We start from the raw sequence: 222,684 nt of genomic DNA on the forward strand, positions 1-222,684 counted from the left end.
TCGGCCTTACAAAAGCGGCTATTGAGCACCATATATGTGCATGCGTTTCAAACGCCTTTGGCCGCCGGCTCCTGCCGCTTTCCTTGGATCATGAACGTTGCGCCCCGCGGCGCTCGATTTCGCCCTCTTTCAAGGAAACACCGATGACCAACTACAATGCGCCAGCCGAACTCTATCCTGGACGTCGCCAAAGCTCGCCCCGCGTGGCCCGCTATCAGCGCTTCCCCTCACTTGCAGAAGCGGTCCAGTTCACGGTCGAGGAACTGCCAGTTGGCGTCCAGGCAAGCTCCCTCATTGAGGCTAGCGAAATTCGCTATAACGGTGACGCTATTCGCAGCCTGTATTTTTCGGAGGACTACCCGCTGCGTCGTGCGTTCATTCAGAACGTCGATGGCAAAGGCGGGCGTCTATGAGCGCAAAGGTCACGACACGGCAAATTACCTTCAACCATCGCTTTGCCCTAGCTAACATGCCTGAAGCTCATGCACCGGGGACGTTCGATCTGGTGGTGGAGCAGATCCCGTTAGACGTATCGTGGGAAGCCTATCGTGCCTCTTGCCAGTTGATGCTGGTGGACGGTGGGACAACTAGCGCGATTTCGGTCACGATGGCAGAATTGGAAGCCGCCTTGCTGGCGGACAGCCAGCATGACGTCAATTCAGGCTTGTCCTAGAGGCGTGCTGCGCCAACTGCCTCTTCAATCGATTAGTCATAGCTTGAGGGGTCAAGGTTTGCCAGAACACCATAGACGAACAATGGCGATTGCTGCCGCCAACAAGTATGCCCCTTGGCCTGAGGGATCCGCGTTCACCTACGGCCTAATTGCAATAATCCTGGCCTTCTTGATGCTCGTGATCTTTGGCATGTTCTACGATGTCGAGGTGCTAGCTCATCCTGTCGCCATTGGGGCAAGCTTCGTGCCGATTTTTCTGCTAGGCGTGTTGCTATGGCGACGTCGCCGACGCTTGCATCGCGACGCTTTAGACCATGAGCTCAGCGACAGAAGTAATTACAAGTAGGTTTAACAAGAAAAACTTGTAATTTTATTCGGTGTCCTCTGCCTTCCCATCACCACTATTACCTGCAATAAGCCTTTATACGCGTTTTCAGCCCAAGTCGGCTGCCTTTGCCGGTTCTTCCGGTCCTTGGCTCTCTGATCCACTTTGCGAACGTCTATGCTCCCTCTCGCATGTCGCGAAGGGCAACGCTCGCTTTGCTTCGGCTCCGAGCTCAAGGAATATCAAAATGGCCACCATCAACGGCACCGTTAAATTCTTCAACGCAACCAAGGGCTTTGGTTTCATTACCCCGGAAAATGGCGGCAAGGACCACTTCGTCCACGTCTCCGCTGTAGAGCGCTCCGGTGTTTCTGGGCTTTATGAAAACGATAAGGTGACCTACGAGGTCGAAACCGGTCGCGATGGGCGTGAATCTGCAATCAATCTCATGCTGCAGAAATAATTCTGTAACAGACCGGCGGCCTCTTGGCCGCTTTATGACCCGCCGTCGCGAGCGTCGGCGGGTTTTTTGTATCTACAAGGAGCGTCCGCTTTGCACGCGGCAGGAACGGACGACTCGCGCTAGATCAAGTTGTTGAAGGACTCGGGAACGTCAAGCTGGCGTCTACATTGTTGTCCGTCACCGTCCAAGCAAGGCAATCGGTGCTTGAGAGATGAAACGCGCTACCGCCATAGTGGAGCACGTGCATGCCTCGATACTTTTTTCACGTCAGAGATGGCCAGTATGCACCCGATCTTTCGGGCACTCTGTGCGAGAGCGACGAACACGCTCGCTCTGAAGCGATTTTGTGGGCTATCGCGATGATTAGTGAGTTGGGCTCGCAGTTCTTCGACATCCGTGGGTGGCAGATGCGTGTTGAAGAGGAGGGCGGAAGACAACTCTTCACCCTCTATTTCTCCGGACTGATCGTCGCGGCGGAATGATCAAATCTTAGCCTCGCATGCAGTCGCTATCGCGCAGCGAGAGGGATTTAGATGACAGATAGCGAAAAGCTTGGACCCGGCTCGGCCCTTTTGCACCACGATGTGTTGGTGGAAATTACACGCTTATTTGGCCAAAGCTTTGCTGCCGTATAGACGGTTGATGAGATTGCCTCTTTGCCGATTCCAGTGAACCAAGCATTCGCGATTGCAGAAGCTTGGTGGACTGGATTGGGCCTGAAGCGCATTGTCGTTCGAATTGAAGATGAAAATTCTGGGATCCTGTTTGGGGCAGGCTGGCGGAGCCTTTGACGTAAAGGCAGCTTTTTGCCGGGATGCTAGGCAGCGCTTGGCTTTAAGAAGATGAGTTGGCTCTTCAGGCTGAGGCATTCTGTTTGCTTTCTACCTTCCTTGCCCCTCGGAATGTGTCAGTAGACTAGAGTTGTCGTGCAAACAGCCCCGGATAGTCCGTCACCAATCCATCCGCATCCACCGTCAGCACCGCCTCAAAATCTGCTGATTGGAAGCGGAAGTGGGTGGGGTCGAGTTTGGTGTAGATCTGTTCGGAGCGCTTGAACTCCAGGGTCGTCGCGTCGATCCAGGCCATGGCGAAGCGGATGGGTTGGTCAGTCCATTCGGTGCGCCAGATGGGCAGGGAATTGGTCATCGGGGTGGGCCAGATGTCGACGTCGATGCAACCGCGCAGGGCCGGGATGGGTTCGGCGCGGTCGTCGGACCAGGTGCCGGCGCCGTCGGAAAAGAGTTCGAGCACCTGTCCATCGGCGCGCTCGATGCGGACCGCGCGGGTGTGGGCGTTTTCATCGAGTTTGAGGCGATAGAAGAGGCCCCAATCGGGGCCGATAATGGTGCCGCGAATGTGGGTGTTGCGGCCATCCACGATGTGGGCGTGTTCTAGGGTTTGAAGGTCGAGGCCTTGCCAGCGGATGGAGCGGTTGAGCATGGGGGGTACGGTGGTTGGTTGGGCGCACAGTGACCCAACATTCAGTGGCTGTCACCCCGGCGTAGGCCGGGGCCTAGCTTGAGATCTCGGGATGGGCCCCGGGTCTAGCCCGGGGCGACATCGAGTGTGGGGGAAGTGCGGGGTACCCGACCTCTTGGTTCGAGGCTGCGCTTGCGCTACGCGCCTCACCATGAGGTCTCATGGAGGTGCGCTGCGAGGCCACAAGCAGAAAGGGCGCCTTGCGGCGCCCTTGGATTTTTACAGCGTTGCCGCGAAGGCGACGGTGGTGTCGAGCATGCGGTTGGAGAAACCCCACTCGTTGTCGTACCAGCCCATGATGTTCACGAAATTGCCGTCGAGGACCTTGGTCTGGTCCAGGAGGATCGTGCAGGAATGGGGGTCGTGGTTGAGGTCGCTCGAGACCAGGGGGTGATGGGTATAGGTCATCACGCCCTTGAGCTTGCCATCGGCGGCGGCGATCAGGGCGTCGTTGACTTCCTGCGGGGTAATGCTGCGCTTGGCGACGAATTTGAGATCGACGAGCGAGACGTTGGGGGTCGGCACGCGGATCGAGATGCCGTCGAGCTTGCCCTTGAGTTCGGGCAGAACGAGGCCGATGGCCTTGGCCGCGCCGGTCGAGGTCGGGATCTGGCTGAGGGCTGCGGCACGGCCGCGGTAAAGATCCTTGTGCATGGTGTCGAGCGTCGGCTGGTCACCGGTATAGGAATGGATGGTGGTCATCATTCCCTTTTCGATGCCGACGAGCTCGTTCATGACCATGGCCATGGGGGCAAGGCAATTGGTGGTGCAGGAGCCGTTGGAGATGACGATGTCATCCTTGCCCAGCGTGGCATGGTTGATGCCGTAGACGATGGTCTTGTCGGCGCCATCGGCGGGAGCGGAAACCACGACCTTCTTGGCGCCGGCCTGAAGGTGCGCCGAGGCCTTTTCCTTGGAGGTAAAGATGCCGGTGCATTCGAGGACGATATCGACGCCCATCTGGGCATGCGGCAGCTCGGCCGGGTTCTTGACGGCGGTGACTTTAATGGTCTGGCCGTGGGTCTTGATCACGTCGCCTTCGACCACGACCTCGAACGGGAAGCGGCCGTGCACGCTGTCATAGCGCAGCAGGTGGGCATTGGTTTCGACCGGGCCAAGATCGTTGACGGCCACGACTTCGATGTCGGTGCGGCCGGACTCGACGATGGCGCGCAGGATGTTGCGACCGATGCGGCCAAAGCCGTTGATGGCGACGCGAACTGCCATGGTTATTCGCTCCTAGAAGGGGAGGGGGGAAAGGGGAGGCAGCGGTCTCTTACAACTGCGCGGTGACAGCTTCAACAACGGCCTTGGGCGTAATACCAAAGTGTTCGTAAAGCGCATCGATCGGGCCGGAAGCGCCAAAGGAATGCATGCCCACAAAGCGGCCTCGATCGCCCAGGAGCTTGTTCCAGCTCATCTCGATGCCGGCTTCCACCGCAACGCGAGCCTTGGCGGAGCCGAGCACTTCGGCCCGGTAGCTGTCGGACTGCTTGGCGAAAAGCTCCATGGAGGGCACGGAAACGACGCGGGCGGAGATGCCCTGTGCGCTGAGCTGCTTTTGAGCTTCGACGGCGATGGCGACTTCCGAGCCGGTGGCAAAGATCACGGCGTCGGCGTCGGCGGGGCCAAGGAGGGTATAGGCGCCCTTGGCGGATTTGTTTTCATCCGAAAATTCGGTGCGGACGGCGGGCAGGTTCTGGCGCGACAGGGCAAGGATGGCGGGGTGCTGGGCTTGCATTGCCAGTTCCCAGCACTCGGCGGTTTCCATGGCGTCGGCCGGACGGAAGACCAGAAGATTGGGAATGGCGCGGAGGGCCGTGAGGTGTTCGACCGGCTGGTGGGTCGGGCCGTCTTCGCCGAGACCGATGGAATCGTGGGTCATGACATAGATGACGCGCTGTTCCATGAGCGCCGAAAGGCGGATGGCGGGGCGGGCATAGTCGGTGAAGACCATGAAGGTGCCGCCATAGGGGATGAGGCCGCCATGGAGCGCGACGCCGTTCATGGCCGCGCCCATTTCGTGCTCGCGAATGCCGTACATCATGTAGCGGCCGAGGCGATTATCGGCCTGGAAGGGCAGCGTTTCGGGCGTGTTGGTGAGGTTGGAATGGGTGAGGTCGGCGGAACCGGCGAGGGTTTCGGGCAAGGCCTTGTTGATGACTTCGAGCGCCATCTGCGAGGCCTTGCGGCTGGCGACCTTGGGCTTGTCCTCGGCCAGCTTGCGCTTGTAGTCGTTCATCGCCTGGGTGAAATCGGCCGGGAGCTTGCCGGACATGCGGCGGGTGAATTCGTCCTTCTTGCCATTGGCCTGGAGGCGGGCTTCCCATTCGCCGCGCAGGTTCTGCGAGCGGGTGCCGGCAGCGCGCCAGGTGTCGAGAATGGCCGACGGGATTTCAAAGGCGGGGTAGGTGATACCGAGCGCGGCCTTGGCACCGGCGAGTTCCTCGCCGCCGAGCGGAGCGCCGTGGACCTTTTCGGTGCCGGCCTTCTTGGGCGCGCCGAAACCGATCGTGGTCTTGGCGGCGATCAGGGTCGGCTTGTCGGTCGAGGCCTTGGCGTCGTTGAGCGCCTTTTCGATGGCGTCCTGGTCATGGCCGTCGATCTCGATCGTGTTCCAGCCGACGGCCTTGAAGCGGGCGATCTGGTCGGTCGAGTCGGCATTGGAGACCTTGCCGTCGATGGTGATGTTGTTGTTGTCCCAGATGACGATCAGCTTGTTGAGCTTGAGGTGGCCGGCAAGGGAGATGGCTTCCTGAGAGATGCCTTCCATGAGACAGCCGTCGCCGGCCAGCACATAGGTGTGGTGATCGACGATGTCGGCGCCGAATTCCGCGGCGAGCTTGGCTTCGGCGACGGCAAAACCCACCGAGTTGGCGAGGCCCTGACCGAGCGGGCCGGTGGTGGTTTCGATGCCGGTGGCGTGGCCGAATTCGGGGTGGCCGGCGGTCTTGGAGCCGATCTGGCGGAAGTTCTTGACCTGGTCGATGGTCATGTCCTCGTAGCCGAGGAGATAAAGCGAGGAATAAAGCAGCATCGAGCCGTGGCCGGCCGAGAGAATGAAGCGGTCGCGATCGGCCCAGTGGGGGTTCGCGGGATCGAACTTCATGACCTTGGTGAAGAGCACGGTCGCGATATCGGCGCAGCCCATGGGCAGGCCGGGGTGACCGGAATTGGCCTTTTCGACCGCGTCCATGGAAAGGGACCGGATGGCATTGGCCAGGTCATTCTGCTGGGCGGTGTTGGTCATGGGCGGCCACTCTTTCTCAGGCTGAAAACGTGAGGAGTTGCCGGCTCGCGGCCTCCTCCCAAAGGCGGGTTACGGCATAACAGGTTCGGATTGCCTGTCAATCACGGCAAGCCTGCAAGCGGTACGGCGGGAGCCCGATTTCCGGGGCTTGCCCGCCGGATGCGGTTGCATTGGCGGGACGGCTGGGGCAGGCTTGCACCGCTTCATATCGAAGCATCTTGAGGGCAGTAGTGGCCATGAGTGAGACGGAACATGAAGACGCACTGGGCGCCGCCTCTGCCCGGTTCGACCGGGCGATAGCGCGGCTCGATACGAGCCTGCGGGAGCTTGCGGCACGTCAGGCGCGGCACCAGCGCATCGAGGTCGACACGCAGCGGCTGATCCATGAACGGTCGCGCCTTGCCACCGAGCTCGACAAGACCGCAGCGCGCGCTAAGCGGCTGGACGACAGCGCGCATGAAGTGTCGCGCCGGCTGGTGGAAGCCATGGAAACCGTGCGTTCGGTGTTGCAGAAGGCGGAGAATTAAGTGCCCGAGGTCAATGTCGAGATCAATGGACGTAAATATCGCATGGCCTGCGAGGAGGGGCAGCAGGGTCACCTAATCGGGCTGGCCAAGCGGTTCAACGAACAGGTCGAGGGGCTGAAGGGAGCGGTCGGCGAGATCGGCGATAACCGGCTGACGGTGATGGCGGGCATTGCCGTGGTGGACGATCTTGCAGCAGCCGAGCGGCGGATCGCGGAGCTCGAAGCGCATGTGGCAGAGCTGACCCAGGCGGGGCAGGAGATTGCGGCGGAGCTGGAAAGCACCGAGGTGGCCTTTGCCAAGAAGCTCAATGACGCGGCAAAGGTGCTGGACAGCGTGGCGGAGACTTTGGATCAAACATCGCCGCTGCCGTGATTGGCAAAGATTGGCAAAGTATGCCATACTTTGGGTTCCAGGAGGTCCCGATGGCGACGATGAACATTTCTCTTCCCGATGCGATGAAGACCTGGGTTGAAGAGCAGGTGGCGACAGGAAGGTACGCGAACGCGAGCGACTATGTCCGCGACATGCTTCGGCGGGACCAAGAGCTGGCCAGTCGGCGGGCACGATTCGACCAACTGGTTCAGGAGGGGCTCGATAGCGGCGTCGTAGAAACGACACGCGAGGAACTGCTGGAGCGCATGAGGCGCATAGCTGCGGAAGCGGCAGGCTTGAAGCACTCCGCATAGGTCATGTGGAAGCTGTCGGCTGCCACCATATCGGATCTTGAGGTCATGGCGAAATGGGGCGGTGCGGCCTTCGGCCTACGCGTCGCAGAAGATTACCAGCTGCATGTGCTGGACCTCTTCGACGACCTGGCTGCCCATCCAGAAATGGGCGTTGAACGGTTTGTTGCCGGCCAGATGATCAGGCTTATGCCGTGTCGATCGCACCATGTCATTTACCGGATCGACAATGGTGATGTGATCATTGTGCGCGTACTTCATCACTTGCAGAGCCTGCCGGATAAGCTCTTGTTCTAAGCGTACTCAGCTTCCATTGCGCTGGACGATGCAGCTGCCGCCGGCGTCGAGAAGCTTGTTGCAGAAGGATTGGGCTTCGTTGCGGGTGGGAAAGCCGATTTGGGCGGAATAGCGCAGGCGGGTTCCCATGCTGAGGTTGCGGACGGTGACCAGGAGCAGCGGGTGGTCGGCGAAAACATCCGAGTGCCGCGATTGCGCGCGGGTGAAGGCGCTGCGGGCAATGTCTTGCGAAAAATTCTGGGCGATCAGCACGCCCCAGGGTTGCCACGCGCCGGGTTCAGGTCCGAATTCGGGCATGGGTGCGGCGCTGGCCATGTCGATGCAGGCTTCGGCAAAAGGCTTTTCTTTCGAGAGTGTGTAGTCGGCTTCGGCAACCGTGCCGCCAGTCCAGCCATCGACCGGGCGGCCGGTAATGATCGAGACATAGGCGCGGGTTTCTCCGGCAAGGCCGCCCGTGCCGGCGAGGTAGCGGCTGACCTTGCCCTCGCCGCCGTTATAGGCTGCGGCGGCAAGGCCGAGATTGCCGTATTTGAGCTCCAGCGCCCGCAGGTATTCGGCCGACCGTTCGAGGGCTTCGGCGGGATCGAAGGGGTTGCGCAGTGCGCGCAGAGCCGCGGTGCCGGGCATGAACTGGGCGATGCCCTGTGCGCCTGCGGGGCTGATGGCTGCTGGATCGAAGCGGCTTTCCTGCCAGATCAGACGGGCAAAATAGTCGGGCGGAAGGCTATAATGGGAAGCGTAGCGCTCGATGGCAGCGCAGGTATCGGCGAGATAGCTGCCTTCGGCGATACAGACTGATGTGCCGTCCAGGTCATGACAGTATTTCCGCTCTTCCTCGGCGGCGGAGAGGGGCGCGACGATCAGCAGAGGCAGGGCCAGAAGGGCTGTGAGAAAGCGCAACATCATGGCGCATCCTAGCTGACCGGCGGCTTACGGAAAACATCACACATGAAGTGATCGAGCGGTCTTTGCAGGCGGCTTCGAACAGCCTATATCTTGCGTGCTGCCCGGCGCGTGAGGACTCACATATCCCCGGGGCCTTAATCGATCCTAAGGGAGCTGTCCCTGACCAGGCCCGTGGGCTTGGACATACGGCGCCCACCTACGAAAGTAGGTTCCCGGGATCGCATGTCCCACGGCCAGGGCGGCGCTTAATTTCTTCGAGGGCAGATGGCGGATTCGGCAGCGGAACAAGAAAAGGCCGAGTTGCGCGGCAAGGCCCATGCGGCACGGGCTGGGCTTTCCGATGACTTCCGCGCCGATGCTGCGCGCGCCGTGGCCAGCCACTTTTTCGACATGGTGGACGTTGCGCCCGAGGATGTGGTTGCCGGCTATTGGCGCATTCGCGACGAGCTCGATTGCACGCCGATCTTGGTGCGACTGATGGATAGCGGCCAGGCCGTCGTCCTGCCGGTGGTCGTGGGAAGCGAAGAGCCGCTCGAAATGCGGGTTTGGGAGGCAGATGCGCCGCTTTATGAAGCCGGCTTCGGCACCATGGCGCCGGCCGATCATGCGCCGCGCGCAGTGCCCGACCTCGTGCTCATGCCGCTTTTGGGCTTTGATCATAGCGGCACGCGGCTCGGTTATGGTGGCGGCTATTATGACCGGACCCTTGCCGCGCTGCCTCGCAAGCCGCTTCTCGTGGGCCTCGCTTTTGCCGCCCAGGAGCTTTCCCACGTCCCGCGGCAGGAACACGACCTGCCGCTCGATGCCGTTGTCACCGAGACCGGCGTTCGCTTTTTTGAGCATTCCGCATGAAGCTACTTTTCTTAGGCGACGTCATGGGCCGCGCCGGCCGTGACGCTGTCGCCGAACGCCTGCCGGGCCTGATCGCCACCTATGGTTTTGATTTCGTCGTGGTGAATGGCGAAAATGCCAGCCATGGCAAGGGGCTGACCGAGGGACATTTCCGGGGGCTTCGTGACGCTGGCGCCGATATCGTGACGCTGGGCGATCACGCTTTCGACCAGCGCGAGGCGCTGTCCTATATCGAGCGCGAAACAACGCTGGTGCGGCCGATCAACTACGCGCCGGGCACGCCAGGGCGCGGCGCCATGATGGCTGAGGGTCGCAATGGGCATCGGGTGCTGGTGGTCAATGCCCTAGGCCGCGTGTTCCTGCCGCCGATCGATGATCCATTCCGGGCGGTCGAGACTGCCATCGCCGCTTGCCCGCTGGGAGAACAGGCCGATGCGGTAATCGTCGATTTTCACACCGAAGCGACATCCGAAATCCAGGCCATGGGTTATTTTCTCGATGGAAGGGCCACATTGGTCGTCGGCACGCATACGCATATCCCGACTTCGGACCACCGCATCCTGCGCGGCGGCACGGCGCTGATGGCGGATGCCGGCATGTGCGGGGATTTCGACTCCATTATCGGCACCGATTACGAGGAACCACTCAATCGCTTCCTGACGGGACTCCCGAACGGGCGGTTTTCGCCGGCGGAAGGTGAAGCCACGCTTTGTGGGGTTGCGGTCGAGACCGATCCGCGGACCGGGCTTGCGCGTCATGTCGTGCCGGTGCGGGTCGGTGGCGTTCTGGCGCAGGCGCTGCCGGATTTTCCCGCCTAGCTTCCCTTTCCCCGAGCCGCCCCCTATAAGCGGCGCCGAAAAACAAAAATCTCGCTAGAGGTCCCCCATGGCAGGCCATTCACACGCCAAGAACATCATGCACCGCAAGGGCAAGTCGGATGCGGCGCGCTCCAAGGTGTTTTCCAAGCTCGCGCGCGAAATCACCGTGGCGGCCAAGATGGGCCAGCCCGATCCGGCGTTCAACGCACGCCTTCGTCTGGCCGTGACCAATGCGCGCTCGCAGTCCATGCCCAAGGACAATATCGACCGTGCCATCAAGAAGGCATCGGGCAGCGAAGGCGAAAACTATGACGAGATCCGCTATGAGGGCTATGGCCCCGGTGGCGTGGCCGTTATCGTCGAGGCATTGACCGACAATCGCAATCGCACGGCGTCCAATGTGCGCTCGTATTTCTCCAAGAATGGCGGCGCGCTGGGTGAAACCGGTTCGGTCGGCTTCATGTTCGACCGCGTCGGCGAGATCACCTATCCGGCGACTGTTGGCACCGAAGACAAGGTGATGGAAGCGGCGATCGAGGCGGGCGCCGACGACGTCGAGAGCGACGAAGACGGGCACTATATCTATACGAGCTTCGAGGCCATGGCAGAAGTCGCGGCGAACCTCGAAAAGGTGCTGGGCGAAGCCGAGTCGGTGAAGGCGATCTGGAAGCCGCAGAACGAGACGCCGATCGATGCCGAAAAGGGCGCGACGCTGCTCAAGCTGATCTCGACGCTCGAGGAAGATGACGACGTGCAGAACGTTTATTCCAACTTCGACATGAGCGACGAAGACGCGGCAAAACTCGCCGGCTAAGCTTTCGAAACGCTCGCACAATCCCCGCTTCGGCGGGGATTTTTTTACGCTATGCGCAGGAGGTCGAGGGGAGCCTCGTCGACAACCTCTTCGATGTTGGAAGTGTTGCGGCCTGCATTCTTGGCGCCATAAAGGTACTGGTCGGCGAGGCGGAACAGTTCGGAGAACTTGGTGCGGTTTTCAAAGACCGCGCCGCCGATGCTGACGGAAAGAATGCGCTGTTCGCCATCGGGCATGAAGACGGCAAGGTTAACCGAGCGGCGGATGCGGTCGGCGATCTGGAGCGTCTGCTTCTTGTTGACGCCAGGGAGGAAAACGGCGAATTCCTCGCCGCCCATGCGGCCGACCAGATCTCCATTGCGCAGCACGGCGCGAATAGCGCGCGCGATCAGAGTAAGCGCCTCGTCGCCCTGGTCGTGGCCGTAAAGATCGTTGATGGCTTTGAAATTGTCGGCGTCGATCATCAGCAGCGCGCCGGCCGGTGCATGGGTGGGGTCGCGGAGCCAGTCGCTGACCTTGGTGGTAAACGCGCCGCGATTGAGGCAGGCGGTGAGGCTATCGGTGCGGGCGACGCGGCCGAGGCGGGCGTTGGCGATGGAGAGACTTCGCACCTTGCTGCTGAAATAATAAAACAGCGGCACGCCCAAAATGACGGGGAGGACGATGGAGCTGATCATCACCCGCAGCCGCACGTCGTCGGCGTAATCCTGCAGCATCCAGAGATTGAAGCTGATCGACGCTACAACGCACCCTATCGGCCCTAGCAGGGTCCAGCGGCGAACGCTTTTCCAGGTGTGAAGGGGGGCGAAGTTCCTCGAATGTGTCATGGTGGACCTATGCTATTTCGAGAGAGGGCGAAGTGTGGATTTTACGGAGTTGCGCTTCCTGGCTCTGTAAAAACCCCAACGGCGCGAAAGCGGTCCTGGTCGAGGAAGGCCGACGTTAATGATAGGGATAAGGTGAAGCGAGTGTGAACGGCGCTCCATCGGTTAAGTAATTGATTCTGCAGAGTGGCAGGAGTCGTCGCTGGACGTGTCTGACGCGTCTTGTCCATGTTGCCCTCGATGTCGTGCATTCCCGCTGAGGACGCTAGGTGCGTCGTCTCAATGAGTGGTTTTCCGAATCTCTGCAAATTTAAGCATTGCGTTAAAAGCTGTAGTTGTTGCCGGTTTGTTCACTTTGGTCTTGGTAGGGAGAGATAGGCCCGCTAGAAGGTTGATCCATGAGCAAACGCGTACGAATCATCGGCATCGATCCAGGGCTGCGGCGATGCGGCTGGGGCGTGGTGGACGCCATGGACAATCGCTTGAGTTTTGTGGCCGCCGGGACGGTGACGCCACCGACGGACGGGGCGCTGGCCGAGCGGCTGGTGGCGCTGGCGGCGGGGCTGGCGGAAGTGCTGATGGAGCATCGCCCCGATGAGGCGGCGGTGGAAGAAACCTTCGTCAATGCCGGGCCGCGTTCGGCGCTGATCCTGGGGCAGGCGCGCGGCGTGGCGCTGGTGACGCCGGCGCAGCATGGCCTCCATGTCGCAGAGTATGCGACCAATCTCGTCAAGAAATCCGTGGTGGGCACCGGACATGCCGAAAAGAACCAGGTCGAGCTGATGGTGCGGACGCTGTTGCCGACCGCCCAGTTCAAGGGTGCCGACGCCGCCGACGCCCTGGCCGTCGCCATTTGCCATGTGCATCACCGGGTCTCGCTCAAGCGCATGGGAGCCTATGCATGATCGGCAAGCTTAAAGGCATGGTCGATAGCTTCGGCGACGACTGGGTGCTGATCGACTGCGGCGGGGTTTGCTACGAGGTGTTCTGCTCGGGCCGCACGCTGCAGGCACTGCCGCGCGTCGGGGAGGCAGCGGTGGTGTTCATCGAGACCATCGTGCGCGAGGACCTGATCCGGCTTTATGGCTTTGCCAGTGAGGCGGAGAAGAGCTGGTTTAATCTCTTGACCACAGTGCAAGGCGTGGGATCGCGGGTGGCGTTGTCCATTTTGTCGGTGATGAGCCCGTCGGAATTGTCGAGCGCGGTGGCTTTGCAGGATAAGGCCATGGTCGGGCGCGCTAATGGGGTGGGGCCGAAGCTGGCGGTGCGCATCGTCACCGAGCTCAAGGGCAAGGTACCGGCGATCGGCGGGATCGATGCGGGAACGCTGGGGCTGCAGACGGCGCTGGGCGAGGGTGTCGCGACCAGCAATGTGGCCGATGCGGTTTCGGCGCTGACCAATCTTGGTTATTCGAGTGCACAGGCGTCGGCGGCGCTGGCGCGGGTCGTGGCCAAGGAAGGCGAGGATGCGGCGACGGAAAAGCTGATCCGGCTCGGACTTAGGGAATTGAGCATTTGACCGATCTTACCTCCGCTGCTGCCGGTCGCGACGAACCGCTCGACGTTGCGCTGCGCCCGTCCGGGTTTGCCGAATTTGTCGGACAGGCCGATGCGCGGGCAAATCTCGAGGTCTTTATCGAGGCGGCCAAGAAGCGCGGGACGGCGCTGGACCATGTGTTGTTTGTCGGGCCGCCGGGTCTTGGCAAGACGACGCTGGCGCAGATCATTTCCAAGGAGCTGGGCGTCGGCTTTCGGGCAACGTCGGGTCCGGTGATCGCCAAGGCGGGTGATCTTGCGGCGCTCTTGACCAATCTTGAAGAACGGGACGTGCTCTTCATCGACGAAATCCACCGGCTCAATCCGGCGATCGAGGAAGTGCTCTATCCGGCGATGGAGGACTTTCAGCTCGACCTGATCATCGGCGAGGGGCCGGCGGCGCGGTCGGTGCGGATCGATCTTGCAAAATTCACGCTGGTGGGAGCAACGACGCGGGCGGGGCTGCTGACGACGCCGCTGCGCGACCGCTTCGGCATTCCGGTGCGGCTCAATTTTTATACGCCGCAGGAGCTGGTGCAGATCGTGACGCGCGGCGCGCGGCTCATGAACATGCCGATGGCGCCCGACGGGGCGCTGGAGATTGCGCGCCGCTCGCGGGGCACGCCGCGTATTGCCGGGCGGCTGCTGCGCCGGGTGATCGATTTTGCGACCGTGGACGGCGCATCGGAGATCGACAGCAAGCTGGCGGACAAGGCGCTGCTGCGGCTCGATGTCGATGCGCGGGGCCTCGACCAGCTGGATCGGCGCTATCTGACGACGATTTCGGACTTCTATAATGGTGGGCCGGTGGGGATCGAGACCATTGCGGCTGCACTGAGTGAGCCGCGCGATGCGATCGAGGAGATCGTCGAGCCCTATCTCCTGCAGCAGGGTTTTATCCAGCGCACGCCGCGCGGCCGCATGTTGACGGCCATCGCCTTCCAGCATCTAGGGAAGGTGGTGCCGCAGGGGTTTGTGGGCATGCAGGCGAGCCTCTTCGAGGAAAGCGAAGAGTGAGCGCGCGCCACGTCATCAGCTTTCCGATCGATGGCACGCGCTTCAACTATCGCGTCGCAGCGGTGATCATCGCCGAGGGGCATGTCCTTGTCTGCCGCGAGGACGATGACCACTATTGCATGCTGCCGGGCGGGCGGGTGGAGCTGGGGGAAGACAGCCGGCTGAGCCTTGTTCGGGAGATCGAAGAAGAGCTGGCGCTGCCGGCCGAGGTCGGGCAGATGCTGGCGACATCGGAGAGTTTTTACGAGCGCGAAGGCGAGCAGTTTCATGAGCTCGGCTTCTTTTACCGCGTGACCTTGCCCGGGCAGGGGCCGGATGGCCGGTCGCCCTGGCTCAAGCGCCGGGACGAAGGCCACGACCTCCAATTTCATTGGATATCGCTGGAGGGCGCGGAGCTGGAGACGTTCAACCTCGTGCCGCGTTTCCTCCCAGCCTTGCTGCGCGACCTGCCGAGTGGCCACATCCATATCGTTCATGACGAGCGCGGCGCGTGAGGCAGCACAAACTCCCCGTCCGCATCTATTACGAAGACACCGATTTCTCCGGCAATGTCTACCATGCGGCCTACCTCAAATTCTTCGAACGGGGCCGCACGGAGTTCTTGCGCGATCTGGGCATCCATCACTCCGAACTTGCAGAACAGGGCATTGCCTTTGCCGTGCGGACCATGGAGCTCGACTTCGTCGCTGCAGCGCGCATCGATGATCTGCTGACCGTAACGACCGAGGTCGTCGAAAATTCCGGTGTGCGGCTGACGCTGGCACAAAGCGTCTATCGTGCCGAGACGGTGCTGACGCGGGCCCGCGTGGTGGTGGTGGCTATTAAAACCAGCGGCGGTCCGGCGCGCCTGCCGGCCGATCTCCGGGCCAAGCTCAACCTCCCGTGATCGGTGCGGAATCTTTTTCTTAACCTCTTGGTGACCATAAACACGGCAAAGGCAAGTTTGCCGGACACAGGGTCGTCAACACCCTTCGGTGCGGGGAATTTCTCTTAATTTGAACAGATTTGGGCTCCATCGCACCTCGACGGGGCCGCGCATGGCCGGACTAAGGATCACGACATGGAAACAATGGATGCAGTTGCGGCGGCCGCTCCGCATGCGGACCTTTCCATCTGGGGCTTGTTCTGGGCGGCCGACTTCGTCGTCAAATCGGTGATGCTCGGCCTTCTTGCCGCATCGGTCTGGTGCTGGGCCATCATCATCGACAAGACCATTGCCTATCGCCGCAGCCAGGCGGAGATGAACCGTTTCGAGCGCACCTTCTGGTCTGGGCAATCGCTGGAAGAGCTTTACCAGCAGCAGTCCGAAAAGCCATCGGGCGGGTTGGGCGCCGTGTTCGTCGCGGCCATGAAGGAATGGAAGCGCAGTCACGAGCAGAATGCTGCAAGCTTTGTCGGCATGCAGCAGCGCCTCGACAAGGTGCTCGACGTCGCCATTTCGCGCGAAAGCGAGTTTTTGGAAAAGCGCCTCGGCTTCCTCGCGACCGTCGGGTCAGCGGGTCCGTTTATCGGTCTTTTCGGCACGGTGTGGGGCATCATGAACGCCTTCACCAATATTGCCGCGTCCTCCAACACCAACCTTGCCGTGGTCGCAGGCCCGATCGCCGAGGCGCTGTTCGCGACCGCGATCGGCCTCGTTGCCGCTATTCCCGCGGTTATCGCCTACAACAAGCTTTCTGCCGATGCGGGCAAGATGATCGGGCGCCTTGAAGGCTTTGCCGACGAGTTCTCGACCATCCTTTCCCGCCAGCTCGAAGCACGGAACCGCTAAGATGGGTATGGGTGGACCAAGCGGCGGCGGAGGCCGGGGCAGTGGTCGCGGTGGCCGGCGCCGCGGGAAACGCGGTGGCGTCATCAGCGAAATCAACATCACGCCGATGGTCGACGTGATGCTGGTGCTGCTCATCATCATGATGGTGGCGGCGCCAATGATGACGGCCGGCGTGCCGGTTGATTTGCCAAGGACCTCAGCTGGCGAATTGCCGAGCCAGACGCAGCCGATCACCGTTGCGGTGACGCCAGACGGGGCGATTTTCGTGGACGAGACGCCGGTGGACGAGACGAGCCTCATCACGACCGTTGGCGATCTGGCGACGGTCGAAGACCGCATTTACCTGCGCGGCGACACGACATCGAACTATGGCACGGTGATGCGCGTCATGGGCCTCCTGTCGGCGGCAGGCTATACCAAGATCGGGCTCGTCACCGAGCGCGAACAGTAGGCCCGGCGCATGCGGACGGGCGTTGCGGCTTCCATTGTTGCTCACGTGGCAGTGCTGTCGATCGGTCTCATCACCCTGGGATCGATCGAGCCGATGACGCCTGTTGTCGAGTCCATTTCGGTGGACCTCGTGCCGATCGAGGAATTTGCCAGCCTGCGTGCCGGTCAGCTCGATAGCGAAGTGGTGGAAACCGAGACGCCATCGATCGTCGAAAGCGAGCAGGAAGCGCAGCTGGCGCAGCCGACCGGCAATACGCGGGAAAACCAGGTGACGCCATCGCCGGCCGATACGCCGACGCCTGCACCGGTGACGCAGACCGCGCCTGCGCCCGAGCAGCAGCCTGAGCCGGTGGAAGAGCCTGAGCCCGAACCTGCCCCGGAGCCGGAACCAGAGCCGCTGCCAGAACCCGAACCCGTGCCGGAGCCGACCCCTGTCGTGCCGGCGCTGCCGACCAGCCGGCCTGCGGATCTGGTGCCGACGCCTGAGCCCACACCGGAACCGGAGCCTGTTCCGGAGCCGACGCCTGAGCCGGCTCCGGAGCCGACCCCGGAACCCACGCCAGAGCCGACGCCCGAACCAACACCCGAGCCGACGCCGGAGCCCACACCTGAGCCGCCGCGGCAGGTCAATGTCGCCATGCCGACGTCGCGCCCTGCCAATCTCGAGCAGATACGAGAGGAAGCGCGTACTGCCGTAGCGCAGCGCGCCGAGCGCGAAAAGGAACAGCGGGAGCGGGAAGAGCGCGAGAAGCGCGAGCGGGAACAGCGTGAGCGTGAACAGCGCGAGACGGCGACGGCTGCGGCCGCCGCTGCACAGCAGCCCAAGCCCAGCCAGCCCAGCACCAATGCCAGCGAACTGGCCGATCTCGTCAACGACCTCATCAACAATGCGCCGACCACGGGCGCGACGACGGGGCAGGGCGGTTCGCCGACCCTGGGCGATGTCGGGGGCACTTCGGCGACGTTGAGCCAGACCGAAATCGGCGCCTTCATCGCGGCCATCAAGCGGTGCTGGAACCTGCTGCCGAATGAGCAGGTGCCGGGACTCGAAGTTGCGGTCAATGTCCGGCTCAATCAGGATGGCTCGCTCGCCGATGTGCCGCGGCTCATTTCGCTAAGCCATCCGGAACTGAGTTTCGTCGCGCAGAAGGCGCTCAGCGCCGTGGCCGGTTGCGGCCCCTACAATATGCTTTCCGCCGCCACTTACGATCAGTGGCAGAACATCAACGTCACGTTGCGTCCGTGACCAAATTCGCCGCCTTTGCTCGCTAGAAGATCGGGCAAGGCCCACGACTTGGAGACCGAAATGACCCTTATTTCCCGGCGCAACGCCCTGCAGCTCGGCCTTGCCGGTGGCCTGGCGCTCGCTTTCGCGCCTCGCGCTTTTGCCCAGCTCAACGTCACGGTGGAGGGCGCGACCTTCCGGCCGCTGCCGATTGCCATTCCCAATTTCTCGTCGTCGGACCCAAGCTTCGGAGCCGAAATCGCCGGGATCGTTCGCAACAACCTGCAGCGGTCAGGCCTGTTCACGACGTTCGATCCATCGGGGCTGCCGCTCCAGGTCGGCGATCCCAATGCGACGCCGGATTTTACCACCTGGCAGACGGTCAATGTCGATGCCCTGGTGATGGGCAATGTCGAGCGCGGCGGCAGCATCAATTCGTCCGTGCGCGTGTGGGATACGCGTGCGGGGACGCAGGTGGTCGGCAACAGCTATTCGACCGATCCGAACTCGGCGCGCCGCATTGCCCACATCGTTTCGGACGCGATCTATACGGCGCTGACCGGCGGCTCGGGCTATTTCGATACGCGCGTTGCCTATGTGGCCGAGAGCGGTCCCAAGGCCAACCGCACGCGGCGGCTGGCCATCATGGACCAGGACGGCGCCAATATGAGCTACCTGACCGACGGCTCGTCCATGGCGCTGACGCCGCGCTTTTCGCCGCGCGGTGATCTGCTGACTTACATGAACTTCGTCGACGGTAATCCGCAGGTTTACCTGCTGCAACTGGCGACTGGGGCGCAGCAGCGGCTCGCCAATGTCGGTGCCATGACCTTTGCGCCGCGGTTTTCGGCCGATGGCGGCACGGTGGCGTTTTCGGTGGAGCAGGGCGGTTCGACCAATATCTATGCTGTCTCGACCGGTGGCGGGCAGCCGATGCAGCTGACGTCGGGCGCTGCCATCGATACCGGTCCGTCCTATTCGCCGGACAGCAGCCGCATCGTCTTTGAAAGCGATCGGGGTGGCTCGCCGCAGATCTACATGATGGGTGCGGGCGGCGGCAACGCGCAGCGCATCAGCTTCGGCGAGGGCAGCTATTCTACGCCGGTGTGGTCGCCGACGGGCGATATGATCGCCTTTACCCGGCAATCGGGCGGGCAGTTCCATATTGGTGTCATGAACCCCGATGGCTCGGGCGAGCGGCTGCTTTATTCGAGCTTCCATGCGGAAGGCCCGACCTGGGCGCCGAATGGCCGCGTCATCATGTTCTTCCAGGATCCGGGTGGCAATGACGGCCCGCGCCTGATGAGCGTCGATATCTGGGGCCGCCAGGCGCAGAGCATCTCCACGGACAGCTTTGCTTCGGACCCGGCCTGGTCGGGCCTGCGAAGCTAAGACCCCCACCCAGCCTCCCCCGTCAGGCGGGGGAGGAGTCTCATCGCGTTTGACCTGACAGGAACGCTTGCCGACGGAAATGCATTGGCTCTCCAACAGAATGGAGACACCCATGTCCGATCGTTTGCGCATGCAGGACCCGCGCCACCAATATCCCGAGCCGCCCTTTCCCGAGCAGCCGCAGCCGCGGCCTGGCCTTGTCAGCAAGATGGAGCCGGCGCCGGACCATGGCGAGGAGAGTTATGTCGGCTATGGGCGGCTCAAGGGCCGCAAGGCGCTGATCACCGGCGGTGACTCGGGGATCGGGCGTGCCGCGGCCATCGCCTATGCGCGCGAGGGCGCCGATGTCGCCATCAACTTCCTGCCCGACGAACAGTCCGATGCCGACGAGGTCATCAAGCTGATCGAAGCGGCGGGGCAGAAGGGGTTTGCCTTGCCGGGCGATGTGACAAGCGAAGCGACCTGCAAGCAGATCATCGCCGATGCGGTCGAAAAGCTTGGCGGGCTCGATATCCTCGTCATCAACGCGGCGCGGCAGCAGGCGCGGAAGTCGGTGGCGGAAGTCACGAGCGACGACTTCGACAAGACCATGAAAACCAATCTTTATGCGCTGCACTGGCTGACGCAGGCGGCGGTGCCGCATCTGCCGGCGGGGGCTGCGATCATCAACACGGCGTCGATCCAGGCCTATGAGCCTTCGGCGCAGTTGCTCGATTATGCGACCACCAAGGCCGGGATCGTGGCTTATACCAAGGCGCTGGCGGAGCAGCTGATCGAGAAGGGCATTCGCGTCAATGCCGTGGCGCCGGGGCCGTTCTGGACGGTGCTGCAGCCGAGCGGCGGGCAGTTCCCGGAAAAGGTCAAGACTTTTGGGCAGGACAGCGCCTTCGGCCGTCCGGGCCAGCCGGTGGAATTGTCGCCGGTCTATGTGCTGCTGGCATCGCAGGAAGGCAGCTACATAACCGGGGAAGTGTTCGGCGTCACCGGCGGCAAGGGTGTTGCGTAAGGAGCCAGCATGAGCATCAGCGGCGAACAGCTTCGAGCCGATATCGACAGCGGCAAGACCGGGGAGAAGGTCGGCTATCCCGATCCGGCAACCGCGCCGCTAGGCACGGATGATGAGGCCGGCGGCGCTCGCGCCACGGCTTACCCGGAAGAAAAGCGCGAGGTCAACCTTGCGCCCCGGCGGCGGCATGCGCGAGGGCTCGCGATGTTTCTGTCGCTGGGCTTTGCCGTCGACTTCTGCATCTTCGTTTCGGTATTGCTTGGCGCGACCTGAGGGCCGCGCCAGCTCTTATTCGGCCGGTTTGACTTCTGGCTCGTGATGGCTGTCGTCCGGCGCCTTGGGCATGAAGCGGCGGGTGAAGCGGGAGAAGCTGTCGATATAGGTCAAGAGCACCGGCACCACGACCAGCGTCAGAGCGGTCGAGCTGATGAGGCCGCCGATCACGGCATGGGCCATGGGCGCGTTTTCGCCGCTGCCGGCATGAAGATTCAACGCCAAGGGCAGCATGCCGAAGATCATGGCGAGCGTGGTCATGATGATCGGGCGGAAGCGGGTGGCGCCGGCTTCGACCAGGGCCTCGTAGAGGTTCCAGCCATCACGCACATGCTGGTTGGCATTGTCGACCAGGAGGATGGCGTTTTTCACCACGAGGCCCATCAGCATGATGAAGCCGATGGCGGAGAACATGTTGAGGGTCGAGCCGCCGACCAGCAAGCCCACCATGACGCCGATCAGGGCGAGGGGGAGTGAGCCCATGATGGCGACGGGCTGGAGGAAGCTGCCGAACTGGGATGCGAGGACCAGGTAGATGAAGATCACCGCAAGCAGCAGGGCCGAGCCGACGGCGGCGCCGGTTTCGGCGATCTGCTCGACATCGCCACCAAGCGACGTGCTGTAGCCGGTGGGGAGGTCAAGGCTGTCGACTGCCGCCTGTAGCTGTGGCGAGATCGAGCCGAGTTCGACACCTTCGAGATAGGCTTCAATGGTGACGCCACGCTGCAGGTCCTGGCGATTCAGGGTGGCGGGGCCGGTGCTTTCGACCACCTGCGCTACCTGGGCTAGGGTGATCATTTCGGCCGAGCCGGTGGCGCCGGACTGCGCGATCGGCAGGTTGCCGATGGCGTCGACATCGTTGCGCATGCTTTCGGGCAGGCGGACCACGACGTCATAGACCTGGCCGTTCGGGGCGGTCCAGTCGGCGACTTGCTGGCCGCTGATCAGCGGGCCGAGGGTCGTGGCGATCTGGTTCATCGAGACGCCCAGATTGTCGGCCAGATCACGGTTGATCTGGATGCCGACAACTGGTTGGGCCTCATTGATGCTCGAGGAGATATCGATAAGGCCGTCGATCTTTGCGAGTTCGGCCTCCAACTGGTCGGATAGCCTGCCAAGAACGGGGAAGCTGTCTCCATATAGAGTGACCGAGACCGGAGCCCCGGCGCCGCCGAGCCCGGAAGCCGAGGTGACCTGGAAGGTTGCTCCCGGTATGGCTTCGAGGTCGCGGCGAACCTGCGGCATGAACTCTTCGGGAGTCATCGCGCGCTGGCTCTTGTCGATCATGGTCACCGTCATGGTGCCGCTATTGGCCCCTGAGGATGCAAGACCGCCTGCGACGGTCGAATAGGTGCGCTCGACTTCAGGATAGGCGCGGATCACGGCTTCGGCCTGGCGGATCTTGGCGCCGGTCGCTTCCTTGGTCGATCCTGCGGGGGTCTCGACTGACACGGTGAAGATGCCGTTGTCGGTCACGGGAATAAATTCCACGCCGACCCGCGGGAACAACATCAGGCTGCCGACGAAGGAAAGGACGGCAACGAACAGCACCGTCTTGCGAAATTTGAGGCTCAGCCGGATCAGCCCGCGATAGCCATCGGTAATCCAATCGAACAGGCGGTCGAACTGGTTGATCAGCCGGCCGATCGGGCCACGCTTGACGTTGGGATTGGCAGCAGGATCGTACCAGACGCTCGACATCATGGGGTCGAGCGTGAAGGCGACGAAAAGCGAGATCAGCACGGCGACCGAAACGGTGACGCCGAACTGGAGGAAGAAGCGCCCCATGATGCCGTCCATGAAGGCAACGGGGAGAAACACCGCGACGATCGAGAGCGTCGTCGCCATGACGGCAAGGCCGATCTCGTTGGTGCCATCGAAGGCCGCCTGGCGGTGCGACTTCCCCATATGGAGGTGGCGCGTGATATTTTCGCGCACCACGATGGCGTCGTCGATCAGGATACCGACAGCCAGCGAGAGGGCCAGCAGCGTCATCATGTTGAGCGTGAAGCCCAGGAAATTGAGCGCAATCATGGTGCCGATGATCGAGATCGGCAGGGTGAGGCCCGTGATAACGGTGGAGCGCCAGGAGTTGAGGAACAGGAAGACGATGACGACGGCAAGAATGGCGCCTTCGACCAGCATGTTCTGAACGGCGTGAAAGCTGTTCTCGACCGGTTCGGCATTGTCGACCACGACTTCGATGCTGACGCCTTCGGGCAATTCGTTGGCGAGGAGGTCAGCCACGGTTTCGCGAACGTTTTCGGCGACACCCACCGTATTGGCGCCTTGCGTCTTCAGAACGTCGATGGCGAGCGCCTGCTGACCGTTGAGTATGGCAAGGCTCGAGGCTTCGCCGGTGCCGTCGACGATGGTTGCGACATCACGCAGGGTAACCGGCTGGCCGCCCTGGTTGCCGACGGTGACCTCATAAAAATCCTGCTCGTCTTCGAGGCGGCCCAGGACCTGGATCGACTGGACGATGGAGTTCTGGGTGATGGAGCCGGCGGCGAGATCGCGGTTGGCGGCCTGGAGTGCCTGGACGACGGCATTGGGGCTGATATTGAAGGCGGCGAGACGATCGGGATCGATCTCGATATTGAGCTGGCGCGGCACACCGCCAATGACCGAAGCGCTGCCGACGCCGTTGATGTTGGCGAGGCGGGGCGAGATGACGTCTTCGGTCAGCGCCGTTAGATCGCGGGCAGAGAGCGTCGAGGAGCTGACCGCGAGGGAAACCAGCGGCAGATCGCTCGGATCGAAGCGCAGGATCTGCGGATCGTTGGCGCCATCGGGCAGGTCGGCGCGGATCGGGTCGATCTTGTCGCGCACTTCCTGCAGCTTTTCCTGGGAGCTCGCCTCGAGGTTGAAAATCATTAGCACCAGAGCCTGACCGGACTGGGCGGTGGACTGGATGGTGTCGAGCCCGGCAATGGTGTTGACGGCGTCTTCGATGGGCTCGACGATGTCGACTTCAACAGCCTCGGGCGAGGCGCCGGGATAGCTCACCACCACGGCGACGACGGGGAAGTCCACGTCGGGCAACTGTTCGATAGGCAGGCGCTGATAGGAGTAGATGCCGAACACCATGATCGCGACCATGATCATGGTCGCAAAGACAGGGTGGTTGACGCTGATACGGGTCAGAAACATGGTTTCAACCCTCCAGAAGCGAGAAGCGATCGCCAGGCTGCAGTTCCGTCAGAGCGGCCGAGACGACCACGTCACCGGCAGCAAGGCCGGTTACTTCGACCAGGCTGCCGCGATTCCACTCACGCACAGTCTCGACCGGCTTGCGCGCCAGCGTCTCGCCTTCAAGCATCAGCACGAACTGGCCTTCGGCATCTTCGCGCAACGCCGATGAAGGGATCGCCATGGCGTCGGCTTGTTCCATTACCGTTATATTGCCGGTCGCAAACATGCCGCCTCGGAGGGCGCCCTCGCTGTTGTCGAGCTCGATATAGATCGGTACCGTGCGCGTGCCGGTGAGTGCCACCGGATTGACGCGCGAGACTTGGCCGGTGAACTGCTGGCCTTCGAGGCCGGTGACAGTAACCGTTGCGGTCTGGCCGGCATTTACCAAGGCGCTGGAATTGACCGAGGCGGCAGCCTGGAACTCCATTTCTTCGAGATTGACCACGTTGAAGAGCGGCGTGCCGGCCTGGATGGTCTGGCCGGGTTCAACCGAGCGCGAGGCCACGACGCCCGAAAGGGGGGAGGTGACCGTGGCATTGTCGAGCGCCAGCTCGGCGGTTTCAACGCCGGTTTGGAGGGCATCGAGTTGGGCCTGCAGCGCCGCCGTGGCGGAGCGCGCCTGCTCCAGCACCGAGGGGCTGGCGAGACCTTGGGTTGCCAGCTGTTCGGTGCGCTCAAGCTGTTGCTGGGAGGATTCGAACTGGGCGCGCGTGGCACTGGCGGTGGCGCGCTGCTGGCTGAGCTGCAGCTCCAGAGTGGCCCGGTCGATCTGGGCGAGGACATCGCCTTCGTTGACCGTGTCGCCGGGCCGTACCAGCACGGCCATGACGCGGCCGGACGCTTGCGAGGCAACGTCGGAGAGCTGCGCCGGCACGAGGGTGCCGGTCACCTTGACGGTTTCACTAAGGGTCGCCGGCGCCATGGTGATGGTTTCGGACTGGCGGATCTGCCGCACGATCGCGGCTTCTTCGGCGGCGGCGGTTTCGACGGGTGCCGGGGCGGGGTTGAGGAAGATGAAGGCCACGACGGCCGCAACGATCAGCAGCAGGACGATCCACGGCCAGATGCGGCGCCTGGGCTTGAGCCCTTGGGCGACACGCTCGGCATTGCGCTTCTCGCGCCGGCTCTGCGCCCATTCCGGCTTGTCGTGTGCGCTGCTCATCCCCGCGTCCTTTCGCATCTGCCGGTCGACCCAACCGGCGTCCTTGCCGCATCTTGTGTGTGCCGGGCTACAAGGCAAGACTTTATGGTCGATGCGTGACGCTTTGACCTAGGTAAGCTGGCTGTAAGGTTCAAAAATTCAGGGCGAGGCCAGAATATCTGCCGCGCGCAAGAGCTGAGCAGGCAGGTGCTGTTGCGTCATGTCTTGAAGCGGAAGTTTGGCGCGCCCTAAGAGATTCGAACTCCTGACCCCCAGATTCGTAGTCTGGTGCTCTATCCAGCTGAGCTAAGGGCGCGCACTGCCGATGGTGACCGGCGGTTCAGGAAGCGGCGGAAACGCTCAACTGCCTGAAGCGAGGCATCCCATACATGGCACTTTCCGCCATTGCAAGCACGGGTGACGCAAAATCGTCATCGAAGGGCTAAAGCTGTGGACGACGGAACGGCAGGGTGATGTCGAAGCGCGTGCCGGTGGTGCTCGGGCCGAGCGCCAGCGTGCCGCCATGGGCTTCGGCGATCTCGCGGGCGATGGCGAGGCCAAGACCTGTGCCCCCGGAGCGGGCGGAGCCTTCGAAGGCGACAAAGAGGTTGTCCCGGGCCCGGGGCGGCAGGCCGGGGCCGTTGTCGATGACCGAGATGATCACGCGGTCATCGACAGTCTGGGCCTCAACGGCGATCTGCCCCTCGAAACCCTCGCGGGAATAGGTCTCTAGCGCCTCGCGCGCATTTTTCGTGAGGTTGACGAAGACGCGGCTGAGCTGGTTCGGGTCGGCTTCAAGTTCGAGCTCTTCCGGTACGCCGTTTCGCCAGCCGAGCATCGGGTTGCCAGCGGCGCGAGCGTCGAGGGCGGCGTCCTCCACCAGATCGCGCAGCATGACGGGCGCAAATTTGGGAGGCGCGGTGGCTTCGCGGCCAAAATCGAGCACCGACTGGGCAAAGCCGATGGCTTTATCGAGGGTCGTGACGAGGCGCGGCGCGAGGCGCTGCACCTTGGGATCGTCCAGCGTCGCCACCTGGTCGGACAGCAATTGCGCCGAAGTGAGGGTATTGCGCAGGTCATGATTGATCTTGGCCACGGCTAGGCCGAGATCGGCGAGGTGCCGGCGCTGGCGCAGCATGGAAAAGAGATCTTGCTCCATGGCGGAGAGCTCGCGCTCGAGAATGCCGATCTCGTCGCGTCGGGTGGAGGGCGAAAGGATAAGGGATCCGTTTTCCGGCGCCTTGCGGAAGGAAAGCATGTTGTTGGTGACGCGCAGGATCGGGTCGAGAAACAGTGTGCTGACCAGCATATAGAGTGCAAAGGCGGTGACGGCCGCGATGCCGAGCGAGACGAGGATGATGCCGCGCGAATAGTCGATCATGTCGCGGCGGAGCGGATTTTCGGGCATCAGAAGCTCGACCAGGGCCTCGTCCGTATCGCCCTCGCCAATGATGCGGAGGGTACGGCCCGGACCGGCAAAAAGCGTGTCGAGAGCGCCGAGAACTTGAGTGCCCAGATCGGTTTGCCGCAGGTCGGCGGTGACGACGCGATCGGGCATGACCGGTTCGGTGCGTTCGATCAGCTGGCTCTGGCCTTCGCGGCGATAAACGATGGCGTCGGCGCCGGCCGAGCCGAGGAGCCGGTCGGTGAGATTTTGCGGCAGCGCCATCACGTCCGGAACGGCGTCGAGCACTCTTGCGGCGACGACACCGACACGCAGGCGGTCCTGCAGCCAGGTGGTGCGGAAGCTCGCAAGCGAAGGAAAATAAATGACAATTTCGACAAGGAGAATCACCACGATGATGGTGGCGATCAGCTTGTTGGAAAGGCCCGAGAACCGGCTCATCGTGACGTGTGGTGCTTTCATCTCGTCTCGATCCTTAGCCAGGCACGAAGCCGCGTCAGTTCCTAGAGCGGAATGATGCGCCGCAGGGCACGCCGACGCGCCGTCCAAGGGGAAACGGGACGAGAGGCCAGATAGTTTACTCCAAGGTCCGAAATGGTTGTCATGAGGCTTGGATGGGGCAGCGACAGCTCGGCCAGCTTAGCCAGATTGAGACCCTGTTGCATCGCGAGGCCAAGGACAGCAGCCATGTCGCTGGCGCCGGGACCGACAAGGCTGGCGCCCTGGATGGTGCCGTCGGCCCCGGCCAGCACCTTGACCAGGCCCTGGCCCCGACCGGCGGCGAGGGCGGCGTGGTTCTCGGCGAAGCTGGCGCGGAAGATGCCGCTGCCCGGCTTTGGTTTGCCGGTGTTGTTGGTAGAGCGGCCGATCTGGGCGAGCGGCGGGTCGGTGAGCACGAGACGCGGCTGGGGCGCGATTTTACTGCGGGGTGCACCGAGCAGCACGGATTCGACCACGGCTCGGCCATGGCGCTGCGCGTGCTGCCACTGGTCGATGCCGGCAGCGGCGCCAACGAGGCGGATGCGGCGATTGCCAGTTTGCCCCAGTTCGTCCGTCAAGAGACCTGCGCCGCCGCGCTGGGGGCGAAGGCGAGCGGCGACGCGGTCGAGCGGGGCAAGATCGGCAGTGCCGCCCATGGCGACGAGCACATGGGAGATATCGAGCGGCTTTTGTTCGCCGGAGGGCAGGTCCACGATGGCGCCGATGCCTTGTGAGCGCGGCTGGATCGCGGAAACGGCTCCGCCGTCGAGAACGGTGATGCCTTCTGCGGCGAGCAGTTGAAAAAGGATCGCGACGGCTTCCGGATCAAAGCCGGGCAGGGCAGGGCCTTGCGGCACCAGCGTTACATCGGAGCCAAGCCGCGAAAATACCTGCGCCAGGGCGAAGGCCGACGGATCTCCACCGATGACGAGGAGGTGGCTGAGCTTGCGCGTCGAGGTGAGAATCGACTCAGGGGTGAAGGCGCCGATCTGGTCGAGGCCGGGGATCGGGGGAACGGTTGGCATGGGGCCAAGGGCGAGGATTGTCGTGCCGGCCTTTACCTGTGTCTCACCGATAAGGAGCGTCTGTGTATCGGTGAAACGCGGTTCGCCGCGCAAGACCTGGATGCCCAGGGCGGCGAGCCGGTCCTCGCTCGTGGCGGGGGCAATCTCCGTCACCAGCGCGTCCACCCGCTCCTGGATGGCACGAAAGTTGATCTTGGCTTCGGTGTTAGGAAGACCAAGCCTTGCGCCTTGCCGCTGCGCCTCCACCTGCGCCGCGACGGCCTGCAAACGGGCCAGCCGCAAGGCGTTTTCGGGTCCGTCGCCGGGTTCGGAATGGCCTCGATCGACGAGGAGGACTTCGGCGCCGAGCCGGCTCGCATGCTGCGCCAGGTCGATCCCCAGGGCGCCGGCGCCGACGATGCAAAGATCGGGTCTTGGTAGTTCAGCCATATCCGCTTGGAGCCCGGTAAATTTTGTGCACTTATGGGCGGGAACGCCAGCCTTGACAACTCTTGCGCAAAGCCTTGCACCATGGCTGACGCGCGTTGACTTGGGGCCGGCTTTTCCCTATAGACCCCACCAACCCGAAGGCGGCGCGGCTTGCCCGCCAACATGACCATTTCTGCAATTTTGCAGCAGCATAAAGAGGAACCGTGCCTTAAGCGCGGTTTGATGACATGAAGCGTACATACCAGCCCTCCAAGCTCGTGCGTGCCCGCCGTCACGGTTTCCGTGCCCGCATGGCGACCAAGGACGGCCGCATCATTCTGAACCGCCGCCGCGCGGTTGGCCGCAAGAAGCTCTCGGCCTAAGGATTGTTGGCCGGATGACGGCCGAACAGCCCACGAGCAAAGCCCAATTGCGCCGCCTCAAGCGGCGCGCGCAGTTTACCAAGGCCGCCCGGGGCAATCGCGCCGGGCGTTCTGCATTTGGGCTGCAGGCGGTTGCCGTCGATGCGCCCAATGCCGGCGTCGGCTTCACCGTTACCAAAAAAGTCGGCAACTCGCCCGAGCGCAGCCGCATGAAGCGGCGCCTGCGCGCCGCTGCGGCAGCATGCGCGCGTGACTTTGTGCCTGGACATGACTATGTGCTGCTGGCGCGACGCGAGGCCTTGAGCCTGCCCTTCGCCAAACTCGTCGCCGATTTGGGCGGCCTTATATCCCGCGTGCATGATGAAGCCGCGGGCAAACGTCCATCTCCTGGCCGCGGCCAACGGAACGCATGACCGATGAAATCTGACAATCGCAACATCATCCTTGCCGTCGTGCTCAGCATGCTGGTGCTGTTCGGCTGGCAGTTCTTTGTTGCCGGCCCGCAATTGCAGCGCGCCCAGGAACAGGCCGCCGCGCGCGATGCCGCCGCCGCTGCAGCACAGGCCGAAACAACAGAGCCGCTGGCCGTGCCGACCGTCAATGCTGATGGCACGACATCGACGCCGGCTGCTGCGGCTCCGGCCGATGCGGCGAGCCAGACCTTTGCCGATCGCGAGAGCGCCCTGGCCGCCAGCCAGCGCGTGACGATTTCAACGGCTGACCTTGAGGGCTCGATCAACCTCACCGGCGCGCGCATCGACGATCTGCAGCTCAAGAATTACCGCGAGACGGTGGACCCGCAGTCCCCGATCATCACGCTGCTCAAGCCTGCTGGCCTCACGGACGCTTATTTCATCGAGCAGGGTTTTGCTGCATCCGGCAACGCCGTTACCGTTCCCGATGCGCAGACCGTGTGGGCCGTTGAAGGCGCGAACACGACGCTTAGCGCCGAAACGCCGGTGACCCTGGTGTGGGACAATGGCGCGGGCCTCGTTTTCCGCCGCACCATCGCAGTCGACAATTTCTATCTTTTCACCGTCACGCAGACCGTCGAGAACCAGGGCGCTGGCGACGTCGCGCTCTTCCCCTACTCGCGCGTCGTTCGCCACGGCAATCCCAAGGTCCAGAACTTCTTCATCCAGCATGAGGGCCCGATCGGTGTTCTGGGCAACAACAATTATGTGTCGCGCAAGTATGGCGACCTGCAGAACGAAAAGCAGGTCGATTTCGCCTCGACGACGGGCTGGCTGGGCATCGCTGACAAGTATTGGGCAACCGCCGTGCTGCCCAAGCCGGGCGTGGGTATCAATGCGCGCTTCGCTTACTCCGCACCGGCCGGCACCAATGTGTTCCAGTCCAACTATGTGGAAACGCAGCCGGTCGTGGTTCCGGCCGGCGGCACGGTCAGCCATGAGTCCTACGTCTTTGCGGGCGCCAAGGAAGACCGCGTCATCGCGGGCTACCAGGAGACCTATGGCTTCGATCGCATCGAGCTTTTGATCGACTGGGGCTGGTTCCACTTCCTGACCAAGCCGATGCACTGGGCGCTGGTCAACCTTTATGCGCTGCTCGGCAATTTCGGCCTCGCGGTCCTTGCCGTGACCATTATCGTCAAGGCCATCTTCTTCCCGCTGGCCAACCGCTCCTATGCCTCCATGGCCGCGATGCGCCGCGTGCAGCCGGAAATGAAGGCGATCCAGGAGCGGCTCAAGGACGACCGTCCCGCCCAGCAGCAGGCGATGATGGAGCTTTACCGAAAGGAAAAGATCAATCCGCTGAGCGGCTGCTGGCCGATCCTGATCCAGATTCCGGTGTTCTTCGCGCTCTACACCGTTATCTTCATCAGCCTCGAAATGCGCCACGCGCCGTTCTTCGGCTGGATCCAGGATCTGGCGGCGCCCGATCCGACCAATATTTTCACGCTGTTCGGCCTGATTCCGTGGAATCCCACGGTCCTGCCGGTAATCGGTTCGTTCCTCCACCTGGGCGTCTGGCCGGTAATCATGGGCATCACCATGTGGGTGCAGATGCGCCTCAATCCGCCACCGCCGGATCCGACGCAGCAGATGATCTTCAACTGGATGCCGGTGATCTTCACCTTCATGCTGGGCACGTTCCCGGCGGGTCTGGTGATCTACTGGGCTTGGAACAACACGCTCTCGATTGCCCAGCAATGGTTCATCATGAAGCGGCATGGTGCCGAGGTGAACTTGTTCGGCAACATCATGAGCAGTTTCAGGCGCAAGCCGAAACCGGTCGAAACGACCAAGAGCTAATCCTTCGGGCCCGCCGCTCCTTCCGGCGGGCCTTTTCGTAAAGGGGGCCACAATGAGCCAGCCTGATTTTCCCACCGACATCATCGAGCGCGGGCGCCTCTTGTTCGCGCGGCCGTTCCTCTTCACCAAAGGCTGCGTGTCGATCAAGGACCTGCCGGAGCCGGATCGGCTCGAGATCGCCTTTGCGGGGCGGTCCAATGTCGGCAAGTCGAGCCTCATCAATGCGCTGTGCGGCACGTCGGGCCTGGCGCGGACCTCCAATACGCCGGGGCGGACGCAGGAGCTCAATATCTTTGAGTCGCAGAGCGAGCCTCTGCGCATCGTCGACATGCCCGGCTATGGCTATGCCAAGGCGCCAGAGCCCAAGGTCAAGGCCTGGACGAAGCTCGTGCATCAGTACCTTACCGGCCGCGCCACGCTGCGGCGTGTCTATGTGCTGGTGGATAGCCGCCATGGGCCCAAGGACAACGACCTATCGGTGATGAACGAACTCGACCGGGCGGCGGTGAGCTATCAAGTGGTGCTGACCAAGGTCGACAAGCCCTCGGCGACAGAGCTCGAGAAGGTCATTGCGTTGACCAAGCAGGCGATTGCCAAGCGTCCGGCGGCACATCCGGATGTGATCGAGACGTCGAGCGAGAAGAATCTGGGGCTTGGGCACTTGCGGTCGGAGATCGCGCTGCTGTTGGCGAGCTGAGGTTTCAGCCCATGAGCCCGCATGGTGAGGTGCGAAGCGTAGGGTAGCCTCGAACCATGGGCGCGGGTCAGCGGAGCATCGTGCCATGCCCTCGTCCTTCGAGACGCTTCGCTCCTCAGGATGAGGGCTACTGCGACAGTGGCGCTACCGTGTGCTGTCGAAGAAGTTGCGGATGATGGCGCGGAGTTTTTGCGAGTCGGAGGGCGTTTGCATCGAGGTGAGCGCCGCGTCGATGACCGTGCCTGGCGCCTTTTCGCGGCGCATTTCGACGAGTGCGGTGGCATAGGCGTCGTCGAATTCGGGATGGGGCTGGACGCTCATGGCGCGGCCGCTCCGGTAGACGAGGCCGGCATGGGGGGCAAAGTCGGAGGCGAGGAAAACGTCTGCCGATGGTGGCACCACGATGACCTGATCCTGGTGCGAACAGGCGACGGAGAGGGTCGCCGGTGCGTCACCCATGAAACCGGGGCGGCTCTCGATCCGGTAAGTGTGGCGTCCGAGGCCCCAGCCTTTTTCGGACTTGCGCACGTCGCCACCCAGCGCATCGGCCATAATCTGGTGACCGAAACAGACGCCGAGCATGGGCGTGCCATTGTCATAAGCGCGGCGGATGAAATCGCGGAGCGGTGGCAGCCAGGCATGGTCTTCGTAGACGCCGGCGGGTGAGCCGGTAATGACGATGCCTTCGAGGTCTGCGGGGTCGGGGAGGGTGCCGGATCGGGCATCGGCGTCATCGAAGCTCAGGCCCTCGCCGGTGGTTTCGAACATCTGCCGAAACATCAGAGGATAGTCATTGAACTGCGGCTGGAGATGGGCCGGGACGGCGCCGGTCTGGACGATGGTGAGCTTCATGAGGGGCAGCCTGGTGGATCTGCCCCTCACCTAAAGGCAATAACGGGCGCTTTCAATCGCGCTTAGTTGGAACCGTTATTCGGGCGAGCCTTGTCGCCGCCTTCGCGCGTATCCTTGGTCTTGGCATCGGCGGTCTGACCGAATTCGGTGCCGCCCAGGTGACCGCCGGTATCGACCTTGTCGAGCTGCGGATCGGCCTTGGAGCCTTGGTCTTTGGTGCTGTTCTGGGACATCGGAAATCCTCCTATAATGAGCGGGACCAATGATCCCGCCCCTGTGAGGTTCCCCGAAAGATCAGGCGGCGGCGAAGCGCAGGGCGACGCCGTTGATGCAGTAGCGCAGGCCAGTCGGCTGCGGGCCGTCTTCGAACACGTGGCCCTGGTGACCGCCGCAATTGCTGCAATGGACTTCAGTGCGGGTCATGAACAGCGAGTCGTCGACGGACGTGCCGATAGCGCCTGGAATGAAGGTATAAAAGCTTGGCCAGCCGGTGCCGCTGTCGAATTTGGTTTCGGAGGCAAACAGAGCCTGGTCGCAGCCGGCGCAATGGAACGTGCCCGCGCGGTGCTCGTCGTTTAAAGGCGAGGTAAAGGCGCGCTCGGTGCCTTCATGACGCAGGACATCGTAGGCCGCTGGGTCGAGCTTTGCCTTCCATTCGTCGTCGGAAAGTTTGAAGGGGAAATCGCCTTCAGCGGCGCTGATCGTGCGCGCGAGGCCGAGGGCGGTCAACAGTCCGGCAACGGCGCCGGAGGCAAGCAGGGTGCGGCGGGTCATGGTCATGGGTCTCTCCCGTTAAAAGAAAAACCCGGCGCCGTCCGGCAAGAAGCCGGACGACACTGGGCGAAAGACGCGTCCCACCAACGCGAGGGCAACGCTGGGGGTCGCGCATGGGTCTTGCCGGCGGGCGGCAAGACCTCCTTCACTGCGCCATTCGTTGTGGCGCGGTGATTGGTTACGACTTCGGCGTCAGAACGGCGTCGATAACGTGGATCACGCCGTTGGACTGAATGACGTCCGGGATCGTGACGTTGGCAACGGTGCCGTTTTCGTCGGTCACGGTGACCTTGCCGCCGTCGGCCTTGAGGGTCAGCTTGCAACCGCCGACGGTGTCAACAACATGCTCGCCGCCATCGGCTTCAACCATGCCGACGATGTCGGTGGAAAGTGCCTTGGCCGGGATCACGTGGCAGGTCAGGATCTGGGTCAGCATTTCCTTGTTTTCTGGCTTCAGCAGGGTTTCGACTGTGCCGGCCGGAAGAGCATCAAACGCTGCATTGACAGGGGCGAGGACGGTGAACGGGCCTTCGCCGGACAGGGTTTCGACGAGGCCAGCAGCCTGGACTGCGGCAACCAGCGTGGTGTGGTCAGCAGAGTTCACGGCGTTCTCGACGATGTTCTTGTCGGCGAACATGGCAGCGCCACCGACTTCTGGGTTTTCCTGGGCGTAAGCAACGCCGGAGAGGGCGCCAAAGCTCAGAACGGCAGCAACAGACAGAGCACGAATGGAGATCATGGGGAGTTCCTTCCTGTTTAAATCTTGGTCCCGTCTTGCTGGGGACGAAGAGAGATACGGAAGGTTCGAAAGACCAGTTTCGAGGAAAACGCAGATATTTATTATTTCGATCAGGGAACCAAAACAGGGTCACCGACGTACGCGAAGCCTGCTCATCTTCTCCGCCAGCGTGCGTCGCGGCACCTGCAGCGCTTCGGCCGTTGCCGCGATGGAATCCTCGTTGCGGTCGAGTTCGGTTTCGATCACGTGACGCTCGTAGGCAGCTAATCGTTCTCCCAGGCTGTTGCCGGCAGCGATTGGCGCCCGTTGGCCAATGATGTCGCTGATCGAACGGCCGGTGGCGCCGAGGCCCAGCGCGAAGCGGTCAGCGGCTCCCTTGAGCTCACGGACATTGCCCGGCCAAGCGTGGGAGAGGAGCGCACTGATGTCAGCGGGATGAAGGCTCGGTACGGGCCGACCGAAGCGGCGGGCGGCATCGGCCAGGAAGTGATGAAAAAGGATGACGCTGTCGTCGCCTCGGGCCCGCAGCGGTGGCAGGTGGAGCTCTGCCATGTTCAGCCGGTAATAAAGATCGGCCCGGAAGCGTCCCGCCTGACTCTCCGCGGCAAGATCGGCCTTGGACGCCGCCACGATGCGCAGATCGAGCGGGATCTGCCGGTTCGAGCCCAGGCGTTCGACCACGCGCTCCTGGATGACGCGCAGCACCTTGGCTTGGGCCAGGAGCGGCATGGATTCAATTTCGTCGAGCAAAAGCGTGCCGCCATTGGCATATTCGAACTTGCCGATGCGCTGGCCGCCAGCGCCGGTAAAGGCGCCGCTCTCGTGGCCGAACAATTCGCTCTCGATGAGTTCAGCGGGAATGGCAGCGCAGTTGACGGCGACGAAGGCGCCCTTGGCCCGGGGCGAAAAATCGTGAAGGCAACGGGCGACGACTTCCTTGCCGGTCCCGGTTTCGCCGAGGACGATGATGTCGGCGGGGATCGAGGCCAGCTCGAGCACAGAGCGACGGAGTTCTTCCATGATACGAGAGGAGCCGACGAGTCGGGTGGCCAATTCGGTCTCGCCGCCATCGAGCTTGCGTCGCAGATCCGCCAATTCCCGCTTGAGCCGTGCCTGCTCCGCGGCGCGGCTGATGGAGGCGACAAGCTGATCCGGCACATAGGGCTTTTGCAAAAAGTCGAAGGCGCCGGCGCGCATGGCTTCAACGGCCATTGGAACGTCGCCATGGCCAGTGATCAGGATCACCTCGGTGGGAAGGCCGCGCTCGTTGATGGAGCGCAGGAGGTCGAGGCCTGAAAGGCCGGGCATGCGGACGTCGGTCAGCACCACATGGGGATGCTTGTCGTCGATCACGGTCATGGCTTCGCCGACATTGGCGGCCGTGGCCGTGGCAAAACCGGAGAGACGCAGCCATTGGTCGAGCGCCGTGCGCACCATTTCTTCGTCGTCGATGATCAGGACGGAGGGCTCGGTCATGCGGATACTCGTGTGGCGGCAGAAAAGGCTGTGGGCAGGGAAATGGTGAAGGTTGATCCCTGGCCGGGAGAGGAGCGGGCCGTGATGGTGCCGCCGCTGTCCCGCACGAGGCCATAGGAAATGGAGAGGCCAAGACCGAGGCCCTTGCCGGCAGGCTTGGTGGTGAAGAACGGATCGAAGAGGGACGAGAGGTCCGATGCTGTGATGCCGGCGCCGGTATCGGTCACGGCGATTTCGATATGGCCGTTGCGATCGGTGACGCCGATCGAGAGGACCCGCAGCGGCGTTTCGGCCATTGCGTCGGCAGCGTTGGCGATGAGGTTGATCAGGACCTGCTCGAGGTGGACCGGGTTGGCGGCCACGGCGAGCGGGGGACGTGGCCGGCGATATTCTATATCGACGCCGACCTGACGGAGGCGGTGATCCGTCAGGTCGAGCGCATTGGCGATGGCAGAACCGATGTCGGCCTCCATGGCCACGCGCGTTTCCTTGCGCGCAAAGATCTTGAGGTGACCGGTAAGCGTTGCTAGGCGTTCAACGACCTTGTCCATAGCGCCAATGATGGGGCCGAGTTCACCCGTACCGCGCCGCTGCTCGATCAATCGCGCGCTGGCAAGATGAGTGGTGAGCGCTGCGACGGGCTGGCTGACTTCATGGGCTACCCCGGCAAGCGCCTGGCCGAGGCTCGCCATCTTGGCGGCCTGCACCAGACCATGCTGGGCCTCGCGCTCGGCCCGTTCCGCACGCACCCGGTCGGCGATTTCAGCGCGGAGCTGCTCGTTGACGGCATGCAGATCCTCGGTGCGCTCCGCCACGCGCTGTTCCAGCCGCTCGTGATCGGCAAGCCGCTGGGCCACGAGGCGTCGCCGCTGTTCGAACAAGACGAGGATCAGAAGCAATGCGGCGCAGGCGAGGGAGGCGGCGCTCGCCATGGTGAGGGCGCCGCCATAAAGCGGCGACAACGGTGTTAGCGACAAGAGCTTCCAGCCGTGCTTTGGCAGGCGGAGTTCGCGCAGCACGAAGTAGCCGGAGGTTTCGGGATCGTTGCCGGACAGGAGGGCAAATTCGGCGCCGCGTGAAAACCAGCGATCGGTGATGATGCCGGTATTGTCGACGCCGTTTTCGCCGTAGCGCTGCTGGGTCGAAATGCCGGCGAACTGGGATCGGGGAATGGTTTGGAGGGGACGGTAGCGCCAATCGGGACGTGTGGAGAGGATCACCACGTCGTTGATGTCGGTGATGCCGATAAGCTCTCCCGATTGCCACCAGGTGGCTTCGATCTCGCCGAGGTTGATCTTGGTGACCGCGACACCCATCGGGCCATCGGGACCATCGACGCGTTGCGACAGGAAGTAGCCGGGAACGCTCGTTGAAATGCCAAAGGCATAATATTCGGTGCGGCCACGCTGCATCGCATCGGCAAAGTAGGGGCGGAAGGAATAATTGGTGCCTACGAGGCTGGTCAGCGTCCACCAATTGCTGGCGGCGACGACGCTGCCATTTTCCTCCATGAGGAAGATTTCGCCCGCGCCCGCGGTTTCGTTGAGCTTGCTCAGATAGCCATTGGCCGCCTCGACGGCTGCAGGGTCATCGGGGCGCTCCAGCGCTGCCCGGCTTTCGGGTGCCTGCGAGATCGCAACGGGAAGATAATGGAAGCGCTCGATGATGGCTTCGAGGGTACGATCGAATAGCGTCAGCCGCCGCTGCGCGCCTTCGCCGGCACTGCGCACGGCAGCGCTCAGAGTCACTTCGAAGACGATCCAGAAGGTCAAAGCGACAACGGCAAGCCCGATGGCCGTGAAGGTCAGCTGACGACGTCGGAACTTGAGCATGGCCCATCTCAAATGCGCACCTTGGCAAGATTTCGCCAGGGCGCGGAATAGCGCAGGCAAGTTCTTGCCAAAAATTTTAACACGCTGCGCGGCAAATGCATATCTGCCTTGCGTTTCGAACTTGGCATGGGCTTTGCAAAGCTTGGTCTAGCCCTAGTGGGCTAACCTTTCGGGAGGAAAACATAATGAAATCCATCGTCACCAAACTCGCGGCCGGCCTCGTCGCCGTATCGGCACTTAGCGGCATCGCTTTTGCCCAGGAATACCCCAGCCAGCCCGTCACCATCGTCGTGCCCTTCGCTGCGGGCGGCCCGACCGACACCGTGACCCGCCTGGTCGCCGCCGCAATGAGCGAAGATCTGGGCCAGCAGGTCGTGGTGCAGAATGTCGGCGGCGCTGGCGGTACGCTTGGCGCGGGCCAGGTCGCGGCTGCAGCCAATGATGGTTACACGCTTCTGCTGCACCATATCGGTATGTCGACGGCGCCGGCGCTCTATGCCAGCCTGCCCTTCGACCCGGTGACCGACTTTGCGCCCATCGGCCTTGTCACCGAAGTGCCGATGACAGTCGTGGCGCGTAAGGATCTCGAGCCGGCCGACATTGGTGCGCTGATCACCTTCATCAAGGAAAACGGCGAGAACATCACCTATGGCAATGCCGGTATCGGTGCTGCTAGCCAGCTCTGCGGCTTGCTGCTGCAGGATGCGCTGGAGGTCAAGATGACCGAAGTGCCGTATCAGGGCACGGGCCCTGCCATGACCGATCTTCTGGGCGGCCAGATCGACATGATGTGCGACCAGACCACCAATACGACGAGCCAGATCCAGGCCGGCGAGATCAAGGCCTATGCCGTGACGACCCCGGAACGGGTCGCCATTCTGCCGGACCTGCCGACCCTTGCCGAAAGCGGCGTGCCGGACTTCAACCTCTCCGTCTGGCACGGGCTTTACGCTCCGGCTGGCACCGATCCGGCGATCATCGAACGCCTGACCGCATCGCTCCAGGCTGCGCTAGCCGATGAAAGCGTCGCCAACAGCTTTGCCGAGCTCGGCACTGCGCCGGTCGCCGCCGACCAGGCGACGCCCGAAGCCCTGGCGGCACAGCTCGAGAGCCAGATCGGGCTTTGGGGCGAGGTCATCTCGGCGGCCGGCGTTTCGGCTCAGTAAGCACAATAAGGCGGGCGCCGGGTCATCGGCGCCCGTTCCATTCCGGTCTTCGGGAGGAAGACATGGCCGTCAATGTTTCGCGGAACGATCTTGCCGCGGGGGCGATGTTTGTCGCCTTCGGCAGCTATTTTGCGATCGAAGCGCTCAAATACGAATTCGGTACGCCGTTCCGCATGGGGCCCGGCTTCATGCCCGTGCTGTTGGGCGGCATTCTTGTGGCGCTGGGCGTGGCCGTTGCCGCGCAGGGGCTGCGAAAGGGCGCGGACGATGCAGCGCCGCCCTGGCCGTGGCGCGGCTTCGTTCTGGTGCTGGGCACGATCCTTTTCTTTGCAGCGACGGTTCGTGGCCTTGGCTTTCTGCCCACCGTCACCATCGCGACCTTTGCCGTCGCCATGTCGAGCACGCGCAATTCGGTGCTGTCGTCGCTGGTTATCGCAATCGGCCTTTGCGTGCTCTGCTATCTGATCTTCGTCGTCGGGCTCGGGATGATCATCCCGCTGGTCGGACCCTGGCTGCAGTTTGGAGGCGCTTGAGCCATGGACCTCTTCTCATCGCTTTCGCTAGGCTTCTCGGTCGCCCTCGATCCGTTCAACGTCCTTTACTGCTTCCTCGGCGTGTTGCTCGGGACGCTGGTCGGCGTGCTCCCCGGCATCGGTCCGACGGCAACCATCGCGATGCTGTTGCCGATCACCTTTTCGCTCAATGCGGAAACAGCGCTGATCATGCTCGCGGGCATCTATTACGGCGCCCAGTACGGTGGTTCGACCACGGCCATCCTTATCAACCTGCCGGGCGAGTCCTCGTCTGCGGTGACAGCCATCGACGGCTATCAGATGGCGCGCAAGGGCAGGGCGGGTGCGGCGCTTGCGACGGCGGCCATCGGCTCGTTCTTTGCCGGCTCGGTGGCGACCTTTATCCTCGCCGCCTTTGCACCACCGCTGGCGCGTGCGGCCCTCAATTTCGGGGCGCCGGAATATTTCTCGCTGATCGTTCTGGGGCTCCTGGTCTCGATTGCTCTGGCGCATGGCTCGATCCTCAAAGCGCTGGCGATGATCGTGCTCGGGCTGTTGCTCGGCATGGTCGGGCAGGACATTTATACCGGCACCCCGCGTTTCACCTTCGGCGTCCGCGAAATGTTTGGCGGGCTCAACTTCGTCGCCGTTGCGGTGGGCGTGTTCGGCATCGCCGAAATCCTGCGCAACCTCGAAAACGAGACGGAGCGCGAGGTGGGGGTGAAGAAGGTCACCAACCTTTTCCTTACGCGCGAGGATATCCGCCGCATCATCTGGCCGATCCTGCGTGGAACCGGCCTCGGCTCGGTGCTCGGTATCCTGCCGGGCGGCGGACATATCCTTTCGTCCTTTGCCTCCTACTCGGCGGAAAAGCGGCTCTCCAAGCACCCCGAAGAGTTCGGCAAGGGGGCGATCGAGGGCGTTGCAGGACCTGAATCTGCAAATAATGCGGCAGCCCAGACCAGCTTTATTCCGCTGATGACGCTGGGTATTCCGGCGCATCCGGTGATGGCGCTGATGATCGGAGCCTTCATTCTCCAGGGCATCACGCCGGGACCGAACGTCATCAACGAACAGCCGGCGCTGTTCTGGGGCATTATCGCCTCGATGTGGATCGGCAATCTCCTGCTCGTCATCCTCAACCTGCCGCTGGTGGGGCTATGGGTGAAGATGCTGTCGATTCCCTATCGCGTGCTGTTTCCGGCGATCGTGCTATTCGCCTGTATCGGGACGTTTTCCATTAACCAGAACATCTACGATATCTACGCCATCGCCTTCTTCGGGCTCGTGGGGTACCTGCTGATCCGCTTCGGTTGCGAACCTGCGCCGCTGCTGCTCGGCTTCGTGCTCGGGCCGCTGCTGGAAGAGCATCTGCGCCGCGCCATGATCATCTCGCGTGGCGATCCGATGATCTTTATCGAACGCCCGATCTCGGCGACGCTGCTAGGCCTGGCCGTGGCGGCAGTGCTTATCGCGGTACTGCCCTCGATCCGGCGCAAGCGCAAGGAAGTGTTTGTCGAGGACGATTGAGGGGCTCAGGTAGGCCCCCTCACCCGCCGCTTCGCGGCGACCTCTCCCCCAGAGGGAGAGGTAAGAGTGCCAAACGCCGCGGAGCGGCGCCTCTCCCTTGGGGGAGAGGTCGGCCGCAGGCCGGGTGAGGGGGCTTTAACTTACCGGAACGCCGGGATCACATGCCGGCCGTAATTGGCAATGATTTCTTCTTCGTCGCCGCTGTCGAGGTAGATGTTGAACTGCGTTACGCCGGCGGCTTCCAGCGCGTGGATCTTGCTGATGTGCTCGTCGGGTTCGCCGAGAACGCAGAAGCTTTCGACGACGTCGTCGGTGATGAAATCGAGATAGGGGTTATCGGCCTGGCCGTGCTTCGAGTAGTCGTAGCCGCGGCGCTTTTCGATGTAGCTAGTAAGGCTTTGCGGGACCTTGTCGCTATCGGAGCCATATTTTTCAACGATATCGGCGACGTGGTTGCCGACCATGGCCGGGAACCACTTCACCTTCTCAATGGCGCGCTTCTTGTCGCCGAAATAGGCGGGGGCGGCGGCCATGGAGCGGTAATTGCTCATGTCCTTGCCGGCTGCCTGGCCGGCTTCGATGCACTGGTCGGTGAACCACTTGCAGAGCCCCGGATCGGCGATCTGCAGCACGACGCCATCGGCGCTTTCGCCGGCGGTCTTGAGGGCTAGTGGGCCATAGGCGGCGATCCAGCTCGGCATTTCGTGGCCGACGGCCCAGGGGAACTGTACGGCAGCTGGAATTTCACCGTAGGAGACCTCTTCACCACGGACCATGGCCTTGGTCTTGTCGATGAATTCGGCAACCCGCTTGAGGGTCGCGGGCTTTTTGCCCATGACGCGCATGGAGCTATCACCGCGTCCGACCGCAAGGTCGAAGCGGCCGCCGGATTGCTTGGAAAGCGAGCCGAAAATCGATGCGGCGACGGACCAGTCGCGGACGTCCGGGTTGGTGACGAGGGGACCGAAACGCATGTTTTGCGTGTGTTCCATGCACATGGCGATGGCGGCGTAGCAGTCGCGCCAGAGAATGTGGCTGTCATAGAACCAGCAATAGGAGAAGCCGGCATATTCGGCGGCGCGGACCAGGTAGCGCGCGCGATCCGCTTCGATAAAGCCCTTGAAGGTAATGCCGAATTCCATGTGTCCCCCGCCGTCAGAAATTTGACCAGTCGATCAAAATTTGTGCGGCGGCACGGCGATTGTCAATCGGGATTCGGCGCGGCGTCGTCGAAGACGATGAGAGGCCTGAGTGGGTCTTTGCTGTCACCGAGGTGAGCGTTTACGCCGTAAACTGAGAGCATAAGCGCGGGCGTGAGCACGGAGTGCGGTGGCCCCTCGGTCTTGAGGCGTCCGTTGGCCAAAACGACGAGATGATCGCAGTAGCGGGACGCGAGGTTGAGGTCGTGGAGCGCGAGGACGATGGTCGTCCCGGTCTCGGCTTTTCGCCGCAAAAGGGAGAGCAGTTGCAGCTGGGCGCGAATGTCGAGATGGCTGGTGGGCTCGTCGAGAAGCAGCAGGCGCGGCACTTGCGCCAGCGCGCGGGCGAGGTGAACGCGCTGCTGCTCGCCACCGGAGAGGGTGGAAAAGCGGCGCTCGGAGAAGGCGGTCATGCCGGTTTCGGCGAGGGCGGCTTGGATGATGGCCCCGTCCACCGGCGAGGGCTCGGCCTGCCAGGCGGGCTCGAAGGGGATGCGTCCGAGGGCGACGACGTCGCGGACGGTCAGGCGCTCTTCGGTGGATGCGGATTGCTCGACATAGGCGACGAGGCGGGCGCGATCGCGGCGATGCATGTGGCGGAGGTCGTGCTCACCAAAATGGGCGGTGCCGGTGGCAGTGGCCTGGCCCAGCAGAGCCTGCAGCAGCGTGGATTTGCCAGCGCCGTTGGGTCCAATGAGGCCGGTAACGGCGCCAGCCGGGGCGGAGAAGCTGACGCCCGAGAGAATGGGCCTGTTGGATTTGCTGACGGAAAGGTTTTCGACGCGGAGGCTCACGTGACCCTCCGGTAGCGGAGGAGAATGATGAGGAAGACCGGGGCGCCGAGAAGCGCCGTGATGATGCCGACGGGCAGTTCGCGCGGGTCGAACAGGGTGCGGGCGGCGGTGTCGGTCCAGAGCATGAAGATGGCGCCGACCAGCATGGCTTGCGGCAGCAGCAGGCGGTGGCGGGCGCCGAGCACCAGGCGGACGATGTGTGGCACGACGAGACCTACGAAGCCGATGGCGCCGCCGATCGACACCATAATGCCGGTGAGGAGCGCGGTGGCTGCGAGCAGGGTCCAGCGCAGGCGCGGGACGTCGATGCCGAGAGCGGCGGCGGCGCTGTCGCCAAAGGCAAAGGCATCGAGCGCTCGGGCATTGAAAAGGATGACCGGGCCGCCGAGCAGCAGGGCCACGCCGACGAGACCGGCATCGGACCAGAGGGCGCCGGACAGCGAGCCCATGAGCCAGCTCAGGATTTCGCGATAGCTGTCGCCGGTGGCAGACCAGAAGATCAGGAACGAGGTCGCGGCAGTCGCCAAGGCTGAGATGCAGATGCCGGCAAGGATGGCGCGCGAGGGGGTGGCGCCGCCGAGCAGGCGGGCGACGGCAAGGGCGAGAAGGAGGGCGCCAAGGCTGCCGAGGAAGGCTCCGACCGGCATCAGGAGCGCGGCACCGGCGAGAAGAAACAGCACTGCCCCGAGGGCCGCGCCTGAGGAGAGGCCGAGAAGGTAGGGGTCGGCCAGAGGATTGCGGGTGAGCGCCTGCATGACGGTGCCGGACAGCGCGAGGCCGGCACCGGTAGCCATGGCGACGAGAACGCGCGGGAGGCGGAGTTCCCAGATGATGGCGTCGCGCAGGCGGGAGGCGGGGGCGTCGGCGAGGCCGATGTGGTGGAGGATGGAGGTCCAGACTTCGGCAGGGGTGATGTCGGCGGGGCCGATGGTGACGGCTAGGAGGGCGCTAAGAATGAGGAGGAAGCATAGCAAAAGCTTCACAACGAAAAGGCTGCATCCGACACCCCCTCCCTAGCGACGCTAAGCCTCTGGCTAAGCTCTGCTACCCTCCCCTCAAGGGGGAGGGTGAAGGGTGCGGTGTCACCTTCCCCCTTGAGGGGAAGGCAAGCAGAGCTTGGGTCCGAAGGACCCTTAGCGGCGCTCGGAAGGGGGTACTTCACGAAAGGCTCAATCGAAGCTGATCTCGGCCATTTGCTCGGCCATATCCACCGCCGCCGGGATGGTGCGGACGCCGGCTTCGGAGGCGGGGAAGGGGATGATGAGGTAGCGCTCGTCTCTGACCGCGTCGAGTTTGCTTGTGATCGGATTTTCGGCGAGGAGCTGTTTTTTTTGGGTTGCCGAATTCCAGGCGGCATCGACGAGGATGATGACATCGGGATTGGCATCGACGACGGCTTCCCAGCTTGCCGAGATCCAGCCTTCGTCAACGTCGCCGAAGATGTTCTCTAGGCCCAAGAGCTCCATTACCACGGCGGGGGCATTGTTGCCGGCGCCGACATAGGGCGTTTTGGTGCCGGAGGAATACCAAAGCGCGGTGCGGCCCTCGCCATAGGGCTCGATGCGGTCGCGCATGGCGCGCTGGCCCTCGACCAGCACGTCGGCATCGAGGTCACGGTCGAAGATGCGGCCCATTTCGCGGAATTCGTCGAACAGTACGTCGGTGGTAAGCTTGGGTGGCTTGATCGAGCGGCAGGCGGCGGGGGCGACATAGGTGTTGACGCCGAGTTGCTGAAGCGTTGGGCGTTCTCCGGCGCCGTCCGCGGCGAAATTGCTTTCCCAGCCGCCATAGATGAAGTCGGGTTCGGTTTCGAGAATGACTTCCTGGCTGGGCAGCTTGTCGGAAAGCACCGGCAGATCGGTCTGGAGCGCCTCGGGCAGCGGCCCGTCCTGGAAGCCGACGCCGACGATGCGATCGGCAAGGCCCAGCGACAGCAAGAGTTCGGTGGAAGTCGACTTGATGGCGACGGCGCGCTCGGGGGCAGCGTCGAAAGTGACGCTCGTGCCGCAATTGTCGATCGTTAGCGGATAGGTGGTTTGCGCCAAAGCAGGGGCGCTGAGCAGCAGGAAGGCGAGGGCGGCGAAGCGCATGGGTTTAGTCCTGACGCTGCTTGGATGCGGCTTTGAGCTCGGCCAGCGCAGCCTGGTAGCCGAGGCGATAGGCTTCGGCGGAGCCAAAGCGAAACATGTCGTCGTCGCCGGTGCGGGTGAGGGTGCGCGCGCCGGGAGCGTCGAGGCCCTGCACGTAGCGGCCGAGGCCGCGAACGACGGCAACGGGAATGTTGCTGGTCTTGCCTTTGACGAGGTCTGCGGCGCCGGCGATCTCGTCGGCGATCACGGCCTGCGTCACGTGCAAAGGGCGGCCATTGGCGTCGACGGCGCCGCGCAGGTCGTCGGTCAGTTGCATTCCGGCGGCACCGATCGCCATGTCGGTCTGGCCAACCCGCCAGGCCCGGCCGATAGTGTCGGTGATGATGATGGCGATGTCGATGCCGAGCCGCTGGCGCAGGCCAGCGCAGAGCGCAAGCGCGGAGGCGTCGGGATCGAGTGGCAGGCGAAGGGCGGTGCCGTCGGGCACATTGGACATGTCGATGCCGGCGGCGGCCATGACGAGGCCCTGGCGGGTTTCGACGATCCGGAACGTGCCGCCGGGATGTACGCGTTCGGCGACGACACGCACGGTGTCCTCGGCAATGGCGCGTTCGCGCTCGGCGGCGGGCACCTGCATGCCTTCCGATTTTGAAACGATCTTGGAGGTGACGACGAGGATGTCGCCGGCCTGGAGGGCGAGGTTCGGATCGGTTTCGGCCTGGGCAGCGACGGCGTCGGCGATCAGCGCGACGAGGTCGTCACCCACGGCGACTTCCGGGATGCCGGTAATGCCCCAGACGGAAAAGCGGGGAGTCATGTCAACCTCGCGTCCTCAGAAAGATCGCAATGGCTGCCCCATCCTCAATGTCATCCCGGCCTTGAGCCGGGATCCATCTTGAGATCTCGGGATGGGCCCCGGCCTTCGCCGGGGTAACAGCCGGTGGGCGTGGGTACAGCGTGCCCCTAATGGTCATTGCTTCACCACCCTCCGCAGCCTCGGCAGGATCTCCCGGGCGTATAGATCGAGGAAGCGGCTTTGGTCGGGGCCGGGGGCGTGGAAGACCAAATGGTCGAAGCCGTAGTCGATATAGGTCTGGATCCTGGCGACGTGCTCATCGGGGTCGGAGGAGACGATCCAGCGCTTGGCGACGCGCTCGATCGGCAGGGCGTCGGCGAGGCGTTCCATTTCCTCGGCATCCTGCACGGAGTGTTTTTCCTCGGCGGAAAGGGAAAGCGCGGCCCAGTGGCGGGTGTCGTTGAGGGCGCGATCGGCATCGGTGTCGAAGGAGACCTTGACCTCGATCATGCGCTCGAAGGGCTTGGTCTTGAGCTCGCTTTCGGCGCGCCCGATTTCGACATTGGGCAGGAGTTCCTGCGTATAGAGCTCGGCGCCCTTGCCGGAGGTACAGATAAAGCCGTCGCCGGCGCGGCCGGCATATTTGGCGTTGAGCGGTCCGCCGGCGGCGATGTATATCGGCACCGGCTCGGCGGGCTTGTCATAGATCGTGGCGTTGACGGTCTTGTAGTATTCGCCTTCGAAGGAAACGCGATCTTCGCTCCAGAGCTTGCGGATCAGCCGGATGGCCTCGCGCAGGCGGGCAGAGCGTTCCTTGAGCTCTGGCCATTCGATGCCGGTGGCGGGCACTTCGTTGAGGCCCTCGCCGGTGCCGACGCCGAGGATCACGCGGCCGGGAAACATGGCACCCATGGTGCCGAAGGCGTGGGCCACGACGGTGGGGTGAAGCCGGAAGGTCGGCGTCAGCACTGAGGTGCCAAGAATGATCTTTTCGGTGCGGGCGAGAACGGCGGACATCCAGCCCGGCGCGAACGGCGCGTGGCCGTCGGTGTGCTTCCAGGGCTGGAAATGGTCGGAGACCCAGACGCTGTCAAAGCCGGCCTGTTCGGCTTCAACGGCGAAGCGCAGAAGATCATTGGGGGCGAATTGTTCCGCCGATGCCTTATAACCGAACCGCATGCCGTCCCTCCGCTCGATATTTGATCGTTTGGTCAAAAATTGTCGATAGTCAAGCTGGCGCATGCTAGGTCAGGGGCAACAAGAGCTATTCTAGAAGATGGACAGAACGATGAAAGTGATTTTCGACACCGATCCCGGCATCGACGATGCGATGGCGCTGCTTTACCTCAGCAAGCTGCCCCAGATCGAACTGCTCGGCATCACGACGGTGGTCGGCAATGCCAGCATCGAAAAGACAACGCGCAACGCGCTCTATCTGCGCCAGCAATTCGGCATTTCGGCGCCGGTGGTGCAGGGCGCGGGTGAAACGCTGGATGGCGTCAAAAAGCAGGAGCCGGCGATCGTTCATGGCGACGACGGACTGGGCAATATCGACATTCCCGAGGTCGACCGCGGCGGGCTCGACGGGCGGGTGGCGAGCCAGTTCATCATCGATACCGTCAAGGCCAATCCGGGCGAGGTGACGATCATCGCCGTGGGTCGCATGACCAACCTGGCGCTGGCGCTGCGGGCTGAACCGGGCATCGCAAAACAGGTCAAGCAGGTCATCATCATGGGCGGGGCCTTTGGCTACAAGGGCCGGAGCGGCAATGTCACGCCGCTGGCGGAAGCCAATATTTATGGCGACCCGGTGGCGGCGGACGAGATGTTCGCGGCGGAATGGCCGGTGGTCGTGGTGGGGCTCGACGTGACTCATGATATCGTGCTCGACACCGACTATCTCGCGGCGCTGTCGCGCGATGTGGGCGCCAATGGCGAGCTGCTGCGCAAGATGAGCGAGCATTACGCCCATTTCTACAACAACATCATGGGCATCAATGGCGTGGTCGGGCACGATCTTCTGGCGGTGACCTATGCGCTTCATCCCGAATGGTTCGAGACGCGGCGAGGGCCGATCGTGACCATTACCGAGGGTCTGGCGACGGGGCAGACGGCGCAGATGCCGGAAACGCGTAAGGGTGGGGACCCGGCCTGGGCGGGGCGGCCGGTGCAGACGATCTGTACGGATGTGGACGGGGCGAAGGTCTTGGAGCATTTTCGGGTGACGGTTGCGGGCTAAGGTGTCATCCCCGCGCAGGCGGGGATCCATCCTGAGATCTCAAGATGGGCCCCGGCTCAAGGCCGGGGTGACAGCAGGTGATTGTTAAGACACCTTGCTAAAGCGCTAATGTGAGCCGCCACTGAGCTTACTTTCCGCGCTCGCACGAAGCCACTTTACATATAATAGTACTTTATGTAGCGTCCCCCTACCGCCCGAGGTGAACACGCCCGGCGGCTTTTGGGAGGACTTCATCGTGAGCATCATCACCAAGCTTGCCATCGCGGCAGGCCTCGCTACTGCCTTGTCTACCGCTGCCTTTGCCCAGGCCGACCTCAGCGGCAAGGTCATCGGTTTTTCGCAGATCGGTTCGGAATCCGGTTGGCGCGCTGCCGAGACTTCGGTCACCCGTTCCGAAGCCGAAGCCCGTGGCGTGGACCTCAAGTTTGCCGACGCGCAGCAGAAGCAGGAAAACCAGATCAAGGCGATCCGCGGCTTCATCGCCCAGGGCGTTGACGCGATCCTCATGGCGCCTGTGGTCGCAACGGGCTGGGACGACGTTCTGGCCGAAGCCAAGGAAGCTGAGATCCCCGTCGTGCTGCTCGACCGCGGCATCGATGCGCCGGAAGACCTCTACCTGACCTCGGTTGCGTCCGATCAGGTGCTTGAAGGCCGCGTGGCCGGTGAGTGGCTGGTCAACGAAGTTGGCGACGAAGATTGCAGCGTCGTCGAACTGCAGGGCACAGTGGGTTCGAGCCCGGCTATCAACCGCAAGCAGGGTTTCGAAGAAGGCATTGCTTCGGCCTCCAACATCAAGATCACCCAGAGCCAGACAGGCGACTTTACCCGTTCCAAGGGCAAGGAAGTCATGGAAGCCTTCCTCAAGTCGTCTAATGGCGGGGCCGATATCTGCGCGGTTTACGCCCATAACGACGACATGGCCGTTGGCGCCATCCAGGCGATCAAGGATGCCGGCCTCAAGCCCGGCACCGATATCAAGGTGGTCTCGATCGACGGCGTGCCGGATATCTTCACCGCCATCGCCGCTGGCGAAGCCAATGCCACGGTCGAGCTGACCCCGAACATGGCTGGCCCGGCTCTCGACGCGCTGGCTGCCTATTGGGCCGATGGCACCGAACCGGAAAAGTTTATCATCACCGAGTCCAAGCTCTACACGGCCGAGAACGATCCGCAGGGCGAATATGATCGCCGCAAGGGTCTGGGCTACTAAGAGCTTATCACTGCGCTTATCCCAACCACGGTGTCATCCCGGGCTCGACCCGGGATCCATCCCGAGACCTCAGGATGGGCCCCGGCATTCGCCGGGGTGACACTTTGTGGTTGGGGTACTCAATGTTGAAGCCGCAAGGCTTGGGAGGGGCGATGAACGATACGGCTTACGCGCTTGAAGCGCGCGGGATCGTCAAGATCTTCGGCAATCACGTCGCACTCGACAATGTCAATTTCGGCCTGCTGCCCGGCGAAGTGCATGCGCTGCTGGGCGAGAATGGCGCGGGCAAATCCACGCTGATCAAGATTTTGACCGGCGCCTACCAGCCGACGGGCGGGCAGGTGCTGGCCGATGGCGTGGCGGTGACGCTCGACAACCCACAGCATGCCCAGAAGTACGGCATCGGCACGGTTTACCAGGAGGTCAATCTCCTGCCCAATCGCTCCGTTGCGGAAAACCTCTTCCTCGGTCACCAACCCACGCGCTTCGGTTTCGTTGATCGGCGCAAGATGGAGCGCGACTCGCGGGAGGTGCTCAAGCGCTATGGGCTCGACCTTGATCCGGCGAGCGAGCTGGGCGCCCATTCGGTAGCCGTGCAGCAGATCGTGGCTATTGCCCGGGCTGTCGAGCTTTCCGGCAAGGTCCTTATTCTCGATGAGCCGACAGCGAGCCTCGACCGCAACGAGGTCGAGCGGCTCTTCGAGATCATTCGCGACCTTAAGGCGCGCGGACTTGCCGTCGTCTTCATCACGCATTTCCTTGACCAGGTGTTTGCGATTGCCGATCGGGTCACCATTCTGCGCAATGGCAAGCTGATCGAGACGCGGACGCTGGATGGCACGACGCGCACCGATGTGGTGCGGCTCATGCTGGGCAAGGATGTCGCTTTTTCCGGCGCGACTGGCGTCGAGGATGCGCGGCCGCTCGGCGAGGTGCTGCTCGACTTTAAGGGTTATGGCAAAAAGCGCAGCGTGCATCCGTTCAACCTGACCATCCACAAGGGTGAGGTGGTCGGCGTTGCTGGCCTTTTGGGTTCCGGCCGTACGGAGATGGCGCGCATCATGTTCGGTGCCGACAGTGCCGACGAGGGTACGGTCACGGTCAGCGGCAAGCCGGCCAATATCTCGCGGCCGACCGATGCGATCGCCAGGGGTTTTGGCTTTTTGCCGGAGGACCGCAAGGTCGAGGGTATTTTCGGCGACCTTTCGGTGCGCGAGAATATCGTCATAGCGCTCCAGGGGAAGCTCGGCTGGTTCAGTGCGCTTAGCCGCGACGAGCAGCTCGAGATTGCCGGCCGCTTCGGCGAAAGCATGGATATCCGGGCCGCATCGCTCGACATGCCGATCAAGCTCCTGAGCGGCGGCAATCAGCAAAAGGCGATCCTTTCGCGTTGGCTGGCGACCGATCCGGCATTCCTGATCCTTGACGAGCCGACGCGCGGCATCGATGTCGGCGCGCATGCGGAAATCGTGCGCACCATTAACCGGCTGCGCGACGAGGGCCTGGCGCTGGTCGTCATCTCTTCCGAGCTCGACGAAGTCGTCGCTTATTCGACCCGCATCGTGGTGATGCGCGATCGCGAGCTCGTGGCCGAACTTTCCGGCGAAAACATCAATCCCGGCGTTATCGTCCAGGCGATCGCCAACCATCGCGAAGGTCCACCGGCATGATGCGCCGCGTCGTTTCCGCCCTCGCCAGCCCGCAGCTTCTGGCGCTCCTCGGCGTCCTGCTGATCAACTGGTTCCTGTTTCCCCCATTCTTCCGCATCACCTGGCAGGACGGCCGTCTGTTCGGCTCGCTGATCGATGTGCTCAATCGCGGTGCGCCGGTGGCGATCCTCGCCATCGGCATGGCCGGGGTGATCGCCACCAAGGGCGTCGATCTTTCGGTCGGGGCCATCATGGCCGTGGCTGGAGCGGTGGCGGCGACCATGGTGGTGGCTGGATATCCGGCGCCGGTCGCCGTTGTCGCGGCACTGGCGGTCGGCCTGGTCTGCGGCTTGTGGAACGGTTTTCTGGTCGCCGTGCTCGACATCCAGCCGATCATTGCCACCCTGGTGCTGATGGTTGCCGGCCGCGGTATCGCGCAGCTGATCACCGAGGGCTTTATCGTTACCTTCACCGATCCGCTGCTGATCTTTATCGGCACAGGCTCATTCCTCGGCCTGCCAATGGCGGCAGTGATTGCCTTGGTGCTGATGATCGTCGTGACGCTGATCATCCGGCGCACCGCACTTGGCCTCTTCATCGAAGCCGTGGGTGTCAACAGGGCAGCAGCGAGCCTTGCCGGCATTCGCAGCCGCATGCTGTTGTTCCTGGTTTATGGCCTCTCGGGCTTCTGCGCTGCCGTGGCCGGCATCATCGTTGCCGGCGATATTCGCGGCGCCGACGCCAACAATGCCGGTCTTTGGCTTGAACTCGATGCCATTCTTGCGGTGGTGATCGGCGGTACGTCGCTGCTTGGCGGGCGCTTCTCGGTGCCGCTGGCCGTTGTTGGCGCCATCATCATCCAGGCCATGAATACCGGCATCCTCGTTTCCGGCTTTCCGCCCGAATTCAATCTTATCGTTAAGGCGGGGCTGATCTTTATCGTGCTCGTTATCCAATCGCCGCTTGCGACCCGTCTCGTGCCGGTGCGCTTGCCCAAGGCGGAGGCGCGCAAATGAGCCGCTCGCTTCGTCCGCTCGTTGCCACGGCGGTGATCTTTGCCATCGCCTATGCCTTGGCCGTGTTCCAGTTCCCCAACATGTTCTCGACCCGGGTGCTGGGCAATTTCCTCACCGACAATGCCTTCCTGGGCATCACGGCGGTGGGCATGACTTTTGTCATTCTGTCCGGCGGCATCGACCTTTCCGTCGGCGCGGTGATCGGCTTCACCGGCGTTCTTATTGCCGTGCTGATCTCGCTGGCCGGCTGGCACCCGCTTGCCGCTTTTGCATTGGCGCTGGCAATCGCGGCTGCGTTTGGCGGGATCATGGGCCTCGCCATTCATTACCTTCAGGTGCCTGCCTTCATCGTAACGCTAGCTGGCATGTTCCTGGCTCGGGGTGGCGCTTCGGTGATCACCCGCGACTCCATTCCTGTAAACCACGAATTCTACACCTGGATCTCCGAACTTACGATCCGCGTGCCGGGCGGCGGACGTTTTAGCTTTATCGGCTTGCTGATGATCGCCATCTTCATCATCGGCGCGCTGGTGGCGCATCGCACCAAGTTCGGTTCCTATGTCTATGCCCTGGGCGGCAACGAAACCTCGGCGTCGCTGATGGGCGTGCCGGTGGCCCGCACGACGGTGGGCGTCTATATGCTGTCCTCGGTGCTTGCGGCCTTGGCGGGGATTGTCTTCTCGCTCTACACGTCGGCGGGTTATCCGCTTGCGGCGGTGGGCGTCGAACTCGATGCGATCAGTGCCGTGGTGATCGGCGGCACCTTGCTGACCGGCGGCTATGGCTTCGTACTCGGCACGTTTATCGGCGTCATGCTCCTGGGCTTGGTGCAGACCTACATCATCTTCGATGGCACGCTTTCGAGCTGGTGGACCAAGATCGTCATCGGCGGGCTCCTGTTCCTGTTCATCGTGTTGCAGCGGCTCATCTTTGCCGCATCGACACCGGGAGAGAAGTCGCATTAAGCGTGCGGGGCGCCCGCAGCGCTTAAGAAGGGCATAGATGAGCGAGACCGGCAGCCTTATCCGTTCCCTTTCCGGGCGGCGCGCTGCACGGAATTTCCACACCTTCGTCATCAACGAAATCGGTCATGCCATCGTCACCGGGCAGTTCGCGATCGGCTCGGTGCTGGCGAGCGATGCGGTGATGATGGAGCAGTATGGCGTTTCCCGCACCGTTCTGCGGGAAGCCCTGAAGACGCTGGAAGCCAAAGGTCTGGTCGAGGCGCGACCAAAGGTCGGGACCCGCGTCTCCCCCCGCAGCCGCTGGAATTACTTCGATCCGCAGCTTCTGGCCTGGCATTTCGACGCGCCGGCCGATCAAGCCTTTTACCAAAGCCTTTTTCGCGTGCGCACCTTGATGGAAACGCCGATGGTGGAACTGGCCGCCCTGCACCGGACGGCGGAGCAGGTGCGCTTGCTCAAATATTGGGTGCACCAGATGGAAACGGCAGGCGACAGCATCGAGCAGTTCGGTCTGGCATGCCTTGAAGTCCACGCCGTGATTGCCGATGCCGGGCACGATCTCTTGCTGCGTTCGGTGCTGGGCGTGGTCGAACTGACCTTGGCGCTGGCGCTAACACGGGACAAGGCGCTCGCCGGCGCGGACTATCGCGAGCAGTCGGCAGCGCTCTTTAATCAGCTCACGCGTGCCATCGAGGGCGGCAAGCCTGCGGATGCAGCCGCGGTGCTGGCGCAAATTCGGGGGCTCGACGAAGGCCAGTTCGCTTAGGGCTGGACGGCAGCAAAGGCGCAAGCCACTCTCGGCAGAAGACTATTGCGCCGGAGTTCGCCTTGCCTTTTCCCGATCTCGTCCATCCCGCCATCGACGCCTATGAAAGCGCGGTGCAGACGCCTGCCGATTTCGTCCAGTTCTGGGCCTCGACTATCGCCGAAGCCCGGGCCCTTGGCGGCGAGGTCAGCATGGTGCCGGCTCAAACGACGCTTAAGCTTGTCGAAGTCTTCGACGTCACCTTCCCCGGCTTTGGCGGGCACCCGATCAAGGGCTGGCTGATGCTGCCCCGGGAGCGCAGCAGAAAGCTGCCGCTGGTCGTGCAGTATGTGGGATATGGGGGCGGCCGCGGCTTTGCGCATGAGGGACTGCATTGGGCCGTGTCGGGCTTTGCCTATTTCCGCATGGACACACGCGGGCAGGGGAGCGGCTGGAGCACCGGCGCGACGCCGGACCCCGTCGGCAGCACCGGCCAGATCCCCGGCGTCATGACCAAGGGCATCCTGGACCGCAACGATTATTACTACCGGCGTCTCTTCACCGATGGCGTGCGCGCGGTCGATACCCTGATCGATCTCGATTTTGTCGATGCGGAACGCGTCGCCGTTTGCGGCGGTTCGCAGGGTGGCGGCATTTCGCTCGCCGTCGCGGGCATCGATGATCGCGTCAAAGCGGTGATGCCCGACGTGCCGTTTCTGTGCGACTTTCCGCGTGCCATTCGCGTCGCCGGCCGCGACCCCTATCTCGAGATCGTTCGCTTCCTCGCCCAGCATCGCGAGAAGGCGCAAACCGTTTTTGAAACGCTGCGCTATTTCGATGGCGTCTGCTTTGCGCGCCGGAGCAAGGCGGCCGCGCTCTTTTCCGTGGCGATGATGGACGATGTCTGCCCGCCCTCGACGGTTTACGCGGCCTTCAAGGCGTTCGCCGGCACGGAGAAAACCATCGTGGAATATGAGTTCAACAACCATGAAGGCGGCGGTCCGTTTCAGGATCGCCAGCAGATGGAATGGCTTAGCCGCCGCTTCCTCTGAGGCTCCGATTCTCTTTGCGGCGCGTGCGGAACCTCGCTCGGTGCGCACCGTTTCCTGCCAGCGTCACCGAAATTTCCTCCCGGAGTAAAGACAATGGCTGAAAAGCAACTGGACGATCTGTTCCTCGATACGCTCAAGGACATCTATTACGCCGAGCGCCAGATCCTCAAAACCCTGCCCAAAATGGCCAAGGCTGCCCAGTCGGCCGAGCTCAAGGCCGGCTTCGAGCAGCATGCTGCCGAAACCGAACAGCAGATCGAGCGACTGCAGCAGGTCTTCGAACTCATCGGCAAGCCTGCCCGCGGCAAGACCTGCGACGCCATTCTCGGCATTATCGAAGAAGGCAAGGAAATCATGGACGAATACAAGGGCACCCAGGCTCTTGATGCCGGCCTGATCTCCGCCGCTCAGGCTGTCGAGCACTATGAGATGGCTCGTTACGGCACGCTTGCGACTTGGGCCAAGCAGCTCGGCCACACCGAGGCGCTAAACCTGCTGCTCGAAACGCTCAAGGAAGAAGAAGCGACCGACGAGAAGCTCTCGGCTCTCGCCAAGTCTTCGGTCAACCTCGAAGCGGCCGAATAAGCCTTTTCGTCTGAGCGTCGCCCATGCAGAAAAACACCGCTGTGGCCGAACAAATCCGGCAGACCGCCTACTTTCTCTGGGAACAGGACGGTCGCCCGGAGGGGCGAGCGATGGATTATTGGCTCCGCGCCAAAGCCATGCATCAGCGCCAGATGGCGTTTGATCGCTGGCTAGCCGAAGGCACGCCGCCGGACCGGTCCGCCGAACACTGGCGCGACGCGGGCAAGACGCTGGACGAAAGCTGAAATGGAAACGGGCCCGGTGGGCCCGTTTTCTTAGAAGATGCCCCCACCCGGCCTCCCCCTTCAGGAGGGGGAGGAGCCAGGCCGGCGTGCTGGGCTCGATGGAGCTCCTCCCCCGACTTACGGGGGAGGCCGGGTGGGGGCAGATCGAGTAAGCGGCGCATCTGGTCCCTGCGAGCTTAGCTCTCCGGGCCTGATCGCCTAAATTCTCCCCACTGGGGAGAATTTGTCGCCGAAGGCGACCCGGCGATCAGTCCTTGGCGCGTTCCACGTAGGAATTGTCTTCGGTCAGAATAACGATGCGGGTACCGGCGTCGATATGGGGCGGGACCATGACGCGGAGGCCGTTGTTGAGCACGGCGGGCTTGTAGGACGAGGAGGCCGTCTGGCCCTTCACCACCGGTTCGGTCTCGGTGATTTCGAAGGTCATGCGCTGCGGCAGTTCCATGGAGAGCGCGACGCCCTCATGGGTCATCAGGTGCACCTTCATGCCGTCGGTGAGATAGGCCTTCTGGTCGCCGATGACGTCGTCGCCCACCACGAGCTGCTCGTAGTTTTCCGGCTCCATAAAGTGGTGGCCTTCGCCATCGGAATAAAGGTAGTCATAGACGCGGTCATCGACATCGGCCTTTTCAACCATTTCCACGGTGCGCCAGCGGCCGATCACCTTCACGCCGTCGGAGATACGGCGCATGGTGACGTTGGTCACCGAATTGCCCTTGCCGGGGTGGACGTTTTCGGCCGTCAGCACGACATGCAGATTGCCATCCTGCTCGACCACATGGCCTTTACGCAGGGACGAGGCGATGACCTTGACCATATTTCTTCCTTGTTCCAAGTGCTGGCGCGGTCTAGGCAGAGCCAACCGGGCGCCGAAATTCGTTTCGTGACGGGCCCGATACAGTATTCCGCGCCCTTTCGCCAGACCGGACCGCAAGAAACCGAGATGAACCAGCCCAGTGCATCGGCGGAGACGCCCTGGTGGCATCCGCATCGCCATGCCGATCGTCGGCCGGCCCTCCTGGCGCGGGCCCGGTTCGACATTAACGTGCGCAAGTGGATGCTGGACAATGGTTTTATCATCGTCGATCCGCCGGGCCTCGTGCGATCGCCGGGCAACGAGACCCATCTTCATGCCTTTGGCACGGAGATGATCGGCAATGATGGGGTGGAGAGGGAAATGTATCTCCACACCTCGCCCGAATTCACGATGAAGAAGCTTTTGGCAGCGGGGGAGACCCGCATCGCCAGCCTCCAGCATGTTTGGCGCAATCGGGAACGGTCGGCACTGCATCATCCGGAGTTCACCATGCTCGAATGGTATCGGGCGGGGGAGCCATACGGCCGGATCATCGAGGATGTGCTCGAGTTGATCCGCATTGCCGCCGCGACGACGATGACCAAGAGCTTCAGCTTTCGCGGGCGCGACTGCGATCCGCATGCGCCGGCCCAAAGGCTGAGCGTGGCCGATGCTTTCGAGCGCTTTGCCGGCATCGACCTTTTAGCCACGATGGACGAGGATGGCGTGCCCGATGGCGAGGCGCTGGCCGGGCAGATGATGGCAGCGGGCATGCGCGTGCCGGAAGATCGTAGCTGGAGCTATCTTTTTACGCAGATCCTGGTCGAGAAGGTCGAGCCCGAATTGGGCAATGGGCGCGTCACGGTGCTCGACCGCTATCCGGCCTGCGAAGCGGCGCTGGCGCGGCGGGTGCCGGGGGACCGGCGCGTGTCGGAGCGGTTCGAGGTTTATGCCTGCGGTGTCGAGCTGGCCAATGGTTTTGGCGAATTGACCGACGCGGGTGAGCAGCGGCGGCGTTTTGAGGCGGAGATGACGGAGAAGCAGCGCATTTATGGCGAGCGCTATCCGATCGACGAGAATTTCTTGCAGGCTCTCGACTTCATGCCAGAAGCAAGCGGCGTGGCGTTGGGCTTCGACCGGCTGGTGATGCTGGCGACGGGTGCACAGCGGATCGAGTCGGTGCTTTGGGCGCCGGTGGCCGAATGACCGTGGCGATCAAAAGCGTGGACGCGTTGCGCAACGCCGGGCTGGCGGACGATGATCCGGCGCTCGATGCGGTGGCGCAAAAATATGCCGTGGGTATCACGCCGGCCATGCTGGCGCTGATCGATCCGACCGATCCCGATGATCCGATCGCCCGGCAATTCGTGCCGACAGCTCAAGAGCTCCTGACCACGCCGGACGAGCGGGCGGATCCGATCGGGGATCTCAGTCATTCGCCGGTGGAGGGGATCGTTCACCGCTATCCCGATCGCGTGCTGCTCAAGGCGGTGCATGTCTGCCCGGTCTATTGCCGCTTCTGTTTCCGCCGCGAAATGGTGGGGCCGCAGGGGTTGGGGACGCTGACGCCGGCGGAACTGGACGCAGCGATCGGCTATATCGCGGCGCATGAGGAAATCTGGGAAGTGATCCTTACCGGCGGCGATCCGCTGGTGCTGTCGCCGCGGCGGCTACGCGCCATAACCGAGCGGCTGGCTCGCATCCCGCATATCAAAATCGTGCGCTTCCACACCCGTGTGCCGGTGGTCGAACCCGAGCGCATCGATGCCGAAATGATCGCGGCGCTCAAGGCCAGCGGCAAGACCACCTACCTTGCCGTGCACGCCAACCATCCGCGCGAGTTGACGGAAGCGGCGACCGCGGCATTCGATCGGATGATTGAAGCCGGGGTCATGCTGATCAGCCAGACCGTGCTTTTGCGCGGCATCAATGACAGTGTCGAAACGCTGGCGGCGCTGATGCGCGGCTTCGTCGAAAACCGCATTCGGCCCTATTACCTGCACCACCCCGACCTCGCGCCGGGCACGGCGCATTTCCGCCTCGGCATCGAGGAAGGGCAGGCATTGGTGTCAGCGCTGCGCGGACGCATATCGGGCCTCTGCCAGCCCGTCTACGTGCTCGACATTCCGGGGGGCCACGGAAAGGCGCCGATCAACGCCGCCAATATCAGTGGCGGCGATGGCTGTTTTACGGTGCGCGACTGGCAGGGCGGCGAGCACCGTTACCCGCCAACGGATTAGTCGGATGAACCGCTGAGCCCGCCGACGCGATTGCCGAAGCCGGGCTTGACGTCTTCGCCGTTGAATTCGGCATCGGCGGCCTCGTTCACGTCCTGGATGGTTTCGGCTTCTTCCGGCTTGCTCGAGGGCACGGTACCGCCCTTGTTGAACTCGCGGTTGGCCTCTTCATTGGCTTCGGTGGTCTCGTTGCGGTCGGTCATGGGCAACTCCTCTGCTGACCAGGCCAACGAATGCGCCTTTGGCGGGTTGCTTTATGACAGTGCCCGCCCTGCCGGAAAAATGCCGGACATGACGACGAAGCCCGGCACGCGGCGGACGCGGTCGGTCCAGCGGCGGAGGGCTGGGTAGTCCTGGCGGGCGATGCCGCCTTCTTCCGAAAGCATGACATAGGGGAAGCAGGCTATGTCGGCGGTGGTGGGATGCGCGGGTGAACAGAGCCAGTCGCGGCCCTGTTTTTCGCCGAACCACAGATGCTCGTCCATCAGCCGGAAGATCCGGTGCGCTTCGCGCTGGGCGCGGGGGATGTCGTAGTCATGGCCATAGCTCAGCGCCAGCCGGGCAGCGGCGGAGCTGCCGGTAATGCCATCGGCCACGCCGTGCCAGCGCAGAACTTCGGCGGTGACGGCCGGATCATCCGGAAACCATTGGCCGCTGGGGTCATACTTCTTGGCGAGGTAGGCGAGGATGGCGCCGCTATCGGCGAGCACCAGATCGTCGTCCTTGAGCACCGGCAGCTGGCCAAAAGGATTGAGGCGCAAGAACCAGTCGGCCCGGTTCTCGCGACCCGGAAAATAGTCGACCGGAACGATGTCATAGGACAGGTCGAGGATGCTCATCAGCAAGCGCAGCTTGTAGCAATTGCCGGAGAGTTCGAAGTCGTAAAGGGTGATCATAACGCCGCCTTTTAGACCTCATGGTGAGCTTGTCGAACCACGAGGTCGGGTATGCAAATCGTGCCACGACCTCGTCCTTCGACAGGCTCAGGATGAGGTCTACTGAAACTAGATGTCGAGAACCAGCCGCTCGCCCTTGGCGCGGCTGACGCAGGTCATGATGCAGGTGTTGGAGGCTTTCTCGGTCTTGTTGAGATAAACGTCCTGGTGGTCGACTTCGCCTTCGATGACGCCGGTGAGGCAGGTGCCGCAGGCGCCCTGTTCGCAGGAAGAAGCGACGGTCAGCCCGTTGTCGCGCATGGTTTCAAGGATGGTCTTGCCGGCGGGGACATGGAGCGTCATGGCCGAGCGGGCCAGTTCCACATCGAAGGCCGAGGAGGCGTCGACCGGCTTGGTGTTTTGGAAATATTCGAAGTGGATCGCCTCGTCGGGCCAGCCGAGAGCGGTTGCCGTTTCCTGCACCATTTCGAGCATCGAGCCGGGGCCGCAGATGTAGACGTGGTTGGCGAATTGATAGGGGCCGAGAAGTTCGGTGACCTTGGCTTTGACCAGCTCACGGCCGAGCCCGACATGGGTATCGACGCTGCCGTGCAAAACCTCGAGCTCGCTTTGGAACGCGACGGTGTCGCCGCTGCGGACGAAGTAGTGGAGCTCGTAGGGCAGGCTGGACTTGTCGAGAAAGCGCGCCATGGAAAGGAGCGGCGTGATGCCGATGCCGCCGGCGATCAGCAGCGTGCGGGTCGCGTCGCGGCGGAGGGGGAAATTGTTGCGTGGCTCGGAAATGGCGAGCACGTCGCCTTCGCGCACGGTCTCGACAAGAACCTTGGAGCCGCCCTTGGAGGCGCCCTCCTGCTTGACGCCGATGACGTAGCTTAGAAGATCGCCGGGTCCGTTGGTGATCGAATATTGGCGAACGAGACCATTGGGCAGGTGGACGTCGATATGGGCGCCGGGCTGGAAGGTCGGCAGGTGCTTGCCGTCGCGATCGGCAAGTTCGAAGCCGATCACGCCATCGCCCGACTGCCACTTGCGCTTGACCACGACATTGAGCGTGTTGCCGCGCGGCACGGCGATGTCGGGCATGGTCGAGAGTTCGACCGAGACTTTTTCGTAAGTGGGCTCGAGCGGCTTGGGCGCGGGTTTTTTCGCGGCAGCGCGCTCCAGGCGGTCGCGCAGCTTGCTCAGCATTTCATTGTAGTGCCGTAGCGCCGTAATCTCGTCAGCGGGCTTTTCGGGCAGGAGGCCGCGGATCACGGAGCGGTCGGCATCGACGGGCTGGACGAAGAAGATGGCGCTGCCGAGCTTCACCGCGAGGTTGGGCAAGATGTCGGCGGGCTGATCGTCGGGAGCAAGGCGCATCAGGCCGGCGACAACATCGTCGGGCGTCGCCGCCACAGGCATTGGGCGCAGGGCGAACCAGTTGTGACCTTCGGAACCCTCGAACGGCGCGAAGGGCTGGTCGTCATTGGCGGCGGACCAGATCAGGCCGAAGGCTTCGCGCACCGGGTATTTGCGGTTCTCAATGCGGCGGGCCGGGGCGTCGGCCGGGTGGGCGGGGATATAGGTGCAGCCGGCGGAGCGATTGGCATAGCGCCAGCCGTGATACTGGCACTTGAGCTCCTGGCCTTCATTGATGCCGATGGAAAGACGCACACCGCGATGAAGGCAGCGGTTTTCCCAGACATTGACGTTGCCGTCATCGGCGCGCCAGACGGCAAGCTCGCGACCGAGCAGCTGGCCCTGATAGACGTGGCGGAACGGCAGGTCATCGCTGGAAGCGATGGGGTACCAGGCGGGGTCTGAGAGGCTGAGGGGCATAATTCATCCGAAATCTGATCGCGCCACGATCCTATTTCACAAGCTTTCGCCCTGGCGTACGGGGCTAGATGTTCGGCTCCCTCCCCCTTGAGGGGGAGGGTGGGGTGGGGGGTGGTGCGGTGGTCTACCGAGGGACCCCCTCCCTTGATCCCTCCCCTCAAGGGGGAGGGTGTCGACTGCGATACCTTGCTTATCCTAGCTCGCGACCGGGATCACGCCGTAGGTGATCCCCTTCTGGCTAAGCCAGCGGCGATAGGCGATGGCGGATTTGTCGGCGCGGATCGGGGTTTCGGAGCGCGGGTCGAGCGGCAGGCGCTTGGGATACTGATTCTCGAGGATCGGCTTGTCCTGGCCGAAGATCGTCTGCTGGAAGCGACGGAGATCGGTGATGGTCGAAGTGGAATCGATCATCGACTGGAGGAGATGGGCGCGGCAGCGTTCCTCGGTCATCGGTTGGAGAAAAATGCCGATGACGTCGCGGCGGCTTTCGTCTTCCGGACAGGATTTATAGAGCACCGAGCAGAAGGGATGAGGCACGCGATAAACGTATTCCACTTCCATCGCCGTGGTTGCGGACTTTGCGGCACGCGGCTGCATGAAGCGGCATTTGGTGGCCAGCACCTCGTCGCGTTCCTCGGACACCTCGACGTCGTATTCCTTGACCTCGGTATGCGGCTCGGAGCCGAGAATATCGGTGTGGACGTAAGGGAAATGGCCCATGTCGAGGAAGTTCTCGACGGCACGGGGCGCCGAGACATGGATGGCGATCGAGCCGCAGCTCATGTTGACGCGATCGGGTTCGGCAAATTCGGGGATGGGGAAGAGATCGGCTGGCGCCGTGCCGAGGCAGGTCCAGGTATAGCCATAGGCGGTGCGCACCGGCAGGCGCTCTAGCACCGTTTCGGCATCGACCTCGTCGCCATTCTGCTCGTCGCTGCGCAGCCAGACTACCGGCTCGCCATCCGTGCCGCGGGTCAGCGCCAGCGGCGTATCGAGGAGGAGCGTGGTTTCGACGAGGCCGATCGGCAACTCGTCCGTTGCTGCGACGACATGCCAGAGGTTGCGGGTGATGGGGTCTAGAGCTTGGGACATATCCTTACAATAATGCGGCTTGTTCGCTAAGCCAGCAAAAATTGCGGATCAGGGTCATGCATGTCCGGCATGACCCGGGCCGTTCGCCCTTATTTGCGGTCGGCCGGCGAAAGCGCGGGCTGCAGCTGCGCGACGACGCTGGTCTTCGCGCCAGCGTTGAAAGCGTCGGCGGGAAGAAACAGAAGCGTGCCGACGGCCAGGGCTACGAGAAAGGGTAGTAGGTTGCGAAACTTCATGGTCGGCGCCCCTCGTGCGGTCGGCGCCGACTAAGCTCGCAATGGGAGAAGGCGGCAAGCGCCGCCTCGACTTACGGTTACTTGCTACGGTGAATATCGAAGGGCCCGATGGCCTGGGTTGTCGCCATTAACTGGATCTTGTTGACGTTTACATGGGCCGGAAGCGACGTCGCCCAGAAGATGGACTCTGCGATGTCTTCGGCAGTCATCGGCTTGGTGCCGCTATAAACATTGCCGGCCTTGGCCTCGTCGCCGCCATAGCGGACAACGGAAAACTCGGTTTCGGTGAGGCCTGGCTCGATATCGGTGACCCGCACATTCTTGCCCTGCAGATCCGAGCGGATGGCGAGCGCGAAGTGTTTTACGAAAGCCTTGCTTGCCGCATAGACCGAGCCGCCGGGATAGGCGAACTCGCCGGCCACCGAGCCTAGCGTCACGACATGGCCGCCACCGCGGGCGATCAGGCCGGGCAGCAGCAGCCGGACCGTATAGACCAGGCCCGATACGTTGGTATCGATCATGGTCTGCCAGTCATCAAGGCTTGCTTCCGCCGCGGGCGCCACCCCAAGCGCAAGCCCGGCATTGGCCAAGACGACGTTGATGGCGTCGAACGGCGCCGGAATGGCAGCGATCGCGGCCTCCATCTGGTGACGGTCGCGTACATCGAGCGGGATGATGTGGCACTTGTCGTGGCCAAGTTCATCGCGCAGCGCCACCAGCCGATCCTCGCGTCGGCCAGTGGCAATGACCTTGCCGCCGGCGGCCACATAGCGGCGGGCCGCGGAGGCGCCGAAGCCGGAGGTGGCGCCAGTGATGAAGACGACGAAGCGGCTGGGATCGAGCAGCGAATACATGAAAAATCCTGACGGCAAGACGGAGAGCCAAGGGTGGACCGGCGCCCTTGCCGGCGTCAACCTCCGTTGCCGATCGGCCACGATCCACAGGGCAATCGCCTCCGCTGGCCGTTAGGGGTGGGCTTAGCCGTTTCATCGCCCTAAACTTGGCGCGACATTGTGGAGGCTCGCTGTAAGCGTGCGGCAAGCTTAACACTATCTTTCCGCCCCCTGGGCAATCATCACCTCAGCCCGGTTTGGTTGATGTGTAAAAGGGCAGGATGAGACCACTGCTAAGCGTGCGTTTGAAGACGAGTATTTGCGCCTTGAGCATTGCCGCGGCTGTGGCCGTGGGGAGCATGCCGGCGGCCGCCTTCGAGTTGTTCGGCGTAAAATTCTTCGAGGACGAGGCCGATCGCGACGCCGAAGCGGTGATCGCCGATCCGCAGCCCTATTCCGTCACCTTCGGTGCCAGCGAAGGCGGCTCGGTTGAAAATGCCGTGCGCAATGCGTCCTCGCTCCTGGCTGACCAGGACAAGCCTGCCTCCGGCGCGGCTGGCCTTATCGCCAAGGCACGCGGCGATTACCGCCGCATACTCGCCGCGCTTTATGGCGAAGGCTATTACGGCGGAGCTATCAGCATCCGCATCGGCGGGGTGGAAGCGGCAAACCTGGCACCGGACACGCGCCTGCCCAAACCAGCCGATGTGGTGATTTCGGTCACTGCGGGTCCACTGTTCCGCTTCAGCGACGTGGGGATCCAGAACCAGGCGCCGCTCACCACCGACCCGGAAGATCAGGTCGACCTGCCGGCCGTGCGCGGTTTCGGGGTTGGGGAAGTGGCGCGCTCGCCTGTTATCATCCGGGCCGAACAGCTGGCGCTCGATGCCTGGCGGCAGCAGGGTTATGCGAAGGCCGAAATCGTCAGCCGCGATGTCGTTGCCGATCACGCCACCAACACCGTGGCGGCGACCATCGTCGTCAATCCCGGGCGCCTTGCCGCCTTTGGTCCCATCGCCGTCACCGGCAATGAGCGGATGAACCCCGAATTCGTGGCTCAGCAGACCGGCCTTGCCGTGGGACAGGAATATGATCCGGACGACATCGAGCGCGCCCAGCGCCGCCTCGACCGGCTGGAAGTGTTTCGAGCGGCGCGGCTGGAAGCTGCCGAAAGCATCGGCAGCGATGGGCTCCTGCCTTATAATCTCATCGTCGACGAATTGCCCGGTCGCCGCTATGGCCTGGGCGCCAGCTATTCCACCGTTGACGGCCTGGGCCTCGAAGCCTTCCACCTCTGGCGCAATCTTTTCGGCCAGGCCGAGCGCTTGCGGCTCGATGCGCGCGTTGCCAGCATCGCTTATCCCGTCGACACGGCACAGTTCGACTATTTCGTTGGCGGCACCTTCACCAAGCCCGGCTTCTACCACCCCGACGTCGACCTCGTTGCCTCCGTTTCGGCCGAGCGCACGATCTACCCCACCTATACCGAGACCTCGGCCAGCGCCCGCCTTGGCCTTACCTGGTTCTTTTCCGACGACCTGACCTTCGAGGGCGGCGTCAATGCCGAGCGCTCGCGCTTCGACGACGTCTTCGGCACGCGCGATTTCGCCACCGCCGGCGCTTACGCTGGCGTCATCTTCGATGGCCGCGACAATGCGCTGGACGCGACCGAAGGCTGGTATGCTGCGGGCAACGTCGAGCCCTATTACGACTTCATCTATGGCAAGCCGGGCCTGCAGGTCGTGGCCGAGGGCCGCACCTATTTCGGTTTCGGCGAAGACGATGCCTTCGTGCTGGCCGGGCGGCTCAAGGGCGGCGCGCTGCTCGGGCCCTCGCTCAATGAAATCCCGCCCGACAAGCTGTTCTTTGCCGGCGGGGGCGGTTCGGTGCGCGGCTATGGCTACAAGAGCATTGGCGTCGACAATGGCAATGGCGTGGTGACCGGCGGGCGTTATCTGCTGGAAGCGTCGCTCGAAGCGCGGGTCAAGGTGACGGAAGACATCGGCGTCGTCGGTTTCGTCGATGGCGGCTATGTCGCGGCCGATGTGTTCCCCGGTTTGCAGGACCTGCGGCTCGGCGCTGGCGTCGGCGTCCGCTACAATACGGGCTTTGGACCCCTGCGCCTCGATGTCGCCATTCCGCTCAACAAGAAACCGGGCGATCCCGATTACGCGATCTATGCCGGCATAGGGCAGGCCTTCTGATGCGGCGCTTTTTCCCCAAGACTCGCCGCATGCAGGTGCTGGTTGCTGCGCTGCTGCTCGCGCCAGCCGCTGTCCCCGTGACCTTGGTCGCGCAGGATATGAGCAATGAGGAGCAAAAGGGCTTTCTCACCAATTTCGTCGAGGACCGGCTGTCGACGCCGGAACGGCAGATCCGGCTCTCCAACATCGATGGCGTGCTCGGCTCCGACGTCTCGATCAACGAGATCACCATTTCGGATGCCCAAGGCGTCTGGCTGCGCGTTAACAATGCCAGCCTCAACTGGAACCAGGCTGCGCTGTTTCTTGGCCGGCTCGAGGTCAATTCGCTGCGCGCCGACTCCATCGAATATGTGCGCAATGCCATTCCGGTGGAAGGCGCAGTCGATCTGCCGCCGCCGGAAGCGGGCACGCTCGAAATCCCCGAATTCCCTGTCGCCATTCAGATCGGAGAGCTGGCTGTGCCCAGCGTCCGTTTTGGCGAAGACGTGTTTGGCCTCGGCTCCAAGATTTCGCTTGCCGGATCGATGTCGCTTGCTGATGGCAACCTCGATGCCGCGCTCGACATCGTCCGGCTCGACGGGCCGGGTGGCACGCTTGATCTCGATGTCGCCTTCAGCAACGAAACGCAGGTGCTCGACCTTGGTCTCTCGCTGGTCGAGCCGCCCAATGGGGTGATCGCCAACCTCCTCAACATCGAGGGCCGGCCGGCGGTGCAGCTGACGCTGGACGGGCAGGGGCCGGTTTCCGATCTCGAAGCGCAGCTGCGCTTGCTGGCCAATGACCAGGAAGCTCTGGCAGGAACGGCATCGATCGCTCAACAGCCCGGCGGCTATGGCGTTTCGGTCGAGCTCGGCGGGCCGCTGTCCACGCTCGTTGCCGAACAATATCGTCCGTTCTTTGGTGCCGACACACGGCTCAGCGCCGAGGCCATGGTGCTCGATGTGGGTGGGGTGGAGATCTCCAACCTTTCCCTGAGCGGCGGCCAGCTTGATCTTTCCGCCAGTGCGTCCACGACGGCCGACAACTTCCTGTCGCGCCTGGATCTTTCCGCGGCCATTGCCGATCCTTCTGGCGGGCGCGTCACCTTGCCGGCTCCAGGGCTCAACACTGTTCAGTCGGCCCAGCTACAGATCCGCTTCGGCACCGATGCCGGCGACCAGTGGTCGAGCACGCTCGCGGTCGACGGTTTCGAGACGGCAGGCTTCGCGGCCGACACGCTGGCGCTCAATATCGGCGGCGTGGCGCAGAACCTGCAGGACGCGGCCACGCGCATGATCACCTTCAACGGTGACGGCACCTTGTCCGGTATCTCTGCCGATGAGGGTGTCGAAGCGGCGCTGGGCGACAGTGTCGGCCTCGGCATTGCCGGCGTCTTCAATGCCGGCCAGCCCATCCAGCTCGCCGAATTGCGCATTGTCGGCGAAGCGCTGACGGCTGGCCTCGCTGGCGCCATCGACGGCACGGATTTCGATGGCCGCATCGCGGTCGAGACCGCCAATATCGCGCCGTTCTCGGGCCTTGCCGGACGCGAGCTGACCGGTGCGCTCAGCCTTGCCGCCGAAGGCCAGATCATGCCCCTGACCGGCGGCTTCGATCTCACCTTTGATGGCAGCGGCACCGATGTTTCCGTGGACGACCCGACGGCCGACGCACTGCTCGAAGGCACCGTGACCTTGTCCGGCCGCCTTGCCCGCAGCCAGGCCGGCATCAGCGCCGACCAGTTTGCTGTTCGCAACCAGCAGGTGCAGTTCACCGCTGATGGTGCCTTTGCAAGCGACGTGTCCGATTTTCAAATCGGGCTCGACCTCGCCGACCTGGCGCTCCTCTCCGATCAGGCCAGCGGCGCGCTGACGGTGCGTGGCTCCGCCCGCTCAACCACTCCCGAGGCGCCGCTCGAACTGCTGCTCGACGGCCAGGTGGCGAGCGGCACCCTCGCCGGTTACAGCTTGCGCGATGCCAGGGTCGGCATTGCCGCCAATCTCCTCGACGGCGAAATCAGCGGCGATGTTACCGGCCTTGCCATGCTCGATGGCAACCGCGCGACACTCGCCACGCATTTCGAAACGGACGAAGTGCAGCAGGCGCTGACGGAAATCGGCTTCGAAATTGCCGGTACGCGCATCGCCGGTGCCGTCACCCGCGCCGTTGACACCGGGCTGCTCGATGGCCGTCTCGAGGTCACAGCGTCCGATGTCTCGCTGGCTGCCGCGATGCTGCTGACCGATGCCGCCGGTGCGGTCAACGCCGCGGTCGAACTGACGCCCCATGGCGACACGCAATCCGCAAGCGTCACGGCCAACGTTGCGAACTTGCGCGTCAACGACATCACCGTCGGCCGCGCCGATGTTTCCGCCGCCATTGCCGATCTCTTTGGCGTTCCCGCGATCGATGGCACGCTCACAGCCAGCTCTGTTTCGGCCGCCGGCGTCGATATCGAAACTCTCGCCGCCACGGCCAGCCAGAGCGGCGACACCACCGACTTCGATGCCCAGGCGCGCCTCGCCACCGGAACCGATGTGGCCCTTGCCGGTGCGCTGAGCCCTGTCGAAGGCGGCTATCGCCTGGCGCTTGATCGGGCGGACCTGGTGCAGGGGCAGCTTTCCGCCCGCCTCGCCAATCCGACTGCCCTAGTGGTCGGTGGTGACAGCGTGTCGCTCGATGCCATTCGCTTCAATGTGGGCTCAGGCAGCATCACTGCCACCGGCACTGCAGGCAATCAGCTCGATGTCACGGTCGACATCGCACAACTGCCGCTCTCGATCGCCAATGCCGTGGCGCCCGACCTTGGTCTTGCCGGGACGATCAACGGTCGCGCTACCATTTCCGGCGCCGCCTCCGATCCGCAGGTGCGTTTCGACGCTCAGGCTAATGGCATCAATGCCAATGTGATCGGCAGCTTTGGCATTGCTCCGCTATCGCTCTCCGCTGCCGGCTCTTATGCAAATGGCAGCGTCGTGCTCGACAGCATCAGCGCCCAGGGCAATGGCGGTCTCTCCGTCACCGGCTCGGGCCGCGTGCCACTCGATGGTGGTCCGCTCGCCGTGTCGCTCAACGGTTCCGCTCCCCTGGCCCTGGCGAACCGCTTCGTCGTCGATCGGGGCGGGGTTTTTACCGGTACGGCAAGCTTTGACGCCAATATTGGCGGGCCGCTCAGCGCGCCGCAGTTCACCGGCGCCGTCAGCACGGAAGGCGCCGGCTATGTTGATCCCGAACTTAATCTTCGGCTGACCGACATTGCCGGCCGTGTTTCTCTCAATGGCAGCACGGCGAGTGTTGAAACCCTCAGCGCCAATCTTGCCACCGGTGGCAGCATCTCCGCCCAGGGAACCGTCGGCTTGGGCGACGGCTTGCCGGCAAACCTTCAGGTCAACATCAACTCGGCCGGCTATGCCGATGGCGAAATCTTCGTCGCGACGCTGTCCGGCGCGCTCACCCTTACCGGCCCGATCACCGGCTCGCCGCTGCTGTCTGGCCAGGTGCTGGTGGAAGAGGCAAACATTGCAGTGCCCGAGGGCTTTGGTGGCGGTGCCCCGCTGATCGAGGTCGAGCATGTCCGCACCCCGCGTCCGGTGCAGGAAACGCTCAATCGCGCCCGCATCAATGCGTGGACCGGCAGCACGGGCGGCGGTTCGTCCTCGCAGCTGCAGCTCGACGTCACTGTTTACGCACCCAACCAGATCTTCGTGCGCGGCCGTGGCCTTGATGCCGAAGTCGGTGGCGAGGTGCGGCTCACCGGCTCGATCAGCAATATCCAGCCGGTCGGCGCCTTCTCGCTCACGCGTGGCCGCCTCGACGTGCTCGGCCAGCGCCTTGATTTCGAAACTGGCACCGTGACCTTGCTGGGCGATCTTGATCCGCAGCTCTATTTCGTCGCCCGCACCGAGGGCGATGGCATCACCGTTTTCGTCACCATAGCCGGCCGCGTCTCGGCGCCCGATGTGACCTTCACCTCCAATCCCGACCTGCCGCAGGATGAAGTGCTGAGCCGGCTGATCTTCAACCGCTCCATGGGCGAACTCTCGCCGCTCCAACTGGCGCGCCTCGCCGCGGCAGCCGCTGAACTGGTGGGCGGTGGTGGCGGCGGCGGGCTCGTCGACGGCCTCCGCGGTGCAGCCGGTCTTGCCGATCTTGACGTCGTCACCGACGATGCCGGCAATGTCGGCGTCCAGGCCGGGACGTATCTGCAGGACAACGTTTATCTCGGCGTCACCGCCGGCACCAATGGGCAGAGCAAGGTGACGATCAACCTTGATGCGACCGATGACCTGACGGTCAAGGGCTCGGTTGGTGCGGACGGGAACACGAGCCTCGGTGTGTTCTTCGAGCAGGATTACTGAGGGCGCTCTCCCTACGGAGGCCTCCACTCGCCCGCCCTCGTGGTTCGAGGCTTCGCTTCGCTTCGCGCCTCACCATGTGGGCTTGCCAGGACAGCATGTCCCAGTAGCCCTCATCCTGAGGTGCGAAGCCTCTAAGGACGAGGGCGTGGCACTGAGTCTGCCCTAAAGCGCTCCGCCCGTCGCCTCGGCCTTTGCCTCGTCCCACCACCAGATCGTCGGAAAACCCGACGAGAATTCCGGCAGATTTTCGGGGTGGCTGTACCGGTTCCAGCGCGCCGTGCGCGAATAGGTCAGCGTATAGCCGGGGATGACATAGTGGTGCGCGAGCAGGGTCCGGTCCAGCGCCGCGGTGGCGGCCTCCTGGGTCGGGCGATCCTTGGCGGCGATTACCATTTCGATCAGCGCGTCTATGCCCGGATCGGCGATGCCGGCATAGTTGCGCGATCCTTCTTCGTTGGCGCTGGCCGAGCCGAAGAAGAAGCGCTGCTCGTTGCCGGGCGAAAAGCTCTGCGCCCAGCTGCCATAGATCATGTCGTAGTCATAGCTGCGAATGCGGTTGATATATTGAGGCGTGTCGACCATGCGCATGGTCGCCGCGATGCCGATCTTGGCAAGGTTGGTGGTCAGGTTGGCGATCATCGGCTCGAGCGTTGGCTGATGGCTCAGGATCTCAAAGCTCAGCTGTTCGCCATTGGCATCGATCAGCCGTGTGCCGTCGAGCCGATAGCCGGCCTCTGTGAGGAGGCCCAAGGCGGTGCGGAGATTGCCTCGCAGTGCTTGCTCGCTGCCATTGACCGGGTTGGTGTATGGCTCGGTGAAAACCTCGGGCGGCAGCTGGTCGCGGACGCTTTCGAGGATTTCCAGCTCCTTGCCCTGCGGCAGGTCCTTGGAGGCAAAGGGCAGGTTATAGAAGAAGGAGTTTATGCGCTCGTACTGGTCGAAGAAGACGGTCGAGTTAAGCTGCTCGAAATCGAAGGCATAGTTCAGCGCCTCGCGCACCCGCTGGTCCTGGAAGATGGGACGCCGCAGGTTGGGGATGAAGCCGCTCATTTCGCCTGAGCTCGCCTCGTCCTGCGGGAATTCTTCCTTCACCACTCGTCCTTCGGCGACGGCTGGGAAGTCATATGCCGTGGCCCAGCGGCGGGCGATATACTCGCTCCAGAAATCGAGCTGATCGCCCTTGAAGGCCTCGAAAGTCACCGCCTCGTCGAGGAAGTACTCGTAGCGGATTTCAGCAATGTTATTGGTGCCGATCTGGGTTGGGTGGTTCTTGCCCCAGTAGTCCTCGTCGAGTTCGTAGCGCAGCGTCTGCCCGGTCTGGAAGTCGGCGAGCACATAGGGACCTGAGCCGAGTGGCAATTCGAGGGTCGACTCGGCGATGTTGCGCTTGTTCCCGGCCGCATCGGTGCCTTCCCACCAATGCTGCGGCAGCACTAGGAGCTGGCCCAAAATATCGGGCAGTTCGCGGTTTTCCCCGCTCTTGAAGCTGAAGGTCACGACCCCTGGCTCGCTGACCTCGGCGCCGGTCACGTCGCCATAATATTGAACATTGTCCGGATTGACCTCCATCAGTTTCTGGAACGACCAGACGACGTCTTCCGCCGTGACCGGTTCTCCATCCTGCCAGCGCGCCTCGGGATTGATGCGGAAGCTGACCGAGGTGTAGTCCGGCGCGATCATCATGTCCTGGGCGATCAACCCGTAGGAAACGTTGACCTCGTCCAACGAGGGGGTCATCAGCGTTTCATAGATCAGCCCGATGCCGCTCGCCACCTGCCCCTTGGGCAGGATGGGGTTGAAAGTGTCAAAGCTCCCGCGGGCACTTAGCCGCAAGGTGCCGGCCTTGGGCGCGTCGGGGTTCACATAATCGAAGCGCTCGAACCCGGCCGGATATTTGGGCGTGCCGTTGACCGAAGCCGCATGCACCCATTCGCCAAGCGGCGTCTGCGCCAGGGCAGGGGAAGCGAAGGCCAGCGTGGCGGCGAGAACGGCTTTGAGGAGAGAGAGCTTCATCGGTGCGGCTCCTTGAGTTTGGGTCAGTCTAGTCGGCATTCGGCGGCGTCGACAATGGCGGGCTTTCGCTGAACGCGGCGGCCAGCAATTGGCGCGTATAGTCCTCGCGCGGGCCGGCAAAGATATCGGCGGTCTTGCCTGCCTCCACCACAACGCCATTGCGCATGACGACGAGGCGGTGGGCCAGGGCCCGAACCACGCGCAGGTCATGGCTGATAAAAAGGTAGCTCAAATTCCGCCGCGCCTGCACAGCGCGCAGCAGGTCGATCACCTGCGCCTGGATCGAGACGTCGAGCGCGGAGGTCGGCTCGTCGAGGACCAGGAAGTCCGGCTCCAGCACGAGCGCCCGCGCGATTGCCACCCGCTGCCGCTGACCACCGGAGAACTCGTGCGGGTAGCGGATGGCCGTGGCCGGATCGAGCCCCACTTCGCGGAGGGCATCGGATACGCGCGTCTCCCGTTCCGCCTGCGTCAGCCTGGGCATATGGACCCGCAGGCCTTCTTCGACGATCTCGCCCACTGAAAGGCGGGGACTCAGCGAGCCGAACGGGTCCTGGAAGACGATCTGCATATGCTTGCGCAGCGGCCGCAGGCTCCGCCAGGAGCGCGCCTGTACCTCTTCGCCCAGAAAGACGATGCGCCCGGTGGAGGGGATCAGCCGCAACACGGCATAGCCGAGCGAGGACTTGCCCGAGCCGCTTTCGCCGACCACGCCCAGCGTCTCGCCGCGCCGGACGGTGAGGTTCACCCCGTCCACGGCGCGGATGTGCCCTACCGTGCGCCGCAACAGCCCGCGCTTTATCGGAAACCAGACCTTTAGATCCTGCGTCTCAAGGATGGCCGGCGCATCATCGGCCGGTACCGGCGGTTCGCCGCGCGGCGCCGCGGCGAGGAGATGCCTGGTATAGTCATGCTGCGGTGCAGAAAAAATCGTCTCCACTGGCCCGGTTTCGACGATCTCGCCCCGCTGCATCACCGCGATGCGGTCGGCGATGCGCCGCACGACCTGGAGGTCATGGGTGATAAACAGCATGGCCATGCCCATGTCGCGCTGCAGCTTCTTGAGAAGCTCCAGAATCTGGGCCTGCACCGTGACGTCGAGCGCCGTGGTCGGCTCGTCGGCAATCAAGAGCTTGGGTTCATTGGCCAGCGCCATGGCGATCATGACGCGCTGCCGCTGCCCGCCCGAGAGCTGATGCGGATAGTCGTCAACCCGGCTCTTTGGGTTCGGAATTCCGACGGCATCGAGCAGCTCGATCACCCGCCGCTTGGCCGCCGCGCTGCGCAGTCCCTGGTGCAGCGCCAGCGTCTCGGCGACCTGCCGCCCCACCGTATGCACCGGATTAAGCGAACTCAGCGGCTCCTGGAAGATCATGCCGACGCCATTGCCGCGCACCGCCCGCAGGTCTTTCGTCGACGCCGCCACAAGGTCCTGGCTCTCGAACAACACTTGTCCGCTCAGCGACGCGGAAGGCGGAAGGAGCTTGAGCACGGAAAGCGCCGTCACCGACTTGCCTGATCCACTCTCGCCCACCAGCGCCAGCGTCTCGCCTGGCGCAATGTCGAAGCTCACTTTGCTGGCGGCTTCGAAGGCGCCGAAGCGGATGGTGAGATCACGGACGGAAAGCAACGCGCTCATCGGAACGTCTTTCGCGGATCAAACGCGTCGCGCACCGCTTCGCCGATGAAGACAAGGAGCGTCATCATGATGGCGATGGTGAAAAAGCCAGTGAGGCCGAGCCAGGGCGCCTGGAGGTTGTTCTTGCCCTGCGCCAGGAGCTCGCCCAGCGATGGCGAGCCGGGGGGCAGACCGAAGCCCAGGAAGTCGAGGGAAGTGAGCGTCGCAACCGAACCCGAAAGGATGAAGGGCATGAAGGTCAGGGTCGCCACCATGGCATTGGGCAGCAGGTGCCGCCACATGATCATGCGGTTGGATACGCCCAGCGCCCGGGCCGCGGTGACGTATTCGAAGTTGCGGGCGCGCAGGAATTCCGCGCGGACGATGCCCACCAGCGACACCCAGGAAAACAGCAGCAAGATGCCGAGCAGCACCCAGAAACTTGGCGCGATAACCGAGGAGATGATCAGCAGCAGATAGAGCGCTGGAACCGAGGTCCAGATCTCGATCAGCCGCTGTGCGATGAGGTCGACCCAGCCACCGAAATAGCCCTGCACCGCGCCGGCGACGACGCCCACCACCGAAGAAATGATGGTGAGGATGAAGCCGAACAGGACCGAGATGCGGAAGCCATAGATCAGCCGCGCCAGGACATCGCGGCCACGGTCGTCGGTGCCCAGATAATGGTAGTTGCCCGGGTTGCATTCCGGGTCGGCGCTGCCTTGAGGATAGCGCTGGCAGAGCACGTCGCGTGTCAGCATCCAGCTGGGCGGATTGGCGCCGGAAAAGCTCACGAAACCGTCGACGGTCGCATAGGAAAAGCGAACCGGCGGCCAGAGAGCCCAGCCCTTGGCGGCGATCTCGTCGGCAATGAAGGGGTCGCGGTAGTTGGTGGTGGCGAGGAAGCCGCCAAAGGTGGATTCGGGGTAGTCGACGAAGGCGGGAAACAGCATCTCCCCATTATAGGAGACGAGGATCGGCCGGTCGTTGGTGATGAACTCGGCGCCAAGCGTCACGATGAACAGCACGAGAAAGATCCAGAAGCTCCACCAGCCGCGGCGATTGCCGCGGAAATTGGCGAGCCGCCGCCGGTTGAGCGGAGAGAGGTTCATACGTCGCGGCTTTCAAAATCGAGCCGCGGGTCGACCCACATATAGGCAAGGTCGGAGAGGAGGCCGATGACGAGGCCGAGGAGCGAAAAGATATAAAGCGTCGCGAACACCACCGGATAATCGCGGTTGGCGACGGACTGAAAGCCGAGGAGGCCCAGCCCATCGAGCGAGAAGATGGTTTCGATCAGGAGCGAGCCACCAAAGAAAACGCCGACGAATGCCCCGGGGAAGCCGGCGATCACCAGCATCATGGCGTTGCGGAAGACGTGGCGGTAGAGCACCTGCCCCTCGCTCAGCCCTTTGGCGCGGGCGGTGGTGACATATTGCTTGCCGATCTCGTCGAGAAACGAGTTCTTGGTCAGCAAAGTCGCCGTAGCGAAAGCCCCGAGACCCATGGCGATGATGGGCAGGACCAGGTGCCAGAAATAGTCGAGGATTTGCCGCCACCAGGGGAAGTTTTCCCAGCCCGGCGAGGTGAGGCCGCGCAGGGGAAACACCTGCCAGAAGGAACCGCCGGCAAAGAGCACGATCAGCGCGACGGCGACCAGGAAGCCGGGGACGGCATAGCCGACGATGATGATTGTCGACGTCCAGACGTCGAAGCGCGATCCGTCCCGCACCGCCTTGGCGATGCCGAGCGGGATGGAGATGCCATAGGCGATCAGAGTCATCCAAAGGCCCAGCGAGATCGACACCGGCATCTTTTCGAGCACGAGGTCTATCACCGAAATGTCGCGGAAGTAGCTCTCGCCGAAGTCGAAGCGCAGGTAATTGCCGATCATCGAAAAGAAGCGCTCGAGCGGCGGCTTGTCGAAGCCGAACTGGCGCTCGATGCGGTCGACCAGTTCGGGGGGCAGGCCCTGACTGCCGCGATAGGTGGAGCGGGTATCACCGGCCCTGGGCTGCTGCAGGCCGAGATCGCCGCCTTCGCCGCCGGTCACGCGGTCGGTCATCGCAACGTTCTGGCCTGAAATATTGGCGAGCGCCTGTTCCACCGGCCCGCCGGGCGCAAATTGGGTGATCAGGAAAGAGACCGCCATGATGCCGAAAACGGTCGGGATCATCAGCAAAATACGGCGGATGATATAGGCGCCCATGGCCTCTCCCGGCAGACCGGATGCTGCAAATCGGGCAGCATCACTGCGGTCAATGCAACATTTCAATGACGGCTTGGCAAGCCACGCACGCGCCTGTGTTTGCCGGTCGGCGCTACGCCTGTTTCAAAGGCGAATGCCAGCCTTGTTCCAGCGGGTTAAATCCCTCACCATCACCTCAACTCAAGGAGAACCCATGCGCTTTGCTCCCGTCGCCCAGGTTCGCGACACTTCCGTTGCCCGCGTGCTGCTTGTTGCCTTGCGGGCGCATGGCTTTCATCCGCTCGATCTGCGCGAAGGGGGGCTGCCAGGGGTGCCGAACCTCTTCGGGCCAGACGGCTTTACCATCGAGGTGCCGGAAGAGGAGGTGGCGGATGCAACCCTTCTCGTGGGTGATCTCTTGAAGAATATGGAGCCACCGGCCCCCTAATCCGGCCACAATGGTGTGAGACGGGCACGATTGCGGGATGGGCGGTTGAACCTGGCAGCGGCCTCGCGTTATATGCTGCCACAAGTGTTAATGTCCCTTAAGCCTTTGATGGCAGGAGTGATCAATGCAGGATTGGAAGCGCGGCGCTTCATCCATCGCGGGCCTGGCGGCCATTGCCCTTCTGGTAGCCGCCTGTTCGCCCACGAACCGGACCAATACGGCAAACCTCAACGTTGTCGGCACGGCGCCCCAGGCAGCAGCAATTCCCAATTCCACGGTGCAGACCGGCTCCTTGCCGCCGCTCGGTGGCGCAACCGGCACGCCGGCCCCGGGCCTTTCCGGCAATCCGGTTCTGGGCGGTGCGCCAGCAGCGACGTCCAGCCTGCCGCCGATCGGGTCCAGCACCCAGGTTGCGGCGAACAGCTCGACCATTGGCACCAATATCGCTGGCACCAATGGTTCGATCACCTCGGTCGGCGCGCCGATGGCGACCGGCGTTTCGTCCGGTCCGGAAGGCGCCTGGAACGTGGTGGCGGGCAGCGCGACGTGCCGCCTCAACCTGCCGCTTACGGCCAAGACCGGCACCAATTATTACCGCGCGTCGGCTCCGGGTTGCACCGTGCCGCAGATCGCGTCGGTCACCGGCTGGCAGCAGGTCGGTTCGCAGCTCCAGCTCTATGATGATAACGGCAATATCGCTGCTTTCCTCGCCCCGAGCTCGGGCCGCTACATCGGCACCATCAGCGGCGGCCAGGCCGTTTCGATGGCCCGCTAAGAAATCTAGAAGCCGGTCCGATGGGCCGGCTTTTTCTTTGCGCGATAGACACCCCCTCCCTAGCTGCGCTAGGACCCAAAGGGTCCAGCTTCGCTACCCTCCCCTCAAGGGGGAGGGTAGCATCAGATTGTGGCACGTTCGTCGGCACCCACCGGCCTCACCCTCCCCTTGAGGGGAGGGTACCAAAGCTTAGCCGCAGGCTTAGCGACGGTAGGGAGGGGGTGCTGTTGCTAGTCTAGGCGCCAATCCGTTCATGACCTCCACTACCGTTCGCACCGCCTATGACGATCTGGTCACCCGCGGCGCGCTGACACCTGACCCGGCCCAGCGTGATGCCGCAGCCGAGCTTGATCGTGTGCTGGCCGATCTCGTTGCCCACAAGCCCCGCACGGGCCTCCTCAGCTTCTTCGACAAGCCAAAACCCGTCCGCGGGCTCTATCTTTATGGCGATGTCGGGCGCGGCAAGACCATGCTGATGGACCTGTTTTTTGCCGCGGTGCCGTTTGCCGAAAAGCGGCGCGTGCATTTTCACGAGTTCATGGACGAGGTCCATGCCGGCATCGCTACCTTTCGCAAATCGGCTAAGGGAGACGATGCTGATCCGGTGGAAGCGGTGGTCAAGCCGATATTGCGATCGGGTCTGCGCCTTCTCTGTCTCGATGAGTTTCATGTGCACGACATCACCAATGCCATGTTGCTCGACCGCTTGTTCGGCAAGCTTTTTGCGGGCGGCGTAACACTCGTCGCGACCTCGAACGTGCCGCCGGACGGGCTCTACAAGGATGGGCTCAACCGGCAGCTATTTTTGCCGTTCATCGCGCTCCTTAAACAGCAAACCGTCGTGGCCGACCTGCCCTCTACGCAGGATTACCGTCGGCTGAAATTTGCCGGCCAGCAGGTTTACATTTTCGGCACGGGCCCGGACGTCACCGCCGCCATGGACCGGCTGTGGCTGCGCTTGACCGGGGGAGAGCAGGGGGCTCCCGGCGTGGTCGAAAGCATCGGCCGGCAGATCCCCGTGCCTTTGATGGCGATGGGCGCCGCCCGGTTCCGCTTCGCCGACCTCTGCGAAAAGCCGCTCGGCACCCGCGACTTCGTGCGCATCGCCCATCAGTTCGACTCGATCCTGATCGATGCCATTCCGCAGATGGACCGCACCAAGTCCGATGCCGCAAAACGCTTCATTCTCCTGATCGACAGCCTCTATGATCGTGGGGTGAAGCTTGCTGCGTCCTTCGCCGTTCCGCTCGAGCAGTTGGGCGCCGACGACAAGACCGCCTTCGAATTTCAGCGCACGCTGTCGCGCCTTACCGAGATGCAGTCGGAAGAGTACTTGGCTAAGGGTCTGCGCGAGACGGCTTCGACTTCCGTCTGACTTGCCCGTCCGGCACTGCCCCATCGCTCTTTGGCAAGGGGCAAATGGTCCTTAAGACGAAGGGTTCACTTGCCCCTCAACACCGACAAGGTTAAGAGGTGCGCCAATTCAACGCAGTTACGGGATGAGGCTTCATGGCGCGCAAGAAAATCGCCCTTATCGGTGCAGGTCAGATCGGCGGCACGCTCGCCCTTTTGAGCGCACAGAAGGAACTCGGTGACGTCGTTCTGTTCGACGTCGTTGATGGCGTGGGCCCCGGCAAGGCGCTCGATATTGCGCAGTCCATGCCGGCCCAGGGCTTTTCCGCGAACCTCAAGGGCACATCCGAATACAAGGACATCGAAGGCGCCGACGTCGTGATCGTCACCGCCGGCGTGCCGCGCAAGCCTGGCATGAGCCGCGATGACCTCCTCGAGATCAACCTCAAGGTCATGGAACAGGTCGGCGCCGGCATAGCAAAATATGCCAAGGATGCCTTCGTCATCTGCATCACCAATCCGCTCGACGCCATGGTCTGGGCGCTGCAGAAGTTCTCCGGCCTGCCCGCCAACAAGGTGATCGGCATGGCTGGCGTGCTGGATAGCTCGCGCTTCATCCACTTCATCGCCGAAGAGCTCAACGTTTCGACCGAAGACGTTTCCGCCTTCGTGCTTGGTGGCCATGGCGACACGATGGTGCCGCTGACCCGCTATTCCACCGTTGCCGGCATTCCGCTGACCGACGTGGTCAAGATGGGCTGGATGAGCAAGGAAAAGCTCGAAGAGATCGTGCAGCGCACCCGTGACGGCGGCGCCGAAATCGTCGGCCTGCTCAAGACCGGTTCAGCCTTTTATGCGCCCGCCGCTTCCGCCATCGCCATGGCCGAAAGCTACCTCAAGGACAAAAAGCGCGTGCTTCCCTCCGCGGCTTACCTCAACGGCGAGTATGGCGTTTCCGGCACCTATGTCGGCGTGCCCGTCGTGATCGGCGCCGGTGGCGCGGAAAAGGTCATCGAGATCGCGCTCAACTCCGCCGAGCAAAAGGCGTTCGACAAGTCGGTCGCGGCCGTCGAGGGCCTGATCGAGGCCTGTAAAAAGATCGCGCCCAAGCTGGCGTAACGCCTTCCGAGCCGCTGGTTTCGCCAGCGGCTTCTCCTTTTCCGGCCTCCAGAAACGTCCGGTTACGACTGCCCACCCAAGGGGATTTTAATGAACATCCATGAACACCAGGCCAAAGAGCTCTTGAAGAGCTATGGCGCGCCGGTTGCCGAAGGCGTTGCCATCACCTCGGCCGACGAGGCTGAAGCTGCGGCGAAAAAGCTGCCCGGCCCGCTTTACGTGGTCAAGTCGCAGATCCATGCCGGCGGCCGCGGCAAGGGCAAGTTCAAGGAACTGGGCGCCGATGCCAAGGGCGGCGTGCGCCTCGCGCGTTCGGTCGAAGATGTGGTCGCCAACGCCCGCGAAATGCTGGGCAATACGCTCGTGACCAAGCAGACCGGCGACGCCGGCAAGCAGGTCAACCGCCTTTATATCGAAGACGGCGCCGACATCGCGCGCGAACTCTACTGCTCGCTCCTCGTCGATCGCGCCACCTCACGTGTCAGCTTCGTGGTTTCGACCGAAGGCGGCATGGACATCGAGGCCGTGGCCGAGCACACGCCCGACAAGATCATCACCGTCGCCATCGATCCGAGTGCCGGCGTCACCGATGCCGATGTCGCCAAGATCTCGGGCGCCCTGGCCCTTGACGGCGCTGCCGCCGACGACGCCAAGACCCTGTTCCCGATCCTCTATAAGGCCTTCACCGAAAAGGACATGAGCCTTCTCGAAGTGAACCCGCTGATCGTCATGACCGATGGTCGCCTGCGCGTCCTCGACGCCAAGGTGAGCTTCGACAACAATGCCGCTTTCCGCCATGAAGAGCTCAAGCCCCTGCGCGACTTGACCGAAGAAGACGCCAAGGAAATCGAGGCGTCCAAGTATGACCTCGCCTATGTGGCGCTGGACGGCAATATCGGCTGCATGGTCAATGGCGCGGGCCTTGCCATGTCCACCATGGACATCATCAAGCTCTATGGCGCCGAACCGGCCAACTTCCTCGATGTCGGTGGCGGCGCTTCCAAGGAAAAGGTTACGGCGGCGTTCAAGATCATCACTGCCGATCCGGCCGTGAAGGGTATTCTGGTCAACATCTTCGGCGGCATCATGCGCTGCGACGTGATCGCCGAAGGCGTGATCGCTGCGGTCAAGGAAGTCGGCCTCGAAGTGCCGCTGGTGGTTCGCCTCGAAGGCACCAATGTCAAGGAAGGCAAGGCCATCCTCGATAATTCCGGCCTCGACGTCATCTCCGCCGACGACCTCGACGATGCCGCGCAGAAGATCGTCGCTGCCGTCGGCAAAGCCGCCTAAGACCCGCCAGAAGAAAGAAACCCAATGTCTATTCTCGTCAACAAAGACACCAAGGTTCTCGTGCAGGGTCTGACCGGCAAGACCGGCACCTTCCACACGGAACAGGCGCTCGCCTATTATGGCACCCAGATGGTGGGCGGCGTGAACCCCAAGAAGGCCGGCGAAACCTGGACATCCTCGCTCGACGTCACCGCGCAGCTGCCGGTCTTCGCGACCGTTGCCGAAGGCAAGGAGCGCACCGGCGCCAATGCCTCGGTCATCTATGTGCCGCCTCCTGGCGCCGCTGCCGCCATCGAGGAAGCGATCGACGCGGAAATCCCGCTGATCATCTGCATCACCGAAGGCGTGCCGGTCATGGACATGGTCCGCGTTAAGGCAAAGCTCGAAAAGTCCAAGTCGCGCCTTATCGGGCCGAACTGCCCGGGCGTTTTGACGCCGGAAGAATGCAAGATCGGCATCATGCCGGGCTCGATCTTCTCGAAGGGCTCGGTGGGCATTGTTTCGCGCTCCGGCACGCTTACCTATGAAGCCGTGTTCCAGACCACCAATGAAGGCCTGGGCCAGACGACCGCCGTCGGCATCGGCGGCGATCCGGTCAAGGGCACCGAATTCATCGACATGCTCGAAATGTTTTTGGCCGACGAAGCGACCAAGTCGATCATCATGATCGGCGAGATCGGTGGCTCGGCCGAAGAGGACGCAGCGCAGTTCCTGATCGACGAAGCCAAGCGCGGCCGCAAGAAGCCGATGGCTGGCTTCATCGCCGGCCGCACCGCACCGGCCGGCCGGACCATGGGCCATGCTGGCGCCGTGATTTCAGGCGGCAAGGGCGGCGCGGAAGAAAAGATCGCAGCCATGGAAGCGGCCGGGATCAAGGTCTCGGCATCTCCGGCCCGGATCGGCGCGACCTTGGCGGAAGTGCTTCGGGGCTAGGAGCCCCCACCCAGCCTCCCCCGTAAGTCGGGGGAGGAGCCGCATCTGCTTTGTGACACGATCGCGGACAAGCACCAGACTAGCTCCTCCCCCTTCTACAGGGGGAGGCGGGGTGGGGGTCAATACACCCACCAAAACTGCGTTTGCGACCCCTTCGGTCGCTCTTCTGACACGGTTTGGCCCTAAGCCGAATCCATGACCATCAAGTGAGCCGCGGTGCCACGGCGGGCGCCGCAAGTCTTAACAAGATACAAAGGAAACGCGGTCAATATTCGCCCCACTTGGATGACCGCTTTTAACCAGCTTCGGCCGGTTCGTTGAGAAGGATGGCAGGGCGAGAAAGTCCTGCGACACAAGCGATGACACGACAGGAAAAGAACGACACGTTCTTGCTGACCTCGTTCCTCTATGGGGGGAACGCCGACTACATCGAACAACTCTATTCGCGCTTCAAAACCGATCCTTCCAGCGTCGACGCGACCTGGTCGAGCTTTTTCGCCCGGCTCGACGATGCCGATGGCGTTGCGGCGCAGAACGCGGAAGGCCCGAGCTGGGGCCGCAAGGACTGGCCACCGGCGGAAGCGGGTGAACTGGTCAGTGCGCTCGATGGCGACTGGGGCCAGGTGGCGCTGAAGACCGAAAAGGCCGCGGTCAAGAAGGCCGCTGCCGAAGGCAAGCCCGCCCCGGCTGCTGCGGACGTGCTGCAGGCAACGCGCGACTCGATCCGCGCCATCATGATGATCCGCGCCTATCGCATGCGCGGGCACCTCCATGCCGATCTCGATCCGCTCAAGCTCAAGTCCGACGAACCGGCGCCCGAGCTCGATCCCAAGAGCTACGGCTTCACCGACGCCGATTACGGCCGCAAGATCTTCATCGACAACGTGCTGGGTCTTGAATACGCGACCATCCCGGAAATGCTCGCCATCCTGCAGCGCACCTATTGCGGCACTGTGGGCATCGAGTTCATGCATATCTCCGATCCTGAGGCCAAGCAGTGGATCCAGGAGCGCATCGAGGGTCCGGACAAGGAAATCACCTTCACCGCCGAAGGCAAGAAGGCGATCCTCAACAAGCTTGTCGAGGCCGAAGGCTTCGAAAAGTTCCTCGACGTCAAGTATACCGGCACCAAGCGCTTCGGCCTCGATGGCAGTGAAGCGGCGATCCCGGCGCTCGAGCAGATCATCAAGCGCGGTGGCGCCCTGGGCATCAAGGACATCGTCCTCGGCATGGCTCACCGCGGCCGTCTCAACGTTCTCACTCAGGTCATGCAGAAGCCGCATCGCGCCCTGTTCCACGAGTTCAAGGGCGGCGCCTTCTATCCGGAAGACGTGGAAGGCTCGGGCGACGTCAAGTACCACCTCGGCGCGTCCTCCGACCGCGACTTCGACGGCAACAAGGTTCACCTGTCGCTGACCGCCAATCCGAGCCATCTCGAGATCGTCGATCCGGTGGTGCTCGGCAAGTCCCGCGCCAAGCAGGACCAGCACATTTCCCCCGAGCACAAGCTCGTCGACGTCGCCGTCGAAGGCAAGCCGGACCGCTCCATGGTCCTGCCGCTCTTGATCCATGGCGATGCGGCTTTTGCCGGGCAGGGCGTCATTGCCGAATGCCTCGGGCTTTCGGGCCTCAAGGGTCACCGCACGGGCGGGTCGATCCATCTGGTGATCAACAACCAGATCGGCTTCACCACCTCGCCGATGTATTCGCGCTCCTCGCCTTACCCGACCGACGTCGCCAAGATGATCGAAGCACCGGTATTCCATGTGAACGGCGACGATCCGGAAGCCGTCGTGTTTGCGGCCAAGGTTGCCGTCGAGTACCGCCAGAAGTTCGGCAAGCCTGTCGTCATCGACATGTTCTGCTATCGCCGTTTCGGTCACAACGAAGGCGACGAACCAAGCTTCACCCAGCCGCTAATGTATTCCAAGATCCGGTCGCACAAGACCACTTTGGAAATCTATGCCGAAAAGCTCGTTACCGAAGGTCTCGTGAGCCAGGCCGATGTCGACCAGCTCAAGGGCGACTGGAAGGCCAAGCTCGAGACCGAGTTCGAGGCCGGTCAGGATTATCGCCCGAACAAGGCCGACTGGCTCGATGGCCAATGGAAGGACTTCAAGCCTGCCGATCAGGAAGGCCCGCGTCGTGGCGACACAGGCGTGGCGCTCGAACGCCTCGTCGAGATCGGCACCAAGCTGACGCAGGTCCCGGCGGACTTCAACGCCCACAAGACCGTCAAGCGCTTTATGGACAATCGCCTTGGCGCCATCGAGGCCGGCGAAGGCATTGACTGGGCTACCGCGGAAGCCTTGGCATTCGGCACGCTCGTGACCGAAGGCCATCCCGTTCGCCTCTCTGGACAGGACGTCGAACGCGGCACTTTCAGCCAGCGCCACTCGGTGCTCAACGACCAGCAGGTCGAGAACAAGACCTATACGCCGCTCAACAATCTTGATGCTGGCCAGGCGCGCTACGAAGTCATCAACTCGATGCTGTCGGAAGAAGCGGTGCTCGGCTTCGAGTATGGCTATTCGCTGGCGGAGCCCAAGGCGCTGACGCTTTGGGAGGCCCAGTTCGGCGACTTCGTCAACGGCGCTCAGGTTGTCATCGACCAGTTCATCTCCTCGGGCGAGCGCAAGTGGTTCCGCATGTCGGGCCTCGTGATGCTGTTGCCGCATGGCTATGAGGGGCAGGGGCCGGAGCACTCCTCCGCGCGGCCGGAGCGCTTCCTCCAGCTTTGCGCCGAAGACAACATGCAGGTCGCCAACTGCACGACGCCGGCCAACTACTTCCACATCCTGCGCCGGCAGCTCAAGCGCGACTTCCGCAAGCCGCTGATCCTGATGACTCCCAAGTCGCTGCTGCGGCACAAGCGGGCAATCTCGGGTCTCGTGGAACTTGGTCCGGACAGCGTCTTCCACCGTCTCCTCTGGGACGATGCGGAAGCCCCCGGCGTGCCAAAGACCACGACGCGCCTCGTGCCGGATGCCCGCATCCGCCGCGTCGTTCTTTGCACCGGCAAGGTCTACTACGACCTCCTGGAAGATCGCGAGAAGAAGGGCATCAACGATGTCTACCTCCTGCGCGTCGAGCAGCTTTATCCGTTCCCGGCAAAGGCCCTGCTCGACGAGCTCAGCCGCTTCCCCAATGCCGACGTCGTCTGGTGCCAGGAAGAGCCGCGCAATATGGGTGCATGGACCTTCGTCCAGCCCTATATCGAGTGGGTATTCGACCAGATGGGCCGCACCAATGATCGCGTGCACTATGTCGGCCGCAAGGCTGCCGCCTCGCCGGCAACCGGCCTGATGCGCACCCATCTCGCACAGCTCCAGGAATTCCTGGACGAAGCCTTCGCCAAGTAGAGCCCGAGAACCAAGGACAAACTCATGTCGACAGAAATCCGTGTCCCGACCCTGGGCGAAAGCGTTACCGAAGCCACGATCGGCCAGTGGTTCAAGAAGGTGGGCGACACCGTCAATGCCGACGAACCCATCGTCGAGCTCGAAACCGACAAGGTGACGATCGAAGTGCCGGCCCCCGCTTCGGGCGTGCTCGAAGCCATCGCCGCCAATCCGGGCGACACCGTTGACGTCAATGCCCTCCTCGGCGCCATCGGTGGCGGAACAGGTGCTGCCGCTTCCGCCCCGGCCGCAACTCCCGCTCCGCAGCCTGCTCCCAGCCAGCCGGCTGCAGCGCCGCAGGCTCCTGCTGCCACCGACCGCGCTCCCGCCCCGTCGGCGCAGAAGCTGATCAACGAAAACGGCCTCAACGCCGCCGACATCAACGGTTCGGGCAAGTCGGGCCAGGTGCTCAAGGAAGACGTCTTGGCCTCGATCCTGCGTCCGCAGGCTGCCGCTCCCGCTGCACAGCCGGCACAGGCTCTCGATACGTCGGGCGCGCCCAAGCTCTACAATCCCGCACCGGCTTCGGCTCCTGCTGCAAAGCCCGCCGAAGCGCCCAAGGCTGCGCGGTCGCCCGTCGCCGCCGATGATGCCTCGCGCGAGGAACGGGTCAAGATGACCCGCCTGCGCCAGACCATCGCCCGCCGCCTCAAGGATGCGCAGAACACCGCCGCCATGCTGACCACCTTCAACGAGGTGGACATGAAGCCGGTGATGGAGCTGCGCAACCAGTACAAGGAGCTTTTCGAGAAGAAGCACGGCGTCAAGCTTGGCTTTATGGGCTTCTTCACCAAGGCCGTGGTTCACGCGCTCAAGGAAATCCCGGCCGTCAACGCCGAGATCGATGGCGATGACCTGATCTACAAGCAATACGCGCATATCGGCGTCGCCGTCGGTACCGACAAGGGCCTCGTGGTCCCGGTCGTCCGCAATGCCGATGGGATGTCGATCGCCGAGATCGAAAAGGAAATCGGCAATCTCGGCAAGAAGGCGCGCGATGGCCAGCTGTCGATGGCCGACATGCAGGGCGGCACCTTCACCATCTCCAATGGTGGTGTCTACGGTTCGCTGATGTCGACCCCGATCCTCAATGCGCCGCAGTCGGGCATCCTCGGCATGCACAAGATCCAGGAGCGCCCGGTCGTCGTCGGCGGCCAGATCGTCGTGCGTCCGATGATGTATCTGGCGCTGAGCTACGATCATCGCATCGTCGACGGCAAGGAAGCCGTAACATTCCTGGTTCGCGTCAAGGAATCGCTCGAGGCGCCCGAGCGCCTGGTGCTCGATCTCTGATCGCCACAAACATGATCTTGTTGAGGGCTCGCTTCGGCGGGCCCTCTTCGTTCACGGCTTTCTCATCGGCGAGGCTGCGAACGCTAACAGTCTGTTAGCACTTGAAGCTCTTATGACAAGGCTGGACTATTGCAGGAGAATTCAGTGCGACGTTTGCGGACTTTCGGCGCCGTTTTCAGCCTTCTCGCCCTGCCGGCTCTGGCCCAGGAAACAACCGACACCGCTCTCGTCGGCGAGCTCATGGCCTTCCACGGCTCTGCCGCCATCGTCGACGTCATGACCACCCATTGCTATGAGACCACCGGTCTCGACCCCGCCTTCCAGGAAGCGTCGAAGAACTGGTACCTCCGCAATATCAGCTACTTAGACCTGGCCGACCGCGTCATCGCCCGCCTGGGCGGTAGCTCGGAAGAAGAACTCGAGGCTGCCGAAACCTACGGCGGCACGCAGATCATGACCGCCTATAACCAGTCTGCCGACAAGAACGTCTTCTGCCGCACCTTTCTCGAACAGGTCGAGGCCGGCAGCCTCGATATCGACAAGCAACTGCCCGAAGTTCTGAAACGCGCTCAGGAAATTTCTGCTTCCTGAGGCGCTCGGCAGGGGCTGGCGCTATCCTGTTGCGTGCGCAATAGTCGTTTGCAATCGGGAGACGACAGCATGCGCCTTGCCATTGGTTTGATGCTCTCGCTCACCGTGATCGGTGCCCCAATCGGCGCCGAATGCAGCATTACCAATGCACGTTATATTCAGCCCGACGCGCCTTGGTCGCTGACCTTTGAGCGCGTGCCAAAATATGGCGCTGCCAATCAGATCGCCGCCTTTGCGCTTGAGCTTCCCAATTCTGGCGTAACGCTCCATGGCGCCGTGCATGGCTCCAACGGTTTCGGTTCGCCGCTTTGGAGCATCGAAGGTCCATGCTCCTCCAAGGCGCAGGACAGCTGCCAGTTCCTGATGGAGAACCAGTCGCCTCCGATCTACGGCATCTATGACGGCGTGGTGAAGTTCCTGGAGGCCGAGCGCGGATCGGTTGCTCCCGAGCAGATCATTCTTCCACAGCTCGCCGTCAGTCTCTGGGATTCCAACTATCGCGATAGCGAATGGGCTGGTGATGATGTTATGCCCGGCGACGCCTTCCTCCTGGAAGGCTGCGAATAACCGATCCGCTGCTAAGGTGCTGACAGCCTGGGGTATCGATGACAGTTGAGCTGACTTACGTAATTTGGAGCGCATTTCTGGGTCTTGTCTATCTTGGCGTCCAAGCCATGCTGTTCCGCCTGGACTTCGGCTTTCGCTATGCCAATACCCAGCGCGACATCGATCCACCGCCGCCCAACAAGTGGAACAAGCGTGGCCAGCGAGCGCTCGCCAACTTTCTTGAAACCTATGGCGTCTTTCTCGCCCTGGCGCTTGCTACCGAACTCTCGGGGCGCTCGGACAATCTCACCGTGTGGGGCGCGCACATTTGGTTCTGGGCGCGGATCGCGTTTCTGCCTGCCTATTTCATCGACATCAATCAACTGCGCTCGAGCGTCTGGACGATCTCGTTGATTGGCCTCCTGCTGATGTTTATCGGCGTCGCATTCTAAGGCGAAGGACGCGTTGCCGGGTGCGGCGAGGTATTGTATCGAGTTGGCGCGGAGTTTAGGGCGACCGCGGCCTTTCGATAAGCGCAGGACAGCATCATGGCAGACCAGTTTGACCTCACCATCATCGGCTCGGGTCCGGGCGGTTATGTCTGCGCTATTCGCGCCGCACAGCTGGGAATGAAAGTCGCCGTGGTGGAGAAGTGGGCAACGCTGGGCGGCACCTGCCTCAATATCGGCTGCATCCCTTCCAAGGCCCTGCTGCACGCTTCGGAGCTGTTCGAAGAAGCCAGCCACGGCTTCAAGAACCTAGGCATTGATATTCCGACGCCGCAACTGAACCTGCGCCAGATGATGGTGCACAAGGCCGACGTGGTCGCGTCCAATGTCGGGGGCGTCGATTATCTCTTCAAGAAGAACAAGATCACCGTGTTCCGCGGTATCGGCTCGATCCCGGCGCCGGGCAAGGTGCTGGTGACGCCGCAATCGGGCGGGCAGACCGACATCGTCACCAAGAATATCGTCATCGCTACCGGTTCGGTCTCCGCCTCGCTGCCAGGGATCGAAATCGACGAGAAGAAGGTCGTGACTTCGACTGGCGCGCTCAACCTCGAAAGCGTGCCGCGCCGGCTTGTCGTCATTGGTGCCGGCGTGATCGGGCTCGAGCTCGGTTCGGTCTGGATGCGCCTTGGCGCTCAGGTCACTGTGGTAGAGTTCCTTGACCGCATCCTGCCCGGCATGGACAGCGAAGTGGCGCGCCAGTTCCAGCGCATGCTGCAAAAGCAGGGCATGGAGTTCAAGCTTTCGAGCAAGGTTGCCGGCATCGATCGCGCCGAAGATGGCTCGCTCAAGCTCCGTGTCGAGCCTGCAAAGGGCGGCGAGGCCGAGGTGCTGGATGCCGATGTTGCGCTGGTCGCCATCGGCCGCAAGCCGTTCACCGAAGGGCTGGGGCTCGAACTTGCCGGCGTGGCACTCGATGAGCGCGGCCGGGTCCGTGTCGACGCTCACTACAAGAGTTCGATCGATGGCATCTACGCCATTGGTGACGTGATTGTCGGACCGATGCTGGCGCACAAGGCCGAGGACGAAGGCATCGCCGTGGCGGAGATCCTCGCGGGGCAGGCGGGTCACGTGAACTACAAGGCCATCCCCGGCGTGGTCTACACGAACCCGGAAGTTGCGTCCGTCGGCAAGACCGAGGACGAGCTCAAGGCCGAAGGCGTCAACTACAAGATCGGCAAGTTCCCCTTCACGGCTAACGGCCGCGCCAAGGCCATGGTCGCGACGCAGGGCTTTGTGAAGATCCTCGCCGATGTCGAGACCGACCGCGTGCTGGGCGCTCACATCGTGGGCAAGAATGCCGGCGAGATGATCCATGAGATCGTGACGCTTATGGAGTTCTCCGGTGCTTCCGAGGATCTGGCCCGCACCACCCATGCGCATCCGACCTTGTCGGAAGCGATCCGGGAAGCGGCGCTGTCACTAGGTGACGGCGCAATCCACATCTGATCGGTAGGGACATAAGTCATCATACAACCTGTTTTGGATTGTATGTTGACTTGTCTTTACGACTTCCATACCAGTTTTGTCCAAGGCTCCGGATCGGAAAGCGATTGGGGCCGGGCAGTGGCCGTGAGCCACTGCTGCGGCTGGAACAACCAGCTGCTCGAGGACATATTGGGAGGAAACCATGTTCCATCTGCCTAAGATGGCGGCTCTGGCCGTCGTCGCGACCAGCATTATGATGTCGTCCGTCAGTGCCCAGACGGTGCTGCGGTCTTCGGATACTCATCCCGATGGCTATCCGACCGTTGAGGCGGTCAAGAAGTTCGGCGAGATCCTGAGCGAAAAAACCGACGGCCGTTACTCGGTCGAAGTGTTCCACTCGGCTCAGCTTGGCCAGGAAGCCGACACGATCGAACAGACCCAGTTCGGCGTGATCGATATGAACCGCATCTCGATCGGCGCCTTCGGCACGCAGGTTCCGGAAGCGACCGTCACCCAGCTACCCTTTATTTTCCGCTCGGCCGAGCACTTCCACAATGTGCTCGATGGTGAAGTCGGCCAGGAAATCCTTGCCGCGTTCGACAAGGTGGACGTGGTTGCGCTCGCCTTCTACGACGGCGGATCGCGCTCGTTCTACAACAGCGAAAAGCCGATCACCTCGCCTGACGACATGGCTGGCCTCAAGTTCCGCGTCATGCAGTCGGACATCTTCGTCGACATGGTGGGTGCCCTTGGCGCCAATGCCACGCCGATGCCTTATGGCGAAGTCTACTCCGCCATCCAGACCGGCGTTATCGAAGGGGCTGAAAACAACTTCCCGAGCTATGACACTGCCGGTCACGCCGAAGTCGCCAAGTTCTACTCGCTCGACGAACACTTGATGGTGCCCGAAGTGCTGGTGGTCTCCAAGATCGTCTGGGATGGTATCAGCCCTGAAGACCAGGCACTGTTCCGCGAAGCGGCCCAGGAGTCCGTCGCCATCCAGCGCGAGCTTTGGGCGCAGAAGGAAGTTGAGTCCAAGGCTGCGGTGGAAGCGCTCGGCGCAACCATCAATGAAGTCGACAAGGCCCCCTTCATCGAAGCAATGAAGCCTGTCTACGACAAGTATGTCACCGACCCCCAGCTGCAGGACCTCGTTGCCCGTATCCAGGCCACCGAAGGCTGATGACGATTGCCGGGCCGGCACTCTGGCCGGCCCGGCTTTTCGCTTGAAGGAATATCCGATGAGAGATCGGCTGTTGAAGGTCGGCGTGCTGCTGAACGCTCTGTCGACTGTGGCCCTCTGGCTGGCGGGCGTCGGCCTTGTGGCGATGACGCTGATCGTCGCCTACCAGGTGTTTATGCGCTTCGTGCTCAATTCGTCCCCGCCTTGGACCGAGGCGAGCTCGATCATGATCATGAGCTGGTTCATTTTTTTGGGCGCGGCCGTCGGCGTGCGCGAAAACTTCCATATGGGCTTCGACGTTTTGCTCTATGTTCTGCCGGGCTGCGCCAAGCCCTATCTGCGGGCCATCACCGACATTGCGATCTTCGGCTTTGCCGCTGGCATGGTGTTCTACGGCGGCGAACTGGCCCTGCGTGGCTGGTCCGTGCGCATCCCGGTGATCGGCCTGCCGCAAACCTTCACCTATCTGCCGGTCGTGATTGCCGGCTTCCTGATGTGCCTGTTCTCCCTGGAGCGCCTCCTGCTGCGCATGGCCGGAGAAAATGTCGACGATCCGATCGTCGATGAAGACGTCATCGTGACGACGGACTGAGGACAAAATGGAATATTGGATTCTCTTCGGCGTCTTCACCGGTCTCATGCTGGTCGGAACGCCGATCGCTTTCTGCCTGGGCATTGCGAGCTTTGCGACCGTCGCCTATATCGGCCGCCCGGCTATCGTGGTGTTCCAGCAGCTCAATTCGGGCGTGTCCGCCTTTACGCTACTGGCTATTCCGTTCTTCATCTTCGCCGGCGACTTGATGATGCGTGGCGGCATTGCAGCGCGGATCATCCAGTTTGCAGGCTCGCTGATCGGCCATGTGCGCGGCGGTCTGGGGCAGGTCAACGTCGCGGCGTCGACGCTGTTCGGCGGGATTTCGGGCTCGGCCGTCGCTGAAGCGGCTGCCGTGGGCGGCATCATGATCCCGCAGATGAAGGCACGCGGCTATGGCGCCGACTATGCGGTCAACGTCACCTCGATGGCGGCGCTGATCGCCCTGCTGCTGCCGCCCAGCCACAACATGATCATCTATTCGCTTTCGGGCGGCGGGCGTATTTCGATCGCCGATCTTTTCACCGCGGGCATTATTCCCGGCCTCTTGCTGGCCGTCGCGCTTTCCGTCACGGCCTATGTCGTGGCCGTCAAGCGCGGCTATCCAACCGAGCCGTTCCCGGGCTTTGGCAAGGCCTTCCAGTACTTCCTGATTTCGATCCCTGGCCTGTTGCTGATTGCCATCATCTTCGGTGGCGTGCGCTCGGGCGTTTTCACCGCATCGGAAAGCTCCTGCATCGCGGTGATCTATGCGTTTTTGGTGACGCTCCTCGTTTACCGCTCGCTCAACTTCCGCGAATTCGTGCATTGCGTGACGGGCGCGGTTCGCACCACGTCCATGGTGCTGTTCATCATCGGCGCCGCGGCGGCTTTCGGCTGGCTGATGGCGTATCTGCGCGTGGCGCCGATCCTCACCGAAGCGATCGGCAATCTGACGCAGGACCCGTTGATGGTCCTGCTCTTGATCAATGTCGTGCTGCTGTTGCTGGGCACGTTCATGGATATGGGCCCGCTGATCGTCATCACCACGCCGATCTTCTTGCCCATGGTCACAGCATTTGGCGTAGACCCGGTGCATTTTGGCGTGATCATGATCCTGAACCTGGGCATCGGCCTCAACACGCCGCCACTTGGACCGGTGCAGTTCGTCGCCGCCGCGGTGGCCAAGATATCGGTGTGGGATGCAATGAAGAGCGTCTGGCCATTCTACACCGCCGGCCTGATCGTTTTGGGTCTTGTGACCTACATCCCGGCGCTGTCGCTGTGGCTGCCGAGCCTTTTCCGGTAACGCGCCATGTCGCTCATGGACGCCACATCGCTGCCGGCGCGCAAGCCCAAGCTTGCCCAACTGGTCATAAATGCGCTGCGCAAGCGCATCACGGAAGGAGAGTTCGGGCCGGGAGAAAAGTTGCCGACAGAATCGCAGTTGACGACCCACTTCGGCGTCAGCCGCACCGTGGTGCGCGAGGCGATCGCAGCCCTGGCCGCTGACGGCATGGTGCAGGCGCGGCAGGGGGCCGGCGTTTTCGTCATGGCACAGGCGAGCTCGGCTTTTTCCGCGATTGCCGGCGAGCGCTCCAACAAGATCTCGGTGGCGCTCAACGTCCTCGAAGTGCGCATGGGTATCGAAATCGAGTCTGCCGGCCTTGCAGCGCAGCGGCACAGCACGAGCCAGGTTGCGGCCGTTCACGAGACGTGGAACGAGTTCGACCGCTTGCTGCGCCAGGGCACCCCGACCGGCAAGACGGACTTCTCCTTCCATCGCGCCATTGCTGCCGCGACTAACAATCCCTTCTATCTCGAAGTGCTCGATGCGCTGGGCAGCCGCACCATTCCCTGCGACGTCGCTTCGCCCTGGGGCACCGAAAGCGTGCTGACCTATGAATATCAGGTGGGCCTGCACGAAGAGCACCGCCGCATTCTCGACGCCATTTCAGCGCGCGACGCCGATGGCGCACGAGAAGCGATGCGTGACCATCTTTCGCGAAGTCAGGATCGCTATCGCGTTCGGCTGGCCGACCAGAACAAGACCAACTAGGACCTTTTCATGAGTACCGATTTCGACATCCGCTTTGCCATCGACCCGATCGCGGCTTCGGCCATGGGAACGGACGACCTGCGGGAAAACTTCCTGATCGAGGACGTGTTCGTGGAAGGCCAGGTTTGCTGGACCTATACTCATTACGACCGCATGGCCGTCGGCGGCGCGGTGCCGACCGGTGCAGCGTTGGCACTCGAAACCATCAAGCCGACTGGCACCGCCAATTTCCTTGATCGCCGCGAGCTGATCGCCGTCAATATCGGCGCGCCCGGCACGATTTCGGTCGATGGCGCGGACCATGCCGTGGGCTCGCGCGACATGCTCTATATCGGCATGGGCGCCAAGGATGTGCGCTTTGCCGGTGAAGGCGCCAAGTATTACCTTCTCAGCGCGCCGGCCCATGCGAGCCACCCGACCGTGCTGTTGCAGCAGTCCGGCGCCAAGCGCCTCGATATGGGCAGCGCCGAAACGGCGAACGAGCGCTCGATTTATCAGTACACAAACAGCCTCAAGAGCTGCCAGCTGGTGGTCGGTCTTACCCAGTTCGCCCCGGGCTCGGTTTGGAACACCATGCCCGCCCACGTGCACGATCGGCGCATGGAGGCCTATCTTTATTTCGATCTCAAGCCTGATGCCTTTGTCATGCATCTGATGGGCGAACCGACCGAAACGCGGCACCTGATCGTGCGCAACGAGCAGGCCATTCTTTCTCCGCCCTGGTCGATCCATGCCGGCGCCGGGACGGGCGCTTACACGTTCATCTGGGCCATGGCCGGCGACAATATCGACTATACCGACGCCGAAAAGGTGCCGATGGAAGAGCTGCGCTGATGGACCTTTCGGCTTTCGGCCTTTCCGGCAAGACCGTGCTGGTCACCGGCGCCAATACCGGCATCGGGCAGGGCATTGCCCTTGGGATCGGCCGGGCCGGCGGCAAGGTCATCGGCGTCGGCCGCTCCAGCATGGAGCATACGGCGTCGCTGATGGCGAAGCAGGGCGCTGCGTTTGCCGAGCTGCGCACCGATCTGGGCTCTACGGCAGCCGCACAGGCGATGTTCGAGCAGGCATGGTCGGAACACGGCCCCATCGATGGGCTGGTCAACAATGCCGGCATCATCAAGCGCGTCGATGCGGTGGATTTCACCGAAGACGATTGGGATAGCGTCATGGACGTCAATCTCAAGACCATGTTCTTCCTGTGCCAGGCCATCGGCAAGCGGGCGATCGAAACGGGGCGGCAGGCGCGCATCGTCAACATCGCCTCGATGCTGAGTTTCCAGGGCGGCATTCGGGTCGCGAGCTATACGGCGTCCAAAAGCGGCGTGCTGGGGATCACGCGGTTGCTTGCCAATGAATGGGCAGCCAAGGGCATCAATGTAAATGCAGTGGCGCCCGGCTATATCGAAACCAACAATACCGAGGCCCTGCGCAACGATCCGGACCGCTCGGCCTCGATCCTCGGGCGCATTCCGGCGGAGCGCTGGGGCGTGCCGAGCGATATCGGCGATGCCGTGGTGTTTCTTCTCGCACCCGCCTCCAACTACATGCACGGCGCCGTCATTCCCGTCGATGGCGGCTGGCTTGCGAGGTAATCCATGACTGAACAAAAGTTTTTCGCCCAGCCTGATGAAACCGCCTGGACCGAGCTGGCTCCCGGAAATACGCGCCGTGTGCTTATCCATACGCCCGAGCTGATGCAGGTCGAGTTCGGCTTTGAAAAGGGCGCGGTTGGCGCGCTCCATAGCCATCCCCATATCCAGGTGAGCTATGTCGCGGAAGGCTCATTCGAGGTCACCATCGATGGCGTCACCGAAGTGGTGCGCCAGGGCGGCAGCTTCATCGTGCCGTCCGGGCTGGTGCATGGCGTTGTGGCGCTGAAGAAAGGACGTCTTGTCGACGTCTTCACGCCCCATCGCGCCGATTTCCTCTAGGCTGTGGTGCCCCTGAGGTCGTGCTAGGCTGAAAGCCGATATCGCGGGAAAAAGCATGCTGCTTATCGGTTTTTACATCGCCATTACCGCCGAAGCCATGACTGCGGCGCTGGCCGCCGGCCGGCGCAACATGGATTGGTTCGGCGTGTGCCTTATCGCCTGCGTCACCGCACTTGGCGGCGGCACCATGCGCGATATCTTTCTCGATCACTATCCGCTGGTCTGGGTCGCCAATCCATACGTGCTGCTGCTGGTCTGCGGTGCGGCCCTGCTGACCATTCCCCTGGCGCGACTGGTCGAGCGGCTGCGCTGGCCGTTCCTTTTGCTCGACGCACTTGGGCTCGTTGTCTTCACCGTCATCGGCTGCAATATCGGCATCGAGGCGGGCGTGCACCCGATCATCGTCATCGTTGCCGGCATGGTGACTGGGACGGCGGGCGGCATTTTGCGCGACGTCTTGTGCAACGACATTCCGCTGATCTTTCAGGGCGAACTCTACGCCAGCGTCTCGATGATTGCCGGCATCGTCTACTATCTGGGCCTGACCGGTGGCGTGCAGCAGGACCTGATGGCCATTCTCGCCATGGTGCTGGGATTTGCGCTTCGCGTCCTCGCCATCGCCTTCAAATGGGAAATGCCGAAGTTCGTCTATGACCGGAACATGCGCAAATGAGGCCGGCGCGGATCGTCTTGTCGCGCAAGGCGGGGTTCGATCTCCACGCCATTTCGCGCGCGTTGAACGGCCTGCCGGCACAGTCGGTGGCGCGGCCGGGACCGTGGGGCAATCCCTTCAGCGTGGATGCGGTCGCCGCTGAAACGGGGCTCGACCGGGATGCAGCGCAGGCTGAGGCTGTCGACCGGCATCGGCGCTGGCTGCTCGGAGAGCTGGAGGCCGATCGGGCACCACCTTCTCGGGACGAGATCCGCGCCAAATTAAGCGGCAAGAACCTTGCCTGCTGGTGCCGAGCCGGCACGCCCTGCCATGTCGACAACCTTCTGGCACTCGCCAATCCCTGACACATACCATTCCTGAACGGAGACTTATTTTGCGACAGACCTGGCGTTGGTTCGGCCCCAAGGACCTCACCAGCATCGACGACATCACCCAGGCTGGCGCCGTTGGTGTCGTCAGCGCGCTCCATCACGTGCCCAATGGCGTGGTGTGGACGCCGGAGGAGATCGCCAAGCGCCATCGGGAGATTGCCACGCGCAAGGATGGTTCGCCGTCCGGCCTCACCTGGGACGTCGTTGAAAGCCTGCCGGTCAGCGAAGACGTCAAAAAGCAGAAGGGTGATTGGCGCGAGCATATTGCCAACTACAAAGTGTCGATGCGGCACCTGGCGGAAAGCGGCATCGAGACCATCTGCTACAATTTCATGCCGGTACTCGATTGGACGCGTACCGATCTGCGCTGGACCGTGCCGCATGGCGGCTCGTGCATGCGCTTCGATATCAACGATTTTGCCGCCTTCGACATTCATATATTGAAGCGCCCCGGCGCCGCAGCAGATTTCACCAATGCCATTGCCGACGAAGCTGCCCGGCGTGCGGAGGCGATGAGTGAAGACGAGAAAAAGCAGCTCGCCCGCAACGTCACCATGGGGCTTCCCGGCTCGACCGAGTCCATGTCGCTCGAAGATGTGCAGAGCCATCTCGACGAATATGGCGCCATTAGCCGCGAGCAGCTGCGCGAGCACTTCGTTTCCTTCCTCGAAGAGGTGGTCCCGGTGGCGGAGGACCTGGGGCTGCGGCTTTGCTGCCATCCAGACGATCCGCCGTTCGCACTGCTCGGCCTGCCGCGCATCATGTCGACGGCTGCCGACTACAAGGCTATTCTCGATGCGGTCGATAGTCCGGCCAATGGCATGACCTTCTGCACCGGCTCGCTCGGCGCGCGGCCCGACAACGATCTTGTGGCCATCGTCGAGCAGTTTGCGCCCAAGATCCATTTCCTTCACCTGCGCAATGTGAAGCGGGACACCGATGACGTGGCCGGCTCCTTTTACGAGGCCGAGCATCTTGGTGGCGACACCGACATGGTGGCGGTCATCGCAGCGGTGATCCGCGAAGAGCGCCGCCGCAAGGATGAAGGTCGTGCCGACTGGCAGATCCCCATGCGCCCAGACCACGGACAGGACATCATGGACGACCTCGGCCGCCGCTCACAGCCCGGCTATCCGACGATCGGGCGAATGAAGGGGCTGGCCGAGTTGCGCGGCGTGATGACCGCGCTGGAGCATGCGAATTTTGGGCTTCGGTACAAGACCGAGCATGCTGGGGCGACGACACCCCCTTCCGAGCTACGCTAAGGCGCAGCGCGCCTAAGCTTCGCTTGCCTTCCCCTCAAGGGGGAAGGTGACATCGAGTGAGTCGCACAATATTGCCTGGTTACCGGGTTCACCTTCCCCCTCAGAGGGGAAGGCAAGCAGAGCTTGGCGAGGAACGAGCCTAGCGGCGCTCGGAAGGGGGGCTCTTCATCGCATCCACTTCGGTGCCCAGCGCATCCTCGGTTGCGCCGGGAGGTGGCGCATCAGGCGGCTGTAGATCAGGCCGAAAAGGAAGAAGATCACCAGCGACACGGCGAGGAAGTAGAGCGCTGCGACTGAAAAGTGGAGGTAGGTGTTGAAGTCGCGCTCGACCAGGTCCTTGGCGGTGATCATCAGGTCCTTCTGGCTGCCGACGACCGGCAGGGCGAAGTAGACGATGGCGGTGGCGTGGAACAGGAACACCACTTCATTGGTGTAGGCGGGCCAGGCGAGGCGAATGAGGTTGGGCCAGGTGACGCGACGGAATTGCTGGGTCGGGCTCATGCCATAGGCTTGCGCCGCTTCGATGGCGCCGCGCGGCACGGCGCGGAGGGCACCGTAGAAGATTTCGGCGGTATAGGCGGCAGTGTTGAGCACCAGAACCAGCGGTCCGATGAACAGCGGATGCAGCACGAAGCCGGATACGCCCCATGGCTTCCAGAATGCCAGGTTGAGCGACAGCGCCAGCGAATAGAACATGAAGAACTGGATAAAGAGCGGCGAGCCCCGGAAGGCGTAAACATAGCCGCGCGACAGGCGATTGATGAGGCCATTGGGCGAAGCTTTGCCGAGCGCCAGAAACACCGCAAAGACAAAGCCGAGCGGGATCGAAACCGCGGCAAAATAGATATTGAAGAGGACTGCCGGCGCCATCAGCGACAGGTCGTTGAAAAAGCCGTCCATCAGGTAGCCGCCTCGCTCAGCATGCCGCGGCCAGCGCGACGCATCATCGCGTCGAAGGCGCGTTCGGAGAGCCAGGTCACCAGGATGTAGAAGACGAAGAGGACGAGGTAATAGCGCCAGCGCCAATCGTCGTGGACCATGCCGACGGTCGGCAGGAAATTGGGCGCGCCGAGCCGGTCGGCCCAAAGGACGATGTCGGCGATCTGCAGCAGCGAGAGAAGCGAGGTGGCCTTGACCAGCAACATCCACACATTGGAGAGGCCGGGCAGGGCATAGACCCACATCTGCCTTATATGGACACGCCACAGCACCTGGCTCGCGCTCATGCCATAGGCGCGAGCGGCTTCGAGCTGGCCGGCAGGCACGGAGCGCATGGCGCCGTGGATGACATTGGTGGCGAAGGCGCCATAAACCAGTCCCAGCGAGACGCTGGCCAGCATCAGATATTCAAAGCTGCCCAGGAGCCAGTTGGCCTCGCGGCAAGGCGGCCAGGCAGCGGTTTGCGCCGCGATCGCTTCGGGCGAGCAGATTTGCGTCGCCACGAACCATTCGACGGTCTGCTCGAAGGCGAGGGGAAAGAACAGGAAGAAAAGGACGTCGGGAACGCCGCGAACAATCGAGGAATAAAGCGTGCCGATCAGCCGAAGCGGCGGAAGCCGCGAATTCTTGAGGGTTGCGCCGAGGAGACCGAAGATGACCGCAAACGCCCCGCCGACGATGGCGGCAAAGATGGTGAACTGGAAGCTCGCATACCAGGCAAGGTGCTTGCCATTGGTGAGGTAGCCCAACCAGAAAGCGATGTCGTCGGTCATCAAGGCCCCTTTGGGGAGCTCCCGGCTTGGGGCCGGGAGCCTTGGTCATTACTGGGCGTAGTAGGGGCCACGGCCTTCGAAACGGGCTGCAATCAGCTTGTCGACGGTGCCGTCGGCCTTGAGGGCAGCCAGCGCCTCGTCGAGCTTGGCCTTGAGGTCGGTGTCTTCCTTGCGCAGACCGGCGGCCATGCCTTCGCCGATCAGGACATCGGGGCCGACATATTCGATCGAGCCGCTGGAGGCGGTGACGATCGGGTCGACATAGGCGCCGTCGGCGAAGATCACGTCGACATTGCCGGCGGCAAGATCAGCCACGGCCTGATCGGCGGTGGTGAAGGAAACGACGGTGTTGTTGGCAGCCAGCTCGGCTTCGGCATGGCCGGCCTGGATGGTGCCGCCCTGGACGCCGATGCGGATGCCCGAGAGATTGTCGAAGTCGATCGTGGTGCCGGCAAGGGCAACATAGCGGGACGGATCGGGCGGGAAATATTCGTCGCTGAAGGCGATGGTTTCGAGACGCTCTTCGGTGATGTTCATGCCGGCCATGATGACATCGTAGTTGCCGGCCAGCAGGTTCGGGATGATGGAGTCCCAGTCATTGACGACCCATTCGCAGGAGAGCTCGGCCTTTTCGCAGATGGCATTGCCGAGGTCGATTTCATAGCCGTCGGGCTGGCCGGCGTCGTTGATGAAATTCCAGGGCGCATAGGCGCCTTCGGTGGCAATGCGCACGGTTTCCTGGGCGAAGGCTGGAGTGCCCAGCGCCAGGGCAGCAGTGGCGGCCAGCATGATCTTTTTCATTTCAGTCTCCGTTCTGATTGATTTTTAATAGCGCCCGGCGGTCGCGGCTGGACGCCGAGGTCAGCCATGATTGGCTGCATTGAGGAATTGCTTGAGGCGGGCGGAACGGGTGGCGCCGAAGATTTCGTCCGGCGTGCCCTGCTCTTCGATGAGGCCTTGATGGAGGAAGATGACCTGGTCCGACACGGAGCGTGCAAATTCCATGTCATGGGTGACCAGCACCATGGTGCGGCCTTCGTCGGCCAAGAGCTTGATGACGCGGAGCACCTCGACTTCGAGCTCTGGATCGAGCGCCGAGGTGGGCTCGTCGAAGAGCATCACGCGCGGGTTGATGCAGAGTGCCCGGGCGATGGCCGCGCGCTGCTGCTGGCCACCGGACAGCTGCGCCGGGTAAGCGTCGGCCTTGGCGCCGATGCCCACCTTGTCGAGCATGGCGCGTGCTTCGGCCTCGACTTCGGCGCGGGCGCGCTTCTGGACGATCAGCGGCGCTTCCATAACGTTTTCGAGGATCGTCATATGGGCCCAAAGATTGAAGCTCTGGAACACCATGCCAAGTTCGGAACGGATGCGGCGGATCTGATTTTCGTCGCCGACGCGGCGCCGCTGGCCTTCGCCGGTCAGCGCGATGGCCTCGCCGTCGATCAGCACGTCGCCGCGATCGGGGACTTCCAGCATGTTGATGCAGCGCAAGAGCGTCGACTTGCCGGAGCCAGACGAACCGATCAGCGAGATGACCTGGCCTTCGCGCGCGGTAAACGAGATGCCCTTGAGCACTTCGAGAGCGCCAAAGGACTTGTGCAGATCGCGCAGTTCGACAACCGGCAATGGACCCGAAGGGACGGGTTCAGCGTGCGTCATGCTCACCATGGCCCGATGCGGGCATATTTAAACCGGCAATCGCCTCTTGATGGGCGATCTTGACCATTGGCCACAAAAAACAGAAGCCGGTGATATAGCAAGCGAAAAACGGTTCGCTCAGGGTCTTACACGCAGTTGGGTTCAAGCATGTTTTTCTACCTCTCCAAAATCTTCTGGGCCCCAGCGCAACCGCTCAGCGTCATCTTGCTGCTGATCGCTGTGGGATTGGTGTTGTCTATAATGGGCCGGCGGCGACTGGCGCTTGTGGTGCAAGGTCTGGCAGGGCTCACCGTCTTGCTGGTGGGGTTCACGAGCCTTGGCTCCGTGCTGATCCAGCCGCTCGAAAACCGCTTTCCGAGGCTGGCAGCCCCGGACCAGATCTCATCGATTATCGTGTTGGGTGGGGCAACGCAAAGCCGGATCGGCGGCGCGCGAGGGGTGACCGAGCTCAACGCGGCGGGGGACCGGATGACGGCGGCGCTGGTTCTGGCGCGACGGTATCCGGACGCGCCGCTCATCTTCAGCGGCGGGATTGGGACGATCATCTCTGAGGGCGAGACCGAAGCGGCTTCGGCACGGCGGTTTTTTCTCGAGCAGGGTATCCCTCCGGAACGGCTGGTGCTGGAGGACCAGGCTCGCAACACCGACGAGAATGCGCAACTCACTGCTGGCTTGATTGCTGAACGACACGGACCGGCGATCCTTGTTACCTCCGCCTTCCACATGCCGCGATCGGTCGGCTTGTTCCGAAAGATGGGGGTCGATGTCGTTCCTTGGCCGGTCGACTATCGCAGCACGGGGCGAGAGGGATTTGGCTTCGACATTGCCAATCCGGTGCTTAATCTCGAGGTTACGGGTATTGCCGTGCGGGAATGGATCGGACTTCTGGCTTATCGGTGGAGCGGCAAGATCGACGAAGTGCTGCCTGGCCCATAGAAAAAAGGCGGTGCCGAAGCACCGCCCTGTGCGCAGAGCTCTCGGAGGGAGGGGCCTAGGTTCTGCGGAACAGCCCGATGACCAGGGAAATCACCAGGAAGGCGAGGAAGAGGAAGAACAGAATTTGTGCGATGCCAGCGGATGCGCCGGCGATGCCGCCGAAACCAAGAACGCCGGCAATCAGCGCAATGACGAGGAAGACGAGTGCATAATACAGCATGGGAAGCTCCATGAATTCTATTTGGCTGATCAACGCCGCGTGAAGCCACAGAGTTCCGTCCAACAAAAAAGGCCGGTGGAGAACCGGCCTTTTACTTAATCGTTTGCTGCAGCCTCACGCGGCGGCGCGCGAACCTTCGTCGAAGAACAGGGCCTGGCTGATTAGCGCCTTGACCATGTCCGGGTTGAACGGCTTGGTCACAAGGAAGGTGGGTTCCGGACGTTCGCCGGTGAGAAGACGCTCGGGGAATGCAGTGATGAAGATCACCGGCACCGAGTGGGTGTTGAGGATGTCGTTGACGGCATCGATGCCGGACGAGCCGTCGGCTAGCTGGATGTCGGCAAGGATCATGCGCGGCTGGGTCTGGTTGAAGAGCGTCACCGCTTCCTTGTGGGTGCGGGCAATGCAGACGACCTTGTGACCAAGGCTTTCCACCATCTGCTCGATGTCCATGGCGATCAGCGGCTCGTCTTCGATGATCATGATCTCGGTCGCCACTTGGCGCGAAATCTCGTTGGACGCCTGATCGAGAAGGCCGGCAAACTCGGTTTCGGAGATATCGAGAACTTCAGCGGCCTGGGAATGGGTGAAGCCCTCGACTGCGACGAGCAGGAAGGCTTGACGCGGACGCGGCGAGAGGTTGGCGAGGTTTGCAGCGGCACGCTGTTCCCACACGAAGCTCGATGCCGGCTCCGGAACGCTGACGGCGGACGAAGAAAACAGGGCGGAGAAGAGCTTATAAAGAGCGATGCGGTCGCTAGAAGACTCGGGAAAGAGGCTAATATCGGAGATCAGTGTCTCCAGAGTGGCCGCTACATAGGCGTCGCCCGATGTCTGCGATCCCGTTACAGCCCTGGAAAAACGACGCAGGTAGGGCAGGTGCGGCGCGATCCGCGTAGACAAAGACATAGACGCTATCTCCCAGAATGACGCATGCGGTTTTCGATGCCGCAACGACCACCAACGGCAGTTTATAAGAAAAGTTCCTCACGTTGGAACTTTTCTTCGCTACGGTGCATTTTGGGGCGTGAAGGTTGGCAACGGTACTGATCGGTCAAGCAGAATATGACGAAAGACAACGGGGTGGGCCAGCCACGCATGCGTATGCAAGCGGGGCGTGCCGAAGAAGGGCTGGGTCCAAATACGGACATCGGCTCGCGCCTGCGCGCGCTTTATGGCGCAGTGCAGGACGAGGGGGTGCCTGAGCAGCTGCTCGACCTTCTTGAACGGCTCGACAGCGCTGAAATGGCGCAGTCGGGTGGGCCGTCCAAGCGGACCGGGGAGTAGCCATGGCGGCCGAGGGAACCTCGTTCAAGCGCGAACTGCTCGCGACCCTGCCTAGCCTCCGCGCCTTTGCAGTCTCGCTGACCGGCAAGCACGACAAGGCGGATGACCTTGTCCAGGATACCGTCATGAAGGCATGGGCCAAGCAGTCCAGCTTCGAGATGGGCACCAATATCAAGGCGTGGCTCTTCACCATCCTCCGCAACGAATTCTATAGCCAGATGCGCAAGCGCGGCCGCGAAGTGCAGGACAGCGATGGTGCGTTCACCGAGCGGCTATCTGTGCATCCGTCCCAATATGGCTCGATGGACCTGGAAGATTTCAAGAAGGCGCTGTCTCAACTGCCAGATGACCAACGCGAAGCGGTCATTCTGATTGGCGCATCGGGCTTTTCCTATGAAGAAGCTGCGGCAATTTGCGAATGCGCCGTGGGCACGATGAAGAGCCGTGTCAGCCGGGCAAGATCCAGACTAACCGAGCTGCTCAAGATCAGCGGTGAGTCAGATTATGGTCCGGACGCTGTTTCGGCGCAGGTGACCTCCGGAAATCACCTGGTCTAACCGATAAGGGCGTCCTACGGGACGCCCTTTTCATAGATGCTGCAGTTTCGGCCCATTCCCTCTGGGTTTGCCTCAAATGCGCCATTGGTGATCGGCATTAACCCTATGACGCACAACAGCGGATGGTTTTCTCATTCAGCATGGCGGGCAGAATGAGCATACCGGTGGAGCAAGCCAATCTTTTCGGTCAGATCGGTCGGGTTCGCGTGAGCCTGCGGCGCCTTGCCGTCTGGATATCGCTCGCACTGATCTGCCTTGCTGCCTTTTCGGCTCTGACCCTGATGCAGGGTATCGACCGGCAGTTGCGCGACGTCACCGAGACCTATGCGGTGCGCAATGCAGCGCGTGAACTCACCCAGGAGTTGAGCCAGGCCGAGGCCAGCCAGCGCGGTTTTCTTCTGACGCAGGATCGCGAATTCCTCGAGCCCTATCGGTCGGCGGTGTCGAGCATCGACCAACGTGTGGCAGCGCTTTTGGAGATGACCGCGGACGACGTCGACCAGGCAGGGCGGGTGCGCAGCATTACGGGAGATATTTCCGGCAAGATGGCGGAAATGGCGCGGACTGTCGCGCTGGTCGAGGCTGAGCGTCCGGAGGAAGCGCAGAGCCTTACCGCAACCGGCATGGGTGCGCGGTTAATGGCTGAAGTCAGTCAGACGCTGGAAGATTTCATCGCCGAGGAAGACCAGAAACTCGAGGCACGCAACCGGGCAATCGACCAGACGCGTATCGGGCTTGTGGGTGCGCTGATCTCGGCATTGTTCGCGGCGGCTATTCTTGCCTATGCCCTGCTGAGCCGAGCGCAACGGCAGGTGAGCGACCTCGCAAAGCGGCAGCGTGGCCTCGTGGGTCTTAACGAGGCGCTGGAAGCCCAGGTCGCCGAACGCACTCGGGACATCGAGGACGCGCGCGCCCATGCGGAGCGCGAACGGCAGCGGGTCGAAACGCTCTTGCAGGATGCCAATCACCGGATCGGCAATTCGCTGGCCACGGTGTCGTCGCTTCTGGCGCTGCAAATGCTCCGGGTGCGGTCGGACGAGGTGCGGGTAGCCTTGGAGGCGGCGCGGCTGCGGGTGCATGCCATTGCCTCGGCACATCGACGGCTGCGGCTGGGTGGCGATCTTGAGTCAGCAAGCGCCGACGAATTCTTGCAGGCCGTGCTGGACGATATCATCGCGACGCAAACCAACCAGCGGCGTATCGCCATTACTGGCGAGATCGATGCCATTCAGGTGAGCGCCCGCGATGCGACGACGCTGGGCATCTTGCTCGGCGAGTTGGTGACCAATGCGCTCAAGCACGCTTTCCCAGATAACCGCCAAGGCAGGATTACGGTCAAACTTGCCCGCGACGATGCCGGAGTGGTCACGCTCAGCGTTGCCGATGACGGCGTTGGGCTGAGCGACGGGCAGGCTGTTAGTGAGGACGGTTTGGGCTCGGTCATTGTCCGGCAGTTGTCAGGGCAGTTTGGTGGTCAACCTGTCTATACGCAAAGCAGTGAAGGCGGCGTGGCCGTCAGCATCGCGCTGCCAAAACTTGGTGAGCCGCCGGTCCTCCAGGGAGAGCGATAGCATGCGCTTCCGCGCCGTTCTCAACCGCCATGGCGGAACGTTGCGGACCATGAACCTTGACGCATTTGCCGCTCAGGCGAAGGCCATCTTTACCGATGCGGGCCAGACCCTGGAGTGTCATATCGTAGAGGGAAGCAATGTCCTTGCAGAGCTCACTGCAGCGGCGGACGACCCCAGCGTAGACGTCATCATCGCCGCCGGCGGCGATGGAACGATTTCTTCTGCCGCCGCTGTCGCGTTCCGTAGCGGCAAGCCGATTGGCGTGCTTCCAGCTGGCACCATGAACCTTTTTGCCCGGGCGATCGGCATGCCGCTCGATCTTGTGGAAGCGCTGAGGACGATCTCGGCCGGTGAGGTGCGGCACATCGATATCGCGACCGCCAATGGCCAGCCATTCGTCCACCAGTTCAGCGTCGGCATCCATGCGCGTCTGGTGCGTATCCGCGATGGCATGATCTATCGCAGCAGAGCCGGCAAGATACTGGCGAGCCTGCGGGCCATCGCTGCTGCGGTGGTCAACCCGCCGCGGTTCGAAGTCGAGCTCAACGGACCCATTGGCCGTATCTCTCAGACAGCTTCGGGCATAATCGTTTCCAACAATCCCCTCAACAATGCGCCGCTGCCGGTCGCCGCGACGTTGAATAGCGGACTGTTGGGGGTCTATGTGGCCGAAAGCGTCACCACGAACGAGCTGCTGAACCTGGGGCTCGATGTCGTTACGGGCCGCTGGCGAAACAATGCTCGCATCAGCGAGTACGAGGTGCCGCGGCTGACCTTGCGGTTCCCACAGCGCAAGCGCGGCGTTCAAGCCGTGGTGGATGGAGAATTGATCGCGCTCGAAAAAGAGGTGCGCTTCGAGTTGCACCCCGAAGCGCTCCCCGTGGTTGGTGCCAGCCGCTAGTTTTTCGTAGTCCCGCGCAGCAGCGTGATCGCCGCGATCGCTGCTGCCGGCAAGCCGATCCGCAACAGCATGGGCGAACGAGCCAGCATGGGCAGGGCCGTGATCGCTGCCGTCGAGAAGAAAGCACCGGCTTCCGTCGAGCGGCGTTTTTCTGCGGCTTCGCGTTCCTGGCGACGGCGGCTGACAAGACCGGCAATGTAGAGCGCGAGTGCTAGCAGCAGAAAGACGCCGGCAAAGAGCAGAGCTGCGATGATGGGCGAGAGGTAAGCGGCGACCACCAGATAGCCTGCAATCAGCAGGAAGATCAGTGCCATCAACAAGAACAGCGCCATCAGCCCGTAAAGGGCGAAGGCGGATTTGGCGCGATTGACAACGCTGCCGACCTCGAGGCCAAGCAGCGCCGCCAAGGGGGCGAGCATGCCCATGATCAGTGCCGGGTCAGGAGGGCCAGAACAAAACCGATGCCGGCGGCAGTGGCCACGGCGGTCAGCGGCTTTTCGCGAATGGTGTCCTTGAGCTGCTGTTCATATTCCTCAGCCTGGCCCTGAGCATCTTCCAGAACATGCTGGCCGCGGCGCTTGAGCTGACGGAACTCTGCCGTCGCATATTCCTTTGCGCCTTCAACGCGGCTCTCGGTGAGCTTGGCCAAGGTCTGGGTGATGGACTTCAGGTCGGACTGGAGCTGGGCGATTTGCGCTTCAAGCTGGGCTTCCCGGCCCTCTTCAACCGCGGAATCAACTGCGTTTTCCACCTCGGCAGCTGGCCGATTGGCAGCAGGCTTGCGGGCTGCGGATGCGATATCGGTGGTGGTGTTGTTTGCCATAATGACGCTCCTTATGGGATTTCGACGTAACGCGGGTCTCTCTGGGGGAGTTCCCACAGGCATGTTTGCATAAGAGCGCCCCGACAGACCGAGGCCTGTCGGGGCGTAGGGGCGGACCGAACGGGGGCGCGTTCGGCCGGCATCGAGCACATCATTATGGGACCAGAGGACCCGGTGTGCCCTTTTTTAAGGAATCCAATGAGCCGCTAGAGTCGGCCCATAAGCACCAGAATGAGGACGATAACCAAGACCACGCCCAGGATGCCGGACGGGAAGTAGCCGAAGCCGCGCGAGTAGCCCCAGTTCGGCAGGGCGCCGATCAGCAGCAGAACCAGAATGATAAGAAGAATTGTACCCAAAGTCATTTGACCCTCCTAGTAGGTCTTGGACTGCTCTGACCCTAGAGCAATGCAAGCATGAGCGCCGTGGCGGCAGCCAGGATCAGCGAAGCGGGCAAGAGTGCCATGGCCATGTCGCTGAAGCGTGAGGGGGTGTCGAAGACTTCGTTGTCCCACACAGCGGTGGCACGACCAGCATCTTCGAGTGAGCGGATATCAACGTGGTTCACTGTTTACCCCTGCCAGCCCGGTTTGGCCGGGCCTTCCTGGCAGCCCAAGGCCGCGTGGCAAGAAAACGAACATTGCCTTATTTGGTTCCGCCGCGCCTTATTCGACGCGCAAGACGTCAACTGACTGCTTGGTCACATGCGAACCATGGGTCTTGAGCACGCCGACTATGGGAGAAATATCGGCGTAGTCGCGGCCGTGACCAATGGAAATATGGTCGGGGCCCGCAATCATCGCATTGGTCGGATCGAACTCGACCCAGCCCAGATGTTGACCGCACCATGCTCGCACCCAGGCATGCATGGCATCGGCTCCTTCGAGGCGCGGCTTGCCGGGGGGAGGATTGGTGCGCAGAAACCCCGAGACATAGCCGGCTGGAATGCCCATGGCCCGCAGTCCCGAGATCATGACATGCGAGAAGTCCTGGCAGACACCCTTGCGCAGGGCGAAGGCTTCGGCGGGCCGGGTCTCAACATCGGTGGCTTTGGGGTCGTATTCGAAGTCCCGATGAATAGCGAGGCAAAGGGTCTTGGCGATGGCCATGACGGTTGCTTGGCCTGCGGTCGCCTCGATCGCGTAGGCCGCGATCTGCGGCACGATCTGCACCAGCGGCGAGGGAGCAAGAAAGTGCTGCGGACTGTCGGGTTCGACGGACCAGTAGCGCGCGATTTCTCCGGCCAGTTGGTCGAGGCGAGGCGACAGGTCGGCGGGCGCGTGAAGGTCTTCGACCAGCACTCTTGCGGTCAAGCGGATGTCGAGCTTCTCGTGCGGTTCGGTCATGATGATCGAAGTGACCGAGTTGCCAAAGAAATCGATGAAGCCGGTCTGGCGGTCAGGCTTTGGATCAAAGGAGAGCGAGGCGGCGACGACGCGCTGCACGCCGGGCACCGTCGCGGGTGCGACGCGGATGTGGTGACGGCCGCCATGGACCGAGGCATCGTAATCGTATTGGAGCGCGAGGCGCAGATCGTAGAGCATCGGATCAGCTGAAATAGGTCATGGCGATAAGGCTGGCGAGGCTCGAGATTTCACCGGCGAGCGCATCGAGCCGTTCGGGGTTCATGTCGCTGGGCTCGGCGATCATCAGGGCGGTATGCAGTTCAAGGGCGGCCTTGGCCACGGGCGAAAGCTGACCATCCTCGATGCCGCCCGGCAGGGTCTCCACCTGCGTGCGTAATTCGGTAAGCTGGAACAGGACGGAGCGCGGATTAAGCGGATCGAGCACCAGAAGGTCGACAACGCTCTGTGTGCCGGCGCTTACTGAATAGCGGCGACGATGCGACATGACACTGTCGCCCACCTCCAGTAACACTTCCAGCGATCCGGCGGGGGCGTCGGAGGCGGTGAAGCAACTGACCGCGCGGGTGATCTGGATGGCGCGTTCGAGACGGCGGCCGATTTCAAGGAAGCGCCAGCCGGCGAAGCGATACATGTTCTCATGCACGAGACCGGAAAAGCCGGCCAGCTTGCGCAGCAGCACGGTCATGGCACGGGTGGAATCGTCGCCAACAGAGATTGTTTTCGAGAAGCGGCGAGCGGTCTTTTGCAGGTCGTTGAGCGCCAGCCAGCCATCGGGCGAAAAACGGTCGCGGATCTGGCCGGCGCTGTGCACGGCGCTGTCGATCGAGGCCAGAAGGCCCTGCGGCATGGGTTCGGAGACGTCGACATCGATGCTGTCGAGGAAGTCGGCGCAGTGCTTGAGAATGGGCAGGTCGGGCTTGGACAGTTCGGCCAAGCGGACATTGTAGGCGCGCAGGATACGAACCGTGGCTTCGCAGCGCTCGGCATAGCGTCCGAGCCAGACCAGGTTGTCGGCGGCGCGACTGGGCAGACTGCCTGGAAAATTGCGGACGAGCTTTTCACCCTCGCGTGGCAGGAGCGACACCTGCTCCACGGGCGCAGAGGACATGACCCAGACGTCGGCGGCGTGGCCACCGCGCTGCATGTTGATCGCCGAGGTGTCGGCCGTCGAGCCGACCCGCGCGAAACCGCCGGGCATGATGGTCCACCCATCCCCGGTACGCGCGGCGTAGACGCGGAGCGTAATGGGGCGCGGCTGGAGCTTGCCATCGACATAGACCGGAGCGGTAGAGAGCTGCACCGGCTCCTGGCCGACATAGTCGGCGCCGTTGGTGGCTATGCGATCCTTAAGCTGCGCTTTTTGGGCCGGGGTCATGCTGGCGCCGAGCGCCGTGCCGCGCAGGTCGTCGAAGGGCAGCGCCGTCGAGAAGGCGGGTCCAATCATCAGCTGGTCGAAATTGTCGAGCACGTAGTCGCGCTCGGCGGGCTGGCCGCACCACCAGGTGGCGATCTCGAGCAGTTCGAGGGCGCCGCCGAGCAGGTGCTTGCTCAACCGGGGCATGAAGGCGGCGAGCGAACGAGTTTCCAAAATGCCCGTGCCCAGCGCATTGATCATAGAGATGGAGCCCGAGCGGAGCGCCTCGACCATACCTGGGGTACCGATGTGGCTGTCGTATCGCAGCTCCAGCGGGTCGATGAAGCTGGCATCGACGCGGCGCCAGAGCACGCTGACCGGCTTGAGGCCAGCAACGGTGCGGACCATAACCTGGCCGTCTTCGACCGTGAGGTCCTCGCCTTCGAGCAGCATGAGGCCGAGATAGCGGGCGATATAGGCGTGTTCAAAATAGGTTTCGTTAAGCTGGCCGGGGGTGAGGATGCCGACGCGACCGCCGGAGGGGCGGGCCTGCGCGAAGAGGGCATCGCGGAAGCCGCGGAAGAAGCCGGCCAGGCGGTGGATGTCGAGTGTGCCGTAGATGTCGCTGAGGGCGCGGGTGGTGGCGACGCGGTTTTCCAGCGCAAAGCCGGCGCCGGATGGGGCTTGCGTGCGATCGCCCAAGACCCACCAATTGCCGTCCGGTCCGCGGCCGAGTTCAAAGGCGCAGAAATGGAGGAAATGGCCGCTGACGGGTTTGACCCCGACAAGGGGGCGCAAGAATTCGTTGTTCTGAGCGACCAGTTCGGGCGGCAACAGGCCTTCCTGCACGAGGCGATTGTCGCCATAGATATCGGCGACGATGCGCTCCAGCATCTCGGCGCGCTGGGTCAGGCCGCTGGAAATTCGGAGCCAGTCGGCTTCGTCGATCAGGAGCGGAATATGCGCCAAGGGCCACTCGCGTTCCTTGCCCTCGGCGCCATCATATTTGCGATAGAAGACGCCAGCGTCGCGCAGATACTGGTCCGCGCGTTCGAAGCGGGCGGCAAGTTCGGTCGGGCCCAGCGCATCGAAGGCGGCCATCAGCTTGTCCCAGCCCGGCCGCAGGGCGCCGCACGGATCGATCATTTCGTCCGGTACGCCGTGCAGCAGCTGGTAATCCGCAATGATGCCGGGACCGGCCGGGGGCTTGCCGCGGGAGGGCTGGTGTCGGGTCGTCATGGAATTTACGTGAACCGCGCTGGGCGGCGGAGGTCAAGGGTCAGCGGGAACTCGTCCGCAGGCTTTTCGGCGCGCAGGGAATAGGTGCCGGGGGTGTAATTATGCGGCACGAAGCGTGCAAGGCGGCGCGCCTCGGCCTCGTTGCCGTTGACCGGGAAGGTTTCGTAGTTGCGGCCACCGGGATGGGCGACATGGTAGGTGCAGCCGCCGATGGCCCGTCCGGTCCAGGTATCGTAGATGTCGAAAACCAGCGGAGCATGGACCGGCATCACCGGATGCATGCCGGAGGCGGGCTGCCACGCCTTGAAGCGGACGCCGGCGACGGCGCGGAACCCAATCTGGTGCAGAGGCACCTGGCGGCCGTTGCAGGCGACCCGGTAGCGGGCAGGATTAGCGGTTTCGAGGCTGACCTCCAAGCGCTCGACCGAGCTATCGACGAAGCGCACGGTGCCGCCGATGGCTCCCTGTTCACCCATGACATGCCATGGCTCCAGCGCCTGCCGAAGCTCGAGCTTGACCCCATCGGCTTCGACTTCGCCGCAGAAGGGAAAGCGGAATTCAAGCTGGGCAGCGAACCATTCGGGCTCGAGGTCGAAGCCGTGTTCGCGCAGATCGGCGAGGACAGAGAGGAAATCCTGCCAGACAAAAGTGCCCAGCATGAAGCGGTCATGCACGGCAGTGCCCCAGCGGGTGAGGTCGCCTGAGATCGGGCTTTTCCAGTAGCGGGCGATAAGCGCGCGTATCAGCACTTGCTGGGCCAGCGACATGCGTGCATTGGGCGGCATTTCAAAGCCGCGGAACTCGACGAGGCCCAGCCGTCCGGTGGGGCCATCGGGCGAATAGAGCTTGTCGATGCAGATTTCGGCGCGGTGGGTATTGCCGGTAACGTCCGTAAGAAGGTTGCGGAACAGGCGATCGATCAGCCAGGGCAGGGGCGCTTCGCCTTCGCCCGGCGCCGGGATCTGTGCCACGGCGATTTCGAGCTCGTAGAGGCTGTCGTGGCGGGCCTCGTCCATGCGCGGCGCCTGGCTGGTCGGGCCGATAAAGAGGCCCGAAAACAGGTAGCTCATCGAAGGGTGGCGCTGCCAATGCAGCACCAGCGATTTCAGCAGGTCCGGCCGGCGCAGGAACGGGCTGTCGTGCGGGGTGGCGCCGCCAACGACGACGTGGTTGCCGCCGCCGGTTCCGACATGCTTGCCGTCGATCATGAACTTGTCGGCGCCGAGGCGGCACTGACGGGCTTCTTCATAGACCGCTTCGGTGGTGGCGACACATTCGTCCCAGCTTGAAGCCGGGTGGATATTGACCTCGATGACGCCCGGATCGGGCGCGACGCGAATGTTGTTGAGGCGCGGATCGTGCGGCGGGCCGTAGCCTTCGAGATGGACGGGTTGGCCGATCTCTTTGGCGGAGGCTTCGGCAGCAGCCACAAGTTCGAGAAAATCCTCAAGCTTTTCGACCGGGGGGAGGAAGACGCACAGCCGGCCGTCGCGCAACTCGGCTGTCACGGCAGTGCGCACCTGGCCTTCGATTTCGCTCAGCACCTGTTCGGTGACATCCTGCTGTGCCGTGGCTGCAGTGAAGCCGGTGGTCGCCTGGGCCCGCGGTTCGGCTGCAAGTCCGGTGCGGGGCGCCTGTGGATCGGGCAGGGGAGCGCGCGGCGCGCCGGGATCAAGCGGGACGACATGGGGGAAGTCGGTGGATTTGAGATGCTTGAGCGAGCTCAGCGGCAGGCGATAGCCGGCCGGGCTGTCGCCGGGCGCGAGGAACAGCTTGCCGCGACGCGTCTTCCACCTTTCGGTCAGCCACGGGCTCGAGGCGATGGCGTTCCAGCGCTGCACCGGCAGAACATAGCCGGTGGGCGTGGTCAGCCCCCTTTCGAAAACCTTGGCGATACGGGAGCGCGCTTCAGGATCGGCGAGTTCGGAATTGGCGGGGTCGACATTGGCGGGGAGGTTGGCTTCCTTGAGCAACCACTCGCTGGGATCTTCATAAGCCTCGGCAATGGTTTCGCCGGTAATGCCGAGATTGCGCGCAAACGCCTCTAGGAAGCGACGGGCGTCATTCTGCGTGACGTTAGTCTCGACGCCTTCTTCGGCAATCAAGGCCGGATCGCTCCAGACCGGTTTACCGTCCAGGCGCCAATAGAGCGAAAAAGTCCAGCGCGGCAGAGTTTCCCCGGGGTACCACTTGCCTTGACCATGATGCAGCATGCCGTTGGTGGCGAAGCGCTCGCGCAGGCGGCGGATCAACTGGTCTGCCAACTTGCGCTTGGTGGGGCCGACGGCGCCGGCATTCCACTCGTCGGCTTCGAAATCGTCGATCGAAACGAAAGTGGGCTCGCCACCCATGGTCAGGCGGACATCGTTTTCGGCCAGCACCGCGTCGACCTTCTTGCCCAGGGCATTGAGGCGCTGCCAGCTTTCGTCCGAGAAAGGCTTGGTGATGCGCGGATGCTCGGCGACACGGGTCACCTTCATGTCGAAAGCGAAATCGACCTCGGCATAGGAGGCAAAGCCCGAGATCGGCGCGGCATTGCGATAGTGTGGCGTCGCGGCGAGGGGCACATGCGATTCGCCGGTGAGAAGGCCGGATGTCGGGTCGAGACCCACCCAGCCCGCACCGGGCAGATAGACTTCGCACCAGGCATGAAGATCGGTGAAATCGTGATCGGTGCCGGCCGGACCGTCCAGCGAAACAAGGTCGGGCTTGAGCTGGATCAGGTAGCCGGACACGAAGCGCGCGGCAAAGCCGAGGTGGCGCAGGACGTTGACCAGCAGCCAGCTTGAATCGCGGCACGAGCCCTTGGCATTGCCCAGCGTTTCGTCCGGCGTCCAGACACCGGTCTCGAGGCGCACGATATAATCGACATGGCGCTGGATCGAGGCGTTGAGCTCGGAAACGAAGATGACGGTGTTCTTGGGCGAACGATCGATGCCGTCCAGAAACTGCTGCAGCAGCGGCCCGGCGGGTTCGGCCTTGCGGTAGATCGAAAGGTCGTCGCGCAGGTCTTCGGGATAATCGAAGGGCCAGGTCTCGCCGCTCTCTTCGACAAAGAAATCAAAGGGATTGTAGACCGTCATGTCGGCGACGAGGTCGACTTCGATCTTGAGTTCGGTCACCGGCTCGGGAAAAACAAAGCGCGTCAGGTAATTGCCATAGGGGTCCTGCTGCACGTTGACGAAGTGCTCGGACGGGCTGACCCGGAGCGAATGGCTGAGGACCTTGGTCTTGGAATGCGGCGCCGGTTGCAGGCGGATAACCTGCGGCTGCAGAATGACCGGGCGATCATATTTATAGTGGGTCAGGTGATAGATAGCGGCTTTGATCGACATGCAGCGGCGTCGCTCGTTTCAGGCCACAAATTGACTTCCCGCGCAAAGCTTAGACGGGTTTGGCGGCGATGGATAGCGCCATCAGCTTGGCGAGGAGGCGATGCTTGAAAGCGCCGTACGGATGTCGCGTTCGGTGTCCTTGAGGTGGAGGCGCATGGCTTCGCCGGCACTGCGCGCATTGCCCGAGCGGATGGCGTCGAGGATGCGCTGGTGCGCGTCGATCGTGTCGCTCAGCGTGTGGCCACGATTGGTGTGTCCGTGGCGGCTGATGGCGATGCCTTCGCGCAAGGGCCCGGCCATGGCTTCGAACAGATAGCCAAGGACGCGATTGCCGCTGGCAAGGACGACCGCCTCGTGAAAGCCGACATCGAAATCGTGGAAGCGGGTTTCGCCATCGGGTTCTGCGGCGGCATCACGCATCCCCTGGAGGGCATTTTCGATGGCGGCGAGGCCGGCGCGGCTGGCGCGCTTGGCGGCAAGGGTCGCCGATTGTACTTCAAGCGACAGGCGCACCTCGACAAGATCAAAGAGCCCCTTGGAATCGCTGCGCATCATCGAGGCGAGAAAATCGGAAAAAGCGCTGCCATCGGGTTCGCGCACGGTGGCGCGCTTGCCGCGGGAGAGTTCCAGCAGGCCGCGCCCTGCAAGCAGCTTTACCGCTTCACGAACCGTCAACCGGCTGACGGCATATTGGCTGGCAAGCTCGGCCTCGCTGGGCAGGCTGGTGCCGGGCGTCATCTCAGTCAAAATCGCATTGGCCAGATGATCCGCAACCACGCTGGCGGCGCTGGACTGGTCCTGCCGTACGTCACTCATTTCAGGTTTAGTCGCTCCCAAAGGTATCAGATACCTTTTGGCGGACCGTCACCGTTGTTCGGTGCTTCTTGATCCGCACTCCCATACAAGACGCGCACCATATCCACGGCTTAGCGCCCCGACAACGGGGTAGGGCTGATTCTTTGGTGTTTGAAAATTAGTCAAACGGATGAGATGCGACTTTACAGACGTATCTGATTATCCTAGCGTCCGCGCCATGGGCTTGGGAGGTCCATGGCGGCACGCTGCCGTTTACGCCGGAGGAATTCATGCAGTTGCGAATGGCGAGGGGCCCTGGGGCATCCGCTGTTCATGTCGCGACCAGTTCGGGTTGCTTGGAAATCAACCGATCTGGTTGGTGTTCCCGGCTTCTTCTGGCTGCGGCTGCGTAGCTCGACCTGCTTCACCCCAAAAGACCACAACAACCATCTCGAAAAATCTAAGGGAGTCGAGACGTGAAGGTTCTTAAAACAATTGCGACGCTGCTGACCGCAGGTGCCGTTCTGGCCTCCGCGACTGCAGGCGCGTTCGCCCAGGACAAGGGCCAGATCGGCATCGCCATGCCGACCCAGTCGTCGCTGCGCTGGATCTCGGACGGCAACGAGCTCAAGACCGCTCTTGAAGGCCTCGGCTACACCGTCGACCTGCAGTTCGCAGAAGACGACATTGCCAACCAGCTCTCGCAGATCGAAAACATGGTCACCAAGGGCGCCAAGGCTCTCGTGGTTGGCTCGATCGACGGCACCACGCTGTCCGCCGTGCTGCAGCAGGCTGCCGATGCCGGCATCAAGGTCATCGCTTATGACCGCCTGATCCGCGAAACCCCCAATGTCGACCTCTACACGACCTTCGACAACTTCCAGGTCGGCGTGCTCCAGGCGAACAGCCTCGTGCAGGGTCTTGAAGAACGCTTCCCCGACGACAAGCCGTGGAACGTTGAACTGTTTGGCGGCTCGCCGGACGACAACAACGCCTTCTTCTTCTATGACGGCGCAATGTCGGTTCTGCAGCCGATGATCGACGCTGGCGACATCGTCATCAAGTCCGGCCAGACTGGCATGGAACAGGTCGGTACGCTGCGTTGGGACGGTGCTGTTGCCCAGGCTCGCATGGACAATATCCTTTCCGCCAACTACTCGGACGGCACCCGCGTCCACGGCGTTCTGGCTCCCTATGATGGCCTCTCGCGCGGCATCATCTCGTCGCTCCGCGGCGTTGGCTACGGCTCTGCCGACCTCGCATGGCCGATCATCACCGGCCAGGATGCCGAAGCACCGTCCGTCAAGGCAATCATTGCCGGCGAACAGTATTCGACCGTCTACAAGGACACCCGTGAACTGGCTCAGCGCACCGCTCAGCTGGTCGACACCCTCCTCACCGGCGGCACGCCGGAAGGCCTCGACACCACCACCTATGATAATGGCGTGAAGGTTGTTCCCTCGGTTCTGCTGACCCCCTATTCGGTCGACGCAACGAACTACCAGGAACTGGTTGTCGACTCGGGTTACATCAAGGCCGAAGACCTGCAGTAATCACTGCTCGGCTCAACGATCGGGGCTCCGCGGCGACGCGGGGCCCTTTTTGAAATTTTGCAACGGCCTCATGGTGGTGTTTCCAGCGAGGTCAACGGAGTGACAGGGTCAGCATGACCAAGACCATTCTGGAGATGCGCAGCATCACCAAGACCTTTCCCGGCGTAAAGGCGCTCTCGGACGTCAATCTGGACGTGCGTGAGGGCGAGATCCACGCCATCTGCGGCGAGAACGGCGCGGGAAAATCCACGCTGATGAAGGTGCTGAGCGGCGTTTATCCGCACGGCTCCTATGACGGGCAAATCTTTTACAACGGCGAAGAGCAGCATTTCCGCTCGATCCGCGACAGCGAGCACAAGGGCATCGTCATCATCCATCAGGAGTTGGCGCTGGTTCCCATGCTTTCAATCGCCGAGAACATCTTTCTGGGCAATGAGCAGGCCAAGAGCGGCGTGATCGACTGGGACGAGACGCGCGATGGCGCGCGCAAGCTGCTGCGCATGGTCGGGCTCTCGGAAGATCCCAACACGCTGGTCACCAATATCGGCGTCGGCAAGCAGCAGCTAGTGGAAATCGCCAAGGCTTTGTCCAAGCAAGTGCAGCTGCTGATCCTCGACGAGCCGACGGCGTCGCTGTCGGAAAAGGACAGCCAGGCGCTGCTCGACCTGCTGCTCGAGTTCAAGAAGCAGGGCATTACCTCGATCATCATCAGCCATAAGCTCAACGAAATTGCCCGCGTCGCGGACCGCGTCACCGTCATCCGCGACGGTCGCGCCATCGAGACGATGGATACGGACCAGATCACCGAAGACCGTATCATCACGCTGATGGTGGGTCGTTCGCTCGACGATCGGTATCCCTCGCGCGTGCCGCAGATCGGCGAGACGATCCTCGAGGTCAAGAACTGGTCGGTGTTCCACCCGATGCATCGCGACCGGCAGATGATCAAGAACATCAACATCACCCTGCGCAAGGGCGAAGTTGTGGGCATTGCCGGGCTGATGGGCTCGGGACGCACCGAATTCGCGATGAGCCTTTTCGGTAAGTCCTATGGCCAGAAGATCACCGGCGAGGTGCTCATGCATGGCAAGAAGATCGATACCTCGACCGTCGGCCGGGCCATCGAAAACGGCATTGCCTATGCTACCGAAGACCGCAAGACCTATGGTCTGAACCTTATCGACCACATCAAGCACAACATTACCATTGCCAATCTGCCCGGCGTCAGCCGGATGGGCGTGATCGATGACCTGACCGAGCTCGATGCAGCCAACGACTACCGCAAGCGCACCAATATCCGCTCGTCGAGCGTCTACCAGACGACGGGCAACCTCTCAGGCGGCAATCAGCAGAAGGTCGTGCTGTCCAAGTGGCTTTATGCCAATCCGGAAGTGCTGATCCTCGACGAGCCGACCCGCGGCATCGACGTGGGAGCCAAGTACGAGATCTACACGATCATCAACGAACTTGCGGCACAGGGTAAGGCGATCCTCGTCATTTCCTCGGAAATGCCGGAGCTGCTTGGCATCACCGACCGCCTTTATGTAATGAACGAAGGCCGCATCGTGGGCGAGATGCCCACAAGCGAGGCGAGCCAGGAGAAGATCATGCGCTCCATCGTGCGCGCTGAAGGAAAAGCATCATGACGACCGAAACTGCACCGACCGGCGCCATCACCGCCCCGGCCAAGGGCTCCGAAATGACCCTCATCGGCGCATTGCGCGCCAATATGCGCGATTATGGCCTGCTCCTGGCCCTGATCCTGATCATGATCTTTTTCCAGTATTTCACCAATGGCGTGCTGTTCAAGCCGGTGAATCTGACCAACATTATCCTGCAGAACAGCTACATCATCGTGATGGCGCTGGGCATGCTGCTGGTGATCGTCGCCGGTCATATCGACCTTTCGGTCGGCTCGGTCTCAGGCTTTGTCGGTGCTCTTGCCGCCATGCTGATGGTCGGCTGGCGCTTCCCGCCCGAATTCGCCTTCCTTGCCAATCCCTTCGTTGCCGGCGCCATTTGTCTCGTGGTCGGCGCAGCGATAGGCGCGGCGCAGGGCTGGCTGATTGCCTATTACCGTATTCCGGCTTTCATCGTGACGCTGGCCGGCATGTTGATCTTCAAGGGCCTGTCGCTCGCCATTCTCGCCGGCAAGTCGGTTGGTCCGTTCCCGGCCGAATTCCAGCTGCTGTCGGCTGGCTTCATTCCCGACGTCATTGGGCCGACCGTGCTTTCGCCGGCCGTTGCTGCCGTGCCTGCCAGCGACGGCGTCGCTGCTGTTGCTGCCGTTCCGGCCGTGACACTCCACACTACGACCATGGTCATTGCCGTCATCGGCATCTTGGCCATGATCATCTTCTCGATGCGGACCCGTTCGCGCCGCAAGTCGCGTGGTTATGACGTCGAGCCGTTCAGCCTGTTCATCATCAAGAACGTCGTTATCACGGCGCTCGTCCTGTTCTTTGCCTATATGCTGGCAACCTATCGCGGCCTGCCCAACGTGCTCGTCGTCATGGGCGTCCTGGTCGCGTTCTTCGTCTTCCTGACCAAGCGCCTGACCTTTGGCCGCCGCATCTATGCGATCGGCGGCAACCTCAAGGCTGCCTCGCTTTCGGGCATTAAGACCGAGCGCGTGACCTTCTACATCTTTGCCATCATGGGTGCACTCGCGGCCCTTGCCGGCATGATCTATGCGGCTCGCCTCAACTCGGCGACGCCCAAGGCCGGCCAGGGTCTCGAGCTCGACGTCATCGCGGCCGTGTTCATCGGCGGCGCTTCTGCACTGGGCGGTGTCGGCCAGGTCGCGGGTGCCGTGATCGGCGCCTTTATTCTGGGCGTCATGAACAACGGCATGTCCATCATGGGCATCAACATCGACCTCCAGCAGATGATCAAGGGCGTGGTGCTGCTCGCCGCCGTGTTCTTCGACCTCTACAACAAGAACAAGTCGGCCTGATCAGTCGGGCTCTTCGAAACAAGGCCGCCGGGGAAACCCGGCGGCCTTTTTGTTTGCGCCAACGCCGTTATGTAACTATGTAAGTTACATATATTGGAGTTGCGAATGACGTCCTTCAATCACATCGCCCACAGCTATGCCGAAGGTCCGCCCAAGCAGGTGCCGGCGATGGTGGGCCTACATCGGATGATGCGCCTTTTGCTTGAAGAGCGCGTGCCTGTGACTGGCCGCGTGCTGATATTAGGCGCAGGCGGGGGAATGGAGCTCTCTGCCTTTGCCGAGGCGCAGCCCGGATGGCGCTTCGATGGGGTCGACCCATCGGCCAAAATGTTGGATGCCGCGCGAGAAGCGACCAAGGCTTGGTCCGATCGCATCAGCCTCCACGAAGGCAAGATCGACATCGCGCCGGAGGGACCGTTCGACGGCGCGACCTGTCTCCTCGTCATGCACTTCCTGCCGCGCGACGAGCGGATACAAACCCTTCGTGAGTTGCGGCAGCGGCTGACGCCGGGCGCGCCCCTTGTCGTGGCGCATCTGAGCTACGATCAGGATGAAGACAGCCGCCAGCGCTGGTCGAAGCGCAACGCGGCCTTCAGCGCATCCAACGGCATGGACCCCGTGATGCTCGAAAATGGTCGGCAGCGGATGCTTGAGATTTTGCCGATTCTTTCGCCGCACGACGACATCGCTTTGCTGAAGGACGCCGGCTTTACCGGTGTCGAACTCTTCTACGCCGCCTTCGGCTTTCGCGGGTGGGTAGGCTATGCCGGTTGATTACTCAGCCGGTTCCGCCTGCGCGTTGACCGCGTCAAGTTCGCGTTCGAGCCGGGCTTCTTCCTCAACCTTCGGCTTGGAGAAGCGGGCGAGAAGGAGGTAGGCGACCGGGGTAAGATAGAGCGTCGAGATGGCCGCAAAGCTGAGGCCGCCGACGATCACCCAGCCGAGCGCCGCACGGGCCTCGGCGCCGGCACCGGAGGCGAGGACCAGCGGCACGCCACCCAGAATGGTGGCGATCATGGTCATCATCACCGGCCGCAGGCGGATGTTAGAAGCTTCCTCGATGGCCTCGCGCACAGATCGGCCCTGATCGCGCAGCTGGTTGGCAAATTCGACGATCAGGATGCCGTTCTTGGCCATGATGCCGACCACGAGGACGAGCCCGATCTGCGAGAAGATGTTGAGGCTGCCGCCAGTCAGGAGAATGGCATAGAGCCCTGCCGCCACGCCGAAGGGCACGGTGGTCATGACGATGATGGCGCTCCAAAAACTTTCAAATTGTGCGGCCAGCACCAGAAGGATGATGATCAGCGCAAAGCCGAAGGTCAGCAGCAGGGCATTGTTGGCGTCGCCCAGGGTCTTGGCTTCGGCCAGCGGCAGGAGCGACGTGCCTTCGGGCAGGATGGGCGCCGCGATCTGCTGCAGCTGGGCATAGGCATCGCCCAGCGCTAGGCCTTCTTCGAGGCTTGCCGAAACGGTGACGGCGCGGCGTTGCTGCTCGCGGCGCAGGGAGGGCGGCACGGCAGATTCGGCGATGGTGGCGATCGTCGACATCGGCACGTAGCGGCCGTCGCCGGTGCGCACGAAGAGCGTTTCAAGATCGCGCGGATCGTTGATCGGGTTGGTGGTCGACACTATCCGAACAGAATAGCTGGTGTCGTTGATGAAGATATTGCCGACATCGGCGCCGTCGATCATGGCCTGCATCGTGGTGGCAAGGCCGTTGATGTCGATACCCAGGGCGTCGGCTTGCGCACGATCGACGGTAAGGGTCAGCTGCGGTTGGGTGGTGTCGAAGTTGACACTGACGCGGCCGAAACGGCCGTCGGCTTCCAGCGCTTTGGCAATGGTGTCGGCCGTGTCGGCCAGCACCTGATAATCGGAGCCGGCGACGGCAAACTGGAGGCCCGAGCCGCCGCCACGAATGCCAAGGCTATTGCCCTGCCGCACCGAGGCGCGGACACCGGGAACCTGCGCCATGAGCGCGGTGATCTCGGTGGCAATCTCTTGCTGGCTGCGATCGCGCTGGTCCCAGGGCGCCAGGCTCAAGGTCATGTTGCCGCCATTGCCCCAGCCGGAGAGCACGAAAAGCGATGTGGCTTCGCCGCTATCGATATAGGGCTGCAGCATGGCTTCGACCTGGCCGAGCCGGGTGCGCACGAAATCAAGGCTCACCGTGTTCGGCGCTGAAACGCCGACATTGATGACGGACCGGTCTTCGGGCGGGGTGATTTCCTGGCGCAAATTGCCGAAGACGAAATAGGCGGAGCCGGCAAACAGCACGGCAATCAGCAACACGACCACCGGATTGCGCAGCGCAACGCCCAGCGTGACCCGATAAACGGCGCCGAAAGCGTGGCCGATTGCACCGAAAATGTTGCCGCGCTTGGGCTTGCCGGCATCGTCCTTCAAAAATCGTGACGCAATCATCGGGCCCATCGACAGGGCGACCACCGAGGAAAGCAGCACGGCGATGGCGAGGGTGAAACCGAACTCGCGGAAGAGCTGGCCGGTCTGCCCATCAAGGAAGGACAGCGGAATGAAGACGGCAGCGAGGGTCAGCGTCGTGGCGACCACGGCAAAGAACACTTCCTGCGTGCCGAGCACGGCGGCAGCGCGGGGTCCGGCGCCCAGATGTTTGCGGCGAACGATATTTTCGAGGACGACGATGGCGTCGTCGACGACGAGACCGGTGGCCAGAACCAGCGCCAAAAGGGTGATGATGTTGAGCGAAAAGCCCGCCGCATACATGCCGCCGACGGCGCCGAGCAGGGCGATGGGCATGGAAATGGCCGGCACGATGACGGCGCGCCAATCGAGCAAGAAGAGGTAGATGATGATGATGACGACGACCAGCGAGACGATCAGCGCCACCTCGACCTCGTGCAGTGCCCCTTCGATGAAGATGGCTTCGTCGCTGGAGATGACCACGTTGACGCCGGCAGGCAGCGTCTCGTTGAGGCTATCGACCGCCGCGTGAACGGCCTCGGAAATGGCGATTGTGTTCGATTGCGCCTGGCGCACGATGCCAAGGCCGATGCCGGGCTTGCCATCCGCCCTTATCGCGGACGTGCTGGCAGCGGCGTCGAAAACGACGGTCGCGACGTCACCCAGGAGGGTGCGGCCGTCGCCGACGGGCAGGCGCTCGAAATCGGCGGGCTCGGTGACTTCGGAAATGGCGCGGACAGATATGTTCTGGTTCGGGCCGTTGATGGATCCTGCCGGCGCGTCGAGCGCAATGGTCGAAACGGCATTGCGGATATCGGCGACGGTAAGGCCGCGGCTCGCAAGTTTGACCGGATCGACGTCGATCTCAAAGCTCGAGGCGCGGGTGCCGTAGACCTGAACTTCCGCCACGCCCTCTATGGAGCCAAGCCGTTCCGCGACCACGCCTTCCACCACTTCGGTGAGTTTGGCGACGCTGACCGTGTCGGAGGTCACGGCGAGCTGGATAATGGCCTGGGCATCGCTGTCGGCCTTGAAGATCGTCGGCTCCTCAGCGCCGTCCGGCAGGCTGCGGGTCACGCGGCTGAGGGCGTCGCGAACATCGGAAGTGGCGATGTCAAGATTGGTGGACTCGGAGAATTCGAGCGTGACGCGGCTCGACCCCACGGATGAGCTCGAGGAGATGGCAGTAACGCCCTGCACACGGGCAACTGCGCCTTCAACCGTGGCGGTGATCTCGCGGTCGACTGTTTCGGCGGCGGCACCGGGGAAACTGGTGGAAATCGAGAGCACCGGGCTTTCGACGCTGGGCAGTTCGCGCACTTCCACGGCAAGCAGGGCGGCAAGGCCGGCGACCATGATCAGGGCGTTGATGACGATCGCCATAACGGGGCGCCGCACGAACAGCGTCGCCAAGGTGCCGCCACGTTCGTTCTTGGTCGCGATCGACATGGCGCTCTCCTAGCTCTGCGGGGCGGCGGGAGGACGCTGCCCGGCTTGCTGCGTCTCGCCGGCGCCCGGCCCATCGAGGACGGTAACTTCAGCACCCTCGCTCAACTGCAGGATGCCTTCGGTGATGATGGCGTCGCCCGGTTCGAGATCGGCGCGCACGAGAACGCCGTCGCTGTTGCGCTGGACGATCTCGGCCATGACGCGGGCGGCTTTGCCATCCTGGTAGGCCCAGACATAGGAGCCTTCGGCAGACCAGAGGAGGGCGAGGGGATTGACTGCCGGATATTGCTCGCCGGGGAAAGCGACGGACACGGCAAAGCTCATGCCGGCCCGCAGGACCCCATCGGGATTGGGGATTTCGGCCTGCACCTGCATGGTGCGGCTGGCGGGATCGATGCGGTTGTCGATCGCTGAAATGTCGCCGCTGAACTTCTGGCCGGGCAGGGCGACGGCGGCAACATCGACCGGCATGCCGGTTTCGAGCTGACCGGCATAACGCTCGGGCACCCAAAAATCGATCTGGATGGTGGAGGTGTCGTCCACGGTCGTGACGGCAGTTTGTGCACCGACATAGTTGCCCGGGGTGACGCGGATCAGCCCGACTTCGCCGGCGATGGGACTGGTTATGGTGCGGCGCTCAAGTGCCAGTTCCGCATTGCGGAGCGCCAGTTGGGCATTGGCATTGGCCAGTTCGGCAGCGTTGAGGGCGGTGGTCGCGACGAGGCTGCTGTTCGCAAGACCTGAGGTGCGCTCGAGCGTAGCGGCAGCGTCTTCGGCGGCAAGGCGGGCCTGTTCGAACTCGATCTGCTCCGCTTCGGCTTCAAAGCGGGCAATGACGTCGCCGGCTTGGACGGTCTGGCCAGGCCGCACCAGGACTTCGGCCAGCGTGCCAGCGGCGGGCGCCATCACGGTGACGGAACGGGCAGGGGTGCCTTCGCCGATGGCGTTCAGCGTATCGTTGATGGTGGCCATCACGACTTCAGTGGTGACCACATTGTTGGCGCGAGCGCCGCCAAAGCGCTGGCCACCGGGGCCACCTCTGCCTGGTCCTGGTGCGGCAGCTGTTTCGGCGCCGACCGCTGGTCCGAAGGGCAGCACGATGCCCGCTCGGGCCAGTGTCTCCGGGGCGCCGGGGACGAGGAAAAGCCAGGCCACACCGGCGGCGACCAGAATAAGGAGCGAGGCCAACAACTGCCGGATCAAGCCAAACCTCTGAGCAGATTAGAAAAGCTGGCGAAAGGGTAGCAGCGGTCGGCGTTCGGGGACACTTACAATGTCGTAATGAACCCTCAGCTTTCGATTTCGGCATCGGGGTGGGCGCCCCATTCGGTCCAGGAGCCGTCATAGACGGCGACGTTTTTGGCGCCGGCCTGCTCAAGGGCAAGCGCGAGCGTGACCGCAGTGATGCCGGAGCCACAGGAGGTGACGATCGGCTTGGTGAGGTCGACGCCACGGTCGGCAAAAATGGTCCTAAGCTCCTCAGGCGACTTCAGTATTCCGTCTTCGCTCAGCAGCCCGACCGGGACGTTGAGGCTATTGGGAATGTGGCCGCCCTTAAGGCCCGGGCGGGGTTCGGGAACTTCGGCATGGAAGCGGGGAGCCGGGCGCGCGTCCACGATCTGGGCAGAACGGGTGCGGCTGGTTTCGGCGACGGCGTCGAAATGGGTCACCGCATCGGGATCGAACTCGGCATCGAAATCGACGCGCTCGCGCCTGACCAATCCGGCTTCGATGGGGCGGCGCTCGGCCCGCCATTTGGGGCCACCGCCTTCTAGAATATAGACATTTTTGGCGCCGAAAGTGCGGAAGGTCCACCAGACGCGGGGGGCGCTCTGCAGGCCGACTTCGTCATAAACGACAATGGTCATGGTCTCGGAAATGCCGAGGGCACCGACGGCTCGCTCGAAATCGGCCGGGGCGGGGAGCATGTGGGGGAGGTCGGTGGTGGGATCGGCGATGCCGTCGATGTCGAAGAAGACGGCGCCGGGGATGTGGCCGTCGAGATATTCGGCCTGCGCGTTGCGGCTGGCGGTCGGCATGTGCCAGGAGCCATCGACTACTACCAGATTGGGATCATTGATGTTTTCGGCCAGCCAGGCAGTGGTGACGAAAGGCTGATCCATGCGCATTTCTCCTGGCGTCGTGGGCGGCAAGCTCCCATGAGGCCGGGTAGAGTGCAAGCCTAGTTTGGCAGAACTAAGAGGTCGCGGGAGGTGATGTGGACGGTGACCTGATCGCCGCGAGAAGGTGGAGTGGACTGGTCGTTGAAGGTGTCGATATGAACCGGCGTGCCGGCAAGATCGACATTGAGGCGGACCACGGCGCCGAGGAAATTGACGTCCGTAATCGTTGCCGGGAGCGCGATATCGGTGCCGTTTTTTGGTGCGAGGCTTAGCATTTCCGGGCGAAGTGCTAGCACACTGCTAGCGTTTGCTACGGTGCCCTGCGGAAAGATGCCGGCGGGCAGCAAATTGAGCTGGCCGACGAAGGTCGCGGCGAAGCGAGAGGTTGGTTTGTTGTAAATCTCGTGCGGCGTACCCAGCTGTTCGATGTTGCCCGCGTTCATGACGACGATGCGATCGGAAATCGACAGCGCTTCTTCCTGGTCGTGGGTGACGAAGACGGTGGTGATGCCGAGGTCCTGCTGGATGGCGCGGATTTCCTGGCGGAGGGAGACGCGGATCTTGGCGTCTAGCGCCGAGAGGGGTTCGTCGAGAAGGAGGAGGCGCGGCTTGGGGGCGATGGCGCGGGCTAGGGCGACGCGCTGCTGCTGGCCGCCGCTCATTTCGTACGGGAAGCGCTTTTCGAAACCGGGCAGCCCGATGAGCTTGAGCATTTCCTCGACGCGGGCGCGGCGCTGGTCGGCGGGCATTCCCGCGATCTTGAGACCGAAGCCGATGTTATCGCCGACGGTGAGGTTCGGAAAGAGGGCATAGGCCTGGAACACCATGCCGAGCTGGCGCTGGTTTGGCTTGAGGCTCGTGATGTCCTTGCCATCGACACGGATGGCGCCGGAGGTGGGGCGCTCGAAGCCGGCGATCATCCGCAGGATCGTGGTCTTGCCGCAGCCGGAGGGGCCGAGCAGCGATATGAACTCGCCCTTGTCGAACCCAAAGCTGGCGCCCTTGACGACGGTGTTGGTGCCAAAGGTTTTGACGAGATTTTCGATTTCGAGAAAGGCGGCCATGTCAGTCGGTCCGGACGGAGGTGCGAGGGGCAAAGCGGCCGAGCACGTTGATCATGCCCATGGCGCCCCAGGTGATGATGAAGGAGATGATGGCCAAGGCCGCGGGCTCATAGGCGCGATTGGTGCCGATACCGACAAGGTAGGGGCCGAAGGCCGGGCGGTTGAGCAGCGAGGCAATGGTGAATTCGCCAATGACGATGGCGAAGGTCAAAAAGGCGCCGGAAAGGATGGCGACGAGGATGTTGGGCAGGATGATCTGCCCGATGATCTGGAGCTGGTTGGCGCCGGCGATTTGCGCGGCTTCGGTCAGGGTGCCGATATCGATGGTACGCATGCCGTTATCGACGGCGCGATAAATGAAGGGCAAGGCGAGGGTCACATAGGCGCAGGTCAAAAGTACGTCGGTGCCGAGCACCGAGCCGGTGAAGGGCAGGAACGAGCTCGAGCCGTAGAGGCGAATATAACCAAAGACCAGGACCAGCGCGGGGATGACCAGCGGCAGAAGCGTCACGAATTCCATGAAGGGCCGGAGCCAGGGCATGCGAAGGCGGACGAAGTAAACGGCGGGCACGACGACGAGGATGCCGACCACGATGGTGAAGAGCCCGATGACGATGGAGTAGCCAAAACTGGCGGCAAATCTCGGGTCGGAGAAGACCGAGGCATAGGCATCGAGGCTATATTCGCCGCGGCGCATGCGCAGCGAAAACTCGAAGGTGGCCAGCAGCGGCACGATGAAGTAGGCGGCGCCGAGGCCGAAAACCAGCCAGGCCCAGAACTTTTGCGTTTTCATTTCATCCACCTTTCGGCGCGGGCAGCGACCACGAGGTAGATGATGTTGGCCAGCGAGGTGATGACGATCATGCCCAGCGCCAGCGCCGCGCCGAGGCCTGGGTTCTGCAGGGCGTCGCCGCGGATCTGGTTGTAGAGCAGGACGGTCACGATATTGAGGTTCGAGCCGGTAAGCGCCCAAGCGGTGGCGATGGCGCCGAAGCCTGAGGCAAAGAGCAGCGACAGCGTTCCGAGCACAGAGGGCCAGAGGATGGGCAGGCCGACATAGCGCCAGAATTGCCAAGTGGAAGCGCCGAGGGTTTGCGCGGCCTCGTTCCATTCCTTCTTCAGCCCGTCCACGGCTGGCGCGATGGTCAGCATCATCAGCGGGATCTGAAAATAGAGATAGGTGATGGTGAGGCCCCAAAAGGAAAACAGGTTGAAGCCAGAGCGGTAGATGTCGATGCCGAAGACGGTTCGCAAAACGATGGTCGCAAGACCGAGGCGCCCGAGCGTGGCAATGAAGGCAAAGGCCAGAGGCACGCCAGCGAAATTGGAGGCAACGCCGGAAAAGGTCATGACGGCGGAGCGCAGCGGCGCTGGCAGGCGGCCGCGGATGATGGCAAGGGTGACGGCAAGGCCGATCAAAGTGCCGAGGATGGCGGAGGCGCCGGAAACGCGAATCGAGATCCAGTAGGCGGAAAGAATTTGCGGGGTGAAAAGCCCGGCGATGTTTTCAAAAGTGAAGTTGCCGGTGCGATCGGTGAAGGCTGCGGACACGATGCCCAGCGTGGGCAGGAAGAGGAAGAGGACGGCGAAAAGGATGAAGGGGGCGACGGCGAGGGCGTCCCAGGGGATGCGGCGGGTTGAGGGTGGCTGTGCTGTCGGCATCTTATGAACTTTGAGGTTGTCGAAAGGCCGACACCCCCTCCCTACCTTCGCTAAGGTCCGTCGGACCTAAGCTTCGGTGCCCTCCCCTCAAGGGGGAGGGTGGGAGTGGTGAGTGTGCGAGATCGTGCCAAATGCTGGATGTGGCTCCTCCCCCTTCTGCAGGGGGGAGGTTGGGTGGGGGTCGAGGCGCTTATTGAACGCTTGCGCCGACGGTGGAATCCCAGCCGCCCGTGATCGTCGCCTTGTTGGCGTTCTGCTCTTCGATCGTCGGGAACACGGCCTTGGCGTAGTTGTCGGCGGCCGGGAGCTTTTCCATCAGCTCGGCGGGCAGGGTGCCGGCTTCGCTCATGGCGTTGAAGCGGATCGGGTGGCAGTAGCCTTCGAGCCAACCAAGCTGACCTTTGTCGGAATAGAGGTACTCCATCCAGAGTTTTGCCGCGTTGGGATGCGGCGCATGCGCCGAAATGGCCTGGACGTAGACGCCGGCGACAACGCCATCCGACGGCACGACGACTTCGATCGGCGGGTTGCTGTTCATGTTGTCGCGGGCGGCGAGGAGGTTGTAGTCCCAGTTGATGGCAATCGGGGTCGTGCCCTGGGCGATGGCGGCGGCTTCGGCATCGACGGGGACGAAGTTGCCCTTTTCGTTCAGCGCCTTGAAGAATTCGAGACCGGCCTGTGCGGCGCCAGCCTGGTCGCCCGCGGCAAGGCCAGCGGCAAAGACGGACATGATGGCGTTGTTGGCCGTACGCGGGTCACCGGCCAAGGCGACCGAATTGGCGAACTCGTCCTTCTGCAGATCTGCCCACGATGCCGGGTTGTCGCCGGTCACGATGTCCTTATTGATGCCGAAGGCGAGGACGCCATAATAGTCGCCATACCAGAAGCCGTCGGCATCCTTGGCGTCGTCGGGGATCTCATCCCAGGTCGAGACCTTGTAGGCCTGCAGCAAGCCTTCATCCTTGGCCTGCGGGCCGAAGGCGAGACCGATATCGAGCACGTCTGGGGCCTGCGGGCCGGTATTGCCGATATTGGCGCGGACGGCTTCGAGCTCATCGGCCGAACCGGCATCGGGGTTCAGTTCATTGACGGTAATGCCGGGATACTTGGCCTTGAAACCCTCGATCACGCCACCATAGTTGCACCAGGAGTGGGGCAGGGCGATGGTGGTGAGCTGGCCTTCGGCCTTGGCGGCTTCATAGAGCGCGTCGAGGTCGGCCTGGGCGAATGCGGGGGCAGAAAGGCTCAACACGCTCAGAAGCGAGACCGAAGCGGTGAGCGCGGACTTGAAGGTCATGGTTATGACTCCCTGATGACGTTCGCCTCAGGTCTTGATGCCGGGCGAACGGCGAGGGAGTATTGCGGCTGCGTGACGGGTAGATGAAGCTGGTGTGACAGCGGGATGACGGCCCAATTGCCGCTATTCACGAACCCTGGTCGAGCTTTCGCGCAGCACCAATTCCACGGGCCATAGCTCGTGCACTTCCTCGAGGGGCTTGCCGGCAAGCACCTGGGTGATGAGGTCCGCGATCCTCGCGCCCGCCTGGCGGATGGGGGAGCGCGTGGTCGACATGGTGGGGTACATGTTGTCGGCATTGAGATAGGGAAAGACGTCGTCGTGGGCGATCATCGACACGTCGGTACCCAGTTCGAGGCCGGCCTGGCGGATGGCGCGGAAAACGCCGAGCGCTGTCATCATCGAGCCGGCGAGAAAAGCGGTGGGCGCAGGGCGCCGGGCAAGCATGGCTTGCGCCGTTCGGAATGCGGCTTCGTCGGTGAATACACCATTGGCCATGAGGCCACGGTCCGGCGTCAGGCCGCGGTCGGCAAAGGCGGCGCAATAGCCCTGCTCGCGATGCTCGGCGAAGGTTTGCCCGCGCAGGCCGTTCAGCAGCGCGATGCGGCGGTGACCAAGATCGAGAAGATGCGAGGTGGCGCGTTCGAGGGCGCCGGCATTATCGATATCGAGCCAGGCGACGGGATGGCCGATCTCGGTGCGGCCGTGGAGCACGAAGGGAATTTTGAGCTCGAGCAGCAGTTCGGCGCGCTCGTCGCGCGTCGTCGGCGAATGAAGGATGACGGCGTCGACCTTCTGGCTCGCCGCCAGACGGCGATAGGCGGCAAGTTCTTCGGCGTGGCTGGCAACCGTCGCAACCAGCACATCGATCTCCTGCGCCGCCATGTGCGAGCCGACGCCGGACAAGAATTCGGACATGTGCGGACCCAGCTCATCGGCGCCGCGCAGCACGAGGCCGATGGCGCCGGCCCGGCCGGTGGCAAGGCGCAGGGCACTGGCATTAGGGCGATAGCCGAGCGCGTCGGCTGCATTGGCGACGCGGCGGCGCGTGGCTTCGTTGACCTCCGGATAGCCGTTGAGCGCCCGGGACACGGTGGTTTGCGACAGGCCGAGATGCTCGGCGAGATCTTTCAGTCTCATGCGCGTTTTGGTCCTGGCGGCGTGCCGAGCAGGAAGGTGGAACCTCCTTTGAGCTTCAACATTGCCGTCAAAACAGGCGGCTCGCCCTATTGCGGGTCGAGCGCGCTCCCTCCTCCAGTTGGGGCATTCAAAGCGATTTCAAATTTTCGCGCAAGAGGGCAGAAGCTGGTCTTTTGTCCTGAGGTGCGTACCTCAAGATCAAAATGCTAAAAGTTAACGCGCATGCGGCCACTACTTTAATAAGTCATTGAAATGGCTTGTATTTCAAGTTTTCGCACAGGCAAATTCTAAAAATCGTAGCCGGTGCCGCTTGACAGAAAATCGCCCCTCTGGTTCTTTTCTTTTCAAAGCGCTTTAAAACCTCGGGCATGAACCGGTGGTTAGGGGCTTTGGCGGGGGAGGAGAAGAGGTCGGGCGCAAGGCGCCGGGACCGTCCGCACATGCCTCTCCCGTGCATGATTTCACTGGGAGGTTTTTAATGACTCTGAAGAAACTGATCGTCGGCATGCTGGCCAGCGTGACGCTGGTGGGCGGCGCTGCCCAGGCAGCCGAGCTCTCTATCGTATCCGGCGACACCGGCAATGGCTTGCAGTTCCTGCAGGCACAGCTTGAAAAATTCACCGCCGAGACCGGCCACACCGTGACCGTGGTGCCGATGCCCTCGTCGACCACCGACCAGTTCGGCCAGTATCGCCTGTGGCTCGCCGCCGGCAACACCGACATCGACGTCTATACGACAGACGTGATCTGGGCGCCGCAGCTGGCCGAGCACTTCGTCGACCTTTCGGCCGCTGCTGCCGATGTTATCGGGGACCATTTCCCTTCGATCATCGAGTCGCAGACCGTCAACGGCCAGCTCGTTGCGCTGCCCGCCTATACCGACGCGCCCGCCCTATTCTACCGCAAGGATCTGCTCGAAAAGTACGGCAAGGAAGTGCCGACGACCTGGACCGAGCTGCGGGAAACCGCGACCGAAATCATGGAAGGCGAGCGCGCCGAGAACCCCGACATGTGGGGCTTCGTGTTCCAGGGCAATGCCTATGAAGGCCTGACCTGCGATGCCCTCGAATGGGTCAAGTCCTATGGCGGCGGCCAGATTGTGGAAGCCGACGGCACCATCTCGATCAACAACGAACAGGCTGTCGCCGCGCTCGAGGAAGCTGCAAGCTGGATCGGCACCATCGCGCCGGAAGGCGTCCTCGCCTATGGCGAAGAAGAGTCGCGTGGCGTCTGGCAGCTCGGCAATGCCGTGTTCATGCGCAACTGGCCCTATGCCTATGCCCTGGGTGAAGCTTCGGACTCCGCCGTTGCCGGCAAGTTCGACGTGGCGCCGCTCCCGGCCGGCGAAGGCCCGGAAGCCCGTTCGGCTGCAACGCTTGGCGGCTGGAACTATGCCGTTTCCAAGTATTCGGAAGATCAGGAAGCCGCGATCGAACTCGCCATGTTCCTGACCTCGGCTGAAATCCAGAAGGTTCGCGCCATCGAGCAGACCAACCTGCCGACGATCGAAGCGCTCTATGACGACGCCGAGATCGCCGAAGCTGCGCCGATCATCCCGAACTGGAAGGAAATCTTCCAGAACGCGGTGCCGCGTCCGTCCGCACCGACCCAGGCCGACTACAACGAGACCTCGTCGCTGTTCTGGTCCGCTGTCCACAACACGCTTTCGGGCAATGGCTCGGCTGCCGAGAACCTCGAAGTTCTTGAAGCCGATCTCCAGGACCTGCTGCAGTAAGCGTCACGATCCGGCGGGGTGGGCGGCAGGTTTCCTGCTGCCCGCCTGCCTTTGTCGATCCTGGGAGGGGACAAGCACATGGCCACCGAAGCATTGGCGTCACCCGTTGCGCCGCCCGTGAGGAGGGCCAGGTCCGAACTGATGCAGCAGCGCGTGCGCGCCGCCCGCTGGTTCCTCCTTCCCATGATGATTGCGCTGGCGGTCGTGGCCGGTTGGCCCCTGCTGCGCTCGATCTGGTTTTCGTTCACAGATGCCTCGCTGAACAATCTTTACGGCGCCGAATGGGTCGGCTTCGGTAACTACCTGCGCTGGCAGGTGCTCGAAAGCTCGGGTCAGGTGCGTTTCCGCGGTGTGCTGGCCGATCCGGCATGGTGGAACGCGGTGTGGAACACCGTGCGCTTTGCCTTCTGGTCGGTGCTTTGGGAGACCGTGCTCGGCATGATCGTAGCACTGGTGCTCAATGCCGAGTTCAAGGGACGCGGCATCGTTCGCGCCGCCATCCTTATCCCCTGGGCCATTCCCACCATCGTTTCCGCCAAGATGTGGAGCTGGATGCTTAACGATCAGCTCGGCATCATCAATGACCTCGGGATCAAGCTTGGTCTCTTGAGCCAGAAGGTGGCCTGGACCGCTTCCGCCGATACGGCGATGACTGCAGTGCTGGTGGTCGACATCTGGAAAACGACCCCGTTCATGGCGCTTTTGATCCTGGCCGGCATGCAGATGATCCCCAAGGACATCTACGAGGCGGCTGAGATCGATGGCGTCCACCCGATCAAGCAGTTCTTCCGCATCACCTTGCCGCTGGTGCGTCCCGCCCTGATGGTGGCGATCATCTTCCGCGTGCTCGATGCCCTGCGCATCTTCGATCTCATCTATGTGCTGACGCCCAATTCGGCGGCCACCAAGACGATGAGCGTGCTCAGCCAGGAAAATCTCTTCCAGTTCGATAATTTCGCGGAAGGCTCGACACAGTCGACGCTGCTATTCGTAATCATCGCGCTCTTCACCATCCTCTACATCTGGCTTGGCCGCGTGAATTTTGACGGGGGAGATCGCTGATGGGCAGCACCATCAATCTTTGGAAGCTCACCAAGTCTGCGCTGTTCTACCTCCTGGTGGCAGTGATTGTCGTGATCGCGGTGTTCCCGTTCTACTACGCGATCATCACGAGCTTTAAATCCGGCACGGACCTGTTCCGCATCTCCTATTGGCCGACCTCGCTCGACTTCAGCAATTATCGCGAGGTGCTGTTCAGCCCCGGCGGTCAGTTCCCGCGCAATTTCCTCAACTCGGTCTTCGTCGCATCGCTGACCGTGATCCTGGCGCTGTTCCTCGCCGTTACCGCAAGCTTTGCGCTCAGCCGCGTGCGCTTCCGCGGTCGCTCGCTGTTGCTGATGACCATTCTCGCCGTTTCAATGTTCCCGCAGATCGCGGTTCTCGCGGGTCTCTTCGAACTGATCCGGTTCCTCGGCATCTACAACACGCCCTGGGCGCTGATCTTCTCCTACACGATCTTTACGCTGCCGTTCACGGTCTGGGTCTTGACCACCTTCATGCGCGACCTTCCGGTCGAGATCGAGGAAGCGGCGATCGTCGATGGCGCAACGCCCTGGGTGATCATCACCCGCGTGTTCATGCCGCTGATGTGGCCGGCGCTGGTGACTACCGGTTTGCTCGCCTTCATCTCGGCCTGGAACGAGTTCCTGTTCGCGCTGACTTTCACCTCGTCTAACGCCACCCGCACCGTGCCGGTCGCCATCGGGCTCCTGTCCGGCGGGTCGCGCTTTGAAATTCCGTGGGGCCTGATCATGGCCGCATCCGTCATCGTCACCGTGCCGCTCGTGGTGCTGGTGCTTGTTTTCCAACGTAAAATCGTCAGCGGCCTCACCGCCGGCGGCGTCAAGGGTTAGGCAAAATGGCTGCAATTGAGCTTCGCAACGTTCGGAAATCCTTTGGCGCCGTAAACGTCATCAAGGGCGTCGACCTCGATGTGCGCAAGGGCGAGTTCATGGTGTTTGTCGGGCCTTCGGGCTGCGGCAAGTCCACGCTGTTGCGCCTGATTTCGGGGCTTGAGGAAATCACCTCCGGCGACATGCTGTTCGATGGGCAGCGGGTCAATGACCTGGCGCCGTCCAAGCGCGGCATTGCCATGGTGTTCCAGTCCTATGCGCTTTATCCGCATATGACGGTCTACGAGAATATGGCTTTCGGGCTGACGCTCGAAAAGGGCAAGGACAAGGAAGAGATCCGCCGCCGCGTCGAGCGCGCTGCCGACATGCTGCAGATCCGCCAATATCTCGATCGCCTGCCCAAGCAGCTTTCGGGCGGTCAGCGCCAGCGCGTTGCCATCGGCCGCGCCATTACCCGCGACCCCAAGGTTTTCCTTTTCGACGAGCCGCTGTCGAACCTCGATGCCGCCCTGCGCGTGGCGACCCGCATCGAGATCGCCAAGCTCCACGAGGAAATGGACAATGTCACGATGATCTACGTGACCCATGACCAGGTGGAAGCCATGACCCTGGCCGACCGCATCTGCGTGTTGCGCGATGGTCTGGTGGAGCAGGTCGGCACGCCCATGGAGCTCTATGAGCATCCCAATTCGGTGTTCGTCGCCGGCTTTATCGGGTCGCCCAAGATGAACTTCATTTCCGGCGACAAGGCTGTCGCCTATGGCGCCGATACGGTCGGTATTCGTGGCGAGCACATCACCATCGTGCCGGAAAACGGTACCTGGAGCGGCAAGGTCATTCACACTGAAAATCTTGGCGCCGACTCCTACGTCTATCTTGAAATGGGCACTGAAGAGCCGGTGGTCGTTCGGCTCGATGGCATCAACACCTATAAGAGCGGCGACGTCGTGCAGATTTCACCCATGCCGGACAAGGTCCATCGCTTCGATAGCGCCGGCAAACCAATCCACTGACCCATTTCAAGCTGGCGGTCTTCGGACCGTCATCTTTTCGTTCAAGCGTTGCATGCCGTTCAGGCGGGAACCTCTGTTGAAAAGCGGGGTTCCCGTTTTTACGGGGCTGCCACGAAGATAACCGGACCCTCCTCCCCTCCTTCTGTTTCCTGGGGGTCCTCATCTTAGGAGACTACCAATGCCGATCCGTACCCTGGTCTGGGGCGAAAACGTCCACGAGCAGACGAACAAGGTCGTTGCCGAAAATTATCCCAACGGCATGCACAACCAGATCGCCAAGCTGTTGAGCGAAGACTCAAATCTGTCGATCAAGACCACGACTCTGCAGGAGCCAGAGCATGGGTTGACCGAAGCCGTTCTGGCCGAAACCGACGTCCTGCTCTGGTGGGGCCACAAGGTCCACGACGAAGTCGACGATGAAGTCGTCAAGCGCGTGCAGAAGCATGTCTGGCAGGGCATGGGCCTCCTGGTTCTCCATTCCGGCCACCACTCCAAGATCTTCAAATCGCTGATGGGCGCTCCGGCAAACCTGCATTGGCGCGAAGCGGGCGAGCGCGAGCGCCTCTGGGTCGTCAATCCTGGCCACCCGATCGCCAAGGGCCTGCCGCCCTATTTCGAACTCGAATACGAAGAAATGTATGGCGAGCCCTTCACCGTGCCGGAGCCGCTGGAAACTGTGTTCGTCTCCTGGTTCCAGGGCGGCGAAGTGTTCCGTTCGGGTCTCACCTATCGCCGCGGCGCGGGCAATATCTTCTACTTCCGTCCGGGCCACGAAACCTACCCGACCTATTATGACGCCAATGTCGGCAAGGTGCTCCGCAATGCGGTCAACTGGGCTTATAACGGCGACCGCCATGCGCATCTGCTGAAGGCTCCGAACACGCCCGTGGCCGAAGCGATCGAAAAGATCGAAGAACGCGGCGCAAAGCTGAGCGCGTCCGATCATGCCGGTCAGGTGAAGAGCTAGTCCGAAGCCAATCGAGGCTCCCGCCCGGGAGCCTCTTTTCGCATGGTCACGATGCAGGGAAACCCGCTTGCGCGGGATGAGCCCGGTGGTAAAGCAGCGGGCAATTGTCCCCCCAAAGGAATAAAGACGATGCGTATCCTCATTCTGGGTACCGGCGGCATGGCCAACACTCATGCCAAGAACTTTGCTGCCATCGAGGGTGTGACGCTGGTGGGTGGCGTCGACGTCGATCCGGCGCGCGTCGAGGCCTTCTGCCAGACGCACAATATCGAGCGCGGCTTCGGTTCGCTTGATGCGGCGATCGCCTGGGGCGAGTTTGATGCGGTGGCCAATGTGACGCCCGACAGCGTCCATTATCCCACCACCATGGCCGCCATTGCCGCGGGCAAGCATGTGTTCTGTGAAAAGCCGCTGGCAACCGACCATGCCCGCGCCATGGAAATGACGGAGGCGGCCGAAAAAGCTGGCCTCGTCAACATGGTGAACCTTACCTATCGCAATGTCGCGCAGCTGCAAAAGGCGCGCGAGATCGTGCAGGCTGGCCAGATCGGCAAGGTCAAGCATTTCGAGGCGAGCTACCTCCAGAGCTGGCTCGTGTCCAAGGCCTGGGGTGATTGGCGTACCGAGTCGCAGTGGTTGTGGCGCTTGTCTAAGAAGCACGGCTCCAATGGCGTGCTCGGCGACATCGGCGTGCATATTCTCGATTTTGCCGCTTATGGCGCAGGCAGCGACTTTTCAAAGGTGTTCTGCCGACTCGAGACGTTCGAAAAGGCCGAAAACAACCAGATCGGCGAATACGATCTCGACGCCAATGACAGCTTTGCCATGACGGCGCAGCTTGAAAACGGCGCGCTCGGTGTCATCCATGCCACGCGCTGGGCGACGGGGCACTTTAACGAGTTGCGGCTCCGGATTTATGGCGAACTCGGCTCGGTTGAAATTCAGCACCGGCATGACTGGAGCAAGCTGCGCACCTGTCTTGGCGAGGATGCCGAAACCGGCACCTGGACTGAGGTCGAGCCCGATCCTGTGCCTACCAATTACATGCGTTTCATCGAAGCCTGCCGCTCCGGCCACAATCTCGAGCCCAGCTTCCGGCACGCCACCAACATCCAGAAGGTGCTGGACCTGGCGACGGTCACCGATCGCGACAAGATGGAACACGCCGTCTGATAAAGAAAAGCCCGCTTCGGCGGGCTTTTTGTTGCCTTATGCCTTCTTGCCCACAGGACCAAGGTGGGTCTGGCTGAAGCTTGCTGCATACTTGAGGCCATAGCCCAGGCTGCGATCGAGACCGATATGGGCGGCGAGGATCAGGGCAATTTGCCAAAGCAGCGGAGTCCCCGATAGCCAGCCAAGCGCTGCGAGAAGGAGGGTCAGGGGTAGGAGTGGACGGCGTTGTAGGCGATGGCGCCGGTTCTTGGACCGAAGCGGTAAGCGATGAAGCTCAGATCGGGCACGAAGAACAGGATGGCGAAGAGCCACGGGTTTCCGCCGAAGATGAAGTAGGTCGCAGCGGCAAAGGCGAGAAGGCAAAAGCCTTCGAGGCGAAGCAGGGTGCGCACGGATCCGGTGGCGTCATCGGTGAGGAGGGCGAGGGTCATCTGAGTTCTCCTTGTTACCTCTAGACCTAACGTTCAGCGGAAAGGGGGCCAATTGCCGATGCGCCTATGTCCGGTATGCGCCGATGTATGGGGCGGCCTTCAGAGCTCACTTCCGAAGTGAACGTCGCGCCCGGGAACCTCTCGGCTTGTCAGGAGATTGCAAGCTTCGAGCATCTTTGATGTTGAGTACCCTGGCTATGCAAGTTTCTAATATGAAGTCGTTTCTTGTTGTCGATGACGAGCCGCTGGTGCGGATGGATATGGCGGAGCTGATCCGCGAGAATGGCTACGAGGCCTGGGAAGCGGCCAATGCTTCCGAGGCTTTGGGCATTCTGGAGCGGGCGGGTGATGCCTTCATTGGCTTGATCACCGACGTCAACATGCCCGGCACGCGCAATGGCATGGTGCTGGCCAACCACGTTCGCACCGTCTGGCCGCATATCCGCATCATCGTGGTTTCGGCAGGCCGCAAGCCTTTTGCAGGCGAGTTGCCGGACAATACGAGCTTCATTCACAAGCCCTGGCGGCCCGAACAGGTCGTGACCGCCATCGGCGTGGTGTAGCAAAAAGGGCGCCCGCGGGCGCCCTTCGCATTCTAATGTACCGGATCAGTCGAGGACGGTGATGCGGCCGTCGAGATAGGGCGCCACTTCACCACCCTGCTTTGCGATGTATTCGGCTAGGACCTGCTCGAGCGGCGGGCCGAAGTCATAAGGATTGTCGCCTTCGGCAAAGGTCGCGAAGCCGTCGCCGCCGCCGCGGACATAGTTGTTGGTGACGATTGTATAGGTGGCTTCCTCGTCGATCGGCACCCACGCGTCGCCTTCACCCTTGACCATGACATCGCTGACGCGCTCGCCGACGGGCTTGGACAGGGTGTAGCTGTATTTGAGCCCCGCGACCTGGGAGAAGCGGCCGGCGCCGTTTTCGACGTCGGACACACCATTTTCCAGCGCTTCGATAACGTCGGCGCCCGAGATGTCGACGGTTGCCAGCGTATTGGAGAAGGGCAGGACGGTGATGACTTCGCCGACGGTGATTTCACCGGCGTCGATCGAGGCGCGAATGCCGCCGCCGTTCTGGAAGGCGATGTCCGCGCCCTGGTCCTTGACCCGATCGAGGATGGCGTCGGCCAGCAAATTGCCGAGCGAGCATTCCTCGACGCGGCAGACTTCGCGGCTGCCTTCTAGATTGTCCGAGGCGGTGCCGATCACGACGCTCATGGCTTCTTCGATGGGGGCGGCCAGTTCGGCGAGCTGGCCGGTAAAGTCTTCGTTGGCCTCGACGGACGCGTCGATCAGGAAGGGTTCGCCCTCGGCCTTGGTGACGACGCCGTCGTCATCCCAGGTGATGGCGATGTCGCCCAGATACTTGCCATACTGGTTGGCTTGCACCACCGGCACTTCGATGCCATCGGGATTGGTGACCATGGTGGGGTAGGGGCCGGCGGCGCCTTCGGCGGTGTTGGACAGCAGCGTGTGCGAATGGCCGCCGACGATCACGTCCACCAGCGGCAGGGCAGCGGCGACTTCGAGGTCGACGGTGTAGCCGATATGGCTGAGGAGAATGATCTTGTTGACGCCGGCCGCATCCAGCGCTTCGGAGGCGCCGCGGACATACTGGATGACGTCGGTGAATTCGACATTGGGGCCGGGCGAGGCGATTTCGGGCGTGTCTTCGGTGGTGGCGCCGATGATGCCGACCTTTTCTCCGCCGATATCGAGGACGATCGAGCCCTTGATCTTTCCGCGCAGGTTTTCGTCGCGCGTGACATCGAAATTGCCGCCGATGATGGGGAATTCGGCGGCGTCGATGAACTTCATGAATTCTTCGGGGCCGTCGTCGAATTCGTGGTTGCCGGTGGCGACGACGTCAAAGCCCATCTGGTTGAAAAAGTCGGAGACGACCTTGGACTTGTAGGTCGTGTAGTAAAGCGAGCCCTGGAAATTGTCGCCCGCGGAAAGCAGCAGGGAATTGCCGTCCGCGTAGCCAGCGCGGGTATCGTCAATGATGGTCTTGAGGCGCGCAATGCCGCCAAAGCATTCACCCGCGGCGTCGGTCTCGGCATCGCAATTGCTGTCGGTGCCGGTGATCGGGTCGAAGCGCGAATGGAAGTCGTTGATGTGGAGGATGTTCAGCGTGAACTCGGCCTGGGCGGCGGTGGAAAAACCCGCGCAGAGTGTGAGCGCAGTGGCGCCCAACAGTATCTTTTTCATCCCTGTGGTCCCTTGATGCTTGCGTTGCGGCGCTGCCGGGCGGCGCCTCAAGGGAGTTAAGCAGGTATTTATGACAGCCGAAAGGGCTGGGGCTCTTGGGCAACAGTGGACCGTAAACCATGCCGCCATGCGCCCCGTGCAGGGGGTTGCGCCGTAAAGGCGGGTGCAAGGGTTGGCATGGTACTGCTATGGGACAGCGCCTCTTGAACCGAAAGCAGACTTGCCCGATGAGCCTTGCCCTCGAAAGCCTGATGCGTGAGACCGAGACGCCGCCTGTCCGGAGGCCGGACAGCAGCCTTGTTTCGTTTATTGCCATCGGCGGCGGCGGGGCCCTGGCGTTCGTTTTGTCCAGCAGCCTCCTGATCGCGCTTCTGCCGTGGGTGGATGCATGGCTTGTGAGCTCCTGGTGTTATGCCGGGTTCATCCTGCCGATCTACCTGCTGCATCGCCGCTTCAGCTTCCGCTCGGAGGCGGCGCATCGCGATGCGCTGCCGCGCTATTTTGCCGTGCAGGTGCTGGCGCTCGTGCTTGCATCCCTATTCGGTCAGTTGTTTCACGGCGTGCTTGGCCTGCCGAGTCTGCCCGCTGCGCTGCTGATCGTGGGGCTCACCTCTGGGCTCAACTTCGTCATTCTCAAGCTCTGGGCTTTTGAAGCCGCGCCCCGTCTTAAGGTGCAGTTCGAGCGGAACTGACGGGCTTTCAATAGCGCGACAGTAGAGTATTCTCCGCCGCGTTTGATTTGCGGGGATGTTTAATGCGCAGTGCTTTGATCGTTTACGGCGGCTGGGAAGGCCACGACCCCGAGGAATGCGCCGCCATTTATCGGCGCTGGCTGCATGAGGACGGCTATTCGGTGCGCATGGCCACCGAAACCCAAGCCTTTGCCGATCCATCCATTCATGAGCTGTCGCTGATCATCCCGATCTTCACCATGAGCAAGATCGAAAAGGCCGAGGTCGAAAACCTGACCAAAGCCGTGCAGGGCGGCGTCGGCCTAGCCGGTCACCACGGCGGCATGAGCGACGCATTCCGCGAGGCGGTGGACTACCAGTTCATGGTCGGCGGTCAGTGGGTCGCGCATCCAGGCAACATCATCGACTATACGGTCGACGTGACCAAGCCGGACGATCCGATCATGGCTGGCATCAAGTCGTTCCCCTATACGTCCGAGCAATATTACATGCATGTCGATCCCTCCAACGAGGTGCTGGCGACCACGACCTTTAGCGGCGAGCATGCAAGCTGGATCGAGGGCGTGACCATGCCTGTCGTGTGGAAGCGGCGGCATGGCGCGGGCAAGGTGTTCCACATGACGCTGGGACACGCGGCCAAGGAGTTCGAGAATTCTAACATGGCCACGATCATGCGCCGCGGCATGAACTGGGCGGCGCGGGAAGAGTAGGGCACAAGCCCGGAAATTTCGATCGGGCGCCTCCCTCCCCTTGAGGGGGAGGGTAGTGCAGCTTAGCCGCCAGGCTTAGCGGAACTGGGTGGGGTGAGTTCCAGGCGCTATGTTCCAATTGGTGTACGACAGAATGGTGTGTGCTTGGCCCCACCCCACCCAGCTTTGCTACAGCTCTTCGAGCCTAGCGCCGCTACCCTCCCCCTCCAGGGGAGGGAGGTGAACGAGCCGACACGTCACAAAGAGCCCCTCTACCAGCGCAGCAAGAACCGCCCCAGCAGCGCGCCCAGGGCTGCAACTATCCCGATCCCAAGCGAATACCAGACGGCCATGAACATCATGCCGGTTTCGGCGCAATAAACGGCGTAGGTGGCCGCGCCAAGACCGCCCGCGCAGAGGCCTGCGGCAACACCGGCCATGGTGGGAGAGTGGGGCGCCGTGCTGCGGAGGGCAGAGAGAAGCGTTCCCAGCATCGGCAGGGCCGCAAGGGTGATAAGCCAGGGGCAGATCAGGGCGGTCGCGCCCATCAGCATTGGCATATTGTAGCCGGCCTGGCTCCACAGCATCGAGCCGGTGCAGATGGCAACAAGCAAGAGCGCTGCGGCGCCGACCAGTGGCCAGCGGATGCGACCATCGGGCCGCGCCAGCGCCGGTGCGGCGGCAAGGCCCAGGAGCCCGAAAGCCAGTGCATAACCGCCCTTGACCCAGAACATCATGCTGCCCCAGGCTGCGCCGAAGGGACGATCGAGCAGGAGCCCGAACACGAGGACGGTGAGTACGGCAGTGAGCGCAAAGCCTGTGGCCACGGCCAGCAGAAGCCGGCGTTCCATGCTGCGGGGCGGCACCGGGATCAGGTCATCGGCAAGGCGGCTGATCAACTGGTCGGTCATCTGCCGCCCCCAAACCGGCCCATCAGAGATTTCAATCCGCGATGGATCGAGACCTTGGCCGCCGTCTCGGTCATGCCGTGTCGCGCGGCGGCTTCCGCAACGCTCAGGCCCTCGAGCCGCGTTTCGCGAATGAGGTCAGCAGTCCGCTGCGTCACGCCACCAAGCACGACGTCCACATCATGCCGGTCGGCCGCATTGCCGCTAAGGTCTTCGGCGAAAACCGGCGCATCGTCTTTAAGATGCACGGTCTGGCGGATCGAGGAGCGGCGGACGTGGTCGACGAATTTGTGGTGCGCCACGGCATGCAGCCAAGCCGTGAACGGCCGATTGCGGTCGTAGGTCATGCGTCGCGAATGGACGGCCAGCAGAGTTTCCTGCACGAGGTCCTCCGCGTGCGACTGATGGGCGGGGGTTAGCCGCCGCAGAAAATAGGGGCGCAGATAGCGCGTGAGTTCTGCCAGCAGATGCCGATAGGCTGCCCTGTCGCCATCAAGCGAAGCGAGCATCAGCCCGCGCAGCCGCGTCTCGATGGCATCCGCTTGCATTGGTTCTCCATTCGCCCGCGCCGGGTGGGAGGTTACACGCCGCGCAGGAAAATGCGAGACCGCCGTAACCGATGGGGAAACGCCGGCGAATAGGGGTCAGTGCACAAGGGCAGAAAAATTTGCCGTGATGGCGAGCCTTTTGCCGATGCGCTACCGTAGCTACGGGCAGTTCAAGCCCGAGGGGAAAAGATGACAGAGCCGAACGGATTGCCGCCGACACGGGGACCGCTTGTCTATCGCCAGTCGATTTGGACCCGGGTGACGCATTGGGTCTGGGTCGTGTGCCTCTTCTTCCTGCTGCTGACCGGGCTGCAGATCTTCAATGCGCATCCTTCGCTTTATGTCGGGCAGCAATCGGGCTTCGAGTTCGACAATGCGGTGCTCAAGATGACGGCGGTCAACACGCCCGAAGGGCCGCGCGGGCAGACCAGGATTTTCGGACAGACCTTCGACACGACGGGCGTCTTCGGGATGAGCGGAACGGCAGAGCAGCCAGCTTATCAGGGTTTCCCGGGAGCGCTGACCATTCCGTCCTTCCGCGATCTCGCAACGGGCCGCGTGCTGCATTTCTTTTTTGGCTGGGTCTTTGTGGCCGCGCTGTTCATCTGGTTTCTAGCCAGCTTCATCAACGGCCACCTGCGGCGCGATATCATTCCGAGTGGCGGGGACGTCACTGGCATTGGGCGCGATGTCGTCGACCATGCGCGGTTTCGCTTCCATCACAGGCGCGCCTACTCGCCGCTGCAGAAGCTGAGCTACTTTACCGTCTTCTTTATTCTATTCCCGCTGATCGTCCTCACCGGACTGACCATGAGCCCGGGCATGGATGCGAGCTGGCCCTGGCTGCTCGATGTCTTTGGCGGTCGGCAGACGGCGCGCACCATTCATTTCGGCGTCATGGTTCTCTTGGTGCTGTTCTTTATCGTCCACGTGCTGATGGTCGTCCTTGCCGGTCCGATCAACGAGCTTCGGTCCATGATTACGGGCTGGTATCGCACTAGCCCCGGCACGCCCCGCCAGGAAGGAGATCGCCCATGAACAAGCTGATCATTAATCGCCGGCGCTTTCTTGCCGGCTCGGCGGCCCTTGGTTCGGGCCTGATGGTTTCGGGCTGCAACCAGTTCGACTTTTTGGGCCAGCGCGACAATCCGGTGCGCAATGTGATCGAGCAGGCCAATGTTCTGACCTACAAGGCGCAGCGCGCGCTGATCGGCGATCAGGTTCTGGCGCGCGAATATGGGCAAAGCGAAATCCGGCAGGGCATGAAGCCTAATGGCTCAACCGAGCCGACGACACCCGAGTATATGTTCCTGCGGCAGGCCAATTTCGAGCCCTATCGCCTCACCATCAAGGGCATGGTCGATCGCGAGGTGAGCTTTTCGCTGGCGGAGCTGCGCAACATGCCGGCGCGCACGCAGATCACAAGGCACGATTGCGTTGAGGGCTGGAGCTGCATTGCCAAATGGACGGGAACGCCGCTCGGGCCGCTGCTGGATCAGGCTGGTGTTAAGCCAACCGCGCGCTTTGCTGTCTACCATTGCTACGACAATATCCAGCGCACGCTTTCGGGCGACATCCTCTATTATACGAGCTCTGACCTCGTGGATGCCTACCATCCGCAGTCCATTCTGAGCTATGGCCTCAACGACCAGCCGCTGCCGGTCAGCAATGGCGCCCCAATTCGGCTTAGGATCGAGCGGGCGCTTGGCTACAAACAGCCCAAATACCTCCACACGATCGAACTCGTGGATGATCTGTCGCCCTTCGGACGGGGCAAGGGAGGGTATTGGGAGGATGTGGGGTATGACTGGTATGGCGGGATTTAGCCGAGCTGCTCCAACTATCACCGGCTGTCACCCCGGGCTTGACCCGGGGCCCATCTTAAGATCTCAGGATGGGCCCCCGCCTTCGCGGGGGTGACAGCTGGTGGCCGGGAAAGCTTGCCGCACACCACCCATGCGCCGGCGACCTTGCCTTTTGCCGCCAACTCCCCCATATCAGCAACACGTCGCGGCACCATGACCGCCGATGGACTTCTCTTCTTACTCAAGCGGTGAGCGGCGAAGTCAGCCCGGATACCCCCCTCCAGTGGAGCGCGGTCCGGGTTTGAGCCAGCACCCGCGCGATCATCCCGTCGCACGATTGCATATTTGAAGTCGCGCCCGCCGCATCGGCTGGGCGCACGCGCCGTTTGGCGCAATGTGAAAGACACCTATGACCGATTTCATTTCGCTCGGCCTGCCGACCCAACTCACCGACAGCCTGACTGCCGGCGGCTTCACCGAGCCCACCAAGATCCAGAGCCAGGCGATCCCCAAGCTGCTCGAAGGCCGGGACATGCTGGGCATCGCCCAGACCGGTTCGGGCAAGACGGCCGCCTTCGGCCTGCCGATCCTTGCTGGTTTGATGGAACTGACCGGCCGTCCGCGGCCGATGACGACGCGCGCGCTGATCCTGGCGCCGACGCGTGAACTCGCCGTGCAGATCGAAGAAAACCTGCGCAAGTTCGCAGGCTCGAAGATGCGGCTCGATACCGTGCTCGTCCTCGGTGGCGTGTCGCGCTACCATCAGGTGCAAAAGATCGCCAAGGGCGTCGATGTCGTCGTGGCGACCCCTGGGCGTCTTAAGGACCTCCTCGACGACAACAAGATCAAGCTTAACGAAACGCGCTGGCTGGTGCTCGACGAGGCCGACCGCATGCTCGACATGGGCTTTATCGCTCCGGTGCGCGCCATCGCCAAGCAGATCGGCCTGCGCCGCCAGACCATGCTGTTCTCGGCCACAATGGCCGCCGAAGTCGAAGACCTGGCCAAGACGCTGTTGAAGGACCCGATCAAGGTCGAAGCGGCGCCGCAGGGGTCTACTGTGGTCAAGATCGACCAGCGCGTGATCATGTCGGGTTCGAAGGCCAAACGGGGCGTGCTGAACGACCTCCTTGCCGACGAAAAGGAAGGCATGGAGCGCGTCATCATCTTCTCGCGCACCAAGCACGGCGCTGATCGCGTGGCCAAGAACCTCGCCATCGACGGGCATGAAGCGGCCGCCATTCACGGCAACAAGTCGCAGAACGCCCGGCAGGCCGCGCTTAAGGGTTTTGCCAACGGCTCGGTGCGTATCCTCGTCGCCACCGATATTGCGGCGCGCGGCATCGACGTGCAGGGCATCACCCATGTGGTGAATTACGAGCTGCCCGACGATCCGGAAAACTATGTGCACCGCATCGGCCGCACTGGCCGCAACGGCGCTTCTGGCATTGCCATCACGCTGTGCGACGGCACCGAAAAGAGCAAGTTGCGTGACGTCGAAAAGCTGATCCGCCGTACCTTGCCGGTCTCGGGTGACGTCAACCTCGTCGAAGAAGTGCAGGCGCCGCGCGCGCCGCGCAATTCGGCTGGTGCGCCGGGTGGCGCCCGCACCGCGCGCAACCCCAAGCCCAAGGATCCGCGCAAGTTCAACACCCCGCGTCCCGGTGGCGAACGCACCAAGGGCGGTGCGCCCAAGGCCGACGGCGCCCGCGCCAAGCCAGCCGCCGACGGCAAGCCGCGCTGGAGCAAGACCCAACGCGAAGCGGGCCGCGCCAAGCGAGCAGCGGTGAAAGCGTAAAGAATTGAGGGCGGCCTGCGGGTCGCCCTTTTTGTTTAGAAATGCTTGTTGATGCCGGCCTGCTTCATCACCGCATTGGCGGTGTGCCGTGAGAGGCTGCCACGATCGACGGAAAACGTGCGATTGGTAATGGGGCTATACCAAATCTCATGGTCGCCTTTGCCGCTGCGGCGAAACTCACAACCAGCAGCCTTTAGCGCGTCTACGATCTGCGCATAAAAGCCTCTGACCATCAGGCCGCTTGGCTCGGTGTCATCGTTACCTGCGACATGATGCAGATATCGAAGGTTTCACCAGGCTGCGGCTTGGGGTCGATCAGTTGAGCGTTGTCATCGAGGAGTTCGGGAGCAACCGCGACTACCCGTTCTAATAGCCGGTCTAGGGTGTGTGCCTCTGTTGCAAGTCCGGGAATGTCGTCGCTCGTTGCGACCCAGACTTCAGCGTCTTGATCCCACATCGCTGTGACGAGCAGTTTCTTGGCCATTTCAGCCTCCATACTGCATGTGATCATACATCACGCCACCGAGGCCAGATACAAGATATCCCGCGTCGAGGACTTGTCTTTGTCGGCGGGAGCAAGGCGGTCGAGGAAGCTGATGGCCCAGTCGTCGACATTGTGGGTGCGGGCCGCGGACATCAGCGATTGCCAGCGGCTCTTGCGTTCGTCGAGGTTCATGTCGAGTGCCATGCGCAGGGCTTCGGCCGTTTCGTCGGTGTCGAAGGGGTTGACCAGCAAGGCTTCGGGGAAGATCTCGGCGGCGCCGGCAAAGCGCGACAGCACCAGGACACCGGGATTTTCGGGGTTCTGGGCGCCGATATATTCATGCGCGACGAGATTCATGCCGTCGCGCAGAGGGGTCACGAGGCCGACACGGGCGAGGCGGTAAAGCCCGGCAAGGCTCGGCTGCCCGTAGGCGCGCTTCACATAGGTCAGTGGCGCCCAATCGGGTTCGGCGAATTCGCCCATGACGCGACCGCAGATGGCGTCGAGCTGGTCGCTGGTTTCCTGATATTCCTTGATCGTGTCGCGCGAGGGCGGCGCCACCTGCAGCATGTGCACATTGCGGCGGAAGCGGTGATTGTTGGCGAGAAGCTTCTCATAGGCTTCGACCCGCTGCGGCAGGCCCTTGGAATAATCGAGGCGGTCGACACCCAGGATCAGGTTCTGCTCGCCCAGCGCCCGCTTCATGCGGTGCACCATCTTGGTCGCGGCGGGGCTGATGGCAAGCTTGGCGAAAGCATTGGGGTCCGAGCCGATGGGAAAGGCTTCCACGTCGGTGCGGGAAAAGTCGATGTGCTTGGTGTTGAGGCCGCCAAAGGTCGAGGGGGCCTGGTGTTCGGCGAATTCTCGGAACGCAGCGACGTCGCGATTGGCCTGGAAGCCGATGAGGTCATAGCGCGACAGGTCGCGCATCAGCTCGCCATGGTTGGGAATGGCGTAAAGCGCGTCGGCCGTGGGGAAGGGGATGTGGAGGTAAAAGCCGATTCGGTTGCGGGCGCCAAGTGCACGCAATTCCGACGCGAGCGGGATCAGGTGATAGTCATGCACCCAGATGATGTCGTCGGGCTTGAGCAACGGCAATAGTGCCCGCGCGAACTGGCCGTTCACCCGCCGATAGCCCTCGTACCAGTGGCTCTCGATCGTTGCGAGATCGAGCCGAAGGTGGAAGCTGGGCCAGAGGATGGAATTGGAAAAGCCGGCATAATAGGCGTGGTGATCGTCGCGAGTGAGGTCGATCTTGGCGACCTGCATGCCATCGACGTCCTCGAAGTGGGCCTCGCGCGCCGGCTGTTCGCTGAGCTTGCCGGACCAGCCGAACCAGAAGCCTTCTCGTTCGCTCAACACCTTGCGCAAGGCCACGGCCAGCCCGCCGGCAACAGGCCCCTTGCCGGGCGTACGGTTCGATACGACGACGATACGGCTCATGCTGGACGCGTTCCTTATTCTAATGGGCAGTGTCGGTGAGCAGCGGCTCGGGAACATGACCGCTCTGGGCCATGTCGCCCAGGCCACGAAGAAGGGCGTGAACAGAAGCGACGTCGGCTATGCGCAGCCGTGCTGCCGTCTCGCCGGCACCGAGCTTGATACCAACGCCGCCAAGTTCCTGCGCGGCGCGGAAGGCATCTTCGTCGGTACGATCGTCGCCGATGAAGATCGGCGTGCGTCCGGCGAAGGGTTCTTCCTGCATGAAGGCGCGGAGGGCTGCGCCCTTGTCGAGGCCCACGGCCCGGGCCTCTAGCACCATTTTGCCGGGGACCAGCGTAAAATGCGGATGATCGAGCAGGGCTTCCTGCATAGCCAGATGACACACGCCTTCAAGCTCCGGCGCCTGGCGGAAGTGAAGGGCGACCGAGCCGTCCTTGGGCTCGAGGATCAGCGCCGGATTGGCTTCCACCAATGGCTCGAGCGCAGCCGCGATTGCTTCTGCCGTGGCGCTCACATCCTCATCCATCGCTTCGATTGTGCCATCGGCGCGGCGGCGCTGTGCGCCATGGGCACCGGCAACGGCGACCTGTAGCGGCGACAAAAAGCGGTCGATATCGACGATCTCGCGCCCGGTCAGCACCGCAAAGGCATGGTCGAAATCGTTGATGACCCGATCGAGCCGATCGGTTAGTTCGGAAGACACGTCCACGGCGTCGGGCGTTTCCGCCAGCTCGACGAGCGTGCCGTCGAAATCGGTAAAGACGGCGAGCAATGGTGCCGCGCCAGCGTTTGGCGACATCACGTTGGACATGGCGGATTTTCCCCGTTTGGTGCTGTGAACCCAACGGGAACGCAAAAGACGGCGGAAGGTTCGGCTCTCAGGCCAGGGGGATGCCCTTGCCGCCCTTGCTCTTCTGGTAGGTCGCCGACAGATCGCGATAAAGCGCGGTGAGATCGTCGACGCGGGCGAGCAGCAATTCCTTATGCGCCCGGTCCAGTCCTGCGATCATCTGCTGGAGGCTATGGCTGGTCCAGAACTGGTTCTGCCGATTGTAGAGATCGCGGTTCGCCGACACCAGGCCCGTCTCCGGTTCGGGCACGGCATAGACGGCCTTGAGGATCTGGATGTCGTAGGGAATGGCGAAGCTGTCGCGGCTGTCGGCATGGCTGAACAGATAATAGAAATTATCAAAGCCTGACCAGGTTATGCCGGAGAGGCAGAGCGAGCAGGGCTCGTGCGTGGCGAGAAACAGGCAGTCCTTGACGTCGGGCCGGTCCGCCGCCGGCAGTTCGAAGAAGCGCTTGATGGCGTGCATTTCGCCGTGCCAAAGCGGATTTTCGATCTCGTTATTGGTTTCCGCGACCACGACGGAAAGGTCGGACTTGCGCAGGATAGCGGCGCCGAACAGCTTGTTGCCGCGGGCGACACCGTCAGCGGTGACCGGCGCGATGCTGTTCTCGATGATGTCGAGGAGGCGTTCGATCAGGTCCGGCGTTTCCAAGCGATCACTCCGCGGCGCGTATCAAGCCGATCAGCGGTATGCCTGCCGCATCGAGAAGGCGCAAGCTGGTGCCGTCGAGTTCGTAGCCGCCGACAGCGGCGAGCGCAGCGAGGAATGCGGTTTCCTGGTCCGTGATCGCGGTCGCGCAGGCCATGCGGGTCGCGGCGGCGGGGCCGAAATGAAGCTTGCTGTCGTCGATCGTCGCTTCGGTGAAGAAGTTGTTGCAGCCGGCACTGCCGCCGGCGCGATGATCGGCTGCAATCGAAAGCGTCAGCGGGCGCGTGCCGGTTACAGGCCGGCCGCCGATGCTGGTGACGGTCCATAACTGATTGATCAACCCGTCCGGTGGGACGGCTCCAGTGTCGACGTCTGCCACGTCAGGTTCCGGATCGGGAGAAAAGCGGACCAGCACGGCAGTCGGGCTTTCCCCACCCACTTCCACCGGCACGGGGCGGGCCGTTCGGAACAGAACGCGACCGCCCACGGCAATGTCGGCGAGGATGCCGTAGCTGGCCCCATCAGTGGCGACACCGTCGTGAAGGTTGAGCGTCCAGGCGATCGGCAGCTGTCCCTTGGCCGGGATAGCAGCGGCGGCGCCGGTTACAGCCTGGCCGCCTGGCAGGCGCACGAGGCTCACCTGCAGGAAGGCGCCACGCGGCAGCGCCATGCGTTCGTTATAGGTGACGGTTCCGGTCAACGTCGTGCTCTGGGCGAAAGCCGGCACAGCGAAGAGGCCCAACGCGACGACAATGCCAATCAGTTTCGACCACAGCATCTGCCTCTCCCCGAAGGTTGGGAGGAAAATAGCGCAGCCATGCGAAGGTTGCGAGGCGAAGTGCCGTTAAGCCTTAACGAGCCACGGCTCGGCAAAGTGGTGTTCTTCCAGATTAACTCCGTCGCCGCCGCGATCGACCACGAGGAAGCGCGCGGACCGCTCGAGCACGGTCAAGACGCCGTGCCAGGTGTTCATGGCAATGTTGACGCCCTGGTCCGGCGCGGGTCGAAAAACGCGAAGCCCTGTGGGGGTGCCGTGATCGTCCTCGGCCACGATTACCAGCCAGTTGGCATCGTCCAGCGGGTAGAATGCCTGGCTGCCGAGGGGGTGTCGCTCGACCAGCTTCAGCGAAAGCGGGAGCGCATAGGGTTGGCCGTGGAAAATGGAGATCAGCGGACGGGCATGAACGCCGCCCAGTTCGACCCGCGCCAGGTCATGGTAGCGCTCTGTCATGCCATTGTTGATCGGGTAGTGATGCGCGCCAGCAGCGTCGATCACCTGGCCGAAGGAGGCGAAGGCCTCGGCGGTCAGTGGCTCGATGGCGAGGATGCGGTCGGTCATAATCGATGGGTTTCCAGGGTAAGATGCAACATCAGACCTCATCCTGAGCCTGTCGAAGGACGAGGTCGTGGCACAAAGCCTCCACTCGCCCGACCTCGTGGTTCGACAAGCTCACCATGAGGTCTCTTCCCGCTTACACGACCGGCCTCATCAGAACGGCAGCTTGGCGTGGCGGTTGACGTCTTTGTAGAGCAGATAGCGAAACCGTTCGGGTCCGGCGTAGCAGGCCTGTGGGCAGAAGGCGCGCAGCCACATGAAGTCGCCGGCCTCGACCTCAACCCAGTCGCGATTGAGGCGATAAACCGCCTTGCCTTCAAGCACATAAAGGCCGTGCTCCATGACATGGGTTTCCTCGAAGGGAATGACGGCGCCGGGCTCGAGCGTCACGATGTTGACATGCATGTCGTGGCGCAGATCGCTGGGTTCGACGAAGCGCGTCGTGCCCCAGGTGTCCCTGGTGTCCGGCATCCAGCGGATGGGTTCGTCCTGGTCGCTCGACACGAAGGCGGGCGGCAGGTCGATGCCGTCGACCTTTTCATAGCGTTTGCGGATCCAATGGAAGCGCGCCGGCTCGGTCGTCCTATTGGCGAGAGTCCAATGGCTGCCGGGCGGCAGGAAAGCATAGCCGCCTTCCCTGAGGTGATGCGGTTGGCCTTCAATGGTGACGGTCACCGAACCGGCAACCACGAAGAGCACGCCTTCGGCCTCGGGATTGAGCTCGGGCCGCTCGCTGCCACCCCCTGGCGCAACCTCGACCACATATTGCGAAAACGTCTCGGAAAACCCGCTTAGCGGGCGCGCGATGATCCAGACCCGGCTCTCACGCCAATGCGGCAGGTAGGAGGTGACGATGTCGCGCATGCATTCGCGCGGGATCACGGCATAGGCCTCGGTAAACACGGCGCGGCCGGTATGGAGGGCCATCTGCGGCGGCAGGCCGGCGGAAGGGGAGGCGTAGGGCATAGAGGACCAAATTCGTTGTTTTGCCGAAGACTAAGCATCGCAGCGGATGTTGTCACGTCGTGAACCTGCGAAGACCTCATGGTGAGCTTGTCGAACCACGAGGTCGGGCACACGGATATTGCCACGACCTCGTCCTTCGACAGGCTCAGGATGAGGTCTACTGAGAAGGACGGCGCTAAGACACCTCCGCCTCGACACCCTTCTTCAAACGGCTCAACATCGATGCCGCGTAAGCCGCATAGGGGCCGATCCAGCGTTCGTGGATGGCGTGGATGGGCAGGGCGTCGAGGTTGTTCCAGCGCTCGCGTCCCTGCTTTTCGGGAACGACTAGTCCAGCCTCTTCCAGCACGCCCAGATGCTGCATGACGGTACAGCGGTCGATTTCGGGGAAGAGTGCGCAGAGCGAGCCGGTGGTGTGCGGCTCGGCTTTCAGATGATCGAGGATGCGCCGCCGCACGCGGTGGCCGAGAGCCTTGAAGATTAGGTCGTCTGCGTCGTCAGTTGACATGTTATCAAACTATAACATATCGTCTGACCCGTCAAGTTGAGGGAGATCGACATGCGTGCAGTGACGTCCAAGGATAAGGACCTGAATCTGGCATTTCGGGTATCGGGAAGGATCAGCAAACCGGTGCATGAAGTGTTCGAGGCGGTGGCCGATCCCAAGCATTTGTCGGGCTATTTCACCACCGGCGGGGCCGTGGGGCGGCTCGAAACCGGGGCAACGGTGACTTGGGATTTCCACGATTTCCCCGGCGCCTTCCCGGTTGAAGTCGTGGAGGTCGTTCCGGACCAGAAGATCGTCCTCAGGTGGGATGCCAGCGAAGCGACGGAGCCCAGCACGACGGGAGAGGCGCCACAGCCGGTGGGCTACAAAACCACTGTCACCATGGAGTTCACCGGTCTTGAAGACGGGCGCACATTGGTGACCATTTCCGAGAGCGGCTGGCGTCAAACGCCGGGCGGGCTCAAGTCATCCTATGGCAATTGCGAAGGTTGGACCGGCATGTTGTGCGGCATGAAAGTTTATCTCGAATACGGCATCAATTTCCGGACCGGCTTCTACAAGTAACCCCCAGTTAGGGTTACCAAATCTCAACTTTGCCGGCCGATACTCAGGATCATGAGTAGCTTGTTCATGAGTATCGGCGGGGCGGAGCCCCATTGGATGCAGCATCACATGCCATGGCTTGCGGTGCTGGCGCTGATGTTTGGCGTATGGCGCGACGAAGTTGACGCCGGCGACGAGGCCGGCCTCAACGGCTAAGGTAATATAGCTTTGAGGCGCAGGAGCGCGATGCGCTCGACCTGCGCTGAGGCGGTGGCGAATTCGTCTTCGGCGGTGTTGGCGATCCGGCGCTCGAACGTTTCGAGGATCGACGCCTTGTCATGATCGCGGACGGCGATGATGAAGGGGAAGCCGAATTTTTCCACATAGGCCGTGTTGAGGCGCGTGAAGGTCTCGCGCTCGTCGTCAGTCAGGTGATCGAGGCCGGCCGAGGCCTGCTCGGCGGTGGACTCTGCCGTCAGTCGCTTGGCGGCGGCGAGTTTTCCCGCCAGGTCGGGATGCGCGCGCAGCACGGCAAGACGCTCTTCAGGCGTTGCCATGCGGAACTGCGTGCGCAGGGCGAAATGGAGCCCGATCGCGGTGTCATTGGCCGGCCCCATCTCGCCGTCCCAGGCGCGCTCGGCGATCCAGGGAGAATGCTCGAAGATCGAGCCGTAGCGGCGGACGAACTCATCCTTGTCGAGCTGGCTCGGGAGAACTTCTTGTGCCCGATAGGGGTGTTCTGCCGCCCAGTGTTCGGCAATGGCGAGGCGGGTGGGGACCCAGACCTTGTCGAAACCCAGGATGTAGTCGACGAACTTCTTGAGACCCTGCAAGCGCCCCGGCTGGCCGACGAGGCGGCAGTGGAGGCCTAGCGACATCATCTTGGGCGCGCCGGCTTCGCCTTCGGCATACAGGCAGTCGAACGTGTCCTTGAGGAAGGTGAAATATTCCTCGCCATTGTCGAAGCCCGGCCCGGTGACGAAGCGCATGTCGTTGGTGGACAGCGAATAGGGAATGATGAGCTGCGGCTGCCCGGCGATCAGTTTCCAATAGGGCAGGTCGTCGTCATAGGTATCGGAAATATAGGCAAACCCGCCCGCTTCGGCGACGAGGTCGACGGTGTTGAGCGAGGACCGGCCGGTGTACCAGCCCCTGGGGCGCGCGCCGGTAGCAATGGTGTGGAGGCGGATGGCTTCGGCGATCTGCCCGCGTTCCTCGTCGGGTGGCATGTCCTTGTGCTGCACCCATTTTAGGCCATGCGACGCGATTTCCCAGCCGGCCTCCTGCATGGCGGCGAGTTGCGCCGGGGCGCGCATCAAGGCCGTCGCAACGCCATAGACGGTTACCGGCAGATTGGCTTCGGTAAACAGGCGATGCAGGCGCCAGAAGCCGGCGCGGGCGCCGTATTCATACATTGATTCGACATTGGCGTGGCGCTGGTTGGGCCAGGGCGCAGCGCCCAGCACGTCGACCAGAAACGCTTCGGAGGCAGCGTCGCCATGGAGGACATTATTCTCGCCGCCCTCTTCGTAATTGAGCACGAATTGCACGGCGATATTGGCGCCGCCGGGCCAATTGGCGTGGGGCGGGGTCTGGCCATAGCCGTGCATGTCGCGGGGGTAGCGGTTCATCATTGCCTCGTCGGATCAGTGACGCGAAGTGTAGCCACAGCGCGCTCGATCACAAGATGGGCAAAAGTGGACCAGTTGGTAAAAATTGGGCATTGCGGCGCGCCGCTGTTACGCTAGTGTCGTGATTGTAGACGGAGGAGCAGCAGCATGGCGGGACGCCTCACCACCCACGTGCTCGATACGATGCACGGCAAGCCGGCGCGCGGCATGCGGCTGGAACTGCACTATGTGCATGGCGACCACACCCACCACATTGCCGACAGCTATACCAATGCCGACGGCCGGGTCGACCAGCCGCTGCTCGAGGGCGAGCAGTTCCAAAAGGGCGAATTCGAGATCCGCTTTCACGTGGGCCAGTATTTCGAGCGCATCGGCATCGAGAACGAAACGCCGTTCCTCGATGTCGTGCCGATCCGCTTCACCATTGCCGAAGACAGCCACTATCACGTGCCGCTTCTGGTCAGCCCCTTTGCCTATTCCACCTATCGGGGCAGCTGATGGTCGAGGTTGCCAACGCCATCCGCTTTCTGCTCAACGGGCAGGAAATTAGCCTGACCGATGTCGCGCCGGACCTGACGCTGCTCGATTGGCTGCGGCTCGACCGCCGCCTGCGGGGCTCCAAGGAAGGATGTGCCGAGGGAGATTGCGGCGCCTGCACCGTGCTGGTCGGCCGGCTCATGGGCGACGAGATCATCTATGACGCGGTGACCGCCTGCATCCGCTTCGTCGCCAGCCTTCATGGTACCCATGTCGTCACCATCGAGCATCTGCGCGGCGAGAATGGCCAGCTCCATCCGGTGCAGCAGGCCATGGTCGAGCATCATGGCTCCCAATGCGGTTTCTGCACGCCGGGCTTCGTCATGAGCCTTTATGGGCTCTGGATGCGCGATCCGAACCCGTCCCGACGAGCCGTGGAAAAAGCGCTGCAGGGCAATCTCTGCCGCTGCACCGGTTATGCGCCGATCATCCGCGCGGCGCAGTCGATCTCCGAGCATGGCGCACCCGAAGCCGATCCGCTCTGGGCCGAGCGCATCGCGGTCAAGAGCAAGATCAAGGCGCTCAACGATGGGCGCCGGGTCGAGATCGGCTCGGGTGAAAACCAGATCATCATTCCCGCCAGCCTCGACGATTTCGCGCAGCTCTACGAACAGCACCCGGAAGCGCGGATCGTTGCCGGCTCGACCGATGTGGGGCTCTGGGTCACCAAGTTCATGCGCCGCATCGGTCCGGTGATCTTCATCAATCATCTGCAGGAACTCAAGCGCATCGCCGACAACGACAGCGAAGTGCGCTTTTACGCCGGCGTCACCTATGCCGAAGCGCAGCCGGTGATCGAAGCCAATTTCCCGCAGCTCACCGAGCAATGGCATCGTTTTGCCGGCGAGCAGGTCCGAAACATGGGCACGCTGGGCGGCAATATCGCCAATGGCTCGCCGATCGGCGACACCCCGCCGCCGTTTATCGCTCTCGGCGCCAAGCTCAGCCTCCGCCGGGGAGACCATCGCCGCGAGATCAAGCTCGAAGACTTCTTTCTCGCCTATGGCAAGCAGGATCGCCAGAAGGGCGAGTTCGTCGAAAGCGTCACCATTCCGCTGCTGCCGGCGGGCGAAAAGTTCGCCTCCTATAAGATATCCAAGCGCCGCGACGAGGACATTTCGGCGCTTTGCGGCGCCTTCCGCGTCTTCGTCAACGATGCCGGCATGGTCGGCATGGCGCGCATCGCCTTTGGCGGCATGGCGGCAACGCCCAAGCGCGCCAAGGCGGTAGAAGCGGCACTGATCGGCAAGCCCTGGACCATGGCAACGGTGGAGGCCGCGATCCCGGCCTTTGCCTCTGACTTTTCGCCGATCACGGACATGCGCGCTTCGGCCGAGTACCGGCTGCTGGCCGCACAAAACCTCCTCAAGCGCTTCTTCCTCGAAACGCAGGGTCAGGGCGAACGCCTGAAGCGGGAGGTGGCATGATGATTTTTTGGGTCCCCTCAGTAGACCTCATCCTGAGCCTGTCGAAGGACGAGGTCGTGGCAGGATCAGGGTACCCGACCTCGTGGTTCGACAGGCTCACCATGAGGTCTAGTGGGATATCGTGGCCGTGGATTGCCCCATGAACCAGCCCATAAATCTCTCCGTGCTCCATACCGCCACCCGCCACGACAGCGGTCCCAAGCATGTGACCGGTACGGCCGAATATATCGACGACATGGCTGAGCCGGGCGGCACGATGCATGCCTATCTCGGCCTCTCGAGCCGCGCTCATGCCGACATCGTCTCGATCGATTTTTCGGCCGTCAAGGCCGCCCCGGGCGTGATCGGCGTCCTGACCGCTGACGACATTCCTGGCGAAAACGACGTTTCTCCCAGCCACAAGCATGACGAGCCGATTTTTGCGCCGGGCAAGGTCGAGTTCTGGGGCCAGCCCATGTTCGCCGTGATCGCTGAAACGCGCGACCAGGCGCGGCGCGCGGCGCATTTGGCGGTGGTCGAATATCGCGATCTCGCCTGGCTTCCCGATGTGCGTTCGGCCCAGGCCGGCGAGCGCAAGCTCGTCACCGAACCGCTGAAGCTCGAGCGCGGCGATGTCGCGGCCGCCATGGCTGCGGCCCCACGCCGGGCCAAAGGCTCGGTCAGTGTTGGCGGCCAGGACCACTTCTATCTTGAAGGCCAAATTGCCTTCGCCATTCCGGGCGAAGACGAGGATGTGCTTGTCCATTCCTCGACCCAGCATCCGAGCGAAGTGCAGCTCATGGTCGCCCAGGTGCTCGGCGTGCGGCACAATGCGGTCACCATCCAGGTGCGGCGCATGGGTGGCGGCTTTGGCGGCAAGGAAACGCAGGGCAATCTCTTTGCCTGCGTCGCCGCGCTCGCCGCCAAGAAGTGGAACCGCGCCTGCAAGATCCGCCCCGATCGCGACGACGACATGCAGGCCACCGGCAAGCGCCACGACTTCGTCATCGACTACGACGTGGGCTATGACGAGAGTGGCAAGATCCTTGCCGTTGAGGCCAACCTTGCGGCCCGCAGCGGCTTTTCTTCGGACCTCTCCGGTCCGGTGACTGACCGCGCGCTGTTCCACGTCGACAATACCTATTGGTATCCGGCCGTTCGCGTGAAATCCGAGCCGCTCTACACCAACACGGTCTCCAACACCGCCTTTCGCGGTTTTGGCGGTCCTCAGGGGGTCATGGCGGCAGAGCGCTGGGTCGAGGACATCGGCTATGCGCTGGGCGTCGATCCGCTGGAGATCCGCAAGCGCAACTTTTACGGCACCGACACTGACAATGTGACGCCCTATCACCAGGTGGTGAAGGACAATGTCATCGCCCGTATCGTCGACGAGCTCGAAGCCTCGTCCGACTACCAAGCGCGGCGGCAGGCGATCATCGAGCACAACCGTTTCAACTCGATCCTCAAAAAAGGTATCGCACTGACGCCGGTCAAGTTCGGCATCAGCTTTACCGCTACCTGGTACAACCAGGCCGGCGCGCTGGTGCATATCTACAAGGATGGCTCCATCCATCTCAATCACGGTGGCACGGAAATGGGGCAGGGGCTCCATACCAAGGTGGCCCAAGTCGTGGCCGATGCGTTCGGGGTCAACCTCGACAGTGTCAAGATCATGCCGACCTCGACCGGCAAGGTGCCCAACACTTCGGCGACAGCCGCCTCCTCAGGTACAGACCTCAACGGCATGGCCGCGAAAACTGCCTGCGACCAGCTCAAGGAGCGGCTCGTCGCCCATGCCGCCGCGCTCTATCAGGCCCAGGAATCCGACTGCGTCTGGGTTCAGGGTGGCCTGCAGGTGCGGAGCGAATTTGTCGGTTTTGCCGAACTCGCCGCCTCCGCCTATCTCAACCGCGTGCAGCTTTCCGCCGCCGGCTTCTACAAGACCCCGGAAATCCACTGGGATCGTGCGACCGGCAAGGGCAACCCGTTCTATTACTATTCCTATGGCGCCTCGGTCAGCGAAGTCACCATCGATACGCTGACCGGCGAATATACGGTGGACCGCGTCGACATCCTCCACGATGTCGGCAAATCGCTGAACCCGGCTCTCGATCTCGGGCAGATCGAAGGCGGTTTCATCCAGGGCATGGGCTGGCTCACCACCGAGGAGCTGGTCTGGGACGCCAAGGGTCAGCTGCGCACGCATGCGCCCTCGACCTACAAGATCCCGCTCGCCTCCGACGTGCCGCCGATCTTCAACGTCAAGCTGGTGGACTGGTCGGTCAACACCAAGCAGACCATCGGCCGCTCCAAGGCCGTGGGCGAGCCACCCTTTGTTCTCGCGATCAGCGTCGTCGAGGCCTTGGGCATGGCCGTCGCCAGCGTCGCCGACTACCGGCACGCGCCACAACTCGATACCCCGGTCACGCCCGAACGGGTGCTGATGGCGGTGGAGCGGATGCGGGGGGTGCGGGGGTGAGCAAAGGCAGCGTGCCCATTCAACCCCCACCCTACCTCCCCTTTAAGGAGGGGGAGGAGTACGCCGGTGCAAGTCCCCAGAGCCAGGATCAACTCGATACGGCTCCTCCCCCGACTTACGGGGGAGGTTGGGTGGGGGCTCTTCCATGAACCCTCAAACCCTGGCCATCTTCTTCGCTGCCAATCCCGCAGCCATCGCTTGCGAACTGACTTCGGTGCGTGGTTCCTCTCCGCGCGAACAGGGGACGTTCATGGTCGTCGGTCCAACCCAGACATTGGGCACGATCGGCGGCGGGGCGCTCGAATATATGGTGATCGAGCATGCGCGGCGGCTGATTGCCGATGGGCGCGCCGAAGAGGCCATGGACGTGCCGCTCGGCCCCGAGATCGGTCAATGCTGCGGTGGCCGCGTGAACGTGGCCCTGCGCTTTGCCGATGAAGCGGTGCGTAGCGACCTTCTCGCCCGCGCCGCTGCCGAAGACGCCAGCCTGCCGCATGTCTACCTTTTCGGCGCCGGCCATGTCGGGCGCGTCTTGTCCGAAATCCTTTCCCTCATGCCTGTCAAGCTTGAGGTGATCGACACGAGGCAGGAAGAGCTCGATCTGCTGCCACCCACGATCGCGCGCAACCGCGTCGCCATGCCCGAAGCCATTGTCCGTGCCGCGCCTGCTGGCAGTTCCTTCGTGATCCTCACCCATGATCACGCGCTCGATTTCCTGATTGCCGGCGAGGCGCTGGCGCGAGACGATGCGCCCTATGTCGGCATGGTCGGGTCGGCGACCAAGCGGGCCAAGTTTTCGAGTTGGTATCTGGAGCAGGGCGGCTCACGCGCGGCGCTAACCCGGCTGATTTTACCGATTGGGGCGCAAGGGCTTGGGGATAAACGTCCCGCGGTTATTGCCGCACTAGCCGCCGCCGAGATTATGGTCCATGTTGGGAGCCGGGAAGCATCTGCCGGGCAAGTGTCCGCCTCCAGCAAAGTGGGGGTGACGAGTGGTATCTGATATGCCCGATCGGCTCGAATTGAGCGGCATCACCAAACGGTTTCCTGGCGTCCTCGCCAATGACAACGTGTCGTTCAGCGTCAAGCCCGGCGAAATTCACGCGCTGCTCGGCGAAAACGGTGCGGGCAAATCCACCCTCGTCAAGATGATCTACGGCATCATGCAGCCCGATGCCGGCGAAATCCGTTGGAACGGCGCTCCGGTTGTCGTGCCTAACCCCAAGGCCGCGCGCAAGCTGGGCATCGGCATGGTGTTCCAACATTTTTCGCTGTTCGAGGCGCTGACGGTGCTCGAAAACATTGCGCTCGGCATGGACAGCAAGATCCCGTCGCGCGAGCTTGAGGCGCGCGTTTGCGCCGTGATGAACCAATACGGCTTGGCTCTCGATCCGCACCGCACCGTGGCAACGCTGTCGGTTGGTGAGCGGCAGCGCATCGAGATCGTGCGCGCGCTGCTGCTCGAGCCGCAGCTCCTGATCATGGACGAGCCGACTTCGGTGCTGACGCCGCAGGAAGTCGTGCAACTCTTTACCGTTCTGCGCAAGCTCGCCGCCGAGGGCTGCTCGATCCTCTATATTTCCCACAAGCTCCACGAGATCAAAGCGCTCTGCGACACGGCGACCATCCTGCGCGGCGGCAAGCTGGTCGACACTTGCGATCCCAAGCAGGAAACATCGCGCTCCATGGCCGAGAAGATGATCGGCACGGGGCTCAAGGACATCGTCAAGGCTGAAGGCCGCGCGTTCGGCCCGCCCAAGCTCGTGGTCAGCCAGCTTTCGACGGTCAAGGCCGGGCATTTCGACGTGCCGGTCGATGGCGTGAGTTTCACCGTCAGAGCCGGTGAAATCCTCGGTATTGCCGGTGTTGCCGGCAATGGCCAGAACGCCTTGCTCGACGCCCTCTCCGGTGAAATCCGCGGCGACGATCGCGAAGCGATCACCATCGATGGGCTTGGCATCGGCATGATGGACACGACAGAACGCCGCCGCAACGGGCTCTGCGCCGTGCCCGAAGAGCGCAATGGCCATGCGGCCGTGGGCGAGTTTTCGCTGTCCGACAATTCGGTGCTCACCGCCCGCGACCGGCTCGGCATGGTGGTGATGGGCCTGATCAATTCGGGTGCCGCAAAAACCTATACGGGCAAGGTCATCGCCGACTTTGCCGTCAAGGCCCTGGGGCCGGCTTCGATGGCAGGGTCGCTGTCGGGCGGCAATCTCCAGAAATACATCATGGGCCGCGAAATCCTGCAAAAGCCTTCGGTCCTGGTGGTCAGCCAGCCGACCTGGGGCGTCGATGCCGGCGCCGCGGCCGCCATCCACCAGGCGCTGGTCGATCTTGCGGCCGCCGGCTCGGCCATCGTCGTCATCTCGCAGGACCTCGACGAATTGCGCGCTTTGAGCGACACGCTGGCGGTGATCAATATGGGCCGGTTGAGCCCGGCGCGGCCGGTCAAGGATGTGAGCGTGGAAGAAATCGGCCTGCTGATGGGCGGCGTGCATGGAGCGGAAGCGGCATGATGCAGTTCCGCCTCGAAAAGCGCCGCGAACCTTCGCAGTTGATGGTCTATGCCACGCCCGTCGCCGCGGTGCTCCTCACCATGGTGGTCGGCGCCATCATCTTTTCGCTGATCGGCTATAACGGCGTCGGCGCCGTGCGCGAAATCTTCCTGACCCCGCTGACCAATGCCTACAAGTGGCAGGATCTGGGCATCAAGGCCGCGCCGCTGATCATCATCGGCGTCGGGCTCTCGATTGCCTACCGCGCCAATGTCTGGAACATCGGTGCCGAGGGGCAATATGTGATGGGTGGTCTGGCGGCCACCGGCGTCGCCCTTGCCACCTATGGCATGACCGGCTGGTGGATCCTGCCGCTGATGCTGATCGCGGGCGTCCTGGGCGGCGTTGCCTATGCCGCCATTCCGGCGCTGCTCAAGACGCGCCTCAACGTCAACGAAATCCTGACCTCGCTGATGCTGACCTATGCCTCGGTGCAGCTGATCTATTATCTGATCCGCGCGCCCTGGAAGGACCCGATGGGCATGGGTTTTCCGCAGACGCGACTGTTTTCCGAAGCGGCGCGGCTGCCCACCATTATTCCGGGCACCATCGTGCATCTGGGCGTGCCGATCGCCATCCTGGTTGGGCTGGTTGCCTGGTTCGTCATGACCCGCACCATCTTCGGCTATCGCATGCGCGTTGTCGGTGCCGCGCCGCACGCCGCGCGCTACGGCGGGTTTTCGCAGAACAAGACCATATGGATGGCGATGCTGGTCAGCGGTGGCCTGGCGGGGCTCGCCGGCATGCTCGAAGTGGCCGGGCCGTTCCAGCGCATGGTGCCGGGCTTTCCCACCAATTATGGTTTCACCGCCATCATCGTGGCCTTTCTCGGCCGCCTCAACCCGCTCGGCGTGATCTTTGCCGGCATCGTTTTGGCCATCACCTTTGTTGGCGGCGAGGTGGCGCAAACCACGATAGGCCTGCCCAATGCCGCGACCGGCATTTTCCAGGCAATGATGCTGTTCTTCCTGCTCGCGGGAGACATCCTCATCAATTACAGGCTGCGCCGCGTCGTGCCGCAGACTTCGGCGGGGGCTGCATAGATGGACATCACCCTTGCCATTCTGGTGACCGTTGTCGGCGCCTCGACCCCGATCCTGATCGCTGCTCTGGGCGAGCTCGTGGTGGAGCGCTCCGGCGTCCTCAACCTCGGCGTCGAAGGCATGATGCTGATCGGCGCCATTGCCGGCTTCGTCGTGCAGTTTCACACCGGCAACCCGTACCTGGCGCTGCTCTGCGGCGCGCTGGCGGGCACCGCCGCGTCGCTGATCTTCGGGTTTCTTACGCTGTCGCTTTCGGCCAACCAGACGGCGACCGGACTTGCGCTCACCATCTTCGGAACCGGTTTTTCCGCGCTGGCGGGCTCGTCCTATTCGGCGCGGCCGATCACGCTGATGCAGCCTCTCTTTCCCGCCGAACTCGCCACTCACTCCATAGCCCGGGTGGTCTTTGGCTATTCCTTCCCGGTTTATTTCTCCTTCTTCATGGTCGCGGCGACCTGGTACTTCCTCCACCGCACCCGGTCCGGGCTGATCTTGCGGGCGGTAGGCGAGAACGACCAGTCGGCCCATTCCATCGGCTATTCGGTGATCGGCGTGCGGTATCTCGCCGTGATGTTCGGCGGCGCCATGGCCGGCATTGCCGGGGCGTGCTTTCCATTGCTGCTCACCCCGCAATGGGCCGAACGGATGACCGCGGGACGCGGCTGGATCGCCGTGGCGCTCGTGGTGTTCGCCTCGTGGAAGCCGCTGCGCCTGCTTGCCGGCGCCTATCTCTTCGGCCTCGTCATGACCATGGAGCTTTATGCCAAAGCCGGCGGCGGGCCGCTCAGCATCATCCCATCCGAGCTCTGGGCCGCCTTGCCCTACCTCGCCACCATCGCCGTGCTCGTGCTGATTTCGATCCGGCGCGACGCGACCACCAATGCACCGGCCTGCCTCGGCAAGCCGTTCTTGCCCAGCAATTGAGGCGGCGCCCATGACCGTCTCAATCGAAAAGAAAAACTGTTCAGGAGAGAACACATGACTATTTCACGTCGTAATTTCGTCAGGGTCGGTGGGGCCGCCCTGGCTCTGCCGCTGCTCGGTAAGGGCGTTTTCGCGCAGGCGGAAAAGCTCAAGATCGGCTTCATCTATGTCGGCACGATCAACGACAACGGCTACAACTATGCCCACAACCAGGGCCGCATTTTCGTTGAGGAAGCGCTCGGCGACGCCGTCGAGACCGTCTATGTCGAAAACGTTCCGGAAGGCCCGGACTGCGAACGCGTGCTGCGCGAACTGGCCCAGCAGGGCTGCAAGCTGATCTTTGCAACCAGCTTCGGCTTCGGCGACTCGGTGGTCAAGGTTGCCTCCCAGTTCCCCGACGTCGCCTTCGAACACGCCACCGGCTATATGAGCGGGCCCAATATCGGCCTTTACAACGCGCGCTTCTATGAAGGCCGCGCGGTCTGCGGCACCATTGCCGGCCATATGTCCCAGACCGGCAAGGCCGGCTACATCGGCTCGTTCCCGATCCCTGAAGTGATCATGGGCATCAATGCGCTGGCGCTGAGCGGCCGCCGCGTCAACCCCGACTTCACCGTCAAGCCGGTCTATATCTCGACCTGGAACGACCCGGCCAAGGAAGCAGACGCTGCCCGCGCCATGATCGACCAGGGCATCGACATCGTTGCCCAGCACACCGACGGCCCCGCTGCGCTGCAGGTTGCAGCCGAGCGCGGCATCGTCGGCGGTTTCGGCCAGGGTGCCGACATGAGCGAGTTTGCTCCCGAAACCCAGCTCACCGCCATCATCGACCACTGGGGTCCCCACTACCTGGCCTCGGCCCAGGCCGTGATCGACGGCACCTGGGAGCCGGGCAATACCTGGGAAGGCCTCAAGGAAGACGTTGTCCAGATGGGCCCCTACAATGATAAGGTCCCCGCCGATGTCGTCGCCGACGCCGAAAAGGTTCGCCTCGGCCAGATCGATGGCTCGTTCCACATCTTCACCGGCCCGATCAACGACAATACGGGCACCGAACGCGTCGCTGCCGGCGTGGTCATGACCGATGCCGAGCTCCTCGGCATGGACTGGTATGTCGAAGGCGTCGAACAGCCGGCTTGATGCTGGTTGAATGAACCAATGAGGGGGCGGGTGTAGGCCCGCCCCTTTTCTGTGAGGTTTCGGCAATCGCGAAATCTCACACACGCTCGGTGTCATCCCCGCGCAGGCGGGGATCCATCTTCAGATCTCAGGATGGGCCCCCGGCCTTCGCCGGGGTGACAATCGAGTTTGGGAATGGTCCAGTGGTTGCGATATTGCTAGAAGTAGGGGGACACTATGGGCGATCTGGCAATCTTCTACGAATGGGCGATGTTTGCCGTGCGCTGGCTGCACGTGGTGACCGCCATTGCCTGGATCGGCTCGTCCTTTTATTTCATCGCGCTCGACCTTGGCCTGCGCAAGACACCGAGCTTGCCGCCTTTGGCGCATGGCGAAGAGTGGCAGGTGCATGGCGGCGGCTTTTACCACATCCAGAAATATCTGGTGGCGCCCGAATTTCTGCCCGAGCATCTGACCTGGTTCAAATGGGAAAGCTACTGGACCTGGCTTTCCGGCTTCATGCTGATGGTGCTGATCTATTATGTCGGCGCCGACATCTACCTCATCGACCGCAATGTGCTGGACGTGCCCAATTGGGCCGCGATCCTGATCTCGATGGGCTCGATCGTCCTTGGTTTCGTCGTCTACAACCGTCTTTGCAAGTCGCCGCTGGGCAATTCGCAGAACGGGCTGATGGTTGTCCTGTTCGTGATCCTTACCGCAATGGCCTGGGGCTATACGCAGCTCTTCACCGGCCGCGCGGCGATGCTCCATATGGGCGCCTTCACCGCCTCGATCATGGCTGCCAATGTCGCCATGATCATCATCCCCAACCAGAAGATCGTCGTCGCCGACCTCAAGGCCGGGCGGGTGCCGGACGCCAAATATGGCAAGATCGCCAAGCAGCGCTCGCTCCACAACAACTACCTGACGCTGCCCGTCATCTTCTTCATGCTTTCGTCGCACTATCCGCTGGCCTTCGCCACGCAGTGGAACTGGATCATTGCGTCGCTGATCTTCCTGGTCGGCGTCGTCATCCGCCACTATTTCAACACCCGCCACGCGCGGAAGGGCAATCCGCATTGGACCTGGGCCGCTGCTGCCGTCATCATGCTGGTGATCGCCTGGCTTTCGACTTCGCCCAAACTGCCCGGCGCAGACACGCCCGACCTGGCCAGTGCCACCGGCGAGCGCTTCATGGCCGCAACCCATTTTGCCGAGGCGAGCCTCACGGTGCAGACGCGCTGCGCCATGTGCCACACGGCCGAACCGGTTTGGGATGGCGTCTACCAGGCGCCCAAGAATGTCATCCTCGACAATGACGTAGCGATCGCCAACCATGCTCCGCAGATCGCCATGCAGGCCGGGTGGAGCCATGCCATGCCCCCCGGCAATGTCACCGAGATGACCGATGCGGAACGGGCGCTTTTGGTTGAGTGGTATCGCGAAGGCTCGGCTTTATGAGCCGGACGATCCTGCGCGGCCGGGTGCTGAGCTTTCACCGCGCGCCCGAAGGCCTCGAAGACGCAGCCAGTTACCTTTATCTCGAAGACGGAGCGGTCAGCATCGAGGATGGCAAGGTCGTGGCGGTCGGCGACTTTGCCGCCGCCGAGCGTCAGGGCGCCGAGATTATCGACCACAGGCCGCACCTGATCCTGCCGGGTTTCATCGATCTCCACGTGCACTATGTGCAGTCGCAGATGATGGCCGCCTATGCCGGTTCGCTGCTCGAATGGCTCAACACCTATACCTTCATCGAAGAGCAGAAGTTTTCCCAGCAGGGCCATGCCGATGCGGTCGCTGTCGACTTCTACGATGCGCTGATCCGCCATGGCACGACCACGGCGGTCGCCTATTGCTCGAGCCATCCGCGCTCGGTCGACGCCTTCTTTGCCGAAGCGCAGCGGCGCAACATGCTGATGATCGGCGGCAAGGTGATGATGGATCGCAATGCGCCCGAAGGGCTCTGCGATACCGCGCAATCGAGCTACGATGACAGCAAGGCGCTGCTGGGAAAATGGCACGGCGTCGGCCGCGGGCTTTACGCGATCTCGCCCCGCTTCGCCATCACCTCCACCCCCGCGCAGATGGAAGCGGCGCAGGCTCTGGTGGCCGAGCATAAGCAAGCCTATGTGCAGACACACCTCAGCGAAAACGACGCCGAGATCTCCTATTCCATGGAGCTTTACCCCGGCTCCGCCGACTATACCGGCATCTACGAGGATTTTGGCCTGCTCGGCCCCAAGACATTGCTGGGGCACTGCATTCACCTCAATCACCGCGAGACCGGCGTTCTGGCCGACACCGGCGCTGTCGCCGTTTTCTGCCCGACCTCCAATCTCTTCTTGGGCTCGGGCCTTTTTGACCGCGAGCGGCTGATCAAGCATGGCGTCCGCACCGGCATTGCCACCGATATCGGGGGCGGCACCAGCGTTTCCATGCTGCGCACGCTCGACGAGGGCTACAAGGTGCTGCAGTTGCGGGGCCAGCGGCTCAATCCTTTCGCGTCCTTCCACATGGCGACGCGCGGCAATGCCCAGGCGCTCGGGCTCCAAGAGACCATCGGTTCGATCGCTCCGGGATGCGCCGCCGATCTCATCGTCCTCGATGCTTATGCGACACCCACCATGCGCATGCGGCAGCCGACGGTATCGAGCCTTGCCGAAGAGCTGTTCGTGCTGCAAACGCTGGGCGACGACCGCTCCGTTGTCGAAGTCTATGTGGCTGGCGCAAGGGCGAAGTCCACTTTAGGCGGGTTGTGACAAACCGCCACAATGGCCTAAAGCTTGAGCAGCAGTTCGCATATTGAGGCAATCCATGACCAGCTACGTGACGAAATCCGGCCTTTCCGTGCACCCGATGCTGGTGGATTTTGTCGAACGCGAAGCGCTGCCGGGCCTCAAGATCACCGCTGAGCAGTTCTGGTCTGGCTTTGCCGCCATGCTGGCCGAACACGTCCCGACCAATGCCCGTCTCCTGGCGAAGCGCGACGAGCTTCAGGGCAAGATCGACGACTGGCACCGCCGCTATGGTCCGGTCAGCAGCAATCCGCAGGGCTACGAATTCTTCCTGCGCGACATCGGCTACCTGGTCAACGAACCGGCTGATTTCACGATCGAGACGCTTGGCCTCGATCCCGAAATCTCGAGCCTTTGCGGTCCGCAGCTGGTCGTGCCGGTCAGCAATGCCCGCTATGCCCTCAACGCTGCGAATGCGCGCTGGGGTTCGCTTTACGACGCACACTACGGCACTGATGTGATCAGCCGCGACGGCGATCTGGCGCCGGGGCAGGGCTATAATGCCGCCCGCGGCGCAGCGGTTGTCGCCCGCGCTGCCCAGTTCCTCGACGAGGCCTTTCCGCTCGCCGCCGGCAGCCACAAGGACGTCACCGGCTATCACGTGGTCAAGAACGGCGAGACGCGCATGCTCGCCGTCGACACGCAAGCAGGCCGCACCGGTCTCCGCGACCCGTCGGCCTTTGTCGGCTATGGCGGGACCGAAGAGAATGGCGAGATCGTCCTTCGCCACAATGGCCTTCACGCCATTCTCGTCATTGCACCCAAAACACCGATCGGGGCGGCACATGCTGCGGGCCTTTCCGACGTGATCGTCGAGGCGGCGCTGACCACGATCCAGGATTGCGAGGACTCGGTCGCGGCCGTCGATGCCGAGGACAAGGTCGGCGTTTATCGCAACTGGCTGGGCCTCATGAATGGCTCGCTCCAAGACACGTTCGAAAAGGGGGGCAAGAGCGTCACCCGCACGCTCAAGGATGATCGCAGCTATAAGGATGTCGACGGCGAGCCGCTGACGCTCAAGGGCCGCTCACTGCTCCTTGTGCGCAATGTGGGGCACCTGATGACCACTGACGCCGTGCTGCTTGATGGCAAGCCGGTCGGCGAAGGGCTGATGGACGCGGCGCTCACCGCCCTCTGCGCCCTCCACGACAAGGGCAACAATTCGCGCACGGGCGCCATCTATGTGGTCAAGCCCAAGATGCATGGGCCGGAAGAAGTCGCCTTCGCCTGCGCCATCTTCAGCTCGGTCGAAAAAATCCTCGATCTTGCGCCCAACACCATCAAGATCGGCATCATGGACGAGGAGCGCCGCACCTCGGCTAACCTCAAGGCCGCGATCTACGAGGCGCGCGCCCGCGTTTTCTTTATCAATACCGGCTTTCTCGACCGCACCGGCGACGAAATCCATACCTCTATGGAAGCCGGCGCCGTGCTGCGCAAGGACGAGATCAAGGGCGAACGCTGGATCAGCTCCTACGAAGATCGCAACGTCCTGATCGGCCTACAATGCGGCTTTTCCGGCAAGGCGCAGATCGGCAAGGGCATGTGGGCACGGCCCGACGATATGGCGGCGATGATGGACGCCAAGATCGGCCATCCCAATTCCGGCGCCAACACCGCCTGGGTGCCATCACCGACCGCCGCGACGCTCCATGCTTTGCACTACCATCAGGTCGACGTCTTCGAAGCGCAAAAGCGCCGCCACAACCAGCCGCTGCCGCCGCTTTCCGACCTCTTCTCCATGCCCGTGCAGGTGCCCTATTCGCTCAGCCGCGAGGAGATCACGCGCGAGCTTGAGAATAATGCACAGGGCATTCTGGGCTATGTGGTGCGCTGGGTGCAGCAGGGCGTCGGCTGTTCCAAGGTGCCGGACATCAACAATGTCGGCCTGATGGAAGACCGCGCCACCTGCCGCATTTCCTCGCAGGCGGTCGCCAACTGGCTGCGCCATGGCCTCGTCAGCCGCGACGAGGTGACCTCGGTCTTCGAGCGCATGGCCGCCGTGGTCGACGACCAGAATGCAAGCGATCCGATCTACCGTCCGATGGCCGAAAACTACCAGTCGGTTGCTTTCCAGGCCGCACTCGACCTCGCCCTCCACGGCGCCGACCAGCCCAGCGGCTACACCGAACCGCTGCTGCATGCCGCCCGGCGTAAGGTCAAGGCAAGGGAAGCGGGAAAGCTGGCGCAATAGCGGGCACACCCCCACCCCGCCTCCCCCTGCAGAAGGGGGAGGAGTCGGCCGGTGGACAAACAGAGATGTCTGTCTAAGCCCGATGGTGCTCCTCCCCCGCCTTACGGGGGAGGTTGGGTGGGGGCTAATCCAGCCGATACGTTGGCAGCACCAGCTCCAGCCCCTCGTGCAAAACCTCGACCTCATTAGCCACCATCGCCGTTGCCGTATTGATCGGCTCGTCGGTGCCGAGATTGCGCGCGTAGCGTGGATGCGCGCCGGAGGCGATCAGCAGGCGTAGGCGGTGGCCGGGAAGGAAACTGTGCGCCATGGCGTGAAGAGGCAGGTTCACGGTCCAGCAGCCGCCGGCATCGACCGGCGTTTCCGGCGTCAAGCGAACAAAGCCATCGCAGATATTTCGCGATATGCCGTCCGCCCCAACATCCGAGAGCCGCACAAAGAAATCGGCATGCGGCAATGCGGCCCTAGCCCGCAGGGTGACCTTGGCCTGACCGATCATGGTTACTTCTTCCGTCAGCACGGAACTGCTGAAGGTCACCACATCCTTGCGCGCTTCGAGCGGCGCATTGTCGACCGCCCCGGCGCCGGTAAAGGCAAAGATGGCGCCGCCCAGGTTGGGCGTCGGGTCCCCGGGGTCATAGCGATACCGGTCGCTGCCGGCGCTGACGTCATCCCCCTTAGTCAACGCCCGATCCGGGCCGATGCGCCAGCTTTGCGCCTTGCCGCCTCCAGGCGGGTAGCGGTCGAATTCATGCCACTCATTGCGCCCGGAAACATGGAGCCGCACCGGCTTTTCGCGCAGGCCGCTCTCGTCGCCCATCAGCTTGGCACGCATCCAGACAATGGTTTCGAGCAGATTGTCCCGCTGCAGCTCCTCGGCGATGTGGAACCAGGTGCCGATGGTGAGATAGGGCCGGTGGCCGAGCTCGACCAGGCGCTGGTAGTCGGCCAGAAGCGGATCGACCATGAAGTCGTACCAGCCGGAGATGAAATGCACCGGCGGGGTCGTTGGGTTAAGCCGATGGCGGTGGTCGAGCTCCGTCCAGAACGTATCGCTGCCGATGGCATTGCCGAACCAGTGCCGCCAGAACGGTACCTTGTGCCCGGCCACCACCTTGTCCGCTTCGAGCAGCGGCAGTGTTTTCGCCGCGCGTTCGGTGCGCCGCTCGATATCGCCGGAAAACATGCGGGCGGCCGTTGCCAGTGGACGGTTGCGCAGGCCATCGATGACCTGCAGCCACGACAGCCAAAGATTGAGGTGAAAGGCGCCGGAGGGAAAGACCACCGGCCGGAAATCGGCGGTTGTGACCTTTACCGCCAGCGCCGACACCGGGGGAAGGGCATCCGAAATTGCCCATTGCGCATAGCCGAGATAGCTCGGGCCGGTGAGACCGATGCGGCCATCGAACCAGGGCTGCGCCTTGATCCAGTCCAGTGTCGCCAGCCCATCCGCACGCTCGTTGGCAAAGGGGTCGAATTCACCGCCAGAACGCTCGGTGCCACGGCAGGCCTGGATGATGACGTGAAAACCGCGTTCGGCATAGGCTTCGGCGATCGGACCGAAACCGCGCCGTCCATAGGGCAGACGCATCAGGATGGTCGGATGCGGCCCCGCGACCTTAGGCGCATAATGGTCGGTTTTCAGCACCACGCCGTCGGCCATGGCAAGGCTTATGCCGCGCGTCTTGCGCACCCTATTGAGCCGCGGCGGGAGGTCTTCGAGCCAGGCGAGATAGAGCGAGGAAAGGCTCATACGAAGTCGAACTTGTCGACGTCGAAGAGCCCTCGATCCGTCATCTTGAGATGTGGGATGACGGGCAGGGCGAGGAACGCCACCTGCAAGAACGGCTCCGGCAGGACGCAGCCAAGTGCCTTGGCGGCGTCGCGGAGGTGGTGGAGGTCGTGCGCCACCTCTTCAAAGCTTTTGAGGCTCATGAGACCCGCGATCGGCAGAGCCAGTTCAGCGGTGACGGCGCCGCCATCGGCTACGGCAAAGCCACCGCCAAGTTCGATCAGCCGATTGACCGCCAGCGCCATGTCGGCGTCATCGGTGCCCACCACCGTGATGTTGTGGCTGTCGTGGCCCACCGACGACGCGATGGCGCCGCGCTTGAGACCGAAGCCGGTGACGAAGGAGCGGCCGATATTGCCGTTGATGCCGTGCCGCTCGATAACGGCGACCTTGATGACGTCGGCTTGGAGGTCCGGCTGCAAGCTTTTTTCGTTCGAGGCGAGCGCTGCTTCTTCCCGGAAGGTCAAGATCAGGCCAGGCTTGACGCCGATCACCGGCACACGGTTTTGTCCGGCCTTGGCTTCGGTGACGAAGACATCCGCGTTGACCGGCATGGCTTTCATCGAGGTCAGCCCGACCGGTGCAACGTCCTCCCGCGCCTTGAACAGTTCGGGCGTCACCAGCCGGCCGGCAGCGATGACGTCAGAGACGCGGCAATTCTCGAGACTGTCGAGCAGGGCGATATCGGCGCGCCAGCCGGGCGCCAGCAGCCCGCGATCCTTGAGCCCGAAGATGCGCGCGGCCGAGTGGCTGGCGGCACGATAGACATGGTGCAGCGGGCGGCCCATGGCGATGAGCCGGCGGATCGACGAGTCGAGATGCCCTTCCTCGGCGATGTCGAGCGGATTGCGATCGTCGGTGCAGAGCGCCACGAAGCTCGAGGTGTTTTCGTCTAGAATTTCGCCAAGGGCTTCGAGGTCCTTCGAGACTGAGCCCTCGCGGATCAGGATCGCCATGCCCTTGCCGAGCTTTTCGCGCGCCTCCGCTGCGCTCGTCGCCTCGTGGTCGGTGCGAATGCCGGCGGCAAGATATCCGTTAAGCGCCGTGCCGAGCAGCAGCGGCGCATGACCGTCGACGTGGCCGTCCTGAAAGGCAAGCAGCTTGGCCATGATGCCCGGATCGGCATTGAGCACGCCGGGAAAGTTCATCATCTCGGCGAGGCCGACCACCTTGGGATGCGCACGGAAGGGCAGAAGATCGTCGATTTCGAGCCGCGCTCCGGCGGTCTCGAACGGCGTCGCCGGCACGCAGGAGGAGAGGTTGACCCGCACATCCATGACCGTGCGTTCGGCGCAATCTAAGAAATAGCGGATGCCTTCGGCGCCCAGCACATTGGCAATCTCGTGGGGATCGCAAAGCACCGTTGTCACGCCATGCGGCAGCACGCAGCGGTCGAACTCGAGCGGCGTTACCAGCGAGGATTCGATATGCAGATGCGTGTCGATAAAGCCCGGCACGGCGAACCGGCCGGTGCCGTCGATAGTGGTCGCGCCGTCGTAATGCGCATGCGTGCCGACGATGCGATCGCCGACCACCGCGATGTCGGTAGTGGTCACTGTGCCGGTAATAACATCGAGCAGCCCAACATTGTGGATGACCAGATCGGCCGGCACTTTGCCTTGGCCAGCCATGATCATCTTCGTCAACTGCTCGGAACGCATCATGGCACCACTCTTGAAAGGACAGGTCCGAGACTCGGCTGTGCCACGGGCCGCGTCAAGTGGCGGCACGGAACCGCGGCAATCGGCGCACGTTCCCCTTTCCGATATTTACCCGGAGCGTCACAATGGAAACCTACGATCCCAACAAGAACACGACCGAAGTGCGACAGGCCAGTCCGCGCAAGATGAACCTGCGCGTGCTGATCTTCTCGCTGGTCGGCGTGGTGGTGCTCTTTGCCATCATCTTCATGATCTATACCTCGATGCAGCCCAACCCCAGCTAGGCCAAATCCCGGAACTATGGATCGCAATCCGGGTTGTGACCAAAGCGTCATAAACCCGGATTGCAGCCATGGATGTGGGCAACGGCTTCGGCTTGGTAGAGACCTATCTTCCCACGCACATCATTCTGATCAGGCTGGTAATCGCCGCCTTGCTGGGTGGCATCATCGGTTTTGAGCGCGAGATCAACACCGCTGAAGCAGGCCTTCGCACGCATATCCTGATCGCGGTTGCTGCGGCACTCTTCACGATTCTTGGCTTCGAAATCTTCCACACCATCGACACTGGGAATGGCTCCCAGGCCGATCCGATCCGTGCCGTAGAGGCAGTGACGGCGGGCATTGCTTTCCTCGGCGCAGGAGCGATTTTTCGCGACCGTGGCGGGGTGCAGGGGCTGACGACTGGCGCCGGCATGTGGCTGGCGGGAGCAGTGGGCCTTGCCACGGCGCTTGGTCATTACGTGATTGCAGGAGCGACTGCGCTTCTGGCCGTTGTGGTGCTTGCTGCCCTGCGCGTCTTTTCCCATGGCATCCTGCACAAGCGTCGCAGCGCCGACGATGGCGCTCCGGCGAGCCGCGGGGAGAAGCAAGTTTAGTCGCGTAGGCTGCGCAGAGGGACATCACGCAGCCTCGGTGTGCTTCTCCCCCCGTACGACTGCGACCGGGAGGAGTCGCTGCCGTGCTCTCCAGCGCGGGCCAGGAGGGAGCCCGCACCATAGCCGGCGTTGGTGCAAAACGCCGGTTATTCAGTGGCGGAGAGAGACACTTGGGAATGCAGAGGGTTCGAAAACCCTTGCAGCGTCACTCTCCACCGAAGGCATGCAACCTGTGGACGCAGGCGCATGCCAAGTGTGGGGCGCACAAGTCGCCCATCAGGTCGAACCGGCTCTGATGGCCGTGCCAACTGGTCTTTCCCCGGTAAAGGCAGACCCGTTCGCCGCGGGCAATCCGGCGCGCGTTCGAAAATCTTGTTCAGGTAAGGATCGCGCTGGGCCTAACAGCGCGGTTGTGACGATCGCAACATCGACGTGGCCGATATGAAGGCGGGCGGACGTGATTGGAAGGCAAGCATGGGTAACGCCATGTAACCCGCGCTTGCGTTTTACATGTAAATTGCGCGTAATGGACCGGCACGGAGGGGTGTTGTGTCCGATGGCGAACCGACAGATTCGGAGATTGCAGAGGCGCTGAGCCGGATACTCGCCTATCCTGAGATGGCGCGCTCTGCGCAGCTCGGACGGTTCCTCCAATATATCGTGGAGCGGCGGCAGCGGGGCGACGTGCAAGCCATAAAGGCTTATTCCATTGCGGTCGATGTGTTCGGCAGACCCCAGAATTTTGACCCGCAAACCGATCCGATCGTGCGCGTGCAGGCGCGGCGGCTTCGCGCCTTGCTGGAGCAATATTATGCTGGGCCCGGTTCTGGCGAGGCAATCCGGATCGAGTTGCCCACCGGGCGCTATGTCCCCGAGTTTGTCCGGCTCGAGCCAGCGCCGGCTCTTCCTCAGTCCGCCCAACCTCCTCCCGCCGCGCAGAGTTGGGATTTTCGCACGTCCTGGATTGCTCTTGCCGTCATGACGGCAGTGCTTGCCACGGCAGCACTTGCAACATCATTTTTTCTGCAGCGGCAGGCCAACATTGCGTCAAATCGCAATCCTGTACCGCCTCCTGTGGTTTCCATTATGGAGCTGCAAAGTCTGACAGGGGCAGTGGCGGATGTGGGCGTTATTGCAGGGCTCGCTGTCGAGCTGGTCACCGATCTAGAGCAATTCGAGTCGCTGCGGGTGGTCTATGGCGAGCGACGCGCGGACGTAAAAGCAGACTATGTGCTAAGCGGCATCGTCCGGCGAGAGGCGGGTGGGCTGCAGTTCAGCGCAATCCTGACCGAAGCGGCCAGTGATGTCGTGGTCTGGAACAAGGCTGTTGCCGTTGGTCCAGAGCGCCTTGCCGATCCTGAGCTGCTCAACAGCGTCTCGGGCACTTTGAGCCGCACCTTGGGCAGTCCTCGTGGACCTCTGCATCGGCGCGCCCGGGCGCTGCTCACGGAAGAAAATGCGATCGATGGTCGTGAGAGCCTTTATCTCTGCCGGGTTCTTTTTGACCTTTATCGCGAGCGCGCATATGCCAGTTCCGCTGACAAGGCGCAGCGGTGTTACGCCGCTTTGCCGGACGTGGATCAGCAAGCCGCCCAGGCGCTCGCGGCGACAGCAAGCCTCGAGGTTGAAGGCTTGATCGAGCCGACGCTCGAGACTGGCGAAAGCGAGCGCCTTGTCCTTGCCGGCGAAGCGCTGGCGGAGGCTGTCGCTTTGTCGCCCGTTTCGGGCTTTGTGTGGGAGCAGCGAGCGCGCTATCTCGAGCATATCGGCGACCATGCGGGCGCCGAAGCCGCCTATAGTTCTGCGCTCCAACTCAATCCCGCCAATTCCGATACGCTGGCAGCACGGGCCCGTCACCTCGCCCTGATCGGTAAGCTCGGTGACGCGGAGCCGCTTGCAAGCCTCGCGATCAACAGCGCACCCAATCCGCCATCGTGGTATCTCATCGTGCCGGCGCTTAAGGCCCTGCGCGACGGCAAGTTCAGTGTCGCCTCGATCTATGCGCGCGGCTATGCCGAAGCCGATCGTGAGCTTGGACCAATTCTTACCGTCATGGCGGCTCAGGGCATCGGCGACCAGGAGCTCGTTACAAGCTATCTGCCGCGGGTGCTGGAAGTACCCAGCTTTCGGGCCAATGGCGTTTTGACCCAGTTGCGCAAGCGCATCACGGATGAAGGCCTGATCCGCGATATCCGCACGGCGCTGCTCGGGGCGGGCATGCCACCCGCCGTGCTCAACAGCGCCTTCTAGCTGAAAAGCTCTTTGCAACGCTGGACGAACAGCGCGCCGCGCTCCTCGAAATTCTTGAACTGGTTGTAGGACGGCGCACCCGGCGACAGAATGATCGTGTCGAAGCGCGAACGGCGCTGCGCTAGCTGTGTCAGCGCAGCATCAAGATCGGGGGCTTCGATGATCTCGATGTCCGGCGCCACCTCGCGGCAGGCCGCAGCCAGCCGGGCGCCGGTTACCGGCAAGGTCGCCAATGTCGTCACGCCGCGTTGCGCCAGAAGCGTTGCCAGCTCGGCATAGTCCTGCTGCCGTTCGTGGCCACCCGCGATCAGTGCGATGCGACGGGCAGGGTAGGCCGCCAGCGCCGCCTTGGTGGCTTCCGGCGTCGTCGAGATCGAGTCGTTGACCACTGTCATCGTGCCGAAGACATGTTCTTCCAGCCGATGCGGTAGCGGCCGGAAGGCGGCAATGCCCTGCAAAATGCCATCGAGCGTCGCGCCAGCACCCAGCGCGATCTGCGCGGCAAGCCGGGCATTGTCGAGATTGTGCGCGCCGCGCAAACGAGAGTGACTGGCGGCATGTTCGATCGCGCGCTCTTCTTCCGGAGTGAGGTCGCGCAGCAGCCGGCGATGGTCGCGCACGGCATGGGCCACCAGCGCATTGCCGCGTGCGGCAGCGCCTAGCGCCACGGCAAAACTGCCGTCGCGATCGACGAGGTGGAGCTTGTCGGCGTAGTAGCGCTCGACGCTGCCGTGCCAGTCCACATGCTCGGGATAAAGGTTGGTGAGCGCTGCGATATCGGGCAGAAAGTTCATGTCGGCGGTCTGGTAGCTCGAGAGCTCGAACACCACGACGGCATGCTTGTCGGCGATATCGAGCGGCGCCAGCCCCACATTGCCGGCGAGGCCCGTATCGATGCCCGAACGTGCCAGTATCAGGTGGGTCAGCGTTGCGGTGGTCGACTTGCCCTTGGTGCCGGTGATAGCGATCACGGTACGGCCGTGCCGATAGGTGGCGCCCCAAAGGTTGAGGTTGGAGGTGATCGCGACGCCGGCATTGCGCGCGGTTTCAAATACCGGCTTATAAAGCGAAACCCCCGGGCTCTTGACGATCGTGCCGAAGCGGCGCTCGGCAATGGCAGAAGGAAGCTCGGCAGGCGCGATCTGTTCGGCATCGGCAATGTCCGCCGTGCCGCTGTCGACGGTCACGAAAACCTTGAGTTCCGGCTGCGTTGCTTTAAGAAAAGCGCGGGTGGACGCAGCTTCGCGCCCGGCGCCGTATAGAAGGACCGGCGCGTCAAACCGCATAGGCGGACACCTTGGCAGCGAGGGCCGGCGGAATGTGATGATCGTGGCTGTCGGTCAGGCATTCGGCCATGGCCAGCTGCAGCTTTTCCTCGCCGTATTGCGCGAAAAGGTCGGCCTTCACCGCCTTCACCACCGCATCCTCATGCCAATCGGCATGGCGGCTGAGCGTATAAAAGCATGCCGCGGCTTCAAGGATCTCGCCCACGCATTCCCAGGGCTTCTGACCGGTAAGCCCCGCCAGTTCGCGGAACGAATGCTCGTTTTTGGGCTCGTCCAGGAGGTTCTTGCCGAAGATGCGCAGGAGCCGATCCTTGGCCATGAAGGGCGCAAAGATCAGGAAGACGAAATGGCATTTAGGGCAAACGCCACACCAAAGCGCACCATCATGCCCCGTCAGCCGGAAATTGCGGTTGCAGCTTGAAAAGACGCTGTCGAACTTGCGCTCCTTGGTGAAAAGCGAGGCGATGCGCGCTTCCGAATAGGGTCGCAGCAGCGAAAAATACTTGAGCGCGCCGCCGGTTGCATTGCTCAGCGTATCGCCGATCAGGAGTTCAAAACCGAGCGACTTGGAATATTGGTGATTGGTCTCGCGGCCGTCGAAGACCACATTGCCCTCGCTGGCAGACCGCTCGTTGGAAAGGACGATCTGGTCGTAGCCGAACAGCAGGGCACAAAGCGACGCGATCATGGAGTTGATCGCCGTCGACGGAACATGGCCGTTATAGAAGCCCGGCTCCTTGCCGAGACGGATCATTTCGGGATCGAGCGTGCGGGTGACATAAACCGGGTCGGTGCCGATAGCCTCGACCGAGGACAGGATCGGGCCCTTGGGATTGACCGCAAAAGGCGTGAACGGCACGCCGGTATGGGTCAGGAGATCGACGCTCACCAGCGAATCCTTGCCGCCACCGATCGGCAACAGGGTTCGTTCCGGCAGGTCGATCGCGTCCTTGCGCGGCTGCGCATCATCGGGCGCCGAAAGCGTCAACTTGCCGAACCGCGCCAGCTCGTTGCGGGCATAGAATTCGCCGAGGCCGTTCTCGTAGACGTCGATCACAAAGGCACGTTCCGCCTCCGTCAGCGGGATATCCGGCGCCTCGATGCTGAGCGGCGCGCGCAGCTTGAAGTAGCTCACGCCGAGCACCAGCGCGGTCAGGCCCAGCAGTTTTTCAAAGGCAGCGCTCTCCGATGCCGCAAGGTCCGGGACCGTCGGAAAGGTCAGGACTTCGGTAAAGCTCAGATCGTTGAGGCTATAGAAAAAGCGCGCCTCGCTAGCGGCGGGGTCGAAATAAGGACGCTCGATGCGGAAGAATTCGGTCACGGGGCACTCGCTGGCTGTGCCACCCATATAGGTGATTTGCCCGCACGGTGGGAGTGGGTGCCGCTAAGCCTCCACCGGCGCCCGCAGGATCTTGGACATCGGCCGCGTCTTGTTGAGCTCTTCGATGAGCTTATCGAGATAGCGGACCTCGCGCATGAACGGGTCCTCGATCTCCTCGATCCGCACGCCACAGACCACGCCGGTGATCAAGGAGCGTGCCGGATTGAGGCGCGGGGCCTGAGCGAAGAAGTCATCGAACGTGATCTTCTCGGCCAGCACCCGTTCCAGCTGCTGCTGGTTATACCCGGTTAGCCATCCGATGATCTCGTCGACCTCCGCCTTGGTCCTGCCCCGGCGCTCGGCCTTGGCGACATAGTGGACATAGATGCTGGCGACGCTGGTCTTGCGGATGCGTTCACTGGCATTGTTCATGGTGGCCTCCATGTCTGATCCACCCATTATCCTTCGTCTTCAGGAAGACGACAATGGAGACGATGATGACACCCAAGATCACCGCATTCAAATGGTCGCCCGATGGCGGCAAGGGCATGGCGCGGGACACGCGCGTGCGCTGGGCACTCGAAGAGGTCGGCCAGAATTACGAGGTCGACCTCGTTTCGTTCAAGCAGATGAAGCAGGCGGAGCATCGCGTCAGACACCCCTTCGGGCAGATCCCCACCTACGAGGAGGACGGGCTGACGCTTTTTGAGTCCGGCTCCATCATCCTTCACATCGCCGAGCGTCACCCCGGTCTGCTGCCAACCAACCCTGATGCTCGTGCCCGCGCCATCACCTGGATGTTCGCGGCGCTGAGCACCGTCGAACCGCCGATCGTCGAACGCGAGCAAGCCGACTTTACCGATCCGGGACAGCCCTGGCACAGTCCGGCGCACTTTGGTTTCCTTGAGGACCGGATCCGTGTGCGTCTCAAGGAACTGGCGGACTATCTTGGCAACCGCGACTGGCTGGAAAGCGAATTTACCGCCGGCGACCTGATGATGGTGATGGTCTTACGGCGCGCCGACACCTGGCTGCTTGCCGAATTCCCAACCCTTGCAGCCTATGTCGCCCGCGCCGAAGCCCGCCCTGCCTATCAACGTGCCTATGCGGCGCAGGCCGAACTGTATTCGGGGGAACCAACGGACACGTTCGACTAAGTTCAGCTTTTCGTGGCAATATTAGTGAGCCCGACCTCGTGGTTAGACAGGCTCACCATGAGGTCTAAAGCAAGTTTGGTCAGTAAATCCGCATTTGCATGCGCATGACGATATCGGCGCCGAGCCGCTGGAAGCCAAATTCGCGCATCGTGCATTCCCAGCCTTCGCCCGCCTTTTCGATGCGGAATAGGTTGTAGCGCGCCGGATCGTCGAGCGTCCCGCCCTGCGCAGCACTGGCCGCCGCCACGCCGATCACGGGGACTTCGTGCCCCTTGCCCGGGATGTGGTGGATCGAGGAGCGATGCGTATGGCCATGAAGGATCAGCTCCGCGCCTTCGGTCGCGATTACCTGACGGAAGATGCGATGACCGCGCAGGCCAAAGGACGGGTGCTGTAGCTCGGCATTGGGCGGATGATGGATGAGGACGACTCGAAAGTATCCGGCATCACCCAAAAGCTTCAGCATCCGTGCCAGCCGGCTCGCCTGCTTTTCCTCGAACCGCCCCGCCGCGATGAAGGGCGGCATGGGCACGGCGCTGGAGCAGGAGACGATGGCCAGTTCGCCGACGCGGCGCACAAAGGGAAAAGCTTCCCCTTCCAGCGTCTCGCCCTTCATGTAATCGCCCCAGGATTCCTGGGCCTGTTCGAGCGCTCCAATGGCATAGGCGTCGTGATTACCCGGGCAGATGGCGACGCGTTCGCTGTCGCCTAGGTCTTCGAGCCACTTGCCGGCGCGAACCACTTCGCTCTTGAGCGCCAGGTTGGTCATGTCGCCGGTGACGGCGGTGAAGTCGGCCTTCTGCTCCTGCATATGCGCAACGAGCCGGGCCAGGGTCTCGACATTCATCTCGCCGTGGCGCTTGAGCTTCCAGTTGAGATAGCCGGTGAGGCGCTTGCCGACCAGATCGCCGACGCGGATCTGGGGCAGGGGCGAAAGATGGATGTCTGAAATATGGGCGAGAGTAATCATTGCCGCGGTTTTGCCAGAAGGATTAGATCAAGAAAACGGTCAATCGTGCGCGTGGCCGATTTTGTCGGGCGCCAAGCTCTGATAGCGGTGAGGCTGAACACGGAGCCCGGCCCATGATGAATCGCTTCCAGCGCGTGCGCGCCAAGGTGTTTTTGACGCTCAAGGGCGTTTGGCTGCGCATGACCGTTGGCGCCCGCGTCATGGCGGTAGACGGCGACAAGGTCTTGCTGATCCGCCATCGCCACATTCCGGGCTGGCAGTTTCCCGGCGGCGGCGTTGGCCCGGGCGAAACCTTCGAGGAAGCCGGCGCGCGCGAAATGGAAGAAGAAACGGGCTTCAAACCCGTTGGGGCGATGCAGCTCTTCGGGCTTTATCACAATTCCAGTTCCGTCACCAATCGCGACCACGTCGCCTTCTTTGTCTGCACGGCCTTCGAACAAGCCTTCGAGCACAAGGGCAATTTCGAGATCGCCGAAGTCGGCTGGTTCGACCGCCGCGCCTTGCCGGAGGGATTAACGCCCGCGACGAGCCAAAGGATCGATGAATATTTCGACGGCGTGGAAAAGCGGAAGGTCTGGGGGTACTGAGCGACCCCCACCCCACCTCCCCCGTAAGGCGGGGGAGGCGCACCATCGAGCCAAGACCACCAGCGCTGCTCCTCCCCCTCCTAAAGGGGGAGGCCGGGTGGGGGTCTTACCCCACAAACTCCAGCTCCGGCCCGATCGGGATGATCCGGTGCGGATTGATGGTTGGGTGGCTCCAGTAATAGTGCGTGCGGATATGGTCGAGATCGACCGTTTCCTTGACCCCCGGAACCTCGTAAAGCGCCTTGAGGTAATGGCTGAGGTTCGGATAGTCCGCGATCCGGCGCAGGTTGCACTTGAAGTGCCCCACATAGACTGCATCGAACCGCACCAGCGTCGTGAACAGCCGCCAATCCGCCTCGGTGATGCTGTCGCCGGTGAGATAGGCATTGTCGCCGAGAAGCCCCTCGACCCAGTCGAGCGCGGCAAAAAGCTTGGTCACCGCTTCGGAATAGGCTTCCTGCGACGTCGCAAAGCCGGCCTTGTAGACACCATTGTTGATGTCGTCATAAACGCGGGCGTTGATCTCGTCGATGCGGGGGCGCAGCGCTTCGGGATAATAGTCGTCCGTGTTCCCGGTCAGCTCGTCGAAGGCCGAGTTGAACATGCGGATGATTTCCGAGGACTCGTTGGAAACGATGGTCTTTTTCTGCTTGTCCCACAGCACCGGCACCGTGACGCGGCCTGAATATTCCGGCTCGGCTTCGGTATAGACCTGCCAGAGCAGATCCTTGCCGAGCAGCAGGTCGCCCGTCGAGCCTTCGTCCTTCTTGAAGCTCCAGCCTGTTTCGTCCGGCATTTTCGGCGACACGATCGAGACGTCGATCAGCCCTTCGAGGTTCTTGAGCTTGCGGAAGATCAGGGTGCGATGCGCCCAGGGGCAGGCGAGCGACACATAAAGATGGTAGCGCCCGGCTTCGGCCTTGAAGCCGCCTTCGCCGGATGGGCCGGCCGACCCGTCAGCGGTCACCCAGTTGCGGAAACCGGCCTGCGAGCGAACGAATTTGCCGCCGGTATTCTTGGTGTCGTACCACTGGCTCGACCATTTTCCGTCGATCAATTGTCCCATCTTGGGGCCTTTCTCGTCATCTTGCTGTCGGCATTGCGGGGTCAACCTTCCCGGCGCGCCGAAGTTGCCATGCCCAAGAGCTAGGCGTCCCGAGCCCAGAGGAAAAGCGCGCAGAAAAGCAACAATCCGTTGCGCAAATGGAGCACAGAAGCCATGCAGTTCGCATTCCTGTTTACGCGTGCCCGCGCTGGTGCTAATGCGGATTCAGACGTGGAGGCGTCCAGGATGGTGAAGGTTTTGCAAGCGAACCGACGACCCTAGTTGGTCGTTAGATGCGGAAGCCAAAAGGCGGCCGCGAATGCTCCTGCACACCTTTTCTGGATTTGCCCAATGACCATTTCCGGTGCGGCCGAGGCCGCTGCTGCCCCTCTGTCCGGTCAACCCTATGTGCGGCTCGCAACGCCCGCCGACGATGCCTTTGTCGAGGACCTGCAGGCCATTGCCTTTGGGCCGGGCCGCTTTGCCCGCACCGCTTTCCGGGTGCGGGAGCGCTTTCCGATCGACCCGTCGCTCAGCCTGATTTCGGAAGTCGACGGCACCCCGTCCGGCTCGGTCTGGATGACCCCGATCAGCGTCGGCGGCATCAAGGGCTATATGCTCGGCCCGCTCGCCACCCACCCCAATTTCCGCAAGCGCGGCGCCGGCAAGCTCCTCGCCCGCGAAGTCAGCAAGCGCGCTTTGGCCCGCGGCGAAGGCAAGTTCGTCCTCCTGGTCGGTGACCAGGACTATTACTGCCCGCTCGGCTGGGAAATCACCACGCCCGGCAACATCCAGTTCCCCGGTCCGGTCGACACCAGCCGCGTCCTCTTGCTTTCGGACGACAAGGACCTCGCCAAAACCCTCAAGGGCCCGATCGCAGCGTTCGAGGCAGGCGCGTAGCCGACTTGCGCCGGTTGTAGGCTCAACTACATTTGGGCCACATGCCAGATCAAACCGACATTCTCGAAAATCTTGCCCAGCGGCTTCTTCGGAAGCCGCCGGAACATGTCGGCACACTCGTGCCCGACTGGATCCCCGAGACCCCATTCTCTCGGCCGCCCGTACCCGCCGCCGTGCTGATCGCGCTTGTCCGCCGCCCCGAAGGCCACACCGTGCTCTACACCGAGCGCTCACCGGACCTGCGCGCCCATTCCGGGCAAGTCGCTTTTCCAGGCGGCAAGGTCGATCGCGACGATGCCGATGCGGCCGCCGCCGCCCTGCGCGAGGCCAATGAAGAAGTCGGCATGCTGGCCGAAGAAGCGCGCGTGCTCGGCTTCATGCCGACCTATTATACCGGCACCAATTACCTGATCACGCCCGTCGTCGCCGAAGTCTTCCCCAGCGGTCCCTTCGTGCCCAATCCGGGCGAAGTCCACTCCGTCTTCGAAGTGCCGCTGAGCCGCATTCTCGATTCTGCCGCCTATGGGCGCTTCAGTGTCAGCCGCAATGGCAAGGCGCATTCGACCTGGCAGATCGACCATGACGGCCATCGCATCTGGGGCATTACCGCCAATCTCACGCGCCAGTTCCGCGACCTGACGCTGGGCCTTGCCGCATGATCCCCGATCGGCTCACCGATGCCGAATGGCTCCATCGCCCGGCGGTGCAGGCGATTTTTGCCGCTCTCGACGGCGACCAGGGCCGCACGCGAGCCGTCGGCGGCGTGGTGCGCGATAGCCTGATCGGCCGCACCCGCGAACATTCCGATATCGACATGGCCACCGAGCTCCTGCCGGTCGCCGTCATGCAACGGGCCAAGGCCGCCGGCATCGCTGCCTATCCAACCGGCATCGAGCATGGCACGGTGACCCTGCGGCTCGATGACACCGTGGTCGAAGTCACCACCCTCCGCCGCGATGTCGCAACCGATGGCCGCCACGCCGAAGTCGCCTTCGGCACCGATTGGTTCGTTGATGCCGAGCGGCGCGACTTTACCCTCAACGCTCTCTATTGCCTTGCCGATGGCACCCTGTTCGACCCGCTGGGCGGGGCAGGGGACCTGCTCAACGGCCGCGTGCGCTTTATCGGCGATGCCGAAAAGCGCATCGAGGAAGATGGCTTGCGCGTTTATCGCTTCTTCCGCTTTTCCGCGAGCCATGGCGGCGAGCTCTTCGACGCCGAGGGTCTGACTGCCTGCCGCGCTGCGGTCGGCTGGCTCAGTCATCTCTCGCGCGAGCGTGTCGGCAGCGAGATGATCCGCATGCTGGCGCTGCCGCACGTTGCCCGCACCCTGGCGGTCATGGCCGAAATCGGGCTGATTGCGGCCGATGAAGCCGCCCTCCGCGCCCTCGTCCAATACGAAAGCCTGGGCGGAAAACGCCTCGAAACGCGTCTTGCCCTTCTTGCCGGTGACAGCATCGAGACTCTTCGCGAAGACTGGCGGCTGTCCAACGCGCTGGTCGACACAGCCACAAGCATTGCCCGAGCCGCCGACCTCTTTGCAGAGGGCAAAACCGGCTGGGCTGCTTATCGCTATGGCGAAGATGCCGTGGAAGGCCTGGCTTTAGCGGCCGCCCGCGAGATCTGGCCACGCGAGCGGCTGATGGAAGCGGCACGCGAACTCGGCCGTCTTCCCGTTTCGCCATTGCCGGTCAGCGGCAAGGATCTCCTGGCGCAGGGCATGCAGCCCGGTCCGGCCCTTGGCGCGACCCTCGAAAAGCTGGAGCGCATCTGGGTCGATAGCGGGTTTTCGTTGACCACCGAAGAACTGCTCGCAAAAATTTAGGGCGCCCCGCGGGACGCCCTTTCATCACTCAGTGCTTGGTTGCACCGTCATCGACATCGACGATGCGCTCCTTGATGCGCTCGACCATTTCCGGCCGGACTTCGGTTTCGCCATGATAATTCTTGAGGTTCTCGACCGCACGGCGAACAACTTCGGCCACGGATTCGGCCTCGGCGCGCCAGGTGGAACCAGGGATCAGGGTGCCGGAATCAAATCGTTTCATCTCAGACCTCCTTCTTGGGCTGTCTAAGGAAACGGCTCGGCAGCGAGCGCGGTTCCCCTCAGGGCCACTTCACCGCTGGCGGCAATGACGAGAGAATCGAATTGACGTTGCCGCCGGTCTTGAGCCCAAACGTCGTGCCGCGATCGTAAAGCAGGTTGAACTCGACATAGCGGCCGCGCCGCACCAGCTGCTCGTCACGCTCGGCTTCGCTCCAGCTTTTCTCGAAATTGCGCCGCACCAGACGCGGGTAAACATCGAGGAATGCTTCGCCGACCGCGCGTGTGAAGGCAAAGTCGGCGTCCCAATCGCCGGTATTGAAGTGGTCGTAGAAAATGCCGCCGATGCCGCGATGCTCATTGCGATGCGGAAGAAAGAAATACTCGTCGCACCATGCCTTGAGCCGACCGTAATCGACGCCCGGCCGGTTGCAAGCCGCCTGCATCGCCGCATGAAAATCCACCGTATCGGGATCGTCCTGCGTCCGCCGCGCATCGAGCACCGGCGTGAGATCGGCGCCGCCGCCCCACCATTGCTTACCGGTGACGATCATCCGCGTGTTCATGTGAACTGCCGGAACATGGGGGTTCCACGGGTGGATGATCAGCGAAATGCCAGAGCTCCAGAAGCTCGTTCCGGCCTCGGTGCCGGGCATCTGCTTGGCAAAATCTTCCGAAAAATTGCCATGCACCGTCGAGATATGAACGCCGGCCTTTTCGAATACGCGGCCACCCAGCATCGACATCTCGCCGCCGCCACCTGCCGCGCGGTCCCAAGGCGAGCGCTCGAAAGTGCCGGGCAGCATCTGGGCATGCGGTCCGGTGACCTCGCGCTCGATGGCTTCCAGTTCGGCGCAGATGCGGTCGCGCAACGTGCGGAACCAGGCGCTGGCCGCAATTTTCTTGTCTTCGATGTCGTGGGGCAGGGTCATGGCGGGGGGAATGGACCTTCAGGAAAGCTGTGTAAAGCGGCCAATCTGTCTCATGGCCTCGCCCAATATCATGCTGCCCGCCACGGCCACATTGATCGAGCGCAAACCGGGCTGCATCGGGATCCGCACCCGCAGATCGGCAATCGCCGCGACCTCGTCCGGTACGCCGGCGCTTTCGCGACCAAGCATCAGGATGTCGCCGTCGCGGTAGTCGCATCCATAGGCCGAGTGGCTTCCCTTGGTGGTGAGCAAGACCAGCCGCCGCCCGCTACGCCACTCCTCGAAAGCCGCAAAACTAGCATGCTCGATGAGGTTGGCGTGGTCCAGATAATCCATGCCGGACCGCGCCAGGTTTGCCCTCGTTATCGCAAAGCCTGCCGGATGGATCACGTGGACGGGCACGCCGAGGCACGCGCCCAGCCGCAGCAATGTTCCGGTATTTGCCGCAATGTCGGGCTGGTAGAGGGCAAGGTCGAGGGACAAGCAGGTTTTCCAGAGCAAAGCGCCCGGTTTCCGGGCCGTGCACGGGTATAGTGTCGCAGTTGATCGCTGTCACGGCCCGCGCACTGGACAAGTCTCTGTGACAGTGCAAAAAGGTGGGCCAACTGACGGACCGCTTGAGGGCGGCCGCGGTCGATTCCGCCCGCGCGGACGACCTTTGGGGCGCCGGCTCCGTCAAGTGTAGATCGACGGGGATACGGACCTTGGCCACGCACACCGAACATTCATCCACCAACCGGCGGGACTTTCTTTATATCGCCACAGGCGCCGTCGGTGCCGTCGGCGCCGCCGCAGTGGTCTGGCCGCTGATCAACCAGCTTAATCCCGACGCCTCGACCCTAGCGCTCGCCACCATCGAATTCGATGTCGGCGCCATTGAAGAAGGCCAGTCGGTGACCATCACCTGGCGCGGTCTGCCGGTTTTCGTGCGTCACCGCACCGCCGCCGAAATCGAGGAAGCCAAGGCCGTGCCGCTGGCCGACCTCAAGGACCCCGAAACCGACGAGCAGCGCACCAAGCCAGACCACGAACAGTGGCTGGTGATGATCGCCAGCTGCACCCATCTCGGTTGCGTCCCGGTCGGTGAATCGGGCGATTTCGATGGCTGGTTCTGCCCGTGCCACGGCTCGCACTACGACACCGCCGGCCGTGTCCGCCGCGGTCCCGCACCCAAGAACCTTGTGGTGCCGCCCTATAATTTCGTCAGCGATACGCTGGTCCAGATCGGTTAGTGGGGGAATATCCGATGTCCGAACATTCGACCTACACGCCGAATAATCCCGTCGAGAAGTGGTTCGACGATCGCCTGCCGGTGGTCCGTTTCGCCAAAGAACACTTGATGGACTTCCCGACGCCCAAGAACCTCAACTACTTCTGGACGTTCGGCGCCATTCTCGTGATGTGTCTGGGTATCCAGATCGTCACCGGCATCATCCTGGCCATGCACTATACGCCCAACGTGGCGATGGCCTTTGACTCCGTCGAGCACATCCGCCGTGACGTCAATGGCGGCCGCATGATCCAGGCCTTCCACGCCGTGGGCGCCTCGATGTTCTTCGTCGCCCTCTACATTCACATCTTCCGCGGCATGTATTACGGCTCCTACAAGGCGCCCCGCGAGATCCTGTGGATCCTGGGCGTTTTGATCTTCCTCCTCACCATGGCGACTGCCTTCATGGGCTACGTTCTGCCCTGGGGCCAGATGTCCGGTTGGGCCGCGCAGGTCATCACCAACATCTTCTCCTATATCCCGATCGTCGGCACGCCGCTCCTTGAGCTGCTGCGCGGCGGTTTCACCGTCGGCAACCCGACGCTCAACCGCTTCTTCTCGCTGCACTACCTGCTGCCCTTCGTGATCGCAGCCGTCGTCGCCCTCCACATCTGGGCGCTCCACGTGCCGGGCAACAACAACCCGGTTGGCGTCGACGTCAAGTCGAGCCGCGACACGGTGCCGTTCCACCCGTACTACACGATGAAGGACCTCTTCGGCATGGTCCTGTTCCTGATCCCGTTCGTCTGGTTCGCGTTCTTCGCGCCGGACATCCTGGGTCACCCGGACAACTACGTTATGTACAACTCGCAGGTGACCCCGTCGCACATCGTGCCCGAATGGTACTTCCTGCCGTTCTACGCGATCCTGCGGGCCATCGACTTCAACTTCCTCTTCATCAACTCGGGCCTGCTCGGCGTCATCTTCTTCGGCGCTTCGATCCTGATCCTGTTCTTCCTGCCCTGGCTGGATACGTCCAAGGTTCGTTCGGGCAACTTCCGTCCGATGTTCAAGTGGTTCTTCCTGATCTTCCTGGTGAACTTCATTGCCCTCACCTATCTCGGCGCCGCTCCGGCCGAGGGCATTTACGTGATCCTCGCCAAGATCTGCACCGCCTACTACTTCATCCACTTCCTGGTGATCCTTCCGGTCCTGTCGCGGATCGAAACACCGGCGCCGCTGCCGACCAGCATTTCCGAGAGCGTTCTCGGCAAGGCACACGCGTGATCGAGGCCAAATCCATGTTCAAGACCAAGATCATCATCGCAACCGTCGCCGCCCTGATCGGCCTCGGCTCCGTCGCCCAAGCGCAGGACCACAATTCGACGCCCCATATCGAGCGTCAGCCCTGGAGCTTCGCCGGCATATTCGGCACCTATGACGAGCATCAGCTGCAGCGCGGCTTCCAGGTGTTCCGCGAAGTCTGCGCCAGCTGCCACAGCGCACGCCTGCTCGCCTTCCGCAATCTCAACGAAGAGGGCGGTCCGGGCTTCTCGGAAGAGCAGGTCAAGGCGCTCGCCGCTGAATACGAAGTGGCCGATGCGACTGCCGTCGACGGCGTTCGTCCTGCCGTGCCAGCCGATCGCTGGCCATCGCCCTTCGCCAATGACCAGGAAGCGCGCGACGCCAATGGCGGTGCCCTGCCGCCGGACTTCTCGGTCCTTGCCAAGGCTCGCGGCGTGTCCGACCCGTTCCCGACCTGGGTGTTCAACTACTTCACCGGTTATCAGGAAGGCGGCCCGGACTATATCCATGCGCTGCTGAACGGCTACCACGAGGAAGTGCCGGAAACGGCTCCCGAAGGCTTCGAACTGCCGGATGGGAAGTATTACAACGACTACTTCCCCGGCCACGCCATCGGCATGGCGCCACCGATTGCCGATGGTTCGGTAACCTATGAGCCAGGCGAAGACGGCCAGACCGTTCCAGAAACGCTGGAACAGTATTCGACCGACGTCGCTGCCTTTATGATGTGGACGGCCGAGCCGCACCTGGCCGGACGCAAGCAGACCGGCTTCGTCGTCTTGCTGTTCCTCGTCGGTTTTGCTGCCCTGATGTGGGCCACCAAGCGCAAGATCTGGGCCGGCATCGAGCACTAAGTGCTCGGGTGGGAAAATTTGAAGGGGCCCTGCGGGGCCCCTTTGCTTTTGCGCCCACAAGGGCGCGAGGCCCTTGCCAAGGCCGCCCCCAGCAACGATATTCGGCGCAATTGTTCGAGGAGATTGCGATGTCCGCTGTTCGCCTGGCCGTAGCCGTTGTCAGCACTGCCCTCACGATCAGCCGCCATCCCGTGGTGCGCGCCGGCGTCGCCGCTGTGGTCAGCAATCCAAAGGCCCGCGAAACCGCGATCACCACCACGCGCAGTGTCGCCTACAATGCCGGCGTCATCGCCCGGCATGTGCTTGGCCGTAATAAGTCCTAGTTCTCTATCCTCAAGGCCATCGATGTCGCTCGACCTGAAGTCGCTCGTCCGCACGATCCCCGATTATCCCAAAAAGGGCATCCTGTTCCGGGATATCACCACGCTGATCGAGCATCCCGCAGGCTTCAAGGAAAGCGTCGAGCGCATCGCCGCCCAGTATCGCGGCCAGGGCGTAACCCATGTCGCGGGCATCGAAGCGCGCGGGTTCATCTTCGGCGCGGGCGTCGCCATCGCCCTGGGCACAGGTTTTGTGCCAATCCGCAAGAAAGGCAAGTTGCCGGGCGAAACCATCGGCCAGAACTACGCGCTCGAATACGGCGTCGACACGATCGAGATCCACGCCGACGTGGTCGGGCAGGGGGACACGGTGCTCCTCGTCGATGACCTCATCGCTACCGGCGGCACCGCCATCGCCGCCGTCGGCCTCTTGCGTCGCACCGGCGCCACGGTCAAGGACGCCGCCTTCGTGATCGACCTCCCCGACCTCGGCGGCGCCAAAAAACTCGCCGCAGAGGGGGTTGCGGTTAACGCCCTGATGGGCTTCGAGGGCCATTAGTCCCACATTCCGTGAGACCTCATGGTGAGCCTGTCGAACCGCGAGGTCGGGCACAACGATACGTGCCACGACCTCGTCCTTCGACAAGCTCAGGATGAGGTCTGCTGATAACTTTGCCTACCAGGCGTTGCGCCCATCTAGCTGCTCGATCTCGATCTTCGACCAGTCCAGGTCGTCGATGAGGTTGAGGTTGACCTGATATTGCCGCTCGGTAGGCATGGCGTTGGGCTCGCCCTTGGGCGTGCCGTCGGCATTATAGACCGAGCCCCAATCCGGGCTGTCGCCCCAGGTATGCATGCCGCAGGTGCCGCAAAAATGGTGGTGGCCCATGTTCGGCGCATAATCGCATTCGCCGTCGCGCGACAGGAACTTGAGCTCGCCCGGCTTGTAATAGGCCCAGACGGCGCCGGTGCGCGCGCAAAAGCTGCAATTGCAGCGCGTGCCCTTGGTCGGCGTTTCAGGCAGTTCGATCCGGGTCGCGCCGCAGTGGCAGGTCGCAATGGTGGCCATGGCTCATCTCCTTGATGTGCCACGATCCTAGCACCGACACTGTCACAGCATGTCAGCAGTTATGCGGCGACGCGTGCTGCTTCGGCTGGACGATCGTAAAGGCAGAACTGATTGCCTTCGGGGTCGCGCATCACCGTATAGGTCGGCAGCACGCGGTCGAGGCTGGCACCGGCTTCCTTGAGGCGTTCGACGGTGGACGCGCGATCGGTCACCTGCACATCGAAATGCACCCGGTTGTTGTCCGGACGCTGGCCATCGACGTTCTGAAACGAAATCGAGGGCCCATTGCCATCGATGACAACGATGGCCGGTTCCTCGATCTCAAGACCAAGAGCTGCGCTGATGGCGTCGCCAGCGACCGGGGCAGGGCGCACCTGATAGCCATCGAGAAGCTCTGCCCAGAAGGCGGCGAGCTCAGCCGGCTTGTCACAGTCAAAGACGATTTCGTGGATGGCACCCATGCCGATCTCCTGTGTCGTTTAACCTTGGCTAAACGGCAATTGCGGCGAAACGTCGGGGAAATTGGTGGCACAAGCCTATTGCCCACGGACAAGTCATCATCCCGTTGCAATCGGCACGCCAAGTTCTAGGCTGCGGCGGTGCTTGTGAGGGGACATACCATGCGCATTTCATCTCGATTTCTCGTCGCTTCCATTGCCACACTCGCAATGGCATCCGCAGTCAATGCCCAGGGCTCGATCCGCTCGGGTGGCGGTGCTTACCTGCTCGACAGCTATGTCGCCTATATCAGCGAGGACGATCTTTATAATTCCAACGGCGAGCGCCTGCGCGAGCCGTGGCAGATCATCCGGCAGGACCGCGCCAACGTTCATCGCTTCGGTATTGTCGATGCGGACGACACGTTCGACAGCTTCTTCGACAGCCAGGCCAATCGCAACCAGCTCGAAAAGATGCTGCGCAATGGCTCGATCGAGCGTCAGGCCGCCCGCGATATCGTTCGTGGCGGCGCAAGCGTCCTGGTCGAGATCTATGGTCGCGGCGATACCGGAACGGCGGTCTACGTCTCGGTCTACCGTTAAAGAAAAGGGCCGGTGTTTCCACCGGCCCTTGGTTTTTCGTTACGGCTCGAGCTGTCCGGTTTCCGGATGGTCGACGGCGCTGATATTGGGCTCGTTGCGCGTCTTCCACAGCGAGAACAGGATACCGCCCGCTAGGATCGAGAGCGTCACGACGAGGCTCAGAAGCGTATCGATGTGGATGTGGAGCGGCACAAGGAAGATCTTGATACCGACCAGAACCAGGATGATCGCCAGCGACACCTGCAGGTAGCGGAAGCGGTTCATCATCGCTGCGAGCGCGAAGTAGAGCGAGCGCAGGCCAAGGATGGCGAAGATGTTGGACGTGTAGACGATAAACGTGTCCTGCGTCACCGCGAATACGGCGGGCACGGAGTCGACCGCAAACACGAGGTCGACCACTTCCACCATGATCAGCGCCACGGCAAGCGGCGTCAGCCAGGTGACGATCTTGCCGGTCTTGGGGTCGGGCTGCTTGACCGTAAAGGCACGGCCATGCAGCTCCTTGGTCACCCGGAAGCGCTTGGTGATGAACTGGAAGGTCTTGTTGTCATCCAGGTTCGGCTCTTCGTCCTTGTGACTGAACATCCGGATGCCGGTGAACACAAGGAAAGCACCGAAACCGAAGAGTACCCAGTTATACTGGTTGACCACGGCTGCGCCGAGACCGATCAGGACGGCGCGGAACAGGATCACTCCCAGAATGCCCCAGAACAGCACGCGGTGCTGGTAGATGCGGGGGATGGCCAAAAAGCCAAAGATCGTGGCGATAACGAACATGTTGTCCATCGCCAGGCTCTGTTCGAGCAGATAGCCGGTATAGAATTCCAGCCCTGCCTCGGCGCCGCGCTGCCACCAGACCCAGCCGCCGAAGGCCAGGGCAATAAGCACGTAGAAACCATAGAGCAGCAAGCTCTCCTTGGCTTCGATCTCGTGCTCGTCCTTGTGGAGGATGCCGAGGTCAAAGACCAGAAGAGCGATAACGATCGCGATGAACGCGACCCAGAAATAAACGGGAGTACCTAGAAAATCGCCCGAAAGGGCGGCAAAAAGCGATTCCATCGCCGGACCTTCTCCATGAGAGTAGTGGAGCAATTCCGACATCGCCGTAGCAGAGCGCTACGACCAGAGGGGCCCGGCATTGCCTCTCTAGAATGCCTATCTGGCGGAAAAGTTCAAGCGGTCGCGCTGTCGCAGCTGTTTCAGCGCGGATTGCACATCATGACGATGGCTTCGGCGGTCTCGAGCTGTAGCGCAAAGCCATAGGTCGGGTCGTTGATGATGCGCCCGGCCTGGATGTTGCCATTGCCGCGCAGATTGCCATCATTGAAGCCCACGCCGTCCTCGTAGGCGGTGATGGTGCCGGTGCCAGAAGCAGGATCGCTCATCGCGCGGGCGGCCCAGCCATAGACCTCGCCATAGATGGTGAGAATGCCGACGCGATTTGTGGACGCGTCGCGGCAGCTCCAATTGCCTGAAAAAGCCTGCGCGAAGGCAGGGGCGGCGGAGAGAGCGGTGAGGGCGAGAACAAGGGCGAATCGGCGCATGGCTCGACAGTGCCGAGCCGCCCCCCATTGATCAAGAGCCGCTCTTGATCAGCTTTCCGAGAACAGGAACGTTGGTGAGCGCCAGCAACAGTTTGAGCTTGGCCGGCATGCGATAGTCGCGCAGCTTGGAAAAGCCGACGAGATCGGCGCGATAGACGAGCTCGCCCCGCTGGTTGATCGCGGAGATGCGGTTAAACAGCAGCCCCCAGCCAGGAATCGAGTTGGACCGGCGCTTGTCGGTCACCACCAGCTCATAGGTAACGGTATCGCCCGGGCGCACCGGCGCCTTGAATTCCATCGAGTTGACGCCCGGGGAGGGGCCGGAAACGCCCGGGCTCTTGCCCAAACCCTTGAGCCGCGCCTCTTCGGCCTCCAGCGCATCCACCATCTTGCGATGCCCGACGCTCACCGTATGCCAGCCCGAAGCGATCAACCCACCGAAGTGGCTGTGCTTGGCCCCTTCGGGATCGACATGGAAATATTGCGGATCGTACAGCGTCGCAAAGCGGATGATTTCGTCTTCGGTAAAGGTGTGGCTGCCGAGCGGAAAGGCTTCGTCGATGATGATATCTTCGAACCAGCGCGTCATGCCGCAACCTCGCGGCATTCGACCAGATTGGTCAGCCGCATCGTCAGCACTGGCTTGTCCTTTTGATTGCGAACATCGAAATCCATGGTGACAATGCCCCATTGCGGGTGGCTGGCCGAGCGGCGCAGCTCGGCAACGGTCACCCTGCCGCCGATCGTGTCGCCGACCATGACCGGCGTCTTCCATTTGAGGTCCTTGAACCCAAGCCCGCCTGCCGAAGCGATCTTGCCCAGGAATGCATCCACCAGCATGCGCAGGCTGAGGCCCCCCGTCTGCCAGCCGCTCGAGGCCAGCCCGCCAAGCAGGCTCTTTTTGGCGGCTTCCTCGTCGAGATGAAACGGAAACGGATCGAACTCCCGCGCAAAGGTGATGATCATCTCTTTGCTGACACCTGTGTGTCCCAGCTCGATGACTTCGCCCAGTGCGAGATCCTCGAAGTGGCGCCGGTTTGCGGTGACAGGATTGGTCATGGGCTTGCCCTATACGTCAACAGTGGTTTTGGCATGGGTTGGGGTCCGGGGCAAGGTACCCCTCACCCGTCTCGGCCTTCGGCCGATCCACCCACTCCCGCAAGGGGAGAGGGTTAAGCCGGCTTCCCCTTCTCCCCTTGCGGGAGAAGGTGCCCGAAGGGCGGATGAGGGGTATCTACCCACAATCATTGACATCCCGCCCATTCCGACCCAAGTGGAGCGCAACGATTTCCCGGAGATACCCATGGGCTTCAAGATGGGCATTGTCGGCCTGCCGAATGTCGGCAAGTCGACGCTTTTCAATGCGCTGACCCGCACCGCCGCAGCGCAGGCTGCCAATTTCCCCTTCTGCACCATCGAGCCCAATGTAGGCGAAGTGTCGGTGCCCGATCACCGGCTCGAAAAGCTCGCGACCATCGGCAAGTCGGCGCAGATCCTGCCCGCCCGCATGAGCTTTGTCGACATTGCCGGCCTCGTCAAAGGCGCCTCGCAGGGCGAAGGCCTGGGCAACCAGTTCCTCGCCAATATCCGCGAAACCGATGCCATCGCCTATGTGCTGCGCTGCTTCGAAGACCCTAACGTCATCCACGTCTCTAACCGCGTCGACCCGATCGCCGATGCCGAAGTTGTCGAGACCGAGCTGATGCTGGCCGATCTTGAGAGCCTCGAAAAGCGCCGCGCCGGTGTCGAGAAAAAAGCCAAGGGCAATGACAAGGACGCCAAGCTCACGCTTGAGCTGATCGACCGTTCGCTCGCCGTCCTGCGCGAAGGCCGCTCCGCCCGCTTCGTCAAGCGCGATGCCGAGGAAGAAAAGGCCTTCCAGGAGCTGCAGCTCCTCACCAGCAAGCCCGCGCTTTACGTCTGCAATGTCGACGAAGGCTCTGCTGCGACCGGCAACGCTCTGTCCAAGAAGGTCGAAGACTATGCCAGGGCCAACGATGCCGGCGTCGTCGTGATATCGGCCGAGATCGAGTCGCAGCTGGCGCAATTGCCCGACGAGGAACAGGCCGAATACCTCTCCTCGCTCGGCCTCGACCAGGCCGGCCTCGATCGCCTGATCCGCGCCGCCTATGACCTTCTTGGTTTGCAGACCTATTTTACCGTCGGCCCCAAGGAAACCCGCGCCTGGACCATTCACAAGGGCGACCGTGCCCCCCAGGCTGCCGGCGTCATCCACTCCGATTTCGAACGCGGCTTCATCCGTGCCCAAACCATCGGCTTCGATGATTTCGTGACCCTTGGCGGCGAAGTCGCCGCCAAGGAAGCCGGCAAGGCGCGCGATGAAGGCAAGGAATATGTCGTCAAGGACGGCGACGTGATGCTGTTCAAGTTCAACACGTAAGCTCCAGTCTTCCGCTGAGGCTCCCCCACACTGGATTGTCACCCCGGGCCTGACCCGGGGCCTATCCTGATATCTCAAGATGGGCCCCGGCCTTCGCCGGGGTGACAGCCGGTGCTTGACTGAAGACCGTGCCGCACACCGGATGTGGCTCCTCCCCCTCCTTAAGGGGGAGGCCGGGTGGGGGTCTTCTTACCAACCCACCACCCGACCTTCCCGCAGCGATTGCGTGGCACTCCCACTGCGCTACCATGACCTCCAAAACGCGGCGCACTGCCGCTGGAGGTCCCATGTCCAGTCCTACCATCACCTTTATCGGTGCCGGCTCCTCGGTGTTCATGAAGAACATCGTCGGCGATATCCTGCAGCGACCCGCCTTGAGCGGCGCCGCGATCCGGCTGATGGACATCGACCCCTTTCGCCTCGAAGAAAGCGCCGTCATTGCGCGCAAGCTCATCGCCACGCTTGGCGTCAAGGCCACGGTGGAGACCTTTGCCGACCAGCGCCGTGCACTCGAACGGACGAATTTTGTAGTCGTTTGCTTTCAGATCGGCGGCTACCAACCCTCGACCGTCATCGATTTCGAGGTGCCCAAGAAATACAAGCTGCGTCAGACCATTGCCGACACGCTGGGCGTCGGCGGGATCATGCGCGGGTTGCGCACCGTGCCACATCTATGGAGCATCTGCGAGGATTTGCTGGCCGTCGCCCCCGACGCCATCATGCTCCAGTATGTGAACCCGATGGCGATCAACACCTGGGCCATAGCAGAAAAGTATCCCACGATCCGGCAGGTCGGCCTCTGCCACTCCGTGCAGGGCACGGCACACGAATTGGCTCTTGATCTCGGCATCCCCTACGAGGACATCCGCTACCGCTCGGCCGGCATCAACCACATGGCTTTTTTCCTCCAGTTCGAGCATCGCCAGCCCGACGGCAGCTACAAGGACCTTTATCCCGAGCTCCATCGCGCCTATCGCGAGGGCCGTGCACCCAAGCCGGGCTGGAATCCGCGTTGCCCCAACAAGGTGCGGTACGAAATGATGACCCGGCTGGGCTATTTCGTCACCGAAAGCTCGGAGCACTTCGCCGAATACACGCCCTACTTCATCAAGGACGGACGCGACGATCTGATCGACAAATACGGTATTCCGCTCGACGAATATCCAAAACGCTGCATCGAACAGAGCGCTGCCTGGAAGAAGACTTCAGAGGCCTACAAGAAAGCGGACAAGATCGAGGTCAAGCAATCCAAGGAATATGCCTCCTCCATCGTCAATTCGGTCTGGACGGGCGAACCCTCCGTCATCTACGGAAATCTTCGCAACAACGGCGCCATCACCTCGCTGCCCCCCAATGCCGCGGTGGAGGTACCGTGCCTTGTCGATGACAACGGCATCCAGCCCACCCAAATCGGCGACCTGCCGCCCCAGCTCACTGCGCTGATGCGCACCAATATCAACGTCCAGGAACTGACCGTCCGCGCGCTGATCGACGAGAACCGCGAGCATATCTACCACGCCGCCATGATGGACCCGCACACGGCAGCCGAGCTCGACCTGGACCAGATCTGGAACCTCGTCGACGACCTGATCGCCGCCCACGGCGACTGGCTGCCGAAATGGGCGCGGGGGGCCCGTAACGCCGCGGTGGCGTAAGTCACCCCCTTCCGAGCGCTGCTAGGCTCGTCCCTCGCCAAGCTCTGCTTGCCTTCCCCTCTGAGGGGGAAGGTAGGCATCGAGTACTTTGAACGCTGCCTAACCACTGCCTTCACCTTCCCCCTTGAGGGGAAGGCAAGCGAAGCTTAGGCGCGACGCGCCTTAGCGTAGCTCGGAAGGGGTTGTCGGCCTCGCCTCAGCCCTGATCTATCCCCCTTATCCCCACCCCCGACACCCTGTGCCATTCTCCCCCCCATCCCCGCCACACACGCGGTGCCGACGAAGCATCGGGCGGGGAGACGGGTCGCTCGGGGTCGCCTGGGCGAGTGCGTGGATGCCGACACCGGCCAGGTAAGCGTTCGGGCGTCAAGGAGATGGGAACTCGCGCACCTGCCTTGAGGCTGAACAATCGCCGTCACCAATGGGTGGGCTGCTCGAGGCGTGCGTAAGAAATCCCGATCGTGCGAAGCGGCTTTCGCCTCTTCACTAAACCTTACTTCGGGGCGAAAGCCGCTTCTCACCGTGCAACCGCGACGCCCAAGGGGCCGGGCGGCGCTTGCCTGCGCCTAGTTCTTGTTGCCGAACATCTTGCTCAGCATGTCGGCGAGTGGACCCGTCTTCGGCACCTCGGCCTGGGGTTTGGCCGGACGTGCCTGGCGCACATGGCTCTGTGCTGGCTTTTCTGCCTTCTTTTCCCCTTCGCCCTGCACAGCCAGGGACAGCTTGTTCATAAAACCGGCATCGTCGCCCTTGATCAGCAGCCCGACCTGGCGCGCAAGTTCATCCAGCAAGGGTTCGAGCCAGGCTTTATCGGCCTTGGCGAAATCGCCCAACACATGAGGCGTCACGAATTCCTTGCCCGGATGGCCGATGCCGAGGCGGACGCGCTTGTAGTCGAGCCCGATCTGCGGATCGATCGAACGGAGCCCGTTATGGCCGCCATTGCCGCCACCGACCTTGACCCGGACCTTGCCGGGCGCAAGATCGAGTTCGTCGTAGAAGACCACGATGTCCGTGTTGTCGATCTTGAAGAAGCGCGCCACCTGTTGAACGCTGTCGCCGGATTTGTTCATGAATGTCTGCGGCTTGAGCAGCATCACCCGCCCGCCGCCGATCACGCCTTCGGCGATCTGGCCAGCGTGCTTGCTCTTCCACGGTCCGATGCCATGGGCACGGGCAATGGCGTCGATCGCCATGAAGCCGATATTGTGGCGGTTGCCTTCATACTGGCTGCCCGGATTGCCGAGGCCGACAAGGAGTTTCATGGGGGAGCTCCAAACAAAAAGGGCGACCCGGAGGCCGCCCCAAGACTTAGCAGAAACGAGGCGCGATTACTCGGCCGAAGCAGGAGCTTCAGCAGCGTCGTCGCCTTCATCGCCAGCCGATTTGAGGGCCGACGGAGCAACCACGGTCGCGATGGTAAAGTCACGGTCGGTGATCGCAGCAGTCACGCCAGCCGGAAGGGTCACGGCCGAAATGTGGATCGAGTCGCCGATATCGGAACCGGAGAGGTCAACGGTGACTTCTTCGGGGATCGAGGTTGCCGGAGCGATCAGTTCGACGGTGTGACGCACAACGTTGAGCGTGCCGCCGCGCTTGAGGCCGGGGCTCTTTTCTTCGTTGATGAAGTTCACATGCACTTCGACGTGGATCGTGGCATTGCCCGAAACGCGCAGAAAGTCGATGTGCATCGGCTGGTCCTTGACCACGTCGAGCTGGTAGTCGCGCGGGATCACCTGGTGGACGGTGCCGTCGACATCGAGATCGAGAACGTGGGACTTGAAACCGCCGGCATAGATCGCCTTGTGGGCGTCCTTGTAAGCGACCGAGATGGTGACGGGGGGCTTCTTGTCACCGTAGATAACAGCGGGAACCAGTCCCTGACGACGCGCTTCACGAGCGGCCCCCTTGCCCACTCCGTCACGCGCCTGTGCCTTGAGCACTTTATTGGCAGCCATGGAATTCATCCATTCTGGTTGGTGTATGCGGTCAAAACAACAGCATACGCGCCCGTCCTCCAGGGGTGACGAGCGCTTCATGGCGCGGGATATAGAGGAAAGGTGGGGTAGGGGCAAGGGCGCTTGAAGCTAGACTCAAGTAGCCATAATTTAGGACTAGCCAGGAGAGCTCTTGTGGAGTGGGACGAAAGCAAATCCGAAGAAAATCGCCTCAAACGCGGTTTTGGCTTCGAGATTGCGTTGCACTTCGATTGGGACACCGCGGTTTACCAGCCAGATGTGCGTTGGGACTATGGTGAAGACCGCATTGTGGCTTTTGGTTGGGCTGCAGCAGTTCGTTATGCCATCGTCTTTACTCACGGTAACGGGACCCGACGTATAATAAGCATCCGCCGCATGCACGATAAGGAGGCCAGGAAGTATGGCATCTGAAACACCGAAGCCCGATCCCTACCTCATCGACGAGGACAACCGTCCGTTGACCGACGAGGAAATCGCTGGCCTGGTTTCCGCCGACGAGTTTTTTGCCAAGTTTGGGCGCTTCAAGGATGCGCCTGCTTCCGCAGGTCAATCCCAAGTCACGCTGCGGATCGACAACGACGTGCTGGCGTATTTCGAGACGCAGAGTGAAGACTGGCCAGCGCGGATAAACGAGGAACTGGCCTCGCTTGTCCGGGAGCGCAAGAAGGCTTCCTAGTCGAAAAGGCTCGAAACGCTTTGTTCGCTGGCGGTGCGGGCGATGGCTTCGCCCATCAGCGGCGCGATCGACATGCGACGGATGTTGGCCGCAGCCTTGACCGCTTCGGTCTCGAGGATCGAGTCGGTGATCACCAGCTCCTTGAGCTTGCTCGCCGAAATGCGCTCTGCTGCCCCCTGCGACAGCACGCCATGCGTGATATAAGCCGCCACGTCCTTGGCACCGGCTTTGAGCAGGGCGTCGGCCGCATTGACCAGCGTGCCGCCGCTATCGACGATATCGTCGATCAGGATGCAGCTTTGGCCCGATACGTCACCGATGATGTTCATGACTTCCGAGACGCCGGCCTTGGGGCGGCGCTTGTCGACGATGGCAAGATCGGTTCCCAGCCGCTGCGCCACGGCGCGGGCACGAGCCACGCCGCCGACGTCGGGCGAAACGATCATGGTGTTGTCCAGCTTATAATTGTCGAGAATGTCGCGGGTGATGATCGGCGCGGCATAAAGATTGTCGGTCGGGATATCGAAAAAGCCCTGGATCTGCGCGGCATGAAGATCGAGCGTGATGACGCGGTTGACGCCGGCTTCGGCAATCAGGTTGGCGACGAGCTTAGCCGAGATCGGCGTGCGGCCGGTGGCGCGGCGATCCTGGCGGGCATAGCCGAAATAGGGCAGGACGGCGGTGATGCGGCGGGCCGAGGAGCGGCGCAGCGCATCGGTTAGGATCAGCAGCTCCATCAGGTTGTCGTTGGCCGGATAGCTCGTCGACTGAATAATGAAGGCGTCTTCGCCGCGGACATTTTCATGCACTTCGACAAACACTTCCTTGTCGTTGAAGCGCTTGACGGTGCAGTCGGAGAGCGGCAGTTCGAGGTAGCTGGCGACAGCCTGTGCGAGCGGACGGTTGGAGTTACCGGTCACCAGCTTCATCGGCGCAATCCTTGATCAACTGGTCCTGAGGGGAGGGACCTACCAGTTTCGCGGCACCATTAGCGGGTCGGTTCAGAGGGCGCAACGACACTTTAGCCGCAGCGGTAAATAAAGCTATGCGAGGCCGATCACCGATATCTGCCGCCCCGTGCGCGTCTTCTGGTGTGTGGCATAGCGATGCGAAAAGTAGCGGTCCGGGTGAGCATAGGTGCTCGAGCCGACCCGCTCCACGGCTGCAAGACCTGCCGCGCGCAGCTGCTCTTCCACAAAGCCGGGCAGGTCGAAATGCGGCTGCCCGCCTGACGGCGTCGAGAAATGGGCGGCACCCGAAGGATCGATGGCGAGAAAATCTGCCATGAACTTGTCCCCCACCTCGTAATCGGGTCCATAAATCGTCGGACCGGTGGCGGCACGGATACGGGAAAGGTCAGCACCGATTGCCACCATCGCATCGAGGGTTTTTGGCAAAATCCCTTCTGCCGCCCCCCGCCAGCCGGCATGGGCCGCGCCGATGACCCCGGCTTCCTTGTCGGCAAACAGCACGGGCGTGCAGTCGGCGGTAAGGATGGACAGCGCCAGGCCTGGCGTCGCGGTCACCATGGCATCGCCTTCGAGGCTCGACGGATCTACGGGTCCACTAACGGTCACGACCTGCGTCGAATGCGTCTGCCGCAGGATGACCAGCGGACCAATGCCGATCGCGTCCCGCACCAGTTCGCGATTTTGATCGACGATCTGGGGATCATCGCCCACCGCCCAAGAGACATTGAGCCCTTCGAACTCGCCGCCGGAAACGCCACCGGCCCGGCCGAAAAAGCCGTGGCGAATGCCCGAAAGCTCGGACAGCGTTTCTGCAGTCTGGAACGGCGTCATGGCACGAAGCCTGCCGGTGCCAGTCCGGGACTATGCGCACAGAAGACCTTGAACAGTTCGCCCATGCCGTCCTTGCCGATCAGCCGGTTTTGCGCCGCCTGCACGTCGTCGGCAGAACCGGGATTGGCCCGCGACAAGGCAGACGCGCGTTCGCCAATGCCAAGCCGGGTCAAAAACTCGCCCTGCGTCGCCAGCGGTTCGGCAGCGAGCCCAGCACCCCGGGAAACATTGGCCAGTGCGCCAAAATCGACATGAGCGGAAAGGTCGGTTTCGCCCGGTGCGTCGAGCACGTCGGCAAATTGATGCCGCCGCACGCCCTGAAGCGTTTCTCCGGTCCGGGTCTGCGCATAGCCATAGTCGATCGCAAGGATCGCGCCGCCCTGTTGCGCCACGACCTTGGCCAGCCGCGTCATCACCTCAGCGCCGGCGAAATTGACTTCCAGCAGCGTGTCCTCGGCAGCACTGGCCAAAGCGTCCGGCATGGCCGAAGCGGGGATCGGTGTCGGCGACAGGCCAAAGGCGCGCCTGCCATCCAGCAGCCCAACCTGCCGCTCGTGCCAGCCGTCAGCCTTGCGCACGAATTGGCGGATCGGCAGCGCATCGAAGAACTCGTTGGCAACAACGAGCACTGGACCCTCGTCGAAGGCATCGAAGTTCTGCAGCCATTTGGGGTCATAAACCTCAAGCCGCGCATTCTGCTCCGCCATCAGCGCCGGATTGGTCTCGAACAAACGCAGTTGCAGGCCATCGCGAAAGCCCGGTGCCCGGCAGGCGACGCGCAAAATGTCGGCCATCAGGGTGCCGCGCCCGGGGCCAAGCTCGAGAAGCGTAAAAGCCTTGGGCTCGTTCATCTGCTGCCAGAGATTGACCAGCCAGAAGCCGATCAGCTCGCCGAACATCTGCGAGATTTCCGGGGCGGTGATGAAGTCGCCCTGGGCGCCAAGCGGGTCGGCGCCCTTGTAGTAGCCCTTGGTTGGGTGGGTGAGGCAGAGCCCCATATAGGTCGCGACCGACATCGGCCCAGCAGTGCGGATCTGGAGGTCGATCTGCTCTTCAAGGCTGAGGCTTTGGCTCATCTCACGCTCCTATGGCCGCAGCGGATTTTCGCGGCGCGTCGCAGCGTAGGCGACGAGAATGATGCCGCCCAAAAGGATCGGCAGGCTCAGCAGCTGGCCCTGGGTCAGCCAGCCGCCGTACAGGTAGCCGATATGCGCATCGGGCAAGCGAACGAATTCGACAAGAATTCTGGCCAGCGAATAGCCGATGGCAAAGATGCCGGCGACGAGACCTGGCTTGCGCAGTGCATAAAAGACATGGGTTGCGATGCGGATGACTAGGAAAAGCAGCAGGCCTTCGAGAGCCGCCTCGTAAAGCTGGCTCGGATGACGCGGTACCTGCATCGGATCGGTGGGGAAGATCACGGCCCATGGCACGCTTGCCGGGGCTCCATAAAGCTCGCCATTGATGAAGTTGGCGATGCGCCCGAGAAAGATGCCGATCGTTGCGACCGAAGCGATGAGGTCGAGCGAGGACAGCCAATTACCGCCCTTAGAGCGGCTGAAGAGGATTGCGGCCAACGCCAGGCCCAGCATGCCACCATGAAACGACATGCCGCCATCGAGCGTGTTGATGATCTCGATGGGGTTCTGGAGATAATAGGGCAGGTTGTAGAACAGCACATAGCCGAGCCGCCCGCCGATGACGATGGCCAGCATGGTCCAGAAAGCGAAGTCCCAGATGTCCTTGGCCGGGAAGGGCGGATGGCCGCGATGCCACAGATGCTGCTTGCTCAGCATCCGATAGCCGTAAGCGGCGCCCAAGAGCGTTCCGACGAGGTAGGCCAGCGCATACCAGCGGATGGCAATCGGGCCGATGGCAAAGGCGATGGGATCAATATTGGGGAAGGGCACGGGACAATCCTTGACGCTGGCGCGGACCATTGCCGCTTCGCCCGCTCTGGTCAAGGCGGGACCTCTGCCCTACATATCGGTGCAAGAGCACATTCACGGAAGAGACGACAGATGAACCAGAACAACCGCATTTTCGACGGCCTTGGTCGGGTCATGAACGAAGCCGCCGGTGTTGCCGATGGCGTGCGGCGCGAAGTCGAGACGGTGGTCAAGAGCCAGGCCCAGCGCATCGTCAACGACATGGAACTCGTCAAGCGCGAAGATTTCGACGCCTTGCGTGAACTGGTGCAGGTGCAGGGCGAAGAGATCGATGCGCTGCGCAAGGAAATCGCGGCGCTGCGCAGCCCCGCTGCCCCGCTCGATCTCTAGTCGAACAAAGTTTGTAAAAGAGCCCCGTTTCGGTACAGCCGGAGCGGGGTTTTTAATTTGGCGTTAATCTTTAAGTCGCACCATCATCCACAGGAGATTGTCCTCTCCCTGCCGCACCTTGTCCCCTGAATCAGTGACCTTGTGTAGGTTGATCGAAGGAGGACGATTCGTAAGCCGTTGTTGCGGCAAGCTAGTTCTCTTGCGTACCCCCGTTTGCCGGCCGCTGGCCCGCAAGGTTTGCAACGCTTCCGAGGACGAACGAGCGGATGTCCCTGATTGAATTCGAGCCCGACCGGGTTTCTCATCCGGTGGACCTGGTGGAGCACATTGCTTCCATCAACGACTGGACCTTCGAGCGTCAGGACGCCGACGAAATTTCGATTTCGGTACGCGGCGGCTGGTCTGACTACCACGTGTCGTTCAACTGGATGGAAGATCTCGAGTCGCTCCACATCGCCTGCGCCTTCGACCTTAAGGTCCCCGATGCGCGGCGCAACGAGATCAAGCAGCTTATCAGCCTCATCAACGAGCAGCTGTGGATCGGTCACTTCGATATCTGGAACAAGGAAGGCGTGGTCTTGTTCCGCAATTCGCACCTTCTTACAGGCGGCGCCGATGTGTCGCCGCAGCAGTGCGAGGCCCTTTTGCGCTCGGCGACCGATAGCTGCGACCTTTATTACCAAGCCTTCCAGTTCGTCGTCTGGGCCGGCAAGTCCGCTGCCGATGCCCTTAGCCACGTGATGTTCGAAACGGTGGGCGAAGCCTGATGACCTCCTTGCGCAATATCGGCCCGGTCATGCTGATCGGCGCCGGGAAGATGGGCCTGGCCCTGGCGCAGGGCTGGCTCGACGGCGGCCTGCCGGCATCCAATCTGGTGCTGGTTGACCCGTCGCCCAGCGACGCGGCCAAGGACTTAGCCGAAGATTACGGTCTCGTTCTTTACTCTGAGGCTGCGGGCCTCCAGCCCAATGTCCTGGTGCTGGCCGTCAAGCCGCAGGTTATCGGGCGAGTCATGGAAAGCCTGATCGGCGTCGTAGGGCCGCAGACACTGGTTCTGTCCATCATGGCCGGCATATCGATCGACCGGCTTGCCGATGGCTTGCGTACCGGGCGGGTCGTGCGCTCCATGCCCAACACGCCGGCACAGATCGGCAAGGGCGTTTCGGGCGCGGTTGCCGGTGCCGCGGTTTCTGCCAACGAGCGCGATGCTGCCGAGGCTTTGCTGGCAGCGGCAGGACGGGTCGTCTGGTTCGAGGCCGAAAGCGATCTCGACGCAGTGACCGCGGTTTCCGGGTCAGGTCCGGCCTATGTGTTCAATCTTGTGGAAGCTCTTGCGGCTGCGGCGGTGGAGCAGGGGCTCGAGCCCGGTGTCGCCATGATCCTTGCGCGGCAGACAGTGATCGGCGCGGCAGCGCTGATGGAAATCGACCAGGCTCCCGCCAGCACCTTGCGCCAGAACGTGACCTCGCCCAACGGCACGACAGCCGCGGCACTCCAGGTGCTGATGGCGGAGGATGGGCTGACACCGCTGATTGGCCGTGCCGTCGATGCTGCGCGAAAGCGCAGCGAAGAACTGGGTCGCGGCTAGATTTATCCCCGCCTGCTTGATCCGGCTTATATCTTGCCCGTCAGGTTCAGCCGGTCGAGCACGTTCCTGTCGGAGGGGTCCACCATCCCAACCAGAAACAGCCGCACCATGCGCGCAGCTTCCGGGGACAAGGCGTCGATCGAGGCGTCTATGCGGCTTGCCTGGCTTTCTGAAAGCCGTGCAAAGAACTGACGGCCCTTTTCGGTCGCATGCAGCAGGCGTTGCCGCCGGTCGGCATCGCCGGTGCGCTGTTCGACATAGCCATTGTCGATCAGTTGCCGCAAAACCCGCGCCAGGCTTTGCTTGGTGATCTTTAGAATATCGAGCAGGTCGGCGACCGGCATGCCCGGCCGCAGATTGACGAAGTAAAGCACGCGGTGGTGCGCCCGCCCGAAGCCTTGCCGTTCCAGAAGGGCATCGGCGTCGCCGGTAAAGTCGCGATAGGCGAAAAAGAACAGGCCCATGATGTCGAGCGGCAGGTCGGCCCAATCGGCGGGTGCGGAATTTATGTCAGCCTTGTTGACATTCTTTTGGTCCGGTGCCATCGTGTCCCCATAGCCGCACTAAAGGTCTTATCCCAAAGCCGTTCCGGTTTGCCAAGGGTCGGCCCGAAGTGCATGATCGACTGACACAAGCGCCGCAAGGGCGCATTCTTTTTCGGAGGGGACTATGGCCGGCGTGCCGATGGACCAGCGCGAAGGCTGGATCTGGTTCGATGGTGAACTCAAACCCTGGCAGGATGCCAAGATCCACGTGCTGACGCATGGCCTGCATTATGCAAGCTCGGTGTTTGAAGGCGAACGTGCCTATGGCGGCGAGATCTTCAAATCCCGCGAACATACCGAGCGCCTGATCCGCTCCGCGGCAACGCTCGACATGCCTTTCCCCTATTCGGTCGACGAGATCGAGGCTGCCAAGCGTCTGGTGCTCGACAAGAATGGCCTGGTCGACGCCTATGTGCGCCCGGTTGCCTGGCGCGGTTCGGAAGAGCTGTCCGTGCCGGCCCGCAACAACAAAGTCCATGTCGCCATCGCTGCCTGGGTCTGGCCGAGCTATTTTTCGGTCGAGGAAAAGCTCAAGGGCATTCGCCTCGAATGGAGCAAGTGGAAGCGTCCGTCGCCGGAGACCATTCCATCTTCGGCCAAGGCTGCCGGTCTTTACATGATCTGCACCTTGTCCAAGGATCACGCTATGGCCAACGGCTTTGCCGATGCGCTGATGCTGGATTATCGCGGCTATGTGGCGGAAGCCACCGGTGCCAACGTGTTCTTCATCAAGGGCAAGGACATCACGACGCCGACGCCCGATTGCTTCCTCAACGGCATCACGCGGCAGACGTTGATCGCGCTGGCCAAGGAAAACGGCTTCACCGTTACGGAACGCCACATCATGCCAGAGGAACTGTCGCAGTTCGACGAGTGCTTCCTCACCGGCACCGCAGCGGAGGTTACCCCCGTGTCGCTGATCGGCGATTATAAGTTCACGCCGGGCGAAGGCTGCCGCACCTTGATCGATGCGTATGCCTCGACCGTGCAGCCAAAGCGCGCTGCGGCCGAGTAGGTCTTATTGTCTTCCTGAGCCTGAAAATGCCCGCCTATTCGGCGGGCATTTTGCTTTGTCCCTGCCATCCCGGCTCCGCGCCGAACAGGGTCTCGCGCACCAGCCCGGTCGTATAGCCACGCGTGTTGTGTGCGTTGAGCGCGTAGTCCGGGTTCTCCATCAACACCGCATGCAGCTGAGGCAGGTTGTAGAAGGGCACGCTCGGATAAAGGTGGTGCTCGAGGTGATGATTGACGTTGTGCGGCGCAAAGAACACCCGCTCCCAAAGGTGCGGAAGTACGCTGCGGGTCCCGCCGAGCTCATGGCTGTAATCCATATTGCCGAAATGCTCGGCAACGCTGCGCACATGCATGAACAGGAAGAAGGCCGTCAGGTAAGGCACGAACCAGTAGAGCAGCACATCCGTCCAGATGCCGAGCACCGTGAACCAAGCCGCCATGGCGACATAAAAACCAAGCCGCGCAAGGCGATAGGATAGCGGCGACTTATCGAGGAGGCGAAGGCGGCCCATGATGTTGAAGATATCGATGATCGAGCTCACGACCAGGACATAACCAACGAGATCGAGCACGCCTTCCTGCCAATGCTTGGGAAAGGTGAACTTGCGGTTGCCCAGCTTGAACACCCAATCGGGGTCCTGATCGGTATTGGTGTAGCGGTGATGGGCCAGATGGTTGGTGCGGTAGCTCGCAACCGTGGTCAGGATCGACCAAGCGAGAAGCAGGTCGCAGACCCAGTCGCTCAACTCCTTGCGGCCGTTGATGAAGCGGTGGTGCGCGAATTCATGCAGTAGAATGGCAAAGCCATGCATGCGGCCGCCGATGACGGCAACGGCTACCGCATAGACCAGCGGGTTCTGCGCCCACTGCGAAACAGCGATCGCCGCCGCGATCAGCCCCCAATCGAAGGCGATGGCCAGGGCCGTGCGCCAGGGACGAAGCACCGACAGGCTCTTGAGCGTGGCGGGATGAACATAGGATTTGGCCATTGCGTCACTCCTCCCGCCAAATGCGGCGATGGTGTTAACGCATTATTAACTGATCCAGCGCGATCGCGCATCCTTGTCTTTTGGCATGGTTACTACCCACCGGGCGCCGGTCGCCGTTTCTTCCTGCTTCCAGAACGGCGCATCGGTCTTAAGGTAGTCCATCAGGAACTGCGCGCCTTCGAAAGCCGCCTGGCGGTGGGGCGCAAGGGTCATCACCATCATGATGGTTTCGCCGGGCACGAGCCGTCCATGGCGGTGGATGATGGCGGCGTCGGTCAGTCCGAAGCGGCTGATCGCCTGCTCGCGCAGTGCCGCCAATTCGTTGGTCGCGAGCTCTTCATAGCATTCGAGAACCAGCGCCAGGATCGGATCGTCGGGCAGTGAGCGGACAAGACCCGTAAAGGTCACCATGGCGCCCACGTCGGTATGGGACGCGGCAAAGCGGTTGGCCTCTGCGCCCGCGTCGAAACTGTTAGCGGTGACGCGGATCACCTTAGCCGCCCGTCATCGGCGGCAGGATAGCGACGGTCTGCGCGCCATCGAGCGGCGTATCCCAGGGCACGATGCGAGCATCGCGGCTGAGCTTGAAAATCGAAGGATCGGCCATGGCATAGTCGAGCGCTTCGTCTCGCGATCGCAGCCAACTCACGAGATCGGCCAGGGTCTTTACCTCTTCGGGGGGCGAAACCTCGTCGCTGGCGCGGTTGAGACGTTCACGCAACCAGGCGAAATAGAGAACCTTCATCTGCCGATCCCGGAGAGATGCGGCCAGGAGGCGCGTAGATAGTTCCAGCCCGTGATCAGCGTGATGATGCCGGCAGCCCAAAGCAGGATGTCGGACAAAAGACCGACAGCTGGCACAACGCCTTCAAGAAGGATGACTGCTAGGGCGACAAGCTGGACCGTGGTCTTCCATTTGGCCAGCTGGCTGACCGGCAAGACGACAGTCTTGTTGCCGAGGAACTCGCGCAGACCCGAAATAAAGAATTCGCGGAAATAGATGGCGGTCACGGGGATCATGTCCCAAGCCGATAGCGAGCCATCCCAGGCGAGGGCCGCTATCAAAATGCCGACAAGCAGTTTGTCGGCGATCGGATCGAGCATGCGCCCGAGGTCGGAATACTGGTCCCAGGCCCGCGCCAGATAGCCATCGAGATAGTCGCTCACAGCCGCCAGAACATAGAGAACCAGCGCCACGATGCGCAGGGTCGGGTCCCCGCTCATGACCATGGCGACGATCGGAATGATCGCCAGGATGCGGGCGATGGTGATGATATTGGGAACGAGAAGCAGCGGATTGCGGTTCATGGGGGGAGAGAACAGGAAGGGCAGCGGGGGGTCAAGCGTCTTCCCTCTCCCCTCGCGGGAGAGGGTGCCCGAAGGGCAGGTGAGGGGTGCCAACATTAGCAAGATCCCTAATCCGTCTCGCTGCGCGAGCCACCTTCTCCCGCGAGGGGAGAAGGGAAGCTGCGGCTGAAGCGATTAAGCAACGGCCTGGGTGGTCACGGCCCGCCGCTTCTCGACCGCATCGGCAAGGGCGTTAAGGGCGGTGACCGTCGTGTCCCAATCAATGCAGCCATCGGTGATGGACTGGCCGTAGACCAGTTCCTTGCCGGCCACCAGGTCCTGGCAGCCCGCGACGAGGTTGGACTCGATCATGACGCCGATGATACGCCGATCGCCCGCCGCCATCTGGTGGCCGATGTCGGCAAGGACCTTGGGCTGGTTCTCCGGATCTTTGGACGAATTGGCGTGGCTGGCGTCGATCATGATGGCGGGGTTTAAGCCAGCCTTGGTCGCCGCCTGGGCCGCGGCCTCGACGCTGGCGGCATCGTAGTTCGTGGTTTTGCCACCGCGCAGAATGATGTGGCAGTCCTCATTGCCGGTGGTCGCGGCAATAGCGGAGCGGCCGTCCTTGGTGACGGCGAGGAAATGGTGGGGGTGAGAGGCGGAGAGCACCGCGTCTAGAGCGATCTTGACGTTGCCATCGGTGCCGTTCTTGAAGCCGACTGGGCAGGAAAGTCCCGAGGCCAGTTCACGGTGGATCTGCGATTCGGTGGTGCGTGCGCCGATAGCTGCCCAGGAAACGAGGTCGGCAATGTATTGTGGCGTCGTCATATCGAGGAATTCGCAGGCCGCCGGCAGCCCGAGATTGTTGACGTCGAGCAGCATCGTGCGGGCCACGTTGAGGCCCTCGGCAATGTTGAAGCTGCCATCGAGATCGGGATCGTTGATCAGGCCCTTCCAGCCGACCGTCGTGCGGGGCTTTTCGAAGTAGACGCGCATGATGATTTCGAGCCGGTCGCCGAGCTGTTCGCGCAGCACGACGAGGCGCCGGGCATAGTCCATCGCTGCCTTGGGATCGTGGATGGAGCAGGGGCCAACGACTACGGCGAGCCGGTCGTCCTGGCCGGTCAGGATATTGTGGAAGGCGTGACGAGCAGCGATGACGGTGCGGGTCGCAGCATCGGTGCGCGGATGCTGGCGTATCACGTCGATCGGCGTCGGCAGCGGTTTTATTTCGGTGATGCGCAGGTCGTCGGTGGATTTGAGCATGTCGTGGTCCTCGGTGTTTTAGATCGAGGGGCCACAAAAAAGCCGCCTCGGAAGTCGGGCGGCTGGCTTGCGATTTGGTCTGGTCTTGTCGGGATCAGGACGCGCGCGCAAAAGCCTCCGCCGGGAGCGGATAGCTAAAGTACCAATAAAAGGTGGCGGCGTTGATCATGGCGGCAAGCTAGCGCGACAGCCGGGACTTTGTCGAGTCCCGACTTTGGTAGGGGATCTTAGCCCGCCATGGCCATGTTGAAGGCATCGAGCCGCAGGATGGTGACCTCGCCATCCCAGATCGGCCATAGCTTCCTATGGAGATCGACGAAGCGTTCGGTCCAGTGTACGATTTCGGCTTCGGTTGGCAGATCGTAGATGGCGTAGCCGCCCAGCATCTCCTTGGCCTCGGCATAGGGGCCATCGGTGACCATCTGGCCCTTGTGCGTCGTGACGGTGCCGGCCAGCGCCATGCCACCGGTTTCCGTCATGCGGATGCCGGCTTCCATGCCGAGCTGGACGATGGCTTGCATCAGTTCGCCGGGCGGATTGCTGGCGACCTCTGGATTGAGCGTCTTGACCATGGTGAGGAACTTCATCGGTATTCTCCGGACAGTGTTTCATCACAGCGACGAGCGGGCCCGGCCGGCTTCGACAATTTTTCAGCTGCGATTGAAGTAATCGTAGACCAGCTGGGCCATGGCTCGGGAGATGGTGGGCACGGACTGCAGATCGATCAGCGACGCGCGGCTCACGGCCTTGGCCGAGCCGAAGTGATTGAGCAGAGCCCGCTTGCGGGTGGGCCCGATGCCCTCGATTTCGTCGAGCGGGTTCTTGATCTGGTCTTTCTTGCGCTTGGCGCGATGGGTGCCGATGGCAAAACGGTGCGCCTCGTCGCGCAGACGCTGGACATAATAGAGCACCGGATCGCGGTGCGGCAGCATGAAGGCGTCCTTGCCCTCCATGAAGAATTTTTCGCGACCTGCATCGCGCTCCTCGCCCTTGGCGATGCCGATGAAGGTCACCTCTTTGGGCAGGTTGAGCTGGGCAATGACTTCGCGCACGGCATTAAGCTGACCGGCGCCGCCGTCGATGAAGACGACGTCCGGCCAGTCCGGCATGCCGCTATCCTCGACCTCGTCGGCTTCGGCATCGCTTTCATTGGCGAGGCGGGTAAAGCGACGGGTCAGCACTTCGCGCATCATCCCGAAGTCATCGCCGGCGGTGATCTCGGACTTGATGTTGAAGGTCCGGTAGTGCTTTTTGGAAAAGCCCTCTTCCCCCGCCACGATCATGGCGCCCACCATGTTGGTGCCGGAAATGTGGGAGTTGTCATAGACTTCGATGCGGCGTGGCGGTTCGTCGAGGCCAAAGCAATTGGCGACGCCTTCAAGCAGGGTGCGGTTGGAAGCGCCTTCCGCGAGCTGTCGGCCAAGAGCTTCGCGGGCATTGTTGAGCGCGTGATTGACCAGATCGCGCTTTTCGCCACGCTGCGGCTGCTCGATGTAAACGCGGCGACCGGCGCGGCTGGTCAGTGCCTCTTCCATCAAGCCGTGTTCCGATAGTTCGTGGCTGACCAGCACCAAACGGGCAGGGGTGCGGTTCTCGTAGAACTGGGCAATGAAGGCTTCAAGAACTTCGGCGTCGGAGAGCGATGCATCGGCGCGTGGGCGGTAGGGATAGTTGCCCCAGTTCTGGTAGGCACGGAAGAAGAAGACCTGGACGCAGAACTGTCCGCCCTCGTGGTGGATGGCAAAGACGTCGGCTTCCTCGACCGACTTTGCCGTGGCGTCGCCCTGCGACTGTACCAGCGCCAGAGCCCCAAGGCGGTCTCGGATCAATGCGGCGCGTTCGAAGTCCATGTCCTCGGCCGCCTTGCTCATATCGGCCTGGAGGTGTTTACGGACCGCGTCGGACTTGCCGGACAGAAACTGGCGCGCATCTTCGACCAACTCGCCGTAGGCCTCGAGGCTGATCTCGCGAGTGCAGGGCCCGGCGCAGCGCTTAATCTGGTACTGAAGGCAGGGCCGCGTGCGCGCGGCGTAGAAACTGTCGGAGCAGTTGCGCAGAAGGAACGCCTTCTGCAGGCTGGCAATGGTGCGACCTACCGCGGTTGCTGAAGCGAAGGGGCCGAAATAATGGCCAGGACGGCGACGAGTGCCGCGATGCTTGGTCAGCTCCGGCGCTTCGTGGTCCGTCGCGATGTGGATATAGGGGAAGCTCTTATCGTCGCGCAGCAATACGTTGAAGCGTGGCTTCAACCGCTTGATCATATTCGCTTCAAGCAGCAGCGCCTCAGACTCGGTTTCGGTCCGCACGAACTCCATGCTGACGGTCGCAGCGATCATGCGCTGGAGGCGCAGCTCCAGTCCGTCGGGGCGGGTATAGTTGGTGACGCGCGCCTTGAGGTTGCGGGCCTTGCCCACATACATGACCTCGCCCCCGGCATCGAGCATGCGATAAACGCCAGGTGCATTGGGGAGAGTGCGAACGAAGGCCCGGATGACGTCCGGGCCGGATGGAGGCGGCAGGGCAGTTGTGTCGGTCATAGGCGCGGGGTTGGTCCGCTTTCAGGCGGAAAAACAAGATGTTCCCCGCCATCGAGGGCCAGCATCTGGCCGGTGAAGGCGGGCAGGGTAAGGAGCGTTAGCACCCCTTGGGCGATGGCATCGGGGCCGGCATGGCGCTTCAGCGGCAAGGCCTCGACCGAAGCGTCGAAATCGGCCTGGCTTTGCCGTGAATTGGGCAGAACAGGCCCCGGACCAATGGCATTGACGCGGATCGTAGGAGCCAGCGACTGGGCCAGGGTACGCGTTGCGGTCCAGAGCACTGATTTGGATAGATAGTAGCTGAAAAAGGCAGGAGAAGGGGCAAGGACGCGTTCGTCGATCATATTGACGATATTGCCCTCGGCGCCTTCCGGAAGCTGGGCAGCGAAGTCGCGGGTGAGGAAGATCGGCACCTCGGCGTGGATGGCAAAGTGCTTGTCCCAAAGCTCTTCGGTCACGTCGCGGGCGCTGTCGGGTTCGAAGATCGAGGCGTTGTTGACGAGGACCGTCAGGGGACCAAAGAATGCCGCGGCCCTCTCTATGACAGTGGCGCGCTCGGCTCGGTTTCCGAGGTCAGCCTGAAGAATGTCAGCTTTGCCGCCGCCCGCCCTGATCTGGCTCATGACAGACCGGGCACCCTCTTCGTCAGACCGGTAATGGACCACGACTGCGTAGCCATGCGACGCCAGCTTGGTGGCGATCGCGGCGCCGATGCGGTCGCTGGCGCCGGTGACAAGCACGACGGCCTGGGACTGATTCGCGGTGGTTTTGCTGGTGTTGGACATCGGGCGAACCATAGGCCGGTTGCGGCGCCCTCTTCAATCCGGCGCAGTTTGTATCAGCGCTCACTATCCTGCCAGGCATGACAAGATGTGGCAGGAGGTATAGGCAGCGATACTGGTGAACACCTCCGCGCCAGTTTGCTTCTCCTGCACGAGCCTCGTCATGACCACCCCAGCCAGCGAGCGGACCGACCATGTCGGTCGCGCGATCATTCTGACGCTGATCACCGTTACCGTGTTCGGCGTCCAGGATGCTGTTTCCAAAATCCTGGTGCAGACCCATTCGCCGTTCCAGATGACCATGATGCGCTATTGGGGTTTTGCCCTGTTTGCGTTGTTCCTCGTGGCGCGTCAGGCGCCGTTGCGGCAGGCATTCCGGTCGAAAGTGCCGGTATGGCAGGTGGTGCGCGGCACGCTGCTGATCGCCGACATCTGGTTTTTCGCGCTGGCGCTGCAGACCGTGCCGCTTGGTGAGCTGCAGGCGATCGTCATCGTTTATCCGCTGCTGGTGACGCTGTTCGCAATTCTCGTGCTCGGCGAGAAGGTGGGCATCTTCCGCTTCGCGGCTGTCGGCGTAGGCTTTCTTGGAGCCATATTGATCATGCGACCCGGCGGCGTGCCCCTGACCTGGGGTGTCTTCTGCGGCCTCGCCTCGGCAACGCTTTATGCGCTCTACATCGTCCTGACCCGCAAGGTCAGCCGGGTGGATAGCGCCGCCACCAGCATGACCTATGCCGCCGTGGTCGGTCTTGTGCTGTCCACCGGGGTCGGAGTGTTTTTCTGGCAGCCGATGGGATGGACCGAGCTGGCCATGACGGTGCTGATCATGGTCACCACCTGCGCCGGGCACGGGCTCATGGTGTTTGCACTAAGCATGGCGCCTGCGAGCACGGTGCAGCCGTTCAACTATTTCTCGCTGCCCTGGGCCATCGTTCTCAGCATCCTCGTCTTCGGACAATGGATCGATCCGATCTCGCTTGTCGGTGCCGCCATCATCGTGGCCGCGGGCCTTGTGATCATGGCACGCGAGCGCGTCCGCAAAGTCTCGGTCACTCCCCAAGAGGCCCTGCCGGGGCATGAATGATCCAGTCGGACGAATGAAAAACGCCGCCACGAGGGGCGGCGCTGAGGAGTGGCTTAGTTGCCGGCGCAGAAATAGCCGTTCGGGCCATTGAAGCAGAAGCTTGCACCCGGGTTGGATGGGTAGACCGGATAAGGCTGCGGACGCGGGTTATTCCAGTGGGGCGGACGCGGGGGACGCGGGTTCCAGTGTGGCGGACGCGGCGGAGGATCATAGACCGGCGGACGCGGGGGTGGGTTGTAGCCACCGTTCCAATCGTCATCGTTCCAACCGCCGCCACGCGACAGATAGTTGGACGAGACCCAGCCATCGGGGCCGCGCTTTTGCACGTAGCACCAGCTGCCGCGGCACTGCTGAACGTCGACCGTTTCACCGCGGCGCAAGGTATCGACGACTCCATAGCCGGTCCCCGGACCGGAGCGAACGTTGACATTGCCGGTGGCAACGGCAGGGGCGGCAAAGGCAGTAGCGGCAGTGGCCAGCAGGGTCAGGCCCGCCAAACCAGATGCGAGTAAGGTCTTCCGGATCGTCATGGTAATCCTTTCCGAGAAAGCGAGTGGCGTTTTCCGCCGGTGAAGGCAGATAAGCTCATCCCGGATGAACCCAAGCTGAATGAGCCATTAAGCCAAAAACGGACTGCGCTTGGCCGAGTTCCCGGCCTGATCAGAGGCGAAGAAGGTCGACGAAGCGGCCAAGTGCAGCGGTAAAGCGCTTCCGTTGCTTGGGCTTCAACTCGCCGAGCAAAGCTTCCTCGAGCTGCGCCCAATGATCGGCAAGGCTGTTGCGGATACGCGTGCCGCGATCAGTGAGGGCAAGCCCAGGTTCAAGCAGTGGGCCGACAGCCTGACGGGTCACCAGATCACGCTCGGCAAGCCGTTCGATGCGGAGGGACAAGGCGTCGAGCGGCAGGCCCAGCTCATTGGCAAGATCAGCTTCCGTCGTCCCTGACCGCCCCAGCACGAAGAGCACTGCGTCGTCACCCGGCTCCAGTCCCTTTTCGAGCACAGGAACCAGCAGCGCCTGATGCGCAAGCTGGCCGGCCTCGATTAACCGGTAGAGTGCCGATCGTGGGGAAGGTCTGGACATAGGCGGGAAAATAGTCCGAACTCCTCTGTGCCGTCGATGCGGCTTCCATCCTATCGTTAATCGCCGAACGACCAAGAGCCCATGTTGTTCGGTCCACATAGATGCGTTATGCGGGTTCATACCCGCTAGACGACACGGATCGCCATGACGCAGGACCTTGCCCGGATACGTGCCTTCGTCCAAGTCTTCGATGCGGGCGGCTTTTCTTCGGCGGCTCGCCAGCATGGTCGCTCCAAGGCCCTGCTCAGTAAATATGTCACCGATCTCGAGGACTATCTGGGCGTCCGGCTGATGAACCGGACCACACGCAAGCTGAGCCTTACGGAAGCAGGAGAAGCCTATTACCGGGAAGCCTCGGGGTTGCTGCAACAACTCGACGATCTCGATGCCACCATCACCGAGCAGACCGCTGAGCCGCGCGGGTTGTTGCGGGTTTCGGCGCCGCGCAATTTCGGCGAGTCGACGCTGGCGCCAGCGATCTTCGAATACCTCCAGAAGTTCCCCAAGGTGCAGCTCGATCTGCGCCTTGAGGACCGCTATGTCGACCTGGTCGATGAAGGCATCGACGTCGCCTTGCGTATCTCCACGCTGGCGGATTCGTCCTTGATTGCGCGCAAGATCGCCGACATGCATGTGGTGATCGGCGCCGCTCCGGCGCTGCTGAAGCGGGCAGGGACGCCGCAGCACCCCGAGGACCTGCGGCACCTGCCGTGCATCATCGACGTCAACCTGCAGGGCCAATCGAACTGGCGGTTTACCGAAGAAGGCAAGACCATTTCGGTTCCGGTGAACGGGCCCTTGCGCGTCAACTCCCCCCTGGCAGCGCTGACTGCGGCCGTGATGGGTCTCGGTTTTGTCGTATTGCCCTCCTATCTGGCAGAACCTGCCGTTCAGCGGGGCGAGCTCGTTCCGGTCCTGCCGGGGTTCCTGCCGACCGGTCAGACGCTGCAAGCCGTCTATCCCCATCGGCGGCACCTTGCCGGCAAGGTTCGGGCGCTGATCGACCATCTGGTGGAGTGGTTCGCCACCCATCCCATTCATTAAGGACCCAAGAGGTTGAGCTTTTCGCGCTGGCGGAATTGGACTGCCGCTTCGCTTCTCTTGCTTGCGGCCATGAGCCAGCCGGCTTTGGCGCATCCGCACATTCTGATCGATGCCAAGCTGTCCGTCGGCTTCGACGCGCAGGGCCGTATCGCGAGCCTGCGGAACAGCTGGACATTTGACAGCGCTTTTTCGGTCTGGATGGTGCAGGGGCTCGATACCGACGGGGACGGCACCGTCAGCTCCGCGGAAATGCAGGAGCTGGCCGACGAGAACATGGTCGGTCTCGCCGACTATGGCTTCTACACCTATGCCGGCGACGGAATGGACTTTACGCCTGCCGGCGACCAGCGCATGACCTACGAGAATGACCGGGTGACGCTCGATTTCAGCGTTGCTGCGGTCGCGCCGGAAGCGCCAAGTCCGCGGTTCGAGATCGGCATCTACGATCCTGAATATTATGTGGCCATCGGCATTGCCGAGGTCGGCGACGTGACGCTCGAGAATGCTCCGAACGATTGCGCCGTGACGCTCGAACCCCCCGTGCCGATGTCGAGCGCGGTAGAAGAACGGCTTTATGCGCTGGGCCCAGAGGTGCTGGAACTGCCGCCCGATCTCGCCGCCGCGATGCGCGGCACGCAGGGCATGGTGGTGATCGGTTGTGGAGACGCTCCGCCTCCGGCCACAGCTGTCGAGGCTGTGACCGAGATGGCGCAGCGGGCGCCCGCTGCACCGTTCGGCGGACCACCGCCAGAAGTGGGTCTCGACCTGCCGCGGACCGGCTTCTTCGGCTGGCTGCAGACACAGCAACGCAACTTTTATCGAGCCATGACCGGCGCACTCGACGCGCTGCGCACCGACTGGACTGCGTTTTGGGTACTTGGCGGCCTGAGCTTCCTTTATGGCGTCTTCCACGCCGCCGGGCCTGGTCATGGCAAGGTCGTCATCTCTTCCTATGTGCTCGCCAATGAACGGCAGTTGCGCCAGGGGATTGTTCTCAGTGCGGTATCTGCGCTTTTGCAATCGGTGGTAGCGATCGGCTTTGTCCTCGTTCTTGCCGGGGTGCTGAACCTCACCAGCACGGCGATGGGCGAAGCTGCACATTGGGTGGGCGTCGTTTCCTATGCGCTCGTGGCGCTGCTTGGTGCCTGGCTGGTGGTGCGCAAGCTCTTCGGACTTGGTCGTCACCATCATGAACATCACCATCACGGACACGAGCACCATGGTCACCACGATCATGACCATCACGCCCATGATGATCATATGCACCACGCTATAGGCCCCGGGGATTTGCGGCGTAACTGGCGCGAGCAGCTCGGTGTCGTACTGGCGGTCGGCCTACGGCCATGTTCGGGGGCACTGGTGGTGCTGGTCTTTGCCTTGTCGCAAGGCTTGCTTGCCGCAGGGATCGCTGCGGTCTTGCTGATGGGTCTGGGCACAGCGATCACCGTCGCAGCCCTCGCTACTCTGGCCGTCATGGCCAAAGGGCTGGCCGCGCGGATCGGCGGCACCGAAAGCCGAACTGCCGGGCATGTGCTTTGGTGGGCAGAACTCATCGGCGCTATTGCGGTTCTGGCCTTTGGTATCCTTCTCTTGATCGCATCCTTTTAAACGCGACCCATCGCCGCCTTGCGGCATGGGCGTAAAAGGTTAAGGTGCCGGCCAATCTGGAACCTTTCCAATCTTGCTCATGTCCGCACATCTTCCTCCCGACCATACCTCCGTTCCCAAGCAGAAGATCGGCGTTTTGCTGCTCAATCTCGGGACACCGGACGGAACCGACTATTGGAATGTTCGGCGTTACCTGCGCGAGTTCCTTTCTGACCCCCGCGTCATCGAGACCAACAAGCTGCTGTGGTGGCCGATCCTCAACCTCGTCATCCTCAGTTTTCGGCCGCAAAAGAGCGGCCATGCTTATGCGCAAATCTGGGACCGCGAGAAAAACGAAAGTCCACTCCGCGTCATCACCCGCGACCAGGCGGAGAACTTAGCGCAGCGCCTGGGGGGCGAGGATATCGTTGTCGATTTCGCTATGCGTTATGGCAATCCTTCGACCGAAAGCGTGCTGAAGCGGATGCAGGCTGAGGGCTGCCAGAAGATTCTCCTCGTGCCGCTCTATCCGCAGTACTCCGCCACCACGACCGCGACGGCCAACGACAAGGCCTTCGACGCGCTCAAAACCATGCGTTGGCAACCCGCGGTGCGCACCGCGCCCGCCTATTTCGAAGATCCGAAATATATCGAGACGCTGGCCAATTCGATCCGCGACGGCGTCGAAGCGCTTCCGTTCGAGCCGGATGTGGTGATTACCTCCTACCACGGCATGCCGGTCGAGTACCTCAAGAAGGGCGATCCGTACCATTGCCAGTGTTATAAGACGACGCGGCTGGTGCGGGAATATCTTGGCTGGCCCAAGGAAAAGCTGATGGTGACGTTCCAGAGCCGCTTCGGGCCGACGGAATGGCTGCAGCCCTATACCGACAAGACGCTCGAAGCTCTGCCTGGCAAGGGATTGAAGAAAGTCGCGATCCTCGCTCCGGCGTTTTCGGCCGACTGTATCGAAACTCTGGAAGAAATAGCCATGGGCGGCAAGGAAACGTTCATGCACGCTGGCGGCGAAGAGTTTGCCTATATCCCGTGCCTCAACGCCTCGCCCTCCGGCATGGACATGATCGAGGCCATGGTGCGCCGCGAGCTGATGGGCTGGCTGTAGCTACCAGCCAGCGCCGCTGAAGTCGGGCGGAGTGACGTTGACCAGACCACGGCCGACGATATCGCCGCGCCGGACCCAGCCATAATCGGGAATACGGCACCATTGCGTGGCATTGGCACCATTGAGCGGTATGCCGGCGTCGCCCCAGCTGCCATGGCGCGAGTCGCTGTCGTTCTGAGTGCACTGATCGATCGGGATTTCTTCGCCGGCGCCGATCTGGCCGACGATGTCGTACCGGTCGCCGGGGCCCGCATGGACGGTGGTGGCGCCGCCTGAAACGCGCGCCGTGATGGTGATCGCCAAAGCGGGTGTTGCAAATGTCGCCGCGGCGAGGACGGCGGATGCCTGGATGGCTATGACACGCATCGGTAGCTCCATAACAGGTGGGCGGCCCCTAAGAGCCGCCCCTTGATAGCACCGCCGTGTGAGGCGGGGATAATTTAGCCCAGTGCGCCCTGCAGCGCTTCGAGATGGGCGATGTGTTCGATGATCATGCCGCGGGCGAGCTTGGTGACGTTGACATGATCGCGGTTGGTGCCGGCGCCCAGATATTCTTCCTGGATGGCGAGAAGCTGCTGGTGACCTTCAAGGTTGGCGGCGACATAGGCGGAGTCGAACTCGGCTCCAGTGAGGCCCTGGAGTTCGGTGAGCTTGGCCTGGCCGGTTTCGTCGATCAGGGCCATCAGGTCGGCATCGGCCGGGGAGGGGACTTCGCCAGTGGCTTCGGCAGCACCGTTTTGCATGGACATCAGAACGTCGGCAATGGTCTCCTGTTCGGTGACTTCGAACTGGGCGAAAGCCTTGACCTGATCGTTTTCGGCGTTCTGGAGTGCAATGCGGCTCTGGAGGAGCGAGAGGGCGCCGACCATGCTGGTCTGCTGCGCGTGGTTCATTTCGGCTTCGCCCATTGCGGGGGCGGCAGCACTGGCGGCGGGGGCGGTCTCTGCCGCGGGAGCGGCAGCATCGTTGGCGGGGGCGGCGGCGTCCTGGGCGAAGGCGCGGCTGGCGATCGCGGCGACAGGCAAAACGGCGGCAGCGGCGAGAATATTGCGGCGGAGCATGGTAGGATTCCTTGGGTTAAGGAGCATGGTAGGATTCCTTGGGTTGAAAGGTGTCCTGCAAGGGTTTGCTCCGGGCGTTGGTTCCCGCCGTTGCCAGATGTTACTAGAGGTTTACCTTTTCGTTGGTGCCCATTTCCGGGCCCTTGCCGGTGACGGCGGCGACGGCCATCTTGGCGAAGGAAACGATCTTGCCGGGGCTGTCCCAGAGCTCGGCATCTTCGGGGGTGACCGTCAAGAGGCGAATGGAGGGGTCGTTTTCGTCGTCCCACCAGGCCTTGTCGAAATCGGTCCAGAGATCCTTGATCTTGGCGCGGTCATTGGTGACCTTGGCGTTGCCGGAGATGACGACGTAGTTGAAATTGCTGTTGTCGGCCCAGGCGCAGGAGACCCAGGGGAACTTGTCGACCTGCCAGTTTTTTTCGCCCTCAGCATCGACGAGGAAATAGATGGCATGGTTCTCGCGCTCGGGGCGGGCGGAGAGGGGGCGGGAGCGCTGGCGTTCGCCATCCCAGGTGGTGAACATGCAAAAGTCGATCTTCTTGGCCAGTTCCCAGATGCGATCCTGGATTTCGGCCGGGCTCTTGTCGTTGTCGTGGTGTTCCTTGACCATCGGGTCGCTTCTCCTTTGTGAGTGGGAGAGAAACGAGCCAGGGGGTGGGAAGTTGCCGGGCGTGGCGGCTGACGGGAGGCTGACAAAGCCTATAAGCATAATGTCATAACAAAAACAACCACTTAGCCGGAACATTGTTTGGCCTTGGGGAATTATAAGGGCGAGGGTCCTTCCTGAGGAGAACCAAATGCGTAGACTTTCCATCCTGGCTTTTGCTGCCGGCCTGCTCGCCTCGAGCGCAGCACTGGCGCAGGACA

At 62.4% G+C, this 222,684-nt stretch carries 229 protein-coding genes, 1 tRNA gene, 1 other RNA gene and 1 pseudogene (1 of these 232 only partly in view); 127 read left to right on the forward strand and 105 right to left on the reverse strand.

The window, feature by feature from the left end:
• The first annotated feature begins 143 nt into the window (after positions 1 to 143).
• From JI748_RS01360 to JI748_RS01380, 5 genes are all read left to right on the forward strand, one after another.
• Entirely contained in the window at positions 144 to 413 is a 270-nt protein-coding gene (locus JI748_RS01360) for a hypothetical protein (protein WP_201634221.1), read from the forward strand.
• Positions 410 to 673: a hypothetical protein gene (locus JI748_RS01365; RefSeq protein WP_201634222.1), complete on the forward strand. Its 264-nt coding sequence runs from the start codon at positions 410 to 412 to the stop codon at positions 671 to 673. The genes JI748_RS01360 and JI748_RS01365 overlap by 4 nt, the downstream gene beginning before the upstream one ends.
• 82 nt (positions 674 to 755) lie before the next feature.
• The gene (locus tag JI748_RS01370) at positions 756 to 1,019 is read left to right on the forward strand and encodes a hypothetical protein (protein WP_201634224.1); all 264 of its coding nucleotides are present in this window, start codon (positions 756 to 758) and stop codon (positions 1,017 to 1,019) included.
• A gap of 226 nt (positions 1,020 to 1,245) precedes the next feature.
• A complete protein-coding gene (locus tag JI748_RS01375; RefSeq protein ID WP_201634226.1) occupies positions 1,246 to 1,461 on the forward strand; it encodes a cold-shock protein in 216 nt (71 codons plus the stop codon).
• Positions 1,462 to 1,706: 245 nt separating this feature from the next.
• Positions 1,707 to 1,943 carry a DUF6894 family protein gene (locus JI748_RS01380; protein ID WP_201634229.1) on the forward strand — a complete coding sequence of 79 codons (237 nt, stop codon included), beginning with the start codon at positions 1,707 to 1,709 and terminating at the stop codon, positions 1,941 to 1,943.
• A 433-nt stretch (positions 1,944 to 2,376) separates the two neighbouring features.
• Here the strand turns inward: JI748_RS01380 and JI748_RS01385 are convergent, their stop codons facing one another.
• The 3 genes from JI748_RS01385 to tkt all read right to left on the reverse strand — a co-directional run bounded on the left by JI748_RS01385 (position 2,377) and on the right by tkt (position 6,190).
• Positions 2,377 to 2,901, reverse strand: coding sequence for a putative glycolipid-binding domain-containing protein (locus tag JI748_RS01385; protein ID WP_201634231.1), 525 nt, complete (start codon positions 2,899 to 2,901; stop codon positions 2,377 to 2,379).
• Positions 2,902 to 3,159: 258 nt separating this feature from the next.
• Complete coding sequence (gene gap, locus JI748_RS01390; RefSeq protein ID WP_201634233.1) at positions 3,160 to 4,167, reverse strand: type I glyceraldehyde-3-phosphate dehydrogenase; 1,008 nt, start codon at positions 4,165 to 4,167, stop codon at positions 3,160 to 3,162.
• Positions 4,168 to 4,216: 49 nt separating this feature from the next.
• Entirely contained in the window at positions 4,217 to 6,190 is a 1,974-nt protein-coding gene (tkt, locus tag JI748_RS01395; RefSeq protein WP_201634235.1) for a transketolase, read from the reverse strand.
• 236 nt (positions 6,191 to 6,426) lie between these two features.
• Here tkt and JI748_RS01400 point away from each other — a divergent pair, with 236 nt between their 5' ends.
• Genes JI748_RS01400 through JI748_RS01415 form a run of 4 tightly spaced genes read left to right on the forward strand, consistent with a single transcriptional unit; the run spans position 6,427 to position 7,697 of the window.
• Complete coding sequence (locus JI748_RS01400; protein WP_201634238.1) at positions 6,427 to 6,717, forward strand: DUF4164 family protein; 291 nt, start codon at positions 6,427 to 6,429, stop codon at positions 6,715 to 6,717.
• Positions 6,718 to 7,089: a cell division protein ZapA gene (locus JI748_RS01405; RefSeq protein WP_201634241.1), complete on the forward strand. Its 372-nt coding sequence runs from the start codon at positions 6,718 to 6,720 to the stop codon at positions 7,087 to 7,089.
• A 50-nt stretch (positions 7,090 to 7,139) separates the two neighbouring features.
• Positions 7,140 to 7,403 (forward strand): type II toxin-antitoxin system ParD family antitoxin, encoded by a 264-nt coding sequence (locus JI748_RS01410; RefSeq protein WP_201634244.1) that lies wholly within the window; start codon positions 7,140 to 7,142, stop codon positions 7,401 to 7,403.
• 3 nt (positions 7,404 to 7,406) lie between these two features.
• On the forward strand, positions 7,407 to 7,697 hold the full coding sequence (locus JI748_RS01415; protein WP_201634247.1) for a type II toxin-antitoxin system RelE/ParE family toxin: 291 nt from the start codon (positions 7,407 to 7,409) through the stop codon (positions 7,695 to 7,697).
• 6 nt (positions 7,698 to 7,703) lie between these two features.
• Here the strand turns inward: JI748_RS01415 and JI748_RS01420 are convergent, their stop codons facing one another.
• Positions 7,704 to 8,603 (reverse strand): lytic transglycosylase domain-containing protein, encoded by a 900-nt coding sequence (locus JI748_RS01420; RefSeq protein WP_201634250.1) that lies wholly within the window; start codon positions 8,601 to 8,603, stop codon positions 7,704 to 7,706.
• 91 nt (positions 8,604 to 8,694) lie between these two features.
• Here JI748_RS01420 and ssrS point away from each other — a divergent pair.
• The 4 genes from ssrS (at position 8,695) to JI748_RS01440 (ending at position 11,087) form a co-directional block, all read left to right on the forward strand.
• Positions 8,695 to 8,852: non-coding RNA, 6S RNA (ssrS, locus tag JI748_RS01425), on the forward strand.
• Between the two features lie 15 nt (positions 8,853 to 8,867).
• Positions 8,868 to 9,455: a 5-formyltetrahydrofolate cyclo-ligase gene (locus JI748_RS01430; RefSeq protein WP_201634253.1), complete on the forward strand. Its 588-nt coding sequence runs from the start codon at positions 8,868 to 8,870 to the stop codon at positions 9,453 to 9,455.
• Positions 9,452 to 10,273 carry a TIGR00282 family metallophosphoesterase gene (locus JI748_RS01435; RefSeq protein ID WP_164534627.1) on the forward strand — a complete coding sequence of 274 codons (822 nt, stop codon included), beginning with the start codon at positions 9,452 to 9,454 and terminating at the stop codon, positions 10,271 to 10,273. Before JI748_RS01430 ends, JI748_RS01435 begins: the two co-directional genes overlap by 4 nt.
• A 67-nt stretch (positions 10,274 to 10,340) precedes the next feature.
• Positions 10,341 to 11,087: a YebC/PmpR family DNA-binding transcriptional regulator gene (locus JI748_RS01440; protein WP_201634256.1), complete on the forward strand. Its 747-nt coding sequence runs from the start codon at positions 10,341 to 10,343 to the stop codon at positions 11,085 to 11,087.
• Between the two features lie 44 nt (positions 11,088 to 11,131).
• Here the strand turns inward: JI748_RS01440 and JI748_RS01445 are convergent, their stop codons facing one another.
• Positions 11,132 to 11,803, reverse strand: coding sequence for a GGDEF domain-containing protein (locus tag JI748_RS01445; RefSeq protein ID WP_201634259.1), 672 nt, complete (start codon positions 11,801 to 11,803; stop codon positions 11,132 to 11,134).
• A gap of 506 nt (positions 11,804 to 12,309) precedes the next feature.
• Between JI748_RS01445 and ruvC the strand changes: the two genes are divergently transcribed.
• From ruvC to JI748_RS01500, 11 genes are all read left to right on the forward strand, one after another.
• Positions 12,310 to 12,816, forward strand: a complete 507-nt coding sequence (gene ruvC / locus JI748_RS01450) for a crossover junction endodeoxyribonuclease RuvC (RefSeq protein ID WP_164534624.1) — start codon at positions 12,310 to 12,312, stop codon at positions 12,814 to 12,816.
• Entirely contained in the window at positions 12,813 to 13,430 is a 618-nt protein-coding gene (gene ruvA / locus JI748_RS01455; RefSeq protein ID WP_201634262.1) for a Holliday junction branch migration protein RuvA, read from the forward strand. The genes ruvC and ruvA overlap by 4 nt, the downstream gene beginning before the upstream one ends.
• Complete coding sequence (gene ruvB, locus JI748_RS01460; RefSeq protein WP_201634264.1) at positions 13,427 to 14,464, forward strand: Holliday junction branch migration DNA helicase RuvB; 1,038 nt, start codon at positions 13,427 to 13,429, stop codon at positions 14,462 to 14,464. The genes ruvA and ruvB overlap by 4 nt, the downstream gene beginning before the upstream one ends.
• Entirely contained in the window at positions 14,461 to 14,958 is a 498-nt protein-coding gene (locus tag JI748_RS01465) for an NUDIX hydrolase (protein WP_201634267.1), read from the forward strand. The genes ruvB and JI748_RS01465 overlap by 4 nt, the downstream gene beginning before the upstream one ends.
• Positions 14,955 to 15,350, forward strand: a complete 396-nt coding sequence (ybgC, locus tag JI748_RS01470) for a tol-pal system-associated acyl-CoA thioesterase (RefSeq protein ID WP_201634268.1) — start codon at positions 14,955 to 14,957, stop codon at positions 15,348 to 15,350. Before JI748_RS01465 ends, ybgC begins: the two co-directional genes overlap by 4 nt.
• Before the next feature lie 183 nt (positions 15,351 to 15,533).
• Positions 15,534 to 16,235, forward strand: coding sequence for a protein TolQ (gene tolQ / locus JI748_RS01475; RefSeq protein WP_164534771.1), 702 nt, complete (start codon positions 15,534 to 15,536; stop codon positions 16,233 to 16,235).
• A gap of 1 nt (position 16,236) precedes the next feature.
• Complete coding sequence (locus JI748_RS01480; RefSeq protein ID WP_201634270.1) at positions 16,237 to 16,686, forward strand: ExbD/TolR family protein; 450 nt, start codon at positions 16,237 to 16,239, stop codon at positions 16,684 to 16,686.
• A 9-nt stretch (positions 16,687 to 16,695) separates the two neighbouring features.
• Positions 16,696 to 17,931 (forward strand): hypothetical protein, encoded by a 1,236-nt coding sequence (locus tag JI748_RS01485; protein ID WP_201634272.1) that lies wholly within the window; start codon positions 16,696 to 16,698, stop codon positions 17,929 to 17,931.
• 60 nt (positions 17,932 to 17,991) lie between these two features.
• Positions 17,992 to 19,302, forward strand: a complete 1,311-nt coding sequence (gene tolB / locus JI748_RS01490; RefSeq protein ID WP_201634274.1) for a Tol-Pal system beta propeller repeat protein TolB — start codon at positions 17,992 to 17,994, stop codon at positions 19,300 to 19,302.
• Positions 19,303 to 19,414: 112 nt separating this feature from the next.
• A complete protein-coding gene (locus JI748_RS01495; protein ID WP_201634277.1) occupies positions 19,415 to 20,308 on the forward strand; it encodes an SDR family oxidoreductase in 894 nt (297 codons plus the stop codon).
• A gap of 9 nt (positions 20,309 to 20,317) precedes the next feature.
• Positions 20,318 to 20,581, forward strand: a complete 264-nt coding sequence (locus JI748_RS01500) for a hypothetical protein (RefSeq protein WP_201634279.1) — start codon at positions 20,318 to 20,320, stop codon at positions 20,579 to 20,581.
• A 15-nt stretch (positions 20,582 to 20,596) separates the two neighbouring features.
• Here JI748_RS01500 and JI748_RS01505 read toward each other — a convergent pair whose 3' ends face one another.
• The 5 genes from JI748_RS01505 to JI748_RS01525 all read right to left on the reverse strand — a co-directional run bounded on the left by JI748_RS01505 (position 20,597) and on the right by JI748_RS01525 (position 28,256).
• Positions 20,597 to 23,734: an efflux RND transporter permease subunit gene (locus tag JI748_RS01505; protein ID WP_201634282.1), complete on the reverse strand. Its 3,138-nt coding sequence runs from the start codon at positions 23,732 to 23,734 to the stop codon at positions 20,597 to 20,599.
• Positions 23,735 to 23,738: 4 nt separating this feature from the next.
• A complete protein-coding gene (locus tag JI748_RS01510) occupies positions 23,739 to 24,938 on the reverse strand; it encodes an efflux RND transporter periplasmic adaptor subunit (protein WP_201634285.1) in 1,200 nt (399 codons plus the stop codon).
• A 218-nt stretch (positions 24,939 to 25,156) separates the two neighbouring features.
• Positions 25,157 to 25,233 (reverse strand) — tRNA-Arg (locus JI748_RS01515).
• Positions 25,234 to 25,359: 126 nt separating this feature from the next.
• The gene (locus tag JI748_RS01520; RefSeq protein ID WP_201634288.1) at positions 25,360 to 26,784 is read right to left on the reverse strand and encodes a sensor histidine kinase; all 1,425 of its coding nucleotides are present in this window, start codon (positions 26,782 to 26,784) and stop codon (positions 25,360 to 25,362) included.
• Between the two features lie 41 nt (positions 26,785 to 26,825).
• Positions 26,826 to 28,256, reverse strand: a complete 1,431-nt coding sequence (locus JI748_RS01525) for an FAD-dependent oxidoreductase (protein ID WP_201634291.1) — start codon at positions 28,254 to 28,256, stop codon at positions 26,826 to 26,828.
• Positions 28,257 to 28,483: 227 nt separating this feature from the next.
• Here JI748_RS01525 and rpmH point away from each other — a divergent pair, with 227 nt between their 5' ends.
• The 4 genes from rpmH to yihA are packed head-to-tail and all read left to right on the forward strand — an operon-like array spanning position 28,484 to position 31,591.
• Positions 28,484 to 28,618, forward strand: coding sequence for a 50S ribosomal protein L34 (rpmH, locus tag JI748_RS01530; RefSeq protein ID WP_164534594.1), 135 nt, complete (start codon positions 28,484 to 28,486; stop codon positions 28,616 to 28,618).
• A gap of 14 nt (positions 28,619 to 28,632) precedes the next feature.
• On the forward strand, positions 28,633 to 29,031 hold the full coding sequence (gene rnpA, locus JI748_RS01535; protein WP_201634294.1) for a ribonuclease P protein component: 399 nt from the start codon (positions 28,633 to 28,635) through the stop codon (positions 29,029 to 29,031).
• Between the two features lie 3 nt (positions 29,032 to 29,034).
• Positions 29,035 to 30,894: a membrane protein insertase YidC gene (gene yidC / locus JI748_RS01540; protein ID WP_201634297.1), complete on the forward strand. Its 1,860-nt coding sequence runs from the start codon at positions 29,035 to 29,037 to the stop codon at positions 30,892 to 30,894.
• Positions 30,895 to 30,946: 52 nt separating this feature from the next.
• On the forward strand, positions 30,947 to 31,591 hold the full coding sequence (gene yihA / locus JI748_RS01545) for a ribosome biogenesis GTP-binding protein YihA/YsxC (RefSeq protein ID WP_164534592.1): 645 nt from the start codon (positions 30,947 to 30,949) through the stop codon (positions 31,589 to 31,591).
• 144 nt (positions 31,592 to 31,735) lie between these two features.
• Here the strand turns inward: yihA and JI748_RS01550 are convergent, their stop codons facing one another.
• From JI748_RS01550 to JI748_RS01575, 6 genes are all read right to left on the reverse strand, one after another.
• Entirely contained in the window at positions 31,736 to 32,443 is a 708-nt protein-coding gene (locus JI748_RS01550) for a type 1 glutamine amidotransferase (protein ID WP_201634300.1), read from the reverse strand.
• Positions 32,444 to 32,505: 62 nt separating this feature from the next.
• The gene (locus tag JI748_RS01555) at positions 32,506 to 32,676 is read right to left on the reverse strand and encodes a hypothetical protein (protein ID WP_201634303.1); all 171 of its coding nucleotides are present in this window, start codon (positions 32,674 to 32,676) and stop codon (positions 32,506 to 32,508) included.
• Between the two features lie 61 nt (positions 32,677 to 32,737).
• Complete coding sequence (msrB, locus tag JI748_RS01560) at positions 32,738 to 33,217, reverse strand: peptide-methionine (R)-S-oxide reductase MsrB (protein ID WP_201636944.1); 480 nt, start codon at positions 33,215 to 33,217, stop codon at positions 32,738 to 32,740.
• A 178-nt stretch (positions 33,218 to 33,395) separates the two neighbouring features.
• Complete coding sequence (locus tag JI748_RS01565; RefSeq protein WP_201634306.1) at positions 33,396 to 33,956, reverse strand: fasciclin domain-containing protein; 561 nt, start codon at positions 33,954 to 33,956, stop codon at positions 33,396 to 33,398.
• A 129-nt stretch (positions 33,957 to 34,085) separates the two neighbouring features.
• Positions 34,086 to 35,432: a sigma-54-dependent transcriptional regulator gene (locus JI748_RS01570; RefSeq protein ID WP_201634309.1), complete on the reverse strand. Its 1,347-nt coding sequence runs from the start codon at positions 35,430 to 35,432 to the stop codon at positions 34,086 to 34,088.
• Positions 35,429 to 37,264 (reverse strand): ATP-binding protein, encoded by a 1,836-nt coding sequence (locus tag JI748_RS01575; protein ID WP_201634311.1) that lies wholly within the window; start codon positions 37,262 to 37,264, stop codon positions 35,429 to 35,431. The genes JI748_RS01570 and JI748_RS01575 overlap by 4 nt, the downstream gene beginning before the upstream one ends.
• Before the next feature lie 185 nt (positions 37,265 to 37,449).
• Between JI748_RS01575 and JI748_RS01580 the strand changes: the two genes are divergently transcribed.
• The 3 genes from JI748_RS01580 (at position 37,450) to JI748_RS01590 (ending at position 40,472) form a co-directional block, all read left to right on the forward strand.
• Positions 37,450 to 38,430 carry a tripartite tricarboxylate transporter substrate-binding protein gene (locus JI748_RS01580; RefSeq protein ID WP_201634314.1) on the forward strand — a complete coding sequence of 327 codons (981 nt, stop codon included), beginning with the start codon at positions 37,450 to 37,452 and terminating at the stop codon, positions 38,428 to 38,430.
• Positions 38,431 to 38,492: 62 nt separating this feature from the next.
• Complete coding sequence (locus JI748_RS01585; protein WP_201634317.1) at positions 38,493 to 38,963, forward strand: tripartite tricarboxylate transporter TctB family protein; 471 nt, start codon at positions 38,493 to 38,495, stop codon at positions 38,961 to 38,963.
• Between the two features lie 3 nt (positions 38,964 to 38,966).
• Complete coding sequence (locus tag JI748_RS01590) at positions 38,967 to 40,472, forward strand: tripartite tricarboxylate transporter permease (protein WP_201634320.1); 1,506 nt, start codon at positions 38,967 to 38,969, stop codon at positions 40,470 to 40,472.
• A gap of 140 nt (positions 40,473 to 40,612) precedes the next feature.
• On the opposite strand, the gene JI748_RS01595 is transcribed toward JI748_RS01590, so the two are convergent.
• From JI748_RS01595 to fgd, 6 genes are all read right to left on the reverse strand, one after another.
• Positions 40,613 to 41,614 (reverse strand): TIGR03842 family LLM class F420-dependent oxidoreductase, encoded by a 1,002-nt coding sequence (locus tag JI748_RS01595; protein WP_201634322.1) that lies wholly within the window; start codon positions 41,612 to 41,614, stop codon positions 40,613 to 40,615.
• Positions 41,615 to 41,676: 62 nt separating this feature from the next.
• Entirely contained in the window at positions 41,677 to 42,465 is a 789-nt protein-coding gene (locus JI748_RS01600; RefSeq protein ID WP_201634324.1) for an ABC transporter ATP-binding protein, read from the reverse strand.
• Positions 42,462 to 43,448 (reverse strand): putative F420-0 ABC transporter permease subunit, encoded by a 987-nt coding sequence (locus JI748_RS01605; protein ID WP_201634326.1) that lies wholly within the window; start codon positions 43,446 to 43,448, stop codon positions 42,462 to 42,464. Before JI748_RS01605 ends, JI748_RS01600 begins: the two co-directional genes overlap by 4 nt.
• Positions 43,449 to 43,634: 186 nt before the next feature.
• Positions 43,635 to 44,555, reverse strand: coding sequence for a putative F420-0 ABC transporter substrate-binding protein (locus JI748_RS01610; protein ID WP_201634328.1), 921 nt, complete (start codon positions 44,553 to 44,555; stop codon positions 43,635 to 43,637).
• Positions 44,556 to 44,559: 4 nt separating this feature from the next.
• Positions 44,560 to 45,372 (reverse strand): coenzyme F420-0:L-glutamate ligase, encoded by an 813-nt coding sequence (cofE, locus tag JI748_RS01615; protein WP_201634330.1) that lies wholly within the window; start codon positions 45,370 to 45,372, stop codon positions 44,560 to 44,562.
• Between the two features lie 153 nt (positions 45,373 to 45,525).
• The gene (gene fgd, locus JI748_RS01620) at positions 45,526 to 46,530 is read right to left on the reverse strand and encodes a glucose-6-phosphate dehydrogenase (coenzyme-F420) (protein WP_201634332.1); all 1,005 of its coding nucleotides are present in this window, start codon (positions 46,528 to 46,530) and stop codon (positions 45,526 to 45,528) included.
• Between the two features lie 109 nt (positions 46,531 to 46,639).
• Here fgd and JI748_RS01625 point away from each other — a divergent pair, with 109 nt between their 5' ends.
• From JI748_RS01625 to JI748_RS01665, 9 genes are all read left to right on the forward strand, one after another.
• Positions 46,640 to 47,590: a nucleoside hydrolase gene (locus JI748_RS01625; protein ID WP_233280588.1), complete on the forward strand. Its 951-nt coding sequence runs from the start codon at positions 46,640 to 46,642 to the stop codon at positions 47,588 to 47,590.
• Between the two features lie 235 nt (positions 47,591 to 47,825).
• Positions 47,826 to 48,800 carry a galactofuranose ABC transporter, galactofuranose-binding protein YtfQ gene (ytfQ, locus tag JI748_RS01630; RefSeq protein ID WP_407644933.1) on the forward strand — a complete coding sequence of 325 codons (975 nt, stop codon included), beginning with the start codon at positions 47,826 to 47,828 and terminating at the stop codon, positions 48,798 to 48,800.
• A 152-nt stretch (positions 48,801 to 48,952) separates the two neighbouring features.
• Complete coding sequence (locus tag JI748_RS01635) at positions 48,953 to 50,470, forward strand: sugar ABC transporter ATP-binding protein (RefSeq protein WP_201634337.1); 1,518 nt, start codon at positions 48,953 to 48,955, stop codon at positions 50,468 to 50,470.
• The gene (locus tag JI748_RS01640) at positions 50,470 to 51,465 is read left to right on the forward strand and encodes an ABC transporter permease (RefSeq protein WP_201636948.1); all 996 of its coding nucleotides are present in this window, start codon (positions 50,470 to 50,472) and stop codon (positions 51,463 to 51,465) included. Before JI748_RS01635 ends, JI748_RS01640 begins: the two co-directional genes overlap by 1 nt.
• Positions 51,462 to 52,430: a galactofuranose ABC transporter, permease protein YjfF gene (gene yjfF / locus JI748_RS01645; protein ID WP_201634340.1), complete on the forward strand. Its 969-nt coding sequence runs from the start codon at positions 51,462 to 51,464 to the stop codon at positions 52,428 to 52,430. The genes JI748_RS01640 and yjfF overlap by 4 nt, the downstream gene beginning before the upstream one ends.
• 37 nt (positions 52,431 to 52,467) lie before the next feature.
• The gene (locus tag JI748_RS01650) at positions 52,468 to 53,196 is read left to right on the forward strand and encodes a FadR/GntR family transcriptional regulator (protein WP_201634343.1); all 729 of its coding nucleotides are present in this window, start codon (positions 52,468 to 52,470) and stop codon (positions 53,194 to 53,196) included.
• Positions 53,197 to 53,258: 62 nt separating this feature from the next.
• Positions 53,259 to 54,227, forward strand: a complete 969-nt coding sequence (locus JI748_RS01655; protein ID WP_201634346.1) for an acetylxylan esterase — start codon at positions 53,259 to 53,261, stop codon at positions 54,225 to 54,227.
• A gap of 93 nt (positions 54,228 to 54,320) precedes the next feature.
• Positions 54,321 to 54,812 (forward strand): YciE/YciF ferroxidase family protein, encoded by a 492-nt coding sequence (locus JI748_RS01660; RefSeq protein ID WP_201634349.1) that lies wholly within the window; start codon positions 54,321 to 54,323, stop codon positions 54,810 to 54,812.
• Positions 54,813 to 54,835: 23 nt separating this feature from the next.
• The gene (locus JI748_RS01665; RefSeq protein ID WP_201636950.1) at positions 54,836 to 55,057 is read left to right on the forward strand and encodes a DUF2934 domain-containing protein; all 222 of its coding nucleotides are present in this window, start codon (positions 54,836 to 54,838) and stop codon (positions 55,055 to 55,057) included.
• Between the two features lie 247 nt (positions 55,058 to 55,304).
• On the opposite strand, the gene efp is transcribed toward JI748_RS01665, so the two are convergent.
• On the reverse strand, positions 55,305 to 55,874 hold the full coding sequence (gene efp / locus JI748_RS01670) for an elongation factor P (protein ID WP_201634352.1): 570 nt from the start codon (positions 55,872 to 55,874) through the stop codon (positions 55,305 to 55,307).
• A gap of 126 nt (positions 55,875 to 56,000) precedes the next feature.
• Here efp and epmA point away from each other — a divergent pair, with 126 nt between their 5' ends.
• Positions 56,001 to 57,059 (forward strand): EF-P lysine aminoacylase EpmA, encoded by a 1,059-nt coding sequence (gene epmA, locus JI748_RS01675; RefSeq protein WP_201634355.1) that lies wholly within the window; start codon positions 56,001 to 56,003, stop codon positions 57,057 to 57,059.
• The gene (locus JI748_RS01680; RefSeq protein WP_201634359.1) at positions 57,056 to 58,093 is read left to right on the forward strand and encodes a lysine-2,3-aminomutase-like protein; all 1,038 of its coding nucleotides are present in this window, start codon (positions 57,056 to 57,058) and stop codon (positions 58,091 to 58,093) included. The genes epmA and JI748_RS01680 overlap by 4 nt, the downstream gene beginning before the upstream one ends.
• On the opposite strand, the gene JI748_RS01685 is transcribed toward JI748_RS01680, so the two are convergent.
• The 6 genes from JI748_RS01685 to JI748_RS01710 form a co-directional block, all read right to left on the reverse strand.
• Positions 58,090 to 58,293, reverse strand: coding sequence for a hypothetical protein (locus JI748_RS01685; RefSeq protein WP_201634362.1), 204 nt, complete (start codon positions 58,291 to 58,293; stop codon positions 58,090 to 58,092). The two genes, JI748_RS01680 and JI748_RS01685, sit on opposite strands and share 4 nt — an antisense overlap.
• A gap of 51 nt (positions 58,294 to 58,344) precedes the next feature.
• Positions 58,345 to 58,986: a glutathione S-transferase family protein gene (locus JI748_RS01690; protein WP_201634365.1), complete on the reverse strand. Its 642-nt coding sequence runs from the start codon at positions 58,984 to 58,986 to the stop codon at positions 58,345 to 58,347.
• A 108-nt stretch (positions 58,987 to 59,094) separates the two neighbouring features.
• On the reverse strand, positions 59,095 to 60,804 hold the full coding sequence (locus JI748_RS01695; RefSeq protein WP_201634368.1) for a Rieske 2Fe-2S domain-containing protein: 1,710 nt from the start codon (positions 60,802 to 60,804) through the stop codon (positions 59,095 to 59,097).
• Positions 60,805 to 60,999: 195 nt separating this feature from the next.
• Positions 61,000 to 61,896, reverse strand: a complete 897-nt coding sequence (locus tag JI748_RS01700; RefSeq protein WP_201634371.1) for an aromatic ring-hydroxylating dioxygenase subunit alpha — start codon at positions 61,894 to 61,896, stop codon at positions 61,000 to 61,002.
• An 89-nt stretch (positions 61,897 to 61,985) separates the two neighbouring features.
• A complete protein-coding gene (locus JI748_RS01705; protein WP_201634373.1) occupies positions 61,986 to 62,132 on the reverse strand; it encodes a hypothetical protein in 147 nt (48 codons plus the stop codon).
• 77 nt (positions 62,133 to 62,209) lie between these two features.
• Positions 62,210 to 62,986, reverse strand: coding sequence for an SDR family NAD(P)-dependent oxidoreductase (locus tag JI748_RS01710; protein WP_201634375.1), 777 nt, complete (start codon positions 62,984 to 62,986; stop codon positions 62,210 to 62,212).
• A 305-nt stretch (positions 62,987 to 63,291) separates the two neighbouring features.
• Here JI748_RS01710 and JI748_RS01715 point away from each other — a divergent pair, with 305 nt between their 5' ends.
• Both JI748_RS01715 and JI748_RS01720 read left to right on the forward strand, forming a co-directional pair.
• Positions 63,292 to 65,169: an autotransporter assembly complex protein TamA gene (locus JI748_RS01715; RefSeq protein WP_456073106.1), complete on the forward strand. Its 1,878-nt coding sequence runs from the start codon at positions 63,292 to 63,294 to the stop codon at positions 65,167 to 65,169.
• The gene (locus tag JI748_RS01720; protein ID WP_201634379.1) at positions 65,169 to 69,506 is read left to right on the forward strand and encodes a translocation/assembly module TamB domain-containing protein; all 4,338 of its coding nucleotides are present in this window, start codon (positions 65,169 to 65,171) and stop codon (positions 69,504 to 69,506) included. The genes JI748_RS01715 and JI748_RS01720 overlap by 1 nt, the downstream gene beginning before the upstream one ends.
• Before the next feature lie 162 nt (positions 69,507 to 69,668).
• Here JI748_RS01720 and JI748_RS01725 read toward each other — a convergent pair whose 3' ends face one another.
• Genes JI748_RS01725 through JI748_RS01740 form a run of 4 tightly spaced genes read right to left on the reverse strand, consistent with a single transcriptional unit; the run spans position 69,669 to position 75,346 of the window.
• A complete protein-coding gene (locus JI748_RS01725; RefSeq protein WP_201634381.1) occupies positions 69,669 to 71,519 on the reverse strand; it encodes an extracellular solute-binding protein in 1,851 nt (616 codons plus the stop codon).
• A 28-nt stretch (positions 71,520 to 71,547) separates the two neighbouring features.
• The gene (locus tag JI748_RS01730) at positions 71,548 to 73,158 is read right to left on the reverse strand and encodes an ABC transporter ATP-binding protein (RefSeq protein WP_201634383.1); all 1,611 of its coding nucleotides are present in this window, start codon (positions 73,156 to 73,158) and stop codon (positions 71,548 to 71,550) included.
• Entirely contained in the window at positions 73,155 to 74,249 is a 1,095-nt protein-coding gene (locus JI748_RS01735; protein ID WP_201634385.1) for an ABC transporter permease, read from the reverse strand. Before JI748_RS01735 ends, JI748_RS01730 begins: the two co-directional genes overlap by 4 nt.
• Positions 74,246 to 75,346, reverse strand: a complete 1,101-nt coding sequence (locus tag JI748_RS01740) for a microcin C ABC transporter permease YejB (protein ID WP_201634388.1) — start codon at positions 75,344 to 75,346, stop codon at positions 74,246 to 74,248. The genes JI748_RS01735 and JI748_RS01740 overlap by 4 nt, the downstream gene beginning before the upstream one ends.
• A 193-nt stretch (positions 75,347 to 75,539) precedes the next feature.
• Here JI748_RS01740 and JI748_RS01745 point away from each other — a divergent pair, with 193 nt between their 5' ends.
• From JI748_RS01745 to uxuA, 22 genes are all read left to right on the forward strand, one after another.
• Complete coding sequence (locus tag JI748_RS01745) at positions 75,540 to 75,773, forward strand: hypothetical protein (RefSeq protein ID WP_201634391.1); 234 nt, start codon at positions 75,540 to 75,542, stop codon at positions 75,771 to 75,773.
• Between the two features lie 124 nt (positions 75,774 to 75,897).
• Entirely contained in the window at positions 75,898 to 76,548 is a 651-nt protein-coding gene (locus JI748_RS01750) for an AprI/Inh family metalloprotease inhibitor (protein ID WP_201634394.1), read from the forward strand.
• Between the two features lie 253 nt (positions 76,549 to 76,801).
• Positions 76,802 to 77,923, forward strand: a complete 1,122-nt coding sequence (zapE, locus tag JI748_RS01755) for a cell division protein ZapE (protein WP_201634397.1) — start codon at positions 76,802 to 76,804, stop codon at positions 77,921 to 77,923.
• Between the two features lie 134 nt (positions 77,924 to 78,057).
• On the forward strand, positions 78,058 to 79,020 hold the full coding sequence (mdh, locus tag JI748_RS01760) for a malate dehydrogenase (protein WP_164534559.1): 963 nt from the start codon (positions 78,058 to 78,060) through the stop codon (positions 79,018 to 79,020).
• Positions 79,021 to 79,110: 90 nt separating this feature from the next.
• Positions 79,111 to 80,310 (forward strand): ADP-forming succinate--CoA ligase subunit beta, encoded by a 1,200-nt coding sequence (gene sucC, locus JI748_RS01765; RefSeq protein ID WP_201634399.1) that lies wholly within the window; start codon positions 79,111 to 79,113, stop codon positions 80,308 to 80,310.
• 24 nt (positions 80,311 to 80,334) lie between these two features.
• Entirely contained in the window at positions 80,335 to 81,243 is a 909-nt protein-coding gene (gene sucD / locus JI748_RS01770; RefSeq protein ID WP_201634402.1) for a succinate--CoA ligase subunit alpha, read from the forward strand.
• 359 nt (positions 81,244 to 81,602) lie between these two features.
• Complete coding sequence (locus tag JI748_RS01775) at positions 81,603 to 84,605, forward strand: 2-oxoglutarate dehydrogenase E1 component (RefSeq protein WP_201634405.1); 3,003 nt, start codon at positions 81,603 to 81,605, stop codon at positions 84,603 to 84,605.
• 24 nt (positions 84,606 to 84,629) lie between these two features.
• Positions 84,630 to 85,937: a 2-oxoglutarate dehydrogenase complex dihydrolipoyllysine-residue succinyltransferase gene (gene odhB / locus JI748_RS01780; RefSeq protein WP_201634408.1), complete on the forward strand. Its 1,308-nt coding sequence runs from the start codon at positions 84,630 to 84,632 to the stop codon at positions 85,935 to 85,937.
• Positions 85,938 to 86,081: 144 nt separating this feature from the next.
• Positions 86,082 to 86,528, forward strand: a complete 447-nt coding sequence (locus JI748_RS01785) for a hypothetical protein (RefSeq protein WP_201634411.1) — start codon at positions 86,082 to 86,084, stop codon at positions 86,526 to 86,528.
• A gap of 69 nt (positions 86,529 to 86,597) precedes the next feature.
• Positions 86,598 to 87,095, forward strand: a complete 498-nt coding sequence (locus JI748_RS01790; protein ID WP_201634414.1) for a hypothetical protein — start codon at positions 86,598 to 86,600, stop codon at positions 87,093 to 87,095.
• 38 nt (positions 87,096 to 87,133) lie between these two features.
• The gene (locus JI748_RS01795; RefSeq protein WP_201634417.1) at positions 87,134 to 87,526 is read left to right on the forward strand and encodes an MAPEG family protein; all 393 of its coding nucleotides are present in this window, start codon (positions 87,134 to 87,136) and stop codon (positions 87,524 to 87,526) included.
• Between the two features lie 96 nt (positions 87,527 to 87,622).
• Positions 87,623 to 89,032: a dihydrolipoyl dehydrogenase gene (gene lpdA / locus JI748_RS01800; RefSeq protein WP_201634421.1), complete on the forward strand. Its 1,410-nt coding sequence runs from the start codon at positions 87,623 to 87,625 to the stop codon at positions 89,030 to 89,032.
• Between the two features lie 181 nt (positions 89,033 to 89,213).
• Positions 89,214 to 90,194, forward strand: coding sequence for a TRAP transporter substrate-binding protein (locus tag JI748_RS01805; protein ID WP_201634424.1), 981 nt, complete (start codon positions 89,214 to 89,216; stop codon positions 90,192 to 90,194).
• 58 nt (positions 90,195 to 90,252) lie between these two features.
• Positions 90,253 to 90,786, forward strand: a complete 534-nt coding sequence (locus tag JI748_RS01810; RefSeq protein WP_201634427.1) for a TRAP transporter small permease — start codon at positions 90,253 to 90,255, stop codon at positions 90,784 to 90,786.
• A 7-nt stretch (positions 90,787 to 90,793) separates the two neighbouring features.
• Positions 90,794 to 92,074 carry a TRAP transporter large permease gene (locus tag JI748_RS01815; protein ID WP_201634430.1) on the forward strand — a complete coding sequence of 427 codons (1,281 nt, stop codon included), beginning with the start codon at positions 90,794 to 90,796 and terminating at the stop codon, positions 92,072 to 92,074.
• A 6-nt stretch (positions 92,075 to 92,080) separates the two neighbouring features.
• Positions 92,081 to 92,824: a FadR/GntR family transcriptional regulator gene (locus JI748_RS01820; protein ID WP_233280589.1), complete on the forward strand. Its 744-nt coding sequence runs from the start codon at positions 92,081 to 92,083 to the stop codon at positions 92,822 to 92,824.
• A 9-nt stretch (positions 92,825 to 92,833) separates the two neighbouring features.
• Positions 92,834 to 93,658, forward strand: a complete 825-nt coding sequence (gene kduI, locus JI748_RS01825; RefSeq protein ID WP_201634433.1) for a 5-dehydro-4-deoxy-D-glucuronate isomerase — start codon at positions 92,834 to 92,836, stop codon at positions 93,656 to 93,658.
• Complete coding sequence (gene kduD / locus JI748_RS01830; protein WP_201634436.1) at positions 93,658 to 94,419, forward strand: 2-dehydro-3-deoxy-D-gluconate 5-dehydrogenase KduD; 762 nt, start codon at positions 93,658 to 93,660, stop codon at positions 94,417 to 94,419. Before kduI ends, kduD begins: the two co-directional genes overlap by 1 nt.
• A 3-nt stretch (positions 94,420 to 94,422) precedes the next feature.
• Positions 94,423 to 94,758: a cupin domain-containing protein gene (locus tag JI748_RS01835; protein WP_201634439.1), complete on the forward strand. Its 336-nt coding sequence runs from the start codon at positions 94,423 to 94,425 to the stop codon at positions 94,756 to 94,758.
• 55 nt (positions 94,759 to 94,813) lie between these two features.
• Entirely contained in the window at positions 94,814 to 95,431 is a 618-nt protein-coding gene (locus JI748_RS01840; RefSeq protein ID WP_201634442.1) for a trimeric intracellular cation channel family protein, read from the forward strand.
• Positions 95,428 to 95,775, forward strand: coding sequence for a DUF4326 domain-containing protein (locus JI748_RS01845; protein ID WP_201634445.1), 348 nt, complete (start codon positions 95,428 to 95,430; stop codon positions 95,773 to 95,775). Before JI748_RS01840 ends, JI748_RS01845 begins: the two co-directional genes overlap by 4 nt.
• A gap of 29 nt (positions 95,776 to 95,804) precedes the next feature.
• The gene (uxuA, locus tag JI748_RS01850) at positions 95,805 to 97,067 is read left to right on the forward strand and encodes a mannonate dehydratase (protein WP_201634448.1); all 1,263 of its coding nucleotides are present in this window, start codon (positions 95,805 to 95,807) and stop codon (positions 97,065 to 97,067) included.
• 165 nt (positions 97,068 to 97,232) lie between these two features.
• On the opposite strand, the gene JI748_RS01855 is transcribed toward uxuA, so the two are convergent.
• Genes JI748_RS01855 through JI748_RS01870 form a run of 4 tightly spaced genes read right to left on the reverse strand, consistent with a single transcriptional unit; the run spans position 97,233 to position 100,438 of the window.
• Positions 97,233 to 97,967, reverse strand: coding sequence for an ABC transporter permease subunit (locus tag JI748_RS01855; RefSeq protein ID WP_201634451.1), 735 nt, complete (start codon positions 97,965 to 97,967; stop codon positions 97,233 to 97,235).
• A complete protein-coding gene (locus tag JI748_RS01860) occupies positions 97,967 to 98,779 on the reverse strand; it encodes an ABC transporter permease subunit (protein ID WP_201634454.1) in 813 nt (270 codons plus the stop codon). The genes JI748_RS01855 and JI748_RS01860 overlap by 1 nt, the downstream gene beginning before the upstream one ends.
• Before the next feature lie 48 nt (positions 98,780 to 98,827).
• Positions 98,828 to 99,580, reverse strand: a complete 753-nt coding sequence (locus tag JI748_RS01865; protein WP_201634457.1) for a transporter substrate-binding domain-containing protein — start codon at positions 99,578 to 99,580, stop codon at positions 98,828 to 98,830.
• Between the two features lie 60 nt (positions 99,581 to 99,640).
• Positions 99,641 to 100,438, reverse strand: a complete 798-nt coding sequence (locus tag JI748_RS01870; protein WP_164534762.1) for an ABC transporter ATP-binding protein — start codon at positions 100,436 to 100,438, stop codon at positions 99,641 to 99,643.
• 147 nt (positions 100,439 to 100,585) lie between these two features.
• On the opposite strand from JI748_RS01870, the gene JI748_RS01875 reads away from it, so the two are divergent.
• Positions 100,586 to 101,374: a YdcF family protein gene (locus tag JI748_RS01875; RefSeq protein WP_201634463.1), complete on the forward strand. Its 789-nt coding sequence runs from the start codon at positions 100,586 to 100,588 to the stop codon at positions 101,372 to 101,374.
• A gap of 55 nt (positions 101,375 to 101,429) precedes the next feature.
• Here JI748_RS01875 and JI748_RS01880 read toward each other — a convergent pair whose 3' ends face one another.
• Both JI748_RS01880 and JI748_RS01885 read right to left on the reverse strand, forming a co-directional pair.
• On the reverse strand, positions 101,430 to 101,594 hold the full coding sequence (locus JI748_RS01880; protein WP_046142315.1) for a DUF1328 domain-containing protein: 165 nt from the start codon (positions 101,592 to 101,594) through the stop codon (positions 101,430 to 101,432).
• 114 nt (positions 101,595 to 101,708) lie between these two features.
• Complete coding sequence (locus JI748_RS01885) at positions 101,709 to 102,503, reverse strand: response regulator (protein WP_164534543.1); 795 nt, start codon at positions 102,501 to 102,503, stop codon at positions 101,709 to 101,711.
• 156 nt (positions 102,504 to 102,659) lie between these two features.
• Here JI748_RS01885 and JI748_RS01890 point away from each other — a divergent pair, with 156 nt between their 5' ends.
• The 4 genes from JI748_RS01890 (at position 102,660) to JI748_RS01905 (ending at position 105,910) form a co-directional block, all read left to right on the forward strand.
• Complete coding sequence (locus JI748_RS01890; protein ID WP_201634466.1) at positions 102,660 to 102,881, forward strand: NepR family anti-sigma factor; 222 nt, start codon at positions 102,660 to 102,662, stop codon at positions 102,879 to 102,881.
• A 2-nt stretch (positions 102,882 to 102,883) separates the two neighbouring features.
• Entirely contained in the window at positions 102,884 to 103,438 is a 555-nt protein-coding gene (locus tag JI748_RS01895) for an RNA polymerase sigma factor (protein WP_201634469.1), read from the forward strand.
• A 152-nt stretch (positions 103,439 to 103,590) separates the two neighbouring features.
• On the forward strand, positions 103,591 to 105,009 hold the full coding sequence (locus JI748_RS01900) for a sensor histidine kinase (protein WP_201634472.1): 1,419 nt from the start codon (positions 103,591 to 103,593) through the stop codon (positions 105,007 to 105,009).
• A 1-nt stretch (position 105,010) separates the two neighbouring features.
• Positions 105,011 to 105,910 (forward strand): diacylglycerol/lipid kinase family protein, encoded by a 900-nt coding sequence (locus JI748_RS01905; protein ID WP_201634475.1) that lies wholly within the window; start codon positions 105,011 to 105,013, stop codon positions 105,908 to 105,910.
• Here JI748_RS01905 and JI748_RS01910 read toward each other — a convergent pair.
• From JI748_RS01910 to JI748_RS01945, 8 genes are all read right to left on the reverse strand, one after another.
• Entirely contained in the window at positions 105,907 to 106,329 is a 423-nt protein-coding gene (locus tag JI748_RS01910; RefSeq protein WP_201634478.1) for a phage holin family protein, read from the reverse strand. The two genes, JI748_RS01905 and JI748_RS01910, sit on opposite strands and share 4 nt — an antisense overlap.
• Positions 106,330 to 106,337: 8 nt before the next feature.
• Positions 106,338 to 106,733: a DUF883 family protein gene (locus JI748_RS01915; RefSeq protein WP_201634481.1), complete on the reverse strand. Its 396-nt coding sequence runs from the start codon at positions 106,731 to 106,733 to the stop codon at positions 106,338 to 106,340.
• Positions 106,734 to 106,939: 206 nt separating this feature from the next.
• Entirely contained in the window at positions 106,940 to 107,098 is a 159-nt protein-coding gene (locus JI748_RS01920) for a DUF3309 family protein (RefSeq protein ID WP_201634484.1), read from the reverse strand.
• 35 nt (positions 107,099 to 107,133) lie between these two features.
• Positions 107,134 to 107,301, reverse strand: coding sequence for a hypothetical protein (locus JI748_RS01925; RefSeq protein WP_201634487.1), 168 nt, complete (start codon positions 107,299 to 107,301; stop codon positions 107,134 to 107,136).
• 97 nt (positions 107,302 to 107,398) lie between these two features.
• Positions 107,399 to 108,277: a transglutaminase family protein gene (locus JI748_RS01930; RefSeq protein ID WP_201634490.1), complete on the reverse strand. Its 879-nt coding sequence runs from the start codon at positions 108,275 to 108,277 to the stop codon at positions 107,399 to 107,401.
• Positions 108,278 to 108,281: 4 nt separating this feature from the next.
• Positions 108,282 to 110,693 carry a circularly permuted type 2 ATP-grasp protein gene (locus JI748_RS01935; RefSeq protein ID WP_201634493.1) on the reverse strand — a complete coding sequence of 804 codons (2,412 nt, stop codon included), beginning with the start codon at positions 110,691 to 110,693 and terminating at the stop codon, positions 108,282 to 108,284.
• 5 nt (positions 110,694 to 110,698) lie between these two features.
• Positions 110,699 to 114,028, reverse strand: coding sequence for a transglutaminase family protein (locus JI748_RS01940; RefSeq protein ID WP_201634496.1), 3,330 nt, complete (start codon positions 114,026 to 114,028; stop codon positions 110,699 to 110,701).
• Between the two features lie 81 nt (positions 114,029 to 114,109).
• A complete protein-coding gene (locus JI748_RS01945; protein WP_164534533.1) occupies positions 114,110 to 114,844 on the reverse strand; it encodes a FadR/GntR family transcriptional regulator in 735 nt (244 codons plus the stop codon).
• Positions 114,845 to 115,299: 455 nt separating this feature from the next.
• On the opposite strand from JI748_RS01945, the gene chvE reads away from it, so the two are divergent.
• The 4 genes from chvE to JI748_RS01965 all read left to right on the forward strand — a co-directional run bounded on the left by chvE (position 115,300) and on the right by JI748_RS01965 (position 120,106).
• On the forward strand, positions 115,300 to 116,376 hold the full coding sequence (chvE, locus tag JI748_RS01950) for a multiple monosaccharide ABC transporter substrate-binding protein (protein ID WP_201634499.1): 1,077 nt from the start codon (positions 115,300 to 115,302) through the stop codon (positions 116,374 to 116,376).
• A 113-nt stretch (positions 116,377 to 116,489) separates the two neighbouring features.
• Positions 116,490 to 118,022, forward strand: coding sequence for a multiple monosaccharide ABC transporter ATP-binding protein (mmsA, locus tag JI748_RS01955; RefSeq protein ID WP_201634502.1), 1,533 nt, complete (start codon positions 116,490 to 116,492; stop codon positions 118,020 to 118,022).
• Positions 118,023 to 118,075: 53 nt separating this feature from the next.
• The gene (gene mmsB, locus JI748_RS01960; protein ID WP_233280652.1) at positions 118,076 to 119,332 is read left to right on the forward strand and encodes a multiple monosaccharide ABC transporter permease; all 1,257 of its coding nucleotides are present in this window, start codon (positions 118,076 to 118,078) and stop codon (positions 119,330 to 119,332) included.
• 105 nt (positions 119,333 to 119,437) lie between these two features.
• Positions 119,438 to 120,106 carry a class I SAM-dependent methyltransferase gene (locus tag JI748_RS01965; protein ID WP_201634506.1) on the forward strand — a complete coding sequence of 223 codons (669 nt, stop codon included), beginning with the start codon at positions 119,438 to 119,440 and terminating at the stop codon, positions 120,104 to 120,106.
• On the opposite strand, the gene JI748_RS01970 is transcribed toward JI748_RS01965, so the two are convergent.
• The 8 genes from JI748_RS01970 to JI748_RS02005 form a co-directional block, all read right to left on the reverse strand.
• Complete coding sequence (locus JI748_RS01970) at positions 120,107 to 123,226, reverse strand: efflux RND transporter permease subunit (RefSeq protein WP_201634509.1); 3,120 nt, start codon at positions 123,224 to 123,226, stop codon at positions 120,107 to 120,109.
• 9 nt (positions 123,227 to 123,235) lie between these two features.
• Entirely contained in the window at positions 123,236 to 124,429 is a 1,194-nt protein-coding gene (locus tag JI748_RS01975) for an efflux RND transporter periplasmic adaptor subunit (RefSeq protein WP_201634512.1), read from the reverse strand.
• 86 nt (positions 124,430 to 124,515) lie between these two features.
• The gene (sseA, locus tag JI748_RS01980) at positions 124,516 to 125,349 is read right to left on the reverse strand and encodes a 3-mercaptopyruvate sulfurtransferase (protein WP_201634515.1); all 834 of its coding nucleotides are present in this window, start codon (positions 125,347 to 125,349) and stop codon (positions 124,516 to 124,518) included.
• Positions 125,350 to 125,408: 59 nt separating this feature from the next.
• A complete protein-coding gene (locus tag JI748_RS01985) occupies positions 125,409 to 126,413 on the reverse strand; it encodes an ABC transporter ATP-binding protein (RefSeq protein ID WP_201634520.1) in 1,005 nt (334 codons plus the stop codon).
• Between the two features lies 1 nt (position 126,414).
• Complete coding sequence (locus tag JI748_RS01990; protein ID WP_201634523.1) at positions 126,415 to 127,206, reverse strand: ABC transporter permease; 792 nt, start codon at positions 127,204 to 127,206, stop codon at positions 126,415 to 126,417.
• Entirely contained in the window at positions 127,203 to 128,075 is an 873-nt protein-coding gene (locus JI748_RS01995) for an ABC transporter permease (RefSeq protein ID WP_201634526.1), read from the reverse strand. Before JI748_RS01995 ends, JI748_RS01990 begins: the two co-directional genes overlap by 4 nt.
• A gap of 190 nt (positions 128,076 to 128,265) precedes the next feature.
• On the reverse strand, positions 128,266 to 129,372 hold the full coding sequence (locus JI748_RS02000) for an ABC transporter substrate-binding protein (protein WP_201634529.1): 1,107 nt from the start codon (positions 129,370 to 129,372) through the stop codon (positions 128,266 to 128,268).
• A gap of 123 nt (positions 129,373 to 129,495) precedes the next feature.
• Positions 129,496 to 130,512, reverse strand: a complete 1,017-nt coding sequence (locus JI748_RS02005; protein WP_201634532.1) for a substrate-binding domain-containing protein — start codon at positions 130,510 to 130,512, stop codon at positions 129,496 to 129,498.
• 478 nt (positions 130,513 to 130,990) lie between these two features.
• Here JI748_RS02005 and JI748_RS02010 point away from each other — a divergent pair, with 478 nt between their 5' ends.
• The 6 genes from JI748_RS02010 to JI748_RS02035 all read left to right on the forward strand — a co-directional run bounded on the left by JI748_RS02010 (position 130,991) and on the right by JI748_RS02035 (position 137,313).
• Positions 130,991 to 132,247 (forward strand): ABC transporter substrate-binding protein, encoded by a 1,257-nt coding sequence (locus tag JI748_RS02010; protein ID WP_201634535.1) that lies wholly within the window; start codon positions 130,991 to 130,993, stop codon positions 132,245 to 132,247.
• 141 nt (positions 132,248 to 132,388) lie between these two features.
• Positions 132,389 to 133,309: a carbohydrate ABC transporter permease gene (locus JI748_RS02015; RefSeq protein WP_233280590.1), complete on the forward strand. Its 921-nt coding sequence runs from the start codon at positions 132,389 to 132,391 to the stop codon at positions 133,307 to 133,309.
• The gene (locus tag JI748_RS02020) at positions 133,309 to 134,160 is read left to right on the forward strand and encodes a carbohydrate ABC transporter permease (protein WP_201634541.1); all 852 of its coding nucleotides are present in this window, start codon (positions 133,309 to 133,311) and stop codon (positions 134,158 to 134,160) included. Before JI748_RS02015 ends, JI748_RS02020 begins: the two co-directional genes overlap by 1 nt.
• 5 nt (positions 134,161 to 134,165) lie before the next feature.
• The gene (locus tag JI748_RS02025) at positions 134,166 to 135,173 is read left to right on the forward strand and encodes an ABC transporter ATP-binding protein (RefSeq protein ID WP_201634543.1); all 1,008 of its coding nucleotides are present in this window, start codon (positions 134,166 to 134,168) and stop codon (positions 135,171 to 135,173) included.
• 178 nt (positions 135,174 to 135,351) lie between these two features.
• Positions 135,352 to 136,140 (forward strand): ThuA domain-containing protein, encoded by a 789-nt coding sequence (locus JI748_RS02030; RefSeq protein WP_201634546.1) that lies wholly within the window; start codon positions 135,352 to 135,354, stop codon positions 136,138 to 136,140.
• 129 nt (positions 136,141 to 136,269) lie between these two features.
• Complete coding sequence (locus JI748_RS02035) at positions 136,270 to 137,313, forward strand: Gfo/Idh/MocA family protein (protein WP_201634549.1); 1,044 nt, start codon at positions 136,270 to 136,272, stop codon at positions 137,311 to 137,313.
• 36 nt (positions 137,314 to 137,349) lie between these two features.
• On the opposite strand, the pseudogene JI748_RS02040 reads toward JI748_RS02035, so the two are convergent.
• Positions 137,350 to 137,744, reverse strand: a pseudogene (locus JI748_RS02040) (DUF4260 domain-containing protein).
• 212 nt (positions 137,745 to 137,956) lie between these two features.
• Here JI748_RS02040 and JI748_RS02045 point away from each other — a divergent pair.
• The gene (locus JI748_RS02045) at positions 137,957 to 138,307 is read left to right on the forward strand and encodes a response regulator (protein ID WP_201634553.1); all 351 of its coding nucleotides are present in this window, start codon (positions 137,957 to 137,959) and stop codon (positions 138,305 to 138,307) included.
• 45 nt (positions 138,308 to 138,352) lie between these two features.
• Here the strand turns inward: JI748_RS02045 and JI748_RS02050 are convergent, their stop codons facing one another.
• Positions 138,353 to 139,960, reverse strand: coding sequence for a bifunctional metallophosphatase/5'-nucleotidase (locus JI748_RS02050; protein WP_201634556.1), 1,608 nt, complete (start codon positions 139,958 to 139,960; stop codon positions 138,353 to 138,355).
• 227 nt (positions 139,961 to 140,187) lie between these two features.
• Here JI748_RS02050 and JI748_RS02055 point away from each other — a divergent pair, with 227 nt between their 5' ends.
• Together JI748_RS02055 and JI748_RS02060 are read left to right on the forward strand one after the other, a co-directional pair.
• A complete protein-coding gene (locus JI748_RS02055) occupies positions 140,188 to 140,652 on the forward strand; it encodes a GtrA family protein (protein ID WP_201634559.1) in 465 nt (154 codons plus the stop codon).
• A 62-nt stretch (positions 140,653 to 140,714) separates the two neighbouring features.
• A complete protein-coding gene (locus JI748_RS02060) occupies positions 140,715 to 141,362 on the forward strand; it encodes a ThuA domain-containing protein (protein WP_201634562.1) in 648 nt (215 codons plus the stop codon).
• Between the two features lie 251 nt (positions 141,363 to 141,613).
• Here the strand turns inward: JI748_RS02060 and JI748_RS02065 are convergent, their stop codons facing one another.
• Entirely contained in the window at positions 141,614 to 142,252 is a 639-nt protein-coding gene (locus tag JI748_RS02065; RefSeq protein WP_201634565.1) for a DUF1109 domain-containing protein, read from the reverse strand.
• On the reverse strand, positions 142,249 to 142,770 hold the full coding sequence (locus tag JI748_RS02070; RefSeq protein ID WP_201636954.1) for a sigma-70 family RNA polymerase sigma factor: 522 nt from the start codon (positions 142,768 to 142,770) through the stop codon (positions 142,249 to 142,251). Before JI748_RS02070 ends, JI748_RS02065 begins: the two co-directional genes overlap by 4 nt.
• A gap of 216 nt (positions 142,771 to 142,986) precedes the next feature.
• Here JI748_RS02070 and JI748_RS02075 point away from each other — a divergent pair, with 216 nt between their 5' ends.
• From JI748_RS02075 to JI748_RS02085, 3 genes are all read left to right on the forward strand, one after another.
• A complete protein-coding gene (locus tag JI748_RS02075) occupies positions 142,987 to 143,835 on the forward strand; it encodes a cytochrome b/b6 domain-containing protein (RefSeq protein ID WP_201634568.1) in 849 nt (282 codons plus the stop codon).
• Positions 143,832 to 144,623 carry a molybdopterin-dependent oxidoreductase gene (locus JI748_RS02080; RefSeq protein WP_201634572.1) on the forward strand — a complete coding sequence of 264 codons (792 nt, stop codon included), beginning with the start codon at positions 143,832 to 143,834 and terminating at the stop codon, positions 144,621 to 144,623. The genes JI748_RS02075 and JI748_RS02080 overlap by 4 nt, the downstream gene beginning before the upstream one ends.
• Before the next feature lie 388 nt (positions 144,624 to 145,011).
• Positions 145,012 to 146,400, forward strand: coding sequence for a DEAD/DEAH box helicase (locus JI748_RS02085; protein ID WP_164534514.1), 1,389 nt, complete (start codon positions 145,012 to 145,014; stop codon positions 146,398 to 146,400).
• Between the two features lie 35 nt (positions 146,401 to 146,435).
• Here JI748_RS02085 and JI748_RS02090 read toward each other — a convergent pair whose 3' ends face one another.
• From JI748_RS02090 to JI748_RS02130, 9 genes are all read right to left on the reverse strand, one after another.
• Positions 146,436 to 146,633 (reverse strand): type II toxin-antitoxin system HicA family toxin, encoded by a 198-nt coding sequence (locus JI748_RS02090; protein ID WP_201634575.1) that lies wholly within the window; start codon positions 146,631 to 146,633, stop codon positions 146,436 to 146,438.
• Positions 146,633 to 146,884 (reverse strand): DUF1902 domain-containing protein, encoded by a 252-nt coding sequence (locus tag JI748_RS02095; protein WP_201634578.1) that lies wholly within the window; start codon positions 146,882 to 146,884, stop codon positions 146,633 to 146,635. Before JI748_RS02095 ends, JI748_RS02090 begins: the two co-directional genes overlap by 1 nt.
• 30 nt (positions 146,885 to 146,914) lie before the next feature.
• On the reverse strand, positions 146,915 to 148,327 hold the full coding sequence (locus JI748_RS02100) for an alpha,alpha-trehalose-phosphate synthase (UDP-forming) (protein ID WP_201634581.1): 1,413 nt from the start codon (positions 148,325 to 148,327) through the stop codon (positions 146,915 to 146,917).
• 19 nt (positions 148,328 to 148,346) lie between these two features.
• On the reverse strand, positions 148,347 to 149,138 hold the full coding sequence (otsB, locus tag JI748_RS02105) for a trehalose-phosphatase (protein ID WP_201634584.1): 792 nt from the start codon (positions 149,136 to 149,138) through the stop codon (positions 148,347 to 148,349).
• Positions 149,139 to 149,205: 67 nt separating this feature from the next.
• Positions 149,206 to 149,829 carry a nucleoside deaminase gene (locus JI748_RS02110; RefSeq protein WP_201634587.1) on the reverse strand — a complete coding sequence of 208 codons (624 nt, stop codon included), beginning with the start codon at positions 149,827 to 149,829 and terminating at the stop codon, positions 149,206 to 149,208.
• A 4-nt stretch (positions 149,830 to 149,833) separates the two neighbouring features.
• On the reverse strand, positions 149,834 to 150,604 hold the full coding sequence (locus JI748_RS02115) for an META domain-containing protein (RefSeq protein WP_201634590.1): 771 nt from the start codon (positions 150,602 to 150,604) through the stop codon (positions 149,834 to 149,836).
• Positions 150,605 to 150,670: 66 nt separating this feature from the next.
• A complete protein-coding gene (locus JI748_RS02120) occupies positions 150,671 to 151,165 on the reverse strand; it encodes an ureidoglycolate lyase (protein ID WP_201634593.1) in 495 nt (164 codons plus the stop codon).
• 150 nt (positions 151,166 to 151,315) lie between these two features.
• A complete protein-coding gene (locus JI748_RS02125; RefSeq protein WP_201634596.1) occupies positions 151,316 to 152,128 on the reverse strand; it encodes a bifunctional allantoicase/(S)-ureidoglycine aminohydrolase in 813 nt (270 codons plus the stop codon).
• Positions 152,129 to 152,303: 175 nt separating this feature from the next.
• Positions 152,304 to 152,636 carry an ArsR/SmtB family transcription factor gene (locus JI748_RS02130; protein WP_201634599.1) on the reverse strand — a complete coding sequence of 111 codons (333 nt, stop codon included), beginning with the start codon at positions 152,634 to 152,636 and terminating at the stop codon, positions 152,304 to 152,306.
• Positions 152,637 to 152,717: 81 nt separating this feature from the next.
• Between JI748_RS02130 and JI748_RS02135 the strand changes: the two genes are divergently transcribed.
• Positions 152,718 to 153,200, forward strand: a complete 483-nt coding sequence (locus JI748_RS02135) for an SRPBCC domain-containing protein (RefSeq protein ID WP_201636956.1) — start codon at positions 152,718 to 152,720, stop codon at positions 153,198 to 153,200.
• Positions 153,201 to 153,251: 51 nt separating this feature from the next.
• A complete protein-coding gene (locus JI748_RS17335) occupies positions 153,252 to 153,395 on the forward strand; it encodes a hypothetical protein (RefSeq protein ID WP_210338813.1) in 144 nt (47 codons plus the stop codon).
• Here JI748_RS17335 and puuE read toward each other — a convergent pair.
• Positions 153,392 to 154,810 (reverse strand): allantoinase PuuE, encoded by a 1,419-nt coding sequence (puuE, locus tag JI748_RS02140; protein ID WP_201636958.1) that lies wholly within the window; start codon positions 154,808 to 154,810, stop codon positions 153,392 to 153,394. The genes JI748_RS17335 and puuE overlap by 4 nt on opposite strands.
• 147 nt (positions 154,811 to 154,957) lie before the next feature.
• Here puuE and uraH point away from each other — a divergent pair, with 147 nt between their 5' ends.
• The 11 genes from uraH to JI748_RS02195 all read left to right on the forward strand — a co-directional run bounded on the left by uraH (position 154,958) and on the right by JI748_RS02195 (position 169,868).
• Positions 154,958 to 155,308: a hydroxyisourate hydrolase gene (gene uraH / locus JI748_RS02145; RefSeq protein ID WP_164534506.1), complete on the forward strand. Its 351-nt coding sequence runs from the start codon at positions 154,958 to 154,960 to the stop codon at positions 155,306 to 155,308.
• Positions 155,308 to 156,774 (forward strand): xanthine dehydrogenase small subunit, encoded by a 1,467-nt coding sequence (xdhA, locus tag JI748_RS02150; protein ID WP_201634602.1) that lies wholly within the window; start codon positions 155,308 to 155,310, stop codon positions 156,772 to 156,774. The genes uraH and xdhA overlap by 1 nt, the downstream gene beginning before the upstream one ends.
• A 139-nt stretch (positions 156,775 to 156,913) precedes the next feature.
• Complete coding sequence (gene xdhB / locus JI748_RS02155) at positions 156,914 to 159,232, forward strand: xanthine dehydrogenase molybdopterin binding subunit (RefSeq protein ID WP_201634606.1); 2,319 nt, start codon at positions 156,914 to 156,916, stop codon at positions 159,230 to 159,232.
• A gap of 145 nt (positions 159,233 to 159,377) precedes the next feature.
• On the forward strand, positions 159,378 to 160,235 hold the full coding sequence (gene xdhC, locus JI748_RS02160; protein ID WP_201634609.1) for a xanthine dehydrogenase accessory protein XdhC: 858 nt from the start codon (positions 159,378 to 159,380) through the stop codon (positions 160,233 to 160,235).
• Position 160,236: 1 nt separating this feature from the next.
• Complete coding sequence (locus tag JI748_RS02165) at positions 160,237 to 161,751, forward strand: ABC transporter ATP-binding protein (protein WP_201634611.1); 1,515 nt, start codon at positions 160,237 to 160,239, stop codon at positions 161,749 to 161,751.
• On the forward strand, positions 161,748 to 162,833 hold the full coding sequence (locus JI748_RS02170; protein WP_233280591.1) for an ABC transporter permease: 1,086 nt from the start codon (positions 161,748 to 161,750) through the stop codon (positions 162,831 to 162,833). Before JI748_RS02165 ends, JI748_RS02170 begins: the two co-directional genes overlap by 4 nt.
• A complete protein-coding gene (locus JI748_RS02175) occupies positions 162,834 to 163,757 on the forward strand; it encodes an ABC transporter permease (protein ID WP_201634612.1) in 924 nt (307 codons plus the stop codon). It begins immediately after the preceding gene.
• A gap of 54 nt (positions 163,758 to 163,811) precedes the next feature.
• The gene (locus tag JI748_RS02180) at positions 163,812 to 164,897 is read left to right on the forward strand and encodes a BMP family ABC transporter substrate-binding protein (protein WP_201634615.1); all 1,086 of its coding nucleotides are present in this window, start codon (positions 163,812 to 163,814) and stop codon (positions 164,895 to 164,897) included.
• Between the two features lie 216 nt (positions 164,898 to 165,113).
• A complete protein-coding gene (locus JI748_RS02185; protein WP_201634617.1) occupies positions 165,114 to 166,340 on the forward strand; it encodes a urate hydroxylase PuuD in 1,227 nt (408 codons plus the stop codon).
• Positions 166,337 to 167,638 carry a guanine deaminase gene (gene guaD, locus JI748_RS02190; RefSeq protein WP_201634619.1) on the forward strand — a complete coding sequence of 434 codons (1,302 nt, stop codon included), beginning with the start codon at positions 166,337 to 166,339 and terminating at the stop codon, positions 167,636 to 167,638. The genes JI748_RS02185 and guaD overlap by 4 nt, the downstream gene beginning before the upstream one ends.
• Positions 167,639 to 167,678: 40 nt before the next feature.
• Complete coding sequence (locus tag JI748_RS02195; protein ID WP_407644942.1) at positions 167,679 to 169,868, forward strand: malate synthase G; 2,190 nt, start codon at positions 167,679 to 167,681, stop codon at positions 169,866 to 169,868.
• 124 nt (positions 169,869 to 169,992) lie between these two features.
• On the opposite strand, the gene JI748_RS02200 is transcribed toward JI748_RS02195, so the two are convergent.
• Positions 169,993 to 171,621: a CocE/NonD family hydrolase gene (locus tag JI748_RS02200; RefSeq protein WP_201634625.1), complete on the reverse strand. Its 1,629-nt coding sequence runs from the start codon at positions 171,619 to 171,621 to the stop codon at positions 169,993 to 169,995.
• Positions 171,618 to 173,321 carry an adenine deaminase gene (ade, locus tag JI748_RS02205; protein ID WP_201636962.1) on the reverse strand — a complete coding sequence of 568 codons (1,704 nt, stop codon included), beginning with the start codon at positions 173,319 to 173,321 and terminating at the stop codon, positions 171,618 to 171,620. The genes JI748_RS02200 and ade overlap by 4 nt, the downstream gene beginning before the upstream one ends.
• Before the next feature lie 125 nt (positions 173,322 to 173,446).
• Between ade and JI748_RS02210 the strand changes: the two genes are divergently transcribed.
• From JI748_RS02210 to JI748_RS02220, 3 genes are all read left to right on the forward strand, one after another.
• Positions 173,447 to 173,605 carry a hypothetical protein gene (locus tag JI748_RS02210; RefSeq protein ID WP_164534498.1) on the forward strand — a complete coding sequence of 53 codons (159 nt, stop codon included), beginning with the start codon at positions 173,447 to 173,449 and terminating at the stop codon, positions 173,603 to 173,605.
• 68 nt (positions 173,606 to 173,673) lie between these two features.
• Positions 173,674 to 174,198, forward strand: coding sequence for an MgtC/SapB family protein (locus JI748_RS02215; RefSeq protein ID WP_201634628.1), 525 nt, complete (start codon positions 173,674 to 173,676; stop codon positions 174,196 to 174,198).
• 549 nt (positions 174,199 to 174,747) lie between these two features.
• Complete coding sequence (locus tag JI748_RS02220; protein ID WP_201634631.1) at positions 174,748 to 176,448, forward strand: hypothetical protein; 1,701 nt, start codon at positions 174,748 to 174,750, stop codon at positions 176,446 to 176,448.
• On the opposite strand, the gene murD is transcribed toward JI748_RS02220, so the two are convergent.
• The 3 genes from murD to JI748_RS02235 all read right to left on the reverse strand — a co-directional run bounded on the left by murD (position 176,445) and on the right by JI748_RS02235 (position 179,487).
• Positions 176,445 to 177,734, reverse strand: a complete 1,290-nt coding sequence (gene murD, locus JI748_RS02225; RefSeq protein ID WP_201634634.1) for a UDP-N-acetylmuramoyl-L-alanine--D-glutamate ligase — start codon at positions 177,732 to 177,734, stop codon at positions 176,445 to 176,447. The genes JI748_RS02220 and murD overlap by 4 nt on opposite strands.
• Positions 177,724 to 179,055: a hypothetical protein gene (locus tag JI748_RS02230; RefSeq protein ID WP_201634637.1), complete on the reverse strand. Its 1,332-nt coding sequence runs from the start codon at positions 179,053 to 179,055 to the stop codon at positions 177,724 to 177,726. Before JI748_RS02230 ends, murD begins: the two co-directional genes overlap by 11 nt.
• A gap of 63 nt (positions 179,056 to 179,118) precedes the next feature.
• Entirely contained in the window at positions 179,119 to 179,487 is a 369-nt protein-coding gene (locus JI748_RS02235) for a DUF2200 domain-containing protein (RefSeq protein ID WP_201634640.1), read from the reverse strand.
• Positions 179,488 to 179,552: 65 nt separating this feature from the next.
• Between JI748_RS02235 and JI748_RS02240 the strand changes: the two genes are divergently transcribed.
• The gene (locus tag JI748_RS02240; protein WP_201636964.1) at positions 179,553 to 180,212 is read left to right on the forward strand and encodes a glutathione S-transferase family protein; all 660 of its coding nucleotides are present in this window, start codon (positions 179,553 to 179,555) and stop codon (positions 180,210 to 180,212) included.
• A gap of 79 nt (positions 180,213 to 180,291) precedes the next feature.
• Here the strand turns inward: JI748_RS02240 and JI748_RS02245 are convergent, their stop codons facing one another.
• Complete coding sequence (locus tag JI748_RS02245) at positions 180,292 to 181,182, reverse strand: metallophosphoesterase family protein (RefSeq protein ID WP_201634643.1); 891 nt, start codon at positions 181,180 to 181,182, stop codon at positions 180,292 to 180,294.
• A 113-nt stretch (positions 181,183 to 181,295) separates the two neighbouring features.
• On the opposite strand from JI748_RS02245, the gene JI748_RS02250 reads away from it, so the two are divergent.
• Positions 181,296 to 181,769, forward strand: a complete 474-nt coding sequence (locus JI748_RS02250) for an NUDIX domain-containing protein (protein WP_201634646.1) — start codon at positions 181,296 to 181,298, stop codon at positions 181,767 to 181,769.
• 106 nt (positions 181,770 to 181,875) lie between these two features.
• On the opposite strand, the gene JI748_RS02255 is transcribed toward JI748_RS02250, so the two are convergent.
• Positions 181,876 to 182,835 (reverse strand): glutathione S-transferase family protein, encoded by a 960-nt coding sequence (locus JI748_RS02255; RefSeq protein WP_201634648.1) that lies wholly within the window; start codon positions 182,833 to 182,835, stop codon positions 181,876 to 181,878.
• A 330-nt stretch (positions 182,836 to 183,165) separates the two neighbouring features.
• On the opposite strand from JI748_RS02255, the gene JI748_RS02260 reads away from it, so the two are divergent.
• The 3 genes from JI748_RS02260 to JI748_RS02270 are packed head-to-tail and all read left to right on the forward strand — an operon-like array spanning position 183,166 to position 185,539.
• Complete coding sequence (locus JI748_RS02260) at positions 183,166 to 183,714, forward strand: GNAT family N-acetyltransferase (RefSeq protein ID WP_201634651.1); 549 nt, start codon at positions 183,166 to 183,168, stop codon at positions 183,712 to 183,714.
• Between the two features lie 41 nt (positions 183,715 to 183,755).
• Positions 183,756 to 184,373, forward strand: a complete 618-nt coding sequence (locus JI748_RS02265; RefSeq protein ID WP_201634654.1) for a CoA pyrophosphatase — start codon at positions 183,756 to 183,758, stop codon at positions 184,371 to 184,373.
• Complete coding sequence (locus tag JI748_RS02270; protein WP_201634657.1) at positions 184,370 to 185,539, forward strand: CCA tRNA nucleotidyltransferase; 1,170 nt, start codon at positions 184,370 to 184,372, stop codon at positions 185,537 to 185,539. Before JI748_RS02265 ends, JI748_RS02270 begins: the two co-directional genes overlap by 4 nt.
• A 28-nt stretch (positions 185,540 to 185,567) precedes the next feature.
• Here JI748_RS02270 and JI748_RS02275 read toward each other — a convergent pair whose 3' ends face one another.
• Genes JI748_RS02275 through JI748_RS02285 form a run of 3 tightly spaced genes read right to left on the reverse strand, consistent with a single transcriptional unit; the run spans position 185,568 to position 187,173 of the window.
• Entirely contained in the window at positions 185,568 to 185,762 is a 195-nt protein-coding gene (locus tag JI748_RS02275) for a DUF1059 domain-containing protein (RefSeq protein WP_164534485.1), read from the reverse strand.
• Positions 185,763 to 185,820: 58 nt separating this feature from the next.
• Complete coding sequence (hemF, locus tag JI748_RS02280) at positions 185,821 to 186,690, reverse strand: oxygen-dependent coproporphyrinogen oxidase (protein ID WP_201634660.1); 870 nt, start codon at positions 186,688 to 186,690, stop codon at positions 185,821 to 185,823.
• Between the two features lie 18 nt (positions 186,691 to 186,708).
• Entirely contained in the window at positions 186,709 to 187,173 is a 465-nt protein-coding gene (locus JI748_RS02285; protein ID WP_201634663.1) for a tRNA (cytidine(34)-2'-O)-methyltransferase, read from the reverse strand.
• Between the two features lie 221 nt (positions 187,174 to 187,394).
• On the opposite strand from JI748_RS02285, the gene petA reads away from it, so the two are divergent.
• The 5 genes from petA to JI748_RS02310 all read left to right on the forward strand — a co-directional run bounded on the left by petA (position 187,395) and on the right by JI748_RS02310 (position 190,938).
• Positions 187,395 to 187,922, forward strand: coding sequence for a ubiquinol-cytochrome c reductase iron-sulfur subunit (petA, locus tag JI748_RS02290; RefSeq protein ID WP_201634666.1), 528 nt, complete (start codon positions 187,395 to 187,397; stop codon positions 187,920 to 187,922).
• Between the two features lie 14 nt (positions 187,923 to 187,936).
• Positions 187,937 to 189,187: a cytochrome b gene (locus JI748_RS02295; protein WP_201634669.1), complete on the forward strand. Its 1,251-nt coding sequence runs from the start codon at positions 187,937 to 187,939 to the stop codon at positions 189,185 to 189,187.
• 14 nt (positions 189,188 to 189,201) lie between these two features.
• The gene (locus tag JI748_RS02300; protein WP_201634672.1) at positions 189,202 to 190,059 is read left to right on the forward strand and encodes a cytochrome c1; all 858 of its coding nucleotides are present in this window, start codon (positions 189,202 to 189,204) and stop codon (positions 190,057 to 190,059) included.
• Between the two features lie 128 nt (positions 190,060 to 190,187).
• A complete protein-coding gene (locus JI748_RS02305; RefSeq protein WP_164534480.1) occupies positions 190,188 to 190,382 on the forward strand; it encodes a hypothetical protein in 195 nt (64 codons plus the stop codon).
• Between the two features lie 22 nt (positions 190,383 to 190,404).
• A complete protein-coding gene (locus JI748_RS02310) occupies positions 190,405 to 190,938 on the forward strand; it encodes an adenine phosphoribosyltransferase (protein WP_201634675.1) in 534 nt (177 codons plus the stop codon).
• A gap of 117 nt (positions 190,939 to 191,055) precedes the next feature.
• Here JI748_RS02310 and JI748_RS02315 read toward each other — a convergent pair whose 3' ends face one another.
• On the reverse strand, positions 191,056 to 191,448 hold the full coding sequence (locus JI748_RS02315) for a GFA family protein (RefSeq protein ID WP_201634678.1): 393 nt from the start codon (positions 191,446 to 191,448) through the stop codon (positions 191,056 to 191,058).
• A 59-nt stretch (positions 191,449 to 191,507) separates the two neighbouring features.
• The gene (locus JI748_RS02320; RefSeq protein WP_201634681.1) at positions 191,508 to 191,909 is read right to left on the reverse strand and encodes a VOC family protein; all 402 of its coding nucleotides are present in this window, start codon (positions 191,907 to 191,909) and stop codon (positions 191,508 to 191,510) included.
• Between the two features lie 159 nt (positions 191,910 to 192,068).
• Here JI748_RS02320 and JI748_RS02325 point away from each other — a divergent pair, with 159 nt between their 5' ends.
• A complete protein-coding gene (locus JI748_RS02325) occupies positions 192,069 to 192,488 on the forward strand; it encodes a hypothetical protein (RefSeq protein WP_233280593.1) in 420 nt (139 codons plus the stop codon).
• Positions 192,489 to 192,527: 39 nt separating this feature from the next.
• On the opposite strand, the gene JI748_RS02330 is transcribed toward JI748_RS02325, so the two are convergent.
• The 4 genes from JI748_RS02330 to JI748_RS02345 form a co-directional block, all read right to left on the reverse strand.
• Positions 192,528 to 193,547, reverse strand: a complete 1,020-nt coding sequence (locus JI748_RS02330; RefSeq protein WP_201634684.1) for a TerC family protein — start codon at positions 193,545 to 193,547, stop codon at positions 192,528 to 192,530.
• Positions 193,548 to 193,687: 140 nt separating this feature from the next.
• Positions 193,688 to 194,032 (reverse strand): hypothetical protein, encoded by a 345-nt coding sequence (locus tag JI748_RS02335; protein ID WP_201634687.1) that lies wholly within the window; start codon positions 194,030 to 194,032, stop codon positions 193,688 to 193,690.
• A gap of 31 nt (positions 194,033 to 194,063) precedes the next feature.
• Positions 194,064 to 194,621 (reverse strand): MaoC family dehydratase, encoded by a 558-nt coding sequence (locus JI748_RS02340; protein WP_201634690.1) that lies wholly within the window; start codon positions 194,619 to 194,621, stop codon positions 194,064 to 194,066.
• Positions 194,618 to 195,091 carry a MaoC family dehydratase gene (locus JI748_RS02345; RefSeq protein WP_201634693.1) on the reverse strand — a complete coding sequence of 158 codons (474 nt, stop codon included), beginning with the start codon at positions 195,089 to 195,091 and terminating at the stop codon, positions 194,618 to 194,620. The genes JI748_RS02340 and JI748_RS02345 overlap by 4 nt, the downstream gene beginning before the upstream one ends.
• A gap of 244 nt (positions 195,092 to 195,335) precedes the next feature.
• Between JI748_RS02345 and ychF the strand changes: the two genes are divergently transcribed.
• Together ychF and melA are read left to right on the forward strand one after the other, a co-directional pair.
• Entirely contained in the window at positions 195,336 to 196,433 is a 1,098-nt protein-coding gene (gene ychF / locus JI748_RS02350) for a redox-regulated ATPase YchF (protein ID WP_201634696.1), read from the forward strand.
• A gap of 287 nt (positions 196,434 to 196,720) precedes the next feature.
• Positions 196,721 to 198,088: an alpha-glucosidase/alpha-galactosidase gene (gene melA, locus JI748_RS02355; protein WP_201634699.1), complete on the forward strand. Its 1,368-nt coding sequence runs from the start codon at positions 196,721 to 196,723 to the stop codon at positions 198,086 to 198,088.
• A 566-nt stretch (positions 198,089 to 198,654) separates the two neighbouring features.
• On the opposite strand, the gene pth is transcribed toward melA, so the two are convergent.
• Both pth and JI748_RS02365 read right to left on the reverse strand, forming a co-directional pair.
• Positions 198,655 to 199,353 (reverse strand): aminoacyl-tRNA hydrolase, encoded by a 699-nt coding sequence (gene pth / locus JI748_RS02360; RefSeq protein WP_201634701.1) that lies wholly within the window; start codon positions 199,351 to 199,353, stop codon positions 198,655 to 198,657.
• Positions 199,354 to 199,419: 66 nt separating this feature from the next.
• A complete protein-coding gene (locus JI748_RS02365) occupies positions 199,420 to 200,046 on the reverse strand; it encodes a 50S ribosomal protein L25/general stress protein Ctc (RefSeq protein ID WP_201634704.1) in 627 nt (208 codons plus the stop codon).
• Between the two features lie 174 nt (positions 200,047 to 200,220).
• Here JI748_RS02365 and JI748_RS02370 point away from each other — a divergent pair, with 174 nt between their 5' ends.
• Together JI748_RS02370 and JI748_RS02375 are read left to right on the forward strand one after the other, a co-directional pair.
• Complete coding sequence (locus JI748_RS02370) at positions 200,221 to 200,478, forward strand: BrnT family toxin (RefSeq protein ID WP_201634707.1); 258 nt, start codon at positions 200,221 to 200,223, stop codon at positions 200,476 to 200,478.
• Complete coding sequence (locus tag JI748_RS02375; protein ID WP_201634710.1) at positions 200,468 to 200,743, forward strand: BrnA antitoxin family protein; 276 nt, start codon at positions 200,468 to 200,470, stop codon at positions 200,741 to 200,743. Before JI748_RS02370 ends, JI748_RS02375 begins: the two co-directional genes overlap by 11 nt.
• Here JI748_RS02375 and JI748_RS02380 read toward each other — a convergent pair.
• The 4 genes from JI748_RS02380 to lgt form a co-directional block, all read right to left on the reverse strand.
• Positions 200,740 to 201,672 carry a ribose-phosphate pyrophosphokinase gene (locus JI748_RS02380; RefSeq protein ID WP_325166887.1) on the reverse strand — a complete coding sequence of 311 codons (933 nt, stop codon included), beginning with the start codon at positions 201,670 to 201,672 and terminating at the stop codon, positions 200,740 to 200,742. The genes JI748_RS02375 and JI748_RS02380 overlap by 4 nt on opposite strands.
• Positions 201,673 to 201,786: 114 nt before the next feature.
• Complete coding sequence (gene pgeF, locus JI748_RS02385) at positions 201,787 to 202,545, reverse strand: peptidoglycan editing factor PgeF (RefSeq protein ID WP_201634712.1); 759 nt, start codon at positions 202,543 to 202,545, stop codon at positions 201,787 to 201,789.
• Entirely contained in the window at positions 202,542 to 203,621 is a 1,080-nt protein-coding gene (locus JI748_RS02390; RefSeq protein ID WP_201634714.1) for a class I SAM-dependent methyltransferase, read from the reverse strand. The genes pgeF and JI748_RS02390 overlap by 4 nt, the downstream gene beginning before the upstream one ends.
• Before the next feature lie 9 nt (positions 203,622 to 203,630).
• The gene (lgt, locus tag JI748_RS02395; RefSeq protein WP_325166888.1) at positions 203,631 to 204,509 is read right to left on the reverse strand and encodes a prolipoprotein diacylglyceryl transferase; all 879 of its coding nucleotides are present in this window, start codon (positions 204,507 to 204,509) and stop codon (positions 203,631 to 203,633) included.
• A 57-nt stretch (positions 204,510 to 204,566) separates the two neighbouring features.
• Between lgt and JI748_RS02400 the strand changes: the two genes are divergently transcribed.
• The 3 genes from JI748_RS02400 (at position 204,567) to proC (ending at position 206,412) form a co-directional block, all read left to right on the forward strand.
• Positions 204,567 to 204,824 (forward strand): accessory factor UbiK family protein, encoded by a 258-nt coding sequence (locus JI748_RS02400; RefSeq protein WP_201634716.1) that lies wholly within the window; start codon positions 204,567 to 204,569, stop codon positions 204,822 to 204,824.
• Positions 204,825 to 205,090: 266 nt separating this feature from the next.
• Positions 205,091 to 205,591 (forward strand): type III secretion system chaperone family protein, encoded by a 501-nt coding sequence (locus JI748_RS02405; protein ID WP_201634718.1) that lies wholly within the window; start codon positions 205,091 to 205,093, stop codon positions 205,589 to 205,591.
• Positions 205,591 to 206,412, forward strand: coding sequence for a pyrroline-5-carboxylate reductase (gene proC, locus JI748_RS02410; RefSeq protein ID WP_201634720.1), 822 nt, complete (start codon positions 205,591 to 205,593; stop codon positions 206,410 to 206,412). The genes JI748_RS02405 and proC overlap by 1 nt, the downstream gene beginning before the upstream one ends.
• 26 nt (positions 206,413 to 206,438) lie before the next feature.
• Here proC and JI748_RS02415 read toward each other — a convergent pair whose 3' ends face one another.
• Complete coding sequence (locus JI748_RS02415) at positions 206,439 to 206,957, reverse strand: MarR family winged helix-turn-helix transcriptional regulator (RefSeq protein ID WP_407644934.1); 519 nt, start codon at positions 206,955 to 206,957, stop codon at positions 206,439 to 206,441.
• A 124-nt stretch (positions 206,958 to 207,081) separates the two neighbouring features.
• Here JI748_RS02415 and JI748_RS02420 point away from each other — a divergent pair, with 124 nt between their 5' ends.
• Positions 207,082 to 207,972, forward strand: coding sequence for a branched-chain amino acid aminotransferase (locus tag JI748_RS02420; RefSeq protein ID WP_201634722.1), 891 nt, complete (start codon positions 207,082 to 207,084; stop codon positions 207,970 to 207,972).
• A 34-nt stretch (positions 207,973 to 208,006) separates the two neighbouring features.
• Here the strand turns inward: JI748_RS02420 and JI748_RS02425 are convergent, their stop codons facing one another.
• From JI748_RS02425 to JI748_RS02460, 8 genes are all read right to left on the reverse strand, one after another.
• Entirely contained in the window at positions 208,007 to 208,960 is a 954-nt protein-coding gene (locus tag JI748_RS02425; protein WP_201634724.1) for a fatty acid desaturase family protein, read from the reverse strand.
• Between the two features lie 45 nt (positions 208,961 to 209,005).
• On the reverse strand, positions 209,006 to 209,452 hold the full coding sequence (locus JI748_RS02430; RefSeq protein WP_201634726.1) for a molybdenum cofactor biosynthesis protein MoaE: 447 nt from the start codon (positions 209,450 to 209,452) through the stop codon (positions 209,006 to 209,008).
• Position 209,453: 1 nt separating this feature from the next.
• Entirely contained in the window at positions 209,454 to 209,705 is a 252-nt protein-coding gene (locus JI748_RS02435; RefSeq protein ID WP_201634728.1) for a MoaD/ThiS family protein, read from the reverse strand.
• Complete coding sequence (gene pgsA, locus JI748_RS02440) at positions 209,702 to 210,268, reverse strand: CDP-diacylglycerol--glycerol-3-phosphate 3-phosphatidyltransferase (protein WP_201634730.1); 567 nt, start codon at positions 210,266 to 210,268, stop codon at positions 209,702 to 209,704. Before pgsA ends, JI748_RS02435 begins: the two co-directional genes overlap by 4 nt.
• Positions 210,269 to 210,442: 174 nt before the next feature.
• A complete protein-coding gene (locus tag JI748_RS02445) occupies positions 210,443 to 211,516 on the reverse strand; it encodes a 3-deoxy-7-phosphoheptulonate synthase (RefSeq protein WP_201634732.1) in 1,074 nt (357 codons plus the stop codon).
• Between the two features lie 227 nt (positions 211,517 to 211,743).
• Positions 211,744 to 212,103, reverse strand: a complete 360-nt coding sequence (locus tag JI748_RS02450; protein ID WP_201634734.1) for a YciI family protein — start codon at positions 212,101 to 212,103, stop codon at positions 211,744 to 211,746.
• 63 nt (positions 212,104 to 212,166) lie between these two features.
• Entirely contained in the window at positions 212,167 to 214,053 is a 1,887-nt protein-coding gene (uvrC, locus tag JI748_RS02455; protein WP_201634736.1) for an excinuclease ABC subunit UvrC, read from the reverse strand.
• A complete protein-coding gene (locus JI748_RS02460) occupies positions 214,050 to 214,838 on the reverse strand; it encodes an SDR family oxidoreductase (protein WP_201634738.1) in 789 nt (262 codons plus the stop codon). The genes uvrC and JI748_RS02460 overlap by 4 nt, the downstream gene beginning before the upstream one ends.
• A 160-nt stretch (positions 214,839 to 214,998) precedes the next feature.
• On the opposite strand from JI748_RS02460, the gene JI748_RS02465 reads away from it, so the two are divergent.
• On the forward strand, positions 214,999 to 215,919 hold the full coding sequence (locus tag JI748_RS02465) for a DMT family transporter (RefSeq protein WP_201634740.1): 921 nt from the start codon (positions 214,999 to 215,001) through the stop codon (positions 215,917 to 215,919).
• 53 nt (positions 215,920 to 215,972) lie between these two features.
• Here JI748_RS02465 and JI748_RS02470 read toward each other — a convergent pair whose 3' ends face one another.
• Both JI748_RS02470 and JI748_RS02475 read right to left on the reverse strand, forming a co-directional pair.
• Positions 215,973 to 216,449, reverse strand: coding sequence for an SH3 domain-containing protein (locus JI748_RS02470; RefSeq protein ID WP_201634741.1), 477 nt, complete (start codon positions 216,447 to 216,449; stop codon positions 215,973 to 215,975).
• A 130-nt stretch (positions 216,450 to 216,579) separates the two neighbouring features.
• On the reverse strand, positions 216,580 to 217,002 hold the full coding sequence (locus tag JI748_RS02475; protein ID WP_201634743.1) for a MarR family winged helix-turn-helix transcriptional regulator: 423 nt from the start codon (positions 217,000 to 217,002) through the stop codon (positions 216,580 to 216,582).
• A 144-nt stretch (positions 217,003 to 217,146) separates the two neighbouring features.
• Here JI748_RS02475 and JI748_RS02480 point away from each other — a divergent pair, with 144 nt between their 5' ends.
• The 3 genes from JI748_RS02480 to hemH all read left to right on the forward strand — a co-directional run bounded on the left by JI748_RS02480 (position 217,147) and on the right by hemH (position 220,756).
• Complete coding sequence (locus tag JI748_RS02480) at positions 217,147 to 218,046, forward strand: LysR family transcriptional regulator (protein ID WP_201634745.1); 900 nt, start codon at positions 217,147 to 217,149, stop codon at positions 218,044 to 218,046.
• A gap of 12 nt (positions 218,047 to 218,058) precedes the next feature.
• Positions 218,059 to 219,654: a HoxN/HupN/NixA family nickel/cobalt transporter gene (locus JI748_RS02485; RefSeq protein WP_201634747.1), complete on the forward strand. Its 1,596-nt coding sequence runs from the start codon at positions 218,059 to 218,061 to the stop codon at positions 219,652 to 219,654.
• 79 nt (positions 219,655 to 219,733) lie between these two features.
• Positions 219,734 to 220,756, forward strand: coding sequence for a ferrochelatase (gene hemH, locus JI748_RS02490; RefSeq protein WP_201634749.1), 1,023 nt, complete (start codon positions 219,734 to 219,736; stop codon positions 220,754 to 220,756).
• Here hemH and JI748_RS02495 read toward each other — a convergent pair whose 3' ends face one another.
• The 3 genes from JI748_RS02495 to JI748_RS02505 all read right to left on the reverse strand — a co-directional run bounded on the left by JI748_RS02495 (position 220,757) and on the right by JI748_RS02505 (position 222,427).
• Entirely contained in the window at positions 220,757 to 221,122 is a 366-nt protein-coding gene (locus tag JI748_RS02495) for an SH3 domain-containing protein (RefSeq protein ID WP_201634751.1), read from the reverse strand.
• A 74-nt stretch (positions 221,123 to 221,196) separates the two neighbouring features.
• Positions 221,197 to 221,817, reverse strand: a complete 621-nt coding sequence (locus JI748_RS02500) for a DUF4142 domain-containing protein (RefSeq protein WP_201634753.1) — start codon at positions 221,815 to 221,817, stop codon at positions 221,197 to 221,199.
• A gap of 103 nt (positions 221,818 to 221,920) precedes the next feature.
• Entirely contained in the window at positions 221,921 to 222,427 is a 507-nt protein-coding gene (locus JI748_RS02505) for a pyridoxamine 5'-phosphate oxidase family protein (protein ID WP_201634755.1), read from the reverse strand.
• A gap of 187 nt (positions 222,428 to 222,614) precedes the next feature.
• Here JI748_RS02505 and JI748_RS02510 point away from each other — a divergent pair, with 187 nt between their 5' ends.
• Positions 222,615 to 222,684: the beginning of a hypothetical protein gene (locus JI748_RS02510; protein WP_201634757.1), read on the forward strand. It continues 350 nt past the right edge of the window; only the first 70 of its 420 coding nucleotides appear in the window; its start codon is at positions 222,615 to 222,617; the stop codon falls past the right edge of the window.

It is taken from the genome of Devosia rhizoryzae (assembly GCF_016698665.1).
Classification (GTDB): domain Bacteria; phylum Pseudomonadota; class Alphaproteobacteria; order Rhizobiales; family Devosiaceae; genus Devosia; species Devosia rhizoryzae.

Bases quoted from the DNA above. Each gene is read 5' to 3' on its own strand.
- sucC (WP_201634399.1), top strand. From the start codon at position 79,111: ATGAACATCCATGAACACCAGGCCAAAGAGCTCTTGAAGAGCTATGGC.
- JI748_RS01865 (WP_201634457.1), bottom strand. From the start codon at position 99,580: ATGAAAAAGATCATGCTGGCCGCCACTGCTGCCCTGGCGCTGGGCACT.
- sseA (WP_201634515.1), bottom strand. From the start codon at position 125,349: ATGGATCAGCCTTTCGTCACCACTGCCTGGCTGGCCGAAAACATCAAT.
- JI748_RS01870 (WP_164534762.1), bottom strand. From the start codon at position 100,438: ATGACGCACGCTGAACCCGTCCCTTCGGGTCCATTGCCGGTTGTCGAA.
- mmsB (WP_233280652.1), top strand. From the start codon at position 118,076: ATGACCCTCATCGGCGCATTGCGCGCCAATATGCGCGATTATGGCCTG.
- JI748_RS02180 (WP_201634615.1), top strand. From the start codon at position 163,812: ATGACTATTTCACGTCGTAATTTCGTCAGGGTCGGTGGGGCCGCCCTG.
- JI748_RS02295 (WP_201634669.1), top strand. From the start codon at position 187,937: ATGTCCGAACATTCGACCTACACGCCGAATAATCCCGTCGAGAAGTGG.
- JI748_RS01495 (WP_201634277.1), top strand. From the start codon at position 19,415: ATGTCCGATCGTTTGCGCATGCAGGACCCGCGCCACCAATATCCCGAG.
- xdhC (WP_201634609.1), top strand. From the start codon at position 159,378: ATGAACCCTCAAACCCTGGCCATCTTCTTCGCTGCCAATCCCGCAGCC.
- JI748_RS01905 (WP_201634475.1), top strand. From the start codon at position 105,011: ATGCGCTTCCGCGCCGTTCTCAACCGCCATGGCGGAACGTTGCGGACC.
- JI748_RS01995 (WP_201634526.1), bottom strand. From the start codon at position 128,075: ATGCCGACAGCACAGCCACCCTCAACCCGCCGCATCCCCTGGGACGCC.
- ruvC (WP_164534624.1), top strand. From the start codon at position 12,310: ATGAGCAAACGCGTACGAATCATCGGCATCGATCCAGGGCTGCGGCGA.
- JI748_RS01795 (WP_201634417.1), top strand. From the start codon at position 87,134: ATGACAGTTGAGCTGACTTACGTAATTTGGAGCGCATTTCTGGGTCTT.
- JI748_RS01725 (WP_201634381.1), bottom strand. From the start codon at position 71,519: ATGAAGCTCTCTCTCCTCAAAGCCGTTCTCGCCGCCACGCTGGCCTTC.
- JI748_RS02260 (WP_201634651.1), top strand. From the start codon at position 183,166: ATGACCATTTCCGGTGCGGCCGAGGCCGCTGCTGCCCCTCTGTCCGGT.
- JI748_RS02075 (WP_201634568.1), top strand. From the start codon at position 142,987: ATGACAGAGCCGAACGGATTGCCGCCGACACGGGGACCGCTTGTCTAT.
- JI748_RS02315 (WP_201634678.1), bottom strand. From the start codon at position 191,448: ATGGCCACCATTGCGACCTGCCACTGCGGCGCGACCCGGATCGAACTG.
- JI748_RS01595 (WP_201634322.1), bottom strand. From the start codon at position 41,614: ATGGAATTCGGCATTACCTTCAAGGGCTTTATCGAAGCGGATCGCGCG.
- JI748_RS02425 (WP_201634724.1), bottom strand. From the start codon at position 208,960: ATGGCCAAATCCTATGTTCATCCCGCCACGCTCAAGAGCCTGTCGGTG.
- JI748_RS02095 (WP_201634578.1), bottom strand. From the start codon at position 146,884: ATGGCCAAGAAACTGCTCGTCACAGCGATGTGGGATCAAGACGCTGAA.
- JI748_RS01385 (WP_201634231.1), bottom strand. From the start codon at position 2,901: ATGCTCAACCGCTCCATCCGCTGGCAAGGCCTCGACCTTCAAACCCTA.
- JI748_RS02120 (WP_201634593.1), bottom strand. From the start codon at position 151,165: ATGACCGACCGCATCCTCGCCATCGAGCCACTGACCGCCGAGGCCTTC.
- JI748_RS02030 (WP_201634546.1), top strand. From the start codon at position 135,352: ATGCCGATCCGTACCCTGGTCTGGGGCGAAAACGTCCACGAGCAGACG.
- JI748_RS02310 (WP_201634675.1), top strand. From the start codon at position 190,405: ATGTCGCTCGACCTGAAGTCGCTCGTCCGCACGATCCCCGATTATCCC.
- JI748_RS01420 (WP_201634250.1), bottom strand. From the start codon at position 8,603: ATGATGTTGCGCTTTCTCACAGCCCTTCTGGCCCTGCCTCTGCTGATC.
- JI748_RS02130 (WP_201634599.1), bottom strand. From the start codon at position 152,636: ATGTCAACTGACGACGCAGACGACCTAATCTTCAAGGCTCTCGGCCAC.
- JI748_RS01875 (WP_201634463.1), top strand. From the start codon at position 100,586: ATGTTTTTCTACCTCTCCAAAATCTTCTGGGCCCCAGCGCAACCGCTC.
- msrB (WP_201636944.1), bottom strand. From the start codon at position 33,217: ATGACCCGCCGCACCCTGCTTGCCTCCGGCGCCGTTGCCGGACTGTTG.
- lpdA (WP_201634421.1), top strand. From the start codon at position 87,623: ATGGCAGACCAGTTTGACCTCACCATCATCGGCTCGGGTCCGGGCGGT.
- murD (WP_201634634.1), bottom strand. From the start codon at position 177,734: ATGCGGTTTGACGCGCCGGTCCTTCTATACGGCGCCGGGCGCGAAGCT.
- JI748_RS02240 (WP_201636964.1), top strand. From the start codon at position 179,553: ATGACACCCAAGATCACCGCATTCAAATGGTCGCCCGATGGCGGCAAG.
- JI748_RS01410 (WP_201634244.1), top strand. From the start codon at position 7,140: ATGGCGACGATGAACATTTCTCTTCCCGATGCGATGAAGACCTGGGTT.
- JI748_RS02345 (WP_201634693.1), bottom strand. From the start codon at position 195,091: ATGACCAATCCTGTCACCGCAAACCGGCGCCACTTCGAGGATCTCGCA.
- JI748_RS02100 (WP_201634581.1), bottom strand. From the start codon at position 148,327: ATGAGCCGTATCGTCGTCGTATCGAACCGTACGCCCGGCAAGGGGCCT.
- efp (WP_201634352.1), bottom strand. From the start codon at position 55,874: ATGGTCAAGGTCATCGCCTCGTCCCTGCGTAAAGGCCATGTGGTCGAG.
- JI748_RS01940 (WP_201634496.1), bottom strand. From the start codon at position 114,028: ATGTCGATCAAAGCCGCTATCTATCACCTGACCCACTATAAATATGAT.
- JI748_RS01855 (WP_201634451.1), bottom strand. From the start codon at position 97,967: ATGGACGGCTTTTTCAACGACCTGTCGCTGATGGCGCCGGCAGTCCTC.
- JI748_RS01690 (WP_201634365.1), bottom strand. From the start codon at position 58,986: ATGATCACCCTTTACGACTTCGAACTCTCCGGCAATTGCTACAAGCTG.
- JI748_RS02250 (WP_201634646.1), top strand. From the start codon at position 181,296: ATGATGAATCGCTTCCAGCGCGTGCGCGCCAAGGTGTTTTTGACGCTC.
- kduD (WP_201634436.1), top strand. From the start codon at position 93,658: ATGGACCTTTCGGCTTTCGGCCTTTCCGGCAAGACCGTGCTGGTCACC.
- JI748_RS01945 (WP_164534533.1), bottom strand. From the start codon at position 114,844: ATGAGTGACGTACGGCAGGACCAGTCCAGCGCCGCCAGCGTGGTTGCG.
- JI748_RS02495 (WP_201634751.1), bottom strand. From the start codon at position 221,122: ATGCGTGTCATAGCCATCCAGGCATCCGCCGTCCTCGCCGCGGCGACA.
- JI748_RS02380 (WP_325166887.1), bottom strand. From the start codon at position 201,672: ATGAAGCTGGTGACCGGTAACTCCAACCGTCCGCTCGCACAGGCTGTC.
- JI748_RS02265 (WP_201634654.1), top strand. From the start codon at position 183,756: ATGCCAGATCAAACCGACATTCTCGAAAATCTTGCCCAGCGGCTTCTT.
- JI748_RS02305 (WP_164534480.1), top strand. From the start codon at position 190,188: ATGTCCGCTGTTCGCCTGGCCGTAGCCGTTGTCAGCACTGCCCTCACG.
- JI748_RS02475 (WP_201634743.1), bottom strand. From the start codon at position 217,002: ATGTCCAGACCTTCCCCACGATCGGCACTCTACCGGTTAATCGAGGCC.
- JI748_RS01660 (WP_201634349.1), top strand. From the start codon at position 54,321: ATGGCTGAAAAGCAACTGGACGATCTGTTCCTCGATACGCTCAAGGAC.
- JI748_RS01900 (WP_201634472.1), top strand. From the start codon at position 103,591: ATGAGCATACCGGTGGAGCAAGCCAATCTTTTCGGTCAGATCGGTCGG.
- JI748_RS01860 (WP_201634454.1), bottom strand. From the start codon at position 98,779: ATGACCGACGACATCGCTTTCTGGTTGGGCTACCTCACCAATGGCAAG.
- JI748_RS01910 (WP_201634478.1), bottom strand. From the start codon at position 106,329: ATGCTCGCCCCCTTGGCGGCGCTGCTTGGCCTCGAGGTCGGCAGCGTT.
- xdhA (WP_201634602.1), top strand. From the start codon at position 155,308: ATGGTCGAGGTTGCCAACGCCATCCGCTTTCTGCTCAACGGGCAGGAA.
- JI748_RS02090 (WP_201634575.1), bottom strand. From the start codon at position 146,633: ATGGTCAGAGGCTTTTATGCGCAGATCGTAGACGCGCTAAAGGCTGCT.
- uraH (WP_164534506.1), top strand. From the start codon at position 154,958: ATGGCGGGACGCCTCACCACCCACGTGCTCGATACGATGCACGGCAAG.
- JI748_RS02325 (WP_233280593.1), top strand. From the start codon at position 192,069: ATGCGCATTTCATCTCGATTTCTCGTCGCTTCCATTGCCACACTCGCA.
- JI748_RS02185 (WP_201634617.1), top strand. From the start codon at position 165,114: ATGGGCGATCTGGCAATCTTCTACGAATGGGCGATGTTTGCCGTGCGC.
- JI748_RS02460 (WP_201634738.1), bottom strand. From the start codon at position 214,838: ATGTCCAACACCAGCAAAACCACCGCGAATCAGTCCCAGGCCGTCGTG.
- JI748_RS02175 (WP_201634612.1), top strand. From the start codon at position 162,834: ATGGACATCACCCTTGCCATTCTGGTGACCGTTGTCGGCGCCTCGACC.
- JI748_RS02435 (WP_201634728.1), bottom strand. From the start codon at position 209,705: ATGAAGGTTCTCTATTTCGCCTGGTTGCGTGAACGTCTCAACCGCGCC.
- JI748_RS02060 (WP_201634562.1), top strand. From the start codon at position 140,715: ATGCGCAGTGCTTTGATCGTTTACGGCGGCTGGGAAGGCCACGACCCC.
- JI748_RS02035 (WP_201634549.1), top strand. From the start codon at position 136,270: ATGCGTATCCTCATTCTGGGTACCGGCGGCATGGCCAACACTCATGCC.
- JI748_RS02005 (WP_201634532.1), bottom strand. From the start codon at position 130,512: ATGAGACTGAAAGATCTCGCCGAGCATCTCGGCCTGTCGCAAACCACC.
- JI748_RS01400 (WP_201634238.1), top strand. From the start codon at position 6,427: ATGAGTGAGACGGAACATGAAGACGCACTGGGCGCCGCCTCTGCCCGG.
- JI748_RS01635 (WP_201634337.1), top strand. From the start codon at position 48,953: ATGAACGATACGGCTTACGCGCTTGAAGCGCGCGGGATCGTCAAGATC.
- JI748_RS01360 (WP_201634221.1), top strand. From the start codon at position 144: ATGACCAACTACAATGCGCCAGCCGAACTCTATCCTGGACGTCGCCAA.
- pgeF (WP_201634712.1), bottom strand. From the start codon at position 202,545: ATGACGCCGTTCCAGACTGCAGAAACGCTGTCCGAGCTTTCGGGCATT.
- JI748_RS01590 (WP_201634320.1), top strand. From the start codon at position 38,967: ATGGACCTCTTCTCATCGCTTTCGCTAGGCTTCTCGGTCGCCCTCGAT.
- otsB (WP_201634584.1), bottom strand. From the start codon at position 149,138: ATGTCCAACGTGATGTCGCCAAACGCTGGCGCGGCACCATTGCTCGCC.
- JI748_RS01445 (WP_201634259.1), bottom strand. From the start codon at position 11,803: ATGCTGCAGGATTACGCCGACGACGTGCGGCTGCGGGTGATGATCAGC.
- JI748_RS02420 (WP_201634722.1), top strand. From the start codon at position 207,082: ATGGCCGGCGTGCCGATGGACCAGCGCGAAGGCTGGATCTGGTTCGAT.
- JI748_RS02275 (WP_164534485.1), bottom strand. From the start codon at position 185,762: ATGAAACGATTTGATTCCGGCACCCTGATCCCTGGTTCCACCTGGCGC.
- JI748_RS01505 (WP_201634282.1), bottom strand. From the start codon at position 23,734: ATGTTTCTGACCCGTATCAGCGTCAACCACCCTGTCTTTGCGACCATG.
- rnpA (WP_201634294.1), top strand. From the start codon at position 28,633: ATGACGGCCGAACAGCCCACGAGCAAAGCCCAATTGCGCCGCCTCAAG.
- JI748_RS02405 (WP_201634718.1), top strand. From the start codon at position 205,091: ATGTCCCTGATTGAATTCGAGCCCGACCGGGTTTCTCATCCGGTGGAC.
- JI748_RS01370 (WP_201634224.1), top strand. From the start codon at position 756: ATGGCGATTGCTGCCGCCAACAAGTATGCCCCTTGGCCTGAGGGATCC.
- JI748_RS02465 (WP_201634740.1), top strand. From the start codon at position 214,999: ATGACCACCCCAGCCAGCGAGCGGACCGACCATGTCGGTCGCGCGATC.
- JI748_RS01525 (WP_201634291.1), bottom strand. From the start codon at position 28,256: ATGGCTGAACTACCAAGACCCGATCTTTGCATCGTCGGCGCCGGCGCC.
- JI748_RS01480 (WP_201634270.1), top strand. From the start codon at position 16,237: ATGGGTATGGGTGGACCAAGCGGCGGCGGAGGCCGGGGCAGTGGTCGC.
- JI748_RS01840 (WP_201634442.1), top strand. From the start codon at position 94,814: ATGCTGCTTATCGGTTTTTACATCGCCATTACCGCCGAAGCCATGACT.
- JI748_RS01735 (WP_201634385.1), bottom strand. From the start codon at position 74,249: ATGAACCTCTCTCCGCTCAACCGGCGGCGGCTCGCCAATTTCCGCGGC.
- JI748_RS01930 (WP_201634490.1), bottom strand. From the start codon at position 108,277: ATGCTCTACGATCTGCGCCTCGCGCTCCAATACGATTACGATGCCTCG.
- pth (WP_201634701.1), bottom strand. From the start codon at position 199,353: ATGAAACTCCTTGTCGGCCTCGGCAATCCGGGCAGCCAGTATGAAGGC.
- JI748_RS01650 (WP_201634343.1), top strand. From the start codon at position 52,468: ATGAGCGAGACCGGCAGCCTTATCCGTTCCCTTTCCGGGCGGCGCGCT.
- JI748_RS01745 (WP_201634391.1), top strand. From the start codon at position 75,540: ATGCGCTTTGCTCCCGTCGCCCAGGTTCGCGACACTTCCGTTGCCCGC.
- JI748_RS01435 (WP_164534627.1), top strand. From the start codon at position 9,452: ATGAAGCTACTTTTCTTAGGCGACGTCATGGGCCGCGCCGGCCGTGAC.
- JI748_RS02245 (WP_201634643.1), bottom strand. From the start codon at position 181,182: ATGATTACTCTCGCCCATATTTCAGACATCCATCTTTCGCCCCTGCCC.
- ruvA (WP_201634262.1), top strand. From the start codon at position 12,813: ATGATCGGCAAGCTTAAAGGCATGGTCGATAGCTTCGGCGACGACTGG.
- JI748_RS02390 (WP_201634714.1), bottom strand. From the start codon at position 203,621: ATGAGCCAAAGCCTCAGCCTTGAAGAGCAGATCGACCTCCAGATCCGC.
- JI748_RS02365 (WP_201634704.1), bottom strand. From the start codon at position 200,046: ATGGCTGCCAATAAAGTGCTCAAGGCACAGGCGCGTGACGGAGTGGGC.
- JI748_RS02500 (WP_201634753.1), bottom strand. From the start codon at position 221,817: ATGCTCCGCCGCAATATTCTCGCCGCTGCCGCCGTTTTGCCTGTCGCC.
- JI748_RS01430 (WP_201634253.1), top strand. From the start codon at position 8,868: ATGGCGGATTCGGCAGCGGAACAAGAAAAGGCCGAGTTGCGCGGCAAG.
- ade (WP_201636962.1), bottom strand. From the start codon at position 173,321: ATGCGTTCCGAGCAGTTGACGAAGATGATCATGGCTGGCCAAGGCAAA.
- JI748_RS02215 (WP_201634628.1), top strand. From the start codon at position 173,674: ATGGATGTGGGCAACGGCTTCGGCTTGGTAGAGACCTATCTTCCCACG.
- JI748_RS02270 (WP_201634657.1), top strand. From the start codon at position 184,370: ATGATCCCCGATCGGCTCACCGATGCCGAATGGCTCCATCGCCCGGCG.
- epmA (WP_201634355.1), top strand. From the start codon at position 56,001: ATGAACCAGCCCAGTGCATCGGCGGAGACGCCCTGGTGGCATCCGCAT.
- JI748_RS02415 (WP_407644934.1), bottom strand. From the start codon at position 206,957: ATGGCACCGGACCAAAAGAATGTCAACAAGGCTGACATAAATTCCGCA.
- JI748_RS02335 (WP_201634687.1), bottom strand. From the start codon at position 194,032: ATGCGCCGATTCGCCCTTGTTCTCGCCCTCACCGCTCTCTCCGCCGCC.
- JI748_RS01580 (WP_201634314.1), top strand. From the start codon at position 37,450: ATGAAATCCATCGTCACCAAACTCGCGGCCGGCCTCGTCGCCGTATCG.
- JI748_RS01415 (WP_201634247.1), top strand. From the start codon at position 7,407: ATGTGGAAGCTGTCGGCTGCCACCATATCGGATCTTGAGGTCATGGCG.
- gap (WP_201634233.1), bottom strand. From the start codon at position 4,167: ATGGCAGTTCGCGTCGCCATCAACGGCTTTGGCCGCATCGGTCGCAAC.
- JI748_RS01805 (WP_201634424.1), top strand. From the start codon at position 89,214: ATGTTCCATCTGCCTAAGATGGCGGCTCTGGCCGTCGTCGCGACCAGC.
- JI748_RS02210 (WP_164534498.1), top strand. From the start codon at position 173,447: ATGGAAACCTACGATCCCAACAAGAACACGACCGAAGTGCGACAGGCC.
- JI748_RS01915 (WP_201634481.1), bottom strand. From the start codon at position 106,733: ATGGCAAACAACACCACCACCGATATCGCATCCGCAGCCCGCAAGCCT.
- cofE (WP_201634330.1), bottom strand. From the start codon at position 45,372: ATGACTCCCCGCTTTTCCGTCTGGGGCATTACCGGCATCCCGGAAGTC.
- JI748_RS01880 (WP_046142315.1), bottom strand. From the start codon at position 101,594: ATGCTGTATTATGCACTCGTCTTCCTCGTCATTGCGCTGATTGCCGGC.
- JI748_RS02445 (WP_201634732.1), bottom strand. From the start codon at position 211,516: ATGCTCAAATCCACCGACGACCTGCGCATCACCGAAATAAAACCGCTG.
- JI748_RS01485 (WP_201634272.1), top strand. From the start codon at position 16,696: ATGCGGACGGGCGTTGCGGCTTCCATTGTTGCTCACGTGGCAGTGCTG.
- JI748_RS01575 (WP_201634311.1), bottom strand. From the start codon at position 37,264: ATGCTCAAGTTCCGACGTCGTCAGCTGACCTTCACGGCCATCGGGCTT.
- JI748_RS01520 (WP_201634288.1), bottom strand. From the start codon at position 26,784: ATGAAAGCACCACACGTCACGATGAGCCGGTTCTCGGGCCTTTCCAAC.
- JI748_RS02200 (WP_201634625.1), bottom strand. From the start codon at position 171,621: ATGAGCCTTTCCTCGCTCTATCTCGCCTGGCTCGAAGACCTCCCGCCG.
- JI748_RS01970 (WP_201634509.1), bottom strand. From the start codon at position 123,226: ATGTCGATCGCGACCAAGAACGAACGTGGCGGCACCTTGGCGACGCTG.
- guaD (WP_201634619.1), top strand. From the start codon at position 166,337: ATGAGCCGGACGATCCTGCGCGGCCGGGTGCTGAGCTTTCACCGCGCG.
- JI748_RS01680 (WP_201634359.1), top strand. From the start codon at position 57,056: ATGACCGTGGCGATCAAAAGCGTGGACGCGTTGCGCAACGCCGGGCTG.
- melA (WP_201634699.1), top strand. From the start codon at position 196,721: ATGTCCAGTCCTACCATCACCTTTATCGGTGCCGGCTCCTCGGTGTTC.
- JI748_RS01375 (WP_201634226.1), top strand. From the start codon at position 1,246: ATGGCCACCATCAACGGCACCGTTAAATTCTTCAACGCAACCAAGGGC.
- sucD (WP_201634402.1), top strand. From the start codon at position 80,335: ATGTCTATTCTCGTCAACAAAGACACCAAGGTTCTCGTGCAGGGTCTG.
- proC (WP_201634720.1), top strand. From the start codon at position 205,591: ATGACCTCCTTGCGCAATATCGGCCCGGTCATGCTGATCGGCGCCGGG.
- hemH (WP_201634749.1), top strand. From the start codon at position 219,734: ATGTCCGCACATCTTCCTCCCGACCATACCTCCGTTCCCAAGCAGAAG.
- uvrC (WP_201634736.1), bottom strand. From the start codon at position 214,053: ATGACCGACACAACTGCCCTGCCGCCTCCATCCGGCCCGGACGTCATC.
- JI748_RS02170 (WP_233280591.1), top strand. From the start codon at position 161,748: ATGATGCAGTTCCGCCTCGAAAAGCGCCGCGAACCTTCGCAGTTGATG.
- JI748_RS02045 (WP_201634553.1), top strand. From the start codon at position 137,957: ATGAAGTCGTTTCTTGTTGTCGATGACGAGCCGCTGGTGCGGATGGAT.
- hemF (WP_201634660.1), bottom strand. From the start codon at position 186,690: ATGACCCTGCCCCACGACATCGAAGACAAGAAAATTGCGGCCAGCGCC.
- JI748_RS02450 (WP_201634734.1), bottom strand. From the start codon at position 212,103: ATGAAGTTCCTCACCATGGTCAAGACGCTCAATCCAGAGGTCGCCAGC.
- JI748_RS01565 (WP_201634306.1), bottom strand. From the start codon at position 33,956: ATGATCTCCATTCGTGCTCTGTCTGTTGCTGCCGTTCTGAGCTTTGGC.
- JI748_RS01845 (WP_201634445.1), top strand. From the start codon at position 95,428: ATGAGGCCGGCGCGGATCGTCTTGTCGCGCAAGGCGGGGTTCGATCTC.
- JI748_RS17335 (WP_210338813.1), top strand. From the start codon at position 153,252: ATGAGTAGCTTGTTCATGAGTATCGGCGGGGCGGAGCCCCATTGGATG.
- JI748_RS01890 (WP_201634466.1), top strand. From the start codon at position 102,660: ATGACGAAAGACAACGGGGTGGGCCAGCCACGCATGCGTATGCAAGCG.
- JI748_RS02480 (WP_201634745.1), top strand. From the start codon at position 217,147: ATGACGCAGGACCTTGCCCGGATACGTGCCTTCGTCCAAGTCTTCGAT.
- JI748_RS01555 (WP_201634303.1), bottom strand. From the start codon at position 32,676: ATGTCCCAGAACAGCACCAAAGACCAAGGCTCCAAGGCCGATCCGCAG.
- JI748_RS01740 (WP_201634388.1), bottom strand. From the start codon at position 75,346: ATGGGCGCCTATATCATCCGCCGTATTTTGCTGATGATCCCGACCGTT.
- mdh (WP_164534559.1), top strand. From the start codon at position 78,058: ATGGCGCGCAAGAAAATCGCCCTTATCGGTGCAGGTCAGATCGGCGGC.
- yihA (WP_164534592.1), top strand. From the start codon at position 30,947: ATGAGCCAGCCTGATTTTCCCACCGACATCATCGAGCGCGGGCGCCTC.
- JI748_RS01705 (WP_201634373.1), bottom strand. From the start codon at position 62,132: ATGAAGTTTCGCAACCTACTACCCTTTCTCGTAGCCCTGGCCGTCGGC.
- JI748_RS02320 (WP_201634681.1), bottom strand. From the start codon at position 191,909: ATGGGTGCCATCCACGAAATCGTCTTTGACTGTGACAAGCCGGCTGAG.
- JI748_RS02020 (WP_201634541.1), top strand. From the start codon at position 133,309: ATGGGCAGCACCATCAATCTTTGGAAGCTCACCAAGTCTGCGCTGTTC.
- JI748_RS02015 (WP_233280590.1), top strand. From the start codon at position 132,389: ATGCAGCAGCGCGTGCGCGCCGCCCGCTGGTTCCTCCTTCCCATGATG.
- tkt (WP_201634235.1), bottom strand. From the start codon at position 6,190: ATGACCAACACCGCCCAGCAGAATGACCTGGCCAATGCCATCCGGTCC.
- JI748_RS01500 (WP_201634279.1), top strand. From the start codon at position 20,318: ATGAGCATCAGCGGCGAACAGCTTCGAGCCGATATCGACAGCGGCAAG.
- xdhB (WP_201634606.1), top strand. From the start codon at position 156,914: ATGAACCAGCCCATAAATCTCTCCGTGCTCCATACCGCCACCCGCCAC.
- ychF (WP_201634696.1), top strand. From the start codon at position 195,336: ATGGGCTTCAAGATGGGCATTGTCGGCCTGCCGAATGTCGGCAAGTCG.
- odhB (WP_201634408.1), top strand. From the start codon at position 84,630: ATGTCGACAGAAATCCGTGTCCCGACCCTGGGCGAAAGCGTTACCGAA.
- JI748_RS02505 (WP_201634755.1), bottom strand. From the start codon at position 222,427: ATGGTCAAGGAACACCACGACAACGACAAGAGCCCGGCCGAAATCCAG.
- JI748_RS01380 (WP_201634229.1), top strand. From the start codon at position 1,707: ATGCCTCGATACTTTTTTCACGTCAGAGATGGCCAGTATGCACCCGAT.
- JI748_RS01810 (WP_201634427.1), top strand. From the start codon at position 90,253: ATGAGAGATCGGCTGTTGAAGGTCGGCGTGCTGCTGAACGCTCTGTCG.
- JI748_RS02400 (WP_201634716.1), top strand. From the start codon at position 204,567: ATGAACCAGAACAACCGCATTTTCGACGGCCTTGGTCGGGTCATGAAC.
- JI748_RS01365 (WP_201634222.1), top strand. From the start codon at position 410: ATGAGCGCAAAGGTCACGACACGGCAAATTACCTTCAACCATCGCTTT.
- JI748_RS02085 (WP_164534514.1), top strand. From the start codon at position 145,012: ATGACCGATTTCATTTCGCTCGGCCTGCCGACCCAACTCACCGACAGC.
- JI748_RS02010 (WP_201634535.1), top strand. From the start codon at position 130,991: ATGACTCTGAAGAAACTGATCGTCGGCATGCTGGCCAGCGTGACGCTG.
- JI748_RS02300 (WP_201634672.1), top strand. From the start codon at position 189,202: ATGTTCAAGACCAAGATCATCATCGCAACCGTCGCCGCCCTGATCGGC.
- JI748_RS01665 (WP_201636950.1), top strand. From the start codon at position 54,836: ATGCAGAAAAACACCGCTGTGGCCGAACAAATCCGGCAGACCGCCTAC.
- JI748_RS01835 (WP_201634439.1), top strand. From the start codon at position 94,423: ATGACTGAACAAAAGTTTTTCGCCCAGCCTGATGAAACCGCCTGGACC.
- JI748_RS01790 (WP_201634414.1), top strand. From the start codon at position 86,598: ATGCGCCTTGCCATTGGTTTGATGCTCTCGCTCACCGTGATCGGTGCC.
- JI748_RS02115 (WP_201634590.1), bottom strand. From the start codon at position 150,604: ATGCTGTGGTCGAAACTGATTGGCATTGTCGTCGCGTTGGGCCTCTTC.
- JI748_RS01585 (WP_201634317.1), top strand. From the start codon at position 38,493: ATGGCCGTCAATGTTTCGCGGAACGATCTTGCCGCGGGGGCGATGTTT.
- JI748_RS02080 (WP_201634572.1), top strand. From the start codon at position 143,832: ATGAACAAGCTGATCATTAATCGCCGGCGCTTTCTTGCCGGCTCGGCG.
- JI748_RS02235 (WP_201634640.1), bottom strand. From the start codon at position 179,487: ATGAACAATGCCAGTGAACGCATCCGCAAGACCAGCGTCGCCAGCATC.
- JI748_RS01570 (WP_201634309.1), bottom strand. From the start codon at position 35,432: ATGACCGAGCCCTCCGTCCTGATCATCGACGACGAAGAAATGGTGCGC.
- tolB (WP_201634274.1), top strand. From the start codon at position 17,992: ATGACCCTTATTTCCCGGCGCAACGCCCTGCAGCTCGGCCTTGCCGGT.
- tolQ (WP_164534771.1), top strand. From the start codon at position 15,534: ATGGATGCAGTTGCGGCGGCCGCTCCGCATGCGGACCTTTCCATCTGG.
- pgsA (WP_201634730.1), bottom strand. From the start codon at position 210,268: ATGAACCGCAATCCGCTGCTTCTCGTTCCCAATATCATCACCATCGCC.
- JI748_RS01610 (WP_201634328.1), bottom strand. From the start codon at position 44,555: ATGCGCTTCGCCGCCCTCGCCTTCCTGCTGCTCAGCGCCCCTGCTTTG.
- rpmH (WP_164534594.1), top strand. From the start codon at position 28,484: ATGAAGCGTACATACCAGCCCTCCAAGCTCGTGCGTGCCCGCCGTCAC.
- JI748_RS01935 (WP_201634493.1), bottom strand. From the start codon at position 110,693: ATGACGACCCGACACCAGCCCTCCCGCGGCAAGCCCCCGGCCGGTCCC.
- JI748_RS02330 (WP_201634684.1), bottom strand. From the start codon at position 193,547: ATGGAATCGCTTTTTGCCGCCCTTTCGGGCGATTTTCTAGGTACTCCC.
- JI748_RS02065 (WP_201634565.1), bottom strand. From the start codon at position 142,252: ATGACCGACCAGTTGATCAGCCGCCTTGCCGATGACCTGATCCCGGTG.
- JI748_RS02055 (WP_201634559.1), top strand. From the start codon at position 140,188: ATGAGCCTTGCCCTCGAAAGCCTGATGCGTGAGACCGAGACGCCGCCT.
- JI748_RS01440 (WP_201634256.1), top strand. From the start codon at position 10,341: ATGGCAGGCCATTCACACGCCAAGAACATCATGCACCGCAAGGGCAAG.
- JI748_RS01510 (WP_201634285.1), bottom strand. From the start codon at position 24,938: ATGAGCAGCGCACACGACAAGCCGGAATGGGCGCAGAGCCGGCGCGAG.
- kduI (WP_201634433.1), top strand. From the start codon at position 92,834: ATGAGTACCGATTTCGACATCCGCTTTGCCATCGACCCGATCGCGGCT.
- yidC (WP_201634297.1), top strand. From the start codon at position 29,035: ATGAAATCTGACAATCGCAACATCATCCTTGCCGTCGTGCTCAGCATG.
- JI748_RS02000 (WP_201634529.1), bottom strand. From the start codon at position 129,372: ATGACCTTCAAGTCCGCGCTCACCGCTTCGGTCTCGCTTCTGAGCGTG.
- JI748_RS02375 (WP_201634710.1), top strand. From the start codon at position 200,468: ATGGCATCTGAAACACCGAAGCCCGATCCCTACCTCATCGACGAGGAC.
- fgd (WP_201634332.1), bottom strand. From the start codon at position 46,530: ATGCGGTTCGGTTATAAGGCATCGGCGGAACAATTCGCCCCCAATGAT.
- JI748_RS01640 (WP_201636948.1), top strand. From the start codon at position 50,470: ATGCGCCGCGTCGTTTCCGCCCTCGCCAGCCCGCAGCTTCTGGCGCTC.
- JI748_RS01965 (WP_201634506.1), top strand. From the start codon at position 119,438: ATGACGTCCTTCAATCACATCGCCCACAGCTATGCCGAAGGTCCGCCC.
- JI748_RS01885 (WP_164534543.1), bottom strand. From the start codon at position 102,503: ATGTCTTTGTCTACGCGGATCGCGCCGCACCTGCCCTACCTGCGTCGT.
- JI748_RS01820 (WP_233280589.1), top strand. From the start codon at position 92,081: ATGTCGCTCATGGACGCCACATCGCTGCCGGCGCGCAAGCCCAAGCTT.
- JI748_RS01685 (WP_201634362.1), bottom strand. From the start codon at position 58,293: ATGACCGACCGCAACGAGACCACCGAAGCCAATGAAGAGGCCAACCGC.
- JI748_RS01750 (WP_201634394.1), top strand. From the start codon at position 75,898: ATGCAGGATTGGAAGCGCGGCGCTTCATCCATCGCGGGCCTGGCGGCC.
- puuE (WP_201636958.1), bottom strand. From the start codon at position 154,810: ATGAACCGCTACCCCCGCGACATGCACGGCTATGGCCAGACCCCGCCC.
- mmsA (WP_201634502.1), top strand. From the start codon at position 116,490: ATGACCAAGACCATTCTGGAGATGCGCAGCATCACCAAGACCTTTCCC.
- JI748_RS01895 (WP_201634469.1), top strand. From the start codon at position 102,884: ATGGCGGCCGAGGGAACCTCGTTCAAGCGCGAACTGCTCGCGACCCTG.
- JI748_RS02025 (WP_201634543.1), top strand. From the start codon at position 134,166: ATGGCTGCAATTGAGCTTCGCAACGTTCGGAAATCCTTTGGCGCCGTA.
- JI748_RS01710 (WP_201634375.1), bottom strand. From the start codon at position 62,986: ATGTATTCGCTGCTCGATCCCAGCCGCTTCGTCGTCTTCATCACTGGC.
- JI748_RS02470 (WP_201634741.1), bottom strand. From the start codon at position 216,449: ATGACGATCCGGAAGACCTTACTCGCATCTGGTTTGGCGGGCCTGACC.
- zapE (WP_201634397.1), top strand. From the start codon at position 76,802: ATGACCTCCACTACCGTTCGCACCGCCTATGACGATCTGGTCACCCGC.
- JI748_RS01990 (WP_201634523.1), bottom strand. From the start codon at position 127,206: ATGAAAACGCAAAAGTTCTGGGCCTGGCTGGTTTTCGGCCTCGGCGCC.
- JI748_RS01700 (WP_201634371.1), bottom strand. From the start codon at position 61,896: ATGTCCCAAGCTCTAGACCCCATCACCCGCAACCTCTGGCATGTCGTC.
- JI748_RS02050 (WP_201634556.1), bottom strand. From the start codon at position 139,960: ATGAAAAAGATACTGTTGGGCGCCACTGCGCTCACACTCTGCGCGGGT.
- JI748_RS01625 (WP_233280588.1), top strand. From the start codon at position 46,640: ATGAAAGTGATTTTCGACACCGATCCCGGCATCGACGATGCGATGGCG.
- JI748_RS01730 (WP_201634383.1), bottom strand. From the start codon at position 73,158: ATGAGCGCGTTGCTTTCCGTCCGTGATCTCACCATCCGCTTCGGCGCC.
- yjfF (WP_201634340.1), top strand. From the start codon at position 51,462: ATGAGCCGCTCGCTTCGTCCGCTCGTTGCCACGGCGGTGATCTTTGCC.
- JI748_RS01695 (WP_201634368.1), bottom strand. From the start codon at position 60,804: ATGCCCCTCAGCCTCTCAGACCCCGCCTGGTACCCCATCGCTTCCAGC.
- JI748_RS01815 (WP_201634430.1), top strand. From the start codon at position 90,794: ATGGAATATTGGATTCTCTTCGGCGTCTTCACCGGTCTCATGCTGGTC.
- JI748_RS01920 (WP_201634484.1), bottom strand. From the start codon at position 107,098: ATGACTTTGGGTACAATTCTTCTTATCATTCTGGTTCTGCTGCTGATC.
- JI748_RS01720 (WP_201634379.1), top strand. From the start codon at position 65,169: ATGCGGCGCTTTTTCCCCAAGACTCGCCGCATGCAGGTGCTGGTTGCT.
- JI748_RS02125 (WP_201634596.1), bottom strand. From the start codon at position 152,128: ATGCCCTACGCCTCCCCTTCCGCCGGCCTGCCGCCGCAGATGGCCCTC.
- JI748_RS02255 (WP_201634648.1), bottom strand. From the start codon at position 182,835: ATGGGACAATTGATCGACGGAAAATGGTCGAGCCAGTGGTACGACACC.
- JI748_RS02165 (WP_201634611.1), top strand. From the start codon at position 160,237: ATGCCCGATCGGCTCGAATTGAGCGGCATCACCAAACGGTTTCCTGGC.
- JI748_RS02340 (WP_201634690.1), bottom strand. From the start codon at position 194,621: ATGACGCGCTGGTTCGAAGATATCATCATCGACGAAGCCTTTCCGCTC.
- JI748_RS01985 (WP_201634520.1), bottom strand. From the start codon at position 126,413: ATGGCCGCCTTTCTCGAAATCGAAAATCTCGTCAAAACCTTTGGCACC.
- JI748_RS01775 (WP_201634405.1), top strand. From the start codon at position 81,603: ATGACACGACAGGAAAAGAACGACACGTTCTTGCTGACCTCGTTCCTC.
- JI748_RS01550 (WP_201634300.1), bottom strand. From the start codon at position 32,443: ATGAAGCTCACCATCGTCCAGACCGGCGCCGTCCCGGCCCATCTCCAG.